Consider the following 168,570-nt stretch of genomic DNA (forward strand, 5'->3'; position numbering starts at 1 on the left):
CTATTTGCTCAATGTGTTCGGCTGAGATCGGAAATCAACCCGGCACGCCCGCAAAACCGCTACGCCCCAAGTGCCGCCATGGGGATCACCGCCACGCCGTCGTCGCGTGTGTAGGCAATGCTCCCCTTTCCAACCACGACCGCCAAAAACGCCGGCGCGGCATTCTGGGCGGCAGGATTGGAGAGCACTTTCCTCTCCAGCGCCTTGAGATTTCTCGCTCCATCGTCTGCTTTCGCATCACTCAGCTTGACCTCGATAGCTCCCCAGCGCCCGTCGTGCTCAACGATCAGATCGACCTCAAGGCCCTTCTCATCTCGGAAATAATGGACACTGTTGTCGACACCGCCGTAGGTGGAAAGGAACACGCGCACGTCGCGCAGAACGAGGTCCTCAAAGAGCATCCCCAGCGTTTGCATATCGCCAAGCAGCCGCTCAGGGGTAGCCCCCAGCAACGCCGCCGCAAATGACGGGTCGCAGAAGTAGCGCTTGGGGCGCACGCGAACGCGAGCCTTCGAGCGCATGGGCGGCTCCCATCCGCACAGGTCCTCGGTCAGCTTGAGCCTGTTGAAGAGATCCAGGTGCGCAGCGATGGTCCTCTCGTCGGGGCCCGCCTCACCGTACGAGGCGTCCTTTATGAGCGTCTTGTACGTGACAGCCTGGCTCTCGTTCATGGCAAGAGCTCGCAAAAGGCCGTGTGCAAGCTCGGGCGATCATGCGATATACGAAATTACGCCATTCTCAATGCGGATTTTACGCTACTTCCAATGTAGTTTTTACGCCGTTGCGGATGTAGTTTTTACGCTATGTTCATTGAAGGTTTTACGCTTGGCATCCTTAGCGCGACGCTCGCTCAACCCCTGACCACCGGATTGCCCGAATTCCGGGATGCTGCCTCCGCTCCAAACAAAAGGCCCAGCTCGCGATGAGCTGCCTCCCATTTCTTGAACATTAGAAATGGGAGACTTTCCACCCCATGCCTCTATCGGAAACGGCATCCCGTCCTGAGCATCGAATCCGGGACGTAGTTTCCGCATGCGGCTTCGTTAGGAAAGCATGTTCCACTCTGAGCGCTCATTCCGGGGTGCAATTTCCGCCAGAGACACCGCCGGGAAAGCACATCCCGGTTTGGAGCCGAAATCTGGGATGTAGTTTCCGCTTGAAGGGCGATCCGGAAAGCACATCCCATTCCGAGTGACAATTCCGGGTCACAGTTTCCGCAGATACAAGGCGACAGGCCGCTGCCCTTATCACATGCCTTCAAATATGCGATCCAGAAACACAAAACAGCAGATAGAATGCTCTTTTTCAAAAAGTACACGACCCGAAACTTACCAAGACTTCATATCCAGCTACCGTTCACGGTCGCCGATTACCGCCCACCGATCCAAACAAGAAATATGTCGCCAAAAGCAGGTCATCTACCTGCATGGTTAGATTTTGGTCAGCTTTTGGTCAGCTGAGCGGCAAGTTCCAGCTGATACGTTTTTGCTACCCAAAAGGAGGCGGTAGCTCATGACCCATTGCAATGACCAACTCATCGACCAACTGCTCACTCAAGCCGAACAAGAGGGGCGCTGTCTGATTCCCCCGAGCACGGCAATCCGAAAAGCGCTCCTTCGGCGCATCGGCAGCGCGGTCGTCTCGCCCATGCCGGGACTGTTCGCGCGCAAAATGCGCTGGGATGAACTCAACCGGGCACAGCGTCATTGCGAGATTATTCGCGCCCTTGCGATCATCCACCCCGATTGGACGTTCTGCTCGTTTTCGGCCGCCTGCCTGCTGGGGCTCGAGGTCTCGTGGCGACATCTGAACGTTGTGCATGTCTGTAGCTCGACAAAGCCGTCGGCTCGCCCGGGCGCGCATATTCAGCGGCATCAGATCGAGCCGGCCGGAGCAATCCGTCTATCCGGCACATCAGTAACGCCGCCCATCCAAACGGCTACAGATTGCCTGCTGCAAACTGGCTTTGCAGACGGCATGCCCATTGCCGATTCGGCGATCTCAAAGCTCGGCCTTGCGCCGGAACAGCTGATGGAGGCCGTTGAGCAACGAGCGACTGCCCGCAATGGTCGCGCGATTCGCACCGCCCTCACAACGCTTCGATATGCCGACGCCCGCGCCGAGAGCGGCGGGGAATCGGTCGCCCGAGCCGTCATGATCGAGACGGGCTTTGCGCCCGACTGGCTTCAATACGAGCTGACGGACCCCTTCGATTCGGCCAAGCCCATACGAACGGACTTTGCCTGGGAGCGCCAGACGCGGGAACTCACACTGGGCGAGCTCGACGGGCTCATCAAATATACCGACCAGACCATGCTGGCCGGACGCACCACCGCCGAGGCGCTCGTTGCCGAACGACAGCGCGAGGCGCACCTATCGCTCTACGGTCACCCTCTGCTGCGCTTTACCATGAGCGAAGTCCGCTCGGCGGGTCTGCTCGCGAAAAAGCTGCAGACGGCAGGCATCCGGCAGACCGCTCTGCCGGCATGGCTCAACGAGGTGGAGTTGTAGGAGCTGCTGAGCTTATGCCCGTCTGCCTGCCAAACCGGGACACGCTTTCCGGTTGGCAGTACCCGCGGAAACCATGTCCCAGACTGAGTGCTCAAAATGGGACATGGTTTCCCGACGAAGCTCCTTGCGGAAAGCGTGTCCCAGAATGAAGACTCGGAATGGGATGCAATTTCCGCCTGAAGGCGATTCGGAAAGCGCATCCCATTCTGAGCATCGATTCCGGGTCGCAGTTTCCGGTTGAGGGCCGTTCCGGAAAGTGTGTCCCATTCCAGGCGCGGATTCCGGGATGCACTTTCCGTTTGAAGCTCCAACCGGAAAGCGCATCCCATTCTGAGCGCCAATTCCGGGATGCGCCCTCCGCTCCAAACAAAAGGCCCCGGCTCGCGATGGAGCTGGCGCCAAAGACGCAGCATATGTAGTTGATGTTGAGCGCGAACAGCCCGTCAGCAATGGGCGTCCGCGCTCTACTCTACCCGCGGTGACGGGCGCGGCTGTACGGGGTATCCACCATGGGCAGATCCGGACGCAGCTTGCCGTCGAATGCGCGATAGGCGTTCTGCACGGCGGGCGCTGTGGGGATCGTTGCGATCTCGCCGATGCCCTTGCCGCCGTATGCCACGGGCAGTAGCTCGTCCTTCTCCACGTAGATGGCGTGGATATCCGGAATCTCGGGCGCACGGAACAGTCCGAGCGTGCCGTACCTTGCCTGGGGTACGCAGTCCTTGAGCGGCCAGTCCTCGGTAAGCGCATAGCCCATACCCATGAGCACGCCGCCTTCGATCTGACCCTGGATGGAGATGGGATTGACCACCTTGCCGGAATCGTGCGCGGCATAGATCTCGCTCACGCGACCGTCATCATCCAGAATGACCACATGCGTGGCAAAGCCGTAGCAGATGTGGCTCTTGGGATTGGGAACGTCGGCGCCCAGCTTGTCGGTCGGCTCCAGGTACACGTAGCCAAACTCGCAGCCCTCGAGCGCCTTGATGGCGGTCGCGGAATCCTGGGGATGCATGCCCTGGCCGGCGACGAGTTCCTGCGTGCGCAGCTGATAGGCGCGACCGTCGTCGTACTCGATCTTGACGCCGTCACCATGGGCGCTCACCGGGGTGGCAGGCGCAGGCTTGCCGGCCTCGACGCCAAGCATGGCATCGCGCAGCAGGAAGGCGGCGCCGCGCACGGCCTCGCCGGTCACGACCGTCTGACGCGAGCCAGACGTGGTGCCGGAGTCGGGAGCGTTCTCGGTAGAGCACTCGCCGTTGGCAATGCAGCGAAGCGGCAGGCCGCACGCCTCGGCAACGTCCTGCAAAAAGACGGTGTTGCAGCCCTGGCCGATGTCGGACGTGGCGGCATAGACCACGGCCACGCCGTTCTCGACGCGAATCTTGCAGCGGCCGGCATCGGGCAGGCCAACGCCCACGCCGGCGTTCTTCATGGCGCAGGCGATACCGGCGTGTCCGGGATGCGCATAGTAGGCATCCTTGACCTCGAGCAGCGTCTCCTTCAGCGCCGTGGAGCAGTCGGCAATCTGGCCGTTGGGCAAAACCTCGCCCGGCTCGATGGCGTTTCGGTAACGAATCTCCCACGGATCCAGGCCGACCTTCTCTGCCAGCAGGTCGATCAGGCTCTCGAGCGCAAACTCGGACTGGCAAACGCCAAAGCCGCGGTACGCGCCGGCGGGCGGGTTGTTGGTGTAGTAGCCAAAACCGCGAATGTCGGTGTTCTGGTACTTGTAGGGGCCGACGGCATGCGTGCAGGCGCGCTCGAGCACCGGGCCGCACAGCGATGCGTAGGCGCCGGTATCAAAATTGATCTCGCAATCCAGGCCGGTAAAGTTGCCCTCGGCGTCGCAGCCCAGCGTAAAGGTGCCGTCCATGGCGTGGCGCTTGGGATGGAACGCGAGCGACTCGGCGCGCGTGAGTTTGCACTTCACGGGACGCTGGAACTTATATGCGGCGAGCGCGGCCAGGTGCTGGATCGAAACGTCCTCCTTACCGCCAAAGCCGCCGCCCACAAGCATGGTCTCGACGACCACGCGCTCGGGCTCGTTGTCCCAGCCAAACATGTGGGCACACTCTTTGCGCGTGTCGTAGGCACCCTGGTCGGTCGACTGCACCTTGACGCCGTTCTTGTACGGGAAGGCGACGGCGCACTCGGGCTCCAAGAAGGCATGCTCGGTAAAGGGCGTGGTAAAGCGCTGCGTCACGGTAAACGCGCTCTCCGCCAGCGCCTTGGCGGCGTCGCCGCGCGTCACGTGACGGCTCTGGCACACGTTGTCCTTGAGCTCCACCGTGTTGCCAAAGGCAAAGAAGCTGTCGTGAAGGCGCGGGGCGTCGGCGGCCCTGGCCTCGACAATGTTGCGCACGGGCTCCAGCGGCTCGTAGTCAATCTTTACGAGCTTCTTGGCCTTCTCGAGCGTCGCCTCGTCCTCGGCAACCACCAGCACGATGGCATCGCCCACGCAGCGGGTGATATCGCCCTGGGCGATCATGACGTCCCAGTCCTGGATAAGGTGGCCGACCTGGTTAACCGGCACGTCCTCGGCGCGCAGGATGCCCACCACGCCGGGCAGGGCCTCGGCCTTGGAGGTATCGATGGAGAGCACACGGGCACGCGGATACTTGGAGCGCACCGCGCTGGCATAGGTCAAGCCCGGCTGATCGAGTTCGTCAATGTCGTCGGGATACTTGCCCTCGCCGAGCACCTTCTTGCGCACGTCGATACGGAAGGCGCGCTTGCCCACGCCGTAGTCATCGCCGCGCTCCAGGTCCTCGTCGATCTGCTTTTCGCCGCGGAGCACCGCAGCGGCCAGCGAGATGCCCTCGATAATCTTTTTGTAGCCGGTGCAGCGACAGACGTTACCGCGAATGGCGTACTTGATCTGCTCCTCAGTGGGCTCGGGGTCCTCGGCGATGAGCGCCGCACCCGCCATGACCATGCCGGGAATGCAAAAACCGCACTGCACGGCGCCCACGGCGCCAAAGGCGTACACAAAGGCCTCGCGCACGTCCTCGGGCAGGCCCTCGACGGTCACGATGTTGCGGCCGGCGGCAAGAGCGGTGGTCAGCACGCACGCCTTGACGGCCGCACCGTCCACATGGATGGTGCAGGTGCCGCAGGCGCCCTCGGAGCAGCCGTCCTTGGCGGAGTGAATGTGCAGGTCGTCGCGCAGATAGCGCAGCAGTGGTTTATTCTCCGTCGTCGTGTGCTCGACACCGTTAACGGTAAAAGTGAATTCCTGTGCCATGGTGATTCCCTTCTACACGCCGGCGGCGATGCCGGTGCGGTCGTGGATGGCGCCATGCGGGCAGACGACGGCGCACATGCCGCACGACAAGCAATCCGCGCCATCGATATGGGCGCAGTTGTCCTCGATGCGGATAGCGCCGGCGGGGCACTTTTTGGCGCACATACCGCAACCGATGCAACTCGTGTCGCAGATCTTGCGCGCAATGGCGCCCTTATCGGTGTTATTGCAGCGCACCAGGATGTTCTGATAACCGGGAACGAAGGCAATCACGCGCTGCGGGCACGCCATGCCGCACAGGCCGCAGCCCGTGCACTTGGAGCGATCCACACGGGCGATGCCATCGACCAGCGCAATGGCGCCGTGGGGGCAGGCCGTGACGCAGGCACCACAGCCAATGCAGCCTTCGCTGCAGCGGGCGTCGCCGCCTGCGGAGGCGCAACCGCTTCCGCAGGCAACGTAGGCCACGTTATGTTGAATGGATTTGGCCATAAGAGACTCGCCTATTTCTTAAGAAGGTACGAATAGTTGTCGCGCACAGCCCTGATGGTCAGGCGGACGGCCTCGGGAAGGCCAGTGTTGACGGCATCGACCGAGACGGTGCGGACCGTGCCGGCGACGCGGACCTTAAAGTGATCCTCGCCCACGGCCAGGAAGCCCTCGTTCTCGGAGTTCTCCATGTCCTCCTCGCTCCAGAACAGGGTGAGCTTGTCCTTGTAGGGACGACCCTCCTGGTAGGGGCAGAACACGGCGCAGTTGCCGCACTCGTTGCACATGCCATCGACGTGGACGACCTGATGCTTGGCCAGGCCCGGCACCTTAATGGCCACGTTGGCGCGGTTGGGGCACACGTCGCAGCAGACCTCGCACACCGAACCGCAGCCCAGGCAGCGGGTCTTAGTGCAGTTGCGCTTGTCGCGGCACAGCGACCCCTTGCGCTCGTAGCAGGTGTCCTCGCGACCGGCCTGCTCGTTGCAGTCGGCGTACTTGTTAAAGTCCACGCCGGCGATGGCGCGGGCGACTTCGGCGGCGTCGGCAATAGCCTCGACCACGGTGGCCGGACCGCGACGGCAATCGCCTGCAGCCCAGACGCCCTCAACGCCGGTGGAGGTGGCGGCAAGGCGGCCGCGACGGTCGTGCTCGACGCCCACAGCATCGTACAGGCTGGCATCGATGCCCTCGCCCACGGCGCAGATCACCGTGGTGGCGGGAAGCTCGACGGTCTCGCCCGTGGCGACGGGGCTGCGACGGCCGCTTGCATCCGGCTCGCCAAGCTCCATAACGTCGCAGGTCAGCACGGCGCCGTTGAGTGCCTTGGGCGCCAGCAGCTCGCAGAACTCAACGCCGTCGGCAAGAGCAAGATCAAGCTCTTCCTCGTCGGCGGGCATCTGCTTCTTGGTGCGGCGATACACCAGGCGCACGTTCTTCACACCAGCCAGGCGCTTGGCCACGCGGGCAGCATCCATGGCGGTGTTGCCGGCGCCGATGACCACGACGTCCTCGCCCAGCTCGAGCTTCTCGCCCTTCTTGGCGGTCTCGAGGAACTCCAGCACGTCGAGCTCGGCACCCTCGCCCAAGCCCGCAGAGCCGGGCATCCAGGCACCGGTGGCCACGACCACGTCGGTAAAGCCCTGGGCCTTGAGCTCTTCAATGGAATCCACGCGAGCGTTGAGCTGCACCTTGGCGCCAAAGGCCAGGCAGAGCTCGGCATCGTGGGAGATATCGTCGCTCGCAATACGGAACTCGGGGATCACGTGGCGGACCACGCCGCCGAGCGAATCGCGGGCCTCAAAGATAGTGACGGGCACGCCGGCACGCGTCAGGAAGAACGCCGTCGCCAGACCGGCCGGGCCGCCACCGATAACGGCAACGTTGTGCTCGCCGTCGTTGGCAATGGCCTGGGCGCGCAGCTTGGGCAGCACGGCGGTCATGGCCTCGCGGGCAGCCTTGAGCTTGCTGGCGCGAATCTGGGCACCCTCGGGCTCGTAGAACGCACGCTCGCAAGCGCGGCCGCAGGGATGCGGGCAGATGGTGCCGGTGATAAACGGCAGGGCGTTGCGCTCGATGATGATGTTGAGCGCGTCCTCGAAGCGGCCCTCGTCAACAGCCGCCAGGTAGGCGGGAATATCCTGCTGGATGGGGCAGCTCGTGCGGCACGGCGCGGTAAAGCAGTCGGAAAGCGGGCTCTTGCCGGCAACCTTGCGGTCGGGCAGCGGACGCAGCGGCTTCTTGTAGAGCGGGTTGGTGAGCGAGTCGGCCTGGATCGCAGTCACGGCCTCGAGAGAGACGCCCTCAAACGGCTTGCCGTCCAGATCGCCAAACTCACCGGCCATCTGGCTAAAGCGCTCGTAGCCACCGGGCTTGAGCACGTCGGTCGCCAGGGTAACGGGCCAAATGCCGGCATCGTACAGGGCGCGGATGTTGTAGACCGTGGCGCCACCGGAGTAGCTGATGCGCAGTTTGCCATCGAACTGCTCGGTAATGCGGCGGGCAGCCTCAATGGTCAGTGAGAACAGCGAACGGCCGGACATGTACATCTCGGTGGAGGGCAGCTCGTTCCTCGTCACGTCGACGGGGAACGTGTTGGTCAGCTTGACGCCAAACTCCAGGCCGCGCTCGGCGCACAGGGCAATCAGGCGCTCGAACATAGGCACGGCATCGGCCCACTGCAGGTCCTCGCGGAAGTGCGTGTCATCGAAGACGATGTAGTCAAAGCCCAGCTCGTTGAGGCGCTGGCGGGCAAACTCATAGCCCAGCAGCGTGGGGTTGCACTTGATGTAGGTGTTGAGGCCCTTCTCGGTGATGAGGTAGGTCGCGATGCGCTCGATCTCGGCCGGCGGGCAGCCGTGCAGGGTAGACTCGGTGATGGAGTTGGAGACGCGTGCCGGGATGGACTCGACAAATGCGGCGTCAACATGCTCAAACTTGTCCAGGTTGGCGAGCGCCCACGTACGGCACTCGTTCCAGACGTCGGAGCCGCTGGCGTCCTTCATACCCTCGATGTAGGCGTCGACCTTGGGGCTCTTGATGCCCTCCAGGTCATAACCCACGGACATGTTGAAGACAAAACCGTCCGGGCTTCCCAGGCCGTACTCGCGAGCGATGAGGTGGCAGGCGAACCATGCCTTCACGTACTCGGCAAAGGCCTGCGGAACCTCGAGCTCGGTCGACCACTCACAGTTGTAGCACTCGTCCTGCGCCACGATGCAGGGCTTGTTCACACACTTGGAGAGCTCCTCGCCGTCCATAACCTGGACGGTCTTGAGCTCAAAGAAGCGGGAACCGGCCACGTAGGATGCCACGATGTTTTGGGCAAGCTGCGTATTGGGGCCGGCGGCCGGGCCAAACGGAGTCTCGATGCGCTCGTCAAAAATGGGAAGCGCGCCCTCCTGGTTGGTCGTGGCCATCTTGCGCACGCCAAAGACGGCGCCCTGAGTCTTGTGCTCCTCGATGATCCAGTTCATCAGCTGCGAAAACGGGATCGGCCTCATGATGTCGCTCATAGTGAGCTCCTCTCTGTAACGCCCGGCGAGACCGCGCGGCGGGCGCAAATACGGTGTAGCGCTAGCACAGCGCCGGCGACCCCGCGGAGGTCACCTATACGCGCGTCGGATGCGGCGAAACATCTGACGCGCGCAAATCTACTTGTAATTAGTAGGCGCGATCGTTGAGCGTGCTCCAGAGCTTCTTGGACTCGGCCATGGTCCACGCGTTGATCTTGTCCTCATCAATGCCAACGAACTCGCGATCCTTGTACAGGACGCGGCCGTTGATGATGGTGGTGCGGCAGTTTTTGCCCATCATGCCAAAGAGCATGTGGCCGTCGATGTTCTCCTCGCTCAGCGGCGTAAAGGGTTTGTAGTCCATAACGATGACGTCGGCAGCGGCGCCGGCCTCGAGCACACCGAGCTTGCGATCGAAGTACTTGCTGGCCATCTTGGCGTTGTTCTCGAACAGCATGGTCATGGCCTCGCACCAGCCCACGTTGGGCATGGCGGCGTTGTGGCGCTGAATGATCAGGAAGACCTTGAGGCTCTCGAGCATGTCGTGGGTGTAGGCGTCGGTGCCCATGCACACGGGGATGCCGCGGCGGAAGAACTCGAGCACGGGGGCGCAGCCCACGGCGTTGCCCATATTGGATTCGGGGTTGTTGACGAGCCAGGTACCGGACTCCTTGACGATATCCATCTCGGCAGGCGTCACGTGGATGCAGTGGCCGAGCATGGTGTCGGGACCCAGCAGATTGTGCTGCAGCAGGCGCTCGACGGGGCTGATGCCGCCGCGGTTGAGGCGGGAGTCCCACACATCGTTCATGCCCTCGCACACATGGATGTGGAAGCCGGTCAGGCCGTTGTTGGCCTCGGCCATCTTATCCATGGTCTCGTCCGACAGCGTAAAGGTGGCATGTCCGCCAAACATGGCGGCGATCATGTGGTTGTCGTTATCGCGACGCTCCTTGGCGGCCCACTGGGCAAACTCGGCGTTCTCGGCAATGGCCTGGTCGCATTTTTCCTGGCCGCGGCGATCGGAGACCTCGTAGCACAGGCACGAACGCATGCCCAGATCCTGAGCGGCATCCTTAATGGTAAAGAGGCTTCCCGGAATCTCGCAGAAGCTCGCATGGTGATCGAAGATCGTGGTGACGCCATCGCGGATGGAGTCAAGAATCGTGGCATAGGCGCTGGCCTTGGTGCCGTCGAGCGTCAGGTTGTCGTCGATCTTCCACCACTGCTGCTCAAGATTCTCCAGGAAGTTGGTAGGGTTACAGCCCTTAATGGCAAGGCCGCGGGCCAAACCCGAGTAGATGTGGGTGTGGCAGTTGATGAGTCCGGGCATGATGAGGTTGCCCCGGGCGTCGACGTACTCGGCATCCGGGTACTTGGCCTTGAGCTCGCACTCGGGGCCCACTTCGACGATCGTATCTCCGTCAATGGCGACCGCACCGTTTGGAATGAACGGGGTCTGAGCATTGCGGGTAAAGACAGAACCGTTAGCGACCAGAAGCATGGATGCTCCCTTCAACATCAGGGGCGGGGTTTGACACCTCTGACATGGCGGAGTGCGAAGCGCCGGCCTACACCGGAAACGGGCCCTCTCCCGTCAACGCTTCACCAAAGGGACAAACCCTTTGAAGTGCGGCTTGGCGCCGCATGACGTCGGCGGACGAGGCGATGCGCCCGCCGACGAATAGCACCGAATTGGCTACTTCTTGCTCTCGGGCAAGACCAGATCCACGGCAGCGTCCTTGGCAGCATCGATGTGCTGAGCCACGACCGGCGTCTGCGGAAGAATCAGGTTAAGGACGATGGCCATGATGGCGGTGGGGGTTACGGCATTGGAGCCGATGACGGTGGACACCCAGGCGGGCATACCCTCACCGGCAAGGCAACCGCTGGCCATCCAGATACCCAGGCCAAAGACGACGGAGGTACCGACGATGGTGGTAGTGCGCTGCGTGAGGCCCTCGCGGGTGAACATGCGCACGCCGTTCATGGTGATGGTGCCAAAGACGCCGACGGTCGCGCCGCCGATGACGGGCTGCGGGATAGCGGAAAGGACGGCAGAGAGCTGCGGGAACAGACCGGCGATGGCAAAGACGGCCGCGATGATCACAAAGACCCACTTGTTGACGACCTTGTTGGAGCAGATGATGCCCACGTTCTGGCCAAGGGCGCTGGTGGGAAGACCGCCCAGCAGGCCGCCGACCATAGAGGTGAGGCCCTGGGACACGATAGCGCCGGAGAGCTCGCGCTCGGTGGGCATACGGTCGATGGAGCCCAGGCAGGCGGCGGAGACGTCGCCGATAACCTGGATGGCAACCATGGGGAACACGACAGCGAGGGTAATGCAGACCTCGGGATCAAACTCGAGCGCGTAGGGCATGAGCTTGGGAAGGGCGAAGACCTGAGCGGTGGCGACGCTGGAGAAGTCGATCATGCCAAAGGGGATGGAGACGATCATGCCGACGATCATGCCAAAGAACACGGATCCCAGCTTGAGCGTGCCCTTGCCAAAGTTGGCGAGCGCAAAGACCACGGCGAAGGTGATAAGAGCGACGCACCAGGCCTGCGGGGTGCCCCACAGTGGCGTACCCATACCGCCGGCCATATACTTGACGGCCGTGGGATACAGCGAAACGCCGATGGAGAAGATGACCGTACCGGTCACGACGGGCGGGAACAGCCACTTGATCTTGCTGTAGGCCAGACCAAAGAGGACCGCGACGGCGCCGCCGACGATCTCGCCGCCCAGCAGCGCACCAAAGCTAAAGCCCGAGGCACCCATGGCCTGCAGGGCCGGTAAGAACGCGAACGAAACGCCCATGACGATGGGCAGGCCGCCGCCGATGCGACGGAAGGGAGCGAAGGCCTGAAGGGCCGTGTCGATCGCCGAAAGAATGAGCGCGACCTGGATGATGTCGGTGCTCTGCTGGCTATTAAAGCCGTAGACGCCGGCCATGATGACAGCCGGGGTGATGATGCCGGCAAACGATGCCAGTACGTGCTGAAGGGCACACGGGATCATTTCCTTAACGGGAGGCATGCCTTCACGAGTGAACAGGGCTTCAGTGCCGTTCGTAACCGTCTCCTGGGTCATTTGACCACCAATCCTCGAAATAGTTGTTTTCGCATCTAACGCTCTATTGTGACGCAGTGCGGGGTTGAGGTTGTGCCTTCGTTGCATATCGTATTAAAGATGATTCTCATTCTCAATAATAATTTTTTGTTATCAGACTATTCTTGAGCTGAGACAATGCATTTCCGCAGGTCAGGAAAGTGTCTTGTCAAAATAACATCTAACTTTTCTTTTGGTCAACCGTTTACCGCCAAAATCATACCGTTCGTCTGTATTACGCAATGTACCTGCGAATATGCGAGTCAATAGACACCGTGTTACCATGAGAAAAAATTGTTATGAACATTTCCGATTTCACCCAAAGGAGTTGCCCGTGAACGAGACCGTACGCCGCTTTTTGCCGATGGTCGATTTCCTGGAGCAGATACTCGGTAAGAACAGCGAAATCGTGCTGCACGATTTCTCGGATCCCGACCACGCCATCGTCGATATTCGCAACGGCATCGTAAGCGGCCGTAAGGTCGGCGGTCCCGCCACCGATCTGGCGCTCAAGATCATGCACGACCCCAAGTATCGCGACCTGCCGTTTATTACGGGCTACGAGGGGCGCGGTGCCGGTGGCAAGACACTGGAGTCCGCGACGTACTTTATCCGCGAGGATAACGAGATCGTCGGTATGCTCTGCGTCAACACCGACCTCTCGACCGTGCGCTCCATCAACGCCATGGCGCAGCAGCTCATGGCATGCTTCGACGCTGTGCCAAGGCAGGCGGAGCCCGCGTCTATCGAGGTTGAAAGTCTTTCGGAGTCTACACAGGAGCTCATCGACCGCAGTATTTCCGAGCTGCTCGAAAGCCGCGGGCAGGATGTCGCCTCGCTCGGGCAGGCCGATCGTGTGGACGTTATTCGCCACCTTAACGGCAACGGCGTTTTTATGCTCAAGGGCGCTGTTGCCTGCGCCGCGACCGCACTCGGCATCTCGGAGCCCAGCGTCTACCGCTACCTACAAAAAGTTCGCAAGGAAGGCTAACAAGCAAAATGGAGCGCGGCTCCATAAGCGATCCGTCACTTGACAAAAGACCCTGCAGCTCGCACGCGCTGCAGGGTCTTTTTGCATGTCATGTTTAGTTGTGGCCAACGCCTTAGAGAGCGGCGACGACCTCGATCTCGACCAGACCGCCAGCCGGAAGGGCGGCAACCTGGAAGGCGCTGCGCGCGGGGAACGGGGCCTCGAACTTAGAGGCGTAGATCTCGTTCACGGCGGCGAAGTCGGCGATGTCGGCCAGGTAGACCGTGGTCTTGACGACATCGGCAAAGGTGGCGCCGGCAGCGGTCAGCAGGGCCTCGACGTTGGCGAGGGACTGCTTGGCCTGGGCCTCGACGCCCTCGGGCAGCTTGCCGGTTGCGGGGTCGATGCCCAGCTGGCCGGACAGGAACACCATGTTGCCGGTCTGGATGCCGGGGGAATACGGTCCGATGGCTGCGGGTGCGTTATCGGAAGACACGACGGTCTTGCTCATGTTTTTCTCCTTACGATCAGTTGAGAGAGCGTGAGCGCGGTGTTCACACCGGGAGGCACAGTTCGGTCTGAACACCGCGCTTGATTGGGATAGTAACCAAGGATTTCGCGCTGTGCAAGAATTTTATTATTGTGCGAGAAAGATTTATCGCCCAACGGTTTCTCCGAACCGCCGAACGGTTCTGTTCTGTGGCAGCCACCCCAAGCTGCTGAAGACTTTATCCCGCTTGGACCACGGGCATCGCCTGTCGCGCCAGCGCCACTATACTTTTGAGTATCTGAGCATTTTGAAAGGCAGGATATGACCGCAACCGCCAGTCGAACCACCAACCGCAGACCCGAGCTCTTGGCCCCCGCCGGAGGCCCGGAACCCTTTGCCGCCGCACTCGCTGCCGGGGCAGACGCCATCTACTGTGGCATGGGCAGCTTCAACGCCCGCCGCAAGGCAACGAACTTTACCGACGAGGCCTTTGAGCAGGCCTGCCGTGCTGCACACCTGGCCGGCTCGCGCGTCTATGTCACGGTCAACATCGTCATCAAGCAGTCCGAGCTGGGCGACGCACTGCAACTCATCCACCGCTGCTCCACGCTGGGCGCCGACGCCTTTATCATCCAGGACTGGGGCCTGTTCTTTGAGGTCAAGCACACCATGCCCGGCATCGAGACACACATCTCGACCCAGGCGAACATCCATGATGACCGTGGAACCATCTGGTGCCGCGAGCAGGGCGCTGACCGCGTGACCCTCTCGCGCGAGCTTTCCATCGACGAGATCGCCGCCATTCACCATGCCGCGCCCGATGTGGACCTTGAGGTCTTTAGCCATGGCGCCATCTGCTTTTGCTACTCGGGCCTGTGCCTGCTATCGAGCTTTGCCATGGCGGGCCGCTCGGCCAACCGCGGCATGTGCGCTCAGCCCTGTCGCCTGCCTTACGAGCTGATCGACGAGAACGGCCGCGCGCTCTCCCCTGCCGGACGCGAGCGCGCTCTATGCCCGCGCGACACCAACACTTCGCAGCTCGTTCGCCGTCTGTATGACGCCGGCGCCGCATCGCTCAAGCTCGAGGGCCGCATGAAGGCGCCCGATTACGTGTACTCCATCGTCGATGTGTATCGTCATCAAATCGATGACATGCTGGCCGGGGTCGCCGTAGATAAGCACGAGGACGCCGCTCGCCAGCGCCAACTCAAGCGCTGCTTTAACCGCGACTTTACGCACGCCTATCAGGACGGCACCTCGGGCGACGAGATGATGAGTTACGAGCGCTCCAACAACCGCGGCCAGATTGTGGGCACGGTACTGGGCAGCCGCCTGGCCAACCGCGACGTGCGCGGGCTCAAACCCGACGATCGTCGTCGCCGCGCCGCCATCGCCCGCATTGAGCTGTTTGAGCCCGTGGGCAAGGGCGACTTGTTGGAACTTCGCCACGACGACGAGTTCGATCAGTTCCTAACCACTATCGCTACCGATGATGCCGCCGCCGGTGACATCATCGAATGTCGCGTGCCCCGCAGCATGCCCGAGGGCTGCCGCGTGCGCATCATCCGCAGCCAGCGCGCCATCGACGCCGCCGGCGCCGCGCTCAAGCGCGACGTGCTGCGCCGCCGCGCCGTTGATGTAACCGTTGTGGCGCGTTTGGGCGAACCGTTTGTCGTCACGCTCACCTGCTGCGACGCCCCATCGCTTACGGCCACGGCCACGGGCTTTACCGTCGAGGCCGCCAAGACCCGCGCCGTCGAGGCAGCAGACCTGGTTGAGCATGTGGGCCGCATGGGCTCCTCGCCCTTTGAGGCAGCGAGCTTTGACGTTTCACTCGACGCTGGCTGCGGTATGGGCTTCTCCGCCGTGCACAAGGTGCGCGCCGCCGCTTGCAAGGCGCTGGAAGAAGCCATTCTGGCACCGTACGAGGAGCGCGCCCGCACGCTCGAGCTACCGGCGATTGTCACCAATGATTCCCGCCCCGCGCCCGAGCACTACCGCGATGAGCCGCAGATCTGCGCTACCGTCACCTCGCTCGAGGCCGCCGAGGCCGCTCGCGCGGAGGGTGCAACGCGCATCTACATGACCACCGACGCGCTCGAGGCTGTCGGACTCTCCCCTGCCGATGCATTTGAGCAGGGTATTGTGCCCGCACTCGACGAGGTCTGCCGCGCCGTTGACCACGTCCGCGTTGACCCATGGGTTGTTGCCGGCGCCACGGTCGCTATTGGCAACATCTCTGAGCTTGCCCTGGCCGCCCAGGTTGGCGCCACGGCCGAGATTCGCTCTTGCCTGCCGGTGCACAACACGCCCTGCATGGAGGCGCTTGCCGAGCGCGGAGCCGGTGCGTTTTGGCTCTCGCCCGAGATCACGCTCGACGAGATTGTCTCGCTCGGCGCCGCCGCGCCCGCGGCTCTAGGCATCACCGTCTTTGGCCGCCCGCGCGTTATGACAAGCGAGCATTGCATTCTGCAGGTTGCCAACGGTTGCATCCACGATTGTGCCAGCTGCCGCCTGCGTGCCCGTAAGCTCTCGCTCAAGAATATCGACGGAAAGGTCATGCCGGTGCGTACCGACATCCACGGCCGCTCACGCTTGTACGACGCCTACCCCATCGACCTCACGCCGCAGGTACCACAGCTGCTCGACGCCGGCGTCCGTCGTCTTATGGTGGACGGCACACTGCTCGAGACGGATGAGGTGGGCCGCGCCACCGCTCGCGTCCGCCGCGCCGTCGAGGCAGCGCAAGCCGGCCGCAAGCCCGCCGCCCGCCTGCGCGGTGCCACCTCGGGCTGCATGTTTGTGGGAATCAGCTAACCGAAAGGCTTACACGTGAACGAAGAACCTCAAGTCCTCTACTGCGACGCCTGGCTCATGGCCATCGACAAGCCCGCCGGCATGATCGTCCACGGCGACGGCACCGGCGAGCGCACGCTCACCGACTACGCCAGCGACCTGCTGCTGGCGATGGGCGACGGCTTTGCCGCGACCGACATGCAGCCGCTCAACCGCTTGGACCGCGACACCACCGGCGTGGTGCTGTTCTCACTCGACAAGCAGACGCAGCCCGCCTTTGACCAGATGATTATCGACCACGCGTTCGAAAAGCACTACCTAGCGCTCGCCGAGGGCAAAATCGACTGGAACGAGAAGCTCATCGACAAGCCTATCGCCCGCGACCGCCACGATAGCCGCAAGATGCGCGTTGGCGCCAGCGGCAAGCCGTCTCAGACGCGCGTCAAGGTACTCAAGCGCCTTAAGAGCCGCCGTGGCCTGCCTACGCGCTCGTATATTGATGTCGAGCTGCTCACCGGCCGCAAGCACCAGATCCGCGTGCACCTGGCGAGCGAGCGCCATCCCCTGGTGGGCGACGACCTGTACGGGACGCCGCGTCCTTGTGGCCTCATGCTCCACGCCCACAGCGTGTCCTTTACGCATCCCGTAACCGGCGAGCACATCCACATCGAAGCCCCCTGCCCCTGGGAGCCCTAAAACCTGCCAAAAAGGGACAGGTTTATTTTGGCAGGTTTTATCCGGACAAACGTCAAAACCACCACAAAGGTTCCTGCCCCTTCGCGGTGGTTTTGGCCTTGCCCCGTCGCTAGACCGTGATGACGTTGTCCATTGCCCGGTACTTGGCGGGGACCTCGCCTGCGGTAATAATCGTTGCATCGCGGAAGTCCGCGAACTTGACGGGCGCCACCATGCCAAATTTACTGGCGTCCGAGATTACGAAGCGCTTGGCCGTATGGCGCATCGAGATACGCTTTACTTGCGCCTCCTCGATATCGGGCGCCGTGAAGCCCTGCTCGGCGGCAATGCCGTTAGAGCCCCAAAAGCCGCAGTTGAAGTTGTAACGGTCTAAGGTTGCCAAGGCATCGGGGCCAACGAGCGCCTCGGTCTCGGGTTTGAGCTCGCCGCCCAGCACCACGGTACGCATGCCGCGCAAAGCGAGATGCTGAGCATGGAGCACGGAATCAGTCACATAGGTGACACCTTCAAGGTGTGGAAGATGCTCGATGAGCCTGAGCGTCGTCGAGCCCGAGTCGATGTACACAAAGCTCTCGGGCTCCACCAGCGCCGCCGCACGGGCGCAGATACGTTCCTTGTCGTCGTTATGGAGATCGCTGCGCTCATTAAGCGTTAGGTCGCGCGTCACGTGCGCGCGCTCAAGGCTCGTCGCCCCACCGTGCACCTTGGCGATACGGTGTGCGCGATTGAGCGTCTGCAGGTCGCGCCGAATGGTAGACGCCGTCACGCCCAGGGCCTCAGCAAGCTCCGGTACGGTAACCGAGCCCGTCTGCTGCACCATCGACACGATTGCGTTGAGCCTATCTTCCGCAAGCATCGCTTACTCCTCCTCGGGGTACACGACTCCCCAATCGGCGCGAAGCTTGGTCATAAGCTCCATAACATCAGAAGCATAATCCAGAAGCTCGCGCTTGGAGTCGTCGCCGGCAACGGCCTTCTCAAGATCGGCCATCTCATAACACAGGGCGTAAGCCTCGGTGCCTGCGTGGACCTCCTCGCGGTGGCCGTCCGCAGTCCACACGATGGTCGCGTGATCGGCACGCGGATATTCGTTGACCTCGATGTAGCACTTGTCAAAGCTGATGACCGAGCGCTTGGGCTGCTTGGAGTGAAGCGTAAGGCTCACGACGCCCAGCTGCTGCTCGGCATTGCGGCAGACGATGCCGCCCGCAACATCGACTCCAGTCTCGCAGGTGTTGCCTAGAGACACGACCTCGGCGGGCTGGCTCGCCATAAACAGGCGCATGACGGACAGGGCATACACGCCAATGTCGAGCATGGCACCGCCAGCAAGGTTGCGGTTGTAGAAGCGATTGGTCAGATCGCCGTACTCCTTGTAGCTACCAAAGTTGAGCTGGGCGAGGTTCATGCGACCAAACTCGCCGGCATCCATGCGACGGCGCAGCTCTTGATACAAGGGCATATGAAGCACCGTGGTGGCGTCCATAAGGACCACGTTGTGCTCGTCGGCGATGGCACGCGCCTCGTCGAGCTCAGCGGAATTGAGGGTAATGGCTTTCTCGCAGAGCACGTGCTTGCCGGCGGCCAGCGCGTCACGCAGATAGGTGATATGCGTGTTGTGCGGCGTGGTGATATAGACGGCGTCGATGCCCGGATCGGCGTAGAGGTCCTCAACCGATTCATAGACCTTCTCGATGCCATACTGCTCGGCAAAAGCCTGAGCCTTGGACAGCGTACGGTTGGCGACGCCCGCAAGCTTGCGGCCGGCAAGAGCGAGAGACTGGGCCATCTGGTTGGCGATAACGCCGCACCCGATCACAGCCCAACGAAGCTCGGGAGCCGTAAAGATATCATCGGGGAATGGCTTGTCCTGGACCGAAGCGAACGCTGCTTTTGCGGCTGCCGCGGAGTCGAGTGGAGCCTGCTTGGAATCTACCATATGTGCCTCCTGTGTCATAGAACGTCTTGCATTTCGGATAGCTCTATATTCGCACAAACACGCGCGCCTGTGCGTGTTTGTGCGTATCTCACCGCTAAACGGTCATTTTTGTCCCGTAAACGGCGCATCTATACGCATATTCACGCAATCCCACGCACGCAAATACGCACAAATGCGAACCGGTCATTGCTCAGAGACAGGGGCTTATGCTTAGAACTCAAAAGACAGGATGATCCGCTTCGCCTCGTCGCTCATGGCGCGCTGCAGCTCTAAGGATCGTCCCAAACTGCCGACAGAAAAGGAACGTTCCAAACTGCAGACAGAAAAAGAACGTCCCCAGGCGCCGGCATTTCAAGAGCACTCATTTAAGACTGTCCCCAATGAGTGGGAGCAATCAGAGACTCTTTGCGAGGGAGGCCGGACGTGGCCTTCCTCGTTTTTATTCATGGACTTTAGTCCGTGCCGCGCGGCACGCGCGGCATAGAAAGCCACCCGCTCAGCGGGTGGAGGCCAATTTCCGCTACGCGACAAAAACCTTCCCCCTAGCATGAGGATTGTTCAGGTCATCATACTAGGGGGAAGGTGATTGCTGTGGCCCAGAAAGCCAACAGCCTCGCGCACACGAAATGGCTGTGCAAGTACCGCATCGCACCGAGGCCAAGCTCATCGCCGCCATCGTCGAGAAGCACCCCGAGGTGCGCTTTGCCGCGAGCCGCACCTCGGCCCACGCCGACCTCTACGACCGCATGGAGCAGGCCCTGTGCGAGCGCGTGGCCAACGCGGTGGATGTCGTCCGCTCCGACATCAGCCCCGCGCTTCTTGTCCACACCGGTCCAAACCTCGTGGGTGTGGCGGTCCAGGGACTCTAGTGGAGGCGGGGCGTCCTGCCCCAAAAACAAATGCAAAAGACGAGCACTTCTTGCCGCTCAATTGGCGAGAAGCGCTCGTCTTTTCTTAACGCGTTGTATGGCGGAGAGAGCGCAAGTTACGCGAGCGCCCTTCTTGCCAGCTCGGCCGCGCCGAGGATTCCTTGGTCGCCGCCGCAGCCCGGGGCGCAGATGTAGCTCTCCATGTCCTTAAGCTCGGCGGTCTGGATGTAGCCACCCAGATATTCGAGGGTCTTCTTGCGGACGATGCCGTAGAGCTGCTCCTGGTGCATCACGCCGCCGCCGAGGACGATGCGGCGAGGCGAGTACATGAGCACGAGGTTCGCGCACATCTGCCCCAGATAATCCCCCTCGAGCGCCCACACCTCATCGTTGTCCGCGAGCTCGGCCGCGGGCTTTCCCCAGCGCGCGGCGATGGCGGGGCCGGAGGCGAGCCCCTCGAGACAGCTCGCGTGGCTCGGGCAGACGCAGCGTCCCTCCTCGGTGGGACGGGTCCTTACCAGCATGTGACCGGCCTCGGGGTGCAGCATGCCGTGAAGGAGTCTGCCCGCGCACATGACGCCCGCGCCCACGCCGGTGCCGATGGTCACGTAGACGGCGTCCTCGAGCCCCTTGCAGCAGCCGAAGACCACTTCGCCGAGGCAGGCAACGTTCACGTCCGTGTCGTAGGCCACCGGAATCCCGAGGGCGTCGGCGAACGCGGCGCGAAGACCATGGCCTCGCCACGCGAGCTTGGGCGTCTGGAGGATGGAGCCGTAGCGCTCGTCGTTGGGGTCGACGCAGGTCGGGCCGAAGGCGCCGATGCCCAACGCGTCCACATCGCGGGCGGTGAACCACTCGATCATCTGCGGGACGGTCTTGGCGGGCGTAAGCGTCGGGGTCTCCATACGGTCGAGGACCTCGCCGTCGCCGGACACCACGGCACAGACCATCTTGGTCCCGCCGGCTTCGAGGGCGCCGAGCCTCATTTGCTTTTCGCTCATGTGATCCTCCTTACAAAGGGACGCCCGCAGTCATGGTCAACCGCGGGCGCCCATAACGTTGGCTTGTTTCGAGGCGACCCTACCTGGGCACGCGGTCCTGCCTTGCGGCAAACGGGGCGAGCACGGCGTGCGGCTCGCTTTGGTACCAGTAGGCGACGGTGGAGATGTCGTCCTCGCGCTCGTAGAGCTTGATGTCGTCGTTGCCGAGGTCCTGGAACGTCACGCGCAGGTCCTCCTTGAACGAGATCGGGTCGGGAAGGTGCCACCTGTAGAGGCCGTGCCTGGGCAGCGCGTCGTCGTTAGTCGCGAGCATCGGATTCGGGTTCGGCTTGCCCGCGCTGAAGCGGTCGCGCGTGGCGTCGCGCGTCGAGCGGTACGGGTAGCCGGCGAACAGCGTGTTGAAGCACTGCGCCTCGGGCAGCGCGTGGGGCGGCCTGTCGAGGAAGGCCCAGGCACCGCCGAAGTAGTCCTCGGCTCCCGTCGAGGTGACCGTGGGGAACTCCTCGTCGCCGTCGAGGAAGAACTTCATCTCGCCCTCGCCCCACCAATAGCGCTCCAGGGCGCACAGGGCCATGTAGGTGCCGACGTAGTAGCCCTTGCCGCGCACGCCGTCGAGCACGGTGTAGTCGACGCCCCTGCGGGTGCTGCGCTCGCGGTTAAAGCGGGCGTGGAAGTACATGGCGTCGTCCGGCACGTCGGTGAGCGCGTAGTTGAACGTGTAGAAGATGTACTTAATGAACCCGGGGTGCTCGCTCGTAAGCGTGACCTTGGCGTGCTTCCTGAAGGGCATCTCGAAGTAGCAGTTCATGCCGCCCGTCGGGTTCACGCAGATGGGCATCGAGTTGACGATGGCGCGCTCACCGAAGCCGTTGCAGAAGAAGTCGCCGACAGGGCACTCGACCGAGGGGGTCTCCTCGTCGTCCCAGTAGAAGCGCAGCACGAGGTCACGCATGACGAAGCTGCCGGCGGCGGTCTTGTCGGGGACGGTCATCCAGATGTGGCGGATGATGCCGGGGCCCTCGATGTCCGCGAGCGTGATGGTCTCGCCGGACTCAAGGGGCACGCAGCACGAGCCCTTGCGGCCGACGCCGAGGTGGCTGGCCGACATGGCGGCGCGGCCCTTCTCGCCCGTGATGTTCTCGGGGGTGATGGCGCGGCTTTCCTCACCGCCGTGCATCCACACGTCCTTAAGGAACTCTCTCATCGTCGACCTCCTCTATTCGTCGTCGTCGCACTCGGCGGAACTGGCACCGTTCACGTAGATGATCTGCTGGCGCGCCTCGTTGACGAGGGCGTCGAAGTCGAGTTTCTCGTCGGGGCGCGCGAGCGCGACCGTCATGGCGAGCGGGAGGTTGACACCCGCGATCACGTGGATCCGGTCGGAGGCGAAGCGGGAAAAGCGCTGGTTCACGCTGCCGCCGTACGCGTCGGTGAGGACGACGACCTCGTCAGTGCCCGAAAGAGCCGCCTCGACCGCCGCGTCGAGCCCCTCGCCGTTGTCGTTCACGTAGGCGCACACGGCGTTGACGGCGTCGCCCTTACCCGTAAGGAACTCGAGGGTGTCCTTGAAGCCCTGGGCGAGAAGGGAATGGCTCGCCACAACTATCTTTCTCATTGATTCACCAATCTCTTGGGTCGAAGCTAGGCGAGGATGCCGGCGGCGGAGGCGACCATCGCGAGGACGATCACCACGAGGATGAGGGCCGTCATGCTCGCGTTCTTCTTGGTAAGAAGGTAATACGCGCTTCCCGTGATGGCGGCGGGGATCATGGCAGGCAGGATCTTGTCGAGCAGCGGCTGAATCTCCATCGCGACGTCGCCGAAGCTGAAGCTAATCGGGCAGGTGACGCCGATGACCGAGGCGATGAGGCAGCCGACCACGGTGAGGCCGAGCACGGAGGCGGCGGCAGTGAGGTTGGGAAGCTTCTCGCTGAAGTCGGTGACGAGCTTCACGCCCTGCTTGTAGCCGAACTCGAGGGCGTGCATGCGGACCCAGAAGATGGCCAGGATGAGCGCGAACCAGATGCCGGCTCCCACGGGGTTGCCCTCGATGGCCATGTAAGCGGCGATGGAGCCCATGATGGTCGGGATCATGGTCATGAGCAGGGAGTCGCCGACGCCGGCGAGCGGTCCCATGGTGCCGATCTTCAGGTCTTGGACGGCGTCCGCCGCCGCTAGGCCGTCGCGCTCCTCCATGGCCACGCAGGCGCCAAGGATGATGGCGGCGAGCCAAGGCTGGGTGTTGTAGTAGCGGAAGTGGTTGTTGAGCGCTTGCTTATAGTCCTCGTCGTTCGTGTAGATCTTCCTCAGGACCGGCGAGAGGGCGTAGGCGACTGAGGCGCCCTGCTGGGTCTGGTAGTTGAAGGTGCACACGCTCATGAGCCAGCGCCAGTTCGCGTTGCGCAGGTCCTTCTTGGTGACCTTGTAGCCGGAGGGCTTGCCCTCGGCGACGGCGGTGATGTTCTCGTTTTCCATGGTTACTCATCCTCTCCGATGAAGGCGTCTGCGGAAGCGTGGGCGGCGAGCTCGGTGTCCCTCTCGGCACGCTGGTAGAACGCAATCGCGAGGGCAACGCCGACGATGGCGGCGCCGATGATGGGCACGTTCAGGAAGGCCGAGAGGAAGAAGCCGGCGAGCAGGTACTGGAAGTACTTGGCGGTTGGCATGTAGCGGAGCAGCATGGCGATACCGACGGCCGGGAGCATCTTGCCGGCGAGGGTGAGGCCGGAGAGGAACCACTGGGGCATGACCTCGAGGAGCCAGTTGACGGCGGGCTGGCCGAGCGTCACGGAGACAAAGACGGGCAGGGCGGCGCACAGGCCGAAGAGCGCGGGGCAGACCCACAGGATGGCGTTCATCTGATTGAACTTACCCTCGTTGCAGAACTTCTGGGACTTCTCGACGACAAAGCCGTTGAGGATCTTGGCGACGACGTCGAGCTGGATGCCGAGCATGCCGACCGGCAGGCCGATGGCGAGGCCCGTGTCGGAGCCCAGGGTCACGCCGTAGGCGGTGGCGATGATGGCCATCGTGCCGTAGTCGGGAATGGAGGAGCCGCCGAAGCCCGCGACGCCGAGCTGCATGAGCTGAATGGTGCCGCCGATGACAAGGCCGGTCTTCCAGTCGCCCATGACGACTCCGGTGATGAGGCCCCAGAAAACGGCGTAATTGACGAAGATCATCGGGATGCCGTAGTAGTCCACGTGCTTGATGAAGGCCAGCAGGGTCAAAAGGACGACCTGCAAGATAGTGAAGTTGACCATATTTCCCCCTTAGATGAGGTCTGCGACGGAGACGGGCTTGTCGGCGGGCACGAACTGGGCCGTCACCTTGACGCCACGGGCGATGAGCGCCTTGTAGCTCTGGACGTTCTCGGCGGAGGCGTAGGCGCGCTGGGTGAGCTGGATGCCGTCCTCCTTGACGAGCGAGCCGCCGACGACCAGCGACGGGAGCTCGACGCCCGACTCGACCAGGCGAAGCATCGTCTCGGGCTCCTTGGCGATGACGAAGACCTTCTCGCGGTCGTACTTGCCCGCGGCGAAGTTCTTGAGCGCGGTCTGCTCGGAGATGATCGAAACGGCCATGCCCGCGGGGCGCGCCATCCTCATGGTGGACTTCAGGACCTCGTCGCCGGCGACCTTGTCGTCGATGACCATGACTCGGGTCGCGCCCGACACCGGGGCCCACTGCGTCACGATGATGCCGTGAAGCAGGCGATTGTCGATTCGTGCCATAACAACACTCATGTTTGCTCCTATCAAATGAAGTTTTACGTTCGGTACTGCCTCGGCGCTATCCGGATTCGCGCCGGGCAAGGGGTTATCGGATTATTGAGGACGCGCGGTCAGCTTGCGGCGGCGCGGGGAAGGTCACTCGTCGAGCAGGAGGTCCGAGGAGCCGAGGCGCTCTTCTCGCGCCGGGGCGGCGCTCACGCTTATGTAGTCGAAGACATATGCGATCTCGCTTACGGGAACCTCTACGCGATAGCGCGTCGAGATGCTCGAGAAGCTCTGCCTGAAGGACTCGATGAAATCGGCGCGTTCCTCCTCGAAGCGGTCCTGGCCAACGTAGGTCTCAATGGGGTTTCTGGTAACAAGGCGCTCGACGAGACAGCAGAGGTGAACGTAGAGCCCAATGATGGCGTTGCTGCCGATCTTCTCGCCTGTCCTGCGCTGAAGCTCGTGCACGGCGCTCTCGATCTCATGGAATAGCCGCTCCGGGTCGAGGATGGTGATGGAGCGGATGACGTTCTGCAGCGTCATGTTCGAGAGCAGCTTCTCGTGGAAAGAAGAGAGCTCGGAAGCGTCAAGCCACCTGCCGAACACGACATCAACCTTAGAGGCGGACGCCGTCGACATGATGTCCTCGAGGGCGACGAAGGGGACGGAGGCGACCCCGGGGTCTCCCGTGCCGATGACGGCGCAGACGCGGTGCTCGGAGAAAACGGCGTCGTTCGACCCGTTCGCGACGAGCTGCTTGAAGGGCCTCGTGAGCAGGCGCGCGCCTATGGTGCGCGGGAGGCTCTGCGAGACGAGCTGGCGTATCCTCTCCGCGGCGTCGACCCCGGACTCGGAGCAGAAGACGATGGCGTCCTCACGGTTGACGCGCTCGATCACCTTGCAGTGCGTCACGCACGCGGCGGTCGCATCGCCAAGAACCTCGGCGATGGACTTGCCGCCGAGCAGCCCGACCCCGATCTCGAGCGCAAGACCGGTAGAGACGTTGTTCACCACGCCGATAGTGGAGTCGGTAACGTTCTCGAGGGCCTTATAGGCCTCCTCCAAGGAGCCCATGTCGACGAGGAACACGACCCCGGTGCAGTAGGAATGGCGGTCGACGAGGCGCTGGAGCGGACCGACGATGTCCTTCAGCTGCTGGTCGTAGGGCATGTCGACAGCCTCGTACACATGCATGCCGAGCATACGGTTCGCCGCGTCGGCGATGCTCGTCGCCGTTGAGTAGCCGTGGGACAGGATGACGCAGAGCGTCCGAAGGGCCTTCGCATCGCGAGACTCCGATGCGACGCACAGCGTCAGAAGCGTCTTCGTGAAGTGATCGAGCGAGATTCCCAGCGCCCCTTCCACGTCTGCGGCGACCTGATCGGAGACACTCGAGGCAAACGGCAATTCGGAGGTCACGGCACCGAGGAGATGGGAGATTTGCTCCGCACAGGCAGACTTTCGCTTAGCCAGGCCGATACCCGGCCACAACTGCAGGCAAATCTCCTGGGCCAGTAGAAAAGCGACCTTCCTCGAAAGCTCGATGCCATAAGAAGAGCCTGCGTCGGCAAGGACCGCGCCCACGACGCGCTCGAAGGCGCGCGACCTCGAGGAGGCGACGCCGTGGTCGAAGATCAAGTGATCCTCAACGCCGCGCACAGCGGAGACAGCTTGCGAGACAAGCTCGGAGACAGAGAGCTCCCCGGCGCAGAATCGCTCATCGAGGGAGCACAGGGCATCGAGCGCCTGCTCGACCGGCCCTGTGCTCTCGGCGGCATCCAGAGACGCGTCGATCAGAACGCCATCGTCGGGCTGTTGATCGATCTGCGCGGAGGAGAGGAGCCCGCTGGGAAGAAGATACGGGCGAACGACGACGTAGTCGCCCTCGCGATTGAGGAACGCTTTGGCGCAGCAGTTCGTCACGCAGGCGCGCAAGCCGGCGATGTTATCGGAAAAGTCCGCGTTCACGAGGCAACGGTATGCGCCGCGGCTGATCCTCATATCAGAACCGATTCGGCACCCCTCGCTGCGCAGGAAGCTCAAGATGAGATCCTCGCGCTCCTCGGGGGTCCGCTCCTTGAGTGAGGGGACGCGGGCACAGATGGGCATTTTGCTGTAGGCCGAGGAAACCTTCAGGTCATCGGCGGATAGCGTCGTCGAAAGAACGAGGCGAGCGCGCGGCGCATCCTGGGAGGCATCGAGCCCGAGGGCCGTCGCAAGGCAGTGCTCCATCGCAGAGGGAGAGAGTGCCTCGATGCCGTTGACAAAGACCACACCCCCGCGCGCATTCGCGATCGACTCGTCAAGAAGCCCGTTGAACGAGGCGGCGTCCGGGACCCCGGCGCAGTCGATGCGCACATAGGAGGAGTCGCGGGACAGCAAGCCCTGGTTCTTGCCGTACTCGTACACAAGGCGAGAAAGGAAAGACTTACCGACACCCACGCCGCCGCTCAAGAGGATGGGCAGGCCAAACGGAGGGTACTGAACCGCAGCCTTGCACTGCTCGACAACGGAGCTGAGGCTCATGTCGAAGCCCACGGCACGCGCGAAGTCGCGGTGATCGGCGATTCCCGTCGCCTGGATGAGGTCGGCGAGCGAGGCGTACTCGCTTGCAGAGAGCTTTACCTGAAAACGCTTCTGGAACGCGCGGCGATGAAAATAACGGACAGGCCTGCCCGCCACCTTAACCACAAGACCGGCGCGAACAAGGTCGTTGAGGTACTGGCTCGCCAGGCTCCTGGAGATGATGAGTGTCTCGGCGATGTCGGAGGTGGACAGACGGGCAAGGTCGTCGAGCGAGACGGCAGAGGTGAGGGCCTCGAGATGCTCGAGAATCCTGTCCCTCATGTCGACGGGTTTCTTTGCCAAGCTGTCCTGTGTGGTCTTGTCCATGACTTCTTACCTCCTCGTACAAGGAGTATAAGGGGAGAACAGAGAACGGAAGGGGGCGCGTGGGGGAATCAACAGCTCCGAGGAAAAGTCCACCACTTGAGGGGCAGAAAACAACGGCCATTGAACATTCAGGGCCGACGCTCAACACTTCGGCTCGACACTTCGCTTTGGAAAGGGCCCCGGCGCGCCGGGGTCCCAACATAAAGAAGGGCCCCGGCGCGCAGGGCCTAAAGCTTAACCATGCGCGCGGCGATGCGGGCGCAGTCGCAGGCGGCCTTCTTCTCGAAGGTGTTGTAGTCGACGACCCGGCCCTCGGCGCAGGGCTTGTCGCTGATGGCGCGCACGACGACGAGGGGCACGCCGTTGAGATAGGCGGCCTGCGCGATGGTGCAGCCCTCCATCTCGCAGCACAGGTCGCCGAAGATCGCGAGGATTCGCTCCTTCTGTTCCGCGGGCGAGACAAACTGGTCGCCGGAGACGACGCGGCCCTTGAGGACCTTAATGTCGGGGGCGACGGCGGCCGCGGCGGCGCACGCCGCCAGCAAGGGCCGGAGCGGATCGCGCAAGATCAAGGCGTCGCCCGGGAGGTCGGGCGTTACCGTCAGCCGGCGCCGCGTCTGCCGCATCATGAGGGAGAACGGCCTGGCCGGCGCATACGGCAGGAAAAGGTTCAAGGTGCACCCCGGGGCGATCAACGAGGCCGACGTGTCGAACGTCGTCGCGCGCGGCTTCGGCGGCAGGGCGCCGTACACCCATATATGCAGCGACTTGGCCTGCGTGCGCGTCGGGGCGTCGTGGAACTACGTCTGCCTGCTCGTCGACCTCTGCAACGGGGAAATCGTCGGCCACTCCGAAGGATCGAGGAGGGACGCGCGAGCTCCGAGCCAAGCTCTTGGATTACGTGCACTGGTACAACAACTTCAGGATCCACTCGACGCTGGGCTACATGTCGCCGGTCGAGTTCAGGGAGGCGGGGCCGTCCCTCCCGGAATCGTCCAAATAAGTGTTGCCAATCCATAGCCAATCCAGCCATCATCTTCGCGAAGGCGGACGTCAGGAAAAGCTCGGCTTGAGCTCGGTCGGACGCGGTCTGTGGGGCATCATTCAGGCTCAGGGGGTCTCCTTGTCTTCTTCGGTCGCAACCTGAATGATAGGGACGGCCCCTTCTCTCTTTCCCCTTCGTTTTCGACGCGTCACCCTCTCGGCGGGCTTAAGGCCCGCGCTCGCGGGTGCAGGGGCTACGCCCAAACCCCAAAAACGTAACGCCGTGCTCGAAGCGTTTCCGGACGTCAGCGTAATCTCAAATCCCGTTCGTCAACTCATGGGCAAGCCACCTGAGACTACTCATTTCTCCTACTGGCAATGAAGACCTGCGACCTGCAGTTTTGCAAACTGCTTGAAAGCCACCTGCGTTGATTCACTTCCTATTGCAGCTGGCGGCTTGCACGCGAAAAGGCATTTAAGTTTCAAAACGGGCGTTTTCGGCGCTATCGAGCCTCCAAAGGCATCCCGTCGCGCCCTTTGGGACAAAAACAAAAACTCAAAGCCCTGAGTTCGAAAATAGTTTTTGGAGTTGTCCCGACTTTTGTCCCCGAAGCCGACGAAACGCGACAGGGTGTCACCTGGCGGCACTCGATTCGAGACGGCACCGAAAACTGGATGCAACCGGAATGACAGGACGGCAGAACCGAAGCCATCGAGTGGGGATAGAAAAAGGCCCGGGTGCCGTGGCATCCGGGCCTTTGCTAGCAACTTGATGTTGCGGGCAGCTTAGAACTTGTGGCCGCACTTCTTGCAGACGCGCAGCTTGTTCTTGCCGTCCTTCTCGTGACCGACGCGGGTAACCTTACCGCACTCGGGGCAGACGAGATTGACGTTGGAGGCGTCGATGGGAGCCTCCTGCGAAACGATGCCGCCCTGCTGGTTGGCAGCGTTGGGCTTGACGGCCTTCTTGACGACCGAAACGCCCTCGACAACGACCTTGTTCTCGGCGGGGAGAGCACGCAGGACAACGCCCTGCTTGCCGCGATCCTTACCAGAGAGAACCTGGACCTTATCGCCCTTCTTGATATACATATATCTCCCCTAACTACAGGGTCTCGGGAGCGAGCGAGACGATCTTCATGTACTTCTTGTCACGAAGCTCGCGAGCGACGGGCCCGAAGATACGGGTGCCGACGGGCGAACCATCGTTGTTGATGACAACGCAGGCGTTCTCATCAAAGCGAATGTAGGAGCCATCCTTGCGGCGGATCTCCTTAACGGTGCGAACGACGACGCAACGGACAACGTCCTTCTTCTTGACGTTGGCGCCAGGGGTAGCCTCCTGGACAGCACCGATGAACACATCGCCGATGCCTGCATAACGACGCTTGGAACCGCCAAGCACCTTGATGCAGCGAATCTTGCGAGCGCCGGAGTTGTCGGCGACGTTCAGCATGGTTTGCATCTGAATCATGGTAGATGTTCCTCCGAACTAAGAACCGAAGAGAGGTGCGCAGCCTTTATACGGCCCGTGGTATGCAAGCCAGGCATACGCACATCTTCGGAAACGTACAAGTCGTAAGAGCGACTGCTTATTTAGCGCGCTCGACGACCTCGATGAGGCGCCAACGCTTCATCTTGGACATAGGACGGGTCTCCATAACGCGGACGGTGTCGCCCACGCCAGCCGTGCACTCCTCGTCGTGAGCGTGCAGCTTCTTGGAGCTGGTCATCATCTTGCCGTACTTGGGGTGACGCTTGCGCTCGGTGATGGTGACAACAATGGTCTTGGCACCGGAGACGGAGGTAACGACACCCGTACGGACCTTACGCGAGTTACGCGAATCAGTCATGTTCTCTCCTTAGGTCCTACTCGGCGACAGCGGACTTCTCCGCTGCGATCTCGCGGGCGCGCTGCTCCGTGAGGACGCGAGCGATGTCCTTCTTCACGGTGTTGACGCGAGCGGTGTTGTCCAGCTGGCTGGTGGCCATCTGGAAACGAAGGTTAAAGAGCTCGGCGCGCATTTCCTTCAGCTTCTCAACGAGCTGAGCGTCCGAGAGCTCACGAATCTCTGCGGGCTTCATTAGTTCTCCTCCTTGGCGGCGGCGGCGTCCTCAGCAGCCCACTTGGCCTCGAGAGCGGCCTCCTCAGCCATCTCCTTCTCGATGCGCTGCTCAGCGTTCTTGGCAGCAACAATCTTGGTCTTGATGGGAAGCTTGTGCTGTGCAAGACGCAGAGCCTCGCGAGCGACCTCCTCGGGCACGCCCTTGACCTCGAACATGATGCGGCCGGGCTTGACGACGGCCACCCACTCCTCGGGGTTACCCTTACCAGAACCCATGCGAGTCTCGGCAGGCTTCTTGGTGATGGGCTTATCGGGGAAGATCGTGATGTAGACACGACCGCCACGCTTCATGTAGCGGGTCATGGCAATACGAGCGGCCTCGATCTGACGGTTGGTGATCCAATGGGCCTCGAGAGCCTGGATACCAAACTCGCCGAAATGCAGCTCGGTATTACCCTTGGCCTGGCCCTTCATGGAGCCACGCTGCACCTTGCGGTGAAGAATACGCTTAGGGGCAAGCACTACTGACCCCTCCTCTCGGAGTTACGACGACGAGGACGGGAAGAGCCCTCGAGTGCAGGGTTGGGAACAGGCTGGCCCGGGAGCTTCTCGCCCAGGTAGATCCAGACCTTCACGCCGCAAGCGCCCATGGTGGTGCTGGCGACAGCCGTGCCGTAGTCGATCTTGGCACGGAGGGTATGCAGAGGCACGCGACCCTCGCGGTACCACTCACGACGGCCCATCTCGGCACCGCCGAGACGACCGGAGCACTGGATACGGATGCCCTTAGCGCCGGCCTTGCGGGCAGACTGGACAGCCTTGCGCATAGCGCGACGGAAGGCAACGCGGCCCTCGAGCTGCTCGGCGATAGACTGAGCAACGAGGTTGGCGTCGAGCTCGGGGCGCTTAATCTCGACAACGTCGACGGAGAGCTGGCCCTTGGAGACGCCAGCGACCTTCTCGAGCTCGGTGCGGAGGGTATCGATCTCGGCACCCTTCTTACCGATGACAACGCCGGGGCGAGCGGTGAGGATGATGACCTTCACCTTGTCGCCAGCGCGCTCGATCTCGACGCGGGAGACAGCTGCGCGGGAAAGACGCTTCTCGAGGTACTTGCGGATCTCGAGATCGTTACCGAGGGTCTTAGCGTAATCCTTCTCTGCGAACCAGCGGGAGCGCCAGTTCTCGGTGATGCCAAGACGGAAGCCGGTGGGGTAGACTTTCTGACCCATACAGCTTTACGCCTCCTTTCGAGGAGCAACGACGACGGTGATGTGGGAAGTACGCTTCAGAATGCGAGAAGCGGAACCCTTGGCGCGGGGACGGATGCGCTTAAGCGTCGGACCCTCGTCAACATAGGCAGCGGCGACAACCAGGTTGTCGGCACGCAGACCGTTGTTGTTCTCGGCGTTCGCAACGGCGGAACGGAGAACCTTCTCGACATCCACGGCGACGGCGCGGTCGCAGAAGTGGAGGATGTCGAAGGCCTGAGCGACAGGCTTGCGGCGGATCAGATCGACCACCAGGCGGGCCTTGCTGGGGGAAACACGCACGTACTTAGCGACGGCGCGAACCTCGGTGGCCTCAGTTTCAATAGACTTAGTTGCCATTTACGGTTAACCCCCTATTTGGCCTTGTGGCCACGGAACGTACGAGTCGGCGCGAACTCGCCGAGCTTGTGACCAACCATGGACTCGGTAACATACACGGGCACATGCTTGCGGCCGTCGTGGACGGCGATGGTATGACCAACCATCTCGGGGAAGATGGTAGACGCGCGGGACCAGGTCTTCACGACGTCCTTCTTGCCAGCCTCGTTCATCGCGGTGATACGCGAGAGAAGGCGAGTCTCCACGAACGGGCCCTTTTTGAGACTTCTGCTCATAAGTGCTTTCTCCTAAAACTCGGTATCCGAAATTACTTCTTACGGCGACGAATGATGTGCTGGTTCGAGACCTTCTTCTTCTTGCGCGTACGAAGGCCCTTCGTCGGCTTACCCCAGGGGGTAACAGAGGGACGACCAGAGGTGTGGTTCTTGCCCTCGCCACCGCCGTGCGGGTGGTCGACAGGGTTCATGACGGTACCGCGGACGGTCGGGCGCACGTTCATGTGACGCTTGCGGCCGGCCTTGCCGATGACGATGTTGGCGTGATCGGCGTTGCCGACCTCACCGACGGTGGCGCGGCAGGTAACGAGGATGCGGCGCATCTCGGAGGAAGGCATACGGACGATAGCGTACTTGCCCTCCTTACCCATCAGCTGGCAGGAGTTACCGGCGGAACGGGCGATAGCGGCGCCCTTGCCCGGCTGGAACTCGACGGCGTGGATGAGCGTACCGACGGGGATGTCGGCGAGGGGCAGAGCGTTGCCCGGCTTGATGTCGGCGTCAGAACCGGACATGATGGTCTGACCGACCTCGAGGCCCTTGGGGGCCAGGATGTAGCGCTTCTCACCGTCAGCGTAGTGCAGCAGAGCGATGCGAGCGGAACGGTTCGGATCGTACTCGATCGTGGCAACCTTGGCGGGCACGCCGTCCTTGTTGCGCTTGAAGTCGATCACGCGGTAACGACGCTTCACGCCGCCGCCCTGGTGGCGGGTGGTGATGCGGCCGTTGTTGTTACGACCGGCCTTCTTGGGCAGGGGCTCGAGAAGAGACTTCTCGGGCTTGGTGCAGGTGATCTCGGAGAAATCGGAGATCGTCTGCCAACGCCTACCAGCGGAGGTCGGCTTAAGGTGCTTTACAGCCATTACAATCCCTTTCAATAGGAATCCGTTAGCCATCGCAGACAGGGATTCGAGGTTCTGCCTCGGGTGCGATGACACCGGACGTATACACGGTTCCGGGCGTGTCCATTTAATACGCCCAAAACCTTGAGCTCTCGCCTCCCCTATTTGGGAGGCATGAGCTCACTCAACAGCAGCGAGTCTTAGGCCTGGTTGCCAAAGACCTCGATGGTGTCGCCCTCGGCCAGCGTGACGATGGCCTTCTTCCAAGAACGGGTCTTGCCGGCGACATAGCGCACGCGCTTGGTCTTGGGCTTGACCGTCAGGGTGTTCACGCGAACGACCTTGACGCCGAAGATCTCCTCGACAGCGTCCTTGATCTGATACTTGTTAGCATCCTTGGCGACCTCGAACGTGTACTTGTTCAGCTCCATGCCGGAGAAGGAACGCTCGGACACGATCGGACGGATGATGATCTCGTGGGCGGTCATTTATGCAAGCACCTCCCCGAAGTGAGCGGCGATGTCGGCGGGCATCAGCACAGCGTTGTTGTTGACGAGATCGTAGGTGTTGGCCTCGTCAGCGGTGATGATGAACGTCTTGGGAATGTTGCGGAACGACAGGTAGGCGTTGACGTCCTCATCGCGAACGATGATGGTCAGACGCTTGCCCTCAAGGCCGAGAGCCTTGAGCATGGCGACGGCAGCCTTGGTGGAAGGCTTCTCGAAGCCGTAGTCGTCGACGAGCACGAGCTCGCCATCGGCCAGCTTGGCGGACAGCGCGGAGCGCATAGCCAGCTTGACCTCCTTGTTGTTCATACGCTTAGCGTAGGAACGGGGCTTGGGGGCGAAGACAACGCCACCGTGACGCCACTGGGCAGCACGGATGGAACCCTGGCGGGCACGGCCAGTGCCCTTCTGACGCCAAGGCTTCTTGCCGCCACCGGAAACCTCAGAGCGGCCCTTAGCAGACTGGGTGCCCTGACGCCAAGAGGCCATCTGGCACTTGACGATGTGGTGCATAACGTGGATGTTCGGCTCGATGCCGTACACCTCAGCGGCGAGCTCGGCCTCGGCGACCTTCTTGCCCTCGCTGTTCTTTACTTCAAACTTTGCCATTTAAGTGTTCTCCTTGGTATGACGCTGGGCTAAATGGGCTGGGCCCTTAGGCCATACGGATGGCGACGAGACCATTCTTGGCACCCGGGACAGCGCCCTTGACCAAGATGAGGTTCTGCTCGGCATCGATGCGGACAACGGAAAGGTTCTTGACGGTAACGCGCTCGTTACCCATGTGACCGGCCATCTTGACGCCCTTGAGGACGCGCGCAGGATAGGCGCACTGACCGATAGAACCGGGGTGACGCTGGAAGTGAGAACCATGCGTCATAGGACCGCGGCGCTGACCCCAGCGCTTGATGCGACCCTGGAAGCCCTTACCCTTGGAGGTACCGATGACGTCGACCTTCTCGACATCAGCGAAATCAGCGACGGTGACGACCTCGCCGACCTTGTGCTCCTCGCCGTTCTCGACGCGGACCTCACGAAGGAAGCGGACAGGCTCGACGCCAGCCTTGGCGAAGTGACCAGCCATGGGCTTGTTCACGTTCTTGGCCTTGATGTCGCCGAAACCGATCTGGACGGCGTCATAGCCGTCGGTTGCCTGAGTTTTAACCTGCGAGACAGCGCAGGGGCCAGCCTGGATGACCGTGACGGGAACGACGTTATCGTCCTCGTCCCAAACCTGGGTCATGCCAATCTTGCGGCCGAGAATCATGCTGATCAAGATATGATCCCAACTCTCGCGTGGTCTTGGGACAATGCGTACACCACCGAGCGTACGCCCCTAGAGGACCACTACTTACACGACGTGCTCCCCAGCCTTGTATTGCGTCCGGACTACCTGACAACCCTATTAAGCAGGCATTTTGTCCAGCCAGAATACTCCCCTGGTTTCACACAGCTGTTTAGTATACACGGCTGCGGGCGTATCCATCGAGATTCATATTTCACTCACATTGTTTACGCAGGTAAAGTGCGCGGAGTCGCCTGGGGCCGGCAGAGCGGCGGCGAAATATATTAAGGTTGCTGCTCTGCCGGGCTTGGGAGACGACACGTTGACGCCTGCTTAACTCTGCTCGCTCAGGCTAAAGACTTTGTTGGGGATCCACTATTTGTTGGAGGGTGAATTTGCTTTGAAGCGGTTTGCCTTCCGCCTGTGGCTTTTTTGAATTGGCGGCTGACGCTGCCGCGACTTATTGCCAAGAGGACTTCAACACCATCGGCGCTCATGAGACGAGCGGGACACGGCGACCTCCTCAAGGCAGAAGAGGAAGGCCCGCGCTCCAGCTCCATTATCGCGGCATCCCGTTTCGGGGCGAAGAACTAGAGCACCGAGAACCGGATGAAATTGTACGTGCAGATCACGATGATGAGCACGAGGGCGAACACGTAGAGCTTATCGACCGCCGCCGAGTCCATCCGGCGCAGCAGGCGGCGCCCCACGACCGACCCAAGCACCGCCATCGCCGCCATGCCCAGCAGGACCACGGGGAGGAACGCGGGCACGCTGCCCGTGGCCAGCGTGTAGATGAGGCTCGCCGTCTGCGAGAACGCGATGATGAACAGCGACGCCTGCGCGGCGGGCTTGCTCTCCATGGCGAAGAAGAAGACGAGGATGGCCAGGTTGAAGGGGCCGCCGCCGATGCCGAGGAAGGACCAGCACGCCCCGGCGCAGAACCCTATGAGCGCCTGCGCCCACGCATTCTCGAGCTTGAGGCCCTTGATGCGCGCCTTGTTGAGCGTGTAGGCCAGCACGAGGACGGCGAGCACGATGAGCACGGCGGCCTGGACCGCGCCGACGAGCTCGGCGTCGGGGAACACGGACCCCAGCCGGTTGAACAACATCTTGCCGATCACGCCGCCCACCGCGGAGCTGACGGCGATGGGCGACATCGCCCGCGCGTCGATATCAGACTGCCCGCTCGCCGCGTTCTGCGCGAGCGTGGAGAGCGACATGATGAGCACCGACATGCTCGAGAGGAAGCTCACCGTGCTCACGCTCATGACGTTCATCGCGTCGACCACGGGCTTGATGATCACGCCGCCGCCGATGCCACAGAGCGGCCCCAGAAGCGACGCCAGGAAGCATACCGCGAAGACCAAGATGTATTGAGGACCCATCCGAACAAGCTCCTATCGATCGAGCAACACCCTATGCAACGAATTGCAAGCGTTCGTATCATTCAAAACCGCAGCGTATGGTTGTGGACTTTTACATATCTCGAACGCTGCTGCGCGATATGTCCCTATTTACGCCGCTCATGCGGAGCACCGTTGCGCCAAGGGCTAGGCGTCCCCGCCAATCTGCCTGCCGAGTCCATCAATGGCCCGCGCACCGTCTCGACACGCCGCTAGTAGTTAGCGAAGTAATCCTGGTTGAAGATGCACGCGTAGACGACGTCGAGCAGCAGCGCGGTGGAAACGCTCATGGCGAAGTGCCCGATGTTGTCCTCGCGGTGCATCCGGACAGGAAGTTGATGGTCGCCACGTCGGCGACACCCACGGCGTCCATCACGGGCTTAATGATGATGCCCCGCCGACACCGCAGATGGCACTGATGGTAGAGGCGAAAAACGCAATGGCGAATACGATTGCTAGCATATGAAGCGCCTAGACTCTTCCCTACTTGTCAGGCATGGCTGCTGCGAGCGTCCGCTCAGCGCGCTCGCAATAGGACGCGGCGCGCCCCTCGTCACCCTTGTTCTCGTACTGAACCGAGAGCATCTGGCAGAGCAGGGCCTCTTCCATGCCAGCCGCCTCCGACAACGCGCGCTCCATCTCGTCGATATAGGCATACGAGCCCTTGAGGAAGACGTCATAGGTGCGACGGTCGGCACGCGCAGCCTCGCGATCACCGTGCTCCTCGAGGTAGGAGAGCACCTCGCGTGCGTGGGGCTCATCCCCGATCTCCACGTAGAAGGAGAACGCCTTTGCCGCCAGCGCGAGTGCCTGCTCCTCGCTCATCTTGAGCGAACCCATCTCGCGGATGATGCGCTCGGATGCCTCGACGTCATCCATGGCAAGAGCTGCGTTCAAGCGCATGAAAAGCACGTTGTACTTGGGGTACAGCACGCTAGTGAGCGGGCGGTTCAGGACCTTGAGGTAGTTGTTGAGGTCGCCCTCGCGCAGGTACGCCTCGAGCTTGGCGAAGGTTGTGCGCTTTTGGACCTCCATGTAAATGGTGAACCCGACCGCAACCACTACGACCACAATGCCGATCGTCTTCATATCCATGGATAGGCCTTTCTCTTAACGTTGGAGGCGCGAGGGCCGGGGGCGCTCAAGCATAACGGCGGGCGCACGTCCCGCCACCAACTCGCCGTCACGAACATATCCCTCTTCGCGACCAGCGAGCTCCTCAATCAGGCAGGCACGGAGCACGGCGATGCGCGCGGCGCGCTCCGGAGCGTCGATGAGGTCGTGCTCCTCACGCGGATCGGCGTCCAGGTCGAAATACTGCTCCACCCCGGTCCGTGTGAACCAGATGTACTTGTCATGCGGGGTCACGATCCACTGGTTGGACTGCTCGCGGCTGCCGCTGTGCTCGCCGTGCAGGTATGCACGGTTCAGCGGCGCGGCGCCGGTAAGCTCGCCCATGAGCGAGGCGCCCTCCACGCCCTCGGGCACGGGCAGGTCGCACGCCTCGAGGATGGTGGGCATAAGGTCCATGAGTTCCACCGTGCTCTCGCTCACGCCGCGAACGCGCTCGCCGCCCGGCACATCGACGTTTTTGCCCACGTGCACGATGAAGGGGATGCGCGCGGAGCCCTCGTAGGGCAACACCTTGCGAAAGAGACTGTGGTCAAAGAGCATCTCGCCGTGGTCGGAGCAGAACACGATCACGGTGTCGTGGTAGGTCTCGTCGTTCTCGAGCGCCGTGATGAGCCGGCCGATCTGGTGGTCCATATGTGTGATGCAGGCATAATAGCCCGCCATGGCCTCGCGGCGCAGCTCGGCGTCGCGGCAGCCGTGCACGCTGTCCAAGATCATGCCATCGCGCTCGGTGGCATCGGCGTCATCCCAATCGCCAGCGGCAGGCGCGCGCAGCTCCATGTCGCGGTACAGATCGAAGTAGGTCTGCGGCGCGTCGAAGGGCGGGTGGGGCCGCACGAAGCTCGTCATGAGGAAGAACGGGCGCGTGCGATCGCGGGTCTCCAAAAAGCGGATGGACTCGTCCACCACCCAGTTGGTGGGGTGCAGGCGCTCCTCGTAGGCCCAGGGATGGGTGATCCAGGAGTTGTTCTCAACGCCCGAACCGTTCACGTCGGCGAATTCGCCCAGTTCATTTTTGAGGAAGCGCATGTAGTCGTCGGAGACGTTCTGGTGCATCCAGTACGGCAGGTTCGCCTTGCGGTAGTGGCCGATGTAGCCGTCATGCAGGCGCATGTGCTCGAAGCCGCAGCCCAAACGCGGCGGATGCACGTGCATCTTGCCTACCACGGCGGTCTGGTAGCCGCCGTCGCGCATCTCCTGCGCGAGCATATGGTCGTACTCCCACGCGATACCGTCCTGGTAACCCACGCGGCCCGTGCCCGCGGGCGTCTTGCCGCAAAAGAGGGCGGCGCGCGCCGGGATGCAACTCGGGCAGGCGGAGTAGGCGTTCTCGAACAGCATGCCGTCGGCGGCGAGCGTGTCCAAGTAGGGCGTCTGCACGTCCGGATGGCCGTCGATACCCAGGCAGTCGCCGCGCATCTGGTCGCACATGATAAGGAGAACGTTGGGTTGCTGGGGCATAGGGAACTCCAAACTCACGGGAACGGGATGAAGATTGAGTGGTCAAGGCGGGAGGGGCGCAGAGCCCCACACAACTACGACGAGGCAGAACCCGGGCAGGATCAGCGCCGCGTGAACATGCGAGCCACGCGCTGCAGGCCGGGATAGGCGTACTCCAAAAACTCACGCAGCCCGCAGTAGCCCGCATCGTAATAGGCGATGTTCAGGCGCTTGCAGTTGCGATGGCAAATGCCCTCAAAGGGGCAATCGGCGCACCGCGCGCAATCGCGACGCGGCTCGTTCAAAAACATGCGCATGGTCTCACAGGTCGCCATTGCCTCAAGGGAATCGACGCGAATATCGCCCACGCGGTACTCATCCAGCGCATAGAAGTCGCACGGATACACCGAACCGTCGCTTTCCACCACGAACTGCGGAGCGCAGCGGCCGAGCATACCGCACTGCGACGGAAACTGCCCGAGCGCCATCTGCATGACGTTCTCGAACAGCCAGATGCTCACATAGCGCCCAGCACCGAGCTCGCGCCACCACAAGTCGAACAAGCGGCGGTAGAACGAGGAGAAGGCACGCGGGTCGAGCGAGAACGTGTCCCGCTCATCGTCGAGGCCCGGCAGGCACGGGATGAACTGGATATGGGTGATCTTCTCCTGCTTGATGAAGGAGAAGACGCGCTGTGGATGCGCCGCCATCTGCGAGGTGAGGACCGAGAGTATGTTGACGTCCACGCCGCGCTCGCGCAGCAGGCGAACGCCGCTCATGACGCGCGCGTACGTAGCGGCACCGTGCGCATCGGGACGCATCGAATCGTGCAGGTCGCGATAAGCGTCAACCGAGACTCCGATGAGGAACCCGTGCTCGCGGAAGAACTCGGTCCATTCCTCTTCGATCAGGTAGCCGTTGGTCTGCAACGCCCAGCTCACCCGCTGGTTCTCACGGCGCTCCTCCACCCGCGCGACGAACGAATGGAAGAAGTCAAGGCCGGCCAGGGTGGGCTCGCCGCCCTGGAAGGCGAAAGAAATGTGCGCATCACTCGCCACGGCGAGTGCACGGTCGATGATGGCACTTGCCACGTCTTCGCCCATGACGCGGGCGCTCCGCTCCTCGCGATGAGCAGCGACATCGCAGTAAAAGCAGTACCTGCACCGCATGTTGCAAGCACTCGATGCCGGTTTTATCAAAAAGCCAATATGCTTCGCGCACATGGCACATACCCCCCTTCGCACAGGCTAGCCCTCACTCATCGGGCCGGAAACCACCTCCTTACCCGAGGCGGCGCATCCGGCCCGCACAATCACCGCATGAATCTTAGGCCAAGCCCAGGCGCTCCTTTTGCTCGGCCGGGGACTCATGCTCCTCCAGGCCGCGCAGCAGCAGGTCAATCATGCGCTGTTCGGCGTGGTCGTCCTTGCCGGCGAGATTATTAACCTGGCCGTAGTCACTCTCAAGGTCGAACAGCATCGTCTGCTCGACCTCGGCGAGCGGCGTGGCTCCCTCGATCTGGGCCGGCTTCTTACAGGGGATCTTGAACAGCGGGTACTTGGTGCGTTTGAAGTAGCGGCCACACTCAATCTCCTCCGGGCAGTCCGAACCCATCTTTTTGCGGATGGTGTGCGGCAGTGCGGTGTACTCGAAGCACGGCTGGTTGCCGGCGACCGGCGCGCGGAAGTAGGTGTAGCGGCCGTCGGTGACGTTGACGGTCATGGCGTGCACGCCGTACAGGGCGTAGCCACGCGTGGGCGCGTCAGCATCCGTCATGAGCGGCACGAGGGAGGTGCCGCACACATCTGCGGGAATCTCGCAGCCGTGGGCCTCAAGCACCGTGGGCATGATGTCGATTGCCTGAGTGAGCTGGCGGGCATGCTCGCCGGCGCGGGCGTTACCCGGGAAGTGCACAATGAACGGCAGATGCGCGAGCTCGTTATACAGGTGCATGTAGTTTTTGCCCATGTAGTCGCGCTCGCCCAGGAAATAGCCGTGGTCGGTGGTGACCATGACCATGGTATCGTCCAGCATCCCGCGCTCCTCGAGCTTGTCGATGAGCCTACCAAACCAGCGGTCGGTCATGGTGACGAGGGCCTTGTAGCGGCGCTGCAGGTAGTCCTCCGCGCCCTTGTTGACGTCGGTGGCGGAGACGCGCTTGTACTCAGGAATCTCGAAGTAGTCGCGGTCGAGCTCGCCAGTGCCGCCGTACATCTCCATGTACTTGTCGGGCACATCGAAGGGCTCGTGCGGGTCGAAGGCCTCAACCATAAGGAAGAAGTCGTCGGCCCCAGCATTGCCGTCGATCCAGTCGCAGGCGGACTGGAAGGTCTTGGGGCTCGGCATGTCCTCTTCGTTGGGCCAGAGCTGACGGTTCTTCTGGTACTGCTCGCGCACGCGCCCGTAGAAGGTCTCGGGCATGTTATTCGGCTCATCGATGCGGCTGACCCACGGGTCGCCCTCCTGGCCGCGGTAGTAATCCCAGGTGTTGAACTCCTGGAGGTAGCCCTCGCCACCGGTGCGTAGGTAGTGGCAGTGGTCGGTGGTGATGTGGCAGAAGTTGCCGTTCGCGCGCAGGCAGGCCGGCAGCGTCACATCGAAGGGCTCGATGGGGCCCCAGGGGCGCTCGAGGAAGTTGTAGCGACCGGTGAGGATGTCGCGGCGGGCAGGCATGCAGGGAGCCGAGCCGATCCAGTGGTTGTCGAACACGCAGGAACGCTCGGCAAAGGCATCGAGATTGGGGGTCTGGACGTCGGTTGCGGGGTTGTAGCACGACAGGACGTCGCGACGCAGAGTATCCATGAGCACGAGGACGGTTCTCATTGGCATCCTTTCGATAGTTGGATTTGCCAGATGGCGATACGCCAAAGGCACATGGGCATAATGGAGCGCACCCCGATCGCGCACGATGGAGAGCACATGAGACAACGAGGCCCGCGCCCGGCATGCGGGGCGCGGGCATCAAACGATTTGCCTTTTGATAAGCTCGCGATTAGGCGAAGATCTTGAACGCCGGGAAGTAGAAACCGATAGCGGCGAACACAAGGGAGAACACAATCAGACCGATGATGATCTGGGCGGAGTTCTTGCCCTGGCCCTTCTTGAGCAGGCGATAGCAGATGAAAGTCAGAACGACAGGCAGCAGGAAGGGCAACACCTTATCGAGCTGGTCCTGGAGCACCAGCGGGTCACCCTCACCGAAGGCGAACTGCACGGCAAGCTTGAGCTTAACGGTCGTGGCGATCAGGCCGCCGGTGACCATGACGCCCAGCACGTTGGCGAGGTTGCCCAGACGGTCGAAGACCTGGACGCCCGCCTTCTCGACGAGCTCCATGCCCATCTCGTAACCCTTGTGCAGGCCGAAGTACTTCAGCGGCCAGTACAGCAGGTTGATGAGCAAGAACATCACGAGCGGACCCACAATGGAGCCGTTGTCGACGCACATAGATGCGCCGATGGAGCCGGCGATCGGGAACCAGGTGAGGTTCAGCAGGGAGTCACCAAGGCCGGCGAAGGGACCCATGAGGGAGGTCTTGATGCCGACGACGGTGTCCTTCTGATCCTCATCCGTGGTCTCCTCCAGGGCGGCGGTGATGCCAAGGATGAAGGGGATCGCGAGCGGGTGGGTGTTGAAGTACTCGAGGTGGCGCTTCATGGCGTTAACGCGCTCCTCCTTGGGGGCGTCCTTGTAGAGCTCCTCGAGGACAGGGGCAAAGCAGTAGGTCAGGGACAGCGACTGCATGCGCTCGTAGTTGTGCGCGAATTGGCAACCCTGGGTGCGCAGCAGGACCTTGTTCAGGGTGGAGTTGGAGATCTTACCCATTAGAGATCGTACTCCTCGTCATCATCGGAGCCGGCGGCAGAGGCGGCGGCAGGGGCGGGTTGATTCTTCTGGCCCTCGGTAATGACGTCCCACACGCCGGCGGCGGCGCAAGCGGCGAGCGCGATGCCCACGGTCGGGACGTTGAGGAAGGCGGCCATGATAAAGCCGAGCAGCAGGAAGATCCACATGTTCTTCTTCATCATCATGGTGAGGAGCATGGCCAGACCGACGGCGGGCATCATGCCACCGGCGGTGGAGAAGCCGGTGAGGACCCACGGAACCTGGTTCTGCAGGAAGGCCATGATGTCCTCGATCACGAAGGAGCCGATGCCCGTGGCGATGAAGACGGGAACGGCGCGGGTCAGGAAGAAGCACAGGGCGCCGGTCCAGAAGAACTTGTTGACGGCGTTGAACTTACCGGACTCGATGGCCTTGTCGGCACCGTGGACAAGCGAGACGTTAGTGGTCATGACCAAGATGTTCAGCTGCTGAACCAAGGTGGCGGTGGGGATGCCGATGGCGACTGCCAGGGCGATGGCGCTGGCGGTGTCGGTGGAACCCATGATGCCCAGGGCGGCACCGACGATGGTGCCGGAGATGACATCCGGCGGAACATAAGCGCCGATGTTGTTGACGCCGAGCCACATGAGCTCCATGGTCGCGCCGATCATGATGGCGGTCGTCATGTCACCGAGGATGATGCCGACGCCGACGGATGCCAGCAGGGGCTTGCGGAAGCCCAGGTGGGGACCGAACTGGTCCCAAGTGCACAGACCCGCCCAGATGGCGAGCAGAAGTGCCTGAAGCATAAGCCTCTCCTTCCCTATTCGCCCATCGTTCCCTCCGATGGGCACGCCCCGGGTTCACATGCCCGGAGATGGTTACTTACTTAGTAGTTCTTGAGGAGCTCGGACACGGGCTCCTTGGAATCGCGCGTGGTGGTCTGCATCCAGCAGTCGACGCCGAGGCCAATGAGCTCCTCGAAGGCGGCCTTTTCCTCGGCGGTGACGGACATGTTCTTGTGCAGGCGATGACGCTGCTCGTTGAAGCGCATGCCGGAGACGTTCAGGTAGTCGAACGGCAAGCCGTTCTCGTGCAGCTTGAGGGCGTCGATGGGGTTGGTGAAGAGCACCATCGTGGCCTTCTTGAGCTCGGTCTTCTTGAGGACCTCAATGAACTTCTCGACACCGAAGACGGAGACCTTGATGTCGGGGGCCGCGAGGCCGGCGACGGACTTCTGGACGGGGTCGTTGGCGACCTTATCCGAGACAATGATTGCCGATTCGATGCCGAAGTCGGGAATCCAAGTGGTGGCGACCTGACCGTGGATCAGGCGGTCATCGATGTCGACGAGTTTGAGTGCCATGATGTTCTCCTTTTCGTTTGCACGTTCCTTCAGTACCGTTTACGAATGCTCTGCTCGATCGAGGCGCCCACTCGGGGGATACGGGTGAGCGCCACTCGAATCGACGGGCTAACGAGCCTAGAGGTCCAAATCGTCCTCGTCTGCCTCCACGGCCGGAGCGGGAGCCTTGATCTCCTGCTGGGCCCCGGCGTGAGCGGCAGTGAGCTGGGCACGGACCGCGTCGGCGGAATCGAGGCCATCGCGGGTGAGCAGGAGCTCGACCGCAACGGGCATGGACAGGCCAGTGTAGGCAACCATGTTCATGCCGTTGAGCAGGCAGCGGGTAGTCACGTTGAATGGGGTGCCGCCGTAGATGTCGCATAGGGTGACGACGAGTTCGCACTCGGCGCTGAGGGTCTCGTAAGCCTCGCGCATCTCGGACTCGAAAGACTCCAGGCTCTTCTCGGCGGTGAGACCAAGAGCGATGACATCAGGCTGCTTGCCCGCAATCATCTCGACGGCGCCGAGGGCGGCCTGAGCGAACTCTCCGTGACTTGCAAGGATGACACCGATACGCATCTTCTGTCCTTTCATACTTATTAATTCTCTTCGTTCTGTTCGTTCTGTTCGTTCTGTTCGTTCTGTTCGTTCTGTTCGTTTATGTTCGTCTATATTTGTTTATTGGTCAAGAGATGATTTTTGGAATGAGCTCTATTTACCTCCTATTTGATGGTTTTTTCCGTGAGCGTTATGTTTTGACCGGTGAAAGGTAATGTGCCTTCGTGAACGGTTTGCGTTTATTTATGTTGTTCGTTTACATTGAAATAAGAACAAACGCTCGATGAGGGAGTCGGCACTCATGAAATCCGAACGCCAGCAGGCCATTCTCGACTTGCTCGATCAACATCATTCGGTATCGGTAAACGAGATATCTAATACCCTATCTGTTTCGGATATGACCATCAGGCGTGACCTGGCCGAGCTTGCCGACAAGGGCCTTCTTGTGCGCGTACACGGAGGGGCTCAGCTTCCACACTCCGCCCACGGAACAGCCCTTTCACGTTTGACCCCGCATGAGGAGAAACGTCGTTTTCAAGTTGATCAGAAACGTGCCGCTGCTATAGCCGCCGCCCAAACCGTCTCAGCCGGCGATACGATCTTTCTCGGTGGAGGCTCCACTCTCGAGCTCATGTGTTCGTATTTGCCCCAGGAGGACATACGCGTCGTCACCAACAGTCTTCCCGTGCTGAACCTGCTAGCCGACAATCCACATATAGATCTATTCTTTGTTGGTGGCATGATGCGTCACGACACGCGAGTTTTCACCATGCCATACAACGGCCGCGGCCCCTACGGTCTATCCGCTCCCAAGGCCTACGTCTCGGCAACCGGTATTTTTGGAAACGAGGTCTTTGGCTCTCGTCCCGATGCAGCCATGGTCCTCTCAGACGCTCTTTCTCGAGCTCAGGAGCGTTATCTTGTTGTAGATGCTGAAAAAGTCGGAAGGCGCGACTTCTGCCTTTTCACCACACTGGAGGATATGACCGCGGCATTCATTAACGAGGACGCAGACCCCCGGACCATCGAGGCCCTCCGCGCCTATACCTCCGTCATTACCGCATAATCCAATTGGCAAGCCATGCTTAAACCCGAACGTCACGAACAATTACTTGAGCTGTGCGCTCAGCGCGGAATGGTCACTGTTGCCCAAGCCGCAACAATCTTTGGTATATCTGAAATGACCGCTCGAAGAGACTTCGATGAGCTCTCGCGACGCGCTGGCGTCATCCGCGAGTACGGTGGCATCCGACTTTCAAGCGGCTCCCCCATTGCCGAAGAGGTCCCATTTTTTGAAAAGCTCTCAATCCGCTCCCCTGAAAAAGAGCATATCGCACGCACCGCTGTCAACCTCATCAGAGAGCGCGACACCATCTTCCTCGGACCCGGTTCGACTTGCGCTCTCATCGCCCGTGCGCTGCCGCGCATGCGGCTGCGCGTCATCACAAACAGCATCATCGTGCTGAACATGCTCCAGACGCGTAACGATGTGGAGATCTGGGCCCTGGGAGGACAGTATCGCAAACGATCGGGTTCTTTCGTCGGGCCCATCGCCGAAGATGCTCTCGCCCCGCTCGGTATCGACACTTGCTTTATCGGCACCAACGGCGTACTCGCCCAATCCATCTCCTGTTCTAACCTTGAGGAAGGACGCTTACAGGCGCTCGCTTGCGATCGCGCCGCCAAGCGTTACCTTGTCTGCGATTCAAGCAAGATCGGACAGATGGACTTCTTCGGCTTCTTCAATCTCGATCAAATGGACGCACTCATCACCGATGCAAATGTCAACGACAAACAGCGTTCCATGGTTCTCGAATCAACTCGCATCATCGTCGCAGAATAGGCCTGTTTTGATTTAGCTGGACACCACAGCAAAGACCCCGATTCGATAAAGCCGAATCGGGGTCTCATTATTCGCATCAAATCGCAAATAGGTCAGCAGCTACTTCTCAGTGTAGACGCTCTCGCCACCGAGATAGGTCTCGACGAGGGATAGGTCGGGGTTGAGGACGACAACCTCACCCACGTAATCGGAGGTGCCGGCACCGGTGAGCACCACATTGAGGCGACCGTCGCCCATGGCGCGGGCGTCGGCCAGGAACGCCTCGACGGCCTCAAGGTTATCCTTGTAGATGTTCAGCGTGTCAAGCCAAAGCTCGGGAGACGACACGTTGATGTCTGCTAAACCTTGCTCGCTCAGGCTAATATCTTTGCTGGGGATCGATGATTTGCTGCAAGGTGAACTTGCATTGCATTGGCTCGCCTTCTGCTTGTGGCGCTGACTCTTCGAAATCGAAAATCATGATGGCGCAGTTAGGAAGCTTTGTTGGGAGCTCGAAGCTCTCTGGGGCTGCAGCCTTGATGAATTGGCGGCTGGCGCTGCCGTGGCTTACTGCTAGGAGGGTTTCGGTGTCCTTAGCGCTCATGAGATTGGTGAGGGTGGCCACCATGCGCTCTTGCAGTGCGTGGCTTCCTTCTCCTCCGAATGGGATTAAGTCCTCGCCTGGATCCCAGACGTCGGTGGGCAGGGCATCGTGGGGGCCTTCTTCGAAGGTACCGTAGCTGCGCTCGATGATGCCCTCGCAGGGCTCGACTGCTGCGTCCAGGCCGAGGAGTTCGGTTGCGACGAGACTTGCCGTGTCCATGGCGCGGCCTAAGGGCGAAGAGACCACCTTGTCGGGGACGACGCCGTGGGCTTTGAGCCATGCAGCTGCCGCCCGTGCCTGCTGGCGGCCCAAAACGGTCAGCGGTGAATCGCAGCGACCCTGGACGAGCTTTTTTACGTTGAATTCTGTCTGACCGTGGCGGAGTAGATATAGACGTTTCATGCTCTCCCCTTCTGTATAACTTGCTGTAACGGCACAGCCCTACTCGTGGGTATGGCCTACGTAGTCTTCGTCGATCGTGATCTTGGCAATCGACTTGGGATATTCGGATTCGACACGTTTCGCCAACGCGCGCTTTAGGTCCTCGGCGCTCATCGCCAAATCCGAGGGTCGAACACAGTCAAAAATCACATTGGTGTGCGTAGGGCCCGGCACGCAACGCAAATCGTGAATCGAAAGGCGGCCATCGATCTGTTGAGCCATTGCGTTGATGTGCAGTCGCATGCTCGCCACCTCTGGATCGTCGGTCACGATGGGATCGTAATGGAGCGTGACGATCATGCCATCTTCGTCCCTAAATGCCTTTTCAATGTTGTCAAGCGTGTCGTGGCTATCCAGCGGGCTGGTCTCGGCTGCCATCTCGGCGTGAGCGCTTGCAAACTTCCTGCCCGGGCCGTAGTCGTGAACCATCAAATCGTGAACGCCCAAAACGCCGGGGTAGCTCATGATCTTGTCTCGAATGTGCTTGACCAGCTTAGGATCGGGCGCCTGGCCCAAAAGCGGGCTCACCGTATCTTGGATGAGTTCAAAACCGCTCCAGCCAATATAGGCGCCAACGGCAAGTCCAACCCAAGCGTCAAGATTGACATGCACCACCTGGGAAACAATCGCGCACGCCAGCACAGCACCCGTAGCTAGGACATCGTTCTTTGAGTCCTGAGCGGTCGCATGCAGCGTCTCGGACTCAATACGATCGCCGAGCTTTTGGTTGAGGGCCGCCATCCAGAGCTTTACGACCATCGAAAGCACTAGAACCGCCACCAGGGCAAGCGAGAACTCGACAGGCTCGGGGTTGACAATTCGCTCCACCGACGACTTCACCAGCTCAACGCCAATCAGCAGCACGAGCGCCGCCACGACCAGACCCGAGAGATACTCGTAGCGGCCATGTCCGTAAGGATGCTCGGGGTCGGCCGGCTTGCCCGCCAGCTTAAAGCCAAGCACGCTCACGATGTTCGAGCTGGCATCAGACAGGTTGTTCATAGCGTCCGCCACAATCGAAACCGATCCCGACAGCACGCCAATTGCACCCTTCGCAGCGCAAAGCGCAACATTGGCGAGAATACACACTATGCCCGTCAACGTTCCCACGCGCGCACGGTCGCCCTGCGCACGACGAACAATCCACTCGACCATCCTCATCAGTCCCCACGGTACTACCTATATATCTATTGCTCAAACGGATTGTAGTGTAGCCACTTTGTCCTCCAGATACAAAAAGGCCGCAGCCCACACGGGCCGCAGCCTTGGAATATGACAAAGGAATCGTCCTTTTGTCGCACAGATTTATGCGCTTGCTTCAGCAGCGCTCGCCACTGTTTCGAGCGAATCAGCTTCGTCTTCTGCCGCCTGCACCTTTGTCGGCACCACGCCAAAGCAGTAGCTCAGCGCCGCAGACACCGCAAATGCTGCGCCGCCGGCAGCGCAGCACCACAGCAGATTCGAGATGCCGCCCGTGGCAAAGCCAATGACCATAAGAACATTCGTCATACCGATAGTATAAGCCGTAACGTGGCCTACGGCCGCAACAAGGCCTCCGACGGCGCCGCCAACGGCCATGCACGTCAGACACCTGCCATATTTAAAGCCGCATCCGTACAGCGCTGGCTCGCTTACGCCGCCAAGAATACCCGAGATTGAATAGCCCAGCATGAGCGCCTTCTCGTCCTTATCCGCAACGCGGAGCGACGCGCCAAAGGGCATACCCCAAACGGCGAACGTTGCCATCGTCGCGGCGATCAGGATGCACGAATCCGTTCCCACACTCATAAACTGCGCATAGGCGAGCGATAGGACAACGTTGCTGACACCCGCGATCTTAAGAAACTCCCAGCCCGCGGCAAGCCCCATGAGCGTGAGCAGCGACACGATGCCACCGGAATTGCCAAGCATAAACATAAGCTGTCCCAACAGCATGCCCAGATAGCTGCCTGCCGGCGCCGTAACACACAGCGACACCGGAACCATAACGAGCATGGTTGCAAACGGTACAAAAGAAAACGCCACAGCCTGAGGGATAGTGCGCTTAAAGAAACGCTCCACCTGCCATAGCACGGGCACCGAGATGAGAACCGGAATAACAGTCGTTGTGTAATCGTTGACCGGCGCGGGAACCAGACCATACACATAAGTCATCGATGCCCCCGTCGTCGATGCGGCATCGACGAGCTTAAGCAGATCGGGCGCAATCAATACGCCGCCCAGCATCATGCCCAGCTGCTCCGAGCAACCGAGCTGGCGGGCGGCCGCCCAACCAAGATAAATGGGCAAAAAGTAGTAGCCGGCGTTATAGAGCCAACTGTAGAACAGGCGATAGATTTCGGAATCGGCAGACCACAGGCCCAGCATGCCTTCGCCCATAACGACGGCGGCGGTGCGGAACAACGCCGCGCAAACAATAAACGGCAGCGCCGACATCATGCTTTTGGACAGATAGTCCACCACGGCCATGGCGTTTGATGAAACCGTCGTTGTAAACGAGGTGTTAGAAACTTGTGACATGGAACGCCTTTCCCAATGTGACATGCGGGCTGTCCCTTTGTCACATCGTGCGGTACTGACCGATTGCGCGGTACTTTTCGTAGCGGAGGTTTGTGAGGGTCGCGTCGTCGAGCTGCCCAAGCGTATCGAAGGCATCAAATGCCGAGGACATGACGGCACCGGCGATCTCCTCATGCGACAGGCCCCTATCGTCGACAATGCCGTCGATGATGCCGAGCGCCAACAGATCGGGGGCCGTGAGCTTAAGCGCCTCAGCGGCCTCATTCGCGCGCTCGGTATCCTTCCACAGGATCGACGCACAGGCCTCGGGGCTCACGACCGAATAGGCCGAGCTTGAGAGCATCAGGATGCGGTCGGCCACGGACAGCGCCAGCGCGCCACCAGAGCCGCCCTCGCCTGTCACCACCGAGACAATCGGCGTCTTAAGGCCGCTCATCTCCATGAGATTCTGGGCAATCGCCTCGCCCTGGCCGCGCTCCTCGGCACCGATGCCGCAAAACGCGCCCGAAGTATCAACCAGGCACAGAACCGGCCGACCAAATTTCTCGGCTTGGTGCATCAGGCGACGTGCCTTGCGGTAGCCCTCGGGATGTGCCATACCAAAGTTGCGACGCATGCGCTCTTTGGTCGTGGTACCGCGCTCGATGGCGATAACCGTCACGGGTCGCCCGTCTTTCCAGCCGATGCCGCCCACCACGGCAGCATCGTCGCCAAAGTAGCGGTCGCCGTGCAGCTCTACGAATCCGTCGAGACCCAACGAGATCATCTCGCCTGCCGTGGCGCGGTTCGCCGAGCGAGTCTGTTTGACGATTTCGAGCGCGCTTTTTGGTGCGACCGAGCGCTTAAACAAGTGTCCCAGCTTTTTGTCGCGACGACCCGTATGCACGATCTCATGCGGTGCCCCCAGGCCGGGCGCGTGCCCTTCGTGCAGCGCCAGCAGCTCGCCTACCGTGAGCGCAATCTCACCACGCGGAACAACGGCATCGCAAAAGCCGTGCTCCAGCAAAAACTCGGAGCGCTGAAATCCCTTGGGCAGGCGCTTGTGCATGTTCTGCTCGATCACGCGCGGGCCGGCAAATGCCGTCAGGGCATCGGGCTCGGCCAGGATAATGTCGCCCTCCATGGCAAAGCTCGCGGTTACGCCGCCGGTCGTGGGGTCGGTGAGCACCGTGATATACAGGCCGCCCGCCTCGCTGTGGCGCCTAACCGCCGCAGAAATCTTGGCCATCTGCATAAGCGATGTCACGCCCTCTTGCATGCGCGCACCGCCCGAAACGGTAAAGCCGACAACTGGCAATCCCAGCTCGGTCGCATGCTCAAATGTGCGACAGATCTTCTCGCCCACCACGGAGCCCATCGAGCCCATCATAAAGTTGGCATCCATAAAGAAGAGCGCGGTATCGCAACCGCAGATTTTGCCCCTGCCGCACACAACGGCATCGCGCTCGCCCGAACGCTCGCTCACGCTCTTGAGTTTGTCGGCATAACCGGGAAACGAGAGGAAGTCCTCCGACGCCAGATTAGCATCCCATTCCTCAAACGTGCCCTCGTCGACCGTCATGCGCATACGGTCGCGCCCACTCACGCGAAAGTGCTTGCCGCAACGGGGGCACACCTCGAGGTTGTCGTGCAGGCGTGCCTCATCGATCACACGGCGGCACTCCGGGCACTTGATAAACACGTGGCGCGCGGGAAACTCGGCGCATGACTCGGTCATCGGCCCCTCGAGGACGTTGACCGTCTTCGCTTTCCTATTCATCAGCATAGAGATGCCCCATCAGATCGGTGTGATACATGCCCGACAAGAACTCGTCGTTTGCCAGCACGTCGAGCTGAAGCTCGCTGTTTTCGCTCACGCCCCCAATCACGAGCTCGCCCAGGGCCGAGCGCATCTTGCGAATGGCGCCGTCACGCGTGGGCGCACACACGATGAGCTTGCCGAGCATGGAGTCGTAGTACGGCGGAACTTTCGCACCGGTAAACATGGCGGAATCCCAGCGCACGCGCGGGCCACCCGGCACACGCAACGCGGTGACCGTTCCGCACGACGGCAGAAAGTCCGGCGTTTCGGCATTGATGCGGCACTCCATGGCGTGGTTGCGCACCGGCATGTCCTCCTGCTCAAAGGGCAGAGGCTGGCCGGCTGCCACGCGCAGCTGCCACTTGACCAAGTCGGTATCGGTTACAAACTCTGTAACCGGATGCTCCACCTGCAAGCGCGTGTTCATTTCCATAAAGTAGAAATTGCCGTCGTCCGAGTACAGAAACTCGATGGTGCCAGCGCCCTCATAACCGACGGCACGAGCCAAGTCGCGCGCGGCCTTGTGCATGCGCGCGCGAATATCGTCGCGTCCGTCGAGGCACGGCGCGGGGCTCTCCTCGATCAGCTTTTGGTTGCGGCGCTGCACCGAGCACTCGCGCTCGCCGAGTGAAAACACATGGCCCTGCTTATCGGCCATAATCTGTACCTCAACGTGATGCGCCGGCGCGACGAACTTCTCCATGTAGCACTCGCCGTCGCCAAAAACGGCCTCGCCCTCGGCACGCGCCTCGATGAACGCCTTTGCCGCGTCTTCCACGCGCTCGACCTTGCGAATACCGCGACCGCCACCGCCGGCACGCGCCTTGATGAGCACGGGACAGCCGATGCGCTCGGCCTCGGCCGTCGCCTCCTCGGGGCTTTTGAGCAAATCGCAGCCCGGCACGATGGGCACGCCCGCGGCAGCAGCCGTTCGGCGTGCGGCGTCCTTGTCGCCCATGCTGTCGATCACCTCGGCCGAAGGACCGACAAACGCCAGACCGTATTTGTCGCAGTCGCGCACGAAGCTCGCCTTCTCTGAGAAAAAGCCATAGCCGGGATGAATTGCCTTAGCTCCCGACTTTACGGCACAGGTGAGCACGGCATCGTCGTTGAGGTAGCTCTCGGCAAGACGCGGGCCGCCGATGCAATACGCCTCGTCGGCAAGCTGCACGTGTAGCGCGTCCGCATCGGCCGTGGAATAAACGGCGACGGTCTTGATGCCCATATCGCGGCACGCGCGGATAACACGGACCGCGACTTCGCCGCGGTTGGCGATGAGCACTTTGTCGAACATGAAGCCTTCCTTAACTTTCGTACATGAGTGCAAAAGACATATCGGCGCGGCAGCAAACCTCACCGTTGACGCTCGCAGTACCCGTCGCAAAGCGGAACGGCCCGTGCGCACGCGTGATGGAGCACACCAGATCCACCGTGTCGCCCGGGCGCACCGGACGCTTAAAGCGCACCTTGTCCAGACTCGTGTAGAACGGCGTCGCGCCGCTCGCCTCCTCATCGCCCATCAGCAGCACGCAGCAGTTCTGGGCGAGCATCTCGCACTGAATCACGCCGGGGACGACCGGGTTTCCCGGAAAATGCCCCTGCAAAAAGTACTCGTCGCCCGTAATCGTGATCTTGCCGTGGGCCTCGTCGCCCACCAGCTCGGCTTCGTCGAGCAAAAGCATCGGCTCGCGATGCGGCAACAGCTTCTTGAGCTCTTCTTTGTTCATGGATATCACCTATCCGATCCTCATAAGACAGCTGCCGAACTCCACGAGGTCGCCGTCGGCCACGCAGATCTCAAGCACCTCGCCATCCGCCTCGGCCGTCACCTCGTTGAGAACCTTCATGGCCTCGATGATGCAGAGGGTCTCGCCGGCCTTGACCTTGGAGCCCACGTGCACAAACGGCTCGTCGCCCGGCGCTGGGGCAGCATAGAAAACGCCGACCATGGGAGCAGTCACCTCGGTGCCCTTAGGCTCCGGCGCGGCGGCAGGTGTCTGCGCGGCGGGTTCCGGTGCGGCAGGCGCGACTGTGGGAGCTGTAACTTGAGCGGCCATGGCACTCGGCACGGGCATGGGCACGGCAACCGGCTGCGCCGCACTCGCGCGCTCGAGCTCGACCGCGGTGCCATCGGGCTCCTCAACACGCACGCGCGTGAGGCCGCGGTCCTCCATAACATCGGCTATCTCGGCAAGTCTTTTGGAATCCATGCTCTAGCTCCTTGCATATCTACGCAGCGCGATGGCGGCGTTGTGCCCGCCAAAGCCCAGGTTGGTCGAAAGCGCCCAGGTAAGGTCGGCGCGAACCGCACGATTAGGCGTGTAATCAAGATCGCAGGCGGGATCGGGCGTGTGGTAGTTAATGGTCGGGGGCACCACGCCCTGCTCGAGCGCCATGGCACAGGCCATGACCTCGATGGCCCCCGTGGCACCGATCATGTGCCCCGTCATCGACTTGGTCGACGAGACGTGCGCGGCGCGTGCCGCGTCCTCGCCGAGTGCACGCTTAATGCCCGCCGTCTCGGACGAATCGTTGAGTTTAGTCGAGGTGCCGTGAGCGTTGATGTAGAGGCCCTCGGAAGGCTTAACGTCGCCCTCGGCCACCGCCAGCGATATCGCACGGGCAATGCCGGCAGCCTCGGGATCGGGGCTCGTGATGTGATAGGCATCATCGGTGTTGCCGTAGCCCACGACCTCGGCATAAATGTGCGCACCGCGCGCCTGCGCATGTTCCATGCTCTCGAGCACGAGCACGCAGGCGCCCTCGCCCATCACAAAGCCGTCGCGATTCGCATCGAACGGACGACAAGCCGTCGCAGGATCGGGATTGGTAGTGAGTGCACGGCAGGACGTAAAGCCCGCAACGGCATCGGGGATGATGGCCGCCTCGGCACCGCCGGCGAGAATCGCATCGGCATAGCCATGCTTGATGGCGCGGAACGCCTCGCCCACGGCATGGGCCGAGGTCGCGCACGCGGTCACCACGGGCAGGGTCGGGCCTTTTGCCTTGTGGCGGATCGCGATATTGCCCGAAGCCATATTGGGGATCATCATCGCAATCATGTAAGGCGATGCGCGGCGGGGCCCACGGTCGGCAATCGTATGGACGTTGTCGACAAGCGTCTGCATGCCGCCCACGCCTGAACCCACGTAGACGCCCAGGCGCTCGCGATCGATGGCGCCTTCGACATCAAAGCCCGCATCGTGCATGGCCTCGTCCGACGCCGCCAGTGCAAACTGAACGCAGGGGTCTAAGTGCTTGGCATCGTGCTTGCCAAAGTAGTCGTTGCCGTCAAAGCCCTTGACCTCGGCCGCCACCTTGACGGCAAACGCATCCGTATCGAAGTGCGTAATCGGGCCGATGCCACAGGTCCCGGCACACATGGCCGCCCAGGTGGCAAGCGCGGTGTTGCCAAGCGGCGACACGGCACCGATGCCGGTGATTACAACTCTCTGTTCCATCATGCTCTCCTCATCCAAGCCGTTCTTCGGCCCTGGTTTCTACATCGCCATTCCGCCGTCGACGCGCACGACCTCACCCGTAATGTAGGCAGCCGCATCACTCGCCAAAAAGCGCACCACGCCGGCCACTTCCTCGGGGCGTGCCATGCGCTTAAGGGGAATCTGTTCCTCGGTTGCCGCACGCACCTTCTCCGAGAGCTTTGCCGTCATATCTGTCTCGACAAACCCGGGAGCGACCGCATTAACCCTCACGCCGCGGGGCGCAAGCTCGCGTGCCACCGCCTTGGTAAGCCCTATCACGCCCGCCTTGGAGGCAGCGTAGTTGGCTTGCCCGGCATTGCCCATTAGGCCCACGACCGAGCTCATGTTGATGACGCAACCGCCGCGCTGACGCATAAAGGTCTTGGTGAGCGCGCGCGTCGTGTTGAACGTGCCCTTGAGATTGACATCGAGCACGCGGTCGAAGGCATCGTCGCCCATACGCATGAGCAGGCCATCGCGGGTGATGCCGGCGTTGTTGACAAGCGCCCAAATGGAGCCAAAGTCGTTGAGGACCGTCTCCACGCACGCGTTGACGGCATCGGGCTCGGCCACGTCACATTGATATGCGCGCGCCGTGGCGCCAGCCGCCTCGCAGGCTTCGCACGTCTCACGCGCCGCATCGACGCCGCCGGCATAGATGACGGCGATATCAAAGCCGTCCTCCGCCAGGCCCACGGCACAAGCGCGACCGATACCGCGCGAGGCGCCCGTGACCAGCGCCACGCGACGCGAGTCGATGCGCTCGAGCGCGCCGTTGTTCAAGTTGCCCATGTCATTCCTTTCGGGTTACAGCCCTATGGGCTATGCGAGCTCGTTGGCAATAGCTGCGACCTGTTCTGCCGTTTCGCACGAATACACGCGAACGTCGCTCAACGTACGCTTGACCAAGCCGGACAGCGTTTTGCCAGGGCCGACCTCAATAAACGTATCGATGCCTTGATCCTGCAGAGCATGCAGCGTGTCGACCCAGCGCACGGCATGACTCACCTGGTTGGCAAGCATCTCCGCTGCCGCCTGCGGGTCGGCCGGATAGGGCGCCGCTGTCATATTTGCCATAACAGGAATGAGCAGCGGGGACGGCGCGTGACCGGCCTCGATATATGCAGCAAGGCCACAGGTCGCCTCGGCCATATAGGGGCTATGGAATGCACCCGACACCGCGACCTTCATGGCGCGACCGCCAGCCTCTTTCACTAGAACGTCGAGCTCCTGCAGCGCCTCGGGCGCTCCGGCCACAACCGTCTGCTGGGGGCTGTTGTAGTTGACCGGCCAGCAGTCCTCGCCGGCCTGTTTTGCCAAGCCCTCGACCTGCGCCGCATCGAGTTTGATGACGGCGCGCATGCCGCCGGGGTGACGCTCGGCCGCCGTGGCCATCAATGCCGCGCGCTCACATACGAGCTCAAAACCCGCTCGCGTATCGAATGCCCCCGCAAAGGTGAGTGCAGCGACCTCGCCCAGCGAGAATCCCGCACAGGCGGCAGGCACCACGCCGCGCTCGCGCAGGGCGACGGCGACAGCCAAGTCGTGCACGAACACGCAAGGCTGCGTGTTCTCGGTCTGCGAGAGCTCCTCCTTGGAGGCGCTCCGGCACTGCTCGCTGGTCCCCGGGCGCACCTCGTCGGCAATGGCGAACACCTCGGCAGCCGCCGGCGATGCTTCGATGAGGTCGACGCCCATCGCGGGGTGCTGGGCACCCTGACCGGCAAACAGAAACGCTACGCTACCCATGCGGACGCACCCTTCAGGACATGCTCGGCGCCGCCGACCAGATCGTCGACGATTTCGCGAGCGCTCTGGCGCTCGTTGACCATGCCGGCAATCTGTCCGCACAAATACGAACCCTCTTCGTAATTACCGTCCTTTGCCGCCTTGCGAAGCGCACCCGTGCCCATGGCCCCGAGCTCCTCGGGACTTGCGCCCGCCGCCTCGTTCTTGGCATACGCGTTGGTGAAGGGGCTCTTGAGGGCACGAACCGGATGTCCCGTCGAGCGACCGGTCGCGCGCGTCGACGTGTCGCCTGCCTTGAGCACCAGCTCTTTGTACTGTTCGGATACGGTGCACTCGTTTGCGACCAGAAAGCGTGTTCCCACCTGGACGCCGGCAGCGCCGAGCATAAAGGCGGCCGCCACACCGCGGCCATCGGCGATACCGCCAGCCGCGACCACGGGAATATCGACCGCATCGACAACCTGCGGCACCAGTGCCATCGTCGAGGTCTCGCCAATATGGCCGCCTGATTCGGTGCCTTCGGCAACCACGGCGGTGGCCCCGCGACGCGCCACGAGACGCGCCAGCGCCACCGAGGCAACGACCGGGATGACCTTGATGCCCGCCTCGTTCCACGCCTTCATGTACTTGGTGGGATTGCCGGCGCCGGTCACCACAACGGGCACCCGCTCATCAATCACCACTTGTGCGACCTCGTCGACAAACGGGCTCATGAGCATAACGTTGACGCCAAAGGGCTTATCCGTCTTGGCGCGCAGCTCGTGAATCTGATCGCGCAGCCAGTTGGCATCGGCATTCATGGCCGCGATAATGCCTAAGCCGCCCGCCTCGGACACGGCCGATGCCAGCGAGGCGTCAGCAATCCAGGCCATGCCGCCCTGGAACACAGGCTTTTCGATGCCGAGCAGATCGCAGAGAGGAGACTTGAGCATCACTACTTCTCCAATGCCGCCTCGACCGTATCGACGAACTCGCCGACCGTCTTGGGGTTCTCCTCGGTATCGAGCTCAATGCCAAACTCGTCCTCGACGGCAACGAGGATCTCGACGGTACCCAGGCTGTCGAGGCCAATCTCCTCGAGCGTGGACTCGGGCTTCATCTCGACATCGTCAAGGCCGGCGGTCTCGCGGATAACGTCGCAAACGCGCTCGAAGGTCTTCTGATCTGCCATGGTAGTTCTCCTTTGTTTGTGCCCCAGGGGCGTTTTCATTTCCTATGTGCAGCTACTTCCAGCGAAGTAGATAGCCACCTACATCCAAGCCGGCGCCAAATCCAACGAGGGCGATGGTGTCGCCCGCATTCAGTGCGTTGGTGCGCGCCAGCCGATCAAGCGCAAAGGGAATGCAGGCGCTCGAAATATTGCCGGTTTCACGCAACGTTCGGACCACACAGTCGTCCGGCACACCTAAGCGCTTGACCGCCTGGCTCAGGATTCGTTCGTTAGCCTGATGGAATACAAAATGATCGATGTCTTCGACCGCAATGCTCGCATCGCTCGCAAGCTTATGGACCATGTCGCAGATGGCATTGACGCCGAACTTGAACACACGACGACCGTTCATGGACAGCACGCTTTCGCGGTCCTGCGCTGTCTTATACGGCGAGGAGCCCGCCAATCCGGGGACGCGCAGTGTTTCGACGTCAGGCGACGTCGAAAGCTCAACGGCGAGGGGATTCTCTACCCCAGCCTCTATGACCGCAGCACCCGCGCCATCACCAAAGAGCACGCACGTGGCACGGTCGGTCCAGTCGAGCGCGCGCGTCATCTGCTCGGCAGCAACGATAAGCACGCGCCTGGCACGACCGCGGGCGATATAGCCCTCGGCGACATCGAGCGCAAATACGAAGCCGGCACAAGCCGCCGAAACGTCGAAGGCAGGACATGTGGCACCCAGGCGCTCAGCAACGGCGCACGCTTCGGCGGGAACGAGATGATCGCCCGTCGTCGTCGAACAGACGATAAGATCCAGCTGACTCGCATCGATTCCGGACGTCTGGAGCGCTTGCTCGCTCGCTGCCACGGCAAGGTCGTCGAGCGACTCGGTGGTGCACACATGGCGGCTCTTGATGCCCGTGCGGGTAAAAATCCACTCATCCGAGGTATCGAGGAACTCGGACAGCTCGTCATTGGAAACTCTGCGCTTGGGAAGCGCCGAGCCTGTTCCAAGAATCGTGAAACCCATCACTAACCTCCTTTGAGTTGTTGACGTGTTTACATCGACCAAGAGAGGATAGCGCATTCTTCGCTTTGTTGACGTGTTAACATTAAATTGTCCAAATGCGACAAAGGCTTCACATTGTGTCTATCTCTCGACACCATTGCGTCATTCACTTATTCATTAAGGAGGTAGCAGCCGCTATGGATGCCCAATTAACGATAGTCGACGTAACCGGATCGACCAACGATGACCTGCTCGAGGCAGGAAAACAGGGAGCGCCGCACGGCACGGGGCTTGCCGCCCGCGCGCAAACGGCAGGACGCGGCCGACGCGGCCACAAGTGGGATTCAACCGCCGGCAACCTGTTGCTCTCGATTGTCCTACGTCCTCGTGTTAATCCCGCCAAGTACTCTGGCCTTGCCGCCGTCAGCGGCCTAGCGGTGCTCGAGGCGCTCGAGGCGCAAGGTCTTGCTAACGAGATCGGCCTCAAATGGCCCAACGACCTCGTCGCACGAGGACATAAGCTCGGCGGCATCTTGGTCGAGGCGGCTCGTGACAACGAGGGCAAGCCCATTGCCGTCTGCGGCATTGGCGTCAATGTGAACTATGTGCCCTCGGAGGTTCCCGATGGCGGCCTGCCGGCAATCGGTCTGTCAGACCTCAACGAGAATGTTCCCACCGTCGATGTCCTACTCAAGGAGGTCTATCACACCGTCGTAAACGCTGTGGACGCGTGGGCAGATCTGCTCAACGCCATGGAAGAAGACGCTGGTCCGATCGCGCCCGTCCACGATGATTATGTCGCTCATCTCAATTGGATTGGGGAGCAAGTTATCGCCCGTTCCCCTGCCGGTGACGAGCTGGCACGTGGCATCTTTCAAACGGTCGATACCTTTGGTCGCGCGTGCATCGAGACGGAAGACGGCTTGCGATCCTTCCATTTTGAGGAGGCATCGCTGCGTTCCATGGGTAAATAAGGCGCCACAGCCACCCGCTCGACAGCATTACCCGGTCCCCCAAGGCCATCATGCAAAACAAAAGAGCCCCGCTACCGTAATGGCAGCGGGGCTCTGTAAGCTATGAGCGATATCGCTTAGAGCTTGATGTCGATGTCGACGCCAGCGGGGAGGTCGAGACGCATGAGCGAATCAACAGTGCCCGAGGTGGGGTCGAGGATGTCGATGAGGCGCTTGTGGGTGCGCATCTCGAACTGCTCACGGGAGTCCTTGTTCACGTGCGGCGAGCGGATAACCGTGTACAGGTTGCGCTCGGTGGGCAGGGGGACAGGACCGGAAACGCGAGCGCCGGTCTTCTGAGCGGTCTCGACGATGAGCTTCGCGGACTGATCGACGACCTCGTGATCATAGCCCTTGAGGCGAATGCGGATCTTCTGGGTAGCCAACTTAAACCTCCAAAGAGTGCGAGAGATGTTCTCGCGGATTACGTAACAGGGAGCTCGAACTTAGGCGTTCTTGCTCATGACCTCGTCCACGATGGACTTGGGCGCGGGCTCATAAGAGTCGAACTGCATCGTGTAGGATGCACGGCCCTGGGTCTGGGAGCGAAGGTCGGTAGCGTAACCGAACATCTCGCCCAGCGGCACCTTGGCACGGATGAGCTTGCTGTTCTTGCGATCCTCCATGCCCTCGATCTTGCCGCGGCGACCGGAGAGGTTGCCCATAACGTCGCCCATGTACTGCTCGGGGGTCTCGACCTCGACAGCCATGATCGGCTCGAGCAGCTGCGGATCGGACTTCTTGAGGGCGTCCTTGATAGCCATGGAACCGGCGATCTTAAAGGCGGCCTCGGAGGAGTCGACCTCGTGGTAAGAACCGTCGAACAGGGTGACCTTGACGTCGAGGACCGGGAAGCCGGCGATAACACCGGTGTTCAGGGCCTCCTGGATGCCCTTGTCGATGGACGGGATGTACTCCTTGGGCACGACGCCGCCGACGATAGCGTTGACGAACTCGTAGCCGAAGCCCTCCTCCATCTTCTCGAGCTTGATGACGGCGTGGCCGTACTGACCGCGACCACCGGACTGACGGACGAACTTGCCCTCAGCCTTCTCGACGTCGTGACCAGCGGTCTCGCGGTAGGCAACCTGGGGCTTACCAACGTTAGCGTCAACCTTGAACTCACGGAGCAGACGGTCGACGATGATCTCGAGGTGCAGCTCGCCCATGCCGGCGATGATGGTCTGGCCGGTCTCGTGGTTGGTGGACACCTGGAAGGTCGGGTCCTCCTCGGCGAGCTTGGTCAGAGCCAGGGACATCTTGTCCTGCTCGGCCTTGGTCTTGGGCTCAATGGCAACGTCGATAACGGGCTTAGCGAACTCGATCTTCTCGAGGACGATCTCCTTGCCCTCGGCGCACAGGGTGTCACCGGTGGTGGAGTTCTTGAAGCCGACGCAAGCGACGATGTCGCCGGCGGCAGCGTCGTCACGGTCGATACGCTCGGCGGCGTTCATCTCGAGAATGCGGCCGAGGCGCTCGCGCTGACCGTTGGAAGCGTTGACCACGTAGGAGCCGGACTCAGCGCGGCCGGAGTAAACGCGGACGTAGGTGAGCTTACCGACGAACGGGTCGGTCATGATCTTGAAGACCAGGCCGGAGAAGGGCTCGTCGAAGGAAGGATGACGCTGGATCTCCTCGCCGGTGTCCGGATCGGTACCGGTGACGGCCTCAACGTCGAGCGGGCTGGGCAGGTAGTCGACGACAGCGTCGAGCAGCTCCTGGACGCCCTTGTTCTTGTAGGCGGAGCCCACGAAGACGAGGTTAAGCTCGTTGGCCAGAACACCCTTGCGCAGAGCAGCCTTGAGCTCCTCGACGGTGAAGTCCTCCTCCATGAGGATCTTCTCCATGAGCTCGTCGTCAAAGCTGGCAGCAGCGTCGAGGAGCTCCTCGCGCTTGGTGGCAGCGATGTCGGCAAACTCAGCCGGGATCTCGTCCATCGGCTCGGGGTAGGTCATGCCCTTCTCGTCGGCCTTGAAGTCCCATGCAGTCATGGTGACGAGGTCGATGACGCCCCAGAAGTTGTCCTCGGCGCCCATCGGGACCTGAGCGGCCACGGCGTTAGCGTCGAGACGATCCTTCATGGTCTCGATAGCGTTGAAGAAGTCAGCGCCCACGCGGTCATACTTGTTGATGAAGGCGATGCGGGGGACGTTGAAGGTGGAAGCCTGACGCCAAACGGTCTCAGACTGGGGCTGAACGCCGGCAACGGCGTCGAAGACGGCGACAGCACCATCGAGGACGCGCAGGCAGCGCTCGACCTCGGCGGTGAAGTCAACGTGGCCCGGGGTGTCGATGATCTGGATGCGGTAGTCCTTACCGTCCTTGTTCCAGAAGCACGTGGTAGCAGCGGAGGTAATGGTTACGCCGCGCTCCTGCTCCTGAACCATCCAGTCCATGGTGGCAGCGCCCTCATGAACCTCACCGATCTTGTGGGTCTTACCGGTGTAGTAAAGAATACGCTCGGTCGTGGTGGTCTTACCGGCATCGATGTGGGCCATGATGCCGATGTTACGGGTATCGGAAAGCTTGTACTTAGGCTTAGCCATGTTAGTTCCTTACCTTAACTTACCAACGATAGTGAGAGAACGCGCGGTTGGCCTCGGCCATCTTGAAGACGTCCTCACGCTTCTTGACGGAAGCGCCCAGGCCGTTGGAAGCGTCGAGGATCTCATTGGCGAGACGCTCGGCCATGGTCTTCTCCTTGCGAGCGCGGGAGAAGTTGACGATCCAGCGGATACCCAGAGCGGTGGAACGACGGGAGTTAACCTCCATCGGGACCTGATAGGTAGCGCCACCGACACGCTTGGGCTTAACCTCGAGCGTGGGCTTGACGTTGTCCATAGCCTTCTTGAAGGTAGCGAGAGCGTCGCCACCCTCGGACTTCTCGGCAACGATCTCGAAAGCGGTGTAAACGATGCGCTCAGCGGTGGCCTTCTTGCCGTCAAGAAGGACCTTGTTGATGAGCTGAGTCACCAGGCGGTTGTTGTAAACGGCGTCAGGCTGAACCTCACGACGATTAGCTGCTGCACGACGCGGCATGTGAAATCTCCTTAAGTGTCTACCGTGCGGCGCTTAGGCGGCACACGGCGAAAGTATCAAAACGTTATCTGGCTTATTTAGCCTTGGGGCGCTTAGCACCGTACTTGGAACGGGCCTGCATACGGTTCTGGACCGGAGCAGCGTCGTAGGCGCCACGGATGACGTGATAACGGACACCAGGGAGGTCACGGACACGACCGCCGCGGACGAGCACGATGGAGTGCTCCTGCAGGTTGTGGCCCTCACCCGGGATGTAAGCAGTAACTTCGATGCCGTTGACAAGGCGAACACGGGCAACCTTACGAAGAGCCGAGTTCGGCTTCTTGGGGCTCGTGGTGAAGACGCGGGTGCACACGCCGCGCTTCTGGGAGTTGTGCTGCAGAGCAGCGTTCTTGGACTTCTTGGGCACGGAACGACGGCCCTGGCGAACCAGCTGGTTAATAGTAGGCAAAGCGTACTCCTTCTCGAATGATTCCAGCTTTCTGTAAAGTGCAACGGCTTGAATCGAGGGGTCAGCATCCCCCTACGAAACACGCAGTTCGATAGGATACGTGGCGTTAGCTGTGCCGTCAACAGACCACGCCGCCGGGCGTATCCTAAAATCGGCACATTTCCGCAAAGCCTACACAAAAGGAATCCCTCCTGTGCGCTTGGGAGGATCCCCGGACCGGGCGGCCCAGGTTTTAAGTTTGTTGCTCTACAGTCCTGGCTCGCACGGAGGCCACATTAAGTGGCCTTCGGCTCGTGCGGAACTCGCGACAAACTTAACCCCTGTGCCGCCCGGCCCGGGAATCCGACGTGCTCGTCGGGGCAACGTTACCTGCCAAAAAGGGACAGGTTTATTTTGGTCGGTTTTATCTGGGGAAACGTCGCGCTCCAACGGTGATCTGCTCTCACCTGTCGCATGGAAATCGGCGGCGCTTTCGGAAGTATGCGGCAAATTCTGGACCCGCCGAGCGCACCGGGGTTTTGCGATAATAAACCCGCAGGTAGAGCGCTTGAGCATATACGGTGTGGTCGACCCATCAAGATTTTGCCGCATACTTCAGGAATGCAGGCGAATATCGTGCGGTCTAACCGCCCATTTACCGCAAAGAAGGCCGCTTCCCCTAGTAGAAAGCGGCCCCAAATCTTACGAATAGACGATGGTAAAGGGTTCCGACGTTTCGGCGCCCCCTGTTGAAGTGCAGCGTGTGCCTTCGAGCGTTACTGAAACCACTTGGTCGACATCAATCAACTTCGTTGGCACCCAAATGTTCTCTCCGCTATTGCGTCCCATCGAAACATAGAAATTGTACGCCCCTGCGTCGTCATCTTCGATAATCTGCTCTGACCCATCCTTGTAGGTGACGGTCAGTTTATGATCAACTGCTTCATAGCCCAGATCATCGATATGCGTCTGGATGGAAAACGGACTGATCTCGAGAGGCGAGTCATCGGAGCGGAGTTCTTTTGTATCGACGTGCGCTCCGACGTTAAACTCTGGCGTCGACACCTCGATCACCTTCGCATCCTCACCTTTGCCCTCGGTCCAGGAGATATTCCAGGTGACCGCATGTCGTAAATCTCGATCGCGATTCCAAGATGCAAAGTACATCGTGCCGTTAATGACCGTGTCGCTTGATGTGTCTTTATCAATGGTGCAGCGTGTATCAGCCCATTCCTCGCCGAAGTTCATGCTGGGTGTACTGACGCCCCCTTCTTCTTCACCATAGAGAACAAGTTCGCCAAGCTCTGCCGCCGGCTTGTAGTAGTTAACGCCATTCGGATTGGACAATGTAAACGTCACAGCACCGCAACCGTTCTCGTCGATTGCCATCTCATGAATGTCGAGCGTATAGCCGTTGCCCTCGACGGACAGATTGACCTTCTGGACTGCACCCTCCAGGCTTTGGGGCGCGATACCATCACCAAACTCTCTGGTGTAGGTATATTTCGTCCCCGACGAGCCGCCATTTGTCCAGGTAACGGACTCTCCGTTGCCATGGTTTCCCCAGGCAGAGGCAAAATAACTGGAATTGACAACAGCGTAGGCGACCCCTCCGGTCGCCAGCACTCCGGCAAGACATCCGATTACGGCAACATACAGAGGCTTCGCGTGACCCTTTCGGCGAAGCGGCTCGCCAGCAGCGGCATAAAGAACACGGTCAGCAAGATCGCTATCGGCTTGGACGGACTCGAAGGCCTGCTTGATCTGGTTGGATTTCACGGTCGCCCTCCTCTAGGATGAACTTGAGCTTCGATCTGCCGCGAGCTAAACGCGTTCGAACGGTCGCGGCTGGCACATGCAGTAACTCGGCAATTTCTGAAGTCGAGAAGCCCAGATAGTAATAGAGCACGATGGGGATACGGAATCGTTCCGGAAGCCGCATGACATCTGACAGGACGGCCTTGGTCTCATCCTGCGCTGTCGAAAGCGAATCGGCCAGATTCTCAATATCCTCCACGCGCCTCCACGGCTTTCGAAAGAGAGATTTACATTCATTGATCGTGACCCGGATAAGCCATCGACGAAGATGCTCCCAGTTTTCAAATTGCGCGTCGCTTTTGAGTAACTTCAGAAAGACGTCTTGAGCAACATCGTCGGCGTCAGCGCGATCACGCAGATACGTCAATGCGATCCGAAACACGACATCCCGGTGGTCTTCGACCGCCTGTCTAAAAGCTTGTTCTTCCATAATCACCTCCCGGTGACGCTGATGGTTCTTGATGAGGTCCTCACCATAGATACGCTTTGGCCGAACGAAATGTTTCAAATTCAAGCAGGAAAAACCTACCAAAATAAACCTGTCCCTTTTTGGCGAAAGGAATCCCCTTCTGTGCGCGGGGGCAGATTCCCGGAACGGGCCGCCCGCTGTTTAAGTTTGCTGCTCTACAGTCCTGCGCAAGACGGAAAGCACATTAAGTGCTTTCCTTTGCGTGCGGAACTCGCGACAAACTTAAACAGCGGGCGGCCCGTTCCGGGAATCCGACGTGCTCGTCGGGGCAACGTTCCTCACCAAAAAAGACCCGCTCCCCTGTTGGGAAGCGGGTCTTTGGAAGGGCGGTTAACGTACTAGGAAATTACTCCTCGTCGTTGTCCTTGGCCTCTTCGGCGTCGTCGGTGTCTACGAGCTGGTTGAGTAGCTCGTCGAGGGAAGCCATGTCCTCGTTGATGGCACCGTTGGCGGGAGCCTTCTTGTCGTCGATCGGGGCGCCCAGGAGCTCCTCGTCGGCGTCGGCGTGATGCGTCGGCGTGGCGGAGGTGCCCAGCAGGATGTCGTCCGGACCGTCGGGGCTAAAGACCATCTGCAGCAGCTGCGAGAGGTCTTCCTCGTCGGCAACGTCATCGTTGTTCTCGAGGATGTAGAGTAGGTCGTGGGCCTCGAGGCCGTCACGGAGCTCCTCGATCGCCTTGGCACCGATGCCATCGATGCGCAGCAGATCCTCCTCGGACTTGCCGACCAGGTCGCCGACCGTCTCGATGCCGACCTCGCTGAACTTGTTGGTCCAGCGCTGCGACACGCCCAGGTCGTCGAACAGGTACAGGCGAGCCTTCTCGGCGGAGATGGTGTGGCCGTTGCGGGTGAACGAACCGTCAGCACCGCCGAACTCGTCGTAGCCGGCCCAGTCGAGCTGCTGCGGGAGCTGCTCGTCCAGGTCCTTGAGCTCCACAGGAGCCCACTCGGGCAGCGACTTGGCGTTGGGCGAAGCCGGGCCGTCGATGTCAACATAGCCGTCGGCCGTGCGATACGTCAACTTGGCGTTGGCGTACGGCTTGAGGCCAGTACCAGCCGGGATCTTCTTACCGACGATGACGTTGGACTTAAGGTCGAGCAGGTGGTCGACCTTGCCCTCAATAGCAGCCTCGGTAAGGACGCCGGCGGTACGGATGAACGAAGCGCTCGACAGCCAGGAGTCGATGTTGGACGCGACCTTGAGCGTACCCAGGATGACGGGCTCGGCCACGGGAGCCTGACCGCCCAGACGGGCAACGCGCTCGACCTCGTCGGCGAACTCGTAGCGGTCGACGTACTGACCAAGCAGGTACTTGGAGTCACCGGGGTTGGTGATCTGAACGCGACGCAGCATCTGACGTGCGAGCACCTCGATGTGCTTGTCGTTCAGGTCGACGCCCTGGCTGGTGTAGACGTCCTTGACGCTCTCGACGAAGGTGTGCATCGTCGACTCGATGTCGGTCAGCTTGCGCAGGTTGCGGAAGTTGACGAAGCCCTTGGTGATCTGGTCGCCGGCGCGAACCTCGCAGCCATCCTCGATCTCGGGCATAAAGCGCACCGATGCGGGGACGCGGCGCTCGTCGAGGACACGGGTGTGATCCTCGGAGTCGGTGAGCGTCAGCACGTACTCGGACTTCTCGGGCTTAATCGAGAGGTGACCGGAGTACGGAGCCAGCTCGGCCTCGCGACCCAGAATCTTCTCGTTGACGTTGCCGACGATATCGAACATACGGCTGACCGTAGGCAGACCCTGCGTAATATCGTCGACGCCAGCGACGCCGCCGGAGTGAATGGTACGCATCGTAAGCTGCGTACCGGGCTCGCCGATGGACTGGGCGGCAATAATGCCGACCGCGGTACCGATGGCGACCGGACGACGGGTGGAAAGATCCCAGCCGTAGCACTTCTGGCACACGCCGTACTTGGAGCGGCAGGTGAGCAGCGCGCGGAGCTTGACCTTCTTGAGGCCGGCATCAACCATCTTCTGGATGTCGGCGACCTTCTCGATGTAGCCGTCCTGCTCAAAGAGCACGGTGCCATCGGGGGCCACGACGTCCTCAATGAAGCAACGGCCAACAAGGTCGGTGTTGAGGTCGGTGGTGCCGGGGATGATGAGGTTGTAGGTGACGCCCTCGTGCGTACCGCAGTCCTCCTCGCGGACGATGACGTCCTGGGCCACGTCGACCAGACGACGGGTCAGGTAACCAGAGTCCGACGTGTGGGATGCGGTATCGACCAGGCCCTTACGGGCGCCGTAGGTCGAAATGAAGTACTCGAGCGGCAGCAGGCCCTCGCGGAAGTTCGCCTTAATGGGAAGGTCGATCGTCTCACCGGACATGTCTGCCATCAGGCCACGCATGCCGCCGAGCTGACGCAGCTGGGTCTTAGAACCACGGGCGCCGGAGTCGGCCATCATGTACAGCGGGTTCTCCTCGTCGAACATGTCGAGCATGAGCGCTGCAACCTTATCGGTACAAGCGGTCCACTCGTTAACGACTTCGATGTGGCGCTCCGTCTCGTTGATGAAGCCCTCCTCGAAGTACTCGTTGATCTGGTCGACGTTGGCCTGAGCGCGGTCGAGCAGCTCCTGCTTCTCGGCAGGGATGAGAGCGTCCCACACCGAGATGGTGAGGCCGGCGCGGGTAGCGTAGTGGAAGCCGGAGTACTTGATGGCGTCGAGGATCGGGCCGACCTTGGCCTCGGGGTAACGATCGCAGCAGTCCGCAACCAGCTTGGCCACGTCGCCCTTGACCATCTTGTAGTTCATGAACTCGTAGTCTTCGGGCAGGCACTGGCGGTTGAAGATGATGCGGCCGATAGAGGTCTCGAAGCGCGCGGTCTTGTTGCCGGTGACGTCGTAGTCGACAAACTCGTTCTTGCCGTTCTTGACGCGGAAGATACGGGTGCCGTCCTCGTTGATGACATTGGCGTTCTCGGCGGACACGCGGACCTGAATCTTGGCCTGCATGTCGACCTCGGAGCGGCAGTCATAGGCGTGCAGCGCGTCGTCGAAGCTCGAGAACACGTGGTTCTCGCCCGGCAGACCGTCGCGGACCTGGGTCAGGTAGTACACACCGATGATCATGTCCTGCGAGGGGATGTTGACCGGCTTGCCGGATGCCGGCGAGCGCAGGTTGTTCGCAGAGAGCATGAGCACGCGAGCCTCGGCCTGAGCCTGGCTGGACAGCGGCACGTGGACAGACATCTGGTCGCCGTCGAAGTCGGCGTTGAAGGGCGAGCAGACCAGCGGGTGCAGGTGGATAGCCTTGCCCTCGACCAGAACCGGCTCAAAGGCCTGGATGGACAGACGGTGCAGGGTCGGTGCACGGTTGAGCAGCACGACGCGGCCGTCGATGACCTCTTCGAGGATGTCCCACACAAAGGTGGCACCACGGTCGATAGCGCGCTTGGCGCCCTTGATGTTCTCGACCTTGCCGAGCTCGACCAGGCGCTTCATGACGAAGGGCTTGAAGAGCTCCAGCGCCATGGTCTTGGGCAGACCGCACTGGTGCAGCAGCAGCTTGGGGTCGGTAACGATAACCGAACGGCCGGAGTAGTCGACACGCTTACCCAGCAGGTTCTGACGGAAACGACCCTGCTTGCCCTTGAGGGCCTCGGCGAGCGACTTGAGCGGGCGACCGCCACGGCCAGAGACCGGGCGACCACGACGGCCGTTGTCGAACAGGGCGTCCACGGACTCCTGGAGCATGCGCTTCTCGTTGTTCACGATGATCGCAGGGGCGTCCAGGTCGAGCAGGCGCTTGAGTCGGTTGTTACGGTTGATCACGCGACGGTACAGGTCGTTGAGGTCGGACGCGGCGAAGCGGCCGCCGTCGAGCTGGACCATCGGGCGCAGATCGGGCGGAATGACCGGGATAACGTCCAGGATCATGTTCGCGGGGCTGTTGCCACCCTTCAGGAAGGCGTCAACGACCTCGAGGCGCTTGACGGCCTTCTCGCGCTTCTGCTTCTGGGAGTCCTCGTCGGCGATGATGGCCTTGAGCTTCTCGGCCTCGGAGGGGAGGTCGATGGCAGCGAGCAGGTCGCGGACGGCCTCGGCACCCATGCCACCCTTGAAGTACATGGAGTAGTAGCGGGTCATCTCGCGGAACAGCGGCTCATCGGAGATGAGGTCGCGCTCGGTGAGCTTCATGAAGGCGTTGAAGGCGTCCGTGCGGAGCTGCTTCTCGTCCTTGCACTCTTCCTCGATGTCGACGATGCCGGAGGCGATCTCCTCGGGGGTCAGCGGCTCCTCGTCGGAGAACTCGTCAAAGTTCTCGGGGTCGCCCTGCTCCTTGAGGGACTCGATCTGGCGGGCGCACTCGGCATCGATCTCTTCCAGATCGGCGGCGAGCTCCTCGCGCAGGTCGTCGGCGTCGGCCTCGCGGGCCTCATAGTCAACCTCGGTGATGATGTAGCTGGCAAAGTACAGAACCTTCTCGAGGTCCTTGGACTTGATGTCGAGCATACGGCTCATCGGGAAGCTCGTGGGGCTCTTGAAGTACCAGATGTGGGACACGGGAGCGGCGAGCTCGATGTGGCCCATGCGGTCGCGACGCACCTTGGCCGAGGTGACCTCGACGCCGCAGCGCTCGCAGACGATGCCCTTAAAGCGGATGCCCTTGTACTTGCCGCAGGAGCACTCCCAGTCCTTGGCGGGACCGAAGATCTTCTCGCAGAACAGGCCGTCCTTCTCGGGCTTGAGGGTACGGTAATTGATGGTCTCCGGCTTCTTGACCTCACCGTGCGACCAGGAACGGATCTGGTCGGCGGAGGCAAGGGAGATCTTTACCGAGTCAAAATCAGTAGCTTCGAAATCTGCCACAGTCAACTACTCCTTATCAGTGGTCGTGGCGGCGACAGCCTCGGGTGCCTCGGCGGTCTCGGCATCCTCGGCCTCGACGTCGGCGTCAACGCCGGCGAGCGCAGCCAGGTCGTCGAGAGCGGAGGTCTCCTCGGCGGTCACAGGGGCGGAGGCGTCCTCGTCGGTATCGTGCATGGGCTCGATGTCCAGTGCGAGAGAGCGGATCTCCTTGACGAGAACCTTGAAGGACTCGGGGATACCCGGGACAGGAACGTTCTCGCCCTTGACGATGGACTCGTAGGTCTTGACGCGGCCCACGGTATCGTCGGACTTGACGGTCAGGATCTCCTGCAGGACGTTGGAAGCACCGTATGCGTACAGTGCCCAAACTTCCATCTCGCCGAAGCGCTGGCCGCCGAACTGGGCCTTGCCGCCCAGAGGCTGCTGGGTAACCAGACTGTAAGGGCCGGTCGAACGGGCGTGGATCTTGTCGTCGACCATGTGGCCGAGCTTGAGGATGTAGGACGTACCCACGGTAATGGGCTCGCGGAACTCCTCGCCGGTGCGTCCGTCGAACAGACGGGTCTTGCCGCGCTCGTCAAGCTGGGTGACGAACTCGGGGCGCATGTGATCGCCAAAGGCAGCGGTGGCCTTGTTGAGCATGTTCTTGTTGGCACGACGGATGACCTCGGCGATCTCGTCCTCCTTGGCGCCGTCGAAGACGGGCGTGGCGGTGAAGAACGGACCGGGGACGTACTTGTCGGAGTCGGCCTGCTCGGTATCCCAACCGCAGGCAGCAGCCCAGCCAAGGTGGCACTCGAGCAGCTGGCCGACGTTCATACGCGAAGGAACGCCCAGCGGGTTGAGGATAACATCGATCGGGGTACCGTCAGCCATGTAGGGCATGTCCTCGACCGGCAGAACGTTACAGATAACACCCTTGTTGCCGTGGCGGCCGGCGATCTTATCGCCCTGCTGGATCTTACGACGCTGGGCGACGTAGACGCGCACCTGCTCGTTGACGCCGGGGGCCAGGTCGTCACCGTTCTCGCGGCTAAAGCGGACGACATCGATGACGCGGCCGTAAGCGCCGTGAGGCATCTTAAGGGAAGTGTCGCGAACGTCGTGAGCCTTGGCACCGAAGATGGCGCGCAGCAGGCGCTCCTCGGCGGTCAGAGCGCTCTCGCCCTTAGGCGTGACCTTGCCGACCAGGATGTCGCCAGGGCCGACCTCGGCGCCGATGCGGATGATACCGTCCTCGTCGAGGTTGGCAAGCATGTCCTCGGAGAGGTTCGGGATCTCGCGGGTGATCTCCTCGGGGCCGAGCTTGGTGTCGCGGGCGTCGATCTCGTGACGGGTGATGTTGATGGTCGTCAGCAGGTCCTCGGCCACCAGGCGCTCGGACACGACGATACCGTCCTCGTAGTTAAAGCCCTCCCACGGCATGTAGGCCACGGTGAGGTTCTGGCCCAGTGCGAGCTCGCCGTGATCGGTCGAAGGACCGTCAGCCAGAGGCTCGCCCTGCTCAACGGTGTCACCGACGCGCACGAGCGGACGGTGGTTGATGCAGGTGGACTGGTTGGAGCGCTGGTACTTGGCCAGGTGATACTCGTCCATGCCGCTGGCATGCTTGACGATGATCTTGGCGGCGTCGGCAAAGATGACCTCGCCGGCGTTCTTGGCCAGGGTGACCTCGCCGGAGTCCAGAGCGGCGCGGCGCTCCATGCCGGTACCGACATAGGGAGCGGCGGGGTGAACCAGCGGCACGGCCTGACGCTGCATGTTAGCGCCCATCAGCGTACGCTTGGCGTCGTCGTGCTCAAGGAACGGGATCAGCGTGGCTGCGACGGAGAGCATCTGACGCGGCGAGACGTCCATGTAGTCGACGTCCTCGACGGGCACGTCGGCGGGAGCGCCGAAGGAACCGTCGAAGTCGCGGGTACGGGCGATCACGGTGTGCGGGCGGACGATCTTGCCCTCGGCATCGGTCGTGATGAACTCGTTGGTCTTGGGATCGAGCGGCGTGTTGGCCGGCGCGATGACGTGCTTCTCTTCCTCGTCAGCGGTCATCCAGTCGATCTGGTCGGTGGCAACGCCGTTCTCGACACGACGGAACGGGGCCTCGATGAAGCCATACTCGTTGACGCGGGCGTAGAGGGCGAGCGAGCCGATCAGGCCGATGTTGGGGCCTTCGGGGGTCTCGATCGGGCACATGCGGCTGTAGTGCGAATTGTGAACGTCGCGGACGGCCGTCGGCACGTTGGTGCGGCGGCTGGAGCCGGACTTGTGGCCGGCAAGACCACCAGGGCCGAGTGCGGACAGACGGCGCTTATGGGTCAGACCGGTCAGGGGGTTCGCCTGGTCCATGAACTGCGAGAGCTGCGAGGAACCGAAGAACTCCTTGATGGAGGCCACGATCGGGCGGATGTTGATGAGCGACTGCGGGGTGATCTCGTCGATGTCCTGGGAGCTCATGCGCTCACGGACGACGCGCTCCATACGGCTCATACCGATACGGAACTGGTTGGCGACGAGCTCGCCGACGGTACGGATGCGGCGGTTGCCGAAGTGGTCGATGTCGTCGACCTTGAAACCCTGCTCGCCGGCAGCGAGGGACAGGAGGTAGCGCAGCGTCGCGACGATATCCTCGTCGGTGAGCACCGTGACCTCTTCCTCGGTGGTGAGGTTGAGCTTCTTGTTGACCTTGTAACGACCGACGCGGGCCAGATCGTAGCGCTGCGGGTTGAAGAGCAGGCCCTCGAGCAGGCTGCGGGAAGCGTCCACGGTGGGAGGCTCGCCCGGGCGCAGGCGACGGTAGATCTCGATGAGGGCGTCCTCGCGGGTGAGGGCGGTGTCGCGCTCCAGGGTACGCTTGATCACATCGGAGTTGCCGAGCAGCTCGATGATGTCGTCGTTGGTGACGGCGATGCCAAGGGCGCGCAGGAACATCGTGGCGCTCTGCTTGCGCTTACGGTCGATGGAGACCATGAGCTGGTCGCGCTTGTCGACCTCAAACTCAAGCCAGGCACCGCGGGACGGGATGATCTGGGCCTTGTAGATCTGCTTGCCCGAATCCATCTCGGAGCTGTAGTACACGCCCGGGGAGCGGACGAGCTGCGAGACGACGATACGCTCGGTACCGTTGATGATGAAGGTGCCCTGATCGGTCATCATGGGGAAGTCGCCCATAAAGACGAGCTGCTCCTTGATCTCGCCGGTCTCCTTGTTGGTGAGACGGACGTCGGTCAGAAGCGGAGCCTGATAGGTCATATCCTTCTCGCGGCACTCCTCGACGGTGTGCGCGGGGTCGCCGAACTGATGCTCGCCGAAGGTAACCTCGAGAACATGGTTCTGGCTCTGGATGGGGCTGGATTCCTTGAACGCCTCACGAAGGCCCTCGTCCTTAAAACGCTCAAAGGATTCCCTTTGAACAGAGATAAGGTTGGGGAGCTCCATGGCCTCCGGGATTTTCCCGAAGCTGACGCGCTTGCGCTCAGTGGCAGTGTATGCGTAGGTCACCAGGTTTTTCCTCCTTCACGGAAATGCTCGGTGGGTTGGCGAGGCATAGCTTCGCCAGTTATCGCAACCTAATAGTTTATCAGGTACCGACCGTTGGGCAAGAAAAGCCTTGACGCGATTGAGTTTTTGGAGTAGCAAAGTTTTTCGACAGAAAACACGCAGGTAGATGTATGTGTATCGAACATCTGTTCATATATTTTCTGTGAACAGAGAGCCGGCAATCGCAGCTCTTATAAAAAACGGGCGCGAACCGAGGTCCACGCCCGTAAATGTCGGTGCCCGAAGGCTTACTTGCGCATCAATCCGCCGCGCTCGTCGATGGCGTCCCAGAAGGCATCGGCAAAGCGGGGGTCGCTTGCAGCCATGAGGGCGTTGGTGGCCATCCAGCCAGAGGGAGTGCCGGTGTCGTAGCCCGACAGCGGGTCGATGACGACTGCATACATGGCCTCGCGGTCGAGCGAACGGGCCATGGCGTCGGTGAGCTGGATCTCGCCGCCCTTGCCGGCCTGCTGATCTGCCAGCAGGTCCATGACCAGCGGGCTCAGCAGGTAGCGACCGACGATGTACAGGTTGGACGGAGCCGCCTCGGGAGCGGGCTTCTCAACCAGACCGCCGATGCGCCAGACAGCGCCCGGCTCGGCATCGGCAACGTCCTCGGCGCCCTCGAGCGAACCGACGCGCTCGCCGGCGATAACGCCGTAGCGGCTGACTTCCTCGGGCGAGCAAGCGGCGACGGCGATAACCGAAGCGCCACCGTGCTCCTTGGAAACGGCGAGCATCTTGTCGCAGATGTCGCGGTTAGGCACAACGTAGTCGCCCAGAAGAACCAGGAAGTTCTCCCCTGCCACGGCGTCGGCAGCAGAGCGGATAGCATGGCCGAGGCCCTTGGGCTCGTACTGATAACGGAAGTCGACCGGCATACCGCCAGCGTGGGCGACGGCATCGGCATAGGCGTTCTTGCCGCGCTCGCGCAGCAGGTTCTCGAGCGAGCGATCGGGCTGGAAGTAGCTCAGCAGCTCGGGCTTACCGGGAGAAGTAACGATGATGGCATCGTCGACCTCCTCGGGCTCGAGCGCCTCCTCGACGACGTACTGAATGACGGGCTTGTCGAGCACCGGCAGCATCTCTTTGGGCGTGCACTTGGTGCCAGGCAGAAAACGCGTGCCAAGACCGGCGGCGGGGATGATTGCCTTCATGTTATTCAAAGATCCTTTCGCAGGCGCAAAAGCGCCCCATGCGTGCGGCACACAGCCGCAGACCAAATTGCGATACCCAAGCATCTTACCGCTGGTACTATATGTCGCTACAAGGCAGAGACAATTCTTCAGCAGGTCAACGCAAATTATTGCTCGAATGGTGCAATTTTATTGCCCAACGGCAGGGCACCCGATGCGACGCAAATCACAGAACATGGCAGTTTGAGCAACCGATGCCGAGGAACCGAAAAACAAAAAAGACGGGGCTCGCAATGCGAACCCCGTCTGCAAAGAAATCTGGCGAGAAAGCCTGATTACTTGAGGGTGACAGCAGCGCCAGCAGCCTCGAGCTTCTCCTTGGCAGCCTCGGCGTCCTCCTTCTTGGCACCCTCGAGAACAGCCTTGGGAGCGCCCTCGACGACCTCCTTGGCCTCCTTCAGGCCAAGGTTGGTGAGCTCACGGACGGCCTTGATGACCTGGATCTTGTTGTCGCCGAAGCCCTCGAGCACGACGTCAAACTCGGTCTTCTCCTCGGCCTCAGCAGCGCCAGCAGCGGGAGCGGCGACAACAGCGGCAGGAGCAGCGGCGGAAACGCCGAAGGTGTCCTCGATAGCCTTAACGAGCTCGGAAGCCTCGAGAAGGGTCATTTCCTTAAGAGCATCGATGATCTCATCGGTGGTAAGCTTAGCCATTTCTAAGTCCTTTCGGTTTCCGTGCGGATGCACGGAGATCAGTTAAAACACGGCGCGAATGCGCCAGGGGTGCGGCGTTGCCGCCGCGGGTGAAAACAGCGACTAGGCTGCCTTCTGCTCGGAGACCTGCTGGATCGAACGAGCGAGACCAGAGGAAACGCCGTTGACGCAGACAGCGATGTCGCGAGCGAAACCGGAGATGAGACCGGCGATCTGGCCGAGAAGCTGATCCTTGGTGGGCAGCTCGGCGATAGCCTTAACATCATCAGCGGAAACGGCCTTGCCGTCGGAGATACCGCCCTTGATCTCAAGGACGCCCTTGGACTTAGCAGAGAAGTCCTTAAGGGCCTTAGCGGCCTCGACCGGCTCGGACTCGTAGAACACATAAGCGACGGGGCCGGCGAGGATCTCGTCGAGCTCGGGCTGCTCCTGGTTCTTGAGAGCGATCTTGACCAGGTTGTTCTTGTAGACCTTCATCTCGGCGCCGCACTCGCGAAGCTGATGACGCAGCTCCTGAGCCTGCTTAACCGTCAGACCGTTGTAGTTGACGACGAACAGACCGGCGTTCTCGGCGATACGGGACTCGATCTCTGCAACCTTGTCGATTTTGTACTGCTGGGGCATAAATTACACCTCCTCGAATTCTTTCCGGGCACGGTCCGCCACAAGGACGTGACGGGGGCATGTCCAAAAAGAAAGCCCCCGCGCTGCATGAGCGACGGGGGCGAGAAGACATATCTACTCGACCACCTCGGCTGGCGGGATATCCCATTAAGCTCGCGGGCGATGCCCGTTTGCACCGGCTGTCTCTGGCAGCGGATTCGTGCGTGAACCGAAAGTATTATGGCGGGGACCCCGGCGTCGGTCAACGGGAAACCGGGCTGCACACAATTCCACCATCCGGCCGCGCCGCCGAAGGCCAGGCGCAAGGTTTTCGCTCGGTCAGGTCCTGGGCTCGCACGAAGAGCACATTAAGTGCTCTTCGGCTCGTGCGGAATCTACGAAAACCTTGCGCCTGGCCTTCGGCGGCGCGGCCTGCGGTGACTTTGGGGCAGCCCGGTTTCCCGTTGGCCGGCGCCCCCACTCATAAGCCTTAAGTCGGTGGGCTGATATGTTGCGTCCCTGATGGCTACAAGGTTGAAAGGAAGGTGGACAGGCGGCGGAGGCCTTCGTCCAGGTCTTTATCGGAAACGCAATAGCTGAGGCGGACGTGGCCTTCGGTTCCGAAGCAGTTTCCGGGAACTAGGGCAACGTTGGCCTCTTTGATGGCTTTGATGCAGAAGTCTTCGCTGGTTAGGCCGAACTTTTTGATGCTCGGGAAAGTGTAGAAGGCTCCTGCGGGCTCTACTACGTCGAGGCCCATGGCGTATAAGGCTGCGAGGACGCGTTCGCGGCGGGCTCGGTAGACTTTGAGCATGGGGGTTGGGTCGACGGTGAGGGCTTGAGCTGCGGCGTCCATCTCGAAGGAGACGGCACTCGATACGAGGTATTGGTGAGCTTTGCCGATCTCGGCGATGACGGGGGCTGCGGCTGCGAGCCAACCCAAGCGCCAGCCGGTCATGGCCCAGGGCTTGGAGAAACTCTCGATGACGACCGTCTGCTCGCGCAGTTCTGGGTGTCGCTGGGCAAAGCGCTCGTAGCCGTCCGCGTAGACCAAGCGGTTGTATACGTCGTCGCAGACTACGTAGATGCCCGCCTGCTCTGCCACGCGCGCCACGACGTCGAGCGATGCCGCGTTGAGAATGCAGCCCGTGGGATTGTTGGGCGAGCAGATAACGATGGCCTTGGTCGCCGGGGTCACACAGGCGCGAAGCGCATCCTCGTCAATCTGAAATTGCGCAGGCTCCGTATCCAAGAAAACCGCCTTGGCGTGGTTGGCCACGACGATGCTCTCGTACAGGCCAAAGGCGGGCGTGGGGATAATGACCTCGTCGCCGGGGTTGAGCATAGCCATAAATGTTGCCGACAGTGCCTCGGTCGCGCCGTCGGTCAGGATGACCTCATCGGCGGAAAACGCCAGGCCCGCGTCCCCCATGTAGGCAGATAACGCCTCACGCAGGGCGGGGCGACCGTTGTTGGGCGGATAGTGTGTGTCGCCGCGGCCCAGTGCGGCGGTCACCTCGGCGCTAATCACATCGGGCGTGGGAAAATCGGGCTCGCCGAGCGCGAGCGCGATGCACCCCGGATGCTGGGCGGCGAGCGCGTTGATCCGGCGGATACCGGAGGGCTTGAGCGTGGCAAGCGAGGTATTCATGGGCAGACGCATGGCGTTCCTTTCGTAAGGGTTGCACTAGGATAGCGCGGCGGAGCGCCGTCATACGGTGTAACCTAAACGGAAACCGACCGGAAAGGAGGCGGCATGGAGACGACCGCACGCGGCGATGTACCAAAAACACTGCATAACATCGCGTTTGTCCGTATTCCCGAGAGCGCCGATCTTGAGTTTTTGCTCTGGGACCTGCAGGATGCCATCGCCGCCTATGCACAGCTTTCCGGCACTGTACTCCCCCGCCCAGTCGACTTGAAGGCAAATGACGCCGGCAGCGTTGCCGACGGCATCGTGCTGGCCATTGAAGATGTGGCTGACGATGAGACGTTGACAGCTATCGAGCAGGCGCTTGAGCGCTTTGGCGGTACGGGAACACGCGTCTATGCCGCGATTCGAGCCGCACAAGAGGGCGCTGAGCAGGCGCGTGGGACCGCCGTTCGCCTGCACAAGGCATGTGAGCGCCATGACCAATTGTGGTGTGGCGGCGTTGCCATCTGCGCCGGCAGCGGCATCGCAGCGCTTCGCCATTCCCCACGCATGGGCCTCTTGCGGCGACCGTTTTCGGAGGCCATGGACAAGCTCGTGGGCGCCGTGCGCATGGGCTGCTCCGTCGAGCATGCACAGCGACTTGGCGGCGGCAATGCCGCCAACGTCGACGCCGACGGCATGGTTTGCGCCGAGCCAGCCGTGCCCGCGCCGATCTGGCGAGGCGTTCTGAAACGTCTGGGCGCCCACGCTCAAACAAAAATCTAAATTAAATAACAGCCCAGTCAACGGCTTCGTGCCAACGCTCGACAAGGCGCTCCAGTCGCCAGGCGGCATTGGCAGGACTTGTCGAGGGCAGGACGACGGCGGGCAACCCCGTCCGATCTTGCAAGTAGCGTTTGTAGAGTCGCCCTGCCGTACCGCCGTTACAGACAACGACCTCGATCGGCGCGGCATCGGTAATGCGCTCGATATGTGCCGGCACAACGTTGCGAATGCTCGCGTCGCTCGAGCCCTTAATGTCGCAGCCCTCGATTGCATCCCACAGGGCCACGCCGCCGTTCAGCAGCATGGCCCGCTTGGCGGCAATGGAGGCATCGAGCGTCGCGGGCTCACCGCTTGCCAAAGGATCGCCCTCGTTGGGCGGCACAGGCACACCGAGGCACGCAGCCATCACACGCCAAAAGCGATTCTGAGGGTTGCCGTAATAAAAGGCATTTGCACGCGAGAGCACCGAGGGAAACGACCCCAGCACCAAAACGCGCGAGCGCTGGTCGAACACAGGCTCAAACCCATGCTCAATATGTTGATAGCCCTTGTCAGACACGGCCATGGGTTAGGCTCTCAACAGATAGCGCACCTCGTAGGGTGCAAGCTCAAGGGCACCCGTCAGCTCGACCGTGGGCGCATCGTCGGCAAGCAGGTCGACAAAGGACCCGTTGAGCTCGCCGGCGCCAAAGGCGTAAGGCTCGCCCACGGCGTTCACCGCCACGAGCACCGTCGCGTCATCACAGGCGCGCTCGAACAGCAGCTGCTTGTTCTGGATCACCACGTTGCGATAGGCACCATAGTTGAGGGCACGGGCCGCCGCGTCGTCTGCCGAGCGCAGGTGCGCGAGCTGCTTGATGAAGGCCGTCAGCTCGTTGGGCGCAGGCTCATCGAGCGCAGGTCGCAGCGCCCAGTCGCCATCGGGGCCACCCTTTTCGCCAGGAATCCCCCACTCGCTGCCATAGTAGACGCACGGAATGCCCGGCATGCCAAAGAGCATGCCATAAGCGGGGCGCAGACAGGACTTGTCGGTAAGGATGCTCGCCAGGCGCGGCACATCGTGGTTGTCGACAAACGACAGCAGATGCTTGCCGCGATAAATGCACCACGGGTCACCGCCAAACTGGCGATGCAGCGAGTGGGCGATCTCGAACATGTTGACCGAGTTAAAGCTGGAGTACAGGCCCTTGTAGCACTCGTAGTTGGTGCAGGAGTCAAGCATCTCGTCATTGACGATCTGGTTGTAGTCGCCGTGGAGCGTCTCACCAATCAGCACAAAATCGGGCTTGAGCTCACGGGTAAAAGTATGCAGGCGGCGCATAAAATCGCGATCGAGCATATAGGCGACGTCCAAGCGCAGGCCGTCGATGCCAAAGCCCTCGGCCCAGCGACGCACGGACTCAAGCAGGTAATCGACCACGGCGGGGTTTTGCAAGTTGAGCTTCACAAGCTCAAAATGGCCTTCCCAGCCCTCGTACCAAAAGCCGTCGCCATAGCAGGAGTCGCCGTCAAAGCTAATGTGAAACCAGTCCTTGTAGGGCGAGTCCCACTTGCGCTCCTGAACATCGCGGAAGGCCCAAAAACCGCGACCGACATGGTTGAAGACGGCATCAAGCACCACACGGATGCCATGGGCATGCAGTGTCTCGCACACGGCGGCAAAGTCGGCATCCCCACCCAGGCGACGGTCGATATGGCGCAGGCTGCGCGTGTCGTAACCGTGACTGTCGGATTCGAGCGGCGGGTTAATGAGCACAGCACCGATGCCGAGCTCTTGCAGGTAGTCGGCCCATTGGGCAATCTTCATTATGGGCGCATCGGGGTTGGGCGCAGCGTTGGCAGCCTGGGCGAGTTCATCCTCGGCAACAGGGGCGGCGTTTTCGCGCGGAGCTCCGCAAAAGCCCAGCGGATAGATCTGATAGAACGTCGTCTCGTATGCCCACATAGCAACCTCCCGGCAATCTTTCACGCAACGCCATCCATTGTATGCCCGCCGCGCATCCCCTCCCCCAAAATAAGTTGCGGTGAAATAGGGACTGTTGAGACCAATAAACCGGGCAAACAGTCTCTATTCCACCGCAACTGATGAGGGAACGTGATTAGGCGACGGGCTTTGCGCGGCGTATGACCGGGAACAGCACCGTAATGGCGAGGATGACGCCCACGACGGTAATCGCCCCGCCCGCAAAGCCAATCCAAGCGATACCGGGACCCGAAACCACGGCGCCGCCGATTGCGGTGCCCGTGCCGATGCCGAGGTTAAACAGGCCCGAGAAGATCGACATGGCCACGGCCGACGAATCCGCCGGCGTGTACTTGATGAGCTCGGCCTGAAACGCCACGTTAAAGGCCGTGGAGCAGCAGCCCCATAGCGCGCAAACAGCGAGAACGGCGACGAGCGACGGTGCAACCGGACCCATGAGCAGCAGAGCCACCGGCACGCCGGAGAGTGTGATAGCCAAGAACGGAAAGCGATGCCCATCGAACAGTCGGCCGAACAGCCAGCTTCCGAGCAGACCGGAGCAGCCAAACGCCGTCAGCGTCATGGTAATAGCGCTTGCGTCGACGTGCGCGACCTGTGCCAGGAACGGCTCGATATAGCTGTAACCCGCATAATAGCCGGTCGCCATAAAGACCGTGACCGCATAAAGCGCGATGAGGAACGGGTTCTTGAGGAGCTCCGGCAGTTGCTTGACGGTAAAGCGCTCACCCGCCGGCATGGCCGGAAACACCGCGGCCTGGTACACCACCGCGGCGGCAGAAAGGGCACCGACCACGGCGAACGTCATGCGCCAACCCACGGCAAGGCCGATGGCGCGACCGATCGGCAGGCCAAAGATTTGTGCGACAGACGATCCCGTGGCGATCATGCTAATGGCGAGCGCCCCGTGGCGGGCGTCGACCAGGCGCGAGGCCATGATCGAGGCGACTGACCAGAACACGGCATGCGCGCAGGCGACCACCAGACGCGCGCAAACCAAAATGGGATATGTCGGTGCCACAGCGGACAGGAACTGGCCGAGCGAAAACACGGCCAAAACGCCCAGCAGCATCCGCTTGAACTCAAAACGCGAGGCAAACACCATAAGCGGCAGCGACAGCAGCATGACGCCCCAGGCATAGACCGAGATCATGATGCCTGCCTGGGCCTCGGTGAGCGAGAACGACGCGGCGATATCAGTCAGAAGGCCGATGGGCATGAACTCCGACGTGTTGAACACGAACGCGCAGCAGGCGAGCCCGATAAGCGGGAGCCACTGCTTGAGTGAGATGCCATCTTGTCTTGCCTGAGCCATGTAGAAACCTCTCCGATTGTCTTGAGCGGTGGGCGATTATATAGCAACGGCCCCGCATCCGTCAGTACAGATGCAGGGCCGCAATCAACTCAATACACAGAGGTTGCGCCGTCAATAAATAACTAAGCCAGCCCCAGCAATATGCCCGCCGAATGCACGACAAACGCCACGATCCAGGCGACCGTCACCTGAAACGCGAACACGGCAACGGCATAGCGCGCGCCCAGCTCGCTCTTGACGGCGCCGATGGACGCCACGCAGGGCGGGTACAGCAGCGTAAAGACCAGGAACACGTAGGCAGTAAACGGCGAAAACATGGTCGACAGCGCCGCGGGCGACGTCGCGCCCAAAAGCACCGTGAGGGTCGAGATGACGCTCTCCTTGGCGATAAGTCCGGTGACGAGCGCCGTGGATGCACGCCAATCGCCAAAGCCGAGCGGCGCCAGCACCGGAGCGATAATGCTACCCAGACCGGCAAGCAAACTCTGCGACTGATTGGCGACCACATTAAAGCGAATGTCGAACGTCTGAAGGAACCAGATGACCACCGTAGCGGCAAAGATAATGGTAAAAGCCTTGGTAATAAAGTCCTTGGCCTTATCCCATGCCAGCATCACCGTCGTCTTGACGCTCGGCAGGCGGTAATTGGGGAGCTCCATGATAAACGGCACCGGGTCGCCCTTAAATGCCGTGCGGTTGAGCACCAAAGCCGCTATGCATCCGACCGCAATGCCAATCAGATAGAGCGAGACCATGGCGGGAACTGTCGCCTGCGGGAAAAACGCCCCGCACAGCAGACCGTAGACCGGCAACTTGGCCGAACAGCTCATGAACGGCGTGAGCATGACCGTCATCTTGCGGTCGTGCTCGGATGGGAGCGTACGGGTCGACATGATAGCCGGCACGGTGCAGCCAAAACCGACGAGCATGGGCACAAAGCTGCGGCCCGACAGGCCAAAGCGACGCAATACCTTATCCATGACAAAGGCCACGCGCGCCATGTAGCCCGAGTCTTCCAGAATGGAGAGGAACAAGAAGAGCACGACGATGATCGGCAGGAAGGTCAGCACGCTGCCCACGCCCGTGAGAACACCGTCGACGGCCAGCGAGCGCACCACGTCGTTGGTGCCGAACGCCTTGAGACCCGCATCGGCCGAGGCGATGATGGCAGCGATGCCGTCCTCCATAAGTCCCTGCAACGCCGCGCCGATCACGCCAAACGTCAGCCAAAAGACGAGGCCCATGATCACCAGGAACGCCGGAATGGCCGTGTAACGACCTGTCAGGATGCGGTCAATCTTGACGGAGCGCACGTGCTCGCGGCTCTCGTGCGGCTTTACGACGCAGCGCCCGCACACGTCGCCGATAAAGCCGAAGCGCATGTCGGCCAGCGCAGATAGACGGTCGGTGCCGGCCTCGCCCTCCATCTGGGTAATGATGTGCTCGATGGCGTCAAGCTCGTTGCGATCCAGATGAAGTGCCTCGGTCACCAGCTCGTCGCCCTCAACCAGCTTGGTCGCCGCAAAACGCACGGGAATGTGCGCCGTCGCGGCATGGTCCTCGATCAGGTTGGCAATGCCGTGGATGCAGCGATGCAGTGCACCGCCGTCTGGACCATCGGGCGCACAGAAGTCCAGGCGACCGGGGCGCTCACGGAACCGCGCCACGTGCAAGGCATGATCCACCAGCTCGCCGATACCCTCGTTGCGGGCAGCGCTAATGGGGACAACGGGCACGCCCAACAGGCTCTCGAGCAGGTTGACGTCCACGGCGCCGCCGTTGGCCGTCACCTCGTCCATCATGTTGAGCGCGATGACCATGGGACGATCGAGCTCCATAAGCTGCAGCGTCAGGTACAGGTTACGCTCGATGTTGGTGGCGTCGATGATGTCGATGATGGCGTCGGGGTCTTCGTCCAAGATGAATTGGCGGCTGACGATTTCTTCGCCCGTGTACGGCGACAACGAGTAAATACCGGGCAAGTCGGTAACGCTCGCCTCGGGGTGGTTACGGATAGTGCCGTCCTTGCGGTCGACCGTCACGCCGGGAAAGTTACCGACATGCTGGTTGGAGCCCGTCAGCTGGTTGAATAACGTGGTCTTGCCGCAGTTTTGGTTGCCGGCGAGGGCAAAGTGCAGCGGCGCGCCCTCGGGCACGGCCGTCTTTGCCGCACGGGGCGAATACGTCCCCTCGCCCAGGGCCGGATGCTCCGTCGTGCCGATTGCGGCGTTAGCGCGCGGACCCGTATCGGTGTCGTGAATACCCACAAGCTCGATGCGAGCGGCATCGTCCTTGCGCAGTGTCAACTCGTAGCCACGCAGGCGGATCTCGAGCGGGTCGCCCATGGGGGCGTACTTCATCATGGTGACTTCGGTGCCCGGCGTTAGGCCCATGTCCAAAATATGCTGTCGGAGTGCCTGATCGTCCGATGCCACCGATGCGACAACGGCGTCCTTTCCAATCTCGAGTGTATCGAGCTTCACGCGCTCATCCTTTCGTTAGACGCGGTTAACCGTTTACCGGGGCTAACCAACTCGTAACGACAAATGATAGCGCTCTGAACTATTTTATAAAGTCAAATACCGATGTTTACCTGCGCAAACTTTATGCGGTGCGCCCCGAAAGCTCTTTGCGCATACCGCTCAGCGAGATCGAAATGGAACCCGACCGCGCGGTAGCAGTGAGTCGATCACCCTCAACCGACCCCGTGCATGTAAAGGGCGCCTTGCCCATCAAGACGTGGGAGATAGTACCCGAGAGCTCAAAGAAATCGCACTCAGCGCGGGCACCCGAGAGAGCGATATTGAGACCCCTGACGTTTAGTACTGCCCTGAGCGCGCCGTTCACCCCATGTGAAAACGTCACCTCGCCGCGCTTGCTCCCCACCGGCGTCTGGGCCAAAACCACATACGTACCCTCAAGCATGGCTCCTCCTCTAAGCAGACTTTTTGAAACGGGCAAGTAGTCTACTTTTACATATGGCGCTCCAGGAAACGGAAGGCCAGGCGGATCCAAGGACGGACTGCCACCTGCTTGTCCTCGTTGTCGACCGCGGTGTTGGCGTTGCCGAGCGAAAGGCCGTGACCGCCCTGGTCAAAGACGTGCATCTCGCAAGCGACGCCCTCCTCGGCCATGCGCTGCGCAAACGGATAGACCTGCGCGATCGGCGCCGTCTTGTCGTCGGACACGCCCCACACAAAGGTCGGCGGCATCTGACGCGAAACATGCGTGGTGGGGCAGATATCAGCCAAATGCTCGTCAGTTGCCTCGCCACCCGTCACCATCGACAGGTAGTCGTTGAGAAGATCGCGCCCCGTCTTGCCGCCCGTCTTGGGCACACGCAAGTCAATGCGCGGATCGCGCGTCTGCATGTCGCGCACATAGGCAAAGTCGAGCAATGGATAACCTAGCACCACGGCATCGGGACGAATGTCGTCCGCGCGCGCCCCTGCCAAGCCCGCGAAGGGACCAGTCTTCCATTGCGTTGCCAGCGAAGCGCAGATCATACCGCCCGCCGAGAATCCCACGACGCACACGCGCTTAGGATCGACATGCCACTCGTCGGCGTTGGCGCGCACCGTGGCGACCATCTTGGCAAGATCCGCCTGGGGGCGCGGAAAGCTCACGTCACCCGTAGAACTCGTGACATAGTTGAGCACAAAGGCCTGGTAACCGTGATCCAAAAACGCAAACGCCACGGGATCCTGCTCATGCGGAGCGATATGCGTAAACGCACCTCCGCCGCAGATAATCACGGCAGGGCGGCGACCATTCGGTTTATCGGGCAGCGGCTCGGCACCCAAATACGTAAACGTCGCCGGATATTCCTCGGTCGGCTCCTCGCCCCACAGCGCATGGTTCTCGACAATCATATGTGCTCCCTTCGCGCAAATTATGCGCCCTTGTTTTTCGCCTTCAAGCGTACCCCACTTGAACCCGTGACGCAGAAACACGCCAGCAATAAGTTTCCCTTCAACTGATATATCACATAATCCCAGCTCAGAGGTATCGCTGAGCAGCGTAGAATAGGGGGTGTTGACCAAGCCGCGAAACAGATATGAAACGTTTCCGGCAAACCAAACGCGCGATATGCGCCTATTTAAGTTGGAGGCAACTATGGGTCTGCTCGATTCGCTTAAGTCCACCTTCACCTCGACCGGCGAGGCGTCCGTTCCGCCCGCAGCGAGCTTCGCCACCCGCGAAGGCGTCATCTATGCCCCCGTCAACGGCGTGCTCGTCAACCTGGACGAAGTTCCCGACGAGACGATCGCCTCGGGCATGCTTGGCCAGGGCTATGGCATCGAGCCCATTACCGGCACCATCTATGCGCCCGCCAACGGCCGCATCGGTGCCACCACCGTCACCAACCACTCCATCGGCATGATTACCGAGGACGGTCTTCGCGTGTTCATCCATGTCGGCCTGGGCACCGTGGAAATGAACGGCAAGGGTTTTGCCCGCTTTGTCGAGATGGGTGACACGGTCAAGGCAGGCCAGCCGCTCATCAGCTTCGATCGCGAGGCCATCAAGGCCGCCGGCCACGAGGACATCGTGACCGTCATCATCTCCGAGCTCGATCGTCTTAAGAGCATCGACCATGTCGGCGAGTCCGGAACGCTTATCGGCGGCAACCCGCTCGTCAAGCTGGGCGACCCGCTGCTGGTAGCCAAGACCAAGTAGCCAGGCCCCGCGCCACACAGCCAAAAGGCATCTCGTCAAGCGCCCGCGACCATTTGGCCGCGGGCGCTTTTCGTTTGAAAAACCATCCCGTCAATGCCTTATCTGTATAGCCCAAATGAGCCGAGCTGCTAGAATATCGAACTGTATGGATAACTATCATTCAACCGTTATGGGAGGATACGTGAACCGCACCAAAATCGCGCAGCTTTACGCCGATGCCGAGTCGCTTGGCGGCCAGACCGTCACCGTCGCCGGCTGGGTCAAGTCCATCCGCGACATGAAGAACTTTGGCTTTGTTACGCTCAACGACGGCAGCTGCTTCCGCGACCTGCAGGTCGTCATGAACCGCGAGGCACTCGACAACTACGACGAGATCGCCCATCAAAACGTCTCGGCCGCACTCATTTGCACCGGCACCGTCAAGCTGACCCCCGATGCGCCCCAACCTTTCGAGCTTTCTGCCACCTCCATCGAGGTCGAGGGCGTCAGCGCCCCGGATTACCCGCTGCAGAAGAAGCGCGCAACCGTCGAGTTCCTGCGCACCCAGCAGCACCTGCGCCCGCGCACTAACCTGTTCCGCGCCGTGTTCCGCATCCGCTCTGTCGCGGCTGCCGCCATCCACCGCTTCTTCCAGGAGCAAGGCTTTGTCTACGTCAACACCCCCATCATCACCACGAGCGACTGCGAGGGTGCCGGCGAGATGTTCCGCGTGACCACGCTTGACCCCAAAAACCCGCCCCTCACCGAGTCCGGCGAGGTCGACTGGAGCCAGGACTTCTTTGGCAAGCACGCGAGCCTTACCGTGTCCGGCCAGCTCAATGCCGAGAACTTTGCCATGGCCTTTGGCGACGTGTACACCTTTGGCCCCACCTTCCGCGCCGAAAACTCCAACACCACGCGCCACGCCGCCGAGTTTTGGATGATCGAGCCCGAGATGGCCTTTGCCGACCTGAACGACTACATGGATAACGCCGAGGCCATGCTCAAGTACGTCCTTAAGGACGTTATGGCCACCTGCCCCGACGAGCTCAACATGCTCAACAAGTTTGTGGACAAGGGCCTGATCGAGCGCCTGGACCATGTGGCAAACTCCGACTTTGCCCGCGTTACCTACACCGAGGCCGTCGAAATCCTGGAGCAGGCCGTCGCCGCCGGTCACAAGTTTGACTACCCCGTGAGCTGGGGCATCGACCTGCAGACCGAGCACGAGCGCTTCCTGACCGAGGAGCACTTTAAGCGCCCGACCTTCGTGACCGACTACCCGGCCGAGATCAAGGCCTTCTACATGCGCATGAACGAGGACGGCAAGACCGTCGCCGCCGCCGACTGCCTGGTTCCCGGTATCGGCGAGATTATCGGCGGCTCCCAGCGCGAGGAGCGCCTGGATCTGCTCGAGGCCCGCATCAAGGACCTGGGCATGAATCCCGAGCAGTACAAGTACTACCTTGACCTGCGCCGCTACGGTTCCTGCAAGCACGCCGGCTACGGTCTGGGCTTCGAGCGCTTGGTCATGTATCTGACCGGCGTGGGCAACATTCGCGACGTCCTGCCGCACCCGCGCACCGTGGGCAACGCCGACTTCTAATCGCCACAGCGCCACCAAACGCGTTCCAGCGCATCACGCCAGCGCCTCTCGGCAAGCCGAGGGGCGCTTTTTTCAACAGCATCCGTCAAGCTTTTGGCAAGTTTTTGGTCAGTTGGGCAGGGCTGTTGAAAACTCGACCCGCCGCTTGCCGACGGCTACCGACCGCCCAGGGCGTCCTGCACCCCGGGAAAGCCCCGCGTCCTAGGCTCCATACCGTCGCCACCCAAAACGGAAAGGACGTGGGCGCCATGACCGAAACCGCTGTTGAAACTTACGAGACCACGACGAGGGGCGCCGCCTCGATGGCAGCCTATCGCGCCGTTCGCATCCTGCAACTATTAAGCGAAAACACCGGTGAGGACAAGGCCATGCTTTCCGATGAGTTGATCCGGCGCCTCGCCCATCCCGACGACCCCGCCCGCATGCCCATCTCGGCGGCGCGGCGCAGCATCTACACCGCCATCTCCGCACTTCGCCATGCCGGATACGAAATTGAGTACAAGCGCGGCGTGGGGTATCGGCTCTTGACCCGTCCGCTCACCGACGAAGAGATCATCCGACTCCACGGCATGGTCATGCGCAACCGCTCTACGCCCATCGCCATTCGAAAAAGCATGGCGCAGCACCTGGTCACCATGGCGAGTGCCGACGTTCGCGGCTACCTCGATGCACCCGAGCCTGCTCCAAGCGCAGGCGGCAAATCCACCAAGGCCACACGCACGCCCGTCAAGCGCATCGATGCCTGCGAGCTCATCGAGCAGGCCATCGACCACGGAACCACGGTGAGTTTTGATATTTCGAGTGTCACGGCACGCGGAGAGGTCGAAGTGGCACGGATGACACTCCGTCCCTTTGCCATCAAGCAACGAGACGGCATCTCGTATTTGCTGGGAACGGTCTATGACGCGCGAGGCGCCGATGACACGTTGCGTACCGTAGAGATCGGCCGAATGAGAAACGTCACCACACGTCTCCTCGACGGCAAGAAGCTCTTCGCCGCCCTGGACGAGGACGATGCCTCCTCCGCCGCATAAGACCCTCCGCCGCCCATTAGACTACCCGTACCGCCCATCCGATTCTGTATTAAAAAACCCGCCAGGCTGTTGTAAAAATGGACATCAGCGCTACTATAGTTCCACTTGCACTTTGTCCCAGTGCAGTGTTTCCAGCCATTTTTTACTGGGGGTATGATATGAAGGACATCACCATCAGCCGCAGGAGCCTTCTTGTCTCCGCTGGCCTGCTCGCGCTCGCCCCGCTCGCCGGATGCGGCGGCAACTCTGGTTCCGGCTCCGCTGCCGCCGGTTCCGACTACACCATCGGTGTTCTGCAGCTCACCGAGCACTCCGCGCTCGATGCCGCCAACGACGGCTTCGTCAAGGCCATCAAGAAGAGCGGTCTCAAGGTCAAGATCGACCAGAAGAACGCCCAGAACGACCAGTCCACGTGTAAGTCCATTGCCGACAAGTTCGTAGGCGACGGCGTCAACCTGATCTATGCCATCGCTACGCCCGCCGCGCAGGCTGCCGCCGGCGCCACCGCTGATATCCCCATCGTTGGCTGCGCCATCACCGACTACGCCGCTTCCGGCCTGGTCCAGGACAACGACAAGCCCGGCACCAACGTCACGGGCGCTTCCGACCTCACCCCGGTCGCCGAGCAGCTCGAGATGATGCAGAAGGTCCTGCCCAACGTTAAAAAGGTCGGCCTGCTCTACTGCACCGCCGAGTCCAACTCCGACGTCCAGATCAAGGCCGCCAAGAAGGAACTCGACAAGCTGGGTCTCGAGTACACTGACTTCACCGTCTCGAGCTCCAACGAGATTCAGTCCGTCGTCGAGTCTGCCGTGGGCAAGGTCGACGCGCTGTACTCCCCCACCGACAACACCATCGCCGCGGGTGCCTCGCAGGTCGGCCAGATCTGCAAGGAGAACAAGCTCCCCTTCGTGACTGGCGAGGAGGGCATGTGCAAGGCCGGCGGTCTGTTCACCCTCTCCATCAACTATGAGGACCTGGGCTACGCTGCAGGCGAGATGGCCGTCAAGATCTTGAAGGGCGAGGCCAAGCCCGAGGATATGCCGATCAAGCACCTCTCGAGCAAGGACCTGGTCGTCGTCAAAAACGACGAGATGGCCGAGGCTCTGGGTATCGACCTTTCCGCTCTGGACGAATAGCACCATGCGCGGTGACGCGTCTAGGGCCCGCACGCGCGCCACAGCTGCGTTATTCAATATCTGAGTCATTGGGGCGAACGCTAAAGACCGGCGTTCGCCCTGCTTGTTTCAGGTAAAACAAAACGTCTGTCCATCGCTCTTTTATGCAGTGGTACCGCTATTATGGAAAATCACGTGTCCACCCTATCCTAGGAGGTATGAAGCATGCTCATTGCATTGCAGGGCGCCGTTTCGCAGGGCGTCCTCTGGGGCATCATGGTGCTCGGCGTGTTTATCACGTTCCGCCTGCTCGACATCCCCGATATGACCTGCGACGGCAGCTTTGCCCTCGGCGGCTGTGTTTGCGCCGTGCTCATCGTCAACAATAACGTCGACCCCTTGCTCGCCGTGCTGGCCGGCATGTGCGCCGGTGCCATTGCCGGCGCCGTCACGGGCATCTTGACCACCGTCTTTGAGATTCCCGCAATCCTCGCCGGAATCCTTACGCAGATCAGTCTGTGGTCCATCAACCTGCGCATCATGGGCAAATCCAACACGCCCATCCTTGCCAAGGGCACCATCTTCTCATCCGTCAGCCACATGACGGGCCTGCCGCAGTCCACCGTTGCCATCATCCTGGGCATTGTGCTGGCCGTGGCCATCGTTGCCATCCTGTACTGGTTCTTTGGAACCGAGATCGGCTCGGCGCTGCGTGCCACCGGCAACAACGAGTACATGATCCGCGCCCTGGGCGTTAACACCAACACCACCAAGATGATTGCCCTCGTGCTCTCCAACGCCCTTATCGGCCTTTCGGGTGCGCTCATCTGCCAGAGCCAGAAGTACGCTGACATTGGCATGGGCACCGGTGCCATCGTTATCGGTCTTGCCGCCATTGTTATCGGCGAGGTACTCGGCCGCCTGCTGCCCGGCGGTCTCACGCAGTTCAGTGTCCGTCTTGCCTCTGCCGTCTTTGGCTCCGTGGTGTACTTCCTCATTCGCGCCATCGTGCTGCAACTGGGCATGGACGCCAACGACATGAAGCTGCTCTCCGCCGTGATCGTTGCCGTGGCCCTGTGCGTGCCCGTGGTTTGGGAGCGCTACAAGCTCCGCAGCTCCTACACGAAGGGGGATGAGGCAGATGCTTAAGCTCTCGCACGTCAAAAAGACCTTTAACAAGGGCACCGTCACCGAGAAGCGCGCACTCACCGGCGTCGACCTCACCCTGAATGATGGCGACTTTGTAACCGTGATTGGCGGCAACGGCGCCGGCAAGTCCACGCTGCTCAACATGATCGCCGGCGTATATCCGCTCGATTCGGGTGTTATTGAGCTCGACGGCACCGACATCTCGCGTCTGAGCGAATCGCAGCGCGCCAAGTACCTGGGCCGCGTGTTCCAGGACCCCATGCGCGGCACCGCAGCCGACATGCAGATTGCCGAGAATCTAGCCCTCGCCAAGCGCCGCGGCCAGCGTCGCGGTCTTTCGTGGGGCGTCACCAAGGCCGAGAAGGACGAGTACGTTGAGCTGCTCAAACGCCTGGACCTTGGCCTGGACACACGCCTCAACGCCAAGGTCGGTCTGCTCTCGGGCGGCCAGCGCCAGGCACTCACCCTGCTGATGGCCACGCTCACCAAGCCGCGCCTGCTGCTGCTCGACGAGCACACCGCCGCACTCGACCCCAAGACGGCTTCTAAGGTGCTCAATCTGACCGAGGAGATTGTCGACGAGAACCACCTGACCACGCTCATGGTCACGCACAACATGAACGACGCCATCCGTCTGGGCAATCGCCTGATCATGATGCACGAAGGCCACGTGATCTACGACGTGGCCGGCGATGAGAAGAAGTCGCTCACCGTCGCCGACCTGCTCCAGAAGTTCGAGGAGGTCTCGGGCGGCGAGCTCGCCAACGACCGCATGCTGCTGAGCTAACGACCTAGAAAACCACCACAAAGGGGACAGGCACCTTTGTGGTGGTTTTCGTTAACCCTTATATCGAGCGCAGAAGCCCGTCCAATGTGATCGGACGGGCTTTTTGGTGGGTATCATGGTTGGACGATCATTAGGAGGTTTCCCTACATGGAATTGTTTGAGCCAATTCTTCATTTCTTTGCACAACGATGGGTCCACAACATCATCTGGGCAGGTATCTTGGCTATCGGCACCGCCGTTGCCGCCAAGGTCGCGTCCAAGACCCTGCGCCACCTGCTTAACCGCGACGATAACCCACTCCCTTCATCCAGCATCTTCATCAACATCGCGCGCGCCGTCATATGGACGATCGGCGGCAGTTTTATCCTCGACAACTGCTTTGGCGTTAACGCAAACGCCCTCGTCGCCGCTCTTGGCGTCGGCGGCATCGCCATCTCGCTCGGCTTTCAGGACACGCTTTCAAACCTCATCGGCGGCATGCAGGTGACGTTTATGGGCATTATCAAACCCGGCGACAATATCGAGGTCGGCGGCGTGTCGGGCGTGGTCCAAGATATCACCTGGCGCCATACGACCATCGAAGATGCCTGCGGGCAGACCATCATCATCCCCAACTCCAACATCTCCAAGAACACACTCGTGCATTTGATGCCCTTTGGGCGCGTGGCCGTCCCCGTCGCGGTCAAGGACACGTCCAAGTGGGCTTCACTGGACGCGCTGGCAGATGAGCTCACCAACGCCACCAAGGCCGCTGTGCTTCCCATCTCGGGCTTTGACAAGGAGCCGTACGTGCTCTTTAGCGAGATCGGCGACTTTGGCGTCAAGGGCAAAATCATCTTTATCGTCAGCGACGATAGCACCACCTTCACGGCAGCCGACGCCTGCATCCGCGCCATCGCCCCCATCATCGCCTAAAACCACCACAAAGGGGACAGGCACCTTTGTGGTGTTTTCGCATCGTGGTACCATGGTTCATATCGTTGTTTAAACGACTAAGGGAGTAGATACCATGGAAGAGGCCTATCGTCAAGCACGCAAGCGCGGCGAGCAGGGACGCCGTCGCGCCATCAGCCAAAGCGAGCACCCGTACCTTACGGACCTCGATAGCCTCGTTGCCCAGCTCCCCTTAGGTCAGCGAGAGAGCGTCGGCCTAAGGGACATTCCGCTCGAAATGGTCGTCGGCACGGTTACCAAGGGCCGTCAGTCAGCCTTTTCGTGCAACTTTATGCCCCTGTTGCCATTTAGCACCGAGTTCGCCCGCAAGTGGTCCAACCTCTATGACATCCAGGTGACCGAGGGCTATCGCGACCCCATCATCGTCACCGAGTTCATGCATCGGTTCTACGTCCAGGAGGGCAACAAGCGCGTCAGCGTCCTCAAATTCCTGGACGCCCCGACGGTTTCGGCCAAGGTCACCCGCCTCTACCCCGGCACATGGGATTCCGTCGAAAGTCGCCTGTACGGCGAGTTCTGCGCGTTTTGGCGCGTCTGCCCCCTATACGAGATTGAGTTCTCGCGCGAGGGAAGCTATGAGACGCTCGCCAAGATGCTCGGCCAGGACCTTGTCGAAAAGTGGCCACAGAAAAAGGTCGACTACCTGCGCCATACCTTCCTACTCTTTAAACGAGCCTACCTGCGCGCCGGCGGCGACCATCTGGACATTACGCCCGCCGACGCTATGCTCGTCTACCTCAACGTGTACAACCAAGACCGCCTGCTGGATACGCCGACTGATATCGTCGTAAACCGCCTGTGCAAGATTTGGCGCGAGCTGGTCATTGCCGGCAAAAATGACGAGGACAAGGTCGATCTTGTCGAAGCGCCGAGCGTCGATGAGGAAGAGGCACCCGCCAAGTCCACCTCCGGCGTGCTCAACTTCTTTATGGGCAAGACTGTCTACTCCACTGCCAATCCCATGCGAATCGCCTTTATCCACGAGTTTCCCTGTGCCACGTCGAGCTGGGACAGCCTACACGACCAGGGCCGCCGGTATCTTGATGAGCACTTTGGCGGTATTGTGCGCACCGAGGCGTTTGAGGACTGCCACGATCCGGACGTGTTCTACGCCGCCGTGGAAACGGCTGTCAAACATGGAGACAACGTCATCTTCTCGACCTCGCATCGCCTGATGGAATACACGCTCAGGGCTGCCGTTGAGTATCCCCAGGTTCGGTTCCTCAACTGCTCTATCGGCCTTCCCCACCAAAGCGTGCGCTCGTATTTTGGAAAGATGTACGAGGCAAAGTTTCTGCTGGGCGCCCTTGCGGCCAGCATGGCGGACAACCATCGCATTGGCTACCACGCGTCCGTCTTTGCGTCGGGCGCGCTTAGCGAGATCAACGCCTTTGCAATTGGCGCCTCGCTGCTCGACCCCCGCGCGCAAATTATCCTGACCTGGGGCGATGTGCCCGCCGGCGGTCTTGCCGAGGCCATGTGCCGCGAAGGTGTGAGCGTCATGACCGGCGCTGACATGTCCAAGTCGCTGGAGGACCCCACGGCCTACGGACTTCACCGCCTGGTCGATGGCAAGGTCGTCGGCATCGCCATGCCGGTATGGAACTGGGGCCGATACTACGAGCTTATCGTGCGAAGCCTGCTGCATGGCACCTGGGATGAGACCAGTGACGACAGCCAGGTTCGCGCCGTCAACTACTGGTATGGTATGAGCTCGGGCGTCATCGACATTCGCTACGCTCCGGGCCTGCCCTATCAGACGCGCAAGCTTGTTCAGCTGCTCCGCAATGGCATCGTCGAGGGCTCCATCAATCCATTTGGCGGCGAGCTCCACAGCCAGGACGGCGTGGTTCAGATTGAGGGCTTCCCTCCCCTGCCGAGTACGCAGATTGTCGAGATGAACTGGCTGGCTGACAACGTTATAGGCTCGATTCCGCAGCTCGATAACGAGCCGGAGGTCCGTGCCCTATGAATATCCTAGCCATTGCCGATGTAGAGGAGCGCTGCCTGTGGGAATGTTTTCGCAAGGAGCGCTTTGAGGACGTTGACCTGATTCTATCCGCAGGCGACCTGGATCCGGACTATCTTGAGTTTTTGGTCACTGTCATCAACAAACCGCTTGTGTACGTTCGTGGCAACCACGACGACCGCTACGCGCGCCATGCACCGGGCGGGTGCATTTGTGTTGAGGACAGCGTATATGTGTACCGAGGTATTCGCATTGCGGGTCTGGGCGGTTCCATGCGCTACCGCGACGGCGCGAACATGTATACCGAGCGCGAGATGGCAAAACGCATGCGCAAGCTATCGCGAAAAATCGCACTGGTAGACGGATGCGATATTCTACTTACCCATGCACCCGTCGCAGGCATGGGCGACCTGGACGACCTGCCGCATCGAGGATTCGAGTGCTTTAATGCGGCTCTTGAGTCTTGGGGTCCCGACTATATGATTCACGGGCATGTGCACCAAAGCTACGGCCCCAACTTTCAACGCGAGCGCCAACACCCATGCGGAACGAAGATTGTCAACGCCTGCGGCTATACCAAGATCGAAATTGACGAGGCGCGCTACCCCACGCGCGGTTGGAAGGCCGCTTGGCTCAACTCGCAAACTATGCGCCGCGAGCTCAAGCGTCACGAGGCCATCGAGTCCTCAGCCGCCAGAACACCCTGGTAACTGCCAACAACCACCACGAAGGGGATAGGCACCTTTATGGTGGTTTTGCTGACTCGTCCGACCTGTCCATCACGGTGCTTGTGTAATTAACGAGAACACTCATTGTTTTGTAAGGACGGCGCTCACGTGCCGTCTTTTTTTGTCAACTTATGCAGTCTCGACCGTGTTGTATGTAGAGGGACCTCGCGAGACGCCTTCCCTATATCCACCACGACCAATTGGAGGTGACACTATGCCTGCACGCCGTAACCGCAATAGCACGCTCCGATGCGATGCCGATCAGATCGAGCGGGAAGCAAAGCGCTTGGTCGACACGTATTCCGACCTCATCCTTCGATTGTGCTATTCGGCCCTTGGATCCGCTGACGACGCTCAAGACATCTGCCAGGACACGCTGATCAAGATTCTCCAACGCACTCAACCGTTCGACTCGCTCGAACACGAACGTGCTTGGGTGATCCGAGTCGCACTGAACGCATGTCGCGATATCGGCCGTACGCACGCGAATCACCCGGTTGTCGACCTCGATTCGCTCCCCGATTTCTGCGCACCCGTAACACATACCGAGCAAGAATTCGCGCAACGCGACTGCGCCATTCTTTCCGCTGTCACGGCCCTGCCTCAAGCACAGCGCATCGCCATCTTTTTGCACTACTACGCAGGCATGAGCATCAGGGAAATCGCAGACGCCGTTCACGCGACGCCAGCTGCAACCGCCCAGCACCTTAGCCGCGGACGTGCGTCACTTCGGCTTTCCTTGAAAGGAGACCACAATGACTACGAATTCGAATGACTATCGCCACGCCCTGGAGCACATTTCGTTTACCGATAATGCGAAGCAGCACATGGCAAACTCGATTGCTCAGTCCGTCGCCTCAAGCGATGCGGCGACCGCTCAAAGCAACTTTAATGGCACGCGACGCAAGCCGCGCATCGCCCGCCATCCCGTAAGAACAGTCGCTCGCATTGCCGCTGTAACGGCAGTCCTCGCTATCGTCATTGGAGGCGCTGGCACGGCTATGGCAACAGGCGTCCTGCCGCTTCCTTCTGACATGCTTTCCGACATCTTTGACGGACCTGCTTCTCAAACCGAGATCATCGACCGTATTGGCCGGCCCGTCGGTGCTAGCTGCTCCAACAACGGAGTCACCGTGACTGCCGACGCCATCATGGGCGACAAGGATATGGTTACCATCGCCTATACGCTTACGTTCGACGATCCCGCTGCCCTGAAAAAGCTTTCCGAGCCGGGCGAGAACGGAACTATCGCCGGAAGTGTCGATGGAAACGTATACGTTGATGGCGAGCATGGCGGCCAAGGCCAATCATGGCTCATTGACAAGAACCCCAATGACTCCAGCATTCAATACTTTGCACAGTTCAGCGTTGAATCACCCGGCCTTATGGGCAGGACCGTCCGCACGCATATCAACTCTCTCGTTGTGCCACGTGCTGGCAAAGAGCTTCCCGAGTATAAGAAAATACTTACGGGCCCATGGGATCTTAAGTTCCAGCTGAATTACGAAGATACATCCGTTACGATTCCCGCGCCCAAATCGGTCAACTTTAACGGCACCAAGGCGACGATTCAAGAGGCCACCGTATCCTGCGTTGGCGTTTCAGTCCGCTACAACATAGATCGTTCCATCGAACACGACAACAACAGCGGCAAGATGTCTCAAAACATGGAGGAGTCTATGGATGCCGTTGGCAACATACCCCTCATCGTGACGTTCAAAGACGGTCATGTTGAGGACGCAACCAGCCACAGCGGCTATTTCGCAAATAAACTGGATAACGGCACCACTGATGTCCACAAGACCTGGCCGTTCTCGCAAGTTTGTGACACAGACAAGATTGCAAGCGTACAAATTGGCGATACGGTCATTCCCATGAATTCGTAACGCTACGCGGCTCGTATATGCACCCGGTTCCGCACTTCGCGTCTAAAGATGCGCTGTCATCGAGCAGCGTGAGCGCAAGGCCGCCCGTATGGTCGGCTGGGAACACCTCGTTGCGCTAAAAACCACCACGAAGGGGACCGGCACCTTTGTGGTGGTTTTGCTGACTCGTCCGACCTGTCCCAACGGTTTGTCTCAATCTGTAACAGGTAGGGCCCAAATAATCGGTTAGCTGTTACAGATCGAGACAGACCACGGATGCTCAGCCGAAAATCTCAATCTGTAACAGGTAGGAACGATTTTGCCCCTTAGATGTTACAGATTGAGATATTTGACAGCTTGAATCGGCATCGCCTACAGCGCGGCGACGACCTTGTCGCCCATCGTCGTGGTGCCGAGGATCTTATCTGCCGGGGTGTTGACATCGGCGATGTCACGGGTGCGCCAGCCCTCGTCGAGCACGCGCGCCACGGCGCTCTCGATCCACGCGGCTTGCTCGCCCATGTCGAGCGCGTAGGTCAGCAGCATCGCCACCGACAAGATTTGAGCCAGCGGATTGGCCACGCCGAGCCCCGCGATGTCAGGAGCGCTGCCAGCGCTCGGCCCAAACAGCGATACGCCATCATCCAGCGAGGCAGAGGCAAGCATACCGAGCGATCCGGTAATCTGAGCCGCCTCATCGGACAGGATGTCGCCGAACATGTTCTCCGTCACCACGACGTCAAAGTCTGCCGGTCGACTGATGAGCTGCATGGCGGCGTTGTCGACGAGCAGGTCCTCAAGCTCCACGTCGGAGTACTCCTCGTCTTGCACGCGATGCACGATCTCGCGCCACATGCGGCTCGTCTCCAGCACGTTGCGCTTATCAACGCTCGTCACCTTGCCGCGACGTTTGCGCGCCGCCTCAAATGCCTGGCGCGCAATGCGCTCAATCTCGTACTCGCGATACTCCATCACGTCGACCGCACGCTGACCGGCCGCACCCGCAGCGCCCGCGCAGGTCACGGATGCGGGCGCCAAAGTCCCACGGCATGTTGTAGCCCATCGTATCGGGGATGTTCACGACCGTGGCACCGGCCTTTACGGCCGCCTCGATAATGCGCACCAGAAACTCCTGATCGGAGCGGCCGGCATCCTCGGCATAAAACTCAACATCGTCAACGAACTTGCGAGCATGTTTGACGGCATGGATCGCTCACTCAATTGCCCTTTCCTCAGTCATATGGAGCTTGTCGCGCAGGTGACTGGTGCTCAAACCCAGCCCTGTATGGATACGGGGCCTCTGGGCCGTTTTGAGCGCCTCTGCAGCCACTTCGATATCCCTGTCGACAGCGCGCGTCAGGCCGCATACCGTGCATCGGTCGCCCGCAATCTTGCCAATCTCCTGTACGGAGCGAAAGTCACCAGGACTCGAGATGGGAAAGCCCGCCTCGATAACGTCCACGTTCATGCGCACCAGCTGGCGGGCGATGAAGAGCTTTTCCTCGGTATTCATGCTGGCGCCCGGCGACTGCTCACCGTCGCACAGGGTGGCGTCAAAGATTGTGATTTTGCGGCTTATATGTTCCTCCTGATTGACCGTTTTATGACAGATGGCTTTCAGGAGAGAGAGAAGGCCTAGAGATAGAAAAATACCCGTGTCGCTCATCACGCCTGAAAGCGGCAGACGATAGCGCACCCGGGTACAACAAATCGTTATAGCGAGATTACAACCCTAGCGCGCTATCCAATCTAGTAGCGCTAGGCCTAGGAGCTGTTGCGTGTTCTTAAACATGTTGGGCTCCCTTCGGCCTCGGGTAGTACTACATCGCGCTAAAGTACAACACAAGTAAAACCACCACAAGGGTGCCTGTCCCCTTCGTGGTGGTTTCGTTGACTCAAAAGCAAGAGACCCGGTCCTGCACGAGGCAGAACCGGGTCTCTTTAGCAATGCTTGCTTTGCTCAGGCAGTAACTGTTAGTTACTCAGCCAGGAAGTCGCGCTGGATAGCGGGATCGACCTTGACGCCAGGGCCCATGGTGGAAGACACGGAGATGGACTTGACGTACTTGCCCTTAGCAGAAGAGGGCTTGACGCGCAGGATCTCGGTGTACAGGGCAGCGTAGTTCTCGACGAGCTGCTGCTCAGAGAAGGACTTCTTGCCCAGGGGCACGTGGCAGATGCCGTAGCGATCGGCACGATACTCAACGCGGCCGGCCTTGAGCTCGGAGACCATCTTGGCGACGTCCATGGTCACGGTGCCGAGCTTGGGGTTCGGCATGAGGCCACGGGGACCAAGGATCTTACCGATGCGGCCAACCTTGGCCATCATGTTCGGCGTAGCGATAGCGGCGTCGAAGTTGATCTCGCCCTTCTGAATCTGGGCGACGAGCTCGTCGGAACCGATGATGTCGGCGCCGGCAGCCTCGGCCTCGCGGGCCTTCTCGCCCTCGGCGAAGACGGCAACACGAACGGTCTTGCCGGTGCCGTGGGGCAGGGAGATGGAACCACGGATGTTCTGGTCAGCCTTACGAGTATCGATGCCCAGACGGAAGTGAGCCTCGACGGTCTCGTCGAACTTGGCGGTGTCGAGCTCCTTGATGAGCTTGGCAGCCTGAAGGGGGGTGTAGAGCGTGGCGCGGTCGATCTTCTCGGCAGCGGCGTTATAGCTCTTACCATGCTTAGCCATGTGCATTACCTCCTGTGGTTAAACGGGCGTGAGCCCTCCCACATCGTATCGTGTGCCCTATTGCACACATATAACGGGCGCCCCGGTCGGAGCACCCGTCATTACCTAAAGAAATCGCTACTCAGCGATGGTGACGCCCATGGAACGGGCGGTACCGGCGATGATCTTCTTGGCGGCGTCAATGTCGTTGGCATTGAGGTCCGGCATCTTGATCTCGGCGATCTTGGTAAGCTGCTCCTGGGAGAGCTGACCAACCTTGTCGGCCTGGGGCTTAGCAGAACCAGACTTGAGGTTCAGCTCCTTCTTGATGAGGTGAGCCGCCGGCGGGGTCTTGGTGATGAAGGAGAAGGACTTATCCTCGTAGACAGAGATCTCAACGGGGATGATGTCACCCTTCTTGTCCTGCGTCTCGGCGTTAAAGGCCTGGCAGAACTGCATGATGTTCACGCCAGCAGCGCCCAGGGCGGGGCCGACGGGAGGAGCGGGGTTAGCTGCACCAGCAGGAATCTGGAGCTTAATGACGTTGGCAACCTTCTTCTCAGCCATGGTCATTCCTTTCGAATCACGAGTGTGAAGTACTTGCTATATCGTAAGCACGCACGTGTTAGAAGCACTTCTGAGATGAGCAGTCACAGAAGAAGCACGCTCGCGCGAACGGACGAAAACTTAAGCGATGACAGCGACCTGGTTAAAGTCGAGCTCAACCGGCGTCTCGCGGCCAAAGATCATCAGCGTGACCTTGAGCTTGCCAGCCTCGGTGTTAACCTCGGAGACCTTGCCATCAAAGTCGGTAAGCGGACCATCGGTGACGCGGACGGACGTGCCGACCTGAATATCAACCGAGGTGCGCTTGGGCGAATCGCCCTTACCAGGACGACGAGTCATCTTGTTGTACTCGTCGCGGGAAAGCGGAGCGGGCTTGCCGTTGCCGCCCAAGAAACCGGTGACGCCAGGCGTGTTACGAACGCACGTCCAAGCATCGTCATCCATCTCCATGCGGACCAGGACATAACCCGGGAAGATCTTGGAATCCTTGGTCTCGCGCTTGCCACCCTCTTTAATCTCGGTGACGCGCTCCATAGGAATCTCGATATCAAAGATACGGTCCTGCATGCCCATAGTCTCGATGCGATGCTCGAGATCGGACTTAACGCGGTTCTCGTATCCAGAGTAAGTGTGAACGACGTACCAACGCTTAGACATGGTTTAGCCCCTCAATCCAGAGAACAGAGCAAGAGCCTCGCCAAAGCCAGCATCGAGCAGAGCGATGACGACGCCGACGACGATCAGAGAAGCGCAAACGACGACCGAGTAGTTCACGAGCTCCTTCTTATCGGGCCACGTGACACGCTTCATCTCGGACTTGACCGAGGCGAAATACTTCTTGGTGCGGGCGAAGAAACCAGGCTTCTCGTTCTTCTTGGACTTCGCAGCCTTCTCGTTCTTCTTGGCAACGGCCTTTTTGGCCTCAACCTTGGAGTTGGCGGCAGCGTTGTTGGCAGGTGCCGGCTGCTGAGCCTTCTTCTTGTTCTTCTTGTTGGCCATTTGGGTTACCTCCGCGCAATGCGCTTATACATGAGTAAACCGTAAGCCCCCAATTGGGAGCTTACGGAATAATGACTGGCACGCCAGGAAGGACTCGAACCCTCAACACTCGGTTTTGGAGACCGATGCTCTACCAATTGAACTACTGGCGTATGTGACTAGAGACTAGCGAGTCTCTTTGTGCAGCGTGTGGTGACGGCACCAGGGGCAATACTTCTTGATCTCCATACGATCAGGCATGGTCGACTTGTTCTTGGTGGTCGTATAGTTGCGGCGCTTGCACTCAGTGCACGCAAGAGTAACTAGAGTACGCATGTATCCTGAACCTTTCATTTCCGCCCCGTACGGGCACGAATTGGTACTTTATCAGCTCTATGTAAGTGCTGTCAATGAAAACCTCGAATCAATTGGTTCTCGGTGGATCCATTCATATTTGGAACACATCAATGAAGCCAACGAGAGCTAATCGACGGTGCGCCAGAACCATTGTCGATCCTCTCGACACCAGCAACGGCTCAATATCCATTGCAGAAAAGAACCCGGCACCCATATAAGTGCCGGGTTCTCTAAGTCAGCTATATCAAAGAGCTAATTTACTCAATGATCGTGGAGACGATGCCCGAACCGACGGTGTGGCCACCCTCGCGGATAGCGAAGCGCAGGCCCTCCTCCATGGCGATCGGGTGGATGAGGTCGCCCTCGATGGTGATGTGGTCACCAGGCATAGCCATCTCGGTGCCCTCGGGGAGCTTGACCGTACCGGTAACGTCGGTGGTACGGAAGTAGAACTGAGGACGATAACCATCGAAGAACGGGGTGTGACGGCCGCCCTCCTCCTTGGTCAGAACGTAGATCTCGCCGGTGAACTTGGTGTGCGGGGTAACCGAACCGGGCTTGCAGAGAACCTGGCCGCGCTCGATGTCCTCGCGCTTGATGCCGCGGAGCAGCAGACCGACGTTGTCGCCAGCCTCGCAGAAGTCCATGGACTTACGGAACATCTCGATACCGGTAACGACGGTGTTCTGGGTATCCTTGATGCCGACGATCTCGACGGGCTCGTTGAGCTTGAGCTCACCGCGCTCGACACGGCCGGTAGCAACAGTACCACGGCCGGAGATGGTCATAACGTCCTCAACGGCCATCAGGAACGGGAGGTCGTTGTTACGAGCAGGCGTCGGGATGTACTCGTCGACGGCGTTCATGAGCTCGCGGATAGCGTCCATCCACTTGGCGTCGCCCTCGAGAGCGCCCAGAGCGGAACCACGGATGACGGGGATGTCGTCGCCGGGGAAATCGTACTCGGAGAGGAGCTCACGGGTCTCCATCTCGACGAGGTCGATGAGCTCGTCATCGTCAACCATGTCGCACTTGTTCAGGAAGACGACGATGTAAGGAACGCCGACCTGACGGGCGAGCAGGATGTGCTCGCGGGTCTGAGCCATGGGGCCGTCGGTAGCGGCGATGACCAGGATAGCGCCGTCCATCTGAGCAGCACCGGAAATCATGTTCTTGACATAGTCAGCGTGGCCCGGGCAGTCAACGTGAGCGTAGTGACGGGCAGCAGTCTCGTACTCGACGTGGGAGACGGAGATCGTAATGCCGCGCTCGCGCTCCTCGGGAGCCTTGTCGATGTTCTCGAACGCAGTGAAGTCAGCCTTGCAGCCCTCGGTCTCGGAGAGAACCTTGGTGATGGCGGCGGTCAGCGTGGTCTTGCCGTGGTCGACGTGACCAATGGTGCCGATGTTAACATGCGGCTTAGTGCGCTCAAACTTCTCTTTGGCCATAAAGCCCTCCTCTAAACAGGTCGTCCCCGGACGGGACTTTGCCTTTATACCATAGTGGCCTCTCAACATACTATTGAGAAGCCACCGTGTTACCTATGGTAGCGGTGACTGGATTCGAACCAGTGACGCCACGGGTATGAACCGTGTGCTCTAACCAACTGAGCTACACCGCCGGATGGAGCCTGCAACCAGACTTGAACTGGTGACCTCTTCGTTACCAACGAAGTGCTCTACCGACTGAGCTATACAGGCACTTGACGGGTGGGAGCTATAGGATTCGAACCTATGTAGGCAGAGCCAACGGGTTTACAGCCCGTCCCCATTAACCACTCGGGCAAACTCCCAATCGTTCAAGTATCCGCAGGTTCTTTGGTCTTTTGGACCGCCGCCCCCGCGAACGAAAAAGATAATACGATGCAACCTTGGGGGCTGTCAACGAAAACCTCTAGATACACGGTTCCGGGCGTATCTATATAGCCGTGACCTGCGGTTTTGTTGAGTTTGGATGTGAAGGACAGTGGTTTTGGATACAGAGGTGACATTTCCCAAGGTAACACTTTGGCGTAGTGGAGTACACCTTCAGGATCGAACTTCGATAACAGCCTATTTGCACCTATATATAGGTCGAGATCGGGATTCCGCGGCAGATTCGAGCGTGGATTATCTCCCGTTTGAAATCGAGCGTGGATAATCTCCCACTTTTGGCGTGTCTCCAAGGCCAAAGTGGCAGATTTTCCGCGCTCGTTCGTCCGATAATCCACGCCCAAGGTGAACGGCTGGGTTCGCTCCCGCCTTTGTCTCGATCTGTAACATTTAGAGAACATTTTCTCCCCTATCTGTTACAGATTGAGATACCACGCAGCGACCCCGGCTTACGTCTCATTCTGTAACAGTAAGAACGGTTTTCAGCCTCTTCGTGTTACAGATCGAGATGTTATCGGCCGTCCCTTGGCAATGTCTCGATCTGTAACTATAAGGAGGGTTTTCAGCCCGCCCGTGTTATAGATCGAGACAAACCTGAAGCTTGGTGGGAGTCAAACCCGCTGACATGTCAACATAAATAGAAACGGGCCCTGTCCCAATTGGAGACAGGGCCCGAAACTCTCATGGAGCCAGTGACAGGAATCGAACCTGCAACCCACTGATTACAAATCAGTTGCGCTACCGTTGCGCCACACTGGCACACTTGGCGCTTTCGCGCGAAGCCAGTTAAGAATAAAGGAATTGCGGACGAGGCGCAACAGGCCCTTCACCCGACCACATCTCAAAACCCTTCGTCAGAACGAATAGTTTTATCCGTTCGCCAAGACAAAAAGCTATTCGTTTTGGCGACGGCAAGTCCACAATCCAATAACTACAAGCCAGTGAATTGACCAGCCGAGTAGCTGGTCTCTACAGATACTCCCCTACCGTCCACGGAGGGCCTTAAGCTTGGCCAGGGCATCGGGGCTCAGGCGACTGCCCAGAGTCATCTTGATCTGCGGGGCTTCCTCTGCCTCGTGAACGTCGTTATCGATCTGCTTGATCTCGTCCACCAGCATGCGGCTCGAGATGCGCGTAACGCCCTTGCCCATGACGACGGCCTGAATCGTACCGTCGCTCGATACCACGGAGCACGCGCGGCCTTCCTCGCGTGCCTCGATGCAGAGCTTTTGCACCACGGTATCGGCAGAGACGCCCGTCGGCGAGAACTCGATGCGCACGCCGCGGGCCGGTAGGTTGGGGCGCTCGTTGGAGATGTTGCCCGCGCCGTCGAACACGATCACGGCCTCGTAACGGCCCTGGGCAAACGCCGCAACATCGTTGATGAGCGCGGTGCGCGCCATATCGTGGACGTCGCTGGAATATGGATCGTCGGAATGGTCGTAGACGAGCTTTTCGTAGCGCGGCGTGCAGTGGATCACGTTGTAACCGTCGACCACCAGCAGCTCGGGCTTGTTGGAGTGCACCGTCGAGACTGGGTCGGCGATAGCCTGCGCAAACGCATTGCCGCCCACGCCGTAGGTCGCGGCCGAAACAATCGGCTTGGCCGAGCCCTCGCCAAAGCGCTTGGCCTTGGACTTGGCGCGGTTCTTCTTGGACATGCGCTACTCCTCCCCCATGAGCTCGCCGGCATTGCGGCGCAGCCACTCAAAGCACAGCGCGGTGGTCGCCTGGGCCACATTGAGACTCTCGGTCATGCCGCGCTGGGGAAGCTTGGTCAAAAAGTCGCATTTCTCGAGCACCAGGCGCGAGATGCCGTCGCCCTCGGAGCCCATGACGAGCGCAACGCGGCCCTCAAAGGGAGCATCCCAGCAGCTGCCCTCGGCGTGCTCGGAAGCACCGCCCACCCAAAAGCCAGCAGCCTTGAGGTCGTCGAGCGCTCGAGCGATGTTGGGAACCTGTGCGATGGGCAGATGCATAACGGCACCAGCAGAGGTTTTGTAGCTGCCCACGGTCACACCGGCGGCGCGCTTGTTGGCAATGATGACGCCCGCCGCGCCCACGACCTCGGCAGAGCGCACAATGGCACCAAAGTTACCGTCGTCGGTCACATGGTCGAGTACGACGACGAGCGCCGGGCCGTCACCCGCGCGGTCAAGGATATCGGCGACGTCCGCATAGGGGAAATTACCCACCTCGAGCGCAATGCCCTGATGAGCGCCATGGCTCGACAGCGCATCGAGCTGCGCGCGCGGCACATACTTAATGCGGACGTCCGCGGCGTTGAGATCGTCGACCAAGCGCGACAAGGCAGCATCGCGCTCCCCGCCCTCGGCGATGAGCGCGCACTTGACGGGAAAGCCGGTACGCAGTGCCTCGGCGGCAGCACGACGGCCTTCGATAAACTCGCCCTTGGGGACCTGAATGTTGTCGCGCTTGCGATCGCGCTGCGGACGTGCGGCCTGGGTGCGCTCGCGCTGGCCCTTGGGAGTGGCAGCGCGGTCGTTGCGGCGAATCGGACGCGAGCCAGAAGCAGCCTGTTTGCCACCACGAGGCGCACGCTTGCGATTGTCGGCCATAAGGCGACCTCCTAAATACAACTATCAAACGAAACAAATAGACCGACCGCCCGAGGTGCGGCAGATTGCCTTGAAAGAGGAGGGCATAGACCTTGAGGTCATGCCCGACGATTGAAAGGCAAGGTGCCGTGGCTCGGGCGGTCGGGTGCTTGGGAAACCCGTAGGGATTAGAGAGACTTGATACGGGTACCAGCGGCCGTATCTTCAATCGTCAGACCCAGGTCCTTGAGCTGGTCGCGGATGGCGTCTGCCAGGTCCCAGTTCTTGGCGGCACGGGCCTCGGCGCGGGCCTCGAGAATCTTGGCAGCGGCCTCGTCCACGTCGTCGCCCGTGTAGGCGACCAGGCCGGCGGCAACGCCCAGCAGGCCCAGCGGCAGCTCGACCTTGGGCTCGGGAAGCTCAACGCCAAATGTGTCGAGCAGCTCAACCAGCGTATCGGCGGCAGCAAGCGCAGCGGCCTTGTCGGCAGCATCGCCCGCCTGCTCCAGGTACTGGTTGCACTCGGTCACAAAGCCAAAGACAGCACCCATGGCACCGGCAGTGTTAAAGTCGTCGTCCATGCACTCCTTAAAGGTGGCACGGGTCTCGGCGGCCTTGGCGGCAAACGCCTCGGATGCTGCCTCATCGGCATCGGCCGTCGCATGGTTCGCGGCCCAGCGCAGGTTCTCGACCGTACCGGCGATACGCGTGAGTGAGTTCTCGGCACCCTCCAGGCGCTCCCAAGAAAAGTCGAGCGGCGAGCGATAACTCGTCTGCAGCATCAGCAGGCGCAGGGCGGCAGCGGAGTGCTGCTCGAGGACCTCGGCCAGCGTAAAGAAGTTTCCGAGCGACTTGGACATCTTCTCGCCGTCAACCAGCAGCATGCCCGTGTGCATCCAGGTGTTGGAAAAGCCCTGGTGCCAGGCGCAGGTAGCCTGGGCGCACTCGTTCTCGTGATGCGGGAAGGCAAGGTCGGAGCCGCCGCCATGAATGTCAATTGGGGTGCCCAGGTAGCGGTGCACCATGGCGGCGCACTCGGTGTGCCAACCGGGACGGCCCTCGCCCCAGGGGCTCGGCCAGCTGGGCTCGCCGGGCTTTGCGGCCTTCCACAGGGCAAAGTCGAGCGGGTCGTTCTTGTCCTCGTTCTCCTCGATACGTGCACCAACCATAAGGTCATCGATGTTGCGGCCCGAGACCTGGCCATAGTTGGGATCGCTGCGCACGGCAAAGTACACGTCGCCGTTATCGGCGGCGTAAGCGTGGCCCTGCTCGATGAGCGTCTTGATCATGGCGATCATGGGGCCGATCTCCTTGGTGGCGCGGGGGCGCACATCGGGATCGAGCACGTTGGCGGCGCGCATGACGCCGATGAACTTATCCGAGAACTCCGTCGCGACCTCGGCAGCCGTACGGCCCTGCTCGTTGGCGCGCTTGATGATCTTGTCGTCGACATCGGTGAGGTTCTGGGCGAACGTGACCTCGTAGCCGCTCGCGATGAGCCAGCGACGAATCACGTCAAAACTGATGAACGTGCGGGCATTGCCGATGTGTATGTTGTCGTAGACCGTGGGGCCGCACACGTACATGCGGACCTTGCCGGACTCGATGGGCTGGAACTCTTCCTTTTTATGGGTAGCGCTGTTGTAGATACGCATTCGTTACTCCTTAACGGTTTTCTGTAGCAGGCAGACGGCCCAGGCGCCAATTCCCTCGCCCTGGCCTTCCCAACCGAGCTTTTCGGTCGTGGTGGCGGCGACGCCCACGTTTTCGACGTCGACACCCAGGGCATGGGCAAGGTTGGCGCGCATGGCATCGCGGTGCGGAGTGATCTTGGGTTGCTGGCAGGCAATGGTGCAATCGGCATCGACAAACTCAAAGCCAAGCTCGCGCGCATAGTCCATCACGCGAGCGAGCAGCACCATCGAATCGGCACCCTCGTAGGCGGGATCGGTGTCGGGGAATAGCTTGCCGATATCTCCCCCGCGGCAGGCGCCCAGAATGGCGTCGGCCAAGGCGTGCGCGAGCACATCGGCATCCGAGTGGCCCAGCAGGCCGCGCTCGTAGGGAATGTCAACCCCGCCGATGATACATCGACGCCCCTCCACCAAACGGTGGACGTCGTAGCCGTGGCCAATGCGCAGGTTACTGAACATGGGGAAGGTCCTCTCCCTCGGCCATGCGACCGAGCAGAATCGCGGTTACGGGACGCAGGTCCTCGGGCACCGTCACCTTAAGGTTATCGCGCGGGCTCTGGACACAGCGGACGCGCCCGCCCATGCGCTCGACCAGCGATGAATCGTCGGTGCCGATAAAGCCCTCGGCGATAGCAGCGGCGTGAGCGCGCTTCATGGCGTCGACGCTAAAGATCTGCGGCGTCTGCGCGGCCCAATAGAGCTCGCGCGGCGGCGTCTCGACGATGTTGTCGCCATCGACGATCTTGAGCGTGTCGATGGCAGGCTGGCCGCACACGACGCCGTCGAGGGCACGGTCGCCCACAAGCACGTCGATCGCATGATCGATGGCCTCGGTCGTAATGAGCGGACGGGCGCCGTCGTGGATGGCGACATATTCGAAACCCGCCGGAGCCGCATGCACGCCGGCACGGGTGGAATCCTGGCGGGTCTCGCCGGCATCGGCAAAGCTGATGGGCGTGTCATAGTCAAACGGGTCGATGGCCAGGCGGCGCATCTCGGCACGGCGCTCGGAAGGACACACCACCACGATGTGGCCGACCTTATTGCTACGGTCAAATGCGCGGATAGACCAGCTCATGAGCGGACGGCCCGCCACGTTAACGAGCTGCTTGCCGCCGGGATTTCCAAAGCGCTGGCCACTGCCGCCGGCAACGACCACGGCGCATACGGGCGCCATTATGCGTTCCCCTGTTTGGTGCCCTTCATGCGGTACAGGGAGTCCGCAAGAATGGCAGGGTTGTTGACGCCAAAGTCGCCTAGGCGCTCCGGATCCTCGCTGATGTCGTCCATGAGCTCCTGCAGCGATCCATACTCGTCGACGATCTTCTCGGCGACGCCGTCGCGCACGACGGACACGCGCGAAAGCGTGCGCAGGCCCAGCGGTGTCATGACGGAGTCCTCGTCCAGGTCGTCGTAACCCAGAACCGCCGCCACATGCTGCGGGTCGGACAAGTCCTTGGGCGTCATACGGCTCAGGTTGGCGCGGATCTTTTCGGCATTGGCCTCGGAGGAATCGCTCGCATAGTCGCGAATCATCAGGTCGTACTCGGTATCCATGCTGGAGCCGGCGAGCTGCTCGAGCTGCATCTGCACGAGCTTGCCCTGGTTGCCCAGCTTGACAATGCAATCCTTAAGTTCGGTCTTTGCCTGCTGCATGATCTCGAAGCTCGAGAAAATCCCGGTAATGTCGGCGAGCGTAACGTAGTCGTCGAGCTCGAGGGCCGTCAGGCGCAGCAGGGAGCGGTCGAGCGACTGACGGGTAGTCTGGAGCGTGGCGACGAGCTGGTTGACCGAGCTCATGATGGTGGTGACGGGCTGGATCTCGTAGCTCTTGCCGTGAACGTACACGTTGACGACGGCACGACGGGCCGAGACCGAGATCACGATGGCATCCGTGAGCACCGACATGCGGGCGGCGGTGCGGTGACGCATGCCCGTCTCACTCGTGGCAAGCGAGGGATCGGGATTGAGGTGGAAGTTGGCGCGCAGGATCTGGGTGAGGTCGCCGTCGATGACGATGGCGCCGTCCATCTTGGAAAGCTCGAACAGGCGGTTCGAGGTAAACGAAATGTTGAGCGGGAAGCCGTCGTTACCAGCAGCGAGCACGTTTTCGGTGTCGCCGACGCAAATAAGAGCGCCCAGGTGACCAGCAATGATCATGTCGAGGGCGGTGCGGATCGGCTGGCCAGGTGCCGTCAGGCGGATGGCCTGTTCCATACGCTTTTGCAGCTCGTTCTTATCCAAGGCATCGCTCCCATCGCATACGCTCCATAAACGCTAAATAGTTTCTCACGGTTTGTCCCCGCGGCGCTCGCGAAATCCGATGCTTACAGAATGAGCGAACACCGCTGAGAGCCTCAACCCAAATGAGCTGTTCATGTGGTAGCATCGGGATTCACATGAATGAGGGAGTAGTCGCGTGACCGGGTTCGCCTCCGGTGGCGCGGCAAGTCAACATACTGGCCGACACGGTCTGGCTTGCCTTAATGAACGAGACTCGTGGTTGTACGCGCGGCGCGTACGCCACGGGTCTTTTTTGTTGCTCCCCTGTCAGAAGTACACGCGGGTTCGCCCGCAAGGAGGGAGCCAAACCATGGGACTCGTAGAGCTCGTGCTGCTCGCCATTGGCCTTTCGATGGACGCCTTTGCCGTATCCATCTGCAAGGGCCTTGGCATGAAGAAGATCAACCTTAAGGTCGCCGTAGTGCTCGGCCTGTTCTTTGGCGGCTTCCAGGCCGGCATGCCCGTAATCGGATGGGCGCTCGGAAGTCAATTCATGGCCATCATCGGACCTATCGACCATTGGATCGCCTTTATCCTTTTGGCCTTCATCGGCGGCAAAATGCTGTGGGAGGCTTTTACCGAGGACGAGGATGAAGGCGACGGCAAGAATGCCGAAAAGATTGAACTGAGCGAGTACCTGATCCTCGCCATCGCCACCTCAATCGACGCCCTGGCCGTGGGCATCTCGTTCGCCGCGCTTTCGGTCGACATCGTTCCCGCCGTATCGCTTATCGGCGTCACAACGTTTATCTTCTCCGTCGCCGGCGTAGCGATCGGCCACACCTTTGGCGCGCGCTACGAAAAACCTGCCACCATCGTGGGCGGCATCGTGCTCATCCTCATCGGACTTAAGATCTTGCTTGAGCATCTGGGGATTTTGGCGCTGTAACGCCAAACACAATCGCTCAAAACTCAACGCCAGTACAAGGCCTAATGCAAAGTTTTGCATGAGGCCTTTTCGTGCAGACTTTTGCATGTCATACTGATATGCAAAAGTCTGCACGTTAGGAGATCGCCGTGAATACCCTTCCCATCACCACACCGCGCCAAGCTGGCATCTACGTGCGCCAGGCACGCGAGGCTCAGGGTCTCACCCGTGCCGCCCTCGCCAAAACGGCCAGTGTTTCGGAGCGCCTGCTCGCATCGCTCGAGCTAGGAGACGCCACCGGCATTCGACTCGACAAGTTGCTGTCCGTCTTTAACGCACTCGGCATAGGTCTCTTTGCGCAAAGCGATAACGACTCCATCGCATCGCCCTCCGAACATCCGACGACGAAAGCGGACCTCCCTATCGCGAACTCGAATGCCCTGCCAAAGCCAAGCGTAGGCAGACGACCCGCTCGACAGGGAACGCCATCTTCCTATGGTGCCTTGCTGGCCCAAATCGCAGCCGAGCAAGGCCTTTCCGACACTTCAGACCTCTCCTTTGGCTGTAAGGTTGTGAAATAAATGGCAGAGATGGAGCTTGCGACCCTCATTTGTGGCGAAATCGCAGGCACTCTCCGGCAAGACGAGCATGGACTCTGCAGCTTTGTATACGCCCCAACCTATCGCGGAGCACCACTATCGCTTACAATGCCGCTTTCCAATCGCACGTATGGCCATAACATCGTCCGCCCGTTCCTATTTGGCCTTTTGCCCGACAGCCAAGAGCAGCGTCGCGCTATTGCCGCCGAGTATGACGTTGCATCCAACAACCCCGTCGCCCTCTTGTGCCATATCGGTCTTGACTGCGCAGGGGCCGTTCAGTTTTGTCGAACCGATCAATTAGGCGCCGCCCGCGGCAGGGTCTCGGCATACCGCCCGCTTACCAATTCTCAAATCGCTCACAAGCTCAAAGCAATTCGCGATGACGAAAGAGAGACATGGATGGGCTCCAACGAAAGCTGGTCCCTGGGCGGCAACCAAGGCAAATTTGCACTAGCTTGGCATGATGGCCAATGGTGCGAATGTCTAGGGTCATCCCCCACTACCCATATCTTCAAAAATGGTGTCGTTGGGTTCAAACATCAGGCCTTAAACGAATTCGTCTGCATGAAAACGGCTCGGCGTGTTGGCATTCCAACTGCCAACGTCTCCTATTGCACATTTGAAGACGAAGCCGCGCTCGTCGTTGAACGGTACGACAGAATGGTCAATAGCAGCGGAAATATCGAAAGGCTGCATCAGGAGGACTTTTGCCAGGCGCTCGGTGTATTGCCAAGCCAGAAATACACCGCCGACGGAGGACCAACCACACGAGACATCCAAGAACGACTGATTAACACAGTCCCCCACCACATGAATCTTGTGCTTTTTACCTATATGTTGTTCTATAACGCCATTATCGGAGCGCCTGACGCACACGCTAAAAACTACTCGCTCATCCTAGGCAAAGGCACAAACGCAGCGCTCGCACCCATGTACGATGTCGCATCGGGCTTGGCGTACGAACGTATGCGCCGCCGGGCGCGCCTTGCCATGAGCGTTGGCGGCGAAAATCGAGTGGGGCGCATCGGTCCAGGCGCTATCCGCCGATACCACGGTATGGGCGACCCCGCGCTGGAGGCGGCGCTCACCGATGCCGGGCTATCCGAGAAGTTTTGCTTTGCGACCATGATGGACCTCGCCTACGAGGTGCCCATTTGTATGGAAGAGATCATGGACGAATACGCCGACCTGCCCGGCATGGCGGACCTGCGCGAGCATATGCTCGGCCCCGTCCGCGAAAACTGCCAGCGCACCCTCGACCTCATCAAGGCGGATATGGGCTAGGCGCCAATCAATCCACATTTCTTAAAAGAAGAGGGGGGCACCCGTCGCAAAAGTTCGGATGCCCCCTCTCGTAATGTCATTTGCAATCCGCTAGCACGTGGCTCGAACTGCTGCTAGCGCGACCCTTACGCGGCAAGGCGCTTGAGGACGTCGATGAGCAGCTCGTAGAAGCGCTCGGCAGAAGCGAGCTCCATGCTCTCGTCCGGAGTGTGGACATCGGAGAGCGTCGGGCCCACGGCGATGGCGTCCAGGCCGTGCAGGGCCTCGGCAAACAGGCCGCACTCAAGGCCGGCGTGAATAGACTCGATGCGCAGCTCGGAGCCAAAGAGCTCGCGATAGCTCTCGACAAAGACGTCGCGGACCGGCGAATGCTCGGCATAGCTCCAGCCGGGATACTCGAACTCAAACTTGGCGTCGAAGCCCAGGACATCGGCCAGCGTCTGCAGGCGGTCCTTGAACTCGTTTTGCAGCGAGGTGATCGAGGAGCGCGGGGACAGCATGATCTTGACCTCGTCGTCAGAAGTGGCGACCACGCCGATGTTGGAGGAAACCTCGACGGAGCCGTCGGTAGCGACGTTGCGGCGAATCACGCCGTTAGGGGCAAGACGCAGAGCGCGGATGAGGGCAAGCGCAGACTTCTGGTCCATGGCCTCGACCTCGGTGTCGTCGGCAATCTCGACGGTGCAGGTAAAGCCGGGGTCGAAGACCTCGAGCTCGGCGGTGACGTCGGCGATGATGCCCTTTGCGATCTGGGCCGCGGCCTCGGCGGCAGCGTGGTCGGCGTAGACCAGCTCGGCCTTGCACTCACGGTTGATGGCGTTGTCCTTGGTGCCACCGTTAAAGCTAACGATGGCGGGCTCGCCGGCAACCATCAGGCGGTCGATGATGCGGGCCATGATGAGGTTGCCGTTGCCGCGCTCCAGGTGGATATCACTGCCGGAGTGACCGCCCAGCAGGCCGGAGATGTCAAGCGTGAGGGTGCTACCGGTCTTATGCTCGCGCGCGATCGGGCAGGTGTAGGTAACGACGACGCCGCCGGCGCAGCTGACGGTGGCAACGCCCTCTTCCTCGGAATCGAGGTTGATCATGGTACGGGCGCTGATCTGGGACTTGTCGAGCGTCTCGGCGCCAACCAGGCCGGTCTCCTCGTCGGTGGTGAACACGCACTCGAGGGCCGGATGAGCAATCGAATCGTCGTTGAGCACGGTAAGCATAAGCGCGACAGCAATGCCGTTGTCGGCGCCCAGGGTGGTGCCGTTAGCAGTGAGGACGCCGTCCTTGACGACCAGATCGATACCATCGGTCGTAAAGTCGTGCTCAACGGAGCCCAGCTTGTCGCACACCATGTCGATATGGCCCTGCAACATCACGGTCGGGGCATTCTCGGCACCGGCAGATGCGGGCTTGCGAATGATGACGTTGTAGACCTCGTCCTGGTACACATCGAGGCCGCGCTCCTTGGCAAACGCGACCAGGAAATCGCTGATGCCCTTCTCGTTGCCAGACCCACGGGGGATCGCGCTGACCTCCTCAAAGAAATGGAACAGCTGGGCGGGCTCGTAGCCGGTAATCTTGTAGTCCATGGTGCCTCCTTGGCGCAACTGGTTAGACAATAAGACATGCGCCTTGTATATTCCCAGACTTCGTTTGCATAAACCAGTCGAAAACGCCGAGCGCCCTCGCATCATCGGCTAACGGTGGACCGTATAGCGTAACGGTCACAATCACCGCAGCTCTACAAATCGAGGCGCCCTTGCCAGAGCGCCTCGATTGAGCGTATCAAATTGTCGCCACGCCCTACAGCGCGCCGGAGCCAGCTTGCATCATACCGCCGGGGCCCGAGGTCACGCCACTACTCACAGGCGCGGCGCTGCCAGTGTGCGGTGCCGCCGGGGTGGTATCGCCACCGAGCGTACCTGCCGGACGCGGTGCCGGAATCTCGCCCGTGCCGTGGCTAAAGACAAACTTGCCATCGGCCACGTCGCACAGGACGGTATCGCCCTCGCCCCACTCGCCGGCCAGAAGTTCCTCGGACAGCGGGTCCTCGATGAGCTTTTGAATAGCACGGCGCAGCGGACGCGCACCGTTGGTGAGGTCGGTGCCCTCGGCCACGATCTTGTCATAGGCCGCATCGGTGAGCTTGATGTTCATGCCGTTGGCAATCAGACGCTGGCGCAGGTCGTCCACCAGCAGGTGCGCGATCTTGGTGAGATTCTCGCCCGAGAGCTTCTGGAACACAACAATGTCGTCGATACGGTTGAGCAGCTCGGGGCGGAACAGGCGCTTGAGCTCGCCCATCGCGCGACCACGGATCTCACTCGACGTGAGACCCTGCTCGCCGGTGGTGCCAAAGCCCACGCTCGCATCCTGCGCAATCTCGCGGGCGCCCACATTGGACGTCATGATGATCACGGTGTTGCGGAAGTCGACCGTCTTGCCCTGGCTATCGGTCAGGCGGCCCTCCTCCAGCACCTGCAGCAAGATGTTGAAGATATCGGGGTGCGCCTTCTCGATCTCGTCGAACAGCACGACCGAGTACGGGTGGCGACGAACGGCCTTGGTGAGCTGGCCGCCCTCGTCGTGACCGACGTAGCCCGGAGGGCTACCGATGAGCTTGGAGACCTCGAACTCGCTACCGAACTCGGACATGTCGAAGCTGATGAGCGCGTCTTTGCTGCCAAAGAGATACTCGGCGAGCGTCTTGGCGAGCTCGGTCTTGCCCGTGCCGGTGGGACCCAGGAAGATAAAGCTGCCGCCGGGACGACGCGGGTCCTTGAGCGGCGAGCGGCTGCGGCGCACGGCCTTGGCGACGGCCTCGACGGCCTCGTCCTGGCCGATAATGCGGGTCTTGAGCACGCTTTCGGTCTGCAGCAGGCGACGGCTCTCGCTCTCGGTGAGCGAGGAAACCGGCACGCCAGAGGTCACGGACACGATGTCGGCAATCTGACTCACGTCGATGGTGAGCGGGCTGGCGTCGAGCTCGGCGGTCCAGGCAGCCTTGGCCTCGGCGAGTTCAATCTCGGCAGCCTTCTGCTGCTCGGTGATCTCGGCGGCCTTGTTCATGTCGTCGCCCTCGGTGGCCTCCTGCGCGGCGGCCTTGAGCTCCTCTATGCGATGCTCGGCCTCGCGCACCGGCTCGGGCGCGCGGTTGGCGGCGATGCGAGCGCGGGCACCGGCCTCGTCGATGAGGTCGATTGCCTTATCGGGCAGGAAGCGATCCTGGATGTAGCGGTTGGAGAGGTTCGCGGCGGCCTCGATGGCACCCTGTGTATAGCGCACGTGGTGGTGCTCCTCGTAGCGCGGCTTGAGCGCGGTCAAGATCTTGACTGTATCCTCGACGCTCGGCTCCTCGACATCGATGGTCTGGAAACGACGCTCGAAGGCCGGGTCCTTGGTGAGGTACTTGCGGAACTCCTCGGCCGTGGTGGCACCGATAATCTGGAAGGCGCCGCGCGCGAGCACCGGCTTGAGCATGGAGCTCGCGTCGATGGAGCCCTCGGCGGAACCGGCACCGATGATGGTGTGCATCTCATCGATAAACAGGATGACGTCGTCGGCCTCGGTTGCCTCCTGGATCACGTTCTTGAGGCGCTCCTCGAACTCACCGCGATACTTGGCGCCCGCAACGAGACCCGGCAGGTCGAGCGTCCAGATATTCTGGTTCATGAGGTTCTCGGGCACGTTGCCGGCGGCGATCTGTTGGGCCAGACCCTCGACGATGGCCGTCTTGCCCACGCCGGGATCGCCCAGGATGAGCGGGTTGTTCTTGGTGCGGCGCGAAAGGATCTCCATCATACGCTGGACTTCCTTTTCGCGACCAATCACGGGGTCGAGCTCACCGTCGCGGGCCTTCTGCGTAAGGTTGGTCGCGAACTGCTTAAGCGTATCGGTACCACTCCCCTTTTGCTGAGAGGCATCCGAGCCGCTAAAGAACGGCAGGCCCGCACCGGGACGACCAGCACCGGCACCGGCGAGCGGACGCTTCTTGTCCTGGTCCTTGGCAGTGAGTTTCTCGATAGCCTTTTTGATGGAGGCGGACGACACGCCCAGGCGCATGAGGATGTCCATGGCCATGCCGTTGCCCTCTTCGACGATGCCGATCAGCAAGTGCTCGGTCGACACGTAGGTCTGGTTGTTCTCACGCGCCACGCGGAATGAACGCTCCATCACGCTAATGACGAGCGGCGTAAAGGCGAGCTTGGCCGCCTCGGTCTCCTCACTGGGCTCGGGAACCGTGGTCTGGACCTCTTTGAGCGTGTCCATGATGTCATCGTAGGAGATGTCGAGCGAACGCAGAGCCTCGGCGGCAATGCCCTCGTCCTCCTTGGCGAGTGCGAGCAGCAGGTGCTCGGTACCCACCTTATTTGAGTGAAGATCGAGCGCTTCTTGCTTGGCCATGGACATGACCTTACGCGCGCGATCGGTAAAACGGTCTAACATGCTAGTTCCTCTTAGACGAGCTAGTTTTTTAAAACGCAAAGCGCCACTCGTGGCGGCGCTTTGGTCTCTTTACCCATATGGAGTATATGTTAACCGCTGGGGCCTTTTCCGCATGCAGCCATACGACAACGTCTACAAAAAAGGAATTGCCAGGTGCGTCTGCATCGGCCCAACGAGCGTGGATTTTCGGACACCCATTCCACGAGCGTGGATAATCTCCCGTTTTGAGCCCGTAAACAGGCCAAAAACGGGAGATTATCCACGTTCATGTTTTGCGGATCAGTTTCATTTGCACCAATTAGCTGGTGTGGCGCCAGCGAGGGTCGGTGAGCGTACGCGCCACACCCAGGCCAACGGGCAAAAACGCCACGATGAGCACTGCACGCACAAACCAGCCGAGCATATTGACCGTGTCGAAGGTGCACATGTAATACATCGAGCGATACAGATACAAGCCCGGCACCATAATGACAATCGATGGCACCGTGAGGGCGATACGTGGGTAGGTGAGCTTGATTTCGGCTAAGCTCGCGAGCAGCCCCGATACCAGCGCGCCAATAAACGCTGCCGCCTCGGGAGGCATACCTACGCTCAGGCCCAGAAAGGGAAACAGCGCCGGCGCATCGACGAGCGTAAGGCGCAAGGTATTGGACACGGCGCCGATCAGCCCAGCTGCCGCGGCCATCTTTACCGGGCTGTTGAACATCACCGAGAAGCCGAATACGCCAACGAAGCTCATCACCACGCGCAGGAGCGTAAGGGCAAGCGGCGAAAGGCCGAGCGGGGCAAAATCATCCGGTGCCAGCCCCACACACTCTGCAACCATCCAGCCCACAAGGGTCGCCATCACAATAATCGACACGGCATACGAAAGACGCTCAATGCCGCTTCGCATATCGAGCTTAGCGATGTCGAGGCCTGCCGTAATGAGGGGAAAGCCGGGAATCACAAAGAGCATGGCGCCGATATAGCCTTCTTGGTGCGACATTGCCCCCGGTACGACCTGGCCAAGGCCGAGCAATGCCAGCAGATACGAAACGCAAGCGAGCGCAACGCCAATCGTCAGCGCGCTAAACTGGCCAAGACCCTGCTTGAGAATATGAGAGCGAGCAAAGTTGCCAACACCAGCGCCTACGAATGCGCAGGCCATCTCGATAGGGCCGCCGCCGAGCAAAAAGACGAAGGCGCCGCAAGCACAAGCTGCCGCAAGGCCCTGTTGCCAGGGAGAGTAATCGGGTTTTGAACTCTCAACGGTCTTGAGCATCTCGTGGTATTCGTGCACGGTAAACCGGCGCCCATACGTCTCGATTTCCTTTAGGAAGCTCTCCATCATCCAAATGCGATGGGTATTGACTCCCGTTGTGGGCAGGCTGACAACCTCGTTAAAGCAGTGGCCATCTTCGATGCAGGTGCACTCAAACGACAGAAGACTTAAGTCAACGTGGACGGTGACACCGAGTACGGCGGCAACGCGATTCATGGTATCGCGTACACGCCAGGCACCCGTTCCGCTCGCGAGCATAAGCATACCGGTGCGGCAGATGATGGATGACTTATCGGTGAGCGGCGCATCGACGGCAAGCTCATCGCCTGCCGTCACGATCTGGTGCCAGTCTGTTTTCATATGGAGTGCGCCGGCACGAACACCGTGGTGCATGGGGGCTCTCGAAAGCAGCGAGTCAAGGCGCGAAGACTGTGGGGGCTCCACTGATTCACCCTCAACCTCATCAGCCTCTTCATCGACCAGATCAAAGGAATCAAGCGGCGCTGGCTCGCGACGGTCGATCAGCTCCTCGTCCTCATCATCAAAGTAATTGAACTGATCGAGCATGTCCTTTTCGATTGCGCGCTCGCTCGCATCGTCCATCCCGGTGCTCCCTTCCTATCGACTAACCCCCATCCTAGGCAGCAACGGCTAAAGGAAACATAAAAGAGACGGCTGCCATGCGAGCCATGTGCTCAATAGCCGTTGGGTAGTCGTTTAAGAACGTCCCCAATGACTATTGACGGCCAAGGCAACGCCGATGTTTTGGCAACGACAGCGAAAGCCCGCCAGAGCGAGCAAGGTCCTTTTGGGGCGAGATGACACCATAGGTTGAGCATAAGTCAGCGAGCGGGCCGCATTTGAGACAAGGTGACGTGAAACGAAAGGGCGCTGACCTTCTGGTCGCGCCCTTGAAGTTGAACGTCAGATTGTCCAAATGCGGCCCGCGCAGCGTCGAGCCGTTACGCGGTTCTACGAACCGCGTAACTAGTTAGTACATCTTTGCGCCGGCGGGGATGGAGGCGTCGAGCTGGATCAGGTTGAGACGCTCCTCACCATCCTCCTCGTGGATAGCGCTGATGAGCATGCCGCAGCTGGGAATGCCCATCATCTTGCGCGGAGGCAGGTTGGTGATGGCGAGCAGCGTCTTGCCGACCAGGTCCTCGGGCTCATAATAACCGTGAATGCCGGAGAGGATGGTACGGTCGGTGCCAGTGCCGTCGTCGAGCGTAAAGTTCAGCAGCTTCTTGGACTTCTTGACGGCCTCGCACGCCTTGACCTTCACAGCGCGGAAATCGCTCTTGGAGAAGGTATCAAAGTCGACGAACTCCTCAAACAGCGGCTCGACGGCGATCTTGGAGTAATCAACCGTGGGCTTGAGCGGCTTGACGAACGGGCTCGCGGTGTTGCCGGCCTCAGCAGCCTTAGCGGCAGCGGCACCGGACTGGAAACCCTTCTCGGGCTTCATGTGCGGGAACAGTAGCACGTCGCGGATGGAAGCCTGGTTGGTGAGCAGCATGACCACGCGGTCGATACCGATACCGATGCCGCCCGCGGGAGGCATACCGTACTCGAGGGCGCGCACGTAGTCCTCGTCGTACTCCATGGCCTCGTCGTCGCCGCCAGCCTTCTCAGCCATCTGGGCGGCAAAGCGCTCGGCCTGGTCGACCGGGTCGTTGAGCTCGGAGAACGCGTTGGCGTACTCGTGGCCGGCGATAACCAGCTCAAAGCGGTGCGTCAGGCGCGGGTCGTCCTCAAAACGCTTGGCGAGCGGGCTGACCTCGATGGGGTAATCGCACACGAATGTCGGGTTGACGATGGTGTCCTCGCCCAGCTCATCGTAAACCTCGGCGATGATCTTGCCGGCGGTCCACTCGGGCTTAATCTCCAGGCCCTTCTCGCGTGCGGCGGCAGCAAGCTCCTCGACCGGCGTGTCGATGGTGACCTGCTTGCCGAGCACGTCGGAGACGATGTCGGTCATGGGACGGCTGGCCCACTCACCAGAAAGGTCGATGGTCTGGCCCTGGTACTCGATGACCTCGGGATTGCCGATGGCCTTGTTAGCCGCCTTAATAACGCCCTGGGCGAGCGCCTTCATGCCCTCGAGGTCGGAGAAGGCACGGTAGGCCTCCATCGTGGTGAACTCGGGGTTGTGGGTAAGGTCCATGCCCTCGTTACGGAAGATACGGCCGATCTCGAACACGCGCTCAAAACCACCGACGATGCAGCGCTTGAGGTGCAGCTCGGTGGCAATACGCAGGTAGCACTCCTGATCGAGCGCGTTGAAGTGCGTGATGAACGGCTTGGCAGTAGCGCCGCCCTGGATGGTCTGCAGGATGGGGGTCTCGACCTCCATGTAGCCGTCGGACTCCATAAAGCGACGGAAGGTGGAGAGGATCTGCGAACGCTTACGGAAGGTCTCGCGAACGTCGTCGTTGGCGATCAGGTCGACATAGCGCTGGCGATAGCGGGTCTCCTTGTCGGAAAGACCGTGGAACTTCTCGGGCAGCGGACGAACGGCCTTGGCAAGCAGGGTCGCGCTCTTAGGGGCAACGGAAAGCTGGCCGCGCTGGGTGCGCACGACCACGCCGGTCACGCCCAGGATGTCGCCCAGATCGAGGGACTTGAGCGTATTCCAGGCAGCCTCGTCCATGTCGTTGATTCGGCAGAACAGCTGAATCTCGGCAGTCGCATCGCGCACGACGATGAACATGATCTTGCCCTGACCGCGCTTGGCGACCACACGGCCGGCGATCTTCACGACGTCCTCGGTGTCCTCGCCATCGGCAAGCTCGGCGTACTTAGTCTCGATATCGGCAACGTAGTCCTCAAGCTCAGAGTGCTCGGGATAGGGGTTCTGGCCCGCCTCGAACAGGGCGGCGCGCTTGGCCAGGCGGGTGGCGCGCTCGTCGTTGAGCGTCGATGCCTGATCTGCGGCGTTCTGGTTCTCTGCCATAAGTTAGCTCCTCAAACTAAAACGCTCCCCAGGATTCGGTCCCAGGGAGCGAAAACATACCTTTACGCGGGACCGTGGTCTAGCGTGCAATCTTGGCGATGGTGTAGACGCGGGTCTTGCCGGAAGGCGTAACGACCTCGACGGAGTCGCCCTCGCCGTGACCGATGATGGCGTGGCCGACCGGAGACTCGTTGGAAATCTTGTGCTCGAGCGAGTTGGTCTCGGTGGTACCGACGAGCGTGACTTCCATGACCTCACCGTTGGGATCAATCAGAGAAACGGTGGAACCGATGGAGACGGTCAGATCACCTGTGGTGGCAGCAACCTGAGCGTTGGCAAGGATGGCCTGGATCTCGGCAATACGAGCGGCGTTCTGGGCCTGCTTGTCCTTGGCGGCATCGTACTCGGAGTTCTCCGAAAGGTCGCCGAACGCGCGGGCTTCCTTGATGTCCTCGACGATCTCCTTGGCGTAATCGCCCTCACGCCAAGCGAGCTCCTCGACGAGCTTCTGGCGGCCCTCAGCGGTCAGTACGATCTGGCTTGCGTCCATACGGATATCTCCCCAACTCTGATCAAACAATCAACTGTCAACAAAACGAAAAAGACCGGCTAGCCTGCGGGCAAGCCGGTCAGGTGCTCACCCCAAAGGGATGGGACTACTCTGCGTCCGCGTCGCTGTCCTCTGCCTGCTTCTTCTTGGCAGCAGCGAGCTTGGCCTCGAGCTCAGCGATCTCCTTGTCCTCCTCGGACTGCTCGACCACGACCTCCTCGGCCTGCTTGGTCTCGGCCTTATCGTCGCCCTCCATACCCTCGCGGATATTCTTGACGGTAGAGCCGAGGGACTTGCCGAGCTTCGGCAGGTTCTTGGGCCCGAAGATAATCAGGACAACGACGAGAATAATGATGAGCTCAGGAGCCCTCAGTCCAAACATGTAGACCTCCACAATACAGCGAGACAAGCTCGAATGAGTATACCGCGGGTATCGCGGTATCACAACAATAGCTAAAAAAAGGGACCGCAAGAAGCGATCCCTCCTCATGCTCTGGTCGGGTTGACTGGATTTGAACCAGCGACCCCTGCGTCCCGAACGCAGTGCTCTACCAAACTGAGCCACAACCCGTTAGCTCGACTATAGTAACAAAGATTTCCGTCGTGTGCTAGAGAAATTTTTACTACTTTGGCACTTCGATGCGAACCGTGTTGGGAATGAGCTCCGTCGCGCAGGACCACCAGCCGTTTTGCAGGGCAGCGTCGGCAAGCCTTTCGGCCGTGGCGGCGGTGTCGCAAATGGCAAATGAGCAGGCACCCGATCCGCACACATCTACAGCAACGGTGCCGTCCTGTTTACGCAGCCAATCGAGAACCATTTGAATCTGCGGCTCCATCTGTGCGGAAATGACACCCAGGTTGTTATGGATGAGCGCATATGCCGTCTCGGCATCACCAGCATGCAAGGCAGAAGCCATCGCGCCGGGCTTGTCTGCAGGCACCGGAGCCTCGTCAAAACGTCGATAGGCTTCAATTGTCGAAACGCTTGCCTCGCGCGGCTTGACCAACACGACGGGCGTTGCGGGCAGCGCGGGATACTCAGTTGCCAGCACGTCTCCCCCACCTACGTAGAACGCAAGGCTCGCGTGCAAAAAGAACGGGACGTCAGCACCAATACCCCGCGCAATGTCGTCGAGCGCGGGGTCGGTGCGATCAATTCCCCAGAGCTCCGCCAAGGCGACAATGACCGCGGCCGCATCCGTCGAGGGGCCGCCCAAGCCGGCGCACAATGGAATGCGCTTCTCAATCGTCACGCAGATGTTTGCCTCGCGACCATAATGCTCGGCCATAGCAACCGCAGCCCGATACGCCGTATTCTTTTGCATGGGAAAATCTGATGCCGGAACCGTCTGGACGGTCAGCGCCTGCGCCGGCGCGACCGTCACGGAATCGGAAAGACCGACGGCTGCCATCAGGGAATCGACCCTGTGGTAGCCGCGGTCATCGCGCTCGGTATGAACCCCCAGGTAGAGGTTAATCTTTGCCGGCGCGGAAAGAGTCAGGGACCGATCGGTCACCGTTAGTGCTCCTCGAGCTGATTGCCGAGCGGGGTAAAAATGTGCTCACCGCTCTCGGGGTCGAACAGCTCGACCTGCCCGGTGAGGACATCGATATACTGGTAGGACTGACGCGACTTGCGGCCGCGACGTTCGTCAACCTCGACGATAAAGACGGCGGGGTGGACGCTCTTGATGGTGCCCATGCGCTCGACGACGCGGGTGCGGCCCATGTTGGCCTTCACCTTGACGCGATCGCCCACCATATCGGTCAGCTTCTCGTGGATGTCGTCGACGTGATTGACTTCCATCTCTTCCATGAACAGGGCCTCCAGAAGGTGCAATTCAAAAAGGGGATAATACCCCTAAGATAGACAAAACTCTAATACTATAGCACCCTGCTGCCGCCATATGCAAGTAGCTAAATAAACCCCGTCCCAAATACGTACCAGACGACAACCTCGCATGACCAGTTGTTACGCGGTTTGGTAAAACCGCGTAACCTAAAGGTTGTCCGTGTCCAAGACGATGGTGAATGGGCCGTCGTTGACCAAGTCGACTTTCATATCGGCGCCAAAGATGCCGTGCGCCACGTGTTCGACATCTTGACGAACGAGCGTCAGGAAGTACTCGTAGAGCTCGTTGGCAACATCGGGCGCGCCTGCATCGGTAAACGACGGACGGCGACCGTGGCGGCAGTCAGCGAACAGCGTGAACTGCGACACCACGAGCACCTCGCCGTCGACATCGGCAAGTGCCAGGTTGGTCTTGCCGTTCTCGTCCTCGTTGATGCGCAAGCCCCGGAGCTTGCCCCACAGCTTATCGGCCTCGGCGCGCGTGTCGCCGTGGCCCACGCCCAGCAGCACCAGATAGCCGCGCCCAATTTTGCCCACGCACTCGCCGTCGACCGTCACGCCGGCGTTGAGTACGCGCTGCACCACCGCACGCACGGCCTACTCCTCGCCCGTCAGTTTGGCGGACAGATGCTCGAGCGCGTGGAAACGATGGCTGATGGCGTTCTTCTCGTCCGCCGTCAGCTCGGCCATGGTCTTGCCCGGCGTGTCGACCGGCAGGAACAGCGGGTCATAGCCAAAGCCGTGATCGCCGCGGCCCTCGTGTGCGATAACGCCCTCGCAGGCGCCCTCGCCATAGGTGACCAGACCATCCGTGTCGATAAGCGCAACGACGCTCATAAAGCGCGCGGTGCGGTCCTCGTCCGCCACGCCTTCCAGGTTAACGAGGAGCTTGGCGTTGTTGGCGGCATCGTCTCCGTGCACGCCCGCATAGCGCGCGCTATACACGCCCGGCTCGCCGTCAAGCGCGTCGACGACCAAGCCCGAATCGTCGGCAATGGCCATGAGCCCCGTCTCTTCGACGGCAGCCTGCGCCTTGATGATGGCGTTCTCCAAAAACGTCGTGCCGTTTTCCTCGGGGTCCTCAAAATCGCCCAGCTGGCCGAGCGCCACAAAGCGAACCTCGGGCATGACCTTGCCCAAAATGGCCTCGATCTCGGTGAGCTTATGGGCGTTGCCCGTTGCCACGACAATGGTCGCCGCCGGGTCGAGGGTGTCGATGTCGATCTTCTCAAGTGCCATGAGTGGTCTCCTTGTCTCTATAGCAATGCCGCGCCGAGGGCGACGAGGGCCTCCGCCTCTCCCCTCTCAATCAACGGCAGTCTTATACTTCGGCGTTTTCGCAGATAAAACCTACCAAAATAACCCTGTCCCCTTTTGGCAGGTTAGGCAAGGGCCTGGCGCTGAAGCTCGATGAGCTCGGCAACGCCCTTGTCGCCCAGGTCGAGTAGGGCGTTGAGACGCTTACGGTCGAAGGGCGCCTGCTCGCCGGTACCCTGGAGCTCGATCATCTCACCGGTGTCGGTGGCGACGAGGTTCATGTCGACTTCGGCATGGCTGTCCTCGGAATAATCGAGGTCAAGCAGCGTATTGCCGTCGACAACGCCCATAGAGATGGCAGCAACCTGGCCCGTGAGCGGGATGCGCTCGATCTTGCCGGCCTCGACCCACATAGCAAGGGCGTCGTGCAGCGCCACCCAGGCACCGGTAATGCTCGCCGTACGCGTGCCGCCATCCGCCTGGATCACATCGCAGTCGACGGTAACGGTGTACTCGCCGAGCGCCTTCATGTTGACGACGGTACGCAGGCTGCGGCCAATGAGGCGCTCAATCTCCATGGAGCGGCCCTTGCGGTTGGCGTGCTCGCGCTTGCAGCGCTTGCCGGTCGATGCCGGCAGCATGGCATACTCTGCGGTTACCCAACCGGCCTTGGCACCCTTGCGCCAGCCCGGCACGCCCTCCTCGATGGTGGCGGCACAAAGCACGCGCGTGTCGCCGAACTCGGCAAAACACGAGCCGTGGGCGTGCTTCATGACGCCACGGGTGAGCTTAACGGGGCGCAACTCGTTGGCGGCGCGACCGTTGGCGCGGTTGACCTGCATGTACTCCATAGAAAAATCCTTTCGGCAAAAGGTGTGGCGAAGGCTCTGACGGCGGCCTTACATCTATTTCAGCTCATCGATATCGATATGCTCAATGCTCTTGAGCGGCTGACCAAAGATAAAGCTGCCCGCCACCGCAAACTCGGCAATGTTATCGGCCGTCGTGGCAAAACGATGCTGCGGCTCGGCGGCGTCGCCCGCCAGCTGCTCGCGGCGCGTGAGAATATCGGTCAGCTCGCGCGTGGTCTCCTCGGCGGAACTCACGACGCGCACCCCAGGCCCCAGCGCATGGCGGATAGGTCCCACCAACAGCGGAAAATGCGTACAGCCGAGCACCACGGTATCGATACCGTGGTCGCGCAGTGGCTCAACCGTGGCACCCACCAGCGCACGCACGGCAGGCGTATCGAAGATGTCCTCGTTCTCGAGCCACTGCTCTTGCAGATGCGCACCCGAGGCGAGCTCGTGTTCGACAACCTCAACAAAGCTCGAGGCGGGGCAGCCGTATACGTCGACGCCGGCATCTAGGTCCTGAATGGCGCGCGTGTAAGCGCCCGAGCGAATGGTGAGGTTGGTGGCGAGCACGCCCACGCGACGCGTGCGGGTGCTGTTGATTGCCGCACGGGCACCCGGCGCGATCACGCCGATCACGGGAACGTCGAGCACCTGCTGGGCCAGACGCAAGGCCGCAGCTGTCGCCGTGTTGCAGGCGATGACCATAATCTTGACGTCGTGCTTCGACAGCCAACGGCCCGCCTGCAACGCAAACGAGCGCACCTCATCCTCGGTGCGCGTGCCGTAGGGGCAGCGTTTGGTGTCGCCGAAGTAGTAGACGGACTCATGCGGCAGCGCCGTCGCGATGGCGCGCGCAACCGTCAGACCACCCAAACCAGAATCGAACACGCCAATCGGGCGCGTGTCGCCTGCCGGATTCTCGATATCGGACATTACCTCACCAGTCTCTCTCGAAAAGACATGTCCAAGTGCGGCGACGCCGCGCTACGAACGCGCCGCGACCAGCAGCTCTGCCGTCGCCGCCCAACCGTCGACAATTTTGCCGCGCGTAACGAAAGCGTTCTCGCAAGCAGCCAGGAACTCGGGCGCGCCGGCGCTCGTCAGGCCATTCTCGACCAGGCAGAACGTGCCCACGTGATCGGCCATGTAGAAGTCGGACTCGGAGTCGCCGAGCGCGAGCGTCTCCTCGCGCTCGATCCCCAGGTGCTCGCAGAAACGTGCGATGGCAACGCCCTTGTTGAGGCCCGCGGGGTTGATGTTGAATGCGCGACCGTCCTCGACGCGATCGAGCTCGAGCGTCGTCGGCTTGGACAGATGCGTCAGGTGACCGTTACAGGCCCACACCAGGCCGCAGCCGGCCTCGTCCAGGATGGCCTGGACCTCATTGTCGGGCACATCGCCGCGCATGCCGACGGTGACCTCGCGGTACTTGTAGCCAGTCGACATGTCGTTGTGGTACTCGATCTTATGCGGCCAGCGGGCGAGGATCTTCTCGCACACGCCGGTCTGCTCGATCACCTGGTGCGGCGTGAGACCGCAAGATGGGTCGTAGGGCATGTCGCCAGTCAGATACTCCCAATCGTTGGCTTTGAGGTCGTACATGACCAGGCCGCCCATCTCACCAATGTAGGAGTTGAGGCCGAGCACGCGCGCGTCCTCGTGGATCATGGTACGGTTGCGGCCCGAGGTGGGAACCACCTGAATGCCAGCGCAAGCGAGCGCCACGACGGCCTCGACGAGTTTGGTCGAGGGGTTGCCGTCGTTGTCGCGCAGCACGCACGAGCCGGGCGCGAGCATCGTGGCATCCAGGTCGGTAAAGACGTACTTGACCTTGGCCAAGCGCTCGCGCATCTCGCCCGAAAGCTCGGCAACGGTCGGCAAGGTGTTGTGGGACATGGTTACTCCGTTTACGTAGAAGGGTTTGGACTTGGACGGCATGTTTTGATTGAGGGAACACGCTTATGGCGACAGCGCACTCAGGGCGCCGCCGCCATCATGGTTCATTAGTCAAACTGGGTAACATCGATCAGGCGATTGGCCAGCGAAAGGTCGCTCTCGATGGGCACGAACTCGTCGCCCACGTGCATGAGCTCCTCGTCACCCTTTGCCAGCAGCAAGACAATGGTGGGAGCATCGGGGTTGACGTACTCCTCGCGCGCCGCCTTGAACGCCGCACGCACAGCGGCTTCGCGGTCGAGGATGATCTTGTTCGGCGTATCGTCGGGAACATGCTCGGCAAGCTCGCGACAGACCTTCATCGGGTCCTCGTGAGCCGGGTCCTCGTTGGCAAAGATCATCAGGTCGGAATATGGTGCGGCCTCGCGCGGAAGCTGCTCGCGGCGCTCCTGCGCCTTGCCGCCGGCAGCGCCAAACACTGCAATGACTGGACTAGCGGGAAACGCGCGCTTGACCGACGAGAAAAGCGAACGGAACGAAAGCTGGTTGTGCGCATAGTCAACGACGCAGATCACGCGGCCGTCCTTCGACTCCACGACCTCCATACGGCCCGGTACACGCAGTTTGGAGAGGCCCTTCTTGATAGCCTCGATACCGATGCCGATCTCGCGCGCAGCGGCGATAGCGACCAGCGCGTTTTCCACGTTAAAGTCGCCCGCGATGCCCAGCAGGACCTTCTCCCCCGCCTCGGACTCGTCGGCACACAGGCCATGCAGGTTAAACTCGATGTTAAAGCCGACCACGCGGACATCGCTTGCCCACAGGCTTGCCTCGGGATGCTCGACGCCAACGGTCACCAAGCGCTCGGCCGTCGACGCTGCCTCCAGCACACGGTCAACCTCTTCGGTGCCCAGATTCACCACGGCGGTCTTTGCCTGGTCAAAGATCCTGAGTTTGCTCTCAAAATAATCCTCAAACGTGGGGTGTTCGATCGGTGAGATGTGGTCACGGCCGATGTTGAGGAAGCACGCCACGTCAAACGGCAGATTCTCGACGCGTTGGTACTTGAGTGCCTGGCTCGAGACCTCCATGACCATGGACTGGCGACCGGACTCACGGCAGTTGGCGATATGGCGCCAGACCTCGGGGGCCTCGGGCGTAGTATTGGTGCTCTCGTAGCACTCGATGCCATCGTCGGTACTCACCGAGCCGATCATGCCGCAGGATTCGCCCGCTGCCTTGATGATGGACTGGAGCATGAAAGCGGCCGTGGTCTTTCCCTTGGTACCGGTGATGCCCACGATCTTGACGTCGTGGTCGGGACGGTCGTAGACCTCCGGCGGCAACAGGGCCATGGCCGTGCGAACGCTATCAACAACCAGCATCGCAGCACCGCTCTCCTGCGCCAGCGGCTCCAGAGACTCGACCAGCGACTCTTCGCACACAAATGCGACGGCGCCCGCATCGAGCGCCATGCTCAAAAACGCGGGCTTAAAGGCAGCGCCTTTGCAAAAGAACACATCACCTGCCGAGACCGCACGCGAATCAAACGAGCAGCCGGTCACGGCACGCTCGTCAACCTGCTCTGATGCGCGCAGCTCGCCGCACACATCGAGAAGCTTGGCAAGCGTATCGACCGTGGTCACGGTCGCGGAATCCGAATGGTGCATCTTTCGCCTTTCTCAGCCATTTGGCAGGGACGGTTTTTATAGTAACTGAAACGCACCCACGCAAAAACGGCTCCCGGAGGAGCCGTTACGCGCAGGCGTTCGTAAGCCGAGGCTAGGCAGCCTGAACAGCGGGCTGGTCCTCGTCGATAAAGAAGCGCTTGTACCACACCAGGAACACGAGCGGCGTATAGATCTTGCGCTGGAAATCGCCCTTGCCCGCAAAGTGCAGATCGAGCAGGTGCATGAGCTCGTCGGTATCGAAGAACTCGCTTGCCCACGGCGCGGTGAAGTACTCCTTGACATAGTCGTACCACTTTTGCTCGCGCAGCCAGTAGACAATCGGCACCGGGAAGCCCACCTTGGGACGGGTGGCCCACTCATCGGGCAGCGACTTGTTGGCAGCGTGGCGGAGTACCTGTTTGTTGCCGTTCTCGTTGATGCGGTAGCGGTCGGGAATGCGCTCGGCGAACTCCATGACTTTGCGGTCCAGGAAGGGCACGCGCAGCTCCAGCGAGTGCGCCATGCACATCTTGTCGGCCTTGAGCAGAATGTCGCCCGGGAGCCACATGTTCATGTCCAGGTACTGCTTCTTGACCAGCTCGGGCTGACCTTTCACGCGCGCATAGATGGGAGCGGCAAGCTCGAAGGCGCCATCGCCGGTGTTGTACTCGGGCTTGAGCACGCCGTCGACCTCGCGCTCCGGCCATACCAGAGCCTGTCCCAGGAACGACTTCTCGGGGATCTCGGCACCCTTGACCAGGAAGTTATGTCCCTTGAAGTACGGCATATGCAGCGCCAGGTTACCGAGCGCGCGACGAATGGGCAGCGGCACCATCTTTTTGTATTTGCGGACCGGGACCGTGTCCTCGTAGTAGGCGTAGCCGCCAAAGAGCTCGTCGGCGCCTTCGCCCGAAAGCACGACGGTGACGTCCTTGCGGGCCATCTCGGCCAAGAACCACAGCGGCACGGAAGACAGGTTGGACTGCGGCTCGTCCATGTGATACTGGATGTCCTCGAGCGCACCGAAGAACTCGTCGGCGGTTATCATCTTGCGGACATTCTCGACGCCGAGCTTGTCAGAAAGTTCCTTGGCGTAGTTGGTCTCGTTGAAGTTCTTGTAGTCAAAGCCCACCGAGAAGGTCTTGTCGGGCATGAGGCAAGCGGCGATGTAGCTGGAGTCGACGCCGCCGGAGAGGAACGACGCGACCTTAACGTCGGCGATGCGATGGGCCTCGACGCTCTCGTGCACGACCTCATCCAGCTCGTCGACGTACTCCTCGAACGGCTTCTCGACGGCAGAGTAATCGCAATCCCAGTAGCGCTCGATGTTCATCTTGCCGGTCGGGATGTCTACGGTAAAGTAATGCGCCGGCGGCAGCTTGTAGACACCCTCGAAGAAGGTCTCCTCGGTTGCCGAATACTGCAGCGTCATGTACGGACGCAGGGCCTTTTTGTTGACCGCCTTGTGGAAGTGCGGGTAGTCCAGGAAGCTCTTGATTTCGGAGCCAAAGAGCACGCCCGGCGCGCCGTCGCCCGCATCGGCCATGGGATAGTAGTAGAGCGGCTTGATGCCAAAGATGTCGCGGGCGCCAAAAAGCTTGTTCTTCTTCTTGTCCCAGATGACGAAGGCGTACATGCCGCGCAGGCGATCAAGTACTGCCTCGCCCCACTCCTCATAGCCGTGCAGGAGGCTCTCGGTGTCGGCGCCGCAGTGGAACTTATAGCCCTTGGCCTCGAGCTCGGAACGGAGTTCTTGGAAGTTGTAGATCTCGCCGTTGAAGACGATAACGACGCTGCCGTCCTCATTGGCCATGGGCTGAGCGCCGGCCTCGGTCAGGTCGAGGATCGACAAGCGGCGGAAGCCCAGGGCAACGCGGCCGTCGATAAACTGACCGCCCATGTCGGGACCGCGATGGACGATGCGGTCCATCATCTTGGTGAGCACCTCGGATTGGTTATCCGTCCCACCGACAAAACCGACAAAACCGCACATATACTATCCCCTCTGCTGTTGCTGGGCATCAAATCGAATCAGTAGCTTTTGAGTATACCCGAGGGCGTAAAGAGGGGCGGAATGTTCAGGCAATCTCAACTGAATCAGCTCCGCTGTGACACGCGACGGTTACCTTTAATGGATATGAGATGAATGAGGCGATTGTTTTGCTATACTCTCTCCGCACGGGCGATTGGCGCAACGGTTAGCGCAGGTGCTTTACACGCACAAGGCTGGGGGTTCGAATCCCTCATCGCCCACCACTGATTTGATAGGCTCCCAGCTATGGGGGCCTTTCATTTTTGGGCCCATCGCAGAGGGATTCGAACCCGAAAGGGTGCGGAGCTGAGGAAACGCGAAGCGTTTTCCAGCGCAGCACGCGAGGGCCGTAGGCCCGAAGCGAGAGCGGACGGCGTCAGCCGCACGCGACATCCCTCATCGCCCACCACTGAATTGTTAGGCCCCCAGCGATGGAGGCCTTTCCTTTTTTCAGGCCCAGCGCATGGGATTCGAACCCACCAGCACGTCTGTCACAAAGGCCGTGGCCAGAAAATGGCAAAAATGAGTACTGCTACCTTGCTTACAACATATCAAAAGATAGTATTTGCTTAAGTTACGCAACATATGTCCATTATAAGGACTAACAATTGGATCAAAATCGTACATTCATCGCCATTTCGACTAGCTATCTGGCCTTATTAGTCCAAAATTGCTGCTACCAAATCGATAACAGTACTCATATTTGATGTTTTTTGACCAGCAGGTCTCCCCGCCTTAGCAAATCTAAGGCAAAACGGGCTCCAGACCGCTGAATCATGCCACATAGGGCACGTCCGCAGTCCGGAACCCGGTCAAAGTTAAGTTATTTCGCTGTGTTAGGCCAAAACGTCCGACAGGATCTCGATCAGACTGTCCACGTCGGATTCCTCGCAGACGAGCGGCGGCAGGAAACGCAGCGTATGAGCACCTGTAGCGTTAATCACGGCACCGGCGGCCAGCGCGCGGGCAACAATATCATGCGCGTCGCCCGCGGCATCATCCAAATCACAGCCGAGCATCAAGCCGCGGCCACGCACCTCGGTCACGTTCGGCAGCTTGGCGAGCTTTGCCTCCATATAGGCGCCTACCTTGGCAGCATGGTCGGCATAATCGCCGCGCACGAGCGCGGAGAGCGTCGCGGCGCACGCCGCGACAGCCAAGCAGCTACCGCCAAAGGTCGAGCCGTGGTCGCCCGGCTTAAACACGTCGGCAATCTCCTTCTTTGCTACGACGGCACCCATGGGCACGCCATCGGCAATGCCCTTGGCAAGGCTCATGATGTCGGGTTCCACGCCATAGGTTTGGAATGCAAACGGCTTGCCGGAGCGGAAGATGCCGCACTGGACCTCGTCGGCTATAAGCACGGCGCCCACTTCGTGTGCCAGGTCGCGCGCTGCCGCCATAAACTCCTCGGTCATGGGGTGCACACCGCTCTCGCCCTGAATCGGCTCGAGCATCACGGCGCAAATTTCGCTCCCCAGCTGCTTAAAGATCGCACGCAGTTCATTGATATCGTTGGGCGTACAGGCCACAAAGCCACCCGGCAGCGGGCGGAAACTATCCTGCAGCCAATCCTGCATGGTGGCGGCAATGGTCTCGAGCGTACGGCCGTGGAAGCCGCCGCGCATGCACACGATAGTGTTGCCGCCGTTACCGGCACGCTTGGCGTACAGGCGCGCAAGCTTCATCGAGCCCTCATTGGCCTCGGCGCCGGAGTTGGCAAAGAAGGTCTCCCAAACCTGCTCATCCGCAGCCGGGGCACCAAGAGCAGCTGCCGTGGTCTCATCGCCGGCGGCAATGGCATCGGCAAGCACGCGTGCACCATCTAAGTCGTCGTTGGCAAGCTTGGACAGCAGCGCCGCGACCTGTCCACGCTGCTCGATGTAGAAGTAATTGGAGACATGCATGAGCTTTTTGGTCTGTGCCTCGAGCGCCGAGAGCACAGCCGGGTCGCCATGACCTAGGCTGCACACGCCGATGCCGGCAAGAAAGTCGAGGTACTCACGACCATCGTCGCCGGTGAGCTTCATGCCGTGACCCTCGACAAACTCGACCGGAGAGCGGCCAAAGGTATGCATAACGTAATGGGATTCAAGCGATTGCTGAGCTGCAAGTGACATGGGATGCCTTTCGTTGAGCGCCGGACGGCGCAGGCCTATGGGTGCAGAAATGGGGCGGCTGCGGGTCAGTTAGACTGTCTGAAGCTTCTCGACCTCGTCGAGGTTCTCGGTCAGACGCGCAGCAAACGTCGAAAGCGGATGCGGATGCGTATCGAACTCGTAAGCCGTCTCGGTGGAATGGATCACGGTGCCGACGCCGGCATCGGTCAGCAGCTCCAGCAGCAGCGAATGCGGCGTGGTGCCGTTGATGATGTGAGCGCGAAATACGCCGCCGGCAAGCGCATCGACGGCCGCACGCAGCTTGGGAATCATGCCCTTATCGACCTCGCCGCCGTAGAGCATTTCGTTAACCTCGTCGAGCGTTAGGTTGGAGATGAGTGAGTCTTTATCGCTAAAGTCCTTGTACAGGCCGTCGACGTCGGTCAAAAAGATCGCCTTATGCGCATGCAGCGCCGCCGCAACGGCACCGGCGGCGGTATCGGCGTTGATGTTGAAGAAACCGCCGTCCTCCCCCGCCGCGACGGTAGCGATGACGGGGATGTACTCGCTATCGAGCAGGCGCTCGATATAGTCGGTGTTGACGTGCGTGACCTTGCCTACGCGGCCGAGTTCGGGGTCGAGCGGCTCGGCGATGAGCGTACCGGCATCGCTGCCCGAAACGCCCACGGCCAGGTTGCCGTGATGGTTGAGCGCCGCGACCAGCTCCTGGTTGACCTTGCCGCCCAGCACCTCGCGCACGATATCCATGGTCGCCGGCGTGGTCACGCGCTGGCCGTTCATAAACTCGACGGGGATGTCGTAGTGGCTAAGCGCCTCGTTGATGGCCTTGCCGCCACCGTGCACGATAACAGGGCGCATGCCGATGATCTTGAGCAGGACGATGTCGCTCATCACGTCGCGGCGCAGCTGCTCATCAACCATGGCGGCTCCGCCATATTTGATAACAACCGTCTTGCCGGTCAGGTTCTTAATCCACGGCAGCGCTTCGAACAGCAGCTGCGCGGTTGCTTCGTTGGATTCACTCGAACGACAATCGCGTGCGAATTTCATAATCTGCCTCGTCTTTCGTATCGTTATCGCGCCGTGCTCCGCTGTCCGCAATCGCGGCAAGATGCGCAGCGTGCCTGGAATCTAGGAACGGTAGTCGCCGTTGATGGAGATGTACTCATGCGTGAGGTCGCAGGTCCACACGGTCGTTGCCGCGTCGCCTGCGCCCAGGTCGGCCGAGATCACGATCTCGGGCGCCTCAAAACGTCGTAGAGCCTCGTCCTCGTCAAAGGGAACAGTCAGACCGTCGCGACAGACAGGCATGCCCATCATGTCGATGGAAACGTCTTCCTGATTAAACTTCACGCCGCACTTGCCAAGCGCCATAGCAACGCGGCCCCAGTTGCAGTCGTGGCCGGCGATGCAGGTCTTAACGAGCGGCGAGTTGGCAACGGCACGGGCGGCGATATCGGCCTCCTCGTCGTTAGCGGCGCCGGTAACGTTGACCGTAACAAGCTTGGATGCGCCCTCACCATCGGCGGCGATATTGCGCGCCAGGCTCTCGCACACCTCGTGCACGGCAAATGCCAACTCGTCAAAGGCATTGGAGCCCTCGACGATCGGCTCGGCATCTGCGGCAGCGGCGCCGGAGGCAAGCATGATGCAGGTGTCGTTGGTCGAGGTGTCGGAATCGACCGTTACCTTGTTAAAGGTCTGCTTGACGGTCGAGAGCAGCAGGGCATGAAGTGCCGCAGGCTCGACGGGAGCATCGGTGGTGATAACTGCGATCATGGTGGCCATGTTGGGCATGATCATACCCGAGCCCTTGCACATTCCGCCTACCGTATAGACATTGCCCGCATGACCCGCAGCCTCACTGACGTAGGACACGGCGTACTCCTTGGAGTGCGTGTCGGTCGTCATGATGGCGCGAGCGGCATCGGCGCCACCGTGGGCGGAGAGCGCCTCGTAGGCAGCAGGAATGGCGGTCTCAAACGTGTCGATCGGCAGAATCTGGCCAATTACACCCGTGGAGGCAACCAGAATCTGCTGAGGCTCGCAGCCGATGACCTGCGATGCGATGCTGCACGTCTCGCGCGCGCATGCAAGGCCGGTCTCACCCGTGGCGGCGTTGGCATTGCCAGAGTTGACCGAAATGCCGGCGATGATACCGTACCCCTTGTCGGTACCGCCCAGGTTGGCACGGCTCACCTGCACGGGCGCCGCGCAAAAGCGATTGGTGGTAAACACGCCAGCACCGGGACAGGGTTTATCGGGCACGACGAGCGCGTAATCCAGACGCTCGGGGTTCTTGCGGAACCCAGCGTGGATGCCTGCAGCCTTAAAACCAGCCGCAGCCGTAACGCCACCCTCGACGGCGCGAATCTTGATATCAAACAGCTCGGTATTCATCGTCTTTATGACTCCTTATGTCAAACAAAAAATGGGCATCGGTTGGTGCGCCCTGCCAGCCACAATCATGAGACCAGCTTAAGAGTGGCGCCCCACCCGATGCCCGACTACCAAATCGTTAACAATCGAATGTGCTACACCGGGCACGCCACTGTGGGCAAGCCTCGTCGCTCGTCAAAACCAAAGACAATGTTGGCGCACTGGACCGCCTGGCCTGCTGCACCCTTGCACAGATTGTCGATGGCGCCCGTAGCCACCAGAACGCCCGCGCGCTTGTTGAGCGCGAGACCGATCTGGGCGGCGTTGGTGCCGACGACCGAAGCCGTCTTGGGCTGCTGGTCGGCATCGAGTATGCGCACGAAGGTGCGACCGGCGTAGAACTGCTGGTAATGGTCGACAACGTCCTCAAGAGTCAAGGTTTCGATAGCCTGCGGCGTAAGCGGCATCGTCACCGTAGAGAGCAGACCGCGCTTGAGCGGTGCCAGGTGCGGGGTAAAGACGACACGATCGGTTAGGCCCAAGATCTGCTCGATTTCGGGCGTGTGACGATGCTTGCCCACGCCATAGGCCTCCAGGTTTTCATCCGCGCTGCAAAAATGCGTACGGGCGTTGCAGGACTTACCGGCACCCGTTACACCGCTGATAGCGTCAACGATCACGGGGCCGCTCTGGGCAACCCAGCCGGCGCGTACGGCAGGTGCGGCGGCAAGGCTCGTTGCGGTGGGATAGCAACCGGCGCAGGCGACCAGTACGGGCTTGCCGTCGGCGTGGTCGGATGCGGCGGTCTCCAAATCCTGGCAGAACAGCTCGGGCAGGCCGAAAGCGCGGGTCTTGAGCAGCTCGGGGCTCGTGTGCTCGGCGGCATACCAGGCCTCAAAGGTGGCCGGATCGCTCAGGCGATAGTCGGCCGAGAGGTCAATGCAGGAGACGCCCGCGGCAAGCAGGGCGGGCACCTGTGCCATGGCAGCCGTGTGCGGCACGGCCAAAAAGACCGCGTCGCAGTTCTTGAGCTCGGGGGCGTCATGCGTCGTGAAGACAAGATCGCTTACGCCGGCGAAGCTCGGGTACACCGCAGACAACGGCTGGCCGGCATCGGCGTTGGACGTAATGGCAGCAAGTTCAAACTCGGGATGACCGAGGACGAGGCGAATAAGCTCGGCGCCGGCATATCCAGCCGCACCGACGATTCCAACCTTTAAAGACATATCAGACTCCTTGTCTGCAGTTATGCACCAATGCGCATCCCGCAGCCGCCGTTATGAAGTGAGTTGAAACTTTAGCACCAAAAGATGCATATATACGCAAATCTTTTGCATATTCATGCATTGAAACAGTCCCGACACATTCACTCGAAGGAATTGACAAATAAATGCGGGCCCCATATTGCCCAGTGCGCCTTACGGTGACGTTGCAATGTGGGGCCCGCGACATGCGAGAATTTAAATTGTCGAAGCTTGCTGAGAGACTCGTTTAGAGTTCGACCGGCACCCATTCGTCATGGTTGCAGATAAAGGCCTCGGGTTCCTCCACGCTAAAGAAGACGAGCGTGGGATCGCCTGGGCTCTCATAATGCTCGCCTAGGCGCTCCAGGTGCTTCCAGCCCGCCTCGCGCATATCGGGAGCGGCCCGGTCATCCAGACCCGCATGCCCGCGCAAGATGAGCCAGCCATGGCCCGGCCACCAACTCGTGGCCTCAAAGCGTTGATTTTGCAGCAGCTCTTGCCACACGTCTTTGGTGCGCGCCGTTACAAACCACAGCTTGCCGTCCTGGATCTGCGCAAACGAAAACGGACGCACATGCGGCTGCCCATCCACGCTTGTCGCCAAATACCATGCCGGCACCGACGTCAGATACTCCAACACCGTATTCAATCCGTCCATGCGTCCTCCTGACGCTCGCTAATTTGGAATGGGCAGTTAATTTGGGACGGGGCTATTTTAGCTACCCCTTAACTGCCAATGAATTATTTGGACCAGGATAATTGTCAGCTGGCATATGGGGGTAGCTAAAATAGCCCCGTCCCAAATTAGCTACCCTAGGGTTAAAGCTCCAGGCGCTCCTCGCTGCCGTCGATATCACAGAAGCGGGCGACGATATTGCGCACCGAGAAAAACGCAAGGCGACCGTCATTGGCGCTCTCGTGTTCCTCGCCGATGCCCAGCATATGCTTAAAACCTGCCTCGCGCACCCGGTCGCTCACGACCATGTCGTCCTCGAGCGCGGCCTCGCCGGTCAGCACAATCCAACACTCCCCCGGTTTCCAACCCGAAACCTCAAACTTGGGGTTCGCGCTGAGCTCGGCCCACACGTCCTTATCGCGCGAGGTGCAAAACCACAGTTTGCCATTATCGACCATGGCAAACGAGAACGGCCTCACGCGCGGCTGATGCCCGTCCGTCACGTCGATCGTGGCGAGATACCACGCCGGAATGCGCCTGAGATACGAACAGGCGCGCTCGATCTGCGCCGTGCGGTCGTTGTCGGTCATAGGGACCCCTTTCCTGCGCTCGAATCGCGCCTAAACAAGTTGAAGATTGATGACGATGACGCAGATGAGCAGCAACGCCGTCACCACCGCCGCCAACGCATCGCCGCGGCCAAAAGCAAGCGCATGCAGACGTGTGCGGCCCTGCTCGCCATGATAGCAACGGGCATCCATGGCGGCCGAAAGCGTTTCGGCATGACGGAACACGCCCGTGAACAGCGGAATCGCCACGCTGCCGAGCATACGCACGCCGCCGAGCGGGCCTCCCGTCACGCGCGCACCGCGGCTCGCCTGCGCATCGGCCGTCTGCTTCATCTCGGTGGCAAACTGCGGCATAAAGCGCAGCGCGATACCCATGATCATGCCGAGCTCGTGCGCAGGAAGTCCCACACGCGCAAACGGCACGAGCAGGCGCTCAAAGCCCGCGGTGAGGTCGAGCGTCGGTGTGGTGAGCGTAATGGCGCTCATGCCGGCCATCATCAAGGTCAGGCGGCACGCCATAAAGGCGGCGGAATGCAGCGAGTCCTCGCTTATCTGCAAAAAGCCGAGCTGCCACAGAATGCGCCCGCTCTGGTCGGAAAACAGGTTGAGCACTGCGACCACCGCGACGATTGCCAGCAGCGGCGCCATCGATGACAGGACGCGACGAACCGGCACCCGGGACACGGTATAGATCATGACAACGAAGATTGCGACCGGGACCAGTCCGCGGAAGCTGCTGACCGTGAGCGTCGTGATCAGAAACACAAAGCCCAAGAGCAACTTAGTTCGCGGGTCCAGGCGGTGGATTGCACTATCGCCGGGATAGTAGCTGCCAAACGAAAACGCCTCCATTAGCAGCCCTCCTCTCGCGCGACCGTCTTGGGTGTAGCAATGTCCGCGACGTTAGAAGGGCCGTCCGAGCGACCGATTAGCAGGTCCACCAACTCGTCTGCCAGCGACTCAACCGTATAGAGGCCGTCAAAGCGCAGCGGCACGCCTGCCTTCGCAAGTGCCAGAGCCATGCGCTGGGCAGCGGGAACACCCAAGCCGATTGATTTAAGCTCATCGGCATGCGCAAACACCTGCGCGGGGGCTCCCTCGGCAAACACCGCACCTTCGTTCATCACGACAATACGGTCGCAGCAATTGGCCAGGTCATCCATACTGTGTGAGACCATGACGACGGTCAGGCCCCCATGGTGAAGTCGATCGATGAGCTCCAGGAAACCACTGCGCGCCGCCGGATCGAGCCCAGCCATGGGCTCATCGAGTACCAGGACCTCGGGCTCCATGGCAAGCACGCCAGCAAACGCCACGCGCCGCTGCTGCCCGCCCGAGAGCTCAAAGGGGCTCTTGTCGCCCACCGTGGCCAGGTCGAGGCCCACGCGCGCGAGCGATGACTCAACGCGGCGGGCAACCTCGGTCTGCGACAAGCCAAGGTTATGCGGTCCAAATGCCACGTCCTGTGCCACGGTCTCGGCAAACAGCTGACGCTCTGGATACTGAAACACCACGCCGACCTTTGCCTTAACCGCGGCGGCATCTTTCTTGTTTACCAGGTCGAGCCCCAACGCGTAAACGGAACCCTCCTGGGGACGAATCAGGCCGTTGAGATGCTGAACCAGCGTCGACTTACCCGAACCGGTATGGCCCGCAAGACCCAGGAACTCGCCACGACGCACCGTTAGCGACACATCGCGCAACGCCCAGGGGCTGCTGGGGTCGTTGCCCCAAAGGGCCCGTTTGTTCGATGCGCCCTCGGCGGCTGAGCGCTTGTGCCAACGGCGACGCTCGCGGGCGCTCAGTGCATAGCTATACGAAAGGTGCGAAATCTCGATGACGGGCTCCAGCGCGTCTGCGCCATCGATTGCAGAGGAGACGTTGTCGGGAATACGAGGATCGGATGCGAGAGGCCGCCCGGCGATGCCTGTCCTACTCCGCTCGGCATAAGCCTGCGCTATATCGGCGACCATATCCGCCTCGCGCACCTGTGCGCAAATGGGCACGCCCTTCGCGCGAAGCGCCCTGCCAAGACAGCACGATGCCGGCATATCCAAGTTCAGCCGCGCGAGTTCGTCCGCCCGCGTCAAGATCTCCTCGGGCGTACCGAGCATGGCAACGCGACCTGCTTGGAAGACAGCAACGCGATCGGCCTCAGCGGCCTCTTCCATAAAGTGCGTAATCATCACGATGGTCATGCCGCGTTCGTGCAGCGCGTGACAGGCCTCCATAAGGCCCTTGCGCCCGCGCGGATCGAGCATCGAGGACGCCTCGTCCAAAATGAGCACGCGCGGCTCCATGGCGAGCACGCCGGCAAGCGCCACGCGCTGCTTTTGTCCGCCCGAGAGAGCGTGGGTCTCGTGTCGCTCAAAGCCCACCAGACCCACGGCCTTCAGCGCCTCGCGCACACGCTGTGCGATCTGGGCCGATTCGACCCCTAAGTTCTCGGGACCAAACGCAACATCGTCCTCGACAAGCGTCGCCACAAGCTGATCGTCGGGATTCTGGAACACCATGCCCGCAGTCGAGCGGATGTCGTAGACCAGCTCGGGATCGGACGCGTCCATGCCGTTGACGCACACCGTTCCCGCATCGGGCTGCAACAGCGCGTTCAAATGCTTGGCAAACGTCGACTTGCCCGACCCGTTTCCGCCGAGGATGCAGAAAAACTCGCCATCCTCGATGTTCAGATCGATGCCATCGAGCGCCGGCGCAGCACCGTCGTAGCTAAAGGAAACGCCCCGACACTCAATCATGCGCGGCCTTTGACCTGGTCCTTCTTGGGCGTAATGAGATTAGAGACCGCCTTGTACACCGCCAGCGTCAACACCGAGTTGAGCACGGTCTTGATAAGGTTGAACGGCAGCACGGCGGGAATCATGAGCGGCAAAATCACGTCGACCGAGCCATACCAGAACCAAACGCCAATGGTCAGATTCGCGACCATAGAAAGCACCGTAGCGGCAATAACGCCCAGCGCCAGGCCAATCACGGCACCCTTGTAGGTGCGCATCTTCTGATAGACGATAGCCGCAGGCAGGATATAGCCCAGCGTGGCAACTAAATTCATAAGCGCACCGACCCAATCGCCCGTGGTAAGCGCATGGATAACGATCGCCATAGCGGCAACAGCGGTGCCGGCGCCAGGGCCATACGCAAATCCACACACCATCGCCGGCACCAGCGACGGGTCATACGTCAAAAATGGCGCCGAGGGGAGGATGGGCAGCTGCACATACATAAACAGTGCTCCCAAGGCGCACATCAACGCCATGGTAACGAGCTGTTTGGTGCTCCACCTATTCGTGTTCTCAAAATGGATATGCTGCGACTGTTCAGACATAAGATCACCTGCCTCTTTCATCCGGACTCTAACCGTTGGTACTGGGATCTCACCAGTTCAGCCGGCATGCGAACCAACGCACACACGGGTCGCGGACTCATCGGCTCGGTCGCAGGCATCTCGCCTGCGCCACGGTGTCCCTTTGGCACCGCCCGATTTACCGCCAGTGGGGAATTCCACCCCGCCCTGAAACAGCAATTGCAAGTGTAGCACCAGTAGGCGTTCGCGCAAGTATGCCAAGGGTAATTTGTGGTAGGGAAACGCTCCAGAAATACACCCGGGATAGAGCTGCGCAACAACGATGCTGCAGCACGCTAACAACTGATCGCAGGCAAGTACGAAAGATCAAGAAAGGCAGTCAACACAGAATCCCCCGAAGTGCAAGGGGCGCGATTTCACAATCTAACCCGAATTCCACCACAAATTGCTGAGTCAATGGATGTAGACTCAAGCCAGACAGAGAAATTAGGTTTTCTGCCATCTCCCTGTCCTCCGTTTTTGAAGACCTCCGACAGTGGCTCCAATCTTTAGCCGGAGTACCACAGCTCGGGGGTCAATTCATGTAGCAGGAGATATTATGACAAGAACCGCTGTCCTCATCGATGGAAATTTCTTCCTGAAACGAGCGCGCAGGCTATGGGGAGACACTTCACCCGAAAAGCGCGCATCGGAATGTCATGCCTATGCCCTGCGACACATATTCGCTAAACGAAAGATGGCGCTAGAATACGGCGACCGCTCCCTATACAGGATCTTCTTCTACAACTGTCCGCCACTGGAAAACGGCACTTTTAAGCAGCCCTGGGACGAACACAATACCGTGTTCAGCCGGAAGCATCCCTCCAATGTATGGATGTCTGATTTCCACGCAGCCCTCGGAGAGAAGAGGAAAGTAGCGATGCGCATGGGCGAACTTCGCTCAGCGAACGCGCATTACAACCTGAAACAAGAATCGCTCAAGAAGCTGCTCAAGGGTGAGTTGACAACAACCGACCTCGGGCAGGAAGATTTCACCCTCGTTGGGTTAAAGCAATCCGGTGTTGACATGAGAATCGGACTCGATGTCGCCTCGCTCGCCCATGGGAGAACTGTTGATCAAATTGTCCTCATAGCTGGCGACACAGACTTCATCCCGGTCGCAAAAACGACCAGAAGGGCAGGACTCGATTTCCTAATCGATCCGATGGGCCACCATCTGCCTAGCGAGCTCGTTCTTCAATCTGATGGCATCGAAGATATGTCGGATGAGTTCGATCCTGCCAAAGTCAGATAGCATGTAAGGGACCGTCCCGCGGGACGGTCCCTTACATAATCCTCGAGCAGGCCGTCTACCCAAGAACTTGCAAGACGCGAGTCGAGACGAGCCCGCCACTCAATAGAGCAGACAGTCGATTAAAGTCGAACAAATGAGAGATCCCGAAATAGCTGAACAATAATTCAGCACAAATAGGGCCCCTTGTCCGCGGCTCCAAAGGAGCAGAACAAGGGGCCCCAATCTAACCGAGGACGTTCCGGGGAGAAACCCCCGTCACGCCCCCGGATTCCCGGTGGGAGTTCTAGACCTTGTCGGCCTTAGTACATACCGCCGCCCTGCTGACCAGCGGTAGCAGCAGCGATAGCATCCTCAAGCTGAGTGTTTTTGGGCACATCGGAGACGGTGGCCTCGGTGATGAGAATCAGGCTGGCAACGGAAGCAGCGTTCTGCAGGGTGACGCGGCTGACCTTGACGGGGTCGAGGACGCCCATCTCGATCATGTCGCCCCACTCGCCGTTGGCAGAGTTGAGACCCTGGCCGGCGGGCAGCTCGGCAACCTTGTCGACCACGACAGCGCCCTCAAAGCCAGCGTTCTTGGCGATGGTGGCGACCGGAGCGGTCAGAGCCTTCTTGACGATGTCGACGCCGATCTTCTCCTCGGGGTCGTCGATCTCGACAGCATCGAGCGCAGGCGCAGCGTCCATGAAGGCGACGCCGCCGCCAGCGACAATGCCCTCCTCGACAGCAGCGCGGGTAGCCTGCAGGGCGTCCTCGACGCGGTGCTTGATCTCCTTGAGCTCGGACTCGGTAGCAGCGCCGACCTTGATGACGGCAACGCCACCGGAGAGCTTGGCCAGGCGCTCCTGGAGCTTCTCACGGTCGAAGTCAGAGGTGGTGTTCTCCATCTCGCCCTTGATCTGAGCGATGCGAGCGTCGATAGCTTCCTTGGAACCGGCACCACCCACGATAGTGGTGTTGTCCTTGGAGATGGTGACTGACTTGGCGGTACCGAGCATATCGGCGGTGATGTCAGCAACCTTCACGCCCAGCTCATCGAGGGCAGCCTGACCGCCGGTGAGGACGGCGATATCCTCGAGCATGCGCTTGCGGCGATCGCCGTAGCCCGGGGCCTTGACGGCGCAGACGTTGAGGGCGCCGCGTATCTTGTTGAGGACGAGGGTAGGCAGAGCCTCACCCTCGACATCCTCAGCGATAATGAGCAGGCCCTTGCCGGTGCGCTGGACAGCCTCGAGAACAGGCATGATGTCCTGGACGTTGGAGATCTTCTGGTCGGTGATGAGGATGTAGGGATCCTTCATCACGGCCTCCATGCGATCGTTGTCCGTGACGAAGTACGCCGAGACGTAACCCTTGTCGAACTGCATGCCCTCGACGGTGTCGATGGTGATATCAAAGGTCTGGGAGTCCTCGACGGTGATGACGCCGTCCTTGCCCACGACTTCCATGGCCTGGGCGATCTTCTCGCCGACCTCGGGGTCGCCGGCGGAGATGGTACCGACGGAAGCGATCTGCTCCTTGGTCTCGACCGGCTTGGCCTGCTTCTTCATCTCGGCGACGGCGGCATTAACGGCCTTGTCGATGCCGCGACGGATGGCCAGCGGGTTGGCGCCAGCGGCGACGTTGCGCAGACCGTCGTTGACGATGGCCTGGGCGAGCAGGGTTGCGGTGGTGGTGCCGTCACCCACGGTATCGTTGGTCTTGGTGGCGACCTCCTTCACCAGCTGGGCGCCCATGTTCTCGATGTTGTCCTCGAGCTCGATCTCCTTGGCGACGGAAACGCCGTCATTGGTGATGGTCGGGGCACCGAACGAGCGCTGCAGAGCGACGTAGCGGCCCTTGGGGCCCATGGTGACGGTAACGGCGTCGGCCAGAGTGTTGACGCCCTTAGCGAGCTTAGCGCGGGCATCGGTGTTGAACGTAATGTTCTTTGCCATGGTAGGTAATCCTCCAAAAGAAATGTGACTCGCGGCGCCGCTTCCGAGTCTTATACGACGCCGCGTTCAACGACGAATCAGAGATTCTGACGAGACTAGGCCTCGACGACGGCGTAGATGTCGTCGGCGCGCATCAGCAGATACTTCTCGCCGTCGACCTTGACCTCGTTGCCACCAAACTTACCGTAGATGACAACGTCGCCAACCTTGACATCCATGGGGATGCGCTCGCCCTTGTCGTTGACCTTGCCGGCGCCAACGGCAACGATGGTGCCGCGCTGCGGCTTCTCCTGAGCGTTGCTGGCGATGTACAGACCAGAGGCGGTCTTCTGCTCGGCCTCGTCGGGCTTGACCAGGACGCGATCTGCAAGCGGCTTCAAAGACGACATGCTTGTTTCCTCCTTTGTGGGCCGCGCGGTCATGCCGCGCGGGTTAACCCTTTTTGTTTGCGTACGCGTTGAATGGTACCCACGAATGGCGGGTTATACAACACGGAGTCAAAAAATCTTATTTTTTGGCACTTAGATTTTCTGAATACCGGGGGATAACTTGTGCGCGGCTCCCGTGTGGCGCCGGAGGGGCGGGGTATAAGGTTTCCTGCTCGGGCAGTCCTGCTCGCACGAAGGCCACATTAAGTGGCCTTCGGCTCGTGCGGAACTCGCGATAAACCTTATACCCCGCCCCTCCGGCGCCACGCGCGAGCTGAGTCAACGTTATCGGGCCCGGCATTCAGAAAAGTCAGTGCAGCAAAATGGCGATGCGGATGGAATGCACAAGATAGGGGCACGTTGTTGGGACGCGCTCTTTTAAGTTACGGTGGAATAGTTCCTGTTTTGGGCTTGAAGGCCGATTTTAGGGACCATTTCACCGCAACTGAGGGGTGGGATGTGGGGTTAGCGCTCGTAGATTAAGTTACCTGCCAGGTAGGTGGCCTGAACCTTGGTAGCCTGAAGCTCTTGTGGATCAACGGTGAGCGGGTTTTGATCCAGGACTACCAGATCGGCGTATTTGCCTGGCTCCAGGCTGCCGAGGTTTCGCTCGTCGCCTGCCGCGTAGGCGCTACCCAAGGTGTAGTTGCGCAGAGCCGTAGCCGCGTCGATGCGCTCGCTGGGGAGCCAGCCGCCCTCAGGCCAGTGGCTGCGGGGGTCTTGGCGCGTGATGGCCGTGTAGAGCACGTTCATGCTGGTAACGGCTGTGATGGGGCTATCGGTACCGAAAGCTTGGCGGATGCCGCGCTGCTTATAGGTCGCAAACGGCCACATGATGCGGCTGCGCTCCAGGCCCAGATCGCGCTCCGGGCCACCCGGGTCGAGCGTGATGTGGCAAGGCTGGCTCGAGGCAATGACGTTGAGCTTGCGCAGACGATCGATGTCCTGAGGCAGCAGATTCTCCAGGTGCTCAAGCGTATTGTGGCCGTGCTGGGGCAAGCCGTAGAGCTCTGCCGCCTCCTCAAAGATATCGAGCGCAGCATGGATGGCACCGTCGCCGATAACGTGGATGCGCACGGTATGGTCACGCTCGGCTGCCGCCAAAACCAACTTGCGCATACGCTCGACAGGGACCGTCAGGCGGCCCTGGTCGCCCGGGAAGCGCGGGTTGGTATAGGGCTCAGTGAGGTATGCGGTATGCTCGCTCGACACGCCGTCGAAGAACTGTTTAAAGCCTGGCGCCGAGAGCAGCGCGTTGTTCGCGTAGCGGGTCTGGAGTTCTTCCAAGCGCGACTGGTCATCCAGCAGCGTGGGAAACAGATGGGCGCGGATGCCCAGCTTGCCGGCGGCCTGCAGCTTGTCGTAAACATCATCGCGAATAAAGTCGCAGCCCGGCATGGGCATGAGCGACATATCGCAGATTGAGGTAATGCCTTGCTCGGCCATACGCTTCATCTGGTCGGCGTATGCGCTCGCGATGCGGTCCTCGCCCAGCCACTCCAGGCAGCGCGGCAGCAGCTGCATGGCCGCAGCCTCGTGAGCGATACCCGTAAGCTCACCGTTTGAGTCTTTGTCGTAACTGCCACCCGCCGGAGGCTCGCTGTCGCGCGTAACGCCGAGCGCCTCGAGTGCGCGGCTGTTGAGCCACAGCGTGTGCCCGTCGCCCGAGTACATAACGCAGGGACGATCGGGAAATGCCGCATCGAGGGAGGCCTTGGTAGGGTGCTCGGGCGGATCCCAGCGGTAATCGCGCCAACCCTGGGTCACGACCCAGGCGTCATCTGGCAAGCCTTTGGAAAACTCGAGCGCATGCTGCACCAATGCTGCCTCGGACGTGCCCATATCCATGAGCATGTACGGCGAGGAACCAACCGAAGTATGGAAGAAATGCAGGTGCGCATCGTGGAAACCGGGGCAGACAAACTGCTCGCCGTAATCGACCACCGGCGTGGCGGCAGGTGCGGCGTCAATCACGTCATCGGGCGCGCCGACCGCGACGATGCGATCGCCTGCAATGGCAATCGCCAGCTCGCGGGCGGCATCGATGCCGTCTTGCGCGGTAAAAACGTTCTTGGAGCGGATAATCCGATCGATATGCTGCATGGGCATCCCCATCTCTGGCAGGAAATTTGAAATATTCATCAAACGTATGAAGCTGCCGCGCTTCGTCTAAGGTCATGTCGGAAAAGGTCACTTCCTTTGCCTTGTGTCTGCGAAGTTCTCTATGGGTGTCGCAAGCTTCATTGTGCAATACCGTATTACAAAACTTCTGAAAAGCACACTGTTTGTAAAACTCCCTGCTATTAGGTTCCACATTCTCACCTCCTTTCTCGTTGGAAAGTTGGTGGTGCTTCCCCCCTTTTCGCGGGGCAATACGGCGTTTTTCAAAAACGCCGAAGATTTTTTGAAATTTCTTCAAAAATTTTTTGAACGTACAAAATGCGCCCGTCCGAAAAGCCCGGACGGGCGCATAGGCATTGTAAGCAGTATCCAGATGATTAGACAGTTCATATATATAAGCGTAGTTTCCCCCGGTGGTGGGCGGGCTTTTTTTGATAAGTCAATAACTGTCGGATTTTGTCGATATGCTTTTTGCTTCATGGCGGCTACCTCCTTTAGCCGCCGATTTCAACAGTGATACCGCGTCATTTCATTAGAAGATAAAAAGAAACGGCGGCTTTGATTTTTCAAAGCTGCTGCGGAAATCAAAGAACGACAAGCAACAGTTCTGATTTTGCTCCAATATGGTTATTAGGGGCACAAATTAAAATCAAAAAAGAGCCGATAACAGCAGTATTTCAAACTGCATATTATCGGCTCTGCGTCTGTGCGTCTGGCTCTTTTAATTAAATTATTTCTGTTGTTTTTTGGCTTTATTATATGTATTAGCTAACTGTCCACAAGCTGCTTTAATCTTTCTACCATGAGAAACTCTCATGGTAACTTCAAGTCCTGTTTGCTCTAATTGATGTTTGAACGCAACCATTTCTTGTTTTTGTGGTGCTCTAATTTTTGAATTACTCGTCGGGTTGTATTGCAGCACGTTAATCATAACATTTTTGCCCTTAAACCATTTTGCAAGTTGCCTTATATCTGAGGAACGGTCATTTATACCTGGTAAAAGCAAATACGCAAATACCACTTTTCGATTATGCCTTTGAGAATAGGACAATGCTTGCTTAACAACATCTTCAATAGCGTACATGTGCATATGAGGAATGATACAGTTTCTCGCAGCCTGTGTTGCTGCATGTAAAGATATTGTCAACTGAATTTTTAGATGTTCTTCGCGCAATTTTTTTAATTGATTAACTGGACCAACTGTTGATACGGTAATGCCGTCGGTTGGAAAGTTAAGTCCATTTCTATCTCGAAGAATATGGATTGCTGCAATCAAGTTGTCGTAATTGAATAAAGGTTCTCCCATTCCCATAAAAACGATACGATTTACTTTTTGACGTATCAATACAACCTGCTGCACAATTTCAGACGGTGTTAGATTACGAACAAAACCATTGCGTCCGGACTCACAAAAAATACAGCCAACAGAACAACCAACTTGCGTACTTACGCAAACAGTCCCACCATCTCGCCGTTTAATAAAAACCGTTTCAATATACCTGTTATCTTTCAATTCATAAACATACTTTTCAGTATCGCTACTTTTATAGACTTTTTTTGTTGATATTGATAGATTTTCTTTGTGAAATGGCTGTTTATACAATTCCGTATATAAGGCTCTTGCTTTATCCTCTCCAATTACTTCCGACATTTCTTTGTAAGTAAATCCGTATGGGTCATTCAATATTTCCGTAGGTGTACTTTTAGGTAAGTGTTTCATTTAAATATCCTTCCTTTTCAAAATTAAAAAGTTTGTTTTTCAGAGTTTTTGATTATGATTTCTAGTTTTTCAACATCAACGATATGCGTTAATTTACATTTAGGGCAGAAAAGAGGAAAATTTCTTAATACCGTATTATAAAATACTTGAACCCTCGTCTTTCCGTTACAAATTGGACATTTTATCCAATATTTTTCAAGCATAATATTTCTCCTTTTGCGCAAAAAAATGCAGGTCAATTCTCAACATGAGCATTGACCTGCATTTATACATATAATACTACAACAAAATTAAGGCATAGTTTTTATACTATGTCTATACGTCGTTAGTTTTGTTGTATAGCATACGCAAAATAAGCATGACAAAAAAGCCCATATTGAAAATGGGAAAAATCTTTTTTGATTTCAATGCTTATCGAATACGCATGCTATGTAACATAAACATTCCCCCCCTTTTATATAATATTAAAAACAAAAGCAGCTTGTTGTCAACATATATATATATATGAATTATTTTGGCTAACTGATAGAACTACGTAGACATATCCAAGAAGAAAGGGGAACAGTAAAATGTAATAGGGTGAATAACTATGGCAAAAAGACCAGTACCACGATACGACTTTAAGGCTTTTGGGGCAGCGATAAAGGCAGCGCGTGAGGGATGCAAGGAGAGCCGCAAGAAAGTAGGCGACGAAATGTTTATCTCGCCGCGCTACCTTGCGAACATTGAGAACAAGGGGCAGCACCCAAGTTTACAGATATTCTTTGAGCTGATACAGCGTTACCATATATCCGTAGACCAATTCCTTTTAGAAACGCCGCCGGAGAAGAACACGCAGCGGCGGCAGCTTGACGCGCTTCTTGACGGTATGAGCGATACAGGCATACGGATTGTAACCGCAACGGCAAAGGAGATTTCCGAAGTCGAAAAAGAGGGCGAATAGGAATGTCCGACTTAAAACTGAACAGGATTTAGAAAGCGTTGTAATCTTTTTTGAGGTTGCAGCGTTTTTCTTTTGCGTAAGTTTGGCAAAATCGCTTTTTCTCCGTAGTAGGTGATAAGAGCCTAAAGGATAAAAACATTCGTAGCAAGCATAGGAAGCGGGTACCACTTCCGTATTTTCGCCCTCCCGCGCTGCGGCGCGTCGGTTGAAAATTGCTTGTTGGGAAGTGTCCCAAACCCTCGGAACGGAAAGGAAAGGAGCGAACACATGGACGGACGCAAAAGGACAGTGCAAATCAAATTCAGAGTGACGGAAGCGGAACGGGATTTAATACTGGAAAAAATGAAGCTCGTACCCACCCGGAACATGGCGGCGTATCTGCGGAAGATTGCCATTGACGGGTATATCATTCAGATAGACCACGCCGATATAAAGGCTATGACCGCAGAGATACAGAAAATCGGTGTCAACGTCAACCAGATAGCACGCCGCGTAAACGCGACGGGGAACGCATACCAAGAGGACATAGAGGAAATAAAGGGGGTGCTTGCGGAGATATGGCGGTTACAAAGATTAAGCCTATTAAAAGCACTCTAAGCAAAGCCCTTGACTATATCGAAAACCCGGACAAGACGGACGGGAAAATGCTTGTGTCCTCTTTCGGTTGCTCCTATGAAACGGCAGATATTGAGTTTGAATATACCCTGTCGCAAGCACTCCAAAAGGGGAACAATTTAGCCTTTCATCTGATACAGTCCTTTGAGCCGGGGGAAGTCGATTATCAGAAAGCCCATGAAATCGGAAAGCAGCTTGCCGACGCGGTAACAAAGGGGCAGCATGAGTATGTACTCACGACGCACATTGACAAAGGACACGTCCATAACCATATCATTTTTTGCGCGGTGAACTTTGTAGACCACCATAAATACAATTCCAACAAAAGGAGCTATTACGGCATACGGAACATGAGCGACAAGCTGTGCCGGGAAAATGGCTTGTCCGTTGTCGTCCCCGGCAAGGGCAGCAAGGGAAAGAGCTATGCGGAGTACCAGGCAGAAAAGACGGGTACAAGTTCAACAACCCCGAGTGTACTCCCCCGCCCTTGCAACAAAACCCCAAGCGGCAAATGGCAACTTTACCAGCCCTAGCGGCAGGTGGCATACTTGGATAAGCCTGTATGATTTTGCGATCGACCCAGCAAGGAGCAAATCGACCATGACGAAGACCAAGGCACAGCAGATTATGTCGACAACCGAGGTTCGCGCGGCAGACGAGGTCACCGTGGCCATCCGAGATATCGCCGCCGAGTTTGAGCCCTATATCATCAAGCAGCGCCGGCACTTCCATAAGCACCCGGAGCTGAGCCTTGCCGAGGAGCGCACGACTTCCGACATCGCCAACCAGCTCGACGCCATGAATATCCCCTACGAGCGTCCACTCAAGACGGGCCTGGTGGCGACACTCCGCGGCACCGCGCCCGATGCCTACCGCGAGGACGGCACGCCGCGCCGCCGTATCCTGCTGCGCGCCGACATCGACGCCCTGCCCGTCACCGAGCAGACCGGCGAGGAGTTCGCCAGCGTCAACGAGGGCTGCATGCACGCCTGCGGCCACGACTGCCATATCGCCATGATGCTCGGCACGTTGCAGATTCTGCGCCACATGACCGATGACATCCACGGCGAGATTCGCATCGTTTTCCAGCCCAGCGAGGAAAACGGCCAGGGCGCCAAGCTCATGATCGGTACGGGCGTACTCGATGGCGTCGACGGTGCCTATGCCGCGCACATCTGGAGCGAGGTCGATGCCGGCACCGTGAGCTGCGAGCCCGGTCCGCGCATGGCAAACACCGACTGGTTCCGCATTGATGTCCGCGGCACCTCGTGCCATGGCGCCATGCCCCAGCGCGGCCACGACGCCGTTATGGTTGCCGCCGAAATCGTCAACGCCCTGCAGACCATCGTCTCGCGCGAGATTAGCCCCTACGAACCCGCCGTCATCACCGTCGGCGAACTGCACGGCGGCACCGCGCGCAACGTTATCGCCGGCACGGCATACCTCGCCGGCACGGTGCGCACCTATGGCGACAAGACGCATGAGGAAATGCCCGAGCTTATGCGCCGCATCGTGGAGCACACCGCAGCAGCACTAGGCGCCGAGGCCGAACTCACCGACTACACCATCGCCAACTACAAGGTCGAAAACGATGCCGCCTCGAGCGAGCGTTGCCGCCAAGCTGTGCTCAAGTGCCTGGGCCCCGCAGGCGAGGGCCATTACCGCGGCACGCTTTCGGGCGAGGACTTCTCGGAGTACCTGCGCCGCGTGCCGGGCGTGCTCGCCTTTGTTGGCACGCGCAACCCCCAGATTGGCGCCACCTATGCCCAGCACTCCTGCTTCTACAAGATCGACGAGAGCGCGCTCGCCAAGGGCTCCATGGTAGCCGCTCAGTATGCCATCGACTTTTTGGCCGAGCCCACGCAAGAAGAGCTCGACGGCCCCACGATCGCCGCAGTTGCCGAGACCAATCCCGACCTGGCGGCCAAGCTGCGCTCTGCCAAGGCAACGGCCGCCGAGGCCCGCGACGCCGTGCACGACGCCCGCACCGCCCGCCATGCCGCCATCAAGGGCATTCACGATGCCCGTGCCGCTGCTCGCCACGAGGAGAAGCGCGACGAGTAGCCGTCACGCCCACCCGTAACAACCTGGCTAGAGCAAAGCGGGGGCGAACGTTATCTCAACGTTCGCCCCCGCTTATGTGTCGACCGCTTTTCCAACGTATCCTCCGTCACGACAGGTAAGAGCGAAGGATGATGAGCCAGCGTGGCTGCTCGAGATAAATGATATCGGCAGGAACCCCCACAGGAACATGGCCCCCAAAAAGCAGGCCGGCGTCTGCGGGGTTGACCAGGCGGATTGCCCACACCGCAACCAGCAGCAAGCATATTGCGACCAGCGCCGCATCGATTGTCTTTCGGGTGCGCGTAGTTGTGACATAGTCCCTGGCGCACGCCAGCGCAAACATAGGGGGAACCATCCAAAACAGCGGATGATACGCAAGCGCGGCACGCCAATCGAGCCCAAACGCCGCGAGCCACGCGCGCGTCATGCCGCAGCCCGGGCACGGAATGCCCGTAAGCGCCCTAAACGGGCAGCCGATGCCCGTCACATACAGCACAAGGCACGACAGCGCCAAGATAGCGGCGAACAAAAGGGCGCGGCGGAATAGCCCCGCCGTGCCCCTTGTCTTGGACCGTGCTTGTGAATCCGAGTTGCTACGCACGTGCCGTAACCTGCGCAGTGTAGGCAGCCGCCATCGCGTTGACGTTCTTGACGATCAGATAGAAACCAATAATCGGTCCGATGCCGCACTGCAAGGCGCCGATCAGCTGCCACAACAGAAGCGTCGTGCCGCTCTCGGCAATGGTAAGACCATAGCGAGGACCGTTGGCCTGGATGCGATTGCCGAAACGGTATGTCCACCACAGGCCATAGATGCCGCAGGTAATGAACGACAGCAGGATTGCAATCAGGTAGTTGGGCATATCGTCCCCGTCGCCCGAGCACATAGTTGCGACATCCTCAGATATTTTGTAGTACGCATAGATGCCGTAGATACCGCACGTGACAATAGCGAGCAGCAGTATCATGCCAAAGTTACGATCGAGCTCAACCGCACCGGGCATGGGTGGCGGTGTGGGTGCGCCCTGAGGCGCAGGCTGAGGTGCCGGGGCGGGCTGAATCTGTACCGGCTGAGGCTCAGACGCGGCAGCCGACGTAGCGTTGACGGGCTCGCCGCAAGCAGGACAAAACTTTGCATCATCCAAAACGGGTGCTCCGCAATTTTCGCAAAACATAGATCCTCCTTCCCATAAGACGACATGCGTCTTTGGTCTCACATGCCGCATCCCAACGGGATACCTTCAATCACGCCGGGTCGATTACCAAAATGAAGGCAACCAACCCGGCGGCATCGGCTAAAACGGACCATGGCCTTAGGCACTCTGGACCGCAGCCCCCCTCAAGCTATTCGGCCTGGTCTTCTTCGGGCTGATCGGTCGCTGCCTGATCGCCCTTATCGCCCAACGCCGGCGCAGTCTGCTCAGCAGGTTCGCCAACAGGCGGGCACTCCTGCTCGGGAGCAGAACTCGGCGCGGGCGACGTTGCAGGCGCAGGTGCGGGTGCCGGCTCAGGCACAGGCGCCGGCTCGGGTGCAGGCTCAGGCGCAGACTCGGGCGCGGGCTCGGGCTCGGGCGCAGGTGCCGGCGAAGCATCCGGAGCGCTGTAACCCGAAGGAGCAGACTTCTTCTCAAACGGCAGCACAAAGGTCAGGACGTCGTCCTTGTCCTCGTCGGCCCACTCGCTTGCGTAGCGCGCCACCCAATAGCCAACGGCACGATGCTTGAGCATGTTGCCAAAGACCGTAAGGAATACCGTGACAAACGCCGTCAGCACCAAGAACAATACGAGCGTAATGCCACCGCCGGTAACAAGCGCCTCAATAGCCGTAGGACGGTAGTAGTAGCTATACATACCGACAGAGGCAATGGTGCCAAAGACGAGCGTCAGGATCCATGTGATAACGTTGGCGACCAGACCCGTCAAAAACTCGGGAAGGAACGATGCGCAGAACAGCTTGGTCTTATTGTTCTTAAAGGCCGCCCAGACCTTATCGAGCGAAAACGCGCTCTCGACGCGACCGGTCACCGCAAAGTGCATCACGGCGATGTCGGCGAACATAGTAAAGAAGACACCCAGGACCGCCGTGGCAATCATAGCCAGAACAAACAGGCCCAGCGAGCCAAATAGAGCGGCCTCAAGCGCATAGGAGCCGTAATAAGAGTACGCACCCGCGGCACCAATTACCACGCTCTCCACCAGCGAAAGCGCTACACCAATAACGGGAATAGCCGCGATAACCTTGAGCACGCTCGAAATAACGCCCGAAAAGACGCCAAGGCCAAACGACGTGGAACGCATCAACGGACGATCCATGCCGTCATCGACCTTGAGCGACAGGTCGCGACCCCATTCGATGCCAAAGCCAGAACCGCACGCGCTTGCCACACAGGCAGCCAAAAAGCCGAAGGCAGCCGCGATACCGCCGATAACGGGAATGAAGAGCACGAGCACCGACACGACACAGATGAGCGCCGGCAAAAAGGCAATCTGGCACACGCGCTGCAGCACGCCCGGCGTCTTGGTCATGTCTTCAAACGCCTGAGCTACACAGCCCTTGGGCACGTTCACGTTAGGCTGAGGAACAAACTGCTGAGGCTGAGACTGCCCCTGAGGAGCAGAGGTTGCAGCACCGGTATTAGGAGCGCCACACGCGCCACAGAACTTGTCGTTATCGCCCATGGGGGCGCCACACTGCGAACAGAACATCGAAATCATCCCTTCGTATCTAGAGCGAATCACCTGGATCGCAAACGATGTCTTTGGCAACATTATCGCCCAATGTGGGGACAAATACTCCAAGATGGCCGATTTGCAACGTAGGCGGCTTTATTCAATGATTCGAAGGGTGCGTCCGCGCTAGTTCGTGCCGCGGAAGCCCTTGCCCACGATCTCGGAGCTATCGACGATGGTGATGAAGGCGCCAGGGTCAATCTCGCGGGTATAGCGGCGCAGCTGCACTGCCTCGCGACGGCTCAGCACGCTCATAATCACCGTGACGCACTTGCCCGAGAAGGCGCCGTAGCCACGGCTGATCGTTGCCGTGCGGTTGAGATGCTTGACAATAAACTCCTCGACTTTTCGCGGTTCGGCGCAAATGATCGTGCAGACCTTACGAAGGTGAATGCTCTCGATAGCCTTATCGACCACGAGCGTCTTGGCAAACAGGCCAAGCACGCAGTACAGGCCAACGCGCGGGCCATACAGGAAAGCCGCGATGGTTACGATGCCGATATCGACCAGCAGCAGCGCGCGGCCAATCTCGAGCGTGGTGCGGCGTTTGAGGATCATGGCAAGAATGTCCGTGCCACCCGTCGAGGCGCCGATATCAAAGACAATAGCGCTGCCGAGCGCCGGCAAGATGACGGCAAAGCACAGGTCGAGCCACATATCACCCGTCATCGAAACATCCGTCGGAATGAAGAGCTCAAACAGCGAGACGTAGGCCGAAAGCGCAAACGAAGCGAAGACGCTCCACAGAATCGCCTTGCGCTCCAAAAAGATAAAGCCCAGAACGACCAGGACCGCGTTGATAATCCACATAAAGACGCCGACGGGCAGGGTCGGGAACAGCGTAGAAAGAATGACCGACACGCCCGAGGTGCCGCCGAAGGCAAAGTGATTGGGGGTTTTAAAGGCCACGATGGCGAACGCCGTGAGAATCAGGCCCAGATTGAGCTCGGCAAAAAAGCGCGGAAAGCCTGGCTCCTGGCTGCGCTTGCGGCCGGCGCGCTCGCCACGTTCGATATCCTCGCGACCGACAACGCGCTCCATCGGCACCACCGGAGGACGATGTACCTCCTCGGCGGCACGCGACGCCGCCTCTGCCGCAGCGGCTTCAATCGCCCATGCCTTGCTTTCGGTCTCGTGTTCGTCGGCCATTACGGCAACCCCTCGTTAACAATTTGGAAACAATGCGCCCATTAGGGTAACGCGGAACGCGAAGATTGCAACCCTTAGTTAGACGAGCGGTATGACCGCATCGAGGGCATATAGAAAACGGCCGGCCGCGCTTTTGCATGCGCGACCGGCCGTTTGACGTTTACGCAGATAAAACCTGCCAAAACAAACCTGTCCCTTTTTGGTAGGTTACTCGTGCTGGCTGGTGCGGTGCTCGTACTCCTCGGGGGTGATGACATCCTCGATGCGTAGGTTGACGCCTGCCACCTCAAGGCCGGTCATCGCGGCCAGACGCTCGGTGACGCGCGCCTTAACGTCGTCGAAGATCGCAGGCGCATAGGCGCCATACTCGATGATGACCGAGATGTTGACGACCACGCGGTTGTCGTCGGTGACCTCGACCGTCACGCCCTTGGTCAGGTTCTCGGCACCAAACTGCTCCTGCACAAAGTGCATGAGGTTTCCCTTCATGCCCAGAACGTGCGGCACCTCGCGGGTGGCCATGGCGACGATTTTCTCGATCACGCCGTTGGAATAGGTCAGCGAGTCCTCGGACTCGTCCGCCTCCTCGTCCATCTCCTCGTTGTCCTCGTCCGCATCGAACTCGGCCTCGACGAGTGCCTCGTCCTCGAGCGCCACGTCCCCGGCATCGACAACGGCCTCATTCGCCTCGAGCTCGGTATCGGCCACATCGACCTTCGTGTTAAAAGCCATGGTTCCTCCTTATGCCTGCCGCGGATGCGACAGTCGAATACATATTAGCGGCCGCTAAACAGACGGCCGAAGAAGTTGACGATACCGTTCTCGCCGTCGCGAATCTGGCCGATCACGGCGCCGATCAGCACAAAGAATGCGATGACGAGCGTGTCCCACAGGCCCAACGTAAGTACCAGCACGGCGAGGATAAAGCCTGCCACGGCGCCGAGCGTAGTGTTGGGGTGGCGCACGGCGTAGCTCCAGATAGCAGCGCCCGTACCTTTGATGAGACCCATGGCCTCGTCAAAGTCGTTGGCGGCGCTGTCGTGCTGCTCGCCGGCCTCGGGCTTGGTGTCGGCGGACTCGCCTGCCGGCATAGCGTTCTGATCGATCGTCAGGCGCGGCGTGCGGGCGGTCTTGTCTTGGTTGGTATCACTCACCGGAAACCTCCACGGTCTGGACGGTAGTCTTGGACGGCAAAAAACGGACGCGCGCGGTCGTGCCCGGCGTGCCGAGCATGGTGTCACAGGCCTTCTCGATGCGCTGCTGCATCGAGGTGGCAAGAGCGGCAACGTCCCTATCATCGAGCGCGATGGCCTCGACCTTAAAACGAACGTGCGACTCGTCGGAGCCTTGAACGCGCGCCTCGATATGCTCAACCATCACGCGTTCATCGCACTCCGCCGCGGCACGGGCGCACGAGGAAAGCGCTGCGAGCGTGACCTCGATATTGCGCTCCCCCGCCGGATGCACGCAGGACGGCTCGCGACGCGCGAACATCAAGCGGAAAAAACCGATGAGCACGCCAAGCGCCACGATGGCGGCGCACACCGTAACGACGACGCGAGGCATGGTGTCACGCAATAGCAGCATAAAGCGATACGTATACGGTCCCCAGAACTGGCAGACAAGCGCACCCAGCGCCACGATGGCGGCGGCAAGATACACGATCGCTAGGGCTCGTTTGAGTACGCGCACGCGCGCTCCCTTCAGGTTTCGGTCCACAGAATGCAAAACGATTCGCATCATTATAAAAGAGCCGGGTCCGGTGCCATACGCACGCGGATCCGGCTCATCTATTCCACGAGGCTTGCATGCTCGCTTCATTATGCCCAGATATGCACGGCTTAACCCGTGCAGGCGCTACTCCTCCTCGAGGGCAGCGATGACCTCGTCGGTCATGTCCATGGTGCTGTAGACGTCCTGGACGTCGTCGAGCTCCTCGAGACGGTCGATGAGGCGCTGAACCTTCTTGGCGTCGGTACCGGAGACCTCGGTCGGGGTGGTCGGAACCATGGTGGTCTCGGAACCCTTGACCTGGACGCCCTGCTCCTCGAGTGCCTTGGAGACAGCCATGACGTCGTTAGCAGCGGTCCAGACGATCCACTCCTCGCCGGCGTCCTCGTAGTCCTCGCCACCGGCCTCGGCGATGGCCATCATGAACTCATCCTCGTCACCGGCAGCACCGTTGGCGATCATGGTCTCCTTCTTGGCGTTCTCGTCCAGGATCTCCTTGGCGACGACGATCTGGCCCTTGCGCTCAAACTGGAAGGCGACGGAGCCGGAAGTGCCCAGGTTGCCACCAGCGTGGGAGAAAGCGGAACGGACATCGGCGGCAGTACGGTTGCGGTTGTCGGTCAGGCAGTCAACGTAGACGGCGACACCGGCGGGACCATAGCCCTCGTACACGATGTTCTCGTAGACGGCGGCATCGGCACCCGAACCAAAGGCCTTGTCGATAGCGGACTTGATCTTGTCCTTGGGCATGGACTGAGCCTTGGCCTTAGCAACGGCAGCGGCGAGGCTGGCGTTGTTCTCGGGCAGCGGGTCACCGCCGAGACGGGCAGCAACGGTGATGTTGCGGCTCAGCTTGGAGAAGAGGGCGGAACGCTTGGCGTCCTGCGCGCCCTTACGATGCTTGGTTGTGGCCCACTTAGAGTGTCCGGACATACGTGTCTCCTATCGGTTTTGACCTAAAGCCCAGCGCAGATGCTCGGGCAATATAAACAAACGTCGTTATGATATACCTACTGGCCTGCGAGATAAACCCCAAAATGAAGGCGTCGTGATGATGCCATCCTTTGGTGCAAAGCAACCTGTCCCCTTTGCACCAAATTAGGACCAGAGAAGGTCGCTGCGAGTGATGGTGGCGCCGATGGCAAAGGGCATGCAGGCGATAACCGGATACAGGTAGCGCATATAGGTCGAACCGTTGCAGGGACCGATCAGACACACGGCGAGCACGCCCAGCAGCGGCACCCAAATGGCCAGCCCGCGCCACGAATGGCGGCGCAACAGGTAGACCACCACGGCGATCATAATCCACACATAGGTGGCCGAGCTCATGGTGAGCGAGATAAACGGAATGCGCTGCACCGCCACGCGATACAGGTTGATCAGGTGGTCGCACCAGCGCACAACCTTGCTATCGACCGGATGGAAGTCAAAGTACTTGAGGTTATCGGGCTTCGCCATAATCTCGGCACTGCGCGCCGTGCTGTAGACCCACGCATCGCGGGCACTCGGATAAAAGTAGCCGTAGTAGTTATTGATGAGCGCCGAGATGTAGCACTCGGGATCCTTTTTGAACATCTGCGCCCAGACCTCAAAATAGGCCTTGATGTCCTCCTGCGAGGCGTACTCGTTAAAGCAATTTTTGACGGCGTCCGACTTATCCGGGTTGTAGCGGCGGCCCAGATTGTCGTACTTGAGCACACGGTCGATCACGGCACGCTCATCGTCGGTCACCAAGCCGTCGCAAGGAGCCTCCACGATAGTACCGTCCTCCTTAACCGTAGGGTTGACACCCGAGTTGAGGCCGTCGTGCTTTTGGACGAAACGAGCCGTCTGTTGGAACGGAATCGAGAGGATTTCGCGCTTGGAACCAGGCGTGATGTCGTGCGCCGGCATAAAGACCTTGGTGAAGTACATATTAGAGGCAAGGCAGAGCGCGAGTACCGCGAGGACGCCAACCCAGCGGAAGCGCGGTGTGGCGCATGAGACCGCGGTGCCCGTCTGCTTAGCCGCACGACGAGCGACATGTACATCCCATGCGCAAAACGCCGCCGCAATCACGCAGGCCGCCAACGGAAAGACCAGACCGCCATTGCGCAAAAACGTGGAACCCATGGCAGCCAGCGCAAGCAACAGCCAGTCGTGGCGCGCAAAGAGCACGGGCCTCTGTTCGCCCGCACGCTCGGCATTGGCATCACGACGGGGCAAGCCACATGCCACGAGCTTGACGGTCTGTACCAGCAGCACCAAAAACGCGTCGGCAAAGAGCACGTCTTTGGTGAGCAACGCCGCGTAGTTAGAGAACATCGGCATAAACGCAAAGAACAGCAGGATCGTACCGCGAACCGGCAGGCTCACGCCCAGTTTGCGCAGCGACGAAATGGAATAGGCCATGCAGGCAGCCGTGATGACAAATTGAGCGCAGGTATAGATGATGAGGCCCGCGTTAGCGCTGTTGAACAGCGAAAGCCCCAGTTGAACGCACGAGCCGATAATGGCCGTGTGCACTACGGGATGGTGCCCGTTGAGCAGCACGTTGGGGTTGAGCAGGCGCAGGTAGTCGCTCGTGCCATTGGGATAGTTGAACCACTGGCGAATCTGCGCACCCGTATCTCCCATAAAAAGGCCGGGCAGCGAAGCGATGAGCGTGGGCGCCCAGGCGATCATAAGCACCAGGAAGGGCCCGGCAAAGGGATGGACCGAGAGCACGGCGTGAGCCACACGCCATACGCGGCCAAAGTGCGCTTCGGAAAACGGAATGCGCCGAGAGCTCAGCCAATCCAGGCACTCAAAAGCCAGATAGAAGGCCACGATCGCTAGGAGCATCCAGCCCGCGCCGCCAATCCAGGCGCAGATGATGCGGGCCTTGTCGCCAAGAACAATCTCGGCCGAGTCGATAAGGTCGTAGCTGCGGCCGAACACCATGCAGATGGCGAAAAACAGCGACGGCAGAATAATCGATGGGCGCCAGGTGTCGCCACGGCCAAAGAACACGTAGCGAAACGGCAGCGTGAGCAGGCAGGCAAGCGCAAGCAGCATGACCGCGTCGGTATGGCCGGCAAACGAGAGGAGCACCTCGTAGCACACGTACAGCATGCCCGAGGCTTTGGGGTCAATCGCCAAGACTGCGTTGCTCGACACCGGGGCGGGATCGATGGAAAACGCCGTGGTCGCCAACAGCGCGAGCAGAAATGCGATGAGCGTCTGCTTGGCGGGGTAGCGCTTAAACCAGACGATGCGGGCAGCGTCGCGCGCAGCCGTTGTGGAGAGATCGGAATCCTTCACAGTCCGAAAGCCTTTCTAGAAACCTATCAAACTCAGCAAAACCACCACAAAGGTGCCTGTGTCCCCTTTGTGGTGGTTAGGCGTCGAGGTAGATGCGCTGGGGACGGTTGCGGTGTCGCGCGAAGATGATGAGCGCCAGGCCGGCGATCACGAGCGGAAGACTCAGCAGCTGCCCCATCGTGATGACGCCGCCCAGCAAATAGCCAAGCTGGGCGTCGGGCACGCGCACGAACTCGACGAGGAAGCGGACGATGCCGTATCCCATCACGAACACGCCCATAAACGTACCCTGAGGCAGCAGCGGCTTTTTGCGTCTGAGCACCTGCAGAATGCAAAAGAGCACGATGCCCTCAAGAAATGCCTCGTAGAGCTGGGAGGGGTGACGCGGCATATCGCCCGCAGTCCCGCCAAAGACCACACCCCAGGGCAGATCGGTCGGCTTGCCCCACAGCTCACCGTTGACAAAGTTGGCACAACGGCCCAGGCACAAGGCCAGCGGCGCGCCGATGACGGCAAGGTCTGCCAAAGTCCATGCGTCGAGCTTATACATGCGGCACACGATGATGCCGCCGATAATACCGCCCACCAAACCGCCATGGAAGCTCATGCCGCCCTCGTTGGTGGCAAAGATCTCGAGCGGGTGCGCCCAGTAGTAGCCATCACCGTAAAAGACGACGTAGAACAGGCGCGCACCGATAATGAGGCCAAAGACCACGCCGACCACGACACTCGTCAGGTCGTCAATCGTGATGTTAAAGCCCCAGCGACGCTGCGTGCGGTACATGACGACCGCCGTGAGCAGGGCGCCGACCACATAGGCCAGACCATACCAGTAAATCGTGATGGGCCCCGCCGAAATCGCGACGGGATCAAGCATATGGTAGAAGTCGTTGAGCATGTCGACCCTCCTACTCCCTACATACCAAATGCGGCCGCGGGCCTTGCGCTCGCAGCCGCATATCTGGGCGTAACGTCTATGCGGAACATGTCGTCCGCAGCTTTCGCATCTTAGAACGGCGCGTACTCGTCGTACAGGTCGTCGGTCTCGCCGGAAGCATTGACCTGCTCGACGCGGGTGACGCCGGGCACGTGCTCCTTCAGGATGCGCTCGATACCCATGGAAAGGGTCAGCGAGCTCATGGGGCAGCCGGCGCAGGCGCCCTGTAGTTCCAACTTGACGACACCCTCGTCGTCGACGCCCACATACTCCATATCGCCGCCGTCGGCCTGCAGGTTGGGGCGAATCTCTTCAAGAACCTTCTTAAGCAGCTCTTCGTTAACAGCCACAGGGGCTCCTTTCTCACAATAACGCGGGCACGCCCGCGGACAGGGGCTATGTTACTACAGCCATGTACCCGCTTAGGCGCCAGCCATGCGTGCGGACATGACTTTCACGAGCAGTCAATTTGGGACGGGGCTCTTTGAGCTGTGTTCGTCGTCAGATAGCGACAACGCATATTACTGCCGAGCCTGTCCCCCGGTACCAATCTGGACATCGACGATGACCTGGCGGTAGCTGATGCCGCAGGAGTCGAGAATACGGCGGCTGATACGGCCGTCATCGGTGTCGGCATACTTATTGTCCAGGTAGACGACCTCGCCCACGCCCACCTGAGCCAGGATCTTGGCGCAGTCGTGGCACGGGAACAGCGTGACGTAGACCGTGGAACCCTCAAGGTCTTTGAGCGAGCCGCGGTAGTTGAGCACGGCGTTGGCCTCGGCATGCACTACGTAGTTGTGCTTATCCTGCAACGGGTCGTCGCTCGTGCCCCACGGGAAAAAGTCGTCGTTGAGCGCCGAGGGCGTACCGTTGTAGCCCACCGAAAGGATGCGGTGGTTGGTGCTGGCGATGCACGCGCCCACCTGCGTGTTGGGGTCCTTACTGCGGCGCTGCGCGGCGATGGCCACGCTCATAAAGAACTCATCCCAGCTAATAACGTCGCGGCGCTTGCCCGACGCAGTTTGATGAAGATCGTCCGACATGGCAGACACCTCCGTAATCGCAACAGTTTGACCCATTGTAGCAGGTGGAAGGTGGAGACGTTTTTGTCCCACCGCCCCCATTGCTACGCGCGACGGGGCTTTTGGTTGATGTGGTAGAGCTCGGCCAGGCCGCGAAGCGTCAACGCGTCATCGACCGTCAGGCTATGACCGACAAGGGCCGCAAGTGCCTCGGCATCATCGCCGGTAATGACGATGGGCACATCGCCCTCCCCCGTGGCCTTGGTCGCGCGCATCTCGGCGAGCACCATGTCGAGCATGCCGTCGATGCGGGCCACCTCGCCCAGAACCACGCCCGAGCGCATGGCCTCACGCGTGTTGCGGCCGATGACATGCGTCGGCGCCGAGGGCTCAACCTGAGGCAGGCGCGCCGCAGCGGCCGAAAGCGAACGGGCACCGAGCGCCAGCCCCGGTGCGATAACGCCGCCGACAAAGGTGCCGCGTGCGTCGATGACCTCGATATTGGTCGTGGTGCCCAGGTCGATCACAATGCACGGCGAACCGTAGACAGCACGGGCAGCCACGGCGTCGGCGATGCGGTCGGGACCGATCTCGGCCGGGTCATCGTAGTGCACAGGTATGCCAGTCTTGAGGCCCGGCCCCACAGTGAGCACGCGCCCCGTGCAGGTACGGGAAAGTGCCGCCTTCCACGGGCGCTCGAGCGCCGGGACCACACAGCTCAGCACGGCCGCGGCGGGTACGAGCACCCCGGGCACCCCCGCATCGGCGGCGAGCGCGCCCATGACCTGCACAAGTCGCATGCGCGCTTCGTCGGCCGTAATACGGACCGGCGTCGTGATCTCGCACGTCGCGAGCGGGTATTCCCGTGCCGCGGCTGAATCCTCGGCAAACAGGCCAAAGCGAATGAACGTGTTGCCCACGTCGACCGTCAATATATATGCGCACCCATTAAGCATCGTCGGCGCTCCTTTCGTCTGTCCAGCAGTATATCGCCTACCTAAACCAGTCATCCCAAAATGACTAGCTTGCGGCTATACTGGTGCGCGGTCGCGCGCGAGCTCACGCGACGGCCCTTGGTAACCCGACTTCCCGCGCCGTATCCGTAGCGGCGCTCCCGGGGGAAGCGGATATACGCAAAGGAGTTCTATATGAGCAATCCCTCGAACCGCGCTTCGATGCGCGGGCAACTCACGCTGCGCGGCGTCGTCATCGGCGTCCTTGGCTGCGTGATCATCACGGCAAGCTCGGCCTATACCGCCCTCAAGATGGGTGCACTCCCCTGGCCGATTATTTTCGCTGCCGTCATCTCGCTGTTCTTCCTGAAGCTCATGGGCAACGCCAGCCTCAACGAGGCCAACGTCACCCACACCATCATGTCCGCGGGCGCCATGGTCGCCGGCGGCCTGGCGTTTACCATCCCGGGCGCCTGGATGCTGGGCTATGCCGACCAGATCAGCTGGCTCGACATGTTTATCGTGGCACTCGCCGGCACCATCTTGGGCCTGCTGGCAACGGCGCTCATCCACCGCCACTTTATCGTGGACGCCGCGCTGGAGTTTCCCACCGGCAATGCCGCAGCTCAGACACTGCGCGCCACCGAGGCCGGCGGCAAGACCGGCAAGCAGCTCTTTGGCTCCATGGCCATCGCAGGCATCTACAGCGTGCTTCGCGACGCTCTGGGCGTGGTGCCCAGCATGCTGTGCACGCTCAATATCCCCGGCGTGACCTTTGCCATCTATAACTCGCCCATGCTGCTCTCCATCGGCTTTTTGGTTGGCTTCGCCCCGGTTGCCTTCTGGTTTGCCGGCGCGCTGCTAGGTAACTTTGGCATCATCGTGGGCGGCACCGCTGCCGGTCTATTCGACGTTGTGACTGCGCAGGGCATCGTCAAATCGCTCGGCATGGGCCTCATGATGGGCTTTGGCGTCGCCGTCGTCCTCAAGGACATCCTGCCGCAGGTCGCCGGCATCGCCCGCGGCCTCGCCGCCGACAGCTCCAGCGACACCGACGAGCAGTCGCTCATCTCGGGCTCGCTTAAGCTCGACGCCGGCATCATCGGCCTGGGTACTGCCGCCATCGCCGTGATCGTCGCCATCGCGCTCGACCTTGGCCCCGTCCCGGCCGTCATCGTCACGCTGTTCACCTTTGTCACCACCATCATGAGCGCGCAGAGCTGCGGCCAGACGGGCATCGACCCCATGGAGATCTTCGGCCTCATCGTCATGCTCATCGTGGCTGCCTTCGCACAGATCGCCCAGGTCAAGCTGTTCTTTATCGCCGGCATCGTGGCCGTGGCATGCGGCCTTGCGGGCGACGTCATGAACGACTTTAAGGCCGGCGCCGTGCTGGGCACCAATCCACGTGCGCAGTGGATCGGCCAGGCCATCGGCGGCATCGTGGGCGCCCTGGTCGCCGCTGCCGTCATGGTCGCGCTCGTCACCGCCTATGGTCCGGACGCCTTCGGCCCCGACAAGAGCTTTGTGGCCGCGCAGGCAAGCGTCGTCGCCACCATGGTCTCGGGCATCCCGAGCGTGCCGTGGTTCGCAGGCGGCTTTATCGCCGGCATCGTCATGTACTGGCTCGGCATTCCGGCCATGATGATCGGCCTGGGCGTGTACCTGCCGTTCTACATGTCGCTCACGGCCTTCCTGGGCTCCTGCGTCAAGCTCGCCTACGACAAGTGGGCAGCCCACCGCGATGCCGAGGCCGGTCTTTCGGACGAGGAGAAGGCCGCCAAGGACGCCGCCTTCCAGGAGCAGGGCTTGGTCGTCGCCAGCGGCCTGCTCGGCGGCGAGTCCATCGTCGGCGTTATCCTGGCGTTTGTCTCCGTCGGTCTGAGTCTGCTGGGATAAGCTGAGCAGCTGTTCGCCCGAATCCATTTTGCCTACGGCTAGCCCGGTAGGCGGCCCATGCGGTCGCCTGCCGGGTTTTTTGATGCCGATACAAATCAGAACCACCCTTAAAAAGGGTGGTTCGCTCTTAGGGTATAACCCACGGGCCCCGGGCTCGCGTCTAA

General features: G+C 60.3%; 153 protein-coding genes, 7 tRNA genes, 3 pseudogenes and 1 riboswitch. Of the genes and pseudogenes, 31 read left to right on the forward strand and 132 right to left on the reverse strand.

All coding sequences use genetic code 11. The features are described 5' to 3' along the window. Positions 1-59: 59 nt before the first annotated feature. Positions 60-671 (reverse strand): DUF4143 domain-containing protein, encoded by a 612-nt coding sequence (locus tag DW943_RS03480; RefSeq protein ID WP_233503776.1) that lies wholly within the window; start codon positions 669-671, stop codon positions 60-62. An 841-nt stretch (positions 672-1,512) separates the two neighbouring features. Here DW943_RS03480 and DW943_RS03485 point away from each other — a divergent pair. Further along, positions 1,513-2,511: a hypothetical protein gene (locus DW943_RS03485; protein ID WP_117862202.1), complete on the forward strand. Its 999-nt coding sequence runs from the start codon at positions 1,513-1,515 to the stop codon at positions 2,509-2,511. Positions 2,512-2,980: 469 nt separating this feature from the next. Here the strand turns inward: DW943_RS03485 and xdh are convergent, their stop codons facing one another. The 5 genes from xdh to DW943_RS03510 form a co-directional block, all read right to left on the reverse strand. Further along, positions 2,981-5,758 carry a selenium-dependent xanthine dehydrogenase gene (xdh, locus tag DW943_RS03490; RefSeq protein WP_117862203.1) on the reverse strand — a complete coding sequence of 926 codons (2,778 nt, stop codon included), beginning with the start codon at positions 5,756-5,758 and terminating at the stop codon, positions 2,981-2,983. 12 nt (positions 5,759-5,770) lie between these two features. Next, positions 5,771-6,250, reverse strand: a complete 480-nt coding sequence (locus tag DW943_RS03495) for a 4Fe-4S binding protein (RefSeq protein WP_055252516.1) — start codon at positions 6,248-6,250, stop codon at positions 5,771-5,773. An 11-nt stretch (positions 6,251-6,261) separates the two neighbouring features. Next, on the reverse strand, positions 6,262-9,261 hold the full coding sequence (ygfK, locus tag DW943_RS03500) for a putative selenate reductase subunit YgfK (protein WP_117862204.1): 3,000 nt from the start codon (positions 9,259-9,261) through the stop codon (positions 6,262-6,264). Positions 9,262-9,409: 148 nt separating this feature from the next. Then, positions 9,410-10,765, reverse strand: a complete 1,356-nt coding sequence (gene ssnA, locus DW943_RS03505; RefSeq protein WP_117758823.1) for a putative aminohydrolase SsnA — start codon at positions 10,763-10,765, stop codon at positions 9,410-9,412. Positions 10,766-10,960: 195 nt separating this feature from the next. Then, on the reverse strand, positions 10,961-12,355 hold the full coding sequence (locus DW943_RS03510) for a uracil-xanthine permease family protein (RefSeq protein ID WP_055285183.1): 1,395 nt from the start codon (positions 12,353-12,355) through the stop codon (positions 10,961-10,963). 352 nt (positions 12,356-12,707) lie between these two features. Between DW943_RS03510 and DW943_RS03515 the strand changes: the two genes are divergently transcribed. Continuing rightward, positions 12,708-13,364, forward strand: coding sequence for a transcriptional regulator (locus tag DW943_RS03515; RefSeq protein WP_231500731.1), 657 nt, complete (start codon positions 12,708-12,710; stop codon positions 13,362-13,364). Between the two features lie 112 nt (positions 13,365-13,476). Here DW943_RS03515 and DW943_RS03520 read toward each other — a convergent pair whose 3' ends face one another. Then, entirely contained in the window at positions 13,477-13,854 is a 378-nt protein-coding gene (locus DW943_RS03520; RefSeq protein WP_089572469.1) for a RidA family protein, read from the reverse strand. 300 nt (positions 13,855-14,154) lie between these two features. On the opposite strand from DW943_RS03520, the gene DW943_RS03525 reads away from it, so the two are divergent. Then, complete coding sequence (locus DW943_RS03525; protein WP_117862205.1) at positions 14,155-16,650, forward strand: U32 family peptidase; 2,496 nt, start codon at positions 14,155-14,157, stop codon at positions 16,648-16,650. 15 nt (positions 16,651-16,665) lie between these two features. Beyond that, entirely contained in the window at positions 16,666-17,325 is a 660-nt protein-coding gene (locus DW943_RS03530; protein WP_231501551.1) for an RluA family pseudouridine synthase, read from the forward strand. A gap of 109 nt (positions 17,326-17,434) precedes the next feature. Here DW943_RS03530 and DW943_RS03535 read toward each other — a convergent pair whose 3' ends face one another. Then, a complete protein-coding gene (locus DW943_RS03535; RefSeq protein WP_117862206.1) occupies positions 17,435-18,181 on the reverse strand; it encodes a DeoR/GlpR family DNA-binding transcription regulator in 747 nt (248 codons plus the stop codon). Positions 18,182-18,184: 3 nt separating this feature from the next. Next, the gene (locus DW943_RS03540; protein WP_117862207.1) at positions 18,185-19,264 is read right to left on the reverse strand and encodes a Gfo/Idh/MocA family protein; all 1,080 of its coding nucleotides are present in this window, start codon (positions 19,262-19,264) and stop codon (positions 18,185-18,187) included. Positions 19,265-19,896: 632 nt separating this feature from the next. Between DW943_RS03540 and DW943_RS03545 the strand changes: the two genes are divergently transcribed. Continuing rightward, on the forward strand, positions 19,897-20,133 hold the full coding sequence (locus tag DW943_RS03545; RefSeq protein ID WP_117817123.1) for a DegV family protein: 237 nt from the start codon (positions 19,897-19,899) through the stop codon (positions 20,131-20,133). Positions 20,134-20,249: 116 nt separating this feature from the next. Here DW943_RS03545 and DW943_RS03550 read toward each other — a convergent pair whose 3' ends face one another. The 8 genes from DW943_RS03550 to DW943_RS03585 all read right to left on the reverse strand — a co-directional run bounded on the left by DW943_RS03550 (position 20,250) and on the right by DW943_RS03585 (position 28,317). After that, complete coding sequence (locus tag DW943_RS03550; RefSeq protein ID WP_197032763.1) at positions 20,250-21,134, reverse strand: ROK family protein; 885 nt, start codon at positions 21,132-21,134, stop codon at positions 20,250-20,252. A gap of 79 nt (positions 21,135-21,213) precedes the next feature. After that, complete coding sequence (locus tag DW943_RS03555) at positions 21,214-22,338, reverse strand: glycoside hydrolase family 172 protein (RefSeq protein WP_172676343.1); 1,125 nt, start codon at positions 22,336-22,338, stop codon at positions 21,214-21,216. Positions 22,339-22,350: 12 nt separating this feature from the next. Further along, positions 22,351-22,749 carry a PTS sugar transporter subunit IIA gene (locus DW943_RS03560; RefSeq protein ID WP_089572475.1) on the reverse strand — a complete coding sequence of 133 codons (399 nt, stop codon included), beginning with the start codon at positions 22,747-22,749 and terminating at the stop codon, positions 22,351-22,353. A gap of 26 nt (positions 22,750-22,775) precedes the next feature. Next, positions 22,776-23,609, reverse strand: coding sequence for a PTS system mannose/fructose/sorbose family transporter subunit IID (locus DW943_RS03565; protein WP_089572476.1), 834 nt, complete (start codon positions 23,607-23,609; stop codon positions 22,776-22,778). Between the two features lie 2 nt (positions 23,610-23,611). Beyond that, positions 23,612-24,397: a PTS sugar transporter subunit IIC gene (locus tag DW943_RS03570; protein WP_089572477.1), complete on the reverse strand. Its 786-nt coding sequence runs from the start codon at positions 24,395-24,397 to the stop codon at positions 23,612-23,614. Between the two features lie 9 nt (positions 24,398-24,406). Beyond that, positions 24,407-24,880 (reverse strand): PTS sugar transporter subunit IIB, encoded by a 474-nt coding sequence (locus tag DW943_RS03575; RefSeq protein ID WP_089572478.1) that lies wholly within the window; start codon positions 24,878-24,880, stop codon positions 24,407-24,409. A gap of 123 nt (positions 24,881-25,003) precedes the next feature. Then, positions 25,004-27,745, reverse strand: coding sequence for a PRD domain-containing protein (locus DW943_RS03580; protein ID WP_117862209.1), 2,742 nt, complete (start codon positions 27,743-27,745; stop codon positions 25,004-25,006). A gap of 227 nt (positions 27,746-27,972) precedes the next feature. Then, on the reverse strand, positions 27,973-28,317 hold the full coding sequence (locus DW943_RS03585) for a 5'-methylthioadenosine/S-adenosylhomocysteine nucleosidase (RefSeq protein ID WP_233543590.1): 345 nt from the start codon (positions 28,315-28,317) through the stop codon (positions 27,973-27,975). A 329-nt stretch (positions 28,318-28,646) separates the two neighbouring features. Between DW943_RS03585 and DW943_RS10650 the strand changes: the two genes are divergently transcribed. After that, the gene (locus DW943_RS10650; RefSeq protein WP_231501554.1) at positions 28,647-28,748 is read left to right on the forward strand and encodes an IS3 family transposase; all 102 of its coding nucleotides are present in this window, start codon (positions 28,647-28,649) and stop codon (positions 28,746-28,748) included. A 767-nt stretch (positions 28,749-29,515) separates the two neighbouring features. Here DW943_RS10650 and rplX read toward each other — a convergent pair. The 21 genes and pseudogenes from rplX to DW943_RS03700 form a co-directional block, all read right to left on the reverse strand. Continuing rightward, positions 29,516-29,821: a 50S ribosomal protein L24 gene (rplX, locus tag DW943_RS03595; protein WP_006235043.1), complete on the reverse strand. Its 306-nt coding sequence runs from the start codon at positions 29,819-29,821 to the stop codon at positions 29,516-29,518. A 13-nt stretch (positions 29,822-29,834) separates the two neighbouring features. Beyond that, positions 29,835-30,203, reverse strand: a complete 369-nt coding sequence (gene rplN, locus DW943_RS03600; protein ID WP_006235041.1) for a 50S ribosomal protein L14 — start codon at positions 30,201-30,203, stop codon at positions 29,835-29,837. A gap of 118 nt (positions 30,204-30,321) precedes the next feature. Continuing rightward, positions 30,322-30,582, reverse strand: coding sequence for a 30S ribosomal protein S17 (gene rpsQ / locus DW943_RS03605; RefSeq protein WP_006235040.1), 261 nt, complete (start codon positions 30,580-30,582; stop codon positions 30,322-30,324). Between the two features lie 16 nt (positions 30,583-30,598). Further along, the gene (gene rpmC, locus DW943_RS03610; protein WP_006235039.1) at positions 30,599-30,814 is read right to left on the reverse strand and encodes a 50S ribosomal protein L29; all 216 of its coding nucleotides are present in this window, start codon (positions 30,812-30,814) and stop codon (positions 30,599-30,601) included. Positions 30,815-30,921: 107 nt separating this feature from the next. Continuing rightward, positions 30,922-31,317, reverse strand: a pseudogene (gene rplP, locus DW943_RS03615) (50S ribosomal protein L16); the annotation flags it as partial. Continuing rightward, on the reverse strand, positions 31,317-32,027 hold the full coding sequence (gene rpsC / locus DW943_RS03620) for a 30S ribosomal protein S3 (RefSeq protein ID WP_006235037.1): 711 nt from the start codon (positions 32,025-32,027) through the stop codon (positions 31,317-31,319). The pseudogene rplP and the gene rpsC, both read right to left, overlap by 1 nt. Positions 32,028-32,033: 6 nt before the next feature. Further along, complete coding sequence (gene rplV / locus DW943_RS03625) at positions 32,034-32,405, reverse strand: 50S ribosomal protein L22 (protein ID WP_006235036.1); 372 nt, start codon at positions 32,403-32,405, stop codon at positions 32,034-32,036. 14 nt (positions 32,406-32,419) lie between these two features. Next, a complete protein-coding gene (gene rpsS / locus DW943_RS03630; protein WP_006235035.1) occupies positions 32,420-32,680 on the reverse strand; it encodes a 30S ribosomal protein S19 in 261 nt (86 codons plus the stop codon). A gap of 32 nt (positions 32,681-32,712) precedes the next feature. Next, positions 32,713-33,543 carry a 50S ribosomal protein L2 gene (gene rplB / locus DW943_RS03635; protein WP_055250219.1) on the reverse strand — a complete coding sequence of 277 codons (831 nt, stop codon included), beginning with the start codon at positions 33,541-33,543 and terminating at the stop codon, positions 32,713-32,715. A gap of 179 nt (positions 33,544-33,722) precedes the next feature. After that, positions 33,723-34,010, reverse strand: coding sequence for a 50S ribosomal protein L23 (gene rplW, locus DW943_RS03640; RefSeq protein ID WP_022094197.1), 288 nt, complete (start codon positions 34,008-34,010; stop codon positions 33,723-33,725). After that, positions 34,011-34,637: a 50S ribosomal protein L4 gene (gene rplD / locus DW943_RS03645; protein ID WP_006235032.1), complete on the reverse strand. Its 627-nt coding sequence runs from the start codon at positions 34,635-34,637 to the stop codon at positions 34,011-34,013. 46 nt (positions 34,638-34,683) lie between these two features. Next, the gene (rplC, locus tag DW943_RS03650) at positions 34,684-35,304 is read right to left on the reverse strand and encodes a 50S ribosomal protein L3 (protein ID WP_035137484.1); all 621 of its coding nucleotides are present in this window, start codon (positions 35,302-35,304) and stop codon (positions 34,684-34,686) included. A 599-nt stretch (positions 35,305-35,903) separates the two neighbouring features. Further along, positions 35,904-36,701: a sulfite exporter TauE/SafE family protein gene (locus DW943_RS03655; RefSeq protein ID WP_117647575.1), complete on the reverse strand. Its 798-nt coding sequence runs from the start codon at positions 36,699-36,701 to the stop codon at positions 35,904-35,906. Between the two features lie 501 nt (positions 36,702-37,202). Beyond that, positions 37,203-37,814: a hypothetical protein gene (locus DW943_RS03665; protein ID WP_117862210.1), complete on the reverse strand. Its 612-nt coding sequence runs from the start codon at positions 37,812-37,814 to the stop codon at positions 37,203-37,205. A gap of 15 nt (positions 37,815-37,829) precedes the next feature. Beyond that, positions 37,830-39,314: an arylsulfatase gene (locus tag DW943_RS03670; protein ID WP_117862211.1), complete on the reverse strand. Its 1,485-nt coding sequence runs from the start codon at positions 39,312-39,314 to the stop codon at positions 37,830-37,832. 101 nt (positions 39,315-39,415) lie between these two features. Then, positions 39,416-40,516 (reverse strand): radical SAM/SPASM domain-containing protein, encoded by a 1,101-nt coding sequence (locus DW943_RS03675; RefSeq protein ID WP_117862212.1) that lies wholly within the window; start codon positions 40,514-40,516, stop codon positions 39,416-39,418. A 103-nt stretch (positions 40,517-40,619) separates the two neighbouring features. Further along, a complete protein-coding gene (locus DW943_RS03680; RefSeq protein ID WP_117647582.1) occupies positions 40,620-42,116 on the reverse strand; it encodes a sulfatase in 1,497 nt (498 codons plus the stop codon). A gap of 169 nt (positions 42,117-42,285) precedes the next feature. Beyond that, a complete protein-coding gene (locus tag DW943_RS03685) occupies positions 42,286-43,116 on the reverse strand; it encodes a PTS system mannose/fructose/sorbose family transporter subunit IID (protein ID WP_117862213.1) in 831 nt (276 codons plus the stop codon). Next, positions 43,116-43,925 (reverse strand): PTS sugar transporter subunit IIC, encoded by an 810-nt coding sequence (locus tag DW943_RS03690; protein WP_117647586.1) that lies wholly within the window; start codon positions 43,923-43,925, stop codon positions 43,116-43,118. The genes DW943_RS03685 and DW943_RS03690 overlap by 1 nt, the downstream gene beginning before the upstream one ends. A gap of 80 nt (positions 43,926-44,005) precedes the next feature. Further along, positions 44,006-44,482, reverse strand: coding sequence for a PTS sugar transporter subunit IIB (locus DW943_RS03695; RefSeq protein WP_117647588.1), 477 nt, complete (start codon positions 44,480-44,482; stop codon positions 44,006-44,008). Between the two features lie 117 nt (positions 44,483-44,599). Further along, entirely contained in the window at positions 44,600-45,055 is a 456-nt protein-coding gene (locus DW943_RS03700; protein ID WP_233543591.1) for a hypothetical protein, read from the reverse strand. 265 nt (positions 45,056-45,320) lie between these two features. Between DW943_RS03700 and DW943_RS03705 the strand changes: the two genes are divergently transcribed. After that, positions 45,321-46,085, forward strand: coding sequence for a DeoR/GlpR family DNA-binding transcription regulator (locus DW943_RS03705; protein ID WP_233543592.1), 765 nt, complete (start codon positions 45,321-45,323; stop codon positions 46,083-46,085). A 15-nt stretch (positions 46,086-46,100) separates the two neighbouring features. After that, positions 46,101-46,862 carry a DeoR/GlpR family DNA-binding transcription regulator gene (locus DW943_RS03710; RefSeq protein ID WP_117862215.1) on the forward strand — a complete coding sequence of 254 codons (762 nt, stop codon included), beginning with the start codon at positions 46,101-46,103 and terminating at the stop codon, positions 46,860-46,862. 99 nt (positions 46,863-46,961) lie between these two features. On the opposite strand, the gene DW943_RS03715 is transcribed toward DW943_RS03710, so the two are convergent. The 14 genes from DW943_RS03715 to DW943_RS03780 form a co-directional block, all read right to left on the reverse strand. Further along, on the reverse strand, positions 46,962-47,189 hold the full coding sequence (locus DW943_RS03715) for a hypothetical protein (RefSeq protein ID WP_233506705.1): 228 nt from the start codon (positions 47,187-47,189) through the stop codon (positions 46,962-46,964). Positions 47,190-47,220: 31 nt separating this feature from the next. Then, complete coding sequence (locus tag DW943_RS03720; RefSeq protein ID WP_117862216.1) at positions 47,221-47,847, reverse strand: histidine phosphatase family protein; 627 nt, start codon at positions 47,845-47,847, stop codon at positions 47,221-47,223. A 39-nt stretch (positions 47,848-47,886) separates the two neighbouring features. Beyond that, the gene (locus DW943_RS03725) at positions 47,887-49,041 is read right to left on the reverse strand and encodes a cation diffusion facilitator family transporter (protein ID WP_199572766.1); all 1,155 of its coding nucleotides are present in this window, start codon (positions 49,039-49,041) and stop codon (positions 47,887-47,889) included. Positions 49,042-49,191: 150 nt separating this feature from the next. Continuing rightward, positions 49,192-50,406: a PTS fructose transporter subunit IIB gene (locus tag DW943_RS03730; protein WP_117862218.1), complete on the reverse strand. Its 1,215-nt coding sequence runs from the start codon at positions 50,404-50,406 to the stop codon at positions 49,192-49,194. A 40-nt stretch (positions 50,407-50,446) separates the two neighbouring features. Continuing rightward, entirely contained in the window at positions 50,447-52,171 is a 1,725-nt protein-coding gene (gene accD / locus DW943_RS03735) for an acetyl-CoA carboxylase, carboxyltransferase subunit beta (RefSeq protein ID WP_117862219.1), read from the reverse strand. After that, complete coding sequence (locus DW943_RS03740) at positions 52,158-53,501, reverse strand: acetyl/propionyl/methylcrotonyl-CoA carboxylase subunit alpha (protein ID WP_117862220.1); 1,344 nt, start codon at positions 53,499-53,501, stop codon at positions 52,158-52,160. Before DW943_RS03740 ends, accD begins: the two co-directional genes overlap by 14 nt. 10 nt (positions 53,502-53,511) lie before the next feature. Then, complete coding sequence (gene fabZ, locus DW943_RS03745) at positions 53,512-53,934, reverse strand: 3-hydroxyacyl-ACP dehydratase FabZ (protein ID WP_117862221.1); 423 nt, start codon at positions 53,932-53,934, stop codon at positions 53,512-53,514. Positions 53,935-53,943: 9 nt separating this feature from the next. Further along, entirely contained in the window at positions 53,944-54,417 is a 474-nt protein-coding gene (accB, locus tag DW943_RS03750) for an acetyl-CoA carboxylase biotin carboxyl carrier protein (RefSeq protein ID WP_117862222.1), read from the reverse strand. 3 nt (positions 54,418-54,420) lie between these two features. Beyond that, a complete protein-coding gene (fabF, locus tag DW943_RS03755) occupies positions 54,421-55,668 on the reverse strand; it encodes a beta-ketoacyl-ACP synthase II (RefSeq protein ID WP_117862223.1) in 1,248 nt (415 codons plus the stop codon). Positions 55,669-55,707: 39 nt separating this feature from the next. Then, positions 55,708-56,481 carry a 3-oxoacyl-[acyl-carrier-protein] reductase gene (gene fabG, locus DW943_RS03760; RefSeq protein WP_117862224.1) on the reverse strand — a complete coding sequence of 258 codons (774 nt, stop codon included), beginning with the start codon at positions 56,479-56,481 and terminating at the stop codon, positions 55,708-55,710. Between the two features lie 30 nt (positions 56,482-56,511). Continuing rightward, positions 56,512-57,438 (reverse strand): ACP S-malonyltransferase, encoded by a 927-nt coding sequence (locus DW943_RS03765; RefSeq protein WP_117862225.1) that lies wholly within the window; start codon positions 57,436-57,438, stop codon positions 56,512-56,514. Next, positions 57,426-58,370 carry an enoyl-[acyl-carrier-protein] reductase FabK gene (fabK, locus tag DW943_RS03770; RefSeq protein WP_117862226.1) on the reverse strand — a complete coding sequence of 315 codons (945 nt, stop codon included), beginning with the start codon at positions 58,368-58,370 and terminating at the stop codon, positions 57,426-57,428. The genes DW943_RS03765 and fabK overlap by 13 nt, the downstream gene beginning before the upstream one ends. 2 nt (positions 58,371-58,372) lie before the next feature. Further along, complete coding sequence (locus DW943_RS03775) at positions 58,373-58,609, reverse strand: acyl carrier protein (protein ID WP_055285196.1); 237 nt, start codon at positions 58,607-58,609, stop codon at positions 58,373-58,375. 52 nt (positions 58,610-58,661) lie between these two features. After that, positions 58,662-59,621, reverse strand: a complete 960-nt coding sequence (locus DW943_RS03780; protein WP_117862227.1) for a 3-oxoacyl-ACP synthase III family protein — start codon at positions 59,619-59,621, stop codon at positions 58,662-58,664. Between the two features lie 176 nt (positions 59,622-59,797). On the opposite strand from DW943_RS03780, the gene DW943_RS03785 reads away from it, so the two are divergent. Beyond that, a complete protein-coding gene (locus DW943_RS03785; protein ID WP_158566083.1) occupies positions 59,798-60,574 on the forward strand; it encodes a biotin--[acetyl-CoA-carboxylase] ligase in 777 nt (258 codons plus the stop codon). A gap of 116 nt (positions 60,575-60,690) precedes the next feature. Here DW943_RS03785 and rpsJ read toward each other — a convergent pair whose 3' ends face one another. The 12 genes from rpsJ to DW943_RS03845 form a co-directional block, all read right to left on the reverse strand. Further along, the gene (gene rpsJ, locus DW943_RS03790; RefSeq protein ID WP_022094184.1) at positions 60,691-60,999 is read right to left on the reverse strand and encodes a 30S ribosomal protein S10; all 309 of its coding nucleotides are present in this window, start codon (positions 60,997-60,999) and stop codon (positions 60,691-60,693) included. Positions 61,000-61,059: 60 nt separating this feature from the next. Beyond that, a complete protein-coding gene (fusA, locus tag DW943_RS03795) occupies positions 61,060-63,159 on the reverse strand; it encodes an elongation factor G (RefSeq protein ID WP_022094183.1) in 2,100 nt (699 codons plus the stop codon). Positions 63,160-63,178: 19 nt separating this feature from the next. Then, the gene (rpsG, locus tag DW943_RS03800; protein WP_006235013.1) at positions 63,179-63,652 is read right to left on the reverse strand and encodes a 30S ribosomal protein S7; all 474 of its coding nucleotides are present in this window, start codon (positions 63,650-63,652) and stop codon (positions 63,179-63,181) included. 73 nt (positions 63,653-63,725) lie between these two features. Continuing rightward, positions 63,726-64,103 carry a 30S ribosomal protein S12 gene (rpsL, locus tag DW943_RS03805; RefSeq protein ID WP_006235012.1) on the reverse strand — a complete coding sequence of 126 codons (378 nt, stop codon included), beginning with the start codon at positions 64,101-64,103 and terminating at the stop codon, positions 63,726-63,728. A 681-nt stretch (positions 64,104-64,784) separates the two neighbouring features. Then, positions 64,785-65,861 (reverse strand): DUF4179 domain-containing protein, encoded by a 1,077-nt coding sequence (locus tag DW943_RS03810; protein WP_117862229.1) that lies wholly within the window; start codon positions 65,859-65,861, stop codon positions 64,785-64,787. Further along, the gene (locus DW943_RS03815) at positions 65,812-66,330 is read right to left on the reverse strand and encodes an RNA polymerase sigma factor (protein ID WP_233524901.1); all 519 of its coding nucleotides are present in this window, start codon (positions 66,328-66,330) and stop codon (positions 65,812-65,814) included. Before DW943_RS03815 ends, DW943_RS03810 begins: the two co-directional genes overlap by 50 nt. A gap of 385 nt (positions 66,331-66,715) precedes the next feature. Continuing rightward, positions 66,716-71,194, reverse strand: coding sequence for a DNA-directed RNA polymerase subunit beta' (locus DW943_RS03820; protein WP_199572768.1), 4,479 nt, complete (start codon positions 71,192-71,194; stop codon positions 66,716-66,718). Between the two features lie 6 nt (positions 71,195-71,200). Continuing rightward, positions 71,201-74,629 carry a DNA-directed RNA polymerase subunit beta gene (locus DW943_RS03825; protein ID WP_233543595.1) on the reverse strand — a complete coding sequence of 1,143 codons (3,429 nt, stop codon included), beginning with the start codon at positions 74,627-74,629 and terminating at the stop codon, positions 71,201-71,203. A 350-nt stretch (positions 74,630-74,979) separates the two neighbouring features. Then, positions 74,980-75,888 (reverse strand): UTP--glucose-1-phosphate uridylyltransferase, encoded by a 909-nt coding sequence (locus DW943_RS03830; RefSeq protein ID WP_117862232.1) that lies wholly within the window; start codon positions 75,886-75,888, stop codon positions 74,980-74,982. Positions 75,889-76,202: 314 nt separating this feature from the next. Continuing rightward, positions 76,203-76,580 (reverse strand): 50S ribosomal protein L7/L12, encoded by a 378-nt coding sequence (gene rplL, locus DW943_RS03835; protein ID WP_006235005.1) that lies wholly within the window; start codon positions 76,578-76,580, stop codon positions 76,203-76,205. 102 nt (positions 76,581-76,682) lie between these two features. Further along, positions 76,683-77,204, reverse strand: a complete 522-nt coding sequence (gene rplJ, locus DW943_RS03840) for a 50S ribosomal protein L10 (RefSeq protein WP_006235004.1) — start codon at positions 77,202-77,204, stop codon at positions 76,683-76,685. Between the two features lie 505 nt (positions 77,205-77,709). Then, entirely contained in the window at positions 77,710-78,846 is a 1,137-nt protein-coding gene (locus tag DW943_RS03845) for a pyridoxal phosphate-dependent aminotransferase (RefSeq protein WP_117862233.1), read from the reverse strand. Positions 78,847-78,939: 93 nt separating this feature from the next. Here DW943_RS03845 and DW943_RS03850 point away from each other — a divergent pair, with 93 nt between their 5' ends. Continuing rightward, positions 78,940-79,602 carry a hypothetical protein gene (locus DW943_RS03850; RefSeq protein WP_117862234.1) on the forward strand — a complete coding sequence of 221 codons (663 nt, stop codon included), beginning with the start codon at positions 78,940-78,942 and terminating at the stop codon, positions 79,600-79,602. Position 79,603: 1 nt separating this feature from the next. Here the strand turns inward: DW943_RS03850 and DW943_RS03855 are convergent, their stop codons facing one another. The 6 genes from DW943_RS03855 to DW943_RS03880 all read right to left on the reverse strand — a co-directional run bounded on the left by DW943_RS03855 (position 79,604) and on the right by DW943_RS03880 (position 86,770). After that, a complete protein-coding gene (locus tag DW943_RS03855; protein ID WP_117862235.1) occupies positions 79,604-80,167 on the reverse strand; it encodes a uracil-DNA glycosylase family protein in 564 nt (187 codons plus the stop codon). A 3-nt stretch (positions 80,168-80,170) separates the two neighbouring features. Then, a complete protein-coding gene (locus DW943_RS03860; RefSeq protein WP_117778565.1) occupies positions 80,171-81,547 on the reverse strand; it encodes an alpha-amylase family glycosyl hydrolase in 1,377 nt (458 codons plus the stop codon). A gap of 154 nt (positions 81,548-81,701) precedes the next feature. Next, a complete protein-coding gene (locus tag DW943_RS03865; RefSeq protein WP_117862236.1) occupies positions 81,702-82,898 on the reverse strand; it encodes an MFS transporter in 1,197 nt (398 codons plus the stop codon). A 122-nt stretch (positions 82,899-83,020) separates the two neighbouring features. After that, positions 83,021-85,381, reverse strand: coding sequence for a ferrous iron transport protein B (gene feoB, locus DW943_RS03870; RefSeq protein ID WP_117862237.1), 2,361 nt, complete (start codon positions 85,379-85,381; stop codon positions 83,021-83,023). A 121-nt stretch (positions 85,382-85,502) separates the two neighbouring features. Continuing rightward, positions 85,503-85,823 carry a hypothetical protein gene (locus tag DW943_RS03875; RefSeq protein ID WP_117786142.1) on the reverse strand — a complete coding sequence of 107 codons (321 nt, stop codon included), beginning with the start codon at positions 85,821-85,823 and terminating at the stop codon, positions 85,503-85,505. Positions 85,824-85,870: 47 nt separating this feature from the next. After that, positions 85,871-86,770, reverse strand: coding sequence for an alpha/beta hydrolase (locus DW943_RS03880; RefSeq protein WP_117862238.1), 900 nt, complete (start codon positions 86,768-86,770; stop codon positions 85,871-85,873). 244 nt (positions 86,771-87,014) lie between these two features. Here DW943_RS03880 and DW943_RS03885 point away from each other — a divergent pair, with 244 nt between their 5' ends. From DW943_RS03885 to DW943_RS03935, 11 genes are all read left to right on the forward strand, one after another. After that, on the forward strand, positions 87,015-87,578 hold the full coding sequence (locus DW943_RS03885) for a PTS glucose transporter subunit IIA (protein WP_233503166.1): 564 nt from the start codon (positions 87,015-87,017) through the stop codon (positions 87,576-87,578). 181 nt (positions 87,579-87,759) lie between these two features. Further along, positions 87,760-89,163, forward strand: a complete 1,404-nt coding sequence (gene asnS, locus DW943_RS03890; RefSeq protein WP_117862239.1) for an asparagine--tRNA ligase — start codon at positions 87,760-87,762, stop codon at positions 89,161-89,163. 248 nt (positions 89,164-89,411) lie between these two features. Further along, entirely contained in the window at positions 89,412-90,197 is a 786-nt protein-coding gene (locus DW943_RS03895) for a hypothetical protein (RefSeq protein WP_117862240.1), read from the forward strand. Between the two features lie 158 nt (positions 90,198-90,355). Beyond that, positions 90,356-91,336, forward strand: a complete 981-nt coding sequence (locus DW943_RS03900) for an ABC transporter substrate-binding protein (RefSeq protein ID WP_117862241.1) — start codon at positions 90,356-90,358, stop codon at positions 91,334-91,336. Positions 91,337-91,540: 204 nt separating this feature from the next. Then, the gene (locus tag DW943_RS03905; RefSeq protein WP_117862242.1) at positions 91,541-92,464 is read left to right on the forward strand and encodes an ABC transporter permease; all 924 of its coding nucleotides are present in this window, start codon (positions 91,541-91,543) and stop codon (positions 92,462-92,464) included. After that, positions 92,457-93,251: an ABC transporter ATP-binding protein gene (locus DW943_RS03910; RefSeq protein WP_022093887.1), complete on the forward strand. Its 795-nt coding sequence runs from the start codon at positions 92,457-92,459 to the stop codon at positions 93,249-93,251. Before DW943_RS03905 ends, DW943_RS03910 begins: the two co-directional genes overlap by 8 nt. A gap of 147 nt (positions 93,252-93,398) precedes the next feature. Continuing rightward, complete coding sequence (locus tag DW943_RS03915; RefSeq protein WP_117862243.1) at positions 93,399-94,166, forward strand: mechanosensitive ion channel family protein; 768 nt, start codon at positions 93,399-93,401, stop codon at positions 94,164-94,166. A gap of 94 nt (positions 94,167-94,260) precedes the next feature. Beyond that, on the forward strand, positions 94,261-96,177 hold the full coding sequence (locus DW943_RS03920; RefSeq protein ID WP_117862244.1) for a BMP family ABC transporter substrate-binding protein: 1,917 nt from the start codon (positions 94,261-94,263) through the stop codon (positions 96,175-96,177). Continuing rightward, the gene (locus DW943_RS03925; RefSeq protein WP_117862245.1) at positions 96,174-96,884 is read left to right on the forward strand and encodes a metallophosphoesterase; all 711 of its coding nucleotides are present in this window, start codon (positions 96,174-96,176) and stop codon (positions 96,882-96,884) included. The genes DW943_RS03920 and DW943_RS03925 overlap by 4 nt, the downstream gene beginning before the upstream one ends. A 232-nt stretch (positions 96,885-97,116) precedes the next feature. Further along, positions 97,117-97,677 carry an RNA polymerase sigma factor gene (locus tag DW943_RS03930; RefSeq protein WP_117583099.1) on the forward strand — a complete coding sequence of 187 codons (561 nt, stop codon included), beginning with the start codon at positions 97,117-97,119 and terminating at the stop codon, positions 97,675-97,677. Then, entirely contained in the window at positions 97,658-98,788 is a 1,131-nt protein-coding gene (locus tag DW943_RS03935; protein WP_117635373.1) for a DUF4179 domain-containing protein, read from the forward strand. Before DW943_RS03930 ends, DW943_RS03935 begins: the two co-directional genes overlap by 20 nt. Positions 98,789-99,139: 351 nt before the next feature. Here DW943_RS03935 and DW943_RS03940 read toward each other — a convergent pair whose 3' ends face one another. From DW943_RS03940 to disA, 19 genes and pseudogenes are all read right to left on the reverse strand, one after another. Next, positions 99,140-99,805, reverse strand: coding sequence for an isocitrate/isopropylmalate family dehydrogenase (locus DW943_RS03940; protein ID WP_226790685.1), 666 nt, complete (start codon positions 99,803-99,805; stop codon positions 99,140-99,142). Further along, positions 99,714-100,433, reverse strand: a pseudogene (locus DW943_RS03945) (hypothetical protein). Before DW943_RS03945 ends, DW943_RS03940 begins: the two are co-directional and overlap by 92 nt. A gap of 312 nt (positions 100,434-100,745) precedes the next feature. Then, positions 100,746-101,453, reverse strand: a complete 708-nt coding sequence (gene rplA, locus DW943_RS03950) for a 50S ribosomal protein L1 (RefSeq protein ID WP_089572518.1) — start codon at positions 101,451-101,453, stop codon at positions 100,746-100,748. Positions 101,454-101,570: 117 nt separating this feature from the next. Beyond that, complete coding sequence (gene rplK / locus DW943_RS03955) at positions 101,571-101,999, reverse strand: 50S ribosomal protein L11 (RefSeq protein WP_022093893.1); 429 nt, start codon at positions 101,997-101,999, stop codon at positions 101,571-101,573. A 120-nt stretch (positions 102,000-102,119) separates the two neighbouring features. Then, on the reverse strand, positions 102,120-102,656 hold the full coding sequence (gene nusG, locus DW943_RS03960) for a transcription termination/antitermination protein NusG (protein ID WP_006234984.1): 537 nt from the start codon (positions 102,654-102,656) through the stop codon (positions 102,120-102,122). A gap of 3 nt (positions 102,657-102,659) precedes the next feature. Continuing rightward, positions 102,660-102,998, reverse strand: coding sequence for a preprotein translocase subunit SecE (gene secE, locus DW943_RS03965; protein WP_117583102.1), 339 nt, complete (start codon positions 102,996-102,998; stop codon positions 102,660-102,662). A gap of 76 nt (positions 102,999-103,074) precedes the next feature. Then, positions 103,075-103,150, reverse strand: a tRNA-Trp gene (locus tag DW943_RS03970). Between the two features lie 13 nt (positions 103,151-103,163). After that, entirely contained in the window at positions 103,164-103,313 is a 150-nt protein-coding gene (gene rpmG / locus DW943_RS03975; protein ID WP_022093895.1) for a 50S ribosomal protein L33, read from the reverse strand. A 278-nt stretch (positions 103,314-103,591) separates the two neighbouring features. Beyond that, the gene (gene tuf, locus DW943_RS03980) at positions 103,592-104,782 is read right to left on the reverse strand and encodes an elongation factor Tu (RefSeq protein WP_117563790.1); all 1,191 of its coding nucleotides are present in this window, start codon (positions 104,780-104,782) and stop codon (positions 103,592-103,594) included. A gap of 96 nt (positions 104,783-104,878) precedes the next feature. Beyond that, positions 104,879-104,955: transfer RNA gene (locus DW943_RS03985), tRNA-Met, on the reverse strand. Between the two features lie 3 nt (positions 104,956-104,958). Continuing rightward, positions 104,959-105,034, reverse strand: a tRNA-Thr gene (locus DW943_RS03990). Positions 105,035-105,044: 10 nt separating this feature from the next. Continuing rightward, positions 105,045-105,126: transfer RNA gene (locus tag DW943_RS03995), tRNA-Tyr, on the reverse strand. A gap of 763 nt (positions 105,127-105,889) precedes the next feature. Then, positions 105,890-105,964: transfer RNA gene (locus DW943_RS04000), tRNA-Thr, on the reverse strand. Between the two features lie 224 nt (positions 105,965-106,188). Then, on the reverse strand, positions 106,189-106,866 hold the full coding sequence (locus DW943_RS04005) for an NYN domain-containing protein (protein ID WP_055309418.1): 678 nt from the start codon (positions 106,864-106,866) through the stop codon (positions 106,189-106,191). Positions 106,867-106,869: 3 nt separating this feature from the next. Next, positions 106,870-107,784 (reverse strand): 23S rRNA (guanosine(2251)-2'-O)-methyltransferase RlmB, encoded by a 915-nt coding sequence (gene rlmB, locus DW943_RS04010; RefSeq protein ID WP_117862246.1) that lies wholly within the window; start codon positions 107,782-107,784, stop codon positions 106,870-106,872. A gap of 167 nt (positions 107,785-107,951) precedes the next feature. Further along, positions 107,952-109,418 (reverse strand): cysteine--tRNA ligase, encoded by a 1,467-nt coding sequence (gene cysS, locus DW943_RS04015; RefSeq protein ID WP_117736538.1) that lies wholly within the window; start codon positions 109,416-109,418, stop codon positions 107,952-107,954. 3 nt (positions 109,419-109,421) lie between these two features. Next, a complete protein-coding gene (gene ispF / locus DW943_RS04020) occupies positions 109,422-109,916 on the reverse strand; it encodes a 2-C-methyl-D-erythritol 2,4-cyclodiphosphate synthase (RefSeq protein ID WP_006234975.1) in 495 nt (164 codons plus the stop codon). Further along, positions 109,906-110,634 carry a 2-C-methyl-D-erythritol 4-phosphate cytidylyltransferase gene (gene ispD / locus DW943_RS04025; RefSeq protein WP_117758651.1) on the reverse strand — a complete coding sequence of 243 codons (729 nt, stop codon included), beginning with the start codon at positions 110,632-110,634 and terminating at the stop codon, positions 109,906-109,908. The genes ispF and ispD overlap by 11 nt, the downstream gene beginning before the upstream one ends. Beyond that, positions 110,634-111,674, reverse strand: a complete 1,041-nt coding sequence (disA, locus tag DW943_RS04030) for a DNA integrity scanning diadenylate cyclase DisA (RefSeq protein ID WP_369831362.1) — start codon at positions 111,672-111,674, stop codon at positions 110,634-110,636. The genes ispD and disA overlap by 1 nt, the downstream gene beginning before the upstream one ends. Positions 111,675-112,050: 376 nt before the next feature. Here disA and DW943_RS04035 point away from each other — a divergent pair, with 376 nt between their 5' ends. From DW943_RS04035 to DW943_RS04045, 3 genes are all read left to right on the forward strand, one after another. Then, the gene (locus tag DW943_RS04035; protein ID WP_117862247.1) at positions 112,051-112,629 is read left to right on the forward strand and encodes a manganese efflux pump MntP family protein; all 579 of its coding nucleotides are present in this window, start codon (positions 112,051-112,053) and stop codon (positions 112,627-112,629) included. A gap of 128 nt (positions 112,630-112,757) precedes the next feature. After that, a complete protein-coding gene (locus tag DW943_RS04040; protein ID WP_158556873.1) occupies positions 112,758-113,189 on the forward strand; it encodes a helix-turn-helix domain-containing protein in 432 nt (143 codons plus the stop codon). After that, positions 113,190-114,494, forward strand: coding sequence for a type II toxin-antitoxin system HipA family toxin (locus DW943_RS04045; protein ID WP_117843608.1), 1,305 nt, complete (start codon positions 113,190-113,192; stop codon positions 114,492-114,494). It abuts the gene before it with no gap. Between the two features lie 125 nt (positions 114,495-114,619). Here DW943_RS04045 and DW943_RS04050 read toward each other — a convergent pair whose 3' ends face one another. From DW943_RS04050 to asnB, 16 genes are all read right to left on the reverse strand, one after another. Further along, positions 114,620-116,077 (reverse strand): aminoacyl-histidine dipeptidase, encoded by a 1,458-nt coding sequence (locus tag DW943_RS04050; protein ID WP_117862248.1) that lies wholly within the window; start codon positions 116,075-116,077, stop codon positions 114,620-114,622. A 214-nt stretch (positions 116,078-116,291) separates the two neighbouring features. After that, positions 116,292-118,934, reverse strand: a complete 2,643-nt coding sequence (locus tag DW943_RS04055; RefSeq protein ID WP_117862249.1) for an ATP-dependent Clp protease ATP-binding subunit — start codon at positions 118,932-118,934, stop codon at positions 116,292-116,294. A gap of 298 nt (positions 118,935-119,232) precedes the next feature. Continuing rightward, entirely contained in the window at positions 119,233-120,801 is a 1,569-nt protein-coding gene (locus tag DW943_RS04060; RefSeq protein WP_199572772.1) for a threonine/serine exporter ThrE family protein, read from the reverse strand. Between the two features lie 388 nt (positions 120,802-121,189). Beyond that, complete coding sequence (gene lysS, locus DW943_RS04065) at positions 121,190-123,154, reverse strand: lysine--tRNA ligase (protein WP_117758660.1); 1,965 nt, start codon at positions 123,152-123,154, stop codon at positions 121,190-121,192. Positions 123,155-123,233: 79 nt separating this feature from the next. Continuing rightward, positions 123,234-123,704: a transcription elongation factor GreA gene (gene greA / locus DW943_RS04070; RefSeq protein WP_006234960.1), complete on the reverse strand. Its 471-nt coding sequence runs from the start codon at positions 123,702-123,704 to the stop codon at positions 123,234-123,236. Between the two features lie 106 nt (positions 123,705-123,810). Beyond that, positions 123,811-124,086, reverse strand: a complete 276-nt coding sequence (gene tatA / locus DW943_RS04075; RefSeq protein WP_022094895.1) for a twin-arginine translocase TatA/TatE family subunit — start codon at positions 124,084-124,086, stop codon at positions 123,811-123,813. A gap of 112 nt (positions 124,087-124,198) precedes the next feature. Further along, positions 124,199-124,275, reverse strand: a tRNA-Pro gene (locus DW943_RS04080). Positions 124,276-124,327: 52 nt separating this feature from the next. Next, positions 124,328-125,221 (reverse strand): 4-(cytidine 5'-diphospho)-2-C-methyl-D-erythritol kinase, encoded by an 894-nt coding sequence (gene ispE, locus DW943_RS04085; RefSeq protein WP_117862250.1) that lies wholly within the window; start codon positions 125,219-125,221, stop codon positions 124,328-124,330. Positions 125,222-125,223: 2 nt separating this feature from the next. After that, positions 125,224-125,520, reverse strand: a complete 297-nt coding sequence (locus DW943_RS04090; protein ID WP_006234957.1) for a Veg family protein — start codon at positions 125,518-125,520, stop codon at positions 125,224-125,226. A 183-nt stretch (positions 125,521-125,703) separates the two neighbouring features. Continuing rightward, positions 125,704-126,150 carry a D-aminoacyl-tRNA deacylase gene (dtd, locus tag DW943_RS04095; RefSeq protein WP_089572532.1) on the reverse strand — a complete coding sequence of 149 codons (447 nt, stop codon included), beginning with the start codon at positions 126,148-126,150 and terminating at the stop codon, positions 125,704-125,706. A 3-nt stretch (positions 126,151-126,153) separates the two neighbouring features. Next, positions 126,154-126,795, reverse strand: coding sequence for an RdgB/HAM1 family non-canonical purine NTP pyrophosphatase (gene rdgB, locus DW943_RS04100; RefSeq protein WP_022094898.1), 642 nt, complete (start codon positions 126,793-126,795; stop codon positions 126,154-126,156). 143 nt (positions 126,796-126,938) lie between these two features. Beyond that, complete coding sequence (gene rph, locus DW943_RS04105) at positions 126,939-127,664, reverse strand: ribonuclease PH (RefSeq protein WP_117655966.1); 726 nt, start codon at positions 127,662-127,664, stop codon at positions 126,939-126,941. Positions 127,665-127,718: 54 nt separating this feature from the next. Beyond that, positions 127,719-128,603 carry a glutamate racemase gene (murI, locus tag DW943_RS04110; protein WP_035137557.1) on the reverse strand — a complete coding sequence of 295 codons (885 nt, stop codon included), beginning with the start codon at positions 128,601-128,603 and terminating at the stop codon, positions 127,719-127,721. Between the two features lie 51 nt (positions 128,604-128,654). Further along, positions 128,655-129,566, reverse strand: a complete 912-nt coding sequence (locus tag DW943_RS04115) for an HAD family hydrolase (RefSeq protein ID WP_117862251.1) — start codon at positions 129,564-129,566, stop codon at positions 128,655-128,657. A 107-nt stretch (positions 129,567-129,673) separates the two neighbouring features. Next, the gene (locus DW943_RS04120) at positions 129,674-131,236 is read right to left on the reverse strand and encodes a Mur ligase family protein (RefSeq protein WP_117862252.1); all 1,563 of its coding nucleotides are present in this window, start codon (positions 131,234-131,236) and stop codon (positions 129,674-129,676) included. A 112-nt stretch (positions 131,237-131,348) separates the two neighbouring features. Beyond that, on the reverse strand, positions 131,349-133,229 hold the full coding sequence (gene asnB / locus DW943_RS04125) for an asparagine synthase (glutamine-hydrolyzing) (RefSeq protein ID WP_117862253.1): 1,881 nt from the start codon (positions 133,227-133,229) through the stop codon (positions 131,349-131,351). Positions 133,230-133,416: 187 nt separating this feature from the next. Between asnB and DW943_RS04130 the strand changes: the two genes are divergently transcribed. Then, a tRNA-Val gene (locus DW943_RS04130) sits at positions 133,417-133,492 on the forward strand. Positions 133,493-134,104: 612 nt separating this feature from the next. Here DW943_RS04130 and DW943_RS04135 read toward each other — a convergent pair. From DW943_RS04135 to DW943_RS04175, 9 genes are all read right to left on the reverse strand, one after another. After that, positions 134,105-135,388 (reverse strand): aminotransferase class III-fold pyridoxal phosphate-dependent enzyme, encoded by a 1,284-nt coding sequence (locus DW943_RS04135; protein ID WP_117635956.1) that lies wholly within the window; start codon positions 135,386-135,388, stop codon positions 134,105-134,107. Positions 135,389-135,457: 69 nt separating this feature from the next. After that, positions 135,458-136,438, reverse strand: a complete 981-nt coding sequence (gene argB / locus DW943_RS04140) for an acetylglutamate kinase (RefSeq protein WP_089572540.1) — start codon at positions 136,436-136,438, stop codon at positions 135,458-135,460. 81 nt (positions 136,439-136,519) lie between these two features. Then, positions 136,520-137,788 carry a bifunctional glutamate N-acetyltransferase/amino-acid acetyltransferase ArgJ gene (gene argJ, locus DW943_RS04145; RefSeq protein WP_199572774.1) on the reverse strand — a complete coding sequence of 423 codons (1,269 nt, stop codon included), beginning with the start codon at positions 137,786-137,788 and terminating at the stop codon, positions 136,520-136,522. Between the two features lie 134 nt (positions 137,789-137,922). Continuing rightward, a complete protein-coding gene (gene argC / locus DW943_RS04150) occupies positions 137,923-138,993 on the reverse strand; it encodes an N-acetyl-gamma-glutamyl-phosphate reductase (protein WP_117862255.1) in 1,071 nt (356 codons plus the stop codon). 265 nt (positions 138,994-139,258) lie between these two features. Next, positions 139,259-139,669, reverse strand: a complete 411-nt coding sequence (locus DW943_RS04155) for a pyridoxamine 5'-phosphate oxidase family protein (RefSeq protein ID WP_117862256.1) — start codon at positions 139,667-139,669, stop codon at positions 139,259-139,261. A 161-nt stretch (positions 139,670-139,830) separates the two neighbouring features. Further along, on the reverse strand, positions 139,831-140,277 hold the full coding sequence (locus DW943_RS04160; RefSeq protein ID WP_117862257.1) for a pyridoxamine 5'-phosphate oxidase family protein: 447 nt from the start codon (positions 140,275-140,277) through the stop codon (positions 139,831-139,833). A 30-nt stretch (positions 140,278-140,307) separates the two neighbouring features. Then, the gene (locus DW943_RS04165) at positions 140,308-141,108 is read right to left on the reverse strand and encodes an energy-coupling factor transporter transmembrane protein EcfT (protein WP_117862258.1); all 801 of its coding nucleotides are present in this window, start codon (positions 141,106-141,108) and stop codon (positions 140,308-140,310) included. Continuing rightward, complete coding sequence (locus DW943_RS04170; protein ID WP_117862259.1) at positions 141,108-143,012, reverse strand: energy-coupling factor transporter ATPase; 1,905 nt, start codon at positions 143,010-143,012, stop codon at positions 141,108-141,110. The genes DW943_RS04165 and DW943_RS04170 overlap by 1 nt, the downstream gene beginning before the upstream one ends. Further along, on the reverse strand, positions 143,009-143,599 hold the full coding sequence (locus tag DW943_RS04175; protein WP_117862260.1) for an ECF transporter S component: 591 nt from the start codon (positions 143,597-143,599) through the stop codon (positions 143,009-143,011). The genes DW943_RS04170 and DW943_RS04175 overlap by 4 nt, the downstream gene beginning before the upstream one ends. A 5-nt stretch (positions 143,600-143,604) precedes the next feature. Next, positions 143,605-143,797, reverse strand: a riboswitch (FMN riboswitch). Between the two features lie 379 nt (positions 143,798-144,176). Here DW943_RS04175 and DW943_RS04180 point away from each other — a divergent pair. Continuing rightward, positions 144,177-144,872, forward strand: a complete 696-nt coding sequence (locus DW943_RS04180; protein WP_117862261.1) for an NYN domain-containing protein — start codon at positions 144,177-144,179, stop codon at positions 144,870-144,872. A 299-nt stretch (positions 144,873-145,171) separates the two neighbouring features. Here the strand turns inward: DW943_RS04180 and groL are convergent, their stop codons facing one another. From groL to DW943_RS04215, 5 genes are all read right to left on the reverse strand, one after another. Then, positions 145,172-146,809, reverse strand: a complete 1,638-nt coding sequence (groL, locus tag DW943_RS04185) for a chaperonin GroEL (protein ID WP_117862262.1) — start codon at positions 146,807-146,809, stop codon at positions 145,172-145,174. Between the two features lie 95 nt (positions 146,810-146,904). Beyond that, positions 146,905-147,198, reverse strand: coding sequence for a co-chaperone GroES (gene groES / locus DW943_RS04190; protein WP_022094351.1), 294 nt, complete (start codon positions 147,196-147,198; stop codon positions 146,905-146,907). A 504-nt stretch (positions 147,199-147,702) separates the two neighbouring features. After that, positions 147,703-149,340 (reverse strand): amidohydrolase, encoded by a 1,638-nt coding sequence (locus DW943_RS04195; protein ID WP_233543593.1) that lies wholly within the window; start codon positions 149,338-149,340, stop codon positions 147,703-147,705. 748 nt (positions 149,341-150,088) lie between these two features. Then, positions 150,089-151,078, reverse strand: coding sequence for a 23S rRNA (adenine(2503)-C(2))-methyltransferase RlmN (gene rlmN / locus DW943_RS04210; protein WP_117648538.1), 990 nt, complete (start codon positions 151,076-151,078; stop codon positions 150,089-150,091). Between the two features lie 23 nt (positions 151,079-151,101). Then, positions 151,102-151,281 carry a cysteine-rich KTR domain-containing protein gene (locus DW943_RS04215; RefSeq protein WP_002588768.1) on the reverse strand — a complete coding sequence of 60 codons (180 nt, stop codon included), beginning with the start codon at positions 151,279-151,281 and terminating at the stop codon, positions 151,102-151,104. A gap of 386 nt (positions 151,282-151,667) precedes the next feature. On the opposite strand from DW943_RS04215, the gene DW943_RS04220 reads away from it, so the two are divergent. The 4 genes and pseudogenes from DW943_RS04220 (at position 151,668) to DW943_RS04235 (ending at position 154,700) form a co-directional block, all read left to right on the forward strand. After that, positions 151,668-152,021: a helix-turn-helix transcriptional regulator gene (locus DW943_RS04220; protein WP_002569186.1), complete on the forward strand. Its 354-nt coding sequence runs from the start codon at positions 151,668-151,670 to the stop codon at positions 152,019-152,021. 267 nt (positions 152,022-152,288) lie between these two features. Continuing rightward, positions 152,289-152,618 (forward strand): plasmid mobilization relaxosome protein MobC, encoded by a 330-nt coding sequence (gene mobC, locus DW943_RS04225; protein ID WP_002569185.1) that lies wholly within the window; start codon positions 152,289-152,291, stop codon positions 152,616-152,618. Beyond that, positions 152,579-153,094: pseudogene (locus tag DW943_RS04230) on the forward strand (relaxase/mobilization nuclease domain-containing protein); the annotation flags it as partial. The gene mobC and the pseudogene DW943_RS04230, both read left to right, overlap by 40 nt. Positions 153,095-153,236: 142 nt before the next feature. Continuing rightward, positions 153,237-154,700 carry a M20 family metallopeptidase gene (locus DW943_RS04235; protein ID WP_117862263.1) on the forward strand — a complete coding sequence of 488 codons (1,464 nt, stop codon included), beginning with the start codon at positions 153,237-153,239 and terminating at the stop codon, positions 154,698-154,700. A gap of 106 nt (positions 154,701-154,806) precedes the next feature. On the opposite strand, the gene DW943_RS04240 is transcribed toward DW943_RS04235, so the two are convergent. The 13 genes from DW943_RS04240 to DW943_RS04300 all read right to left on the reverse strand — a co-directional run bounded on the left by DW943_RS04240 (position 154,807) and on the right by DW943_RS04300 (position 166,510). After that, positions 154,807-155,301, reverse strand: a complete 495-nt coding sequence (locus DW943_RS04240) for a DUF2752 domain-containing protein (RefSeq protein WP_199572778.1) — start codon at positions 155,299-155,301, stop codon at positions 154,807-154,809. Then, complete coding sequence (locus DW943_RS04245; protein ID WP_158559626.1) at positions 155,294-155,875, reverse strand: DUF4234 domain-containing protein; 582 nt, start codon at positions 155,873-155,875, stop codon at positions 155,294-155,296. The genes DW943_RS04240 and DW943_RS04245 overlap by 8 nt, the downstream gene beginning before the upstream one ends. A 169-nt stretch (positions 155,876-156,044) precedes the next feature. Beyond that, entirely contained in the window at positions 156,045-157,406 is a 1,362-nt protein-coding gene (locus DW943_RS04250; RefSeq protein WP_158559625.1) for a zinc-ribbon domain-containing protein, read from the reverse strand. A gap of 150 nt (positions 157,407-157,556) precedes the next feature. Beyond that, a complete protein-coding gene (locus DW943_RS04255; protein WP_117843149.1) occupies positions 157,557-158,579 on the reverse strand; it encodes a YitT family protein in 1,023 nt (340 codons plus the stop codon). A 207-nt stretch (positions 158,580-158,786) separates the two neighbouring features. Further along, positions 158,787-159,311 (reverse strand): Asp23/Gls24 family envelope stress response protein, encoded by a 525-nt coding sequence (locus DW943_RS04260; RefSeq protein WP_117843148.1) that lies wholly within the window; start codon positions 159,309-159,311, stop codon positions 158,787-158,789. Between the two features lie 44 nt (positions 159,312-159,355). Beyond that, the gene (locus tag DW943_RS04265) at positions 159,356-159,733 is read right to left on the reverse strand and encodes a DUF2273 domain-containing protein (RefSeq protein ID WP_233502694.1); all 378 of its coding nucleotides are present in this window, start codon (positions 159,731-159,733) and stop codon (positions 159,356-159,358) included. After that, positions 159,726-160,271, reverse strand: a complete 546-nt coding sequence (locus tag DW943_RS04270; protein WP_117862265.1) for a hypothetical protein — start codon at positions 160,269-160,271, stop codon at positions 159,726-159,728. The genes DW943_RS04265 and DW943_RS04270 overlap by 8 nt, the downstream gene beginning before the upstream one ends. A gap of 165 nt (positions 160,272-160,436) precedes the next feature. Continuing rightward, entirely contained in the window at positions 160,437-161,243 is an 807-nt protein-coding gene (locus tag DW943_RS04275) for a YebC/PmpR family DNA-binding transcriptional regulator (RefSeq protein WP_055251993.1), read from the reverse strand. Between the two features lie 165 nt (positions 161,244-161,408). Then, positions 161,409-163,592, reverse strand: a complete 2,184-nt coding sequence (locus tag DW943_RS04280) for a DUF6020 family protein (protein WP_233543594.1) — start codon at positions 163,590-163,592, stop codon at positions 161,409-161,411. Positions 163,593-163,668: 76 nt separating this feature from the next. After that, the gene (gene lgt, locus DW943_RS04285) at positions 163,669-164,490 is read right to left on the reverse strand and encodes a prolipoprotein diacylglyceryl transferase (RefSeq protein ID WP_117862266.1); all 822 of its coding nucleotides are present in this window, start codon (positions 164,488-164,490) and stop codon (positions 163,669-163,671) included. Positions 164,491-164,600: 110 nt separating this feature from the next. Continuing rightward, entirely contained in the window at positions 164,601-164,879 is a 279-nt protein-coding gene (locus tag DW943_RS04290; protein ID WP_099432127.1) for a NifU family protein, read from the reverse strand. Between the two features lie 171 nt (positions 164,880-165,050). Next, the gene (locus tag DW943_RS04295) at positions 165,051-165,575 is read right to left on the reverse strand and encodes a dCMP deaminase family protein (RefSeq protein ID WP_117584124.1); all 525 of its coding nucleotides are present in this window, start codon (positions 165,573-165,575) and stop codon (positions 165,051-165,053) included. A gap of 83 nt (positions 165,576-165,658) precedes the next feature. After that, positions 165,659-166,510 carry a type III pantothenate kinase gene (locus DW943_RS04300; protein ID WP_117862267.1) on the reverse strand — a complete coding sequence of 284 codons (852 nt, stop codon included), beginning with the start codon at positions 166,508-166,510 and terminating at the stop codon, positions 165,659-165,661. Between the two features lie 192 nt (positions 166,511-166,702). Between DW943_RS04300 and DW943_RS04305 the strand changes: the two genes are divergently transcribed. After that, complete coding sequence (locus DW943_RS04305) at positions 166,703-168,406, forward strand: OPT/YSL family transporter (protein ID WP_117862268.1); 1,704 nt, start codon at positions 166,703-166,705, stop codon at positions 168,404-168,406. Positions 168,407-168,570 lie beyond the last annotated feature (164 nt).

It is taken from the genome of Collinsella sp. AM44-11, assembly GCF_003467145.1.
Classification (GTDB): domain Bacteria; phylum Actinomycetota; class Coriobacteriia; order Coriobacteriales; family Coriobacteriaceae; genus Collinsella.

Excerpts from the sequence above, each read along its gene's own strand:
- DW943_RS03480 (WP_233503776.1), bottom strand. The coding sequence starts at position 671 with ATGAACGAGAGCCAGGCTGTCACGTACAAGACGCTCATAAAGGACGCC.
- DW943_RS03485 (WP_117862202.1), top strand. The coding sequence starts at position 1,513 with ATGACCCATTGCAATGACCAACTCATCGACCAACTGCTCACTCAAGCC.
- xdh (WP_117862203.1), bottom strand. The coding sequence starts at position 5,758 with ATGGCACAGGAATTCACTTTTACCGTTAACGGTGTCGAGCACACGACG.
- DW943_RS03495 (WP_055252516.1), bottom strand. The coding sequence starts at position 6,250 with ATGGCCAAATCCATTCAACATAACGTGGCCTACGTTGCCTGCGGAAGC.
- ygfK (WP_117862204.1), bottom strand. The coding sequence starts at position 9,261 with ATGAGCGACATCATGAGGCCGATCCCGTTTTCGCAGCTGATGAACTGG.
- ssnA (WP_117758823.1), bottom strand. The coding sequence starts at position 10,765 with ATGCTTCTGGTCGCTAACGGTTCTGTCTTTACCCGCAATGCTCAGACC.
- DW943_RS03510 (WP_055285183.1), bottom strand. The coding sequence starts at position 12,355 with ATGACCCAGGAGACGGTTACGAACGGCACTGAAGCCCTGTTCACTCGT.
- DW943_RS03520 (WP_089572469.1), bottom strand. The coding sequence starts at position 13,854 with ATGAGCAAGACCGTCGTGTCTTCCGATAACGCACCCGCAGCCATCGGA.
- DW943_RS03525 (WP_117862205.1), top strand. The coding sequence starts at position 14,155 with ATGACCGCAACCGCCAGTCGAACCACCAACCGCAGACCCGAGCTCTTG.
- DW943_RS03535 (WP_117862206.1), bottom strand. The coding sequence starts at position 18,181 with ATGCTTGCGGAAGATAGGCTCAACGCAATCGTGTCGATGGTGCAGCAG.
- DW943_RS03540 (WP_117862207.1), bottom strand. The coding sequence starts at position 19,264 with ATGGTAGATTCCAAGCAGGCTCCACTCGACTCCGCGGCAGCCGCAAAA.
- DW943_RS03550 (WP_197032763.1), bottom strand. The coding sequence starts at position 21,134 with ATGAGCGAAAAGCAAATGAGGCTCGGCGCCCTCGAAGCCGGCGGGACC.
- DW943_RS03555 (WP_172676343.1), bottom strand. The coding sequence starts at position 22,338 with ATGAGAGAGTTCCTTAAGGACGTGTGGATGCACGGCGGTGAGGAAAGC.
- DW943_RS03560 (WP_089572475.1), bottom strand. The coding sequence starts at position 22,749 with ATGAGAAAGATAGTTGTGGCGAGCCATTCCCTTCTCGCCCAGGGCTTC.
- DW943_RS03565 (WP_089572476.1), bottom strand. The coding sequence starts at position 23,609 with ATGGAAAACGAGAACATCACCGCCGTCGCCGAGGGCAAGCCCTCCGGC.
- DW943_RS03570 (WP_089572477.1), bottom strand. The coding sequence starts at position 24,397 with ATGGTCAACTTCACTATCTTGCAGGTCGTCCTTTTGACCCTGCTGGCC.
- DW943_RS03575 (WP_089572478.1), bottom strand. The coding sequence starts at position 24,880 with ATGAGTGTTGTTATGGCACGAATCGACAATCGCCTGCTTCACGGCATC.
- DW943_RS03580 (WP_117862209.1), bottom strand. The coding sequence starts at position 27,745 with ATGGACAAGACCACACAGGACAGCTTGGCAAAGAAACCCGTCGACATG.
- rplX (WP_006235043.1), bottom strand. The coding sequence starts at position 29,821 with ATGTATATCAAGAAGGGCGATAAGGTCCAGGTTCTCTCTGGTAAGGAT.
- rplN (WP_006235041.1), bottom strand. The coding sequence starts at position 30,203 with ATGATTCAGATGCAAACCATGCTGAACGTCGCCGACAACTCCGGCGCT.
- rpsQ (WP_006235040.1), bottom strand. The coding sequence starts at position 30,582 with ATGACTGATTCGCGTAACTCGCGTAAGGTCCGTACGGGTGTCGTTACC.
- rpmC (WP_006235039.1), bottom strand. The coding sequence starts at position 30,814 with ATGAAGCCCGCAGAGATTCGTGAGCTCTCGGACGCTCAGCTCGTTGAG.
- rpsC (WP_006235037.1), bottom strand. The coding sequence starts at position 32,027 with ATGGGTCAGAAAGTCTACCCCACCGGCTTCCGTCTTGGCATCACCGAG.
- rplV (WP_006235036.1), bottom strand. The coding sequence starts at position 32,405 with ATGGCAACTAAGTCTATTGAAACTGAGGCCACCGAGGTTCGCGCCGTC.
- rpsS (WP_006235035.1), bottom strand. The coding sequence starts at position 32,680 with ATGAGCAGAAGTCTCAAAAAGGGCCCGTTCGTGGAGACTCGCCTTCTC.
- rplB (WP_055250219.1), bottom strand. The coding sequence starts at position 33,543 with ATGGCTGTAAAGCACCTTAAGCCGACCTCCGCTGGTAGGCGTTGGCAG.
- rplW (WP_022094197.1), bottom strand. The coding sequence starts at position 34,010 with ATGACCGCCCACGAGATCATCATCCGTCCGATCGTGTCCGAGCGTTCC.
- rplD (WP_006235032.1), bottom strand. The coding sequence starts at position 34,637 with ATGGCAAAGTTTGAAGTAAAGAACAGCGAGGGCAAGAAGGTCGCCGAG.
- DW943_RS03655 (WP_117647575.1), bottom strand. The coding sequence starts at position 36,701 with ATGGGTCCTCAATACATCTTGGTCTTCGCGGTATGCTTCCTGGCGTCG.
- DW943_RS03665 (WP_117862210.1), bottom strand. The coding sequence starts at position 37,814 with ATGGATATGAAGACGATCGGCATTGTGGTCGTAGTGGTTGCGGTCGGG.
- DW943_RS03670 (WP_117862211.1), bottom strand. The coding sequence starts at position 39,314 with ATGCCCCAGCAACCCAACGTTCTCCTTATCATGTGCGACCAGATGCGC.
- DW943_RS03675 (WP_117862212.1), bottom strand. The coding sequence starts at position 40,516 with ATGTGCGCGAAGCATATTGGCTTTTTGATAAAACCGGCATCGAGTGCT.
- DW943_RS03680 (WP_117647582.1), bottom strand. The coding sequence starts at position 42,116 with ATGAGAACCGTCCTCGTGCTCATGGATACTCTGCGTCGCGACGTCCTG.
- DW943_RS03685 (WP_117862213.1), bottom strand. The coding sequence starts at position 43,116 with ATGGGTAAGATCTCCAACTCCACCCTGAACAAGGTCCTGCTGCGCACC.
- DW943_RS03690 (WP_117647586.1), bottom strand. The coding sequence starts at position 43,925 with ATGCTTCAGGCACTTCTGCTCGCCATCTGGGCGGGTCTGTGCACTTGG.
- DW943_RS03695 (WP_117647588.1), bottom strand. The coding sequence starts at position 44,482 with ATGGCACTCAAACTCGTCGACATCGATGACCGCCTGATCCACGGTCAG.
- DW943_RS03700 (WP_233543591.1), bottom strand. The coding sequence starts at position 45,055 with ATGAAAGGACAGAAGATGCGTATCGGTGTCATCCTTGCAAGTCACGGA.
- DW943_RS03705 (WP_233543592.1), top strand. The coding sequence starts at position 45,321 with ATGAAATCCGAACGCCAGCAGGCCATTCTCGACTTGCTCGATCAACAT.
- DW943_RS03710 (WP_117862215.1), top strand. The coding sequence starts at position 46,101 with ATGCTTAAACCCGAACGTCACGAACAATTACTTGAGCTGTGCGCTCAG.
- DW943_RS03720 (WP_117862216.1), bottom strand. The coding sequence starts at position 47,847 with ATGAAACGTCTATATCTACTCCGCCACGGTCAGACAGAATTCAACGTA.
- DW943_RS03725 (WP_199572766.1), bottom strand. The coding sequence starts at position 49,041 with ATGGTCGAGTGGATTGTTCGTCGTGCGCAGGGCGACCGTGCGCGCGTG.
- DW943_RS03730 (WP_117862218.1), bottom strand. The coding sequence starts at position 50,406 with ATGTCACAAGTTTCTAACACCTCGTTTACAACGACGGTTTCATCAAAC.
- accD (WP_117862219.1), bottom strand. The coding sequence starts at position 52,171 with ATGCTGATGAATAGGAAAGCGAAGACGGTCAACGTCCTCGAGGGGCCG.
- DW943_RS03740 (WP_117862220.1), bottom strand. The coding sequence starts at position 53,501 with ATGTTCGACAAAGTGCTCATCGCCAACCGCGGCGAAGTCGCGGTCCGT.
- fabZ (WP_117862221.1), bottom strand. The coding sequence starts at position 53,934 with ATGAACAAAGAAGAGCTCAAGAAGCTGTTGCCGCATCGCGAGCCGATG.
- accB (WP_117862222.1), bottom strand. The coding sequence starts at position 54,417 with ATGGATTCCAAAAGACTTGCCGAGATAGCCGATGTTATGGAGGACCGC.
- fabF (WP_117862223.1), bottom strand. The coding sequence starts at position 55,668 with ATGGAACAGAGAGTTGTAATCACCGGCATCGGTGCCGTGTCGCCGCTT.
- fabG (WP_117862224.1), bottom strand. The coding sequence starts at position 56,481 with ATGGGCAACTTGAACAACGGCGCGCTCGAGCGCATCGACTCGCGTCGC.
- DW943_RS03765 (WP_117862225.1), bottom strand. The coding sequence starts at position 57,438 with ATGGGTAGCGTAGCGTTTCTGTTTGCCGGTCAGGGTGCCCAGCACCCC.
- fabK (WP_117862226.1), bottom strand. The coding sequence starts at position 58,370 with ATGCTCAAGTCTCCTCTCTGCGATCTGCTCGGCATCGAAAAGCCTGTG.
- DW943_RS03775 (WP_055285196.1), bottom strand. The coding sequence starts at position 58,609 with ATGGCAGATCAGAAGACCTTCGAGCGCGTTTGCGACGTTATCCGCGAG.
- DW943_RS03780 (WP_117862227.1), bottom strand. The coding sequence starts at position 59,621 with ATGGGTTTCACGATTCTTGGAACAGGCTCGGCGCTTCCCAAGCGCAGA.
- DW943_RS03785 (WP_158566083.1), top strand. The coding sequence starts at position 59,798 with ATGGATGCCCAATTAACGATAGTCGACGTAACCGGATCGACCAACGAT.
- fusA (WP_022094183.1), bottom strand. The coding sequence starts at position 63,159 with ATGGCTAAGCCTAAGTACAAGCTTTCCGATACCCGTAACATCGGCATC.
- rpsG (WP_006235013.1), bottom strand. The coding sequence starts at position 63,652 with ATGCCGCGTCGTGCAGCAGCTAATCGTCGTGAGGTTCAGCCTGACGCC.
- DW943_RS03815 (WP_233524901.1), bottom strand. The coding sequence starts at position 66,330 with ATGGAAGAACAAGCTTTTAGACAGGCGGTCGAAGACCACCGGGATGTC.
- DW943_RS03825 (WP_233543595.1), bottom strand. The coding sequence starts at position 74,629 with ATGGAGCTCCCCAACCTTATCTCTGTTCAAAGGGAATCCTTTGAGCGT.
- DW943_RS03830 (WP_117862232.1), bottom strand. The coding sequence starts at position 75,888 with ATGAAGGCAATCATCCCCGCCGCCGGTCTTGGCACGCGTTTTCTGCCT.
- rplL (WP_006235005.1), bottom strand. The coding sequence starts at position 76,580 with ATGGCTAAGCTTACCACCGATGAGATCATCGATGCTCTTAAGGAAATG.
- rplJ (WP_006235004.1), bottom strand. The coding sequence starts at position 77,204 with ATGCCCCAGCAGTACAAAATCGACAAGGTTGCAGAGATCGAGTCCCGT.
- DW943_RS03845 (WP_117862233.1), bottom strand. The coding sequence starts at position 78,846 with ATGCGTCTGCCCATGAATACCTCGCTTGCCACGCTCAAGCCCTCCGGT.
- DW943_RS03850 (WP_117862234.1), top strand. The coding sequence starts at position 78,940 with ATGGAGACGACCGCACGCGGCGATGTACCAAAAACACTGCATAACATC.
- DW943_RS03855 (WP_117862235.1), bottom strand. The coding sequence starts at position 80,167 with ATGGCCGTGTCTGACAAGGGCTATCAACATATTGAGCATGGGTTTGAG.
- DW943_RS03860 (WP_117778565.1), bottom strand. The coding sequence starts at position 81,547 with ATGTGGGCATACGAGACGACGTTCTATCAGATCTATCCGCTGGGCTTT.
- DW943_RS03865 (WP_117862236.1), bottom strand. The coding sequence starts at position 82,898 with ATGGCTCAGGCAAGACAAGATGGCATCTCACTCAAGCAGTGGCTCCCG.
- DW943_RS03875 (WP_117786142.1), bottom strand. The coding sequence starts at position 85,823 with ATGCTTGAGGGTACGTATGTGGTTTTGGCCCAGACGCCGGTGGGGAGC.
- DW943_RS03880 (WP_117862238.1), bottom strand. The coding sequence starts at position 86,770 with ATGATTGTCGAGAACCATGCGCTGTGGGGCGAGGAGCCGACCGAGGAA.
- DW943_RS03885 (WP_233503166.1), top strand. The coding sequence starts at position 87,015 with ATGGGTCTGCTCGATTCGCTTAAGTCCACCTTCACCTCGACCGGCGAG.
- DW943_RS03895 (WP_117862240.1), top strand. The coding sequence starts at position 89,412 with ATGACCGAAACCGCTGTTGAAACTTACGAGACCACGACGAGGGGCGCC.
- DW943_RS03900 (WP_117862241.1), top strand. The coding sequence starts at position 90,356 with ATGAAGGACATCACCATCAGCCGCAGGAGCCTTCTTGTCTCCGCTGGC.
- DW943_RS03905 (WP_117862242.1), top strand. The coding sequence starts at position 91,541 with ATGCTCATTGCATTGCAGGGCGCCGTTTCGCAGGGCGTCCTCTGGGGC.
- DW943_RS03910 (WP_022093887.1), top strand. The coding sequence starts at position 92,457 with ATGCTTAAGCTCTCGCACGTCAAAAAGACCTTTAACAAGGGCACCGTC.
- DW943_RS03915 (WP_117862243.1), top strand. The coding sequence starts at position 93,399 with ATGGAATTGTTTGAGCCAATTCTTCATTTCTTTGCACAACGATGGGTC.
- DW943_RS03920 (WP_117862244.1), top strand. The coding sequence starts at position 94,261 with ATGGAAGAGGCCTATCGTCAAGCACGCAAGCGCGGCGAGCAGGGACGC.
- DW943_RS03925 (WP_117862245.1), top strand. The coding sequence starts at position 96,174 with ATGAATATCCTAGCCATTGCCGATGTAGAGGAGCGCTGCCTGTGGGAA.
- DW943_RS03930 (WP_117583099.1), top strand. The coding sequence starts at position 97,117 with ATGCCTGCACGCCGTAACCGCAATAGCACGCTCCGATGCGATGCCGAT.
- DW943_RS03935 (WP_117635373.1), top strand. The coding sequence starts at position 97,658 with ATGACTACGAATTCGAATGACTATCGCCACGCCCTGGAGCACATTTCG.
- rplA (WP_089572518.1), bottom strand. The coding sequence starts at position 101,453 with ATGGCTAAGCATGGTAAGAGCTATAACGCCGCTGCCGAGAAGATCGAC.
- rplK (WP_022093893.1), bottom strand. The coding sequence starts at position 101,999 with ATGGCTGAGAAGAAGGTTGCCAACGTCATTAAGCTCCAGATTCCTGCT.
- nusG (WP_006234984.1), bottom strand. The coding sequence starts at position 102,656 with ATGTCTAAGCGTTGGTACGTCGTTCACACTTACTCTGGATACGAGAAC.
- secE (WP_117583102.1), bottom strand. The coding sequence starts at position 102,998 with ATGGCCAACAAGAAGAACAAGAAGAAGGCTCAGCAGCCGGCACCTGCC.
- rpmG (WP_022093895.1), bottom strand. The coding sequence starts at position 103,313 with ATGCGTACTCTAGTTACTCTTGCGTGCACTGAGTGCAAGCGCCGCAAC.
- tuf (WP_117563790.1), bottom strand. The coding sequence starts at position 104,782 with ATGGCCAAAGAGAAGTTTGAGCGCACTAAGCCGCATGTTAACATCGGC.
- DW943_RS04005 (WP_055309418.1), bottom strand. The coding sequence starts at position 106,866 with ATGTCCAAGAAGAACCGCGCCAAGTCCAAGGCCAAGCGCTTTGGCGAG.
- rlmB (WP_117862246.1), bottom strand. The coding sequence starts at position 107,784 with ATGGCCGACAATCGCAAGCGTGCGCCTCGTGGTGGCAAACAGGCTGCT.
- cysS (WP_117736538.1), bottom strand. The coding sequence starts at position 109,418 with ATGCGTATCTACAACAGCGCTACCCATAAAAAGGAAGAGTTCCAGCCC.
- ispF (WP_006234975.1), bottom strand. The coding sequence starts at position 109,916 with ATGTTCAGTAACCTGCGCATTGGCCACGGCTACGACGTCCACCGTTTG.
- ispD (WP_117758651.1), bottom strand. The coding sequence starts at position 110,634 with ATGGCGCCCGTATGCGCCGTGGTCGTTGCCGGCGGCAGTGGCCAGCGC.
- disA (WP_369831362.1), bottom strand. The coding sequence starts at position 111,674 with ATGGAACAGGCCATCCGCCTGACGGCACCTGGCCAGCCGATCCGCACC.
- DW943_RS04035 (WP_117862247.1), top strand. The coding sequence starts at position 112,051 with ATGGGACTCGTAGAGCTCGTGCTGCTCGCCATTGGCCTTTCGATGGAC.
- DW943_RS04045 (WP_117843608.1), top strand. The coding sequence starts at position 113,190 with ATGGCAGAGATGGAGCTTGCGACCCTCATTTGTGGCGAAATCGCAGGC.
- DW943_RS04050 (WP_117862248.1), bottom strand. The coding sequence starts at position 116,077 with ATGGACTACAAGATTACCGGCTACGAGCCCGCCCAGCTGTTCCATTTC.
- DW943_RS04055 (WP_117862249.1), bottom strand. The coding sequence starts at position 118,934 with ATGTTAGACCGTTTTACCGATCGCGCGCGTAAGGTCATGTCCATGGCC.
- DW943_RS04060 (WP_199572772.1), bottom strand. The coding sequence starts at position 120,801 with ATGGACGATGCGAGCGAGCGCGCAATCGAAAAGGACATGCTCGATCAG.
- lysS (WP_117758660.1), bottom strand. The coding sequence starts at position 123,154 with ATGGCAGAGAACCAGAACGCCGCAGATCAGGCATCGACGCTCAACGAC.
- greA (WP_006234960.1), bottom strand. The coding sequence starts at position 123,704 with ATGGACGCAAGCCAGATCGTACTGACCGCTGAGGGCCGCCAGAAGCTC.
- tatA (WP_022094895.1), bottom strand. The coding sequence starts at position 124,086 with ATGTTTGGACTGAGGGCTCCTGAGCTCATCATTATTCTCGTCGTTGTC.
- DW943_RS04090 (WP_006234957.1), bottom strand. The coding sequence starts at position 125,520 with ATGGAAGAGATGGAAGTCAATCACGTCGACGACATCCACGAGAAGCTG.
- rdgB (WP_022094898.1), bottom strand. The coding sequence starts at position 126,795 with ATGGCACTTGAGAAGATCGACATCGACACCCTCGACCCGGCGGCGACC.
- rph (WP_117655966.1), bottom strand. The coding sequence starts at position 127,664 with ATGGAGTACATGCAGGTCAACCGCGCCAACGGTCGCGCCGCCAACGAG.
- murI (WP_035137557.1), bottom strand. The coding sequence starts at position 128,603 with ATGTCCGATATCGAGAATCCGGCAGGCGACACGCGCCCGATTGGCGTG.
- DW943_RS04115 (WP_117862251.1), bottom strand. The coding sequence starts at position 129,566 with ATGTCCCACAACACCTTGCCGACCGTTGCCGAGCTTTCGGGCGAGATG.
- DW943_RS04120 (WP_117862252.1), bottom strand. The coding sequence starts at position 131,236 with ATGCACCATTCGGATTCCGCGACCGTGACCACGGTCGATACGCTTGCC.
- asnB (WP_117862253.1), bottom strand. The coding sequence starts at position 133,229 with ATGTGCGGTTTTGTCGGTTTTGTCGGTGGGACGGATAACCAATCCGAG.
- DW943_RS04135 (WP_117635956.1), bottom strand. The coding sequence starts at position 135,388 with ATGTCACTTGCAGCTCAGCAATCGCTTGAATCCCATTACGTTATGCAT.
- argB (WP_089572540.1), bottom strand. The coding sequence starts at position 136,438 with ATGAAATTCGCACGCGATTGTCGTTCGAGTGAATCCAACGAAGCAACC.
- argJ (WP_199572774.1), bottom strand. The coding sequence starts at position 137,788 with ATGAATACCGAGCTGTTTGATATCAAGATTCGCGCCGTCGAGGGTGGC.
- argC (WP_117862255.1), bottom strand. The coding sequence starts at position 138,993 with ATGTCTTTAAAGGTTGGAATCGTCGGTGCGGCTGGATATGCCGGCGCC.
- DW943_RS04155 (WP_117862256.1), bottom strand. The coding sequence starts at position 139,669 with ATGGACGGATTGAATACGGTGTTGGAGTATCTGACGTCGGTGCCGGCA.
- DW943_RS04160 (WP_117862257.1), bottom strand. The coding sequence starts at position 140,277 with ATGACCGACAACGACCGCACGGCGCAGATCGAGCGCGCCTGTTCGTAT.
- DW943_RS04165 (WP_117862258.1), bottom strand. The coding sequence starts at position 141,108 with ATGGAGGCGTTTTCGTTTGGCAGCTACTATCCCGGCGATAGTGCAATC.
- DW943_RS04170 (WP_117862259.1), bottom strand. The coding sequence starts at position 143,012 with ATGATTGAGTGTCGGGGCGTTTCCTTTAGCTACGACGGTGCTGCGCCG.
- DW943_RS04175 (WP_117862260.1), bottom strand. The coding sequence starts at position 143,599 with ATGTCTGAACAGTCGCAGCATATCCATTTTGAGAACACGAATAGGTGG.
- DW943_RS04180 (WP_117862261.1), top strand. The coding sequence starts at position 144,177 with ATGACAAGAACCGCTGTCCTCATCGATGGAAATTTCTTCCTGAAACGA.
- groL (WP_117862262.1), bottom strand. The coding sequence starts at position 146,809 with ATGGCAAAGAACATTACGTTCAACACCGATGCCCGCGCTAAGCTCGCT.
- groES (WP_022094351.1), bottom strand. The coding sequence starts at position 147,198 with ATGTCGTCTTTGAAGCCGCTTGCAGATCGCGTCCTGGTCAAGCCCGAC.
- DW943_RS04195 (WP_233543593.1), bottom strand. The coding sequence starts at position 149,340 with ATGCAGCATATCGATCGGATTATCCGCTCCAAGAACGTTTTTACCGCG.
- rlmN (WP_117648538.1), bottom strand. The coding sequence starts at position 151,078 with ATGAAACACTTACCTAAAAGTACACCTACGGAAATATTGAATGACCCA.
- DW943_RS04215 (WP_002588768.1), bottom strand. The coding sequence starts at position 151,281 with ATGCTTGAAAAATATTGGATAAAATGTCCAATTTGTAACGGAAAGACG.
- DW943_RS04220 (WP_002569186.1), top strand. The coding sequence starts at position 151,668 with ATGGCAAAAAGACCAGTACCACGATACGACTTTAAGGCTTTTGGGGCA.
- mobC (WP_002569185.1), top strand. The coding sequence starts at position 152,289 with ATGGACGGACGCAAAAGGACAGTGCAAATCAAATTCAGAGTGACGGAA.
- DW943_RS04235 (WP_117862263.1), top strand. The coding sequence starts at position 153,237 with ATGACGAAGACCAAGGCACAGCAGATTATGTCGACAACCGAGGTTCGC.
- DW943_RS04245 (WP_158559626.1), bottom strand. The coding sequence starts at position 155,875 with ATGTTTTGCGAAAATTGCGGAGCACCCGTTTTGGATGATGCAAAGTTT.
- DW943_RS04250 (WP_158559625.1), bottom strand. The coding sequence starts at position 157,406 with ATGTTCTGTTCGCAGTGTGGCGCCCCCATGGGCGATAACGACAAGTTC.
- DW943_RS04255 (WP_117843149.1), bottom strand. The coding sequence starts at position 158,579 with ATGGCCGACGAACACGAGACCGAAAGCAAGGCATGGGCGATTGAAGCC.
- DW943_RS04260 (WP_117843148.1), bottom strand. The coding sequence starts at position 159,311 with ATGGCTTTTAACACGAAGGTCGATGTGGCCGATACCGAGCTCGAGGCG.
- DW943_RS04275 (WP_055251993.1), bottom strand. The coding sequence starts at position 161,243 with ATGTCCGGACACTCTAAGTGGGCCACAACCAAGCATCGTAAGGGCGCG.
- lgt (WP_117862266.1), bottom strand. The coding sequence starts at position 164,490 with ATGCTCAACGACTTCTACCATATGCTTGATCCCGTCGCGATTTCGGCG.
- DW943_RS04295 (WP_117584124.1), bottom strand. The coding sequence starts at position 165,575 with ATGTCGGACGATCTTCATCAAACTGCGTCGGGCAAGCGCCGCGACGTT.
- DW943_RS04300 (WP_117862267.1), bottom strand. The coding sequence starts at position 166,510 with ATGCTTAATGGGTGCGCATATATATTGACGGTCGACGTGGGCAACACG.
- DW943_RS04305 (WP_117862268.1), top strand. The coding sequence starts at position 166,703 with ATGAGCAATCCCTCGAACCGCGCTTCGATGCGCGGGCAACTCACGCTG.